This is a genomic window from Herbidospora sp. RD11066, from assembly GCF_054661255.1.
Window position 1 is genome coordinate 228,488 of sequence record NZ_BAAGDO010000003.1, and the last position, 227,873, is coordinate 456,360.

The following is a 227,873-nucleotide window of genomic DNA, read 5'->3' on the forward strand; positions in this document are numbered from 1 at the left end:
GAGGTGCCGACGCTGCGGGAGCCGATAAGGCGGGCGGCTCCGCGTTACTGGCGTGACGAGCTCCGGCTCTCCCTGCACCGCCTGCTGGTGCAGGAGGCGAACCGGATCAACGCCAGCGTGTGGCCGATCGACGACCACAGCTACCTGGTGGTGGCGACACGGGGATCGATCGCCGGAGCGACCGACGGCTTCCGGGTACTGCCCTTCGCGGCGAGGATCCGCGACGAGCTGGGCCTGGCGGTCGAGGTCGGGGTCGGCATGGGGCGCACGACGCACGATGCCGAGACACACGCACGGGCCGCACTGGCCCGGACGCAGGCCGGGAAGCAGGCACAGGGCTTCGCGGTCGACCGGGAGGGCCGCACTCTGGTGCCGCCGCCCCGGATGCCTCCGCAGTCCGCCGGGCCCGCCAAGCCCAAGGGCGTCGAGGTCCTGGCGCGGCTGGCCGCGAAACTGGAAGGCGGCGACACCGTCGTCGACGCCGAGGGTGCGGGGAAGATGCTGGGGGTGACACCGAGAACGGCGCGGAGACTCCTGCGCACGCTGGTCGACGAGGGACTAGCGTGGCCGCTTCCGCCGAACCGGACGCCGCAACCCGGCCGTCCACGACAGCTCTACCGGCTGATCGTGGAGAAGCTGAACCGCTGAGACAAAGAGAGTGCCCGGCCTTCCTTATCGGGGGCCGGGCACTTCTTTTGTGTACGAGAAGATCCGACTAGATCCGGATATATCCGCACATCTCAATTTCTCGAAAGTGCGGAGCCGGCGAGTTGCGCAATATTGCGCAAATTGAATGCAAGTCAAGAAAGAACGGCCCTCCCGGCCGCGTGACCAGAACTAGAGATTTGCTCCAACTCATCCACCATCCAGCCGCAAGCCCCCTTCCGCAGGATGATCTCCGATCCATCCAGGAAGGACGAGACATGCGCTTATGGAGTGTTCTGGTGCCGCTGGCCGCGGTACTGCTGACCGTCGCGCCCCCGGCCCAGGCCGCGGCGGCCGAACCGACGATCTCGGTGACGGCCGTCGGGGCGGAACCGCCCTCGTACACCGGCCAGTGCTACCCGGGTAAGCAGTTCACCCTCACCGCCACGATCACCGCCGACGGCCCCGGCACGGTGAGCTACACCTGGTCCCACGAATACCGGCCGACCTACCGCTCGGTGACGTTCACCGAAGCCGGCACGCAGACCGTGACCGTGACCAGGACGTCCTACTTCGGCAACGCCCCGCAGCAGTCGACCCTCAGCGCGCGGGGCGCGAACCAGGCGGAGACGACCATCGAATACGGGCTGAACTGCACCGACCCCGTGCCGTCCGAGCCGACGATCCAGCCCGCCACCGACTACATCGGCCGTTGCGGCTCCGACGTCGTCCACACGATCAACGCGCGGATCAGCTCGCCGATCGCGCAGACCGTCCGCTATCGGTGGAAGAGCTACGGTGACCGGCCCCTGCCGGGCCTGGGCGACCAGCGGGAGGTCGTCTTCACCGAGCCGGGCACCAAGACCGTCAGCGCGCCCTTCCAGCGGGTCCCGATCGAGGGGACGAACGCGGGGTGGACGGTCGAGGTGGAGATCGTCAGCCCCGGCAGCGCCACCCAGGACAGCCTGTACTACCGGACGGTGTGCGTGAAGGCCGAGCTCACCTCGCTGACCCGCGTCACCGGCTCGTGCAAGCCCGCGACGCCCTACAAGTTCAAGGTGGACGGCGTCATCGAGAGCAACGCCATCGGCCAGATGTCCTACGTGTGGGCGCGTCAGATGGAGGCGGGCGGCGACTGGGTCCGCGACACACCGACGCCGATCGCCTTCTACAACTCCACCAGCCCCGGCAGCCAGACCGTGAGCAAGACGTTCCTCGCGGCGATGGGCGAATCGGGCGCGGTCCGCCTGGAGATCATCGGCACCGACGGCGACGTCGTCTCGACGAGCCGGACGTACAAGACCTGCAACGTCGACATCTGACCTTCTGGCCGTGGCCGGTGTGGCTCCCCCCAGGCGCACCGGTCATGAGCCGTTTCAGGTCAGTCGGTCGCGATCGGGGATCGCACGGTCCCCTTCTCTCTGCAACGCGTGTTCCACGTGCAGGAGGGCTTGGATGAAGATGACGTTCCGCCGGGAGCCGGTCGCCCGGCCGAAGGCGAGATTCCGGGCCGCCGTGAGCAGCGGCCGGCCCGAGAGCCGTAACGTGAGCGCCTCGGCCACGTCGCCCACGGCTCGGCGCTGCCACTCCGCGGCTGCGGTGAACAGCGACTCCCGGTAGTCCGGCAGGACGTCGTCCCGCGCGGCCTCGGCGGCGAGCAGCACGGCGGCCTGGTAGGCGGCCACCGGATCGCCCTCCTCGGCCCGCCGCAGGATCGCGGCCCCAATGCGACCCCAGGAACGCGGCATCCGGAAGCCACTTCTGGGCGGCAGCGGGAGCCGGACCTCCTCGGGCCGCTGTTCGAGGATGTCTCCGGGGACATGCGCCGCGGGCCGGGCGGTCTTGTCCGTCCCCCTACTCTCACGTTCGGCGGCCTCCCAGAGATCGGCGAACCGCTTGGTGAAGCGGCTCGCCTCCTGAGGGGTGGGCGTGGACCACTTTCCGTTGGCCGCACCGAGCCAATAGAGGGCCGTCACCGTGGTCCGCACGAGAGGCCAGTTCGGTGTACGGACGCCCTTGCCCGTCATCAGATTGGAGAAGGTGGCCTCGGACGGCCGCCGCCAGTCTTCGCCGTTCTCCCGCGACTTGATCTCGTCGGCCATCTTGACCATCCGCTTCAGCGTGGGCCCGCCCGCCGCAAGGTGTAACTCGTTCAGCTCCCGCAGGAGCTCATCCCGATGAACCCGCCGTATGTCTGGATCATCCATGGGCCAGCTCCATCTCCCCATAAAGGATGAACAGCACGAAAGGCGTGTTCAACCCAAAGTCGGCACCAGAAGTCCTGCCGGCCGAGTGCCGGTGATGAGGGTGAGATTAGTGGTTCGCAGGGGGGCTACGCCCCAAATTTCCCAAACGCCGCAAGCGCGGTATTTAACCTCGTTCAAGGTTGTTCAGAATCATCTCAAACCCTTCCAACCTGCCAAAACACGTGTAGATCACTCTGACCGGACGGCCCTGACGGCCGGGAGCGACTAGATCTGAGTCGACCATTCTCGCGCGCTATCAGAAAGAAAGTCAGCGAATGTCACCGGTCGTGTCTTTGATCATCGCAGCCCTTGTTTCCGCAGTTCTGGCGCTGCTCTACTTCATCCTGAGCATCACATCCGGTAAAGCGACCTCGGTCGCGCTTCTTCGTTCCGGCGGCGCCTACCTCGGGGTCGCCACGTTGTGCATGCTGGTGCTGGAGTACCTCCGATGACACCGCTCAGGCTCCGGGAGGTGCACCCCCTGCTCACGGCCACGATCGTCCACCTACTCGGGATCGACCCCCTCGCGGCGACGGTGCGCGATCTTCCCTACTTCGGGGTCTGCGGGTGTTCGTGGGCGTGCCGGAATCTGCTGACCTCTCCGCCTGGGTCGGCGAGCCCCCGGTCGCTGCCGCTGCTGCTCCACGGAACGGAGATCATCACGCTCAGCCTCGACCCGACGGGCACGACGATCACCGACGTCGAGGTGTTCGACCCCGCCTTCTACCGCTGATCAGTCGAGCCGGACGGTCACCGTCACGCGGCCTTTGTCGTCACGGCGCGCAATGGCGTGGCCCGTTCGGTCGGTTCCGTCGAGTTCCAGGGAGACCGGGCCGCCCTCGTCGAGGAAGTTGCGCCACCACAGCTTGGCGTCGGGGAACTGTGACCCGATGACCACGGTGTCGCCGCTGCGCCGGTAGCCGACGGGGATGCTGAAGGTGCGTCCGGAGCGCCGGCCCGTGTACGTGAGGACCGTGAGGTGCCGGCTGACCAGGCCGCCCCAGCGGGGCGAGGTGCGCAGGCTCATCACGCAGGTGTTGAACCGGGCGACCGGCTTCCTCGGCAGTCTGTATCGCATCGGCCCACGCTAGTCGCGGGGCCTCCGCGCACGACCGAAACGAGAGACCGCACACCACAAGTGATCGTTGCCCGATTTCGGGACCCACTCTGGAGGGCTTTGCCCGCGTTTGGCTATTGTCATGAGCCATGCAGCGGGACGGTCGTGACATACGCGTATGGATCCTCCTGACGACCGTCTACATCGTCTGGGGATCGACGTATCTGGGCATCGGCATCGTCATCGAGACCATGCCGCCTCTCTTCTCCGGTGGCCTGCGGTTCGTCGTCGCCGCGGCGATCCTCGGCACGTTCCTGCTGATCAGGAGTGGGCCCGGGGCCTTCACGATGACGCGGCGGGAGTTCCTCGACGCCGCCGTGGTCGGGCTGCTGCTCCTCACCGGCGGGAACGGCATGGTGGCCGTGGCCGAGCAGCACATCTCCACCGGGCTCGCCGCGCTGCTGGTCGCCTCGACGCCGCTCTGGCTGGTCATCATGCGGCTGGTGTTCCGGGATCGGCCGCACGTGCTCACGCTGACCGGGGTGCTCATCGGGTTCCTCGGGGTGGCGGGGATCTCGCTCACCGGCGGGGTGTCGGGCGGGACAGTCGGGGTGGTCGTCATCCTGATCGCGTCGTTCTCGTGGGCGATCGGGTCGTTCATGTCGGGGCGGGCGCCCATGCCGAAGCATCCGTTCGCCGCGTCGACCGTGGAGATGGTGGTCGGTGGCGCCGGGCTGCTGATCGGGAGTGTGCTGACCGGGGAGCATTTCGTACCGGCGGAAGTGTCCGCGCGGTCGTGGTGGGCGCTGGTCTACCTGATCCTCGTGGGGTCGCTGGTGGGGTTCACGTCGTACGTGTGGCTGCTCGGGAACGCGCCGATCTCGCTCGTGTCCACCTACGCGTACGTCAACCCCGTCGTGGCGGTCGCCCTCGGGATGATCATTCTGGGCGAGACCGTGACGGCCATGATGGTGGCCGCCGGTCTCGTCATCGTCGCGGGGGTGGCGCTCGTCGTCTCTACCGAGCGGAAGCGCGTGACCTGAACGCCTCGGCGGCGCTCAGGAAGACGTCGTTGGCCTCACGGTCACCGATGGACACACGGGCACCCTCCGCCCCGAACGGGCGCACAGCGACGCCCTCGACGGCGCACGCCGCGGCGAACGCGGGGGTGTCGTCGCCCAGGCGGAGCCAGACGAAGTTGGCCTGCGACTCGGGGACCGTCCAGCCCTGGGTGATCAACGCCTCGCGGACGCGGGTGCGTTCGGCGACGACGCGCTCGACGCGCTCCAGGAGCTCCTGCTCGGCGGCCAGCGACGCGACGGCGGCGGCCTGGGCGAGGTGGTTGACGGCGAAGGGGACCATCGTCTTGCGGACGGCCGCGGCGACCGGCTCGGGGCCGATCAGGTAGCCGACGCGCAGGCCGGCCAGGCCGTAGGCCTTGGAGAAGGTGCGCAGCACGGCGACGTTGGGGCGGTCGCGGTAGAAGGACAGGCCGTCGGGGACGTCGTCGTCGCGCACGTATTCGCGGTAGGCCTCGTCGAGGACGACCAGCACGTTCTCCGGCACTCTGGAGAGGAAGTCGACGATCTGCGCCGAACGGTTGACCGTGCCCGTCGGGTTGTTGGGGTTGCAGACGAGGATCATGCGGGTGGCCGGAGTGATCGCGGCGGCCATCGCGTCGAGGTCGTGGGTCTCGTCGGCTAGCGGAACTCGTACGGAAACGACGCCTGAAAGATCCGCGAGCAGCGGATACGCCTCGAACGAGCGCCAGGCGTAGACGACCTCCGCGCCCGGCTCGCCGACCGTCTCGAAGAGCTGCTGGGCGACGGTGACCGAGCCCGCGCCGAGCGCGACGTGCTCGGGCGGGACGCCGTAGCGGGCCGCGAGCGCCTCGGTCAGGCGGGTGGCCGCGGGGTCGGGGTAGCGGTGGATGTTCGCGGCGGCCTCGGCGATCGCCGCGACGACGCTGGGGAGCGGCGGTTCGGGGGACTCGTTCGAAGACAGCTTGTACGAGCGGCCTTCGGCGGACACCACCGCCTTGCCCGGCGTATAAGCCGTCATGGTGTCGAGTACGGCCCTGAACTGCGGCATTGATTCCACCCCTCCGGTGCGGCGATGTGCCCCACACCCTACTTCCCAGGTGGTCTCAGGGTGGTCCCAGGGAGTTCGTCTAGGATTCGGCGCTATGCGCGTGATCGTCCGGGGGGCACTCGCCCTCGCCTTAACCACGTCCCTGCTCGCCCCGGCCGCACCGGCGAACGCGAAGGTCAAGCCATACTGCGAGCGCTTCAAGTGCATCGCCCTCACGTTCGACGACGGCCCCTGGCCCTACACCCCCGCCCTGCTCGACACCCTGAAGAAGCACAAGGCCAAGGCCACCTTCTTCGTGCTCGGCCGGAAGGTCGAGAGCCGGGTCGACATGATGCAGCGCATGGTCGACGAGGGTCACGAGATCGGCAACCACACCTGGGACCACCCCGACCTGACCAAGCTGTCGGACGAGGAGATCATCTCCGAGATCTCCAGCACCCAGCAGATCCTCCAGGAGACCATCGGCCTCACGCCGACGTTCATGCGGCCGCCGAACGGCGCCACCAACTCCCGGGTCGGCTCGCTGATGAAGCAGTTCGGCCTGCCGCAGATCCTGTGGACGGGCTCGACCCTCGACTGGCAGGCCCGCAACACCAAGATCATCAAGGAGCGCACGCTCAAGTTCGCCAAGCGCGACGCGGTCATCCTGCTGCACGACATCGTGCCGGAGACCGTGACGGCCATGGAGACCGTCGTCGACACCCTGACGAAGAAGGGCTACAAGCTCGTCACCGTCTCGACGATCCTCGGCGACCGCGTGCTCAAGCCCGGCGAGGCGTGGCCCAAGCCCGCCAAGAAGTAGCTAGTCGGCGATCTTCAGCGAGCGCGACAGCGCCGCCTTCAACCGTGGCTGGGCGGGCACCTCGACGAACCGGTAGACCGCCCACGCCACGACCAGCACGATCCCGATGACGACCGGCAGGGTGATCCGGTGACCGAGAATCGGGTTGAGCCACTGGATCATCAGGAACCCGACGTGGTGGTGGAACAGGTAGAGCGGGTAGGTCAGCGCGCCCAGCAGCGTCAGCCCGCGCCAGTCGATGCCGTCGAGCCGCCCGAGGGCGACCAGGATCATCACCAGGAACATCAGCGAGATCACGCCGACGACGAGCGCGGTGCCGAGCGGCTCACCGAACCGCTTGATCGCCGAGGGCCCCTCACCGAGGAGCTGCACCATCCCGAAGGCGTAGGCCAGGCCGACGAACAGCCACGGCAGCAGCGAACTGCCGAACCGGTAGATCAGATAGAGCGCCATGCCCGCGATGAAGTAGGGCGCCCCGAACTGCGCCAGCGCGACCTTCAGCAGCGAGATGTCGAGCCGCTCGGCCAGCGCGAGCAGCACGATCCACCCGCCCATGAAACCCAGCACTCTCCTGTACGTGATCCCGACCGCCGCGAAGCACGCGATCATCACGTAGAAGATGAGCTCGTGCCAGAGCGTCCAGTAGACGATCTCCAGGTCGCGGATGCGTAAGCCGTGCTGGAACATCGTCAGGTTGGCGAGCAGTTCGCTCAGCGTGGGACGGTGGTCGGTGATGAACCCGAGTAACGCGAGCCCGCCCAGGATGATCACGCTGGCCCAGTAGGCCGGATAGAGACGTGCGATCCGGGAGCCGACGAATTCGCCGGGGGTCCGCCCCCAGGCGCTCATCAGGATCACGAAGCCGCTGATCATGAAGAACAGCCGGACTCCGTAGGAGCCGAACATCGTCACGCCGCTCAGGGCGGGGAAGGCGTTGACCGTCCCCCACGCGCGGGTCTCCCCGAAGTGGAACAGCACCACCGCCATGGCCGCGCAGAACCTCAGCAGATCGAGCACCCGTAAGCGGGGCTGCACGAAGGGGGGTTCAACGGCGCCCGCCGGCACAGTGCGGGGCTCCGATATCAGCACAGGGGGAGAATATCCCGATAACTCACAGGGAGATCTGCAATCACCTTGGCAACATGTGACCATTCACGCCACATCTGCACCTAAGTCACATTCGAGGTCAACGGAAGACGTGGCGCCCAGGCATGACCGACGTGGAAGACGCGGGCGGCCGCACATGCAGGCCGCGATTCGCCCGATCCCGTTTGCCCGAGGGGTCAGACTCTCAGCATCGGCGGGTGCAATGCTTCTGCCGGTCCCCGTCGGTAGAGCATCGCCGGGCGGCCTCCGTCGCGCGTGGTCGTGCGGCCCGACGGAACCAGGAAGCCCTCGGTCTTCGTCACCTTGCGGTGGAAGTTGCGGGGATCCAGGGGGCGGCCCCAGACGATTTCGTACACCCTGCGCAGTTCCGCGACCGTGAACTCGGTCGGGCAGAAAGCGGCGCCCAGGGAGGTGTACTCCAGCTTTGAGCGGGCCCGCTCCAGGCCGTCCATCATGATGCGGCGGTGGTCGAAGGCCATCTCGGTCAGTTCGCTCAGCGGTTGCCAGCTCATGTGGGCCTCGGTGGAGGCGGGCAGGTCGGGGGCCAGGCCGAGGTAGGCGACCGACACGACGCGCTGGCGCGGGTCGCGGTCGGGGTAGCCGTAGGTGCGGAGCTGCTCCAGGTGGATCGGGGCACCGGCCATGCCGGCCCGTTCGGCCAGCACGCGGGCGGCGGCGGCGGGCAGGTCTTCGTCCATGTGGATGAAGCCGCCCGAGATGGCCCAGAGATCGGGGTAGGGCGGACGATCCCGGCGCCACACGAGGGCGCACAGGGCGCTCGACCTCACCGTCAGCACGACGAGATCCACGCTGACGGGGATGCGCGGGACCATGTCAGGCACGTTACACGCTGTCGCGATCACTCGTTGTGGTAGTAAACCGGCTCGGCGGCCTTGCGGCCGTCGGCACCGGTCACCTCGACCCGGACCCAGGTGTCGGGAGGCACGCTCTCCCAGTCGACCGGGATCCACACCTTCCCGACAGTGGGTGGTAAGTCGGCCAGCGGCTGGCCGTCGTACCAGCCGACCGACTGCGAGTCGACCACGCGCGGCGTCTCCAGCGTCTCCCAGCTCAGCGTCACCTTCACGTTCTCCAGGTGGTAGCCGCGAATCTGGATGCCGTCTTGTATGTCGCGCTTCTCCCTGATGGCCTGGATGGCGATCGGGCGATCCCAGTCGGCCGCAAGGTCCTGCGCCAGCGAGGGGGTGCCGCAGGTGAAGAAGTCGCTCCACATGTACGAAATGATCTTCGACACGTACGGCCCGACCAGCGTCACCGCCGTGTCGAGACGGGGTTTGTCGGTCTTGCCGCGGGTGCCCTGCGTGCCGCACTTCTCGGTCGCCGACGGTTCGAACGCCTCGACGTTGGCCCAGAGCTTGACGTCGATGTCCTCCTCGTCGCGCAGTTCCTGCTGCGACTCGAACATCGCCCGGTAGTAGTCACGGGTGGCGCCCCAATAGGCGGTGTTGTACGTGCTCTCCCCCACCACCGGCTTCAGCCGGTCGTCCACAGGCTGGTTCTTCCAGTTCGGCCAGAACAGGCCGACCTTGCCGGTGCCGCGCGAGTCCTGCGGCGCGATGATGCCGACGCCCGTGCGGGCCAGCGCCTTGAAGCCCTCGCCAACCTGCTTCGGTGTGGAGGTGAAGTCGACCCGCTTGCGGGCGTCGAGGTAGGGGCTGACCAGGATCGGCTTGCCGGGCAGGGTCTGTTCGACGATGCGGTGCTGTTCGGCGTACACCTGCAGGGTCGGCACGTTCTCGGGGTCGGCCCAGTCTCTGATGACGAGCTCGAACGGCTGGTAGACGCCGCCGAGCGACTCACGCCCGGCGAAGCGGGCGCCGTAGTCCTGCAGGATGCGGCGGGTCAGCGTGGTGAGGGTGCCGATGTGGCGTGGGTTGGCGCGGGTGACGCCGGCCGGGTCGCGCGGGGCCGGCGGCAGCGAAGGGAAGACCTTGATGCCGAACTGGTCGCCCAGGTCGAGCAGCTCGGTGAGGCTGTCGGTCACACCGGCCGACACCAGGATCAGGTGGTAGCCCTTGCCCGTCGTGGCGAAGTCGCAGGTGGCGTCGTCGGAGCCGTCTTCGTCGGCGATCAGGCGGAAGAACACCCGCTCACCGATGACGATCTTCCGTTCCATCCCGGGGCAGCGGAACACGTGGTCGCCGTACGACTCGTCGGTGCGGAACACGAACGACCACGAGATGCGATTGCCGGGATTGGCCGCCTTCAGGTCGCGCTCGGCCGCCTGGTAGCAGGTCAGGCCGTCTTCGACGCAGTAGTCGTAGCGCGCGTCGGGCTTGTACTTGCCCTCGTCGTCGGGCTCCGCCTCCTGGATCCGGCCCTCGGAGTCGACCGAACGCGGCGACAGGCCGAACCCGATGCGGACGACCGTGTCACCGCCGACCTGGTGGATCTCCTCCAGCTGGCGGCGCCAGTTGCAGCGGTCGGCCGACGGCATGATCCAGTAGCCGGTGATGGCGTAGGGGGTGCGCATGTTCGTGTCGAACGTGCCACACGGGTCGGTGAAGCCGACTTCCGAAGGGGTTGGGCTGGGCTCGGACGGAGAGGTGCTGCCGATGCGGGCTGCGTGTGGCGCTTCCGTCTCCTGGAGTGCGATCACCACGGTGGCCACGCCCCCGAGGATCGCGATCCCAAGGAGCAGAGCAAGCCAGCGCAAACCGTCACCTCATCCGATCGACGTGCGAGCTTTTTCCTACCGGCAGACTACGGCTTGACGCCGTTCCAGGCCTCGAGCTGCGAGACGAAGCGGCGCGCGGAGTTGGGCCAGTGGTGGTTGCCCCGGGCGGCGGCGTAACCTCGGGCGCCCGCCATGCGGCGCTCCTCGGTGTTGTCGCGCAGGGCCAGCACGGCCTTGGCGACGGCCGCCGGGTCGCTCCACGGCACCACGACGCCGCTGCGGTAACGCTCGATGAGCTCGACCGCGCGAGGTGAGGGGGTGGTGATGACCGGGATGCCGTGGGCCATGTACTCCACGATCTTCGTGGGCATCGAGTGGCGATAGTTGGGTTCGTCGTGCAGCAGCGACAGCCCGGCCAGGGCGCCGTCGAGCCGCTTGAGGGCTTCGTCGTTGGGCATGAAGTCGCGCCATTCGAGCGCGCCCTCTTCCACGGCGGCCGCGAGCATGCGGCGAGACTGTGGATCGGCGTAACCGATGAGCTCGACGACCACCCGATGTGGTCGCAGCAGGCGGCCGACCTCGATGGCCTCGCGCACACCGCGGGCCTCCGACAGCCAGCCCAGGTAGACCACGCGGTCGTCGCCGGGTGGCGAGACCGTGTCGGGCACCCAGGTCTCGTTCGGTACGACCAGATGCGCCTCCCTGAACCGGCCCGCGTAGGCGGTCTCGGCCAGCAGGAGGTGGAAGTTGCGCTCGGCCCAGCTTTCGAGCATGCGGGCCATGAACCGGGTCGGCGGACGCAGGAACGAGGGCAGCCAGGGCTTCAGCGACAGCGTGGCGGGGGTGTCTTCATGGACGTCCCAGACCACCATCGGCCGGTGACGCACACCGGCGACCGCGAACAGCAGCTCGGGGTCGTGGATGAGCGCCATGTCGACCTTGCCGCGCATGCTCTTGAACACCTTGCGCGCCGCCCGCACGGCGGTGATCCGCCGGCGCTCGGCCGCCCGGGGCAGGTCGACCCCGTTCACCCAGGATCGCGGCACCACCCCGCGCGCCGAATAGGGCGCGGCATACGTGACCTCATGACCTGCATCCACGAGCGCGCGGATCTGCCGGTGCAGGATCCGGGCATCCTCGGGGTGATGCACCACCGTCATGACGAGCACGTGCACGCGCCTGGCCCCCTTACAGCCGCTCGACGCGTTCGCCGGTCGCCAGCACACCGCGGGTGTCGAGCACCAGGCGGCCCTGCTGTTCGATCAGCTCCAGGTCGAACATCGAGTGCTGCTGGAGCAGCACCGTGACGTCTGCCTCCCGGACCGCCGTCGCGAGATCCTCCTCGCGGGGCACCGGGCTCCCCTCGACCGACCACTCCTTGACGTAGGGGTCGGCGTAGCTGACGATCGCGCCGAGCTCCATGAGAGCCTCTGCGACCGGTATCGCGGGTGTCTCCCGCTCGTCGGCGATGTCGGGTTTGTAGGTGACCCCGAGCAGCAGCACCTTCGAGCCGTTGACGGCCTTCTTGTCGCGGTTCAGCAGCCGCTGCACGCGGGTGACCACGTAGGACGGCATCCGCTCGTTGATCTCCTGCGCCAGCTCCACGAAGCGGAACGGGAAGCCCAGCTTGCGGACGGCGTAGGACAGGTAGGACGGGTCGACGGGGATGCAGTGACCACCCACGCCGGGACCCGGCAGGAACTTCTGGAACCCGAACGGCTTGGTAGCGGCGGCCTCGATGGACTCCCAGAGGTTCACGCCGAGCTCGTCACAGAAGATCGCCATCTCGTTGACGAGCGCGATGTTCACGTGGCGGTAGGTGTTCTCCAGCAGCTTGGCCATCTCGGCCTCGCGCGTTCCGCTGACCGGCACGACCCGCTCGACGAACTGCGCGTAGAAAGCGGTCGCCCGGTCGCGGCACGCGGCGGTGTAGCCGCCGACGACCTTCGGGGTGTTGCGCAGGCCGAACTTGGGGTTGCCCGGGTCGATGCGCTCGGGCGAGAACGCCAGGTGGAAGTCGGCGCCGGCCACGAGGCCGGACTTCTCGAGGATCGGCCGGGCCACCTCGTCGGTGGTGCCGGGCCAGGTCGTCGATTCGAGGACCACGAGGGTGCCCTCGGTCAGGTTCTCGGCGACGGCGCGGGTGGCGCCCTCGACGGCCGACAGGTCGGGACGGTGGTCGTCGTCGAGCGGGGTGGGCACGCAGATGACGATGGCCGCGGAACGGGCCAGCACCGTGGGGTCGAGGGTCGCGGTGAAACCGTTCGCGACCATGCTGTCGAGGTCGGCGTCGGTGAGGTCGTCGATGTACGAACGTCCTTCGTTGAGCGCGTCCACCTTGCGCGCGTCAACGTCGAGCCCGACGACCTTCAGACCTGCCGCCACGGCCTCCTTGGCCAGCGGCATGCCGACGTAGCCCAGCCCGATGACCGTGAGATCGATCTCGCTCACGACGCGGCCTGGGGGTGGAGAGAACACTTCATGGTCGCAAAGGCTATCTCAAGTCGGCACCAATGATGCCTGATGCTGCACATCCGGCGTCCTTGGTGAATTTATCTAGCGGGCGAGTGATTCGTAAATTTCCCGATACGTGTTCGCAAGGCTGCTCCACGTTCGCTTCGCGGCCACCTCTTCCCGGCCCGCCGCGCCCATCTTGCGGCGGCGCTCGGGGTCGTCGCGGAGCTCCGCCACGGCGCTGGCCAGGGCTTCCGGGTTCCCGGCCTGGACGAGGACGCCCGGCTCGCCGCCACCGATGAGCTCGGCGAGGGCGGGCAGGTCGCTCAGGATGACCGGCTTGCCCAGCGCCATCGCCTCAACGGGCTTCAGCGGCGTCACCAGACGGCATACGCGCAGGTCCTCGCGGGGGCAGATGAAGATGTCGATCGCCGCCTGGGCCTGCAGGGCCTCGTCGGGCCCGACGCGTCCGGGCAGGATCGCGATGTCACCTATACCGAGTTTGTTCACCTGGGCGAGCAGGTTCTCGCGCTCGGTGCCGTCGCCGACGAGCAGGACCTTCACGGGGGTGCCCGACTGCTTCAGCAGGGCGGCCGCCGACAGCATCGTCGCGAAGCCCTCGTAGGCCACGATCGACGACACGGAGCCGATGACGATCTCGTGGTCGCCGATGCCGTACTGGCGGCGCAGGGACGCACCGTCGTACTCGGCGCTCAGCAGCGAGGCGTCGACGGCGTTGGGCGCCAGGAAGATGCGCTCACGCGGGACGCCGCGCTCGACGATCTCGCCGACCATCGTCTCGGCCAGCGTCACGACGGCGTCGGCGGAGTTCATGATGGTGGCCTCGCGCTCGCGCATGAGGCGGTGGCGCTCGGTGCCGACGCGGGCGGGGTCGCGGCTGGCCCAGGTCTCTTCGAGGAAGCCGCGGACCTCGTACACGAACGGGGTGTTGGTTCTTTCGCGCACGGCCATCGCGACCGAACCGTTGCGGTGGTCGGTGGCGGCGTGCAGGACCTGCGGCCGGAGCTGGCGGACCAGCTCGGTGATGTCCTCGGCGCCCCGGGTGATGCGGCCGCGGGTCTCCATCGGGATGTCCGGGCCGCTCGGCAGCAGCCGGCGGTAGGGGATGCCGTCGATCTCCTCGTAGGGCTCGACGTCGGGGAAGCCCTGGAGGGCGGGCCAGCCCCAGCTGGTCACGACGTGGGGGTCGAGACCGGCGGCCTTCTGCGCGGTCACGATGCGGTGGGTCCGCACGGTGTAACCGGCCTGCGTGAACGGCAGCGCGTTGGTCACGATGTGCAGCGCCCGGCCCGGCACCCGCTCGCCCATGATGACCTTGGGCTTCGGCGGGATCGGGTTGGCCATCAGCGCACCGCGCTCGCCCTCGTAGAGGGCCAGCCGCCGCTTGATGAACACCCAGCGCTCGTGCGGCTTGAGCATGTCGATCGCCTGGGTCATGTGACCCGCGTCGAACACGGCCCGGGAGTCGTTGAGGGGCACTCTGGCCATCCGCCGCCACATCTTGCGGATCGTGACCTTGGCGACCCGCGCGACCGGCCAGGCCACCTTGCCCACGAGGGGGCGAAGCGGTTTCGGCACGGTCTCCGCGGCGGCGTGCGCCACCCGGAGAGGGTCCTGCACGACCTTCCCCACGAAGATCCGGGATGTCGTCACCGGGTTCTTGACGAACCCCTTCATGAACCTTCGGGCACTGGCCTTCGCGGCCTTTGCCGGAATGGGCTTGTTGGCCTCAGCTACCACGGCGTGACCGTACCATAGGCAACGTTTGCCCCCATCATGGATGAAAGGCAAGGTCAGTGAGGGAATCGAGTCTCCAGGACACCCTCGTCCTGCACGTCCTGGGTGCCCGGCCCAACTTCCCCAAGGCCGCTCCGGTGGTCAACGGACTGGCCGACCTGGGCATCCGTCAGGGCATCGTCCACACCGGGCAGCACTACGACGCCCTCATGTCCGACGTGTTCTTCGCCGACCTCGGGCTCCCCGAACCGATCGCGAATCTGGGTGTCGGCAGCGGCTCCCACGCGAAGCAGACCGCCGCCCTCCTCGTCGGTCTCGAAGAGGTCGTCGAGCGGGAGAAGCCGTCTCTGGTGGTCGTGTACGGCGACGTCAACTCGACCCTCGCCGCGATCCTGGTCTGCGCGAAGCTGGGGGTGCCCACGGCCCACGTCGAGGCCGGGCTGCGCTCGTTCGACCGCACGATGCCCGAAGAGGTCAACCGCATCGTGGTCGACAGCCTGTCGGAGCTGCTGTTCGCCACCTCGCCGGAGGCTTTGTCCTACCTGGCCAACGAGGGCGTGCCCGCCTCCAAGGTGCACCTGGTCGGCAACCCGATGATCGACAGCCTGTTCTCCGCGCTGCCCAAGCTCGACCCGGCCCCCGTACAGGAGCGCCTGGGCATCAGCGGCACCTACGCGGTCGCCACGCTGCACCGCCCGGCCAACGTCGACGACCCCGCCGCCGCCAAGGAACTGGTCGACGCGGTGCTCGGCGTCGCCGAGCAGGTGCCGGTCATCGTGCCGCTGCACCCGCGTGGCCGCACCCGCCTGGCCGAGGCCGGCCTGGTCGACGGCCCCCGGATGCGCATCATCGACCCGCTCGGCTACATCGACTTCCTGTCGCTGGTCCGGGGCGCGGCGCTGGTCGTGACCGACTCGGGCGGCGTGCAGGAGGAGACCACGATGCTGGAGGTGCCGTGCCTGACCGTGCGCCTCAACACCGAGCGCCCGATCACCGTGACCCACGGGACCAACCGCCTGGTGACCCCTGCGTCACTGCCCGCCGCGGCCACTGTCGCGCTGGCCGACGGTGCCAAGACCCCGTCGGGTGACCTGCCGATGCTGTGGGACGGCAAGGCCGGTCCGCGCATCGCCCGGGTGATCGCGTCGTGGCTCCAGGGCGAGAACCTGTCCCCCGCCGCGCGGAGCACCGTCGGGGAGTAACTCCGACAAACGCACCAAATGACCACGGCCTGCGCCGTACGATATCGACCCTTGAGACGACGAGCAGGGACTGAGGCATGGCTGAGACCGACGAGACCCCAGACGAGCCGAAGTTCCAGCGCCTCGGCCCGGTCAACTGGCTGCCCGAGGACCGCCGCACCGTCGAGTTCTACGAGGAGACGATCCGCGAACTGGAGACGCGCCTGGCCTACCAGGAGGCGCGCGCGGAGTACGCCCTGTGGAAGGCGAAGGCCACCCAGAGCGGCCGCCAGTACCGGGTGGGCGAGGCCATCACCAAGGCCGGCAGCAACCCCAAGAAGATCGTCAAACTGCCGGGCGACCTGCGCAAGGCATGGCGGGGCAACCGGGCGCCCAAGGCGCCTCCGTCGGCCTTCGACGTCCAGGCCGAGGCCGAGAAGCGCGGCCCGACGGTCAAGATCCCGAACCTGAAGTGGCCCGACCCCGAGGGGATCCAGAGCCGCCCCGACCTCAAGGTCGCGGTCATCCTCGACGACTTCTCCCGCCTCGCGTTCAAGTACGAATGGGACCAGATCGAGTTCGGTCTCCAGGACTGGCGCGAAATCTTCTTGGAGAAGCGCCCCGACGTGCTGTTCTGCGAGTCGGCCTGGCACGGCAACCAGGGCCGCTGGCGCTACCAGATGACCGGCACCAACGCGCCGAAGCAGGAACTGCGCGACCTGATCGACTGGTGCAGGTCGGAGGGCATCCCGACGGTCTTCTGGAACAAGGAAGACCCGCCCAACTTCGACTTCTTCATCGACACGGCGAAGCTGTTCGACCAGGTGTACACGTGCGACGGCGACATGATCCCGAAATATCGGGAGATCCTCGGCCACGACCGGGTCGGCGTGCTCCAGTTCGCCGCGCAGCCGCGCATCCACAACCCGATCATGACCCGCTGGGGCCGCAAGTACGACGTCGTCTTCGGCGGCATGTACTTCCGCGACAAGCACCCCGAGCGCCGCGAGCAGATGGAGACCGTCATCGCTCCCACCCGGGAGCTCGGCCTGCACATCTTCGCCCGCAACGCCTCCGTGGCCGACAAGTACGCCTGGCCCGAGGAGTACCGCCCCCACATCGTCGGCGAACTGCCGTATGAGCAGATGCTGGCGGCGTACAAGATGTACAAGGTCTTCCTCAACGTGAACTCGGTGATCGACTCACCGACCATGTGCGCGCGTCGCGTCTTCGAGCTGTCGGCCTGCGGCACGACGGTCCTGTCGGGCTGGTCGCGCGCCATCGAGGAGACGTTCGGGCCGCTGATCCCGATCGCGCACTCGCAGGAGGAGGCGTACAACCGGGCGCTGTACTACATCAACAGCCCCGAACTGCGCGCCCGGCAGGGCATGCTGGCGCTGCGCGAGGTCTTCGACAAGCACCTGTTCACTCACCGCGTCGACCAGATCCTCGGCGACCTCGGTCACCCGGTCGCCGAACGCACCCGCAGCGTCTCGGTGGTGCTGCCCACCAACCGGGCGGGCCAGCTCGAACACGCCATCGCGCAGGTCGCCCGCCAGAAGCACCGCAACCTCGAACTGATCCTGGTCCTGCACGGCCTGTCGGAGGACGCCGACGTCGTCCGCGACAAGGCCCTGGCGGCCGGCATCCCCGCCGTGAAGGTCCTGCACGCGCCCCCGCACTTCACGCTCGGGGAGGTCCTCAACCACGGCATCCTCCAGGCCGAGGGCGAACTCATCGCCAAGATGGACGACGACAACCTCTACGGCCCCAACTACCTGTGGGACCTGGTGCGCGTCTTCGACTTCGCCGACTGCGACCTGACGGGGAAGGGCGCGCACTACACCTATTTCCCCGACAACAACACGACGGTGTTCCGCCTGCCGGGCCTGGAGAACCGCTACACCCACCTGGTCCAGGGCGCGACCATCCTCGCCAGGGCCGACCTGCTGCGGACCTACGCCTTCGAGGCGGTCAACGCGGGCGAGGACACTCGGTTGGTGCGCAAGCTCAAGGAAGACGGCGTGCGCATCTACTCGGCGGACAGGTTCAACTTCGTGTACATGCGCGGCTCGGACGCGACCCAGCACACGTGGCAGGCCGCCGACTACAAGCTGACCCGCAACGCGGTCTTCTCCTTCGTCGGCCACCCCGACGAGCATGTGATGATCTGATTTTCCGGTACGACCAGACGGCGCCTCCCCTTGTAGGGAGAGGCGCCGTTTTCTGTCGTCAGAGGCCCTGTCTGGCTGGCTCCCGCATGCTGAGAAGGCACCGTTTCTGATCAAAACCGGGTCTAACCAAAACCGGGTCTGTCCAAAGAAGACGGATGCTCGTCTGGCCTGGCTTGGGCCGCACCACCGTCCGGCCAGGCCCCTGACTCTGAGCAGGTGCCGTTCCTCATCAGTGCCGGGTCTGGCCAAGTGACAGCGGGTATTCGTTGCTTGGCCACGCGGTGCCGTTCCTGCTCAAAGCCTGGTCTGGCCAGGTGGGAGCGGTACTCGTTCGGCCAGACCTGGGTCGCGCGCCGCTCGGCCAGGTCCTTCATGCTGAGCAGGTGTCGTTCCCGATCAGTGGCGGGGCTGGCCTGATGGGGGCTGGTGCTCGTCCGGCCAGGGCTGGGTTGCGCCGCCGTTCGGGCCGACGGGTTGGGGCTGTTCGGCCGTCGGCGGGGGCGGCGTGGTGTTGGGGCGGCTGCCGTCGGTTTTGAAGGCCCATTTGAGGTTGGGCTCGACCGCCCACCGAAAGAGTGCCCGGAACGGCGGGGTGCAGAGGATGGCCGTCAGGGCGACGCCGAAGAGGATGAGGACGGCCACGCCGATCGGGTTGTTGAGCTGGTCGTGGAAGCGGTCGAGGACCTTCACCACGAAGCCGTGCAGCAGGTAGGCGTAGATGGTCAGCCCACCGAGCGCGGTGAACCACGTCTTCCTGGACGTGATGATCGACAGGAACGACGCCACCATGACCGCACCGATGACCAGCATCAGCAGCCGGATGCCCGCCCCGGTGAAGTTGTCGACCCCGATCCGCGTGTACGCGTGCCGCCAGCGAATCCACTCGGTCGACACGTCGTAGTGGACCAGGAACGTGATCCCGATCCCGGCGAGCAGCAGGAACGCCCCGGTGATCCTGACCCACTTGTTCTTCAGGTACTGGAAGTGCTGCGGGGTGAGCACCAGGCCCAGGACGTAGAAGGGCAGCAGCCCGAGGGTGCGGTTCATGGAGAGTTCGTCCGGCAGCGCCGAAGCCCCGCTGATCAGCGAGATCCCCACCGCGACCGCCAGCGGCCACTTGACCTGGAACCAGACCGGCGTCGACAGGCGCCAGATGAACAGCGACAGCAGGAACCAGGTTAGGAAGTAGGGGTCGAGCAGGGTGAGCTGGAACTTGCCGTAGAGGATGAGCCTCGGCAGCGAGTAGGCGATCTCGAAGATGACGTAGGGCACCAGCAGCGTGGAGACCAGCTTCTGGGCGCGTAACCGGGTGAAGTTCCGCGACAGATAACCGCTGATCGTGATGAACAGCGGCATGTGGAACGTGTAGACGAAGAGGTAGAGCGCGTGCGCGTACGGTACGTCGCGCAGATCCTCCACCAGATGCCCGCACACCACCAGGACGATCGCCCAGAACTTGGCGTTGTCGAGGAAGGGATCGCGCTGCGAGACGACCGGGGGGCTGGAAGAAGTCACTGCCGCTGCCACCCCGGGACGCTATCGGGCACCGAAGGAAACAGACCAGGGAGCTACCAAAAAACTCTGGGCGAACACTTCCTGGGAAACGTTTGAGAAGAGAAGTGAACGAGAATCACCGCACGTTCTGCCATATCTCAGGCACGTCCCCCTCGAGGCAGGCGGTGTTCCCCCCGATCCACACCGTCCCGCGATCGAGGAACCCGTGGACGGACAGTTCCACAAGACGGCCACGAACCCCTGCCTCCGGTTGGTCGGGATGGTCAGCGCGATCGAAATCGACCAGATATCTCTCTTGCCGCCATCGCGCGATGACGGCCTTGACAGCTGCTCTCGGGTCGGCAGACTTGCCGTAGTAGTTCAGGCTGTAGGCGCTTTCACCCTCACTGCGACATGGCCACGGCCCCTTGGACTGTCTGAGGTCTCCGGCAACACCTTCCGTTGTGACTGTGCGAGTCAGCGCCTTTTCGAGATCAGCCAGCCCCTCGTTGATCAGCGGACCTTCCGTGGCGTCCGTCCCGCAGCCCCCGACGAGGAGAGCGAGCACTGCCATGGAAACCAGCAGCCGCATCACCGCTCCGCCCTCGCCTCGTCATAGGTGATGGGCTCCAAGCCGACGATCACCCTGGCGACATTGCCTGTCGCGGTTCGAGCAGCTTCGTTGCTTCCGAAGTAGCCAGAGTGAGCGTCGAAGTCGACGCCGATAGGCAGAAACTGATCGTCAGTTCCTGACGACATGCGAGTGACCCCTGCGAGGAAGACCGGATCGCTACCGTGCCCCATGACCGTCGTCGGGGGAATCTGGCCAAGGGCGATCGCGATGTCGTCGATCGGAGGAACCATGCTGATGACATCATCGGGATGCCTGACCGCGAACAACCTCGTCCTGGGCGCCTGCAACTCCGCAGCCCATGTGACCCCCCAACCTGGGCTAGCCACAGCGACAAGGTTGTCGGCCTTCAAACCTGCTCGCACTGCGTGGCCCGTCAACGTGCTCCCGTATGAGTGGCCGATGAGAGTCGTCTTGACGTCGTCACCCAGGTTCAGCCCTTCGACGAAGGCACGCAGCTCTGGAGCACCCCTGTCGGCATACGACTTCAGAGTGGCGGCGGCCACATTGGGCGGCAGTTCCGCGCCGATCCACATGATCGTGGCCGACTCACCACCGGAGAAGAAGCCGACGGCTTCGTTGACCGCTTTGAGGTCCTTGACCGACCCCGCCTCATAGTTCGCCAAGTTGCTGCCCGTACCGGGAACCATGATGCCGACCGATCGCGCCGTTGCGAGGTCCCCCTTGACCTCGGCGATCTTTCCTGGACCACGCGGATCGAAGAGCAGAAGTTGCCGGTCTGGGCTTAGGAGCCTCGTGTACCTGTCTGCCGCCGCCTTGTCCCCTACTCGGATGGCCTCAGCATGCGCCTGGCGTACAAGATGGCGGTTCGCCGTGAAGCGGAGTTCGAGCGGAACGCCCGCTCTGGCACCCACCTGCGACGCACGAGCCAGCGCCACGGCCAACGCCTGGCCGGGAGTGAGCCCGGCGAAGAACGCCGCGATGTCGCCCTTGTCGCCCAGCGCATCGAAGGCGGCGAGTTCCTCGTCGAACCCGCCGGCCGCCGCTGTCATCAGCGTGTCGCGGGCGGTGTTGTCGCCGGTCGGGTTCCATCCGATGAGGTCGGCTTGGGCCGCGATGATCGCCCGTTTCCGGATCTCGGCCGCTGAAGCGTGGCACCACTCGACCATGCTCCGCAGGTGGGGCTCATAGTGGGCCAGTTCGGCGGGAGCGGTGATCGGCAGGCCGACGGCCACCGAACCGCCCTGCAGGCGGGTGATCTCTTGAGCCGCCTCCTCCAGACGGGAGGCCAGCAGCCGCATCGAGGTGGCATCCGCAAGACAGAAGGTCACCAGCAGATGGTAAACGAACAGTCACGCACAGCTATCATCGATAACGAGCAACCATAAGACGTGGAACACCAACAGCCTCCGGTCTCGACTTCAGAAGTCCTGGACCGAATGACTCCAGAACCAGGCAATTCGCCATCGCCTTGCGCCGCCTACACAAGTGACGCACACCAGCGCCGAGTTCAATCACCAAGCACGCGAACCCCACCGACCGGCAGGTCGCCGTTGCCGTGTGCCACAGCGCAGGAGACACGACTCCCCGAGTTCAGCGAGGCTCGTTCCGTCAGGCGTTCTCAGAGCACATCGCGCCACTTCTCGGGTACCTCGCCCTCCAGGCAGTGGGTGCTCCCCCATATCCACACCGCCTTGCGGTCGGGGAAGCCCATGATCGTCATCTCGGTCAGCCGTCCCCGGACGGTCGCCTGCGGCGACTGAAGGTCGGTCGTGCGGTCGATCTGCACTGTCAGCCCCTCGCGACGCCACGACGCCAGCACGGTGACCACCGTCTCGGCGGGGTCGTCCGAGGTTCCGTCGATGTCGACGTCGGCGATGTGGCGGGTCTCCGAGTAGCACAGACGTGTCCCCTGCTCCCGCTTCACGTCTGCGGGTAGTCGGGCGGCCTGGAGGGTGCGGGAGAGTGCGGCGTCCAGATCACGGATCGCCTCGGCGATCATCGGTTCTTCCGTGGGCATATTGCATCCCCCCATCGCGAGAAACAGCACGAGCAGCGCCGGGACATGTCGCATCAGCCCACCTGCCCGGCGACCACGCGGGCGATGTTCGTCGTCGCGGTCTGGGAGGTCGCCGAGTTGCCGAAGTAGTCGGAGTGGGCGTGCTTGTCGACTCCGAGCATCGATTCGCCGCCCGAGGGCAGGCGCCGAACACCTTGTAGATAGATGGGATCGTTCCCATGGCCCGCTACCGGGATCGGCGGGATCAGGCCGTCGACGGGTGCCAAGAGCTTGATGACGTCGCCGTCGTGGCGCATCGCCCACAGGTGTGTCTCGGGGGCGTCGAGTTCGGTGGCGTCGTCGACTCCCCAACCGGGGCTGGCCACGGCGACGAGATTGTCCGGATGCAGGCCCGCCCTGACGGCGTGGCCGGTCACCACGCTTCCGTACGAATGGCCGATCAGTGTTGTCCGCACGTCGGGCCCGAGATCGAGGCCCTCCGCGAACTCGCGCAGTTTCGGTGCGGCGCGTTCGGCGTAGCTTGTCAGCATCGCCACACCAAGATTCGGTGGGAGTTCCGAGCCGATCCACATGATCGTCGCCGTCGGTGTCCCGGAGAGACGGGAGACGGCCTTGTGGAATCGCCGGAAGTCGCCTTCCGGGCCGGCATGGTAGTTGGCCAGGGAGTTTCCCGTGCCGGGGACCATGATGGCGACAGACTTGGCCGCGGTGAGGTCTCCCAGGGCTTCGGCGATCAGGCCGGTGCCCCTTGCGTCGAAGTACAACAACTGCCGTTCGGGGTTCAGAAGTTCGGCGTATCTGTCCGCCGCCGCCTGATCTCCCGAGCGGATCGCCTCGGCGCGCGCAAGGCGTACAAGCTGCTGGTTGGCCGCGAAGCGGAGTTCGAGCGGGACGCCCGCGCGGCCGCCCACCTCGGCTGCGCGGGCCAAGGCCACCGCCAGGCCTCGCCCTGGAGCCAGCCCGGCGAAGAACCCCGCCACGTCGCCATCAGCACCCAGTGCGTCGAAGGCGGTGAGTTCGGCGTCGACGCCGCCCGCCGCTGCCGTTTTCAGCGCCTCATGGAACGGGACGTGGTCGATCAGGTCGGCCTGGGCCGCCACCGCCGCCCTCCGGCGCAGGTCGGCGGCTGAGGAGTGGCACCATTCGACCAGGTTGCGCAGGGGCAGCTCGTAGTGGGCCAGTTCGGCGGGGGCGGTGATGGGCAGGCCCACGCTCACCGAGCCGCCCTGCAGGCGGGTGATCTCCCGGGCCGCGTCGTCGAGGCGGGTGGCGAGCAGGCGCATCGACTCGGCGTCGGCTAGACAGAACGTCACCAGCAGATGGTAAACGACTCGTCACGGATGGTTATCTCAAAGAAGGGGGCGGCGTGCGCCGGCCCGTTCGGCCGGAGAAGCGCTCAGGCGGAACATCTCAAGGTCGGCGAACGCCGCGCGCCCTGGCCTACTTCGGCAAGCCCACCAGTTCAGCAGACGTCGACCACAGGCGTTCGGCCAGGTCGGGGTCGCTCATCCGGGTCGGTACCTTCTCCGGGCGGCTGTCGCGGAAATACGACCCGGCCAGCTTCTCGCCATCCTCCGACGTCGCCAGGTGGGCCAAACGTGAGGCCGCCTTCTCTACGGGCTCGTGCATCCCGGGCAAGGTGACGAGTTTCATGAACAAGGTTCCGCCGGCGAATGACGTCTTGATGACCCCGGGATGGAAACACGTCGCTTTGCACCCGCGAGTAGCAAGGCCCACCGTGAATAAAGCGTTCGCTTGTTTGGTTTCGCCATACTGAAGCCAGCCGTTCCAGCGGCGCCGTTCCCGGGAGAGGTCCTCCGGGTCGAGCCTGCCCGACTTCGCGGCGCGGGAACAGGTCGTCACGACACGCCCGACGCGATCCAGAAGAATATTCGTGAGCAGGAACGGCGAGAGGTGGTTGACCTGGATCATGAGTTCGTGACCGTCCGCAGTCGTCCTGCGGTCGGGGACCATGACGCCGGCGTTGTTGGCCAGAACGTCGATGTGGGCGTACTTCCCCCGGATTCGGTCGGCCAGATCCCGGACATCGGACAGGCGAGCGAAGTCGGCGATCTCTACGCTAACTTCGCGATCGGTGACAGACCGGACACGAGAGGCGGTCGACTCCAAGCGATCGCGATCTCTACCAACCAACACAAGTTGGTATCCCTTTTTGGCTAGATCTAGGGCCGCAGCAGCACCAACGCCCGAACTGGCCCCGGTGATCACGCTAATCATCATTTCCTCCACTGCGCTCGAACTGTATCGGTGCTAGTCTCCTGTGCGATCTTCCGGAGGTGCATTTCCCCCCAAATGCGGCGCGAGCCTCCACGCACTGCAGGAGTGGCCATGGGTTCAAGAAACCGGTCGATTCGGTTCAAGATCTTTCTCTTGTTGCTCTTACCTCTCCTGACGTTGAGCGCGTTATGGGGATTCGTCCTCAACCTCACCGTCGGTGACGGTGTGGCACTGTTGCGGACGGGCCAGTTGTACGAGTCCGTCGGCGTCAGCTCCACCGACCTCGGGCTCCGGCTCCAGGCGGAGCGCGCGATGGTGGCCAAGCTGCTGAGTGAGAACCGAACGTCCTCCCCCGAGCTGAACGCGCTACAGGCGCAGACCACGTCGACGGTGAACTCCTTCGTCAAGGTCGCCACGGCCGAAGAGAATCGGTCGATCATGCCCGAGAGCCTCCAGCGGTCCATGGAGGACCTGCTCGGCGCTCTCGACGAGCTGTCGACCATCCGCGACTCGATCTCGGTCGGCAAATTCAACACCTTGCAGTCCATTGTCGCGTACAACACGATCTTGGATGAGCTGTTCAACCTCTACGAGCAGATGGTGCAGCTCCCGGACGTGGCCATGTTCCAGATGGCGAGCGCCCTGGTGACCATGGGTACGGCGCACGAGATGCTGGCGCGTGAAGACGCCCTGGTCAAGAGCTCGCTGGCGCAGAACCAGATGTCCGGTGAGGCGCACAAGGCGTTCGCCGAGTTCGTCGCGCTGCGCAAGTTCTACTACGCCAAGAACCTCCCCGTGCTGCCCGCCGACGTGCGGGCGCCGTACGAGCGGGTGCTCAACTCCGACCTGTACAAGCGGTTCCTCGAGATCGAGGACCTGGTCCTGTCGCAGCAGCGGCTGGGCGGTGCGCTGCCGCCCGACGTGATGCGCTGGCAGCCCACCACCGACAGCCTGGTCGGCGAGCTCGACCGGGCGCGGGTGCCCGCCACCGACGCGCTGAACGCCTACTCGGCCGACCTGGCCACCGGCATTCTCGGCCGGATCGCCATCGCGGGTGGTGTGGGTCTGATCGCCGTCGTGGCGACGATCGTCTTCTCGGTCCGGTTCGGCCGCCGTCTGGTCGCCGACCTCGCCGGTCTGCGCAACGCCGCGACCGAGCTGGCCGACGAGCGGCTGCCCAGCGTCGTCGACCGCCTCAAGAAGGGCGAGGACGTCGACGTCGAGCACGAGGCGCCGCCGCTCGAAGCCGGTGGGTCCGTGGAAGTCGAGGACGTCGGTCACGCCTTCAGTTCCGTCCAGCGGACCGCCATCGAGGCGGCCGTCGGGCAGGCGGCCCTGCGGCGCGGTGTCGGCCACGTGTTCCTCAACCTGGCCCGCCGCAACCAGAGCCTGCTGCACCGCCAGCTCACGCTCCTGGACGCGATGCAGCGCCGGTCGAAGGACCCGGAGTCGCTGGAGGACCTGTTCCGCCTCGACCACCTCACGACCCGCATGCGCCGTCACGCCGAAGGCCTCATCATCCTCTCGGGCGCGGCCCCCGGCCGGTCGTGGCGCAAGCCCGTTCCTGTCGTGGACGTCATGCGCGCCGCCGTCGCCGAGGTCGAGGACTTCACCCGGGTGTCGGTGCTGCCGATGCCGGGCGCCTCGCTGGTCGGCGCGGCCGTGGCCGACGTCGTCCACCTGCTGGCCGAGCTGATCGAGAACGCCACGATCTTCTCGCCGCCGCAGACCAAGGTGCAGGTGCGCGCCGAACTGGTCGCCAACGGCCTGGTGCTGGAGGTCGAGGACCGCGGTCTCGGGCTGGCGCCCGAGGAGTACGCCGAGATCAACGCCAAGCTCGCCGCGCCCCCCGAGTTCGACCTGGCCGACTCCGACCGCCTCGGCCTGTTCGTGGTCGGTCAGCTCGCGGCCCGTTACGGCATCGGCGTGGTGCTGCGGTCGTCCCCGTACGGCGGCACGACCGCCATCCTGCTCATGCCCCGGGCCCTGGTCTCCGACGGGACGCAGCCGCAGGGAGGCCCGGTGTCATCCTCCGTGTCATCGAGGAACGGCTCCCGTGCCGTGGCGTCCTCGGCCGAGGACGACGAGCAGTCGGACATGGGGCACGAGCCCAGGCACAAGAAGCAGGAATCCGAAGAGGAGCCGGTCTTCCAGGTGGAAGACGAGCCCTCGGTGGACGAACCCGAGCCCTCGCCCTACTTCACCCCGGTCGAGCGGCGCGTCGAGGCGGTCCCGGCCGTCGAGCTGGTGCCCCCGATCGAGGCCGAGGACACGCCGGTCCGCTCCGCGCGCGGCCTGCCCACCCGGACCCGTACGACGGGCTCCACGGGTAACGGCGGCGGCAACGGCAACTCCGGCTCCGCCCGGCCCACTCTGCCGAACAACATGCCGACCTCGGTCGCCAGCGGCACCCACAACGGTCTGCCCCGACGAGTGAGGCAGGCCAACATGGCGCCGCAGCTCATCGAGGCTCCTCTGCCCGCGCCGGTCTCCGAAGCGACGGAAGAACGGTCACCGGAACAGGCGCGTGCGATGTTCTCCGCGTTCCAACAGGGCGCGCGCAGGGGACGTGAGGATGCAGACTACGCAGATAACGCGAACGGCGAGAAGGGTGAGGAATGACCGGGAAAGTCACGGCGTCCGGCGAACTGAACTGGTTGCTCGACGACCTCATCAGCCGGGTGGGGGCCGTCCGTCAGGCGGTGATCCTCTCCACCGACGGTCTGGTCGTGGGGGCTTCCCAGGGACTCTCACGTGAGGACTCCGAACACCTGTCCGCGGTGGCCGCCGGGTTCCAGAGCCTGGCCAGGGGCGCCGGACGCCACTTCGGTGGCGGCGAGGTCCGCCAGACCATCGTCGAGATGGAGGCCGCGTTCCTGTTCGTGACGGCGGCCGGCCAGGGCACCTGCCTGGCCGTGCTGGCCGCCTCGGACGCCGACGTCGGCCACATCGCGTACGAGATGGCGATGCTGGTGAAGAGGGTGGGTCAACATATCTCGACCAACCCCCGGCGGACGACACCGTGACGCGCAAGGAGTGGCTGGACGACGACGCCGGGCCCGTCGTCCGTCCCTTCGCGCTCATCGGTGGCCGGGCCCGATCCTCAGGCGACGACCTCGACCTGATCGCGCTGATCACGACGACCGGCGCGAGCCCGAGGGACCGGGCCGACATCTCCCCGGAACAGGTTCACATCCTGCAGCTGGCGGCCGACACGTCATCGGTCGCCGACATCGCCTCCGATCTGAACCTCGCCCTCGGGGTGGTGCGGGTGCTCATCGGCGATCTGCAGGACCAGGGGCTGGTGCGGGTGCGCCCACCGGCTCAGGTTGCGCCGCTGCCAAGCGCGCGCATTCTCAAGGAAGTGATCAATGGCCTTCGCGCCCTCTGACGAGCCGGTCGCTCTCAAGATCCTCGTCGCCGGCGGCTTCGGCGTCGGCAAGACCACGCTGGTCGGGGCGATCAGCGAGATCCGCCCGCTGCGGACGGAAGAAGTGCTCTCCGACCGCGGTGTCGGCGTGGACGATCTCGATGGCGTCGAGACCAAGACGACCACCACGGTCGCGATGGACTTCGGCCGGATCACGATCCGCGAAGGGCTCGTCGTCTACCTGTTCGGCACGCCCGGCCAGGAACGTTTCTGGTTCATGTGGGACGAGCTGTCCTACGGTGCGCTGGGCGCGGTCGTGCTGGCCGACACCCGCAGGCTGACCGACTGCTTCCCCTCGATCGACTACTTCGAGCAGCGGGGCACGCCGTTCATCGTCGCGGTCAACTGCTTCGACGGCGCCGAGCGCTACGAGCCCGACGACGTGCGCATCGCCCTCGACCTCGACCCCGACCTGCCGGTCCTGCTCTGCGACGTGCGTCGCCGGGCCTCGGCCAAGGTCGTCCTGGTCACGCTCGTCGAGCACGCCCTGAAGACCCTGACCGCGACCCAGCGCTAAAGAGCCCGAAGGCCGTTGATGACCTCGCGGAGGATGTTCTCCGCGGGGGGCTTGGCCGTGTTGGCCGGGCGTACCAGGATCAGGCCGTGGTCGAGCAGGTCGCCCAGCAGGACCCGCACCACACCGAGCGGAAGGTCGGCGTCCGACGCGACGTCGGCCACCTGCCGCGACCGGGGGATGAGCGACAGCAGCCGCTGGTGTTCGCGGCCCAGATCGGCGCCCTGCTGGATCCTGGCGCCCGTGGCCGCGACCACCGACATGAGGTCCAGGGGCGCGTCGGTCGTGGCCCGCCCCCTCGTGAGCGCGTAGGACCGGACGACCGGCCCGTCGTCGACCCACTCCTCGGACGACGCGCTCATGCGCGTACCCCTTCCAGCACCTGTTCCGGCGCGAGGGCCGACGACGGGATGAGGACGATGGCGGTGGTCCCGCCGAACGGCGACTGCCGCAGTTCCACGCGAACTCCCAGTCGGGTGGCCAGCCTGCCGACGACGACCAGGCCGAGCCGGTCGGTGTCGGCCAGGTCGAACTCCGGGGGGCTGGCCAGCCGTGAGTTGATCTTGTCAAGGTCGGTTGGGGAGAGCCCGAGCCCCCGGTCCTCGATCTCGACCGCGAAGCCCTTGGCGACCCCCTCGCCCCGGACCGACACCTCGGTCTGCGGCGGCGAGTAGGTCGTGGCGTTCTCGATGAGCTCGGCGAACAGGTGGATCAGGTCGGCGACGGCGGCGCCCTTGACCGCCGTCTCGGGCATCGGGTAGACGCGGACCCTCGTGTAGTCCTCCACCTCGGCCACCGCGCCCTGGACCATCTCGGCGACGGCCACGGCCTGCCGGTAGGTCCGGCCCGGCGTGCCGCCCGACAGCACGATCAGGCCCTCGGCGTGGCGCCGCATGCGGGTGGTGAGGTGGTCGAGCCGGAAGAGCTCTTCCAAAGAGCCCGGGTCCTCTGTACGCCTCTGCATCCCGTCGAGCAGTTTGAGCTGCCGCTGGAGCAGCCCCTGACTCCGCCGGGCGAGGTTGCGCAGCGCCTGTCCGACGCTCTCGCGCAGCCGGGCCTGGTCGACGGCGGCGTCCACGGCGGTGTGCTGGACGGCGCTGAAGGCGTGCGCCACGTCGGCGACCTCGCCCGTGGTGCCCGGGGGTTCCAGCTCGGGCGCCTCGGCGGCCACGTCGACCTTCTCGCCGCGCCGCAGGCGCTCCACCACCCGGGGCAGCCTGACCTCGGCGAGCTGTTGTGCCGCGGCGCGCAGGCCGGCGAGTTCCCGGGTGAGGCCGCGCCCAAGACGTACAGAGACGAAAAGGGACAGAACGACGGCGAGCAGCCCGAGCACCCCGGCGAGGCCGGTGCGGACGAACGTGCTCATCGCCACCGGCTCGGCCCGCACCGACAGACGCTGCTCGCTCGACACGATGGCCTCGCGGAAGGTCTTCTCGGTGGCGTCGACGGCCTTGCGCCACGCGGCGTGGTTCACCGGGGCGGCGCTGACGATGCGGGTCTCCAGCCGGATGTACGACCGGTAGGCGTCGGAGACCAGGAGATCCTCGAAGGGTTTGCGGAGCTCGGGGTCGAGCTCCTTCATGCCCTGTCCGAACAGGAAGTCGCGGGTGCCGGAGTAGCGGATGAAGGCCCGGCTCTCCTCGGCCGTGAACGGCCGCTCGTTGATGAGCACGCCGGCGCCCAGGGAGCTCTCGCGGGCCAGGAAGTCCTTGGCGAACGACAGCAGGCCGAGGCTGCGCTTCTGCTGGTAGAGCGGCACGTCGTTGCCGGGTGTGATGGTGTTGTCGAGCGCCTGCATCGCGGTCGGCAGCACGCCGAACCGCTCGCCGAGGCCGGTCAGGCCCACCGCGCGGGTGTCGATGTCGTTGCGCAGGTCGTCGAGTTCGTCGACGGCCGCCATGACGTCGCTGTAGCGACCCTTCATGGCCGGGGTCAGCGCGTTCTGGACGTCGGGGACGCGGGACAGCCCGCGCAGGTTCTTGCGGGCGTCGTCGGTGACCAAACGCTGTTCGACGAGGCTCTCGAAGGCCTCCCGGGTGCCGGTGGCGACGAACTCGGCCGACAGCAGGTGCTCCCGCTGAAGGCCGAGGACGAGGGTGTCTCCGGGGCGGCCGACGCCGTCGTAGAGGCGTTCGACTTTGAGGAGATCGAGTGAGTCACCGGTGGTGATCGCGGCCGCGAACGCCCACAGGCCCACGAGTGAGACCAGCGGAATGATCAACAGCGTGGAAATCTTGAACCGGATGGATCTGCTCGAAGCCATGGCACCTCATCGGCCGTATGTAGCCGATGAGGTTAGCAGTTTGCCCCGGTTTGTTTTGTTCGTGAATTTGTGTTGTCTGATCACGCCGCGTGAGCATGTGGACTTACGGCCTCGGACGTGGCGTTTTGCACCGGCCCGTGAAGCGGCTGACGGACCACTCCCCGAACTGTAGGGATCGCGGTCATGAGCCGCACTCGCACCAGCTGCCACGCCAGCACCACGACCAGCGCGAACTCGACGAGCAGCAGACCACGCTCCACCGCGCCGATCATCACACCCCGGCCGGGCAGCGCCACGTAGGTGACGGCGGCCAGGCCGAGACCGGCGAGCAGGGTGAGCCATTCGAGCGTCCGGGCGGCCGGGCGCCACTCTTCGTGGTCGCCGAACCGGCCCGCGAGCTGCGCGGTGGCGGCGGGCAGCGCCAGGAACGCCACCGCCAGGAGATAGTCCTGCACGCGCGCCCACGGAAGCACCGCGATCGCGAGCAGGGTGAGGGACCACAGGAGGAGCAGCCGCTCCGGCCAGCCGTCGATCGGCGCCGAGGCGGCCTTGAGGCCGGCGAGCAGCACCAGCGAGGCCAGGCCCAGCATGGCGAAGGTGAACTCGGTCAGCACGCCGCGCTCTTGGGCGGCGTACTCGCTGATCGACAGCGCGACCGGGTCGAGGTGAGGGGTGGGATCAAGCTGACCGGCCACAACGGCGGCCATCGCGAGCACCAGACCGGCGACCGCGAGAGCGGGAAAGAGCCTCTTGACCATACTTCGAGAGTGCCTCTTTGACCGCCGGATATGCATCCGGTTAAGACCCTATTCGCCCCTGATGGATACCCCCTAGGGGAGATCAGGGTCGCCGCAGGTCCGGGGGTGGGGTTTCCCCCACCCCCGGCGGGTCACTTCGCGGCTTCCTTGTAGCGCTCGCGCAGGCCGGGGATGGGGTCACCCTCGTAGACGGTGACCTCTCCGGCGGCCCACTCGGGTGCCTCCTCGGTGCCCGAGAGCAGCCAGGCGGCCTGGCGGGCGGCGCCGTCGGCGACGTACTCCCCGGGCGGGGGCACGTGCACCGGCACGCCGAACACGCTGGGGGCGATGGTGCGCACGGCCTCCGAGCGCGCGCCGCCGCCGATCAGCAGCACCCGGTTGGGTGCCAGGCCGAGCGCGTCGAGCGCGTCCGCGAGGCCGCACAGCATGCCCTCGACGGCCGCGCGGGCGAAGTGCCCCGGCGTCGCGTTGGCCAGCCGCAGCCCGTGGAACGAGCCGGTCGCGTCGGGCCGGTTCGGGGTGCGCTCCCCTTCCAGGTACGGCACGAGCGTCAGGCCGTCGGCACCGGGAGGCGCCCCCAGGGCCAGATCGCTGAGCTCGGCCGGACCCGCGCCGACCACCCTGCCGACCGCGTCGAGCGTGCGGGCGGCGTTCATCGTGGCGACCAGCGGCAGGAACCGCCCGGTGGCGTCGGCGAACCCGGCGACACCTCCGGACGCGTCCGCCGACGGGTGCTCGGCGACGGCGAAGGCCGTGCCGGACGTCCCGATGGAGACGATGACGTCACCCGGACGGGCGCCGACACCGAGGGCGGCGGCCATGTTGTCGCCGGTGCCCGGCGCCAGCAGGGCCTGGTTGTGCGTCCCGGCCTGCTCGCGCGGGCCGAGGACGGTGGCGACCTGCGGAACGTGGCCGAGGGCCAGCTTCAGCAGGTCGAGGCGGTAGGCGCCGGTGGCCGGAGACCAGTAGCCGGTGCCGGAGGCCTCCCCGCGGTCGGTGGTGACGGTCGCGGGGGTGCCGGCGAGCTTCCAGGTCAGCCAGTCGTGCGGGAGGCAGACCGACGCGGTGCGCGCGGCGTTCTCCGGCTCGTGCTGGGCCAGCCAGCGCAGCTTGGTGACGGTGAACGACGCGACGGGCACGCTGCCCACCGCCTCCGCCCACTTCTCCGGGCCGCCCAGCTCCGCGATCAGGTCGCGGGCCGCCTGGGCGGATCGGGTGTCGTTCCACAGCAGCGCCGGGCGCACGACCTCGCCCGCCTCGTCGAGGCAGACCATGCCGTGCTGCTGACCGCCGACCGACACCGCGGCGACGTCGTCGAGGCCGCCCGCCTGGGCGATGGCCTCCTGGAGCGCCGTCCACCAGTGGCTCGGGTGGACCTCGGTGCCCTCGGGGTGCTTGGCCCGGCCTTCCCGGACCAGCGCGCCGGTCTCGGCGTCGCGCACCACGACCTTGCAACTCTGGGTCGACGAGTCGACCCCCGCGACGAGCGTCATTACCGCACGCCGAACAGGTGCTCGAGGGCGAGCTGCGACAGCTTGGTGAAGTGGTAGCCGCGCTCGGCCACGCCGTCGAGGTCGAACTCGTCGTTCAGCAGGTCCTGGAGGGTTTCGCCCTCGGCCAGGGTACGGGCGCCCAGCTCGTCGACCTTGCTGGCGGCCAGCGCGGCCTGGACCTCGGGGTCGGCCCGGTAGGCCTTGGCCTTCTCCTTGAGGATCAGGTAGGTGCGCATGTTCGCCGCGAGCGACTCCCAGGCGTCTTCCTTGTCGTCGGTGCGGACCGGCTTGTAGTCGAAGTGGCGGGGGCCCTCGTAGCCGCCGTGCTCCAGCAGGTCGACCAGGAAGAAGGCGTTCTGGACGTCGCCGTGCCCGAAGATGAGGTCCTGGTCGTACTTGATGCCACGCTGGCCGTTGAGGTCGAGGTGGAACAGCTTGCCGTGCCACATCGCCTGGGAGATCGCGTGGTAGTAGTTCAGGCCCGCCATCTGCTCGTGACCGGTCTCGGGGTTGAGGCCGACCATCTCGGGGTGCTCGAGCTCGTTGATGAACGCCAGCGCGTGACCCACGGTCGGGAGCAGGATGTCGCCCCGGGGCTCGTTCGGCTTGGGCTCGATCGCGAAGCGGATGTCGTAGCCCTTGTCGATGACGTACTGGCTCAGGATGTCCATGGCCTCCTTGTAACGGGAGAGCGCGGCGCGGATGTCCTTCGCGGCGTCCGACTCGGCGCCCTCGCGGCCGCCCCAGCAGACGTAGGTCTTGGCGCCCAGCTCGGCCGCCAGGTCGAGGTTCTTGATGACCTTGCGGATGGCGTAGCGGCGGACCTCGCGGTTGTTGCTGGTGAAGCCGCCGTCCTTGAACACCGGGTGGGTGAACAGGTTGGTGGTGGCCATCGGGACCTTGAGGCCGGTGTCGGCCAGGGCCTTCTTGAAGTTCTCGATCGCCTTGTCGCGGTCGGGCTCCACGGCGAGCAGGTCGTCGTCGTGGAAGGTCACGCCATATGCACCGAGCTCGGCCAGCTTGTGCACGGTCTCGACCGGGTCGAGCGGAGCCCGGGTGGCGTCGCCGAACTGGTCGCGCGCCTGCCAGCCGACAGTCCACAGCCCGAATGTGAACTTGTCCTCGGGAGTGGGGGTGTACATGGGGCGCCTCCGAATTAGTCTACGTTGTGGACTAAATATGGAACGGGGACTCGTGCCGGTCAAGTAGGCGTGTCTAGGATTTCGTCCAGATTTCTGGACCGACTGTCAGGAGGTGCGAATGGCGCAGGCCGTACGGCACGACGCGATGCGGGCGCGCAACCTCGCGCTCGTCCTGCGAGAGGTCCGATCGCACGGATCGCTCACGCGGGCGTCGCTGGCCGAGGTGACCGGTCTGACCAAGACCACCGTATCCAAGCTGGTGGCGGACCTGCTCGACGCCGGGCTGGTGGTGGAGACCGGCGCCATAAGGGCCGGCGAACGCGGCCGTCCGGGGGTCGAGGTCCGGGTCAGCGGAGACCGGGTGGCGGCCATCGGCCTGGAGATCAACGTCGACTATCTGTCGGTGAGGGTGGTCGACCTCACCCGCCGCGTCAGGCTGCGCCTCACCCAGGCGGTCGACAACCGCTTGTCAAAGCCGATGGACGTCATCGGCGACCTCCGGCGCCTGGCCCTGTCGGCCCTCGCCCAGGCCGAAGGGACCGGCCTGCTGGTCGTCGGCGCCGGTCTGGCCGTGCCCGGCCCGGTCGACGTCGAGTCGGGCGAGATCCACAACGCCCCCAACCTCGGCTGGCGGAACGTGCCCGTCGGAACGGCGCTGGATCTGGGCGTGCCGCTGCGCGTGGAGAACGAGGCGAACCTGGCCGCCCTCGGCGAGCTGTGGTTCGGCGCCGGACGCGCCGACTTCCTCTACGTCTCGGGCGAGATCGGCATCGGCGCCGGGCTCGTCGTGAACGGCGCCCTGTTCCGCGGTTCGCGTGGCTTCGCGGGCGAGCTCGGCCACGTGGTCGTCACCCCGGAGGGCCCCGAATGCCGCTGCGGCGCCCGGGGATGCCTGGAGCAGTATGCGGGCCAGGACGCCTTCCTCGACGCGGTCTCCGACCGGAGCCCCTTCGCCCACGGGATCGACGCGATCGTCGCCCACCTCGAACACGGCGACCCCACCACGAAGGCGGCCTGCGAGAAGGCGGGCTGGGCGCTCGGCGTGGCGCTGTCGTCGGCGATCAACCTGGTCGACCCGCACACGATCGTGCTCGGCGGGATCTACGCGCCGCTGTTCCCGTGGATCGGCGGGGTCGTCGCCGAGACGATCGGCGGACGCCTGGCCCAGATGCGCGCCACCGCCCCGCCGGTCGAGGTCTCCCGGCTGGGCTCGGAGGCGGCGGCGCTCGGCGCGGCGGGTCAGGTGCTGGAAACCGTCGTCACCGACCCGGCCGCGCTGTCGGAACGCCTCACCGACCGCAGGGACCCGCGCCGGCCGGACGACTCACCGGCCTGAGACGATCGGGCGGCTCACAGACCCGACGGATCGCGGCCCACGCTGATCTGCTCGGCGATGCGACGCACCTCGTCGCCGGACAGTCTCGGCGATGGCGGCAGCGCTGCCTGCAAGGCCGCGAACACGTCTTCGAGCGCGCCACCGGCATGGTGCAGCGCGACCTCGTGGACGGCCTGGAACAGCATGTGATTCTCCGCGCGCTCCCGCGCCACGCGGTCGACGATCATCCTTCACGTCCCCCTTCGAGATGGCCGCCGACCACCTTAGGACCTGGCACCGACAGTTTCGCGGGAACAAGCCGAGATCCCCGGTTGCTGCTGGAGTCATGCCGGTTCAGCGACTCAACCACGCCGTGCTGTACGTCCGCGACGTCGCACGCAGCGTCGACTTCTACGAGAAGGCCCTCGGCTTCCGAGTGGTCATGGGGTTCCCCGGTGCCGCCTTCCTCCAGGCCGAGGGCTCGTCGAACGACCACGACCTGGGCCTGTTCGAGGTCGGGGCCGACGCGGGGCCCACGACGGCCGGGCGTGGCGCGGTCGGGCTCTACCACCTGGCGTGGGAGGTCGACACGCTGGCCGAACTGGAGCGCATCCAGATCAGGCTGAGCGAACTCGGCGCGCTGGCCGGGGCCTCCGACCACTCGACGACCAAGGCCCTCTACGCCAAGGACCCCGACGGCCTGGAGTTCGAGGTGTCGTGGCTGGTCCCCGCCGACCTGATCACCGCCGAGATCGCCACGGGGAAGGCGTCGATCAAGCCGCTGAACCTGGCCAAGGACATCGAACGCTTCGGCGCCACGACACCGGGCGGGATCGGCGTATCACGTTAGCTTTTCGAGCTGGTTGCGGCTGAGCCGGATCGCCCCGGCGGCGACGTTCTCCTCCAGGTGCGCGATCTTGGACGTACCGGGGATGGGGAGCATGACCGGGGAGCGGGCCAGCAGCCAGGCGAGGCTCGTCTGGGCCGGGGTCGCGCCGATGTCGGCCGCGACCTCGGCGACCGCGGGGTCGGTGACCCCCCGCAGCACCGGACGCCAGGGCAGGAAGGCGATTCCGGCCTTCTCGCAGGCGTCCAGGACCGGTTCGTGCTCGCGGTCGAGCAGGTTGTAGCGGTTCTGGACGCTCGCCACCTCGACGATCCCGCGCGCCTCGGCGAGCTGGTCGACGGTGACCTCGGAGAGCCCGATGTGGCCGATCTTGCCCTGGTGTTTCAGTTCGGCGAGCGTGCCGACCTGGTCGGCGAGGGGCACGTCGGGGTCGATCCGGTGGAGCTGGAGCAGGTCGAGCCTGTCCATGCGCAGGCGCTTCAGGGCGGCGTCCACCTGGGTGCGCAGGACCTCCGGTCGTCCGTCCAACTGACCGGGCTGAGCCACGCCGACCTTGGTGGTCACGAGCAGTTCTTCTCTGTACGGCCACAACGTGCCGGCCAGCAGTTCCTCGTTGGCGCCCCAGCCGTAGAGGTACGCGGTGTCGATCAGCGTGACGCCGAGGTCGACCGCGCGTCTGACCACGTCGCCGTCGCCGGGTGACAGGTGCATGGCGCCGAAGCCGAGGCGGCGGACGCGCAGTTCCCCGCCGATCAGGAACTCGTCGTGGAGGTCGCGCCAGAAGGTGGTCTCGCCGGTCGGGACGAACCCGTTGCGCCGCAGCACGCGGCGGGAACCGGTGTTGCCGACATCGGCGCGGGCTCGCAGACCGCGCAGCCCGTAGCCCTTCGCCAGGTCGCAGAGCTCCCGGACCGCCGCCGAGGCCACTCCCCTGCGGGTCGCCTTCTCGGCCACCCGGAAGCCCAGTTCGGCGGTGCCGCCGTCGAGGTCGAACAGGTTGAACCGGCCCAGGATCTCACCGTCGCCGCCCACCAGGACGTGGAAGCGGATCGTGCCCGCCTCCTGTTCCCTCAGGAGGTCGCGGTGGTTGGCGGCGAAATTGGCGAAGTAGGCGTCGCGCCGGTCGGGCACGGTGCGCGAGAAGAAGGCGCGGTTGTCGGTCTCGAAGGTCAGGAGCGGGCCCGCGTGGTCGGCCCGCAGTAACTGGAGTTCCGGCATGCCTACGAGTCAAGCAGGTCCAGCATGTACGTGATCTGCGCCGACCGGGCGACGTCGATCTGCTTGGCCAGGTCGAGCGCTCCGGGGTTGGACCCGCTGCCCTTCTCGTACCGGGCGAACTGGATGGCGTCGTCCTGGTGCGCGATGAGGGCGTTGAGGAGTTCGTGGACGAAGTCGGCGTCCTTCGCCTTCTTCAGGCGGGCCAGATCCTTCTTGGCGTCGATCGAGGTGCCGCCGTGGGCGTGGTGGGCGTCCTGGTCGAGGGTGAGGGGCTGCTCCCACTGCATGAGCCACGTGGTCATCGTGCTCGTCTCGGTCTCCTGGGTGACCCGCATCGCCGACGCGAGCTGCTCGACCTTCACGGGCAGGTCGCGGTTCTCGGCGAGCCTGGCCAGCTCGTGGCCCTGTTTGTTGTGCTCGACCATCATCTGCAGGAACATCACGTCGGCCGCGTTGACCGGGGCTTCCTCCTGTACGCCGGCGCAGGCCGTACAGGCGAGGAAGAGAACGATGAGCAGCCGTCGCATGCCCGCCTCCTTCGACGGCGGGCCGCGCCCGTCGGACGCGGCCCGCGTTCACTCACGAGATCAGACGCGCAGCCACAGGGCGGGCACGTTCGGGGGCTCCCAGCCGACGAGCGAGGTGTGCGGCTGGCGGCACTGGTAGGTGACACCGCCGTAGGTCACCCGCGCACCGGTCTGGTAGGCGACGCCGGGCGCCCAGGTGCCGCCGGGGTTCTGCGTCGGCGTCACGGTCGGGGTGGGCGTGGGGGTCGGCGTCCGCGTCGGCGTCACCGTGGGGGTGGGCGTCGGCGTCGGAGTGGGGTTGGTGCCGCCGGAGAAGGCCACGTCGGAGCAGGTGTAGAAGGCCTCGTTCGAGCCCACCACGCGCTGCCAGATCGAGAAGAGGATGTGGCGGCCGGTCCGCTGCGGGATGTTGATCGTCCAGTTGGTGAACGTGGTCGGGTTGAAGTTGTTGAACGTCTGGATGTGCACCAGATCCGACCAGCGCAGCGGCTGCGACGGGTTCCAGCCCTCACGGGTGATGTAGAACTCGAAGTTGCTGTTGGAGTGGGGCGCGGTCGCGTGGTAGGTGATGGTCCGCGGCCCCGCCGAGAACGGCGTGGCCGGCCAGTCGGTGCGCTGGAGGTCGAGCCCCCGGTACTTGTCCCGCCCCGCGCTGCACAGCTTCCCGTCGGGAATGATCTCCCGGTGACGGCCACCCGCTTCGAGCAGGGAGACCTCGTTCCAGTCATAGAAGGCCTGGGTGCCCCCCGCGGCGACGGCGGCGGCACAGGCGGCCGAGTCGGGCGACTCGGGCCCCTCGTTCTTGCACTGGTAGACCCGGCTCGGGGGGTTCGACATGGTGCCGTGGGCGCTGGCGGGCGCGGACGGCAGGATCACGAGCAGCGAGCCGGCCATCAGACCGGCGGCGGCTGCAGCCACCTTGTTACGTAACACCTGGCTCTCCTCCGTGGAGCTCCGTGGAGCGGATACGCGAACTCCGGCCACCTCATGAGGAGAGCCGGAGCCCATGACGGAAGATCAGCTTGGGAACGCGGGGTGACGGCCGCGGACTTAAGCTTTCTATAAAGAAACCTTCCTAAGAGAAAGGATCTCTCAGGATTCTTGACAACGCAAGTCATCGGATGACATCCACGTGAACGACCGCCGGTCGGCGGGGTGACTCCGTGACTCTCACCTCCCGGGCCCAGCAGGCCGAGGCGATGAGCGGCGCGGTCTCCACGAAGTCGGCCACGGTGATCCCGGCCCGGCAGTAGATCCACACCCGCTCCCCCGTGCTGGTCGGCCGGATCCAGAGGACGACCGGCAACCTGCCCTTCCGGGTGACGATGAGGGCTTCGGCACAGGCGGTGCGGATCCGGTGCGGCGTGACGACACACCGGATCCGGGCCAGGGCGAGCCTGCGCGCGAACGGTGACGCGGACACGAGACCGGCGAGGAGCCCGGCCACGCTGATCGCGACCTGCCAGCCGGCCCACGAGACGAGAAACGGCCCCCCGATGAGGAGAGCCGCTTCGTAACGCCAGCGCCAGACCACCACGAAGGGGTTCGGTGGCGCCACCCTGCTTTCCAGGGCACGTACGAGTTGCCTGGTCATCTCCGGCTCCCCGGAGAGGCGGCCGACCTGTTCGCCCGAAGTTCGTTGAAACGTGGATCCCGGTATGTCCGGCGATTCCACTTCCGTTCGATCTCCCAGCCGACGACGAAGGCGAAAGCGTCGGGTTCTGCATAGAGGTTGTCACTGAGACGTTTGATGAGGCCGGTGATTCGGTCCAATAAGCCACGTGGGGGCGACAATTCCCCACCTCTTGGGTTAATCTGCATGGTGGATCGTCCTTTGTTGAGCACTGAGCGGCGGTCTTCAACTCCGGGGCCCGATGCGCCAACATCGGGCCCTGCTTTATTTAGGTCAGAGATGGCCCCAGTTCACACCCCTCCGGTAGCGTTCCCAATCCGTTTATAACGCCATTCGACCGGAAACATACCTAGGCGACCCTAAGTGGTAATTACCACTTGACCCTGCAGAGCCTCGGCACAGGAATTCGACCATCGGGGCGTGCCATGAGCGGGACCAACCTGACCATCCGCAGACGTCAACTCGCCTCCCGGCTGAAAAGCCTCCGCCAGCAGTCCCGGATGACGCTGGAGACCGTCGCGGCGCTGCTGCATTCCAGTACGGCCAAGATCAGCCGGTTGGAGACGGGGCAACGCGGCGCGAGCGTGCGGGACGTCCAGGATCTCTGCGCCATCTACGGCGTGACCGACGTCCTGTTCATCGCCGAGCTGATCTCCATGGCCCGTGATTCACGGCAGCAGGTGCTACGCCAGGAATTCGGCGACATCGGGGACGACGCCGTCTACACGTACATGGACCTCGAGGCCGCCGCGACGGCGATCACCGAGGTCGAGATCTCCTATGTCCCCGGTCTGCTGCAGACGGAGGACTATGCGCGGGCCCTCATCCGGGGCATCGTGCCGACGCTCTCCGCATCGGCCGTCGAACGCCGGATCAAGGCCCGGCTCCACCGGCAGCGCCTGCTGCGCGACGACCCTCCACTGGACTTCCGGTCCTTTCTCGACGAAGGCGCGCTGTGGCGGCACATCGGCGGACCCAAGACGATGTGCGGCCAGATCGACCATCTCGTCGAGATCACCGAATCAGGCCGGATCAGCCTGCAGATCATGCCGTTCACCATGGGTGCCTACACCGGCATGGACAGCCCCTTCGTTCTCTTTCAGCTCCCCGAGCCCGACGCGTCGATCGTCTATCTGGAATCCGTCGGCACGGTGGAATACACCGAGAAGCCCTCGGAAGTCGCCGTATACCTCGAGACCGTTCAGAGACTGAAGGAGACGGCACTCTCACCCGGCGCTTCAATCACTCTATTAAAGGGAATAAAAGCCGCGTTTCAGCATTCGGAGGCGGCGGGGTCCGGCACCTGATAGCGATCAAGGAGAAGCGCATGAACCTCGATTGGCGCATTTCCAGCGAATGTAACGGCGGGTCCTGCGTTCGGGCCGCCATCTCAGGCCGGAGCGTTAGTCTGGGTTCCACCGAACGGCGGCAACCGGCGATTCTCGTTTTCCCCACCGACGACTGGATCCTGTTCACCGGCGCCGTCAAGGCGGGAAACTACAGTGGGCCTCCAGAGCAGGTTGTAAATGTACCTTCACGGATAGACGACAAATCTGCCAACGGCGGCTACACTCCCTCGGCCCCCGTGGTACCGTGCGAGCACTTAGCAGTCGATCTTCAGGGAGCAACCGTCATGAGCCGCGAGTCCACCGACGAAGACGTCTGGCGACGGGCGTGCAACAACGGTGGATGCGTCGAGGTGGCCTTCGCCGACGACGCCGTCCGGGTGCGTGACGGTAAGCACGGCGGCGAAAGCGCGGTTCTCGATTTCACCTGGGACGAATGGCGCGATTTCCTGGCCGGGGTTCGCCGGGGCGAGTTCGACGCCAAGTAGTTCAGACCAAGTAGTTCAGAAGTCGAAGTTCTCCAAGTGGATCTGCTGCTTGGGGACGCCTGCCCGCCTCAACGCGTTGAGGGCCTTCTGGGTCATGCCTCGCGGACCACAGACAAACACGTCATATTCGGCCAAATCGGGAATGGCGCGTGACAACGAACGCCCCGTGAGAGGGACCGTCAGGTCCTCGTTCATCGTGTAGTGGACTCGGGCGCCCCTCGCGCGGGCGATGGCGTCGAGTTCGGCTCGCAGGACCAGGTCTTCGATCGTGCGGGCCAGATAGAGCAGGCTCAGTTGTCCGGGCATCGACTCGAACAGGGCCCTGAGCGGGCTGATGCCCACGCCGCCCGCGATCAGGAGGATCTTGTTCGAGCGGCTGCGGGCGGCGGTCAGGGCGCCGTAGGGGCCCTCGGCCCAGACTCGGATTCCGGAGGTCAGGGAGAAGAGGGCGCGGCTGTGGGTGCCGGCCGCCTTCACGGTGATGCGCAGGTGGCGGCTGTTGGGGACGGCCGACAGCGAATAGGGATTCGCCGCCCACCACATGCCCTTGGTCAGGAAGCGCCAGCGGAAGAACTGGCCCGGCTCCGCCTTGAGCCTGTCCAGGTCGTCGCCGGCGATGTAGACCGAGACCACGTCGGCCGATTCGCGCCGGATCCCGGCCACCCTCAGGTCGTGTCTGCGCGAGCGGATCACCGGGACGGCGAAGCGGTTCCAGATCAGGAGCACGGCCACGCCGATGTAGAGAGCCCGCCAGGCCCAGGAGGCCAGGCCGCCGAACGACGGGCCGGTGAGCTGGTGGGCGAAGCCCAGGTAGATGGCCAGGTAGGTGAGGAAGTGGGCGTAGTGCCAGGCCTCGTACGACATCTTGGAACGGATCGCCCGCGCCGAGATCAGGCCCACTGCCAGCAGCAGCGCCAGGGAGACGGTCGCCTCAAGGATGCCGGGGCCGTACAGGACGAGACCGAACGTGCCCTCCCACGCGCTGGACCTCAGCACATGGGCGGTCATGGCGAAGACCATGTGGGCGACCGACAGGGCCAGGATGCCCCGGCCGCCCAGAGCGTGCCAGCGGGACAGGCGGTCGGCGCCGATGGTGCGGTCCAGGAAGGGGACGCGGGCCATGAGGGCGACCAGGATCGCGGCGCCGTAGCCGGCGAGCAGGCCGGTCAGGCGGCCCAGCCAGGCCAGGCCGTCGGCGGTGGAGGCCACTGACGGCAGGTCGAGCCAGCAGTCGGCGGTGGCCAGGAGGGCGCCGGTCCACATGGCGCCCGCCACCCACGTGCTGGTGCGGAAGTGTGGTGCCGGCGCAGCGGCACGACGTCCGGGGCGTCTGCCCGCGGAGGTTGATGGAGGGGAAATCAACTCGCCCGCCTCGGGGGACGACGGAATGGGGGGAGTCGCCCCCATGTCCGGGAGCGAGGAAATCGCGAGCAGCGTGCCGGTCGAGGGGCCGGACAGGGCGGGAGTCGACGCGGCGGCTCGCGGGGCCGGGGGTGGCGGCACGGGGAGAAGGGTGCCCGTGGCGGGGCCGTCTTCGTCGAGGAGGGACTCCCAATTGGCGTCTGTTGGTGGTTTGAGGAGCGACTCCCAATACGTCGTCATTTCAGGTCGGCCAGGGTCGTCGAACGGGCGGCCGACAGGCTCGCGGCGAGCTGTTTCGTCGCCTCGTTCGCGCCGGATGTCTGTTCGCCTTTCGCTACCAAAAGGGACTGGGTCAAAAAGTCCTTTAGGTGTTTCCGAAATAGCGTGTCGAACGGCCCGTCGTTCAGGCCTTGCGCTATTAATAGATCGCTTTTCGTCACCATACCGGGCATGTCGTGACCCTCGTGGACGTTTGTCGACGGAAGCCCCGCTTTACTCAACAAACCCTTTAGTCCCACAAGTTGCTGCTGCTGTTCGGCCGCCACCTGAGAAGCCAGGGCCAGCACTGACGGATTCGCTGTGCGTTCAGGCGCCAGGTCCGTCAGTGCCAGCACCGACTCGGTCATGGGGATCTCCAGCTGGATCCAGGCCATGTCCGTGGGGTTGAACACGGCTGCCGTAGCCGTTGTTGCGGGCTGCACCGCCGCCGCGGCAGGACCTTCGATTCGCGGGGCGGTGCAGCCGGTCACCAGAAGGGCCGCGAGCGCGACAACCCAGGGTGCGCCAGACGTCAGTCGCACTTCAACGTCCCTTCTCGTGAGCTGTGAGGACCTTTTTGTGGCGATTCGTGCCCATGTGGGGCGTCTATGGGGGATCGTGGGGACGCGGGCGCGCCCCTCCTGTAACCGGAGACCCGCAGGTCACGGCAGAACAACAAAAATCACCAAAAAAGGTTCAGTAGATTTCGTTGTCCCCGGCCCCACGGCGGGGTCTCCGAAGCACGGCCCTCAGAAGGGGATGCAGCATGCCAGCGAGGAGCGGGCCCGATACGACGATGGTCGCGGCGGCACGCGACGGAGACCAGGCTGCCCTCGACCGCCTGGTCGCCGACTCCCTGCCGCTCGTCTACAACATCGTCGGCAGGGCCCTGAACGGCCACAACGACACCGACGACGTGGTCCAGGAGACCCTGATCCGGATGGTCCGCGGCCTGCCGGGGCTGCGCGACCTCGACGCCTACCGATCATGGCTGGTGGCGATCGCGGTCCGGCAGGTCCGCGACCACGAGGCCGAGAAGCGCACCGCGCAGCACCGCAGGACCGACCTCGACACCGCGACCGAGGTGGCCGACCCGGCCTCCGACTTCGCCGGGGTGACCATCCTCCAGCTCGGCCTGACCGACCAGCGGCGCGAGGTCGCCGAGGCGACCCGCTGGCTCGATCCCGACGACCGGGCGCTGCTGTCGCTGTGGTGGCTGGAGGAGACCGGGGAGCTCGGGCGGGCCGACCTGGCGTCGTCGCTGGGCATCTCGGCCAAGCACGCGGCCGTGCGGGTGCAGCGGATGAAAGAGCAGATCGAGGTCGCGCAGAGCGTCGTGCGCTGCCTGAACGCGCCCGCGCAGTGTGGCGAGCTCAGGGGCATGTTCCTGGGCTGGGACGGGGTGCCGTCGCCGCTGTGGCGCAAGCGGTTCGCCCGGCACATCAGGGGATGCGCGAACTGCGGGCGCCGTACCCAGGGCATGGTCCCCCTCGAACGGCTGCTCCTCGGGTTGCCGCTGGTGGCCGTACCGGCCGGGTTCGTGCTGACGAAGCTGCTCGCGCCGGTGGCGATCAAGACGACGGCCGTGGCGGCCAAGAGCGTCTGGATCCCCCTGACCGCTGCGGCCGGGGTGGCGGCGGTGGCCTCGGGCGCGTTCGTGCTCCAGCCCTGGACGACCGACGAACCGCCGCCTCTCGTCGCCGTCGCGCCGCCATCGCCGAGCGTGGTGGTCAGCGAGACGCCGGTGGCGAAGCCCTCCCCTTCGAAGAAGCCGTCGCCGAAACCGTCACCGAAGCCCTCGCCGAAACCGTCCAAGACGGTGCAGCCGCCACCACTCGCCGCCCCCTCCGTCAAGAAGGGCGTCGGGGTCTGGCCGATGAACGGGGTCAGCACCTCCCTCGCGAAGTCGGGGGCGCGGTGGTACTACACCTGGGCGTCGCACCAGAACGGCGTACAGACACCCAGGAATGTGGAGTTCGTCCCGATGATCTGGGGCGCCGACAGTGTCACGCCGCAGGCGCTTGCCGAGGCGAAGCAGGCGGGCCCCTACCTGCTGAGCTTCAACGAGCCCGACCTGGCCGGGCAGGCGAACATGACCGTCGAGCGCGCGCTGGAGCTCTGGCCGCAGCTCCAGAAGGCCGGCAAGATCCTCGGCTCCCCCGGCGTCGCGTTCGGCGGTGACACGCCGGGCGGCTGGCTCGACCGGTTCATGAAGGGCGCCAAGAAGAACGGCTACCGGGTCGACTTCATCACCCTGCACTGGTACGGCGGCGACTTCCGCGCCGCCGCCGCGACGCAGCAGCTCAAGAGCTATCTCCAGAACGTCTACCAGCGCTACAGGAAGCCGATCTGGCTGACCGAATACGCCCTGATCGACTTCTCGAACGGTTCGAAGTACGCCTCCGACGCCGAGCAGGCCGCCTTCCTCGCCGCATCGTCGAAGATGCTCGCGTCCCTGCCCTACGTGCAGCGGTACGCGTGGTTCGGCCTCCCCGCCAAGGAGGCCGAACCGAACAGCGGGCTGTTCACCGAGGACGGCGTCGCCACCCGGGCCGGAAAGGCGTTCCAGCAGGCCCGTTAGCGGATGAAGCCGTTCACGATCAGCGGCAGCGACGCGTCGAGGCCGGCGACGTTGAGCGCGTCCGGGTCGTTGTGGTCGGCGATCGAGTAACCGGCCGCCGTCATCGCCGCCACGACCACCCGGGTGTCCCGGCCGATCGTCTTGCGATAGCGGGCCAGCATGTCGACCGGCGCGCCCCGGCCCGCCCACGTCTCGTTGTCGGTGAAGACGACGACGCCGTCGACGCGCATGCGCTCGTCGAGCAGGTACTTGAACGGCAGCGACAGGTCGGTGCCGCCGCCCGACGGCCGCCACTTGGCGATGTCGCGCAGGTTGGTCCGGGCGCTCACCTTCGAGTCGTGCACCCGGGTGTCGACCTCGATGGCGTGGACGTTGCCCTTCTCGATGCGCGCCAGCATGACCGCCATGGCCGAGCCGACCTCGTAGGGCGTGCCGACGGGCGAGCCGCCGACCACGCACTGCTGGTAGGCCATCGAGCCGGACGAGTCGACCGCCAGCAGCAGCCGCTTGCCCGTGGGCTTCACCGCGCCGAACGACTTCTCGTACGCCTCCTCCAGCGCGTCCATGATCGCCGGAACCGGCTTCCACGTCGCGCCGTTACGGCCCTGGCCGGAACCGTAGACGCGCATCGCGAGCCAGACGTCCAGCGGGTGGATGCGGGCCTTGCGGAGCTGGTGGAACGCGGTGAGCCGGGCGACCGTCCGCCGCGTCGCGTCGCCCAGCGGCACGAGCGTGCCGATGCGGGTCATCCGGGCGAGGTTGCGCAGCAGCGCGGTCATGCCGATGGTGTCGACGAGGTGGTCCCAGACCTTGGGCTCGGTCAGCATCGCGTCGGGCAGGAACTCCCACGGCACGTCGAGGCGGGTCGCCTCCTCGACCGTGGTCACCGCCTTCGCGGTGAGGAAACGGTCGACCGAGGGCAGCGCCTGCCGGGCCACGTCGTCGCCGACGTTGCCGGCGATCCAGCCGAACAGCACCTTGCGCTGCTCGGTGTCGCCCGAGGGGTGGGCCATCCGCAGCACGTCGCGCAGCGCGAACGCCTCACCCGACGGCGTCTTGCGCTGGCCCGCCTTGCAGACCTTGAACGCGACGTCGTCGGCGTCGCCCTCCAGGAACCACGAGCCGAGGGCGGTCCGCAGCGAGCGGCCCATGACCGGGCTGGTGCCCTGCGCGGTCCGCTTGCCGCCGAGGTTCTTGTAGTAGCCGAAGAAGGTCGCGAGGTGGTCGGTCGTCCGGGCGACCTTGGGCAGCGCCGACTTGGCGGCCCGGCGGGTCGCCTCGTCACCGCGCGCGTAGGCGGCGGCGAGGGCGAACAGGGCGGGCGCGTTCTTGGGCGCGCGGGGCGGCCGGGCGGTGGAGATCTCGGTGAGCATCTCGACCACGCGCGGGCCGTCGGCGCGCAGCGCCTTGTAGACGACGCCGACGTTGATCTCGGTCAGCTTGCCGGCGTCGACGTAGTAGGTGCCGCCGGACGTACCGAGAATGAGGAAGTCCTCAACCCGCTGCCACAGGTCCTTCTCGAATACGACGCCACCGGCCGCGTTGCGCACCTTGCCGGGGCCGTAGTCGGCGAGAGGGTCACGGATGTTCTTCACGACAATTCCTCCGGGACGAGAGTGGACGGATGTGGGGACGCTGGCCGCGTTTACAGCTGCTCTTCCATTTGAACTAACCCTCAATTAGGCGAGGGTGCGGGATTCGAACCCGCATCGGCTGTCTTGGGATAACCGACCTGCTTCGACCCGTCCTGGTGCCGTTCGAGGATGGCGCGGATATGGCATGTCAACCGGGGTTAAGTGCTCTGACCGCTGAGCTACCGGGGCATGTGGCACCCCGGGCGGGATTCGAACCCACGACCTCTCGATCCGAAATCGATAACCGATTGTCTTCGACCCGCGCCATCCGCGAACCGACATTAAAGACGGTACAGATCACCGTTCAACCCGCATACCGGTTTTCCGGGTGTGGGGTAGAGTGGTGGCGTTTCGCAAGGCCCTACGACGAGGAGGTGAGACCCATTCCCGCCCAGTTCCGCCAAGGAAGGCAGGTCTCGTGTTCCTCTCATCCGTCGTATCCGAACTCCGCGCCGCGGGCTGCGTCTTCGCCGAAGACGAAGCGCGGCTGATCCTCGCCACCGCCGACTCCCCCGCCGACCTGCGCCACATGGTCGGCCAGCGCGCGGCCGGGCTCCCCCTCGAACAGGTGCTGGGCTGGGCCCGCTTCCGTGACCTGCGTGTTCTCGTCGATCCCGGGGTGTTCGTGCCCCGCCGCCGCACCGAGTTCCTGGCCGGGGAGGCGGTCGCGCTGGCCCGCCCGGGTTCGGTCGTCGTCGACCTGTGCTGCGGCACCGGTGCCGTCGGCGCGGCCGTCGCCGCCGAGGTTCCCGGCATCCTCCTGTACGCCGCCGACATCGACCCCGCCGCCGTCGCGTGTGCCCGGCGGAACCTCCCGGGGGCGCCGGTCCACCAGGGCGACCTCTACCAGGCGCTCCCGCTCCTCCTGCGGGGGCGCATCGACGTATTGGTGGCGAACGCCCCTTATGTACCGACCGAAGAGGTCGACTTCCTGCCGCCGGAGGCCCGCCTGCACGAACCTCTCGTGGCCCTCGACGGAGGCGAAGACGGACTCGAGCTGATCAGGCGGGTGTTCCGGCTGGCGCCCGAGTGGCTGGCGCCGGGCGGATCGGTGCTCGTGGAGACCTCCGACGAGCAGGCGGCCAGCGCGTGCACAGCCCTGCTGAAGGCCGGGCTGGAGCCGCGGATCACGTCTTCGGAGGAGCTTGACGCGACTGTCATCGTCGGGCAAATGCCGATTCGATAACAGGTATTTCCGCCCGTCCCTAACAACGTCAGATTGTCACCATGAACGACACTGCACCGCCGCTCCGCGAGCGTGACCGCTCATCCGTGATCATGGCCTTAGTCCTGGCGACCCTCATCCTGGGCGGCGGGTGCAGCATCCTGATCGGCTCTCAGGACGAGTACTACGCGAACCGCGCCGAGGCCAGGGAACAGCTGGTCAAGAAGGGTGGGACCCTGCCCGACGTGACGGGCATGCAGTGGTCGGAGGCGGTCGGCGTCCTCCAGCGGGAGGGCTACTGGCTGCTCGACCGCACCGGGGTGACGAGCGCCGACGAGTCGCGCTACGTCACCCGGCAGGAGCCGGCGGGCGGCAGCCAGGTGCCCTTCTCCACCAGGATCACCCTGAACACCGACAACTAACCGATCAGCGCTTGGCCATCAGCCAGCCCTGCCGGGTCGACTCCGTGCCGACCGGCTCCCTGACGTCCCGGGCGACCGGCTCGAAACCCGCCTCCTTCAGCAGGGCGGCGACGCGGTCGGGGTCGAGCCGGTGGAAGTCGATGTCGCGCACGCGCGCGATCTCCTCGCCGACCTGGAATCCGACGATGATCAGGCCGCCGGGCCGCAGCACGCGGTGGAACTCGGCGAAGACGCCGGGGTGCAGGTCCGGCGGGATGTGGATGAGCGAATACCAGGCGACCAGCCCGGCCAGCGAACTGTCGGCCCGGCCGAGCGAGCGCAGGTCGCCCTCGGCGAACTCGATATCGGGATGGGTCGCGCGGGCGACGGCGAGCATTCCGGGCGACAGTTCGACGCCCGAGACGTCCAGGCCCTTCGCGTGCAGCCAGCCCGTCACCCGGCCGGTGCCGCTCCCGGCCTCCAGCACCGGGCCGGGCGGGACCGCCTCGGCGAAGCGGGCCAGGGCGGCCGCCTCGGGCTCGGTGACCTCAGGGAAGAGCTGGACGTATTCGGTGACCAGGGCGTCGTATCCGGCGCGGGTCTCGGTGAGGAAGTCGGGCACCCGGACACGATAGAACTCCGGGCGAACCGGACATGCCGCTTCGCCCGGAGTCGTCGATCAGTCGCAGACGTCCTGGAAGGCGCTCTCCCGCCATTCGCGCTGGCGGCGGGCCACGTAGACACCGGGCGCGAGGCCGGTCGCCCCGTGCTCGGGATGCATCAGATAGACGGGCGCGGTCGCCTCGATCAGGGCGAGGTCCGCCGGATGTGCCTGGACGCGGCAGGTGCCGGGCTCGGCGAACAGCACGTGCGGGTGGACGCCGTCGAGGAGCACCGTGCCCTCTGCGGGCACCTGCTCCCACTCTCCTGCCGGCTGCGCGCCGCCGGGGATGACGATGAGGTCGCCTTGTGCCTGCATCCCGGCGAGGACGGGGATGGTCAGGGTGCGGTCGAGATGGTCGTCGAAGGTGCGTCCGGTCCGGGTGGTCAGGGTATCCAGGGTGATCATCATGTCCTCCTCACGAGTTGGGCGTACAGGTCGGCGGTGAGGCCGTAGGTCCAGGCGGCGGCCTCGACCGGGTCGGTGATGCCTGCGGGAACGAGCAGGCCGTAACGGCGGCGGTCACCGTCGCGTTCGACGGTTCCGTTGACGACGATCAGGACTCTTCGCTCCATGACGTCGTAGAGGCGCAGGTCGGCGTCGTTCCCCGGATCGGGGGCGGTCGCGACGAGACGCGCCCCCGACCGGTCGATGTACTCGGCCCAGCCCATCCGCTCGATCGCGGCCAGCCGGACCTCGGGGTCGGATTCGCTCCCGATGCGGCCGATCGTCGGCTCCTCGATGACCCAGCGGGGCACGCGCCTGCCCCGCCACGCGTGGACCGACCGGCCGTCGCGGTAGACGACCGCCGGTCCGTCGTCCCGGTGGAGGACCACCGCGTCGCCTCCGGACCGCGGCTGGGTGTGGACGACCTGCGGCCGATCCGCCACCACGCACACCTCTCGGTAGGGCAGCCACCAGCCTCCGGCGCGGGCCACCCGCTCCCACAGATCGGGGCCGTCGACTCCGGGCACCCATGGCAGGCAGTCGTAGCGGGACAGCCAGGACAGGTCGTGGACCTCCGGCCACTCGCGGTCGTGGTCGTACACGACCAGCCTGGAAGGTGGGCGGCTCCGGAGCATCGGATCGACCACCAGCCGGTGGACCTCGTTCCTCCTGGCCCGGCTCACCACCAGGCCGGACTCGAAGGCGCGCCGCATCTCCTGGTACCGCGTGCGGAACAGGCGCGTCAGCGCCGTTCGGGGATCGAGGAACTCGATCGCGGCGGCCGGAGAGGCGACCCAGTGGAACCTGGGTGGGGGGAGTCCGTTCAGCCGGTAGAGGCCGGTGATGGCCGCTTCGGCTTCGGGGCGGTCGGCGGGCTCGGTCGACAGGGCGATCGCGAGCCATTCTTCGCGGATGGCGGCGGCGTCTCGCCGCTTCGTGACACTCACCAGATGTGGGTGGTGTCGTCCTTTCCAACGATCATGTCCTGGATCATAACCTGATCAAATGAGGTCGAACTTAACGATTTATCTCATCCTCGGGCTCGTCGTCATCGCCGGAGTCCTCTCCTTCGGCACGCTGACCTCGCAGACGATGACGTCGTTCGGGGTCGGTTCGGGGGTGGTGACCTCGATGAGCGCCCTCATCTCCTCCCTCGCCGCGGGCATCTCCGCCATCGCGGCCTGGCGGACCAGCGTCCGGCCGCCCGCCGAGGACGACGAGGCCGTGGTCAGGCTCCTCGACATCGCCGAGCGCGCCGACGGCGAGATCCGCGCCCTCGCGTTCACCGAACTGACCCGCGCCGTGCCGCCGCTGCTGCGTAAGCGCCTGGCCGGGCGCGACCGGGCGCCCGTCATGGCCATGCTCGACCGGCTCCTCACCGAACAGGATGTGCCGAGACTGCGGCTGTTCCTCGCGGTCTACGGGATTTCCTGACGAACCATTCGGCCACGATCAGGTTGGGCACCCAGCAGAGAAAAGGCACTATCTTGTACGCCGCCTCGAACGACCCCAGAGTCGGCATGAGCACCACCAGCCACAACCGTAGAGTGACCGCCGCATAGGTCAGCGCGAACACGCGCGTGGCCCACTGGCGGTGCCTTTCGACGTCACCTTTCCGAATGGCCGCGAACGCCATGACGGCGAATGCCACCCACAGCACGGCCAGCGTCCCGAATCCGGCCGTCCCGATGGCCCCCGCCGCGTTGACCGGCGCGATGACCGCCCCGGAAACGCCCGCGACCAGGATCGACGCGAGGGCGATCCGGCCGACGACCCGGTGCACGCGGGGAACGCGGTTCCTGATCCGGGCCGCGAACTGGAACGGCGACAGGAAGAGCGCGGTGCCGCCGAAAACGATGTGCGCGTAGAAAGCGCCCTGCACGACGGCGTTCTGCGCGACGTAATTGGCGGAGAGCGGGGCGTCCTCGGAAAGGTTCTCCAGCGAATCGAGCAGATAGGGCAGCGGAAAGAACACGGCGACGGCCACCGCCGTCAACAGGAACCACCAGTACGCGGTCATCTTCACGGACGAGAGGCTAAGGACGAGACACCCGCGACCACCTCCCTCTCAGGAGGGAGGCGCCGTAGCCGGAGCGCTCGGAGAATGAGTCGGGAAATGTCGCTCATGCCGACGACACGCGGGCGCCGGAGGGGCTGCCGGCGCCCGCGCGTCGTCACCGGAAGCGGGCGGCACCGACCCGAAGGCGCAGCCACCATGCGACGACACGCCGGGATCTCCGGCCAAGAGCCCGGCCGAGCCCGCGCATGAGGACGTGGGTGAGGGAGCGCAGGAGCCACCGGCCGGCGGCTCGGCCCCGGCTCGGGGCGAGCACGCGGCCGACCCGGTCGGACGTGCTGCTCGCCTCCGCTCTGCTGGTCGGAGCCGTGGTGGTCACGCTGTTCGTCGAGGCGGGGCCGCCCTATCGGGAGACCGATGCGCTCGGGTTCGCGTTGCCCGTCGCGGGGGCGCTGGGGTTTCTCTGGCGGACCAGGGCGCCGATGGCGGTGCTGGTCTTCGAAGGGGTGGTCCTCTCGGTCAACGCGGGGGCCGGGTACTCCGTCGTGTTCGTGCAGTGGACCGCCTGGGTGGCGGTGTTCGCCTTCCACTCGCTCGACGAACGGTGGCTCCCGGGCCTGCTGCTGACGTTGGCCGCCGTCGCGGGGTGGGCGGTCTTCGACCACTGCGTACCGGAGGCGACTGATCTTGCCGGGGTGGTGATGTGCCTGTTCCTGTCCACCACGGCGGGGATCGCGGCGCGGAACCGGCGGAAGGTCGTGCTGATGGAGGAGCGGGTGAGGCTGGCGCGGGAGCTGCACGACTCGCTCGGGCACACGGTCAACGTGATGGTCATGCAGGCCGGGGTCGGCCGCCAGGTGCCCTCGTTCGGCGGGGAGGCGCTCGGCCACATCGAGGAGCTCGGGCGCGGGGCGCTCGACGAACTCGACCGGCTGCTGCACGTGCTCGACCCGTCGACCGAACTCGACACCCTCGCCGCGCGGGTCAGGGCGGCCGGACGCGAACTCACCCTCGACGCCGGTGACGTGCCGCTGACGACCAACGGCTACCGGATCGTCCAGGAGGCGGTGACGAACGCGCTCCGGCACACCGCCGAAGGGCGCATCTCGGTGGTCATCGGCCGGACGGGGACCGGCGTCCGGATCGAGGTGACCAACGAGGGCCGCTTCGCCGAGCCGGTGCCGGGGCGCGGGCTGGCGAACATGCGGGCGCGGGCCGAGGCGGAGCGCGGCGTGCTCACCGCCGGGCCGACCCCGCACGGGTTCCGGGTGCGGGCGGTTCTCCCAGCGTGATCAGGCTGGTCATCGCCGACGACGACCCGCTGGTGCGGCAGGTCCTGGCGGTGCTGCTCGGCGCCGAACCCGACATGACCGTCGCCGGGGTCGCCGCCGACGGGCTGACCGCCGTCTACCAGGCCCGGCTCCACCGGCCCGATGTGGTGCTGATGGACGTCCGGATGCCCGGCCACGACGGTGTCGAGGCCACCCGCGTGATCACCGGCTGGCCGCAGCCCCGGCCGCGCGTGCTGGTGCTGACCACGTTCGACCAGGACGAAGTGGTCGACCGGGCCATCAGGGCGGGGGCCGACGGGTTCCTGCTGAAGAGGGCCGCCCCGGCGGAGATCGTGCGGGCGGTGAGGACGGTCGCCGCCGGTGACGCCCTGCTGGCGCCCCCGATCACCCGGCGGCTGATGGGCATCCTGGCCTCGCGGCCCGCCCTCGACGACCCCGGTCTGACCGACCGGGAGGCCGACGTGCTGAGAGCGCTCGCCGACGGCCGGTCGAACGCCGAGATCGCCGCGGCGGTGAACGTCTCGGTCGAGACGGTCAAGACCCACATCAAGGGAATCCTCACCAAACTCGGCGTCCGCGACCGGACGCAGGCGGTCGTGTGGGCGTACCGGAGCGGCTTCATCCGCAGGTGACAGGAACATTGACGGCTTCGTAGCACGTATGTAACATTCGACCAGCGCTACGCAAGAATCTTGCAATTTGTCGTCTAATTTCTCTCCATTTCTCGCAACTCTTCAGGGAATGCACTGCGTCCGTGCTTCCACCCCCATCCGTGTCTCACCCTGTCGCCCCCTGACGAGAGAAGAACGCGAATGAGAAAGCTGCACGGACCCCTGAGGCTGGTGGCGACGGTCGTCGTCGCCGGCCTTGTCGCGTCTGGACTCCTCGCCGCACCCGCGTCCGCCGCGGGCGGGCCCAACCTGTCCTTGGGCAAGGCCGCCGCGGTCTCCAGCTCCACCGGAGGCTCCTCCGCCTCCGCACTCAACGACGGCAACCAGGGCACCTACTGGGAGAGCGTCAACAACAGCTTCCCGCAGTGGGCCCGCATCGACCTCGGCAGTGCCACCGCCGTGGACCAGATCGTGCTCAAGGTGCCCGCTCCCACCGAGTGGCAGTCCCGGACGCAGACCCTGACCGTCCAGGGCGGCTCCGACGGCACCAACTTCTCCAACGTCGTGGCCTCGGCGAACTACACGTTCAACCCGGCCACCGGTAACTCCGTCACCATCAACTTCGGCTCGGCCACGCACCGCTACTGGCGGGTCAACGTCACCGCCAACACCGGCTGGCCCGCCGCGCAGATCTCGGAATTCGAGATCTACGGCACGGCCGGAACCGGAACCGGTGGGAATCTTGCCTCCGGCCGTCCGATGAGCGGCAGCTCCGTGTCGCAGAATTACGTTGCTTCGAACGCGAACGACGGCAACCAGGGCACCTACTGGGAGAGCATGAACAATGTCTTCCCCGAGTGGCTCCAGGTCGACCTCGGCGCGTCCACCTCGATCAACCGGGTGGTGCTGAAGCTCCCGGCCTCCGGCTGGGCGACGCGCACCCAGACCCTCGCGGTGCAGGGCAGCACGAACGGCAGCTCGTTCTCCGACATCGTCGGGTCGACGGGCTACGTCTTCAACCCGGCCAGCGCCAACACGGTGACGATCAACTTCACCGCGACCTCGACCCGCTACGTCCGCCTGAACATCACCGGCAACACCGGCTGGGCGGCCGGGCAGATCTCCGAGTTCGAGGTGTACGGCCCCACCACCCCCGGTGACACCCAGGCGCCCAGCACCCCCGGCACCCTGAGCTTCACCGAACCGGCCGGCAACCAGATCCGGCTCGCCTGGGGCGCCTCGACCGACAACGTCGGGGTGACCGGTTACGAGATCTTCCGCGACGGGACCTCCGTCACCACGGTCGCCGGCAACGTGCTGACGTACACGGACACCCAGCCCTCGACCGCGACGGTGAGCTACACCGTGCGCGCCCGGGACGCCGCCGGGAACACCTCCGCCCAGAGCAACTCGGTCACCCGCACCGGCACGCCGGGTGGCGACACCCAGCCCCCGAGCGCGCCCGGGACGCTGAGCTACACCGAGCCCGCCGCCGGGCAGATCCGCCTGGCCTGGGGCGCCGCGACCGACAACGTCGGCGTGGCCGCCTACGAGATCCACCGGAACGGCAACTACCTGGCGACGGTCGCCGCCAACGTGCTCACCTACACCGACAACCAGCCCGCCACGGTCACCGTCTCCTACCAGGTGCGGGCCAAGGACGCGGTCGCCAACAACGGCCCGTTCGGCAACTCGGTGACCCGTACGGGCTCCAACCCGCCCACCGGCACCAACCTGGCCCAGGGCAAGGAGATCACCGAGTCGGGCCACGTCCACACGTTCGTCGCGGCCAACGCCAACGACAACAACCTGGACACCTACTGGGAGGGCGCCTCGGGCGTCTGGCCGAGCGTGCTCACCGTGAAGCTCGGCGCCAACGCGAGCATCACCTCGGTGGTGCTGAAGCTCAACCCGTCGTCGGCGTGGGGCTCGCGGACCCAGAACGTCCAGGTCTTCGGCCGTGACCAGGCCTCGGCCACCTACACCAGCCTGGTCGGCGCGACGAACTACACGTTCAACCCGGCCGCGCAGAACACGGTGACGATCCCGGTCACCGCGACCACCGCCGACGTGCAGCTCCGGATCACCAGCAACACCGGCGCCCCGGCTGGCCAGATCGCGGAGTTCCAGGTGTTCGGCACCCCGGCACCCAACCCCGACCTCCAGGTCACCGCGCTGAGCTGGACGCCGACCGCGCCCAGCGAGGTCCAGGCGATCACCGTCTCCGGGACCGTCCGCAACAACGGCACCTCGGCGTCGGCGGCCGACAGCGTGAACGTCGTCGTCGGCGGCAGCCTCGTCGGCACGGTCAACATCCCGGCCCTCGCGGCCGGAGCCGAGGCCACGTTCACCCAGAGCGTCGGCACCCGCCCGCAGGGCACCTACTCGGTCGCCGCCACGGTCGACCCCGACAACACGGTGTTCGAGCAGAACGAGACCAACAACACCTTCACCGCGCCGACCCAGCTGACGGTCTCCCAGGCCCCCGGCCCCGACCTGACGGTCACCGGCGTGACCTCCGCCCCGGCCAACCCGGCCGTCGGCGCGGCGGTCAGCTTCACCGTCTCGGTCCACAACCGGGGCACCACCGCCAGCGGCGCGAGCACCACCCGCGTCCAGGTCGGCTCGACCACGCTGAACACCAGCACCGCCTCGATCGCCGCCGGCGCCACCGCGCAGGTCGCGATCACCGGCACCTGGACGGCCACCTCCGGCGGCGCCACCATCACCGCCACGGCCGACGCCACCGGCGCCATCGCCGAGACCAACGAGTCGAACAACACGTTCACGCAGGCCATCGTGGTCGGACGCGGCGCCGCGGTGCCGTACACCGAATACGAGGCCGAGGCCGCGGTGCACAACGGGACGGTCCTGACCGCCGACGCGCTGCGCACCTTCGGGCACACCAACTTCGCCACGGAGTCGAGCGGCCGCAGCTCGGTGCGCCTGAACAGCACCGGCCAGTACGTGGAGTTCACCTCGACCGTGCCGTCGAACTCGATCGTCATCCGCAACTCGATCCCCGACGCGGCCAGCGGCGGCGGCCAGGACAAGACGATCAGCCTCTACATCAACGGCACGTTCAACCGCAAGATCACCCTGAGCTCCAAGCACTCGTGGCTGTACGGCTCCACCGACGACCCCGAGGGCCTCTCGCAGAACCCCGGCGGCGACGCCCGGCGCCTGTTCGACGAGTCGAACGCCCTGCTCAGCCAGAGCTACCCGGTCGGCACCAAGTTCCGCCTCCAGCGGGACGCCACCGACGACGCGTCGTTCTACATCATCGACCTGATCGACCTGGAGCAGGTCGCACCCCCGCTGAGCCAGCCGTCCGGCTGCACCAGCATCACCCAGTACGGCGCGGTCGCCAACGACGGCCTCGACGACACCCAGGCGATCCAGCGCGCGGTCACCGACGACCAGAACGGCGTCATCAGCTGCGTGTGGATCCCCGCAGGTCAGTGGCGTCAGGAGCAGAAGATCCTGACCGACGACCCGCTGAACCGCGGCACCCACAACCAGGTCGGCATCAGCAACGTGCAGATCCGCGGCGCCGGCATGTGGCACTCGCAGCTCTACACGACCGTCGAACCGCACCTGGTCCAGGGCGGCATCAACCACCCGCACGAGGGCAACTTCGGCTTCGACATCGACAGCAACACCCAGATCTCGGACATCGCGATCTTCGGTTCCGGCCGCATCCGCGGCGGACCCGGCGGCGCCGAGGGCGGCGTGGGCCTGAACGGCCGGTTCGGTGTCAACACGAAGATCACCAACGTGTGGATCGAGCACGCCAACGTGGGCGTCTGGGCCGGCCGCGACTACTCGAACATCCCCGAGCTGTGGGGCCCCGGCAACGGGGTCGAGTTCAGCGGCATGCGCATCCGCAACACCTACGCCGACGGCATCAACTTCGCCAACGGCACCCGCAACTCGAAGGTCTTCAACAGCTCCTTCCGTACGACGGGTGACGACGCGCTGGCCGTGTGGGCGTCCAAGTACGTCAAGGACGTCTCGGTCGACATCGGCTCCAACAACAGCTTCACCAACAACACGATCCAGCTGCCCTGGCGCGCCAACGGCATCGCCGTCTACGGCGGCTTCGGCAACAAGATCGAGAACAACCTGATCTACGACACCGCGAACTACCCCGGCATCATGCTGGCGACCGACCACGACCCGATCCCCTTCAGCGGGACGACGTTGATCGCCAACAACGGCCTCTACCGGACCGGCGGGGCGTTCTGGAACGAAGACCAGGAGTTCGGCGCAATCACGCTGTTCGCCCAGTCGACCGGCATCCCGGGCGTGACCATCCGGGACACCGACATCGTCGACTCGACGTACGACGGCATCCAGTTCAAGACGGGCGGCGGTGAGGTGACCGCCGCGATCACCAACGTGAAGATCGACAAGTCGAACAACGGCGCCGGCATCCTGGCGATGTCCGGAGCCCGCGGCACGGCGACCCTCACGAACGTGACCATCACGAACTCGGGCGACGGCGACATCGTCCGCCAGCCGGGCACGCAGTTCATCATCAACTGACCTTTTCCGGATCAGGAACCAGCCGTGGGCCGGGGGGCTCACGGCTGGTCCGTTTTCTGTACGTTGATGCGATGGACCTGCGCTGCTCCGCGTGTGACGTGGTCGTCGATCCCCTGGCCTGGGCCTGTCCCTCGTGCGGGGGCGTGCTCGACGTTCCTCGGGTGCCGCTCGAAGGGTCCCCTTCTTCGGGGGAAGGCGTGTGGCGTTACCGTTCCTGGCTGCCGGTGCCCGAACCGGTCTCCCTCGGAGAGCCGGTCACCCCGCTGGTCCGGTTGCCGTGGGACGGGGTCGACCTGACCCTCAAACTGGAGGGCGCCCTGCCGACGGGCTCCTTCAAGGACCGGGGCACGGCCGTACTCGTGTCGTGGCTGAAGGCCCACGGTGCTTCATCCGCCGTGATCGACTCCTCGGGGAACGCGGGGGCGGCGCTGGCGGCGTACAGCGCAAGGGCCGGGCTGAAGTGTCACGTGTTCGCGCCCGCTTCGGCCTCACCGGGCAAACTCCGGCAGATCTCGGCCTACGGCGCGGAGCTGCACGCCGTCCCCGGAACCCGCCAGGCCGTGGCCGACGCCGCCGTCTCCCACGCATCGGTCACCGGTGACGTGTACGCCTCCCATGCGTGGCATCCGCTCTTCATCGCGGGGACCAGGACTTTCGCCTTCGAGGCGTGGGAACAGATGGGCGTGCCCGACGCGGTCGTGCTCCCGGTCGGCGCCGGGACGCTGATGCTCGGTATCGCCCACGGGTTCGCCGACCTCCGCGACGCGGGCCTGACGGATCGGGTGCCGGACATCTACGCCATCCAGTCGACGGCCTGCACGCCCTTGGTGACCGACGGCCCTGATCCGGTCGAGGTCGTCGTGGGCGACACGGCGGCCGAGGGCATCAAGATCGCCCACCCACCCAGGGGCCGAGCCATCCTGGCGCACGCGACCGACGTTCTGGCGCTCGACGACGCCGCCCTGTGGAAAGCCCACGAGAGGCTGCGTCTGGCGGGGGTCTACGCGGAACCGACGTCGGCAATCGCCCTGGCGGGCCTGACAGCTCTGGCCGACCGCCTGACCGGAAAGAAGGTCCTCGCCCCGATCACCGCCACCGGCCTCAAGAGTTCGGGTACACCGTGATTCGAAAGCCGAAGACCCGGCCGTGGTACCTCACGCTGGTCATTCTTCTGAGCGCACTGCCACTTCTGCTGGCCAATCTCTCCATCGGTGCGATCGTCCTCGCCCTTACCTGCGGACACGCTTCCGAGGACGGCGGCAATATGACGGTCTGCGTCGGCGGGGCTTCGGAAGAGCAGATGGTCGTCGTCGCGATAGCGGTCGCCGTGGTGCTTCTCGTCATCGAGCTAGGACTGTTGTTCCGAGTGACCCGGCGAGTGCGCTCGAATTCTTAGGCACGGCCTCACTCACTGGAGTTTCGGGTCAGCAAGGGCAGCACCACCTCGTCGACCAGTCGTTCGGCCAGGCCTGGTGTGTCGCCCAGCCACAGTGCCTCCGCGACCAAGGGCCCGATGAGCAATCGGTCGACCATGGTCAGGACCGGGTTGGCTTCGTCGATCTCGCCCGACTCGACGTGGCGTTGCAAGGCCCTCCGCAGCACTGCCAGCTCCGGTTCGATCATCAGCTCGTGGAAAGCGGCCCGCAGTTCCTCGTCCACCAGCACCGCCTGGGCCAGCCCCGTCAGGGGCCGAGGCACCGTCCCCCGTCGCGTCGCCAAGAGCAGGTCTCCGCGCAGGGAGCCCGTGTCGATCTCCTCCGGGCCGGCCGGTTTGCTCACCTTCACGGCTGTGATCACCATCTTGGCTTTGCCGCCCCACCGCCGGTACAGCGTCGCCGTCGATGCGCGGGACGCGCGGGCGATGTCGTCGATGGTCACCTTGTCGTAGCCCTTCTCGCGGACCAGGGCCAGGGCCGTGCCGAGCAGTTCGCGTTCCCGTTCCTCGGTCAGGCGGCTGCGCATCTGTTCCTCCTTAGCGAAAACGCGTTGTCGACTGTCCGTTTTCTATCGTATCGTCATGGGCATGGAGACAGTTCTGGTCACAGGCGGGACGGGCTTCCTCGCCACCCGCGTCATCGCCGCCGCTCAAGCCGCGGGCTACAACGTCAGGACCACCGTCCGGAAAGACCCTGTCGAGGGGGTTCCTTCGGTCATCGCCGATCTCACCTCCGACGACGGGTGGGATGAGGCCGTGGAAGGGTGCGACTACGTGCTTCATGTCGCCTCCCCTCTGCCCGCGGCCCAGCCGCAGGACGAGGATGACGTGATCATTCCAGCCCGCGACGGCACTCTGCGCGTCCTGCGGGCGGCGCGCGACGCGAACGTCCGCCGGACCGTGGTGACCTCATCGTTCGCGGCCATCGGCTATGGGCATCCGCAGACCGATCGGCCGTTCACCGAAGACGACTGGTCCCAGATCGACGGCGACATCGGGGCCTATCCGAAGTCGAAGCTGGTCGCCGAGCGGGCCGCGTGGGCGTTCGACCGGGGGGCGATGGAGCTCACGGTCGTCAATCCGACCGGGATCTTCGGGCCCGTCCTCGGGCCGCGCTACGCCAGTTCGATCACCATTCTGGCGGGGCTGCTCAACGGGAGCATGCCGGCCATTCCGAACCTCTGGTTCGGGATGCTCGACGTACGTGATGCGGCCGACCTCCACCTGCTCGCCATGACGTCACCGAAGGCGGCCGGGGAGCGGTTCATCGGGGCGTCCGGCGACGCGGTGTCGATGGCCTTCATCGCGCAGGTGCTCCGGGAGCGGCTTGGCGCGACGACGCCGACCAGGCTGCTGCCCGACGAGGTGGTCAGGGCCGATCCCCGGATGGCGGAGCCGGCCAAGAACGTCGGCAAGATCCGCCACCTGTCGAACGCCAAGGCCCGGTCGGTGCTCGGCTGGAACCCCCGCCCGACCGAGGACGTCATCGCCGACACGGGGCGCAGCCTCATCGAAGGCGGCTACGTCTGAGTCACTTGTCGATCAGGCCGCCGTACAGGGAGTTCTCGAAGAGGTCGGCGGTGAAGGCGACGCCGGTGATGCGGCTCGCCAGGGCCAGGGCCTCGGTGGTGCCGTCGTCCCACTCGGCGTCCTCGTCGTCGGGGTCGAGGCCGAGTTCGCGCATCAGGTCGTTCAGTGCGTCGGGGGCGCTGCCCTTGTGGTCGTACGGCGCATTCGGGTCGAACTGGGTGCGGAGGTCGCCGTCGACCGCGTGGGCGAAGTGGCCGGAAGAGGTGAAGTCGTGGCGCAGGACCGTCACGGCCTCGCCGCCCGCCGACAGGGCGGTGAAGAACGCGTCGTCGATCGTGCTCCAGCCGTTGGCCTCCAGGACGACGACCCACTCGCCGACGCTCGTGGCGACCACGGTGCTGGTCTCGTCGTCCATCTCATAGAGGTCTTCGACGGGCACCTCGCCGGGGTCGGTCACGCCGTAGCGGCGCAGGACCTCGCGCTCGTCGGCGCCCCTCACGAAGGTGACCGTGCAGATCTCCAGCTCGGTGGTCATGTACGACATATCTGGCCGCCCATCAGAGGTTCGGTGAACTGGTCGTGGAAGGGGACGCCGGTCAGGCGGCCCGCCAGAGCCAGGGCCTTGGGTAACGCCTCGGTCCTGGACAGGTGGTCGTCGGCCTCGGGGTCGAGGCCGACCTCGCGCATCAGGTCGATGAGGGCGTCGGGGGTGCCGCCCCAGCGGGTGCCCGGTTCGCAGATGGAGAAATAGGTGCGGGAACGGCCGTCGACGCTGTGGGTGAACTGGCCGTGGGAGTAGTCGTGGCGCATCACCGAGACGGCCTCGCCGCCGCCTCGGGTCGCCGTGCACAGGTCGGGGTCGAAGGCGTACCACCAGCCGCCGATCTGGAGCGCCATCGTCCAGTCGCCCGCCGGAGCGACCACGACGTAGTCGCTGTGGCTGCTGGTCTCCTGGTCGCGCCGGTACAGGTCGGCCCAGGTGTAGGTGGTCGTCTCCGGCACGCCGAGGCGCTTCAGGGTCTCGTGTACGTCCCATCCGCGCACCCAGGTGATCGTGAAGATCGGGTGGTTCATTCGGCGGGGGTCCCTCCGTACAGAGGGTCCTGGAAAAGGTCGGCGGTGAAGACCACGCCGGTGATGCGACCGGCCAGGGCGAGCGCCGGGGCGACCATGCCGCCGAGGTAGTAGTCCTCGGGCTCCGGGTTCAGGCCGAGGTCGCGCATGTCGTCGAGGAGGGCGTCCGGCGTGGAGCCGTTCCGTTCCTTGGGGTAGTTCGGGCGGAAAGCGGTGCGCAGGTCGCCGTCGACGGCATGGCCGAAGTAGTGGGAGGCGGCGTATTCGTGGCGCATCACCGACACCGCCTCGCCACCACGTGAGAGCTCCGCCAGGAAGGGGTCCTCCGCCGCCTCCCAGCCCCACAGGTGCAGGACGATCACCCATTCACCCGCAGGGACGGCCACGACCATGTCGTTCTGGCCGTCCATCTCGTCGACCCGCTCATAGATGTCTTCCCAGGTCACCTCGCCCGGCTCGGGCACACCGAAGCGGCGCAGGACCTCGTCCCGGTCGGCACCCCTGACGAAGGTGACCGTGTAGATCTCCTGCCAGTCGTGCTGCCAGGAGTAGTCCGCTGCAGTGATCATGGCGCGCAGTCTGGCAGCCGGGTCCGACAAATCCTCCTATGGACTCCGGCGCGATCATTGTCAGATAATTCGACTGCTGTTGCTCGCGAGCCCCAGTCACCGTGGCCCGCACCCCACCCCCGGTGATCTGCGCTGCCCGGGCGACAGAAGGGTTTCCTCGTGAAACGTGCTGTGTTCTTGGCGTTGGCCTTGGTGGCCGCGCTGCTCATCCCCTCACAGGCCAACGCGGCCAACCTGCTCGCCAATCCCGGCCTCGAATCGGGGGCGCTGTCTCCTTGGACGTGTACGGGAGGCCTCGGATCGGTGGTGGCCTCCCCGGTTCGTACAGGAACGAGAGCTCTTGCCGGCGCGGCCAGCGCCTCGGACAACGCCCGCTGTAGCCAGAACGTGTCAGTGCGCCCGAGCACGGCCTACGTGATCACGGCGTGGGTCCGGGGCAACTACGTCTACCTGGGCGTTCAGGGCGGCAGCTCCGTCTGGACGTCGTCGGCCGACTGGCGCCAGCTCTCCCTGAACTTCACCACCGCCGCCGGCCAGACCTCGGCACAGGTCTACCTGCACGGCTGGTACGGCCAGGGCACCTACCACGCCGACGACATCGTCTTCGACGGCCCGGGCGGCACCAACCCCAGCCCCTCCCCGTCTCCCTCGCCTTCCCCCTCCCCGTCGCCGTCGCCGTCACCCTCGCCTTCGGCCAGCCCCTCGCCGACGCCGACGGTCACCCCCACCGTCGGCCCGACCTGCGCGGTCAAGAGCAAGCCGACCGGAAAGGTGCTCCAGGGCTACTGGGAGAACTGGGACGGCGCGGTCAACGGTGTCCACCCGCCGCTCGGCTGGATCCCGATCACCGACGCCCGGATCAAGCAGCACGGCTACAACGTGATCAACGCCGCCTTCCCGGTCATCCGTTCTGACGGGACGGTCCTGTGGGAGGACGGCATGGACGCGACCGTCAAGGTCGCCACCCCGGCCGAGATGTGCGCCGCCAAGGCGGCGGGCGCGACGATCCTGATGTCGATCGGCGGCGCGACGGCGGGCATCGACCTGTCGTCGAGCGTGGTCGCCGACCGGTTCATCGCGACGATCGTGCCGATCCTCAAGCGGTACAACTTCGACGGCATCGACATCGACATCGAGACCGGCCTGACCGGCAGCGGCAACATCAACACCCTGTCGCCGTCGCAGTCGAACCTGATCCGCATCATCGACGGCGTGCTCGCCCAGATGCCCTCGAACTTCGGCCTGACGATGGCCCCGGAAACGGCCTACGTGACCGGCGGAAGCGTGGTTTACGGTTCTATTTGGGGAGCATATCTTCCCATTATTAAGAAATACGCCGACAATGGCCGCCTTTGGTGGCTCAACCAGCAATACTATAATGGGTCGATGTACGGATGTTCCGGCGATTCTTATTCGGCGGGAACCGTTCAGGGATTCGTCGCGCAAACCACTTGTCTGAATAATGGTCTCGTTATTCAGGGCGTGACCATCCGGGTGCCGTACGACAAGCAGGTCCCGGGGCTGCCCGCGCAGGTCGGCGCAGGTGGCGGCCACATGTCGCCGTCGCTGGTGTCGCAGGCGTGGAACAGTTTCAGCGGGCAGCTCAAGGGCCTGATGACCTGGTCGATCAACTGGGACGGTTCGCGTAACTGGACCTTCGGCGACAACGTGAAGGCACTGCAGGGCCGCTAGGGGGTACGTCACCCTCCATGCGGATCACGTGGGGCACGACCGCGCTGGCCTGCTGCGCCGGCGCGGTCGACCTCTTGACCTTCAAGGAGCTCGGCGGCGCCTTCGCCGGCATCATCACCGGGAACGTGGTGACGGCGGCGTCCGGCCAGTTCCTGACGGCGCTGACGGCGGTCGGCGGGTTCGGCGCCGGCGCCTACGCCTGGTCGGTGACCTTCCGGTCGAAACGCACGGCGGGGCTGCTCGCCGAGCTGGTCCTGCTCGTGATCGTGGCGATCGGGTGGATCGTGACGGGCACCCGCCCCGACCTGTCGGGGCAGCTGGTCCTGCTGGCGCTGGCCGCGATCGCGATGGGCGGCCAGAGCGCCATGATGCTGGGGCTGCGGCCGAACACGACGTACATGACGGGCGTGCTGACCACCTCCCTCCACGACCTGGCGACCGGCCGGAGAGACACCTTCGTGGTGGCCCTCCGGCAGATCGGCGCCCTCGCGGCCGGAGCGGCGGCCACGGCCGGGCTGCTGCTCGCGGCCCGGCCGTTCGCACCGGTGCTGGCGGTGATGCTGCTGATCAGCGCGATCTTCCTGCTACCGCCCGAGCGGCCAGCCCGGCCTCTGTAGGCTTGGGGGACGGAGAGGAGGAACCGTCATGACCGCGGAGAGACATGATTTCGCGCCATCGGAACCGTCGCTGCCGGAGAAGAATCTACGGGCGATCCGCGCCGCTCTGGTCGTGCCACAGGATCGGGAGGCGTTCGACGCGGGGCTCAAGGCGGTTCTCGACGAGGTCAGGGTGAGCCTGGATCTCGGCGCCCTGAACAACTTCGTGCATCGCTGGTGGATCTCCGCGTGTGACTCGATCCAAGATCCTGAGGGACGCCGGGAGATGCACCTCAAGGCCGAACGCGCCCTCGCCGGTGAGGCGATCACTCGAGGAAGGCCTTGGCAAGAGGTTCTCCGAGACCGGGGTATCGACATCTAGGTGTTCGCCCTCAGTCTTGACCCGATCGCCGAGGAGCAGATCGCGGCTCTTCCCGAAGAAGCCCTGCGCCCTCTGGCCGACCTGTTCGCGCTGCTGAGCGTGGCGCCGTGGAGCGGCGAGCCGTACAACTCGGCCAATCCCAAGGCGAACATGCTCACCCATGCTTTCGGTGAGCGCGGGCTCGCGACCTACGTGGTTCTGGATCACCAGCGCGAGGTCTACCTCATCCGCGTCGAATGGCCATGATGGGCGGCGATGACGGTCGTCGACCGCCATCGCCGTTGATGGATCAGCGGGTCAGCGCGTAACCCGCCGGACGGGTCGTGAACGCGCCTCGGCCCTGGGTGCGGCTGCGCAGGCGGGTGGCGTAGCCGAAGACCTCGGCCAGGGGCACCGTCGCGGTGATGACCACCGTGCCCGGACGCGCTTCGGTCCCGCTGACCTGGCCCTTTCTCGCGGCCAGGTCGCCCAGCACTCCGCCCGCCAGGTCGTCGGGCACGGTCACGGTGACCTCGGTGACGGGTTCGAGGACGGCCATCGCGCACTGGCGCAGCGCCTCGCGCAGGGCGAGGCGGCCCGCGGTGCGGAAGGCCAGCTCCGAGGAGTCCTTCACGTGGGTGGCGCCGTCGGTCAGGGTCACCCGCAGGCCCATGACGGGGTGCCCGCCGAGCGGCCCGTCGGCCAGGGCGTCGCGGCAGCCCTGTTCGACCGCCTTCACGTACTCCTTCGGCACCTTGCCGCCGACGACCGTGCTCGCGAAGGCGAACGGTTCGTCGGACGGCTCGACGTCGATGACGACGTGGGCGTACTGGCCCGCGCCGCCGTCCTGTTTGACGTGGCGGTAGAGCACCCCGGCCACGCCCCGCACGACCGTCTCGCGCAGGGCCACTTGCGGGGCGCCGACGCGGATGGTCAGGCCGCGGTCGCGGCGGATCTTCTCCACGGCCACCTCCAGGTGGAGTTCTCCCAGGCCGGACAGGATGGTCTGGCCGGTCTCGGGGTCTGTTCGTACACGAATGGAAGGATCTTCTTGGGCCAGTCGGACCAGCCCGGCGATGAGCCGCTGGTGCTCGTCCCTGGTCGCCGCCTCGACGGCGACCGAGACGACCGGTTCCGTCGTGGACGGCGGCTCCAGCACGAGCGGCGCGGCCGGATCGGTCAGCGTCGCACCGGTTTTGACCGCCTTGGGCCCGACGATCGCCACGATGTCCCCGGCCTCCGCGCGGTCGAGGTCGGTGTGCCGGTCGGCCTGGACGCGCAGGATCCTGGACACGCGCTCGGTCGTCCCGGTCGTCGCGTCGAGAACGGTGTCGCCCTTGCGCAGCGTGCCGGAATAGACCCGCAGGAACGCGGTCCGCTCCGCCACCTTGAACACCAGCCCCGCGAAGGGCCTCGGTTCGACGCGCGGTTCGGGCAGGTAGGCCACCACGGCGTCGAGCAGCGCCTCGATGCCCTGGTTGCGGTAGGCCGACCCGCTCAGCACGACGACCGCCTCGTTCCTGACCGTCAGTTCCCGCAGCGCTCCATGAAGCGTTGCGGGGGATACGTCGGGGTATTCGTCCAGGACGTCCGGATGAAGTTGTGCCACCTGTTCGACCAGGTCAGGGCTGCCGAGGACCAGTGGCATGGGATGGAGCCTGCGGCGGATCGCCTCGACGGTCGCGTCGAGATCGGCGCCGGGCCGGTCCATCTTGTTGACGAACACGATCTTCGGAATGCCGTATTTGTCGGCCCGCCGCCAGACCGATTCGCTCTGCGGTTCCACCCCCGCCACCGCGTCGAACACCGCGACCGCGCCGTCGAGCACCCGCAGGGAGCGTTCGACCTCGTCGGAGAAGTCGACGTGCCCGGGGGTGTCGATCAGGTTGATCTGGGTGCCCTGCCAGTGGCAGGTCACCGCCGCCGAGAAGATCGTGATCCCGCGGTCGCGTTCCTGCGGGTCGAAATCCGTGACGGTGGTTCCGTGGTGAACTTCGCCCTGCTTGTACGTGGCCCCGGTGGCGAACAGGATCCGTTCGGTGACGGTGGTCTTGCCGGCGTCTACGTGGGCGAGGATGCCGATGTTGCGGAGAGTCATGGCCGTTGCGCTTTCGCGAGGTGTATCCGGAAAGGACGGCGCGATGGAGCCCTCTACGAGAAGGAGAAGGCGGTCAACCGGAATCGGGCGCGCAGCCGAAGCCGGGCACCGGAAGACACGCGAATCACCTGGAATGCACGGAAGGGCACGACGGCGTACCGCATGACGTCCCCTCCGTAGCTCGGCCTGACTGGCAGAGCGACCGTAGCAAAAGGGGCCTGCCGCCATAAACCGGTTTTCAGGCGGTCCAGCGGTAGCGGTGTTCCGGGCGGCCTGCCGTGCCGTATCTGGCGCGGAGTTCGACCTGACCCGTGGCGCACAGATATTCCAAGTACCGCCGCGCACTCACCCGGGACAGCCCCGTCGCCGCAGCCGTCTCCGCAGCCGACAGATCTCCGCCGTTGGTGCGCAGCGCGTCCGCGACCAGGGCGCACGTCGTGGTGGACAGGCCCTTCGGTAGCACGGTTCGGGTGGCTCCGCCCAGCAGGCGGTCGATGTCGTCCTGGGCGACCGCTCCGGCGGTGGCCAGGCGGCGGCGGGTCTGGGCGTACTGGTCGAGGCGTTCGGTCAACTCGGCGGCGGTGAAGGGTTTGACCAGGTAGTTCACCACGCCCGCGCGCAGCGCCGCCCGCACGGTCGACATGTCGTTGGCCGCCGTGATCATCAGGATGTCCACCGGGTGTGCCAGGCCGCGTAGGTGGTGGAGGACGTCCAGGCCCGACATGTCCGCCATATAGACATCGAGAAGGACGAGATCGGGGCGGAGTTCCTCCACAGAGGAGATGGCCGCGCGGCCACCATGGGCCGTACCGACCACGGAGAAGCCGGGCACCCGCCCGACGTATCCCACGTGAATGCGGGCCACCATGAAGTCGTCGTCGACGACGAGAACTCTGATCATCATGACCGCCTCGGCAGCAGCGCGGTGAACACGGCCCCGCGCTCGTTGTGCACCCTTACCCACCCACCGCGCCGTAGGCATGCCTGCCTGGTCAGCGCCAGGCCCAGGCCGCGAGGACCCGCGTGCGCCGCCTTGGTGGTGAAGCCCTCACGGAAGACCTCTTCGGCCAGGTCGGCGGCCACTCCCGGGCCGTCGTCGCTGACGCGGACGTGCAGACCTTCGGCCGTCGTCCGGACGCACACCTCCACCGTTCCGCCGCCGTCTTCCAGGGCGTCGAGGGCGTTGGCGACCAGGTTACCGACCACCAGCACGGCGTCGTGGGGGTCGCCCAGGGTTCCCTCTTCGACGCACGCGTCGTCGGCCAGGCGCAGGGCAGCTCCCCGCTCCGCCGCCTGGGCCGATTTGGCCAGCAGCAGGGCCGCCAGGGTCGGGTCTTTCACCTGCTCGCGGATGTCGGTCGTGTACTGGCCGCCCGCCGACTCGGTGATGTAGCGGACCGCCATCTCCTGTTCGCCCAGCTCCAGCAATCCCACCACGGTGTGCATGCGGTTCGCGAACTCGTGGGCCTGGGCGCGCAGCATGTCGGTGGTGTTGCTGGCCTCGTCCAGCTGATGGGAGAGGCGGATCAGCTCGGTGCGGTCCCGCAGTGTCACCACCCAGCCGCGGTGCTGCCCACGGACCTCGACGGGGGTCCGGTTCAGGACCAGGGTGCGGCCTCGGCGCAGGACGATGCGGTCGTCGCCGACGTCGTCGCCGGCCATGACGTCGCGGAGGCGGTCGTTGGACGGGAGGTCGTCGAGCGAGCCGCCCACGTCGCCCAGCAGTTCGTGGGCGGCGTCGTTGATCAGGGTCATCCGGCCGTCGAGATCCAGCGCGACGACGCCCTCCTTCACGCCGTGGAGCACTCCCTCGCGCTGTTCGAGCAGGCCGGCGATCTCCTTGGGTTCCAGGCCGAAGGTCTGGCGCCGGACCCGGCGGGTGATGAACGCCGCTGCGGCGGAGCCCAGGACCAGGACGCCGATGACCGTCCAGACGAGTGGGGGGAGGGCGTCGGCGAGTTCGGCGGCGACGGTCTTCTCCAGTATGCCGACGCTGGCCAGGCCGATGATCTCGCCGTTCAGGCCGAAGATCGGGGCCTTACCGCGGACGGAGGTGCCGAGGGTGCCGGTCTGGATGCCGGTCCACTCTTCGCCCGTCTCCAGGACCTCGGCGCCGTCGGTCGACAGCTTCTGGCCGATCAGCGACGGGGTCGGGTGGGCGTAGCGGATCTGGTCCCTGTTGGCGATCACGACGTAGTCGGCGCCGGTCGCCTTCTGGATGCTCAGCGCGATCGGTTGCAGCGTCGCCTCGGGGTGGGGGTCGTCGAAGGCCTCCCGGACTCCGGGCAGGCCGGCGACCGACTCGGCGATGGCGAGGGCCCGCTGTTCGTACTGCTCGTCGAGCTGGCGGCGGGTGTGGCCGACCCAGACGGTCGCGGTGCCCACGACCGTGAGGAGGACGATGACCATTTGGAGGACGAACAGCTGGGTGCCCAATGAGGCGTTGAGCAGCCGTTTCACGCGTTCACTATATGAGCCCATGTGCGTGACCAATATGACCTATATGACGTCTATCACATAAAGGATCGACGGATCGTGCGCTGTCACTCAGCATCCTCACACGTTCAGGAAACCACTGTGGGAGTCGGCGATGCGACGAACTCTGATATTGGCGGCGGCTCTGCTGACCGCCGTCGCGGCCTGTGGAGCACCGTCGTCCGGCGGTGGTGGCACCACGGCCATCAAGATCATGGCTCCGGCCGCGCCCGGTGGCGGGTGGGACACGACGTCCCGTACCGCCGAGCAGGCCTTCAAGTCGGCCGACCCGAACCTCAAGGTCGAGGTCTACAACGTGCCCGGTGCCGGTGGCACGATCGGGCTCACCCAGCTCGTCGGGGAGAAGGGCAACGCCAACCTGCTCATGACCATGGGCCTGGTCATGGTGGGCGCCATCGAGCAGAACAAGTCGCAGGTCACGCTGGCCGAGACGACGCCGATCGCCAAGCTGACCGAGGAGTACGAGATCGTCGTCGTCCCGGCCGACTCTCCGCTCCAGAACCTCCAGGATCTCGCCAACGCGTGGCGGACCGACCCCGCCAAGGTCGCGGTGGCCGGCGGTTCGGCCGGTGGCACCGACCACATCCTCGCGGGGCTGATGGCCAAGGCGTCCGGGGTCGACCCGAAGCTGGTCAACTACATCGCCCACTCCGGTGGCGGTGAGGCGCTCAACTCGCTGCTCGGCGGCAAGGTCGCGATCGGCATCTCGGGGATCGGCGAGTTCGCGGAGCACGTGAAGTCGGGCAAGCTGCGCGCCCTCGGCGTCTCCTCCCCCGACCGTCTCGCCAGCATCGACGCGCCGACGCTGAAGGAGGGCGGGCTCGACGTCGAGCTGGCCAACTGGCGTGGGTTCGTGGCTCCGGGCGGGCTCGACGACGCCGGCAAGCAGTCGCTCACCGACCTGGTCACCAAGATGCACGACTCGCAGGCGTGGAAGGACGCGGTGGCCAAGAACGGCTGGATCGACGTCTTCCAGACCGGCCAGCCCTTCGCCGACTACATGGCCGCCGAGTCGACCCGGGTGAAGGGCATCATCGCCGAGATGGGGCTCGTTTCCTGATGAGGTGGAAGAACCCGGAACTGCTGCTCGCGGGGGCCGTACTGGCCCTGGGAGTGTTCGTCATCGTCGGCACCGCCGACGTGACGGCGGCGGCTTCGACACTCGGGCTGGGACCGCGGTTCTTCCCGATCATCGTCGGCTCCGCCATGATCGCGACCGGCGTGTTCTATGTGGTGGACGTGCTGCGCGGCGGTCAGGGCGATCCGGAGGAGAGCGAGGACGTCGATCCGTCCGCCACCTCGGACAAGAAGTCGGTCGCCCTGATCAGCGTGATCTTCCTGGCCTTCGCCGTCTCCGTCGACTTCCTGGGCTGGATGATCGCCGGTGCCCTGCTGTTCTTCGGGGTGTCGTGGGTGCTCGGGGCCGAGAACCGGCTCCGGGCCGGGGTGCTGGCGATCGTGCTGGCCGTGGCGTCGTACCTGGCCTTCGTGAAGGGCCTCGGCGTCACCCTGCCGGGCGGCCCGCTGGAAGGGCTGATCTGACGTGGACTCGCTCGGCCTCCTCCTCGACGGTTTCGCGACCGCGCTCACCCCGGTCAATCTCCTGTACGCCCTCGTCGGCGTCACCCTCGGCACCCTTGTGGGCGTGCTCCCCGGCATCGGCCCCGCCATGACCGTGGCACTGCTCCTGCCGATCACCTTCAACGTGCCTCCGGCCAGCGCGTTCATCATGTTCGCCGGGATCTACTACGGCGGCATGTACGGCGGTTCGACCACGTCGATCCTGCTGAACACGCCGGGCGAGAGCTCGTCCATGATCACGGCTCTCGAAGGCAACAAGATGGCCCGCCGGGGCCGCGCCGCACAGGCGCTGGCCACGGCGGCGATCGGTTCTTTCGTCGCCGGTACGATCGCGACCGGCCTCCTGGTCGTCGCCGCCCCCATCGTGGTCGACTTCGCGATCTCCTTCGGCCCCGAGGACTACTTCGCGCTCGCGATCCTGGCCTTCACGGCGGTGTCGTCGGTGCTGTCGCGGTCGGTGGTCCGGGGCCTGGCCTCGCTGGGAATCGGCCTGGTCATCGGCCTGATCGGCATCGACCAGCAGACCGGACAAGCGCGCCTAACGTTGGGCATCCCGCAGCTGCTCGACGGCATCGACGTCGTCGTGGTCGCCGTGGGCCTGTTCGCCCTCGGTGAGGTCCTGTACGTCGCCTCCCGGCTCCGGCACGGCACGCCCGAGGTGATCCCGGTGGGGCGCGCGTTCATGGGCCGGTCCGACTGGGCGCGCTCGTGGAAGCCGTGGCTGCGGGGGACGGGGCTCGGTTTCCCGTTCGGCGCCCTGCCCGGTGGCGGCGCGGAGATCCCGACGTTCCTGTCGTACTCGATCGAGAAGCGCCTGGCCAAAGGACGCGAGTTCGGCGAAGGCGCGATCGAGGGCGTGGCCGGACCTGAGGCGGCCAACAACGCCTCGGCGGCCGGGACCCTGGTGCCGCTGCTGACCCTGGGCCTGCCGACCTCGGCGACGGCGGCGATCCTGCTCGCCGCCTTCCAGCAGTACGGCCTCCAGCCCGGACCTCAGCTCTTCGACCACAACCCGGCGCTGGTCTGGGGCATGATCGCCTCCCTGTTCGTGGGGAACGCGATGCTGCTGGTGCTGAACCTGCCACTCGCCCCGCTGTGGGCGAAGGTGCTGCACATCCCCCGGCCCTACCTCTACTCGGGCATCCTGCTGTTCGCCGCCTTGGGTGTGTACGCGCTGAACGCCTCGTGGGTGGACCTGGTGGTCCTCTACATCCTCGGGCTGATCGGGTTCGCGATGCGGCGGTTCGGGCTGCCGCTGGCGCCCGCCGTGATCGGGTTGATCCTGGGACCGATGGCCGAGATCCAGCTCCGGCGTGCCCTGGCCATCGGCGCCGGAGACGCGACGGTGCTGGTCACCAGCCCTATCGCGGCCATCCTGCTGACGTTGTCGGTTCTGATCCTGGCCGCCCCCCTCGCGCGCCGGCTGCTGTCCCGGCGGAAGCAGGAGGCGGCCCAGAACTGAACCCGGTTTTCCACAGGGTGTGGACGACCACACCGGGAAACCTGACCCCCACCCAAGGGCGGGAGGGCCCTTGATCCCCGGGCGTCCGCGCGCTCATCCCCACGGCGCGGACGACAGACGAGAGCGTCGGCCGGACCAGCGAACCTGGCCCGGCCCCGGGGCGGGTGGGTCCTTGTCCACAGGACGTGGACGGCTCGGCGAAAACGTCGGTCGTGTACGGCAACCTGATCCCACCCAGGGCGGGTGGGCCACGACGTCCGGGCGTTCACCGCGTGAAGATCACCGTAGGGGGCGTACCGGATGGGATGCGACGGCGTGGCAGGCGCCGAAACCCTCGGCCCTGGCCACGATGCGGCCGTCCGTCACCCGGACGGCCGTCTCCGTCGTGTCCGTACCCTCCACCCCGTAGACCACCTTCAAAGGCGGTGCCACCTGGAGCGGCTCCAGGTGGTTCAGGGTGTCGCCGATGACGAGCCGGGCCAGTAGCGCCAGTTCGTCGCCCGCCGCCACGATCAGGGTCACGTCGTCGGACGTGGCCCTGATCGCTTCCTCGACCGCGGGCAGCCGGTGCGTCGACAGCGTCACCACGACCCCCTCGGGCAGGTCGCCCGCCGGTTCGTCGACTCTCGCGACCTTCGGCGCGAACGCCAGATGGGGTGGCGGCCACGAGTCGTTCAGGTCGAGGGTGGCCAGGTGTTCGCAGGCCCGGACCACGTCGAACAGGTCGGCGTGGGCGGCGAGCTGACCGGCGCCGTGCAGGATCGTGAGGGCCTGTTCGGCGATGCGCACCTGTCGGCCCGCACCCGGTTCGAGCCGCTCCAGACCGAGGCCGAGCAGGATCGCGCTCAACCTGACGAGCTGGCCGAACGGCTTGCGGGTGAACTCGTCGGCCATGACCTCGGGCAGCAGGTCGCGGCCCAGCCAGGGGTCGGAGCCGATCGGAACCCCGGCCAGCCAGGCACGCGCGAACCCGTGGAGTGCCTCGGCCCTGGTGGTCGCCGGGGGCACGTTCACCACGGGGCGTTCGGCGGCCAGGGCCGCGAAGTAGAGCGCGCGTTTGCCGGGGAAGTTGGAGTAGACCGCGCCCCGGGTGAGCTCGGCCCGCTCGGCGATCGTGTCGATCTTCGCGTCGCGGAAGCCGTACAGCAGGAATTCCTCACGCGCGGCGGCGAGCACCCTCTCGCGGGTGAGCCGCTGGTGCTCCGCACGGGACAGCCGAGCCATTTCGCCTCCGCCTTGCCGGATCGACTCGGCCCAGGATAGCGTCGCCATCCAGATGTTCTCATCATTTGAATGCCACAAACATCCGGATGGCTGATGGACGAGATCGACCTGGCCGCCACCATGGGCGACCCGTTCGGCGTGTACGGCCGGGCCAGAGAGTCCGGCCCCCTCGCGCGCCTCCGGCTGCCCGGCATCGCCGACTGGATCGTGGTCACCGGCTACGACGACAGCCGCGCGGCGCTGAGCGACCCCCGGTTGGAGATCAGGTCGGAGAGTTTCACCCGGCCGGACGTACCGGCCGACTGTCTTCCGTACATGCGGACCATGTCCGAGATGAACGGCGCCGAGCACGCCCGCCTGCGCAAGGCCGCCGCGCCCGCCTTCACCCCGCGCCGGGCCGAGGCGTTCCGCGCCCGGATCACCGAGATCGTCGCCGCCCTGCTCGACCCCGTCGACGGCGACATCGACCTCATCCCCGCCTTCACCCGCCCGCTGCCGATGGACGTCATCTGCGCACTCGTCGGCGTACCGGAGGAGGACCGAGAGACCTGGCGCACCTACGGCGCGACCGTGGCCGGGGGCGGTGGCGCGGATTTCGCGGCGGCGGTCCCGGGCATCATCGCGGGCGCGAAGGCGGCGGTGGCCCGGCGGCGCGCCGAACCGGGCGACGACCTGCTGACCGACCTGGTGGCCTCGGAACTGACCGACGAGGAGCTCGTGACCATGGTCTGGCACCTGGTCATGGCCGGTCAGACCCCCACGAACCTCATCGCCAACGCGGTCGTGGCCCTGCTCACCCACCCGGCACAACTGGCCCTGCTCCGCGAACGGCCGGAGTTGATGCCCCAGGCGGTCGAGGAACTCATGCGCTTCTGCAGCCCGACGATGCTGTCGATCCCCCGCTACGCACGTGAGGACCTGACCCTGTGCGGCACCGACCTCGCCGCCGGAACGGCGGTGACCTGCGCGATCGTCGGCGCCAACCATGATCCGAGGGTGTTCGACGACCCCGAGGTCCTCGACGTCACCCGGGAGCGGGCCCCCCATCTGGGCTTCAGCCACGGCCCGCACTTCTGCGTCGGCGCCGCGATCGCCCGCGTCACCACCCAGGTCGCCCTGACCGAACTCCTCAGGCGCGACCCGAAACTGACCGCCGACCCGGCGACCCTCCGAGCGCCCGACCCGGGCACCTACCGCCTGACCTCACTACCGGTCTCGCTGTAGCGCCGCCGAGGGACACCGTCTTGCTGTGGCACCACGCCCGCGAGCACCGGTGTCGCCGCAACCGCGCCGCCAACCGGGGCCGTCTCGCTGTGGACGCGCCACCGACAGGCACCGTCTCGCTGTGCACGCGCCACCGACAGGCACCGTCTTTGTTGTGGACGCGCCACCGATAGGCACCGTCTCGTTGTGGACGCGCCGCCGACGGGCGCCGTCTTGTTGTTGGGCGCGCGCCACTTCTGCCCGTCGGCGTGTCCGAGTCGCTCAGCGTTTGCGTTTGCCGCCGATCACGACGATCTTCTGTCGGCCCCCGGCGTTGTTGGAGCTGACGGACGAGTTCACGCTGTTGACCGCGCCGTTGGCATTCGAGAAGTTGCCGCTGTTCTTGGCGTTCGAGAGGTTGCGGTAGTTCCCGCTGTCGTAGCTGTTGCCGGTGTTGGTGGTGCCGCCGCTCTTGTTGACGCTGGTGATGGCGGCCGAGGCTCCGCCGGGCCCGATCCCGGTCACCATGATCGGGGCGAGCGCCAGCGCTGCGATGATCATCATTTGGCCCGCTCCCTGATCTGGGTCTGCTGCCGGGTGCCGGCCATGTTGCCGCTGTTGGCCTGATTGCTGCTGCCGGTCGACCCGTTGGTGTTGGCGAAGTTTCCGCTGTTCACCGGGTTTCCCTCGTTGGTGTAGTTGCCGCTGTCGACCGAGTTTCCGCTCGCGACGGGACCGTTGACGCAGGTCGTCGGGGAGTCGATCGACGGCGAGTTGTAGTTGATCAGCCGGTTCCCGCACAGCAGGCTCGGCACCAGCCCGATCACCGAGCCGAGGTCGGCCCCCACGAGCCGCGACAGGCTCGACGGCTCGGAATCGGCCCAGGCCGCGGGCGCGTTCAACGCCAGGCAACATCCGGCAGCGAGGGCCACGAGAGCCCGTACAGAGAACCTCACCCCAACACCATAGTGACCAGCCGATCACCAAAGGTGACGGCGTGCCGCGCTCTTAAGCGGACCATGGTGCGACGAAGATCGAGCGCATGTCCACCGCCGACCTCTACGACGAGCACGGCGAGGCCCTGCAGTCGTGCAGCCTCCAGTTTCGTCAGTACGGCTCCCGCCGCGCCTTTCACGGTCTCATCACCACGGTCCGCTGCCACGAGGACAACGTGCTGCTCAAGTCGGTCCTCGAAGAACCCGGCGACGGCCGGGTCCTGGTCGTCGACGGCGCCGGTTCGCTGGAGGCCGCCCTGATGGGCGACGTGATCGCCGGCACGGCCGCCGCCAACGGCTGGGCGGGCGTCGTGATCAACGGCGCCGTCCGCGACGTCGTCGCCCTGTCCACCATCGACCTCGGCATCAAGGCCCTGGGGAGCAACCCCCGCAAGAGCCACAAACACGGCCTCGGTACGCGGGACGTCGCCGTCGTCATCGGCGGCGCCCTGTTCCATCCCGGCGCCACGCTTTACAGCGACGACGACGGCATCCTTGTGACCACCCGAGGAAGGTGACCCCCATGACCAACGACCAGGAACGCGCCGACCTTCTCGAATCCCTCGCCGCCCAGCGCCGCTTCCTCCGCCGCACCGTCGACGGCCTGACCGACGAACAGGCCCGCCTGCGGCCGACCGCCAGCGACCTGTGCCTCGGCGGCATCGTCAAGCACGTCGCCCTGATGGAGGCGGGCTGGACCAGGTTCGCGGTGGGCGGCGCCCCCGCGATGCAGGCCGTCCAGGTCGACTGGCAGGGCCAGTTCCTCATGGACGAGGACGAAACGCTCGACGACCTACTCGCCATCTGGGAGGGCACGGCCGGCGCGACCGACGAGGTCGTCCGCACCGTCGACCTGAACCAGGTCCACGAACTCCCGCGCGCCCCGTGGTTCCCGCCGGGGGCGACCCGCTCGGCCCGCCGGGCGTTCACCCACCTCATCGCGGAGATCGCCCAGCACTCGGGCCACGCCGACATCCTCCGCGAGACGATCGACGGCCAGAAAACGATGGGCTGAGCCCTATTCAGCGGGCAGCGCCGCCCGCATCGCCTTCGCGGTGGCGGCCGGGTCGTAGCCGTCGGGGACGCCTGGGACCAGGATGAGGTCGCCGTCGATGTGCCGCGACCGCAGGGGCGCGATCTCCCGGTAGGCGGGCGAGTCCCACCATTCGCGCGCCTCGGCCATCCCGGGGAAGGCGATGACGACGACGTGTCCCGGCCAGGCGCCCTCCTTCACCTCGTGCTGCGCGGCGTGGACGAGGAAGCGTCCACCGAACGGTTCGAAGGTGGCGGAGATGCGCTCGATGTACTCGGCGATCTCGGGGTGGGGGGTGGCCTCTCGCAGGTGGGCGATTCCGTAGGCGGTCATGAGGACATCGTGACAAGCGAACGCGCCGAGATCGATTACCTGACGGGTAAGCGGACGGGCAGGGACCGGTAGCCCCGGATCACCATGCCCTCCCGCCGCTTCGCCCCCGGCGCCGCCGCGATCCGGGGGAACCGCTTGGCCAGGGCCTCGAAGGCGACCCGTCCTTCGAGTCTGGCCAGCGGCGCCCCGAGGCAGTAGTGGATCCCGCCGCCGAACGACAGGTGGTCGGGCTCGCCCGTCCGGTCGAGGTCGAAGCGGTCGGGGTCGCGGTAGACGCCGGGATCGCGGTTGGCCGCCGCGATGAGCGTCACCACGATCGAGCCCTTCGGGAGGTCACGTCCACCTAGAACGAGATTCTCGTTGACATGGCGGATGGCGCCCTGCACCGGGGAGTCGTATCGCAGCGTTTCTTCGACCACACGTTCGGCCAGCGACGGATCGTCGCGCAGCCGGTCCCACTGACCGCTCGACATCAGGGCGGCGACGCCGTTGCCGATGAGGTTCACGGTCGTCTCGAAGCCCGCGATCAGCAGCAGGCAGCACGTCTTGACCGCCTCCTCGGCCGTCATCACCTCGTCGTCCTGGGCGTTGGCGAGCGCGCTCAGCAGGTCGTCCTTGGGCGCGCGACGGCGCTCGGCGAGGAGCCCCGCGAACAGCGTGGTCAGGTCGCGGGAGGCGCGGCGGAGGCCGGCCGCCTGCTCGGCGGTGCGGACGCCCGCGAGGGTCCCGCCGACCAGGGTGCCCATCTCGGTGAACCTCTCGTGGTCGACCCCCTCGATCCCGAACAGTTCGCTGATGACGGCGATGGGGAACGGCGCGGCGAAGTCGCGCATCAGGTCGAACTCGGTCTTCCCTTCGAGCCGGTCGAGCAGCCGGTCGGCGACGGCTCTGACCTGGTCTTCCCTGGCCCGGATGGCCTGCGGGCGGAAGTTGGGCGCGGCGATGCGGCGCAGCCGCGTGTGGTCGGGCGGGTCGAGTTCGATGAACGACCCGTTCATCGGCGACCCGACGAGCAGCGGATCGTAGGAGGCGGGACGGCCCTTCGCGTCGCGCGTGTTGAACCGGCGATCGCGCAGGACCTCCTCGCAGAGGGCCCTGGACGTGACCATGTTCAGCCCGACCCGAGACCGCACCACGGGCCCCTTGGCCCGGACCCTCTCCATGAGCCCGTACGTGTCGGCCTCCGGCGAGCCTTGTAAGAGTGCGGCGATCGGGTCACCGGTCGCGGCGAGCAGGTTGACGACACCGTTCCGGAAACCCAAGGTCAGTGTGTCTTTGTAGGCATTCACGGCATCCACGTTCATCACGCGAAGGAACGCGGACAAGCCGAAAGAATCACGGCAAGCGGCCGTCGTTCCTGTCACGGATCACCGATGCAACCCGCGGCGGGCTCGACGCATCTCCTCTGACGCGGGGCGGCACCTGTGCCGTTTTTCCTCCCCTCACCGCCAAGGAGTTCGCGCGCCCGCAGTCCCGGACCTTTCTGACCGTCCAGCAGTTGCGCAGGCTCTATCCCGACGCCACCGCCAGGGAGATGCGCACGCTCATCGACGTGCACGGACTCCGGGACACCGGCAACAAGATCTTCTACGGCATCGCGGGAAACGCGGTCCACGGGCTCACCGTGATCACCCGGGACGGGCGCACCGTCACCGGAGGCGTCGCGCGCGAGGCCGGGCCGGAGCTCGGCGTCTGGGCCGTGCGCGTCCCTGACGACGCCGTATCGGTGACGCTCGTCTTCACCGACGCGAACGGGAAGACGCTCCAGCGGATCCGGCACGGCTGACGCACGGCCCGGCGAGCCTGCGGCGTTCGCGGTGTACCGGCACGGAGCATGAAGTCATGACATGGACCCACGACGAGCTCTCGGCCATCGGTTCCGCCGAGGAGCTGGAGATCGCGCCTCGGCTGGCCGACGGCAGCCTGCTCGAGCCCGTCACCATCTGGGTCGTGCGCCGCGACGACGACCTGTACGTCCGCTCCTGGAAGGGCGAGAACAGCCGCTGGTTCACCGCCGCCGGGATCCTCAACGAGGGGCACATCACCGCCGGTGGTGTCGGCAGGGACGTCAGGTTCGTGCGGGTGGCCGACGACCAGATCAACGAGGACGTCGACCTCGCCTACCGGCTGAAGTATCGCGAGCAGGACGCCCGCTACGTCGATCCGATGGTCGCCGGGCCCGCGAAGCGGACGACGCTCCGGCTGGTGCCGCGTCAGGCCACGCGGTAGAAGCCGGGCAGACGGTCCTTGCTCACGTCGATGGAGTCGACGCGGATGACCGTGCCCGTGCGCAGGGCGTTGATGATCTTGCCGTCGCCGATGAAGACGGCCACGTGGCGGGTGTCCGAGGCGCTTCTGCCGTAGAAGACCAGGTCGCCAGGGCGGCCCGTGGCCGACCTGGTCAGTTTTCTGAGCTGGCCGTTGGTGTTCTCGCCGCCGAGGACGTCGCGGCCGTAGGCCAGGTGGTAGACCCAGCGGGCGAAGCCCGAGCAGTCGACGCCGAACGTCACGTTGGCGCGGCAGGGCTGCGGTCCGGTGTACCAGTTGCAGGTGCCGTACGACGGGCCGGGCGCCGAGCCGTGGCCGCCGCCCCACGCGTAGGGGACGGAGCCGCCGGGCCAGCCGGGCATGGTCAGGCCGTCTTTGATGGCGGTGGCGATCTTCACGATCTCCGAGCCGGGGGCCGGGTCGGGCGGGGTGCAGTCGTCGGCGCTGGTGACGGCGTTGCCCATGAAGCCGTCGGTGCCGAACGTGTAGACGGCGCCGTCGCCCACCGCGAGGGTGTAGCCGTCGGCGGTCGCGGCGGTCACGCCGATGACGGGCTCGGTGAGCCGCAGCGGGGCGGCCGAGCCGTGGAAGGTGGCTCCGGCCAGGGCGAACACCGAACCGTCGGCGCCGGCCAGCACCAGGCCAGGGCCCACTGCGGTCGCGGAGACGATGGCGGCCTTCAGGTCCGCGACGGGACCCGCGGCCTTCGCGTCTCCGTACGCGCGAAGGGTGCCGTCGGCGGCGACGAGCCAGTAGCCCTTGCCCGTCGTGGTGGCGACGATGTCGACGGTGGCGCGCTTGCGGGCCGTGACGGCGCCGTCAGGGGCGATCACGGTGCCGTCGGCGGTGGTCAGCCAGAGGCCCGTTTCCGTACGGGTCGCGCCCACCACCGGTGAGGTCAGCTTCGGCGGGGTTTCACGGGAAACCTTGGCGTCGCCGTACGCCCAGATCGTGCCGTCGGCGGCGGCGAGCCAGTAGCCGTTGCCGGACGCCGTCGCCTCGATGGTGACCACCGGTTTGCCCGGGGAGCCGAAGAGTTTCGCGGTGCCGAAGGCGTGCACCCGGCCGTCGGTGCCGGCCAGCCAGTAGCCGCCGTCGAGTGAGGCGATGGCGGCGATCTGGCCGGGCAGGCAGTCGTCCGGCGGCGCGGCGGTGGCGGGGGCCGGGGCCGACAGCAGCGCCACGAACATCAGGCAGGCGAGCACGATCCTTCGCATGAAGCGGAGCATGCCGGGACATCACCGGCCTCACGGGTCGCTAGTGACAATGGGCATAAGAGGGAACCCGCCGAGCTCCTCCCACGTCTGACCCTGATCCCGCTTTTCAGGTCGTCTGAAACGACCTCCGGGCGAACCCGATCATGTAGCCGTCGATGACGGTCGTCACCGCCGGGCCGCCCGCGCCGAGTGTCACGAACAGCGGGATGAAGTGGTCGGCGGTCGGGTGGGCGTAGGGCATGCCCGGCGCCTTCGCCTGGTAGTCGGCGAGCAGGTCGACGTCCTGCCTGGCCAGGGCGTCGGCGGCCCACGCGTCGAAGTCGGCCGACCAGCCGGGCACCCGCCCGTTGAGCATGTCGCGGGTCATGAACGGCAGCCCGTGGGTCATGAACCCCGACCCGATGACCAGCACGCCCTCGGCCCGCAGCTCCGCCAACCTGGCGCCGAGGTCGAGCAACCGCGCCGGGTTTTGGGTCGGCAGGCTCATCTGGACCACCGGGACGTCCCCCAGCGGATACATCGCCATCAGCGGCACCCACGCACCGTGGTCGAGGCCCCGGCTCGGGTGCCGGAACACCTGCTCGGGCAGCATCGACTCGACCCGGGAGGCCAGCTCACCGGCGTCGGGGGTGGGGTAGCGCAGGGCGTAGTAGCGGGGGTGGAAGCCGCCGAAGTCGTACACCAGCGGGGTGTTCGCCGCGGTCGCGGACAGCGCGACCGGCGCGGTCTCCCAGTGGGCCGAGACGATCAGGATGCTCTTGGGTTTGGGCAGGGCGCGGGCCCAGGCGTGCAGCTCGCTGATCCACGGGCCGTCGTCGAACAGCGGGGGCGCGCCGTGGCTGAGGTAGAGCGCGGGCAGCGGGCCGTCGCCGGGGGTCCACGAGCGGTGGGTACGCGCTTCGTCCAGGTTCTCGGCGAGGAACGCGTCGTAGGCGCCGGCCGGGACCGACGGGTCGAAGATGGACATGGGGCTCCTTCAGCCGGGGCAGGTGCCGTCGGGGTCGGCGGCTTCGGTGATCCGGCGGCCGATGTCACGCAACTGGCGGATCTGGGCTTTGGTGAGTGGGTCGATGACGCATTCGCGCACGGTGGCCACGTGGCCGGGGGCCGTCTCGACGACCTTCCGCCAGCCGTCGTCGGTCAGCACGGCCAGCGTGTAGCGGCCGTCGCCCGGGTCGGTGCAGCGCCTGACCCAGCCGCGTTTCTCCAGGCGGCTGACGACGTGGGAGAGCCGCGAGAGCGAGCCGTCGGCGAGCTGGGCCAGCTCGCTCATCCGGATGGTGCGGCCGGGGCTCATCGAGAGGCCCGCGAGCACCTGGTATTCGAAGTGGCTGATCCCGGCGTCGCGCTGGAGCTGGCCTTCGAGGGCCTGGGGGAGCTTGATCAGCATGCTGACCAGGGCGAGCCAGGCCTCCATCTCCTCGTCGGTGAGCCACTGCGGCTGGTCTTCCATGCCGTTCACTTTACTTGACGCTTCAAGTTAATGAGGGCTAGGTTGCGGTTGAATCTTCAAGTCACAAAGGAACCCCCATGAACACAGTCCTCTGGGTCGTCACGGCCCTCCTGACCGTCGCCTTCCTCGGCGCCGGCGCGATGAAGATCGGCCGTCCGAAGGAAGAGCTGGCCAAATCGGGCCTGGCGTGGACGGAGGACTTCTCGGCGAGCCAGGTCAAGGCGATCGGCGCCATCGAGGCCGTCGGCGCGCTCGGCCTGATCCTCCCTGGGGTGACCGGGATCGCCCCGGTCCTCGTGCCGCTCGCGGCGACCGGCCTGGCCATCGCCATGCTGGGCGCGGTGATCGTGCACGTGCGGCGCAGCGAGATCCCGCAGGCCGCTCCGGCGATCGTGCTGCTGGTGCTGTCGGCGTTCGTGGCGTGGGGACGCTTCGGGCCCTACCCGCTGTAAGCCGACATGCCGAAGGCCCGGCGGTGAGCCGGGCCTTCGTCGTCGGCCTTACTTGGCGTGCTTGAGCGCCCAGTCGAGGACGTGGTCGGCGATCTCCTCCCAGCCGGGGGCGGCGGGCAGGAGGTGGGGGTAGCCGTCGTACACCTTGACCTCGGTGATGGTGTCGGACGTGTAGTGCTTGGCGTTGGAGGCCTGGATGACCGGGGGCATGATGTGGTCTTCGCTGCCCGAGACGAACAGCAGCGGGGCCCGGTCGTCGTTGGCGTAGTCGACCGCGATGGCCTGCTTGCCGGGCTGGAAGTTGGCCAGCACGCTGTCCCACAGGATGCGGCCCGAGACGGGGATGGAGTAGCGCTCGTAGAGGGCGCGCGACTCGTCTTCGGGGAAGGTGTTGGTGAAGGCGTAGCGCCACTGGTCGTACTCGATCGGGACGGCCTTGTGGTGGTTGGCCGGGCTCTTCAGCACCGGGAAGGTCGACTTCACCTGGCTCAGCGGGACGACCTTCACGCCCTCGGTCGGAGCGGAGTTGAGCGCGACACCGGCCGCGCCGTAGCCGTGGTCGAGCAGGATCTGGGTGAACGCGCCGCCGGCCGAGTGGCCGATGAGGACGGGCTTCTCGTCCAGGTCGGCGATGACCTTCTCCAACTTCTCGATGATCTGCGGGACGCGCAGGTCGACGATCGGCGTCGGGTCGGCGCGCAGGGCCTCCACCTCGACCTCGAAACCGGGGTAGCCCGGGGCCAGTACGCGGTGGCCCTGCTTCTCGTAGTGAGTGACCCAGTTCTCCCAGGAACGAGGCGTGACCCAGAATCCGTGGATGAGGACGATGGTGGCCATTTCGGGGCTCCCTTTCGGTCGAGGTGACACTTCAAAAGTTAGGCCGGGACTTTTCCGGTGGAATCTGTCAGATGACTGCATCCGCGTACTGATGGGACAATCGGCGGGTGGTCACGCCAGAAAGGCCAGCACCTGCTCGTTCCACTGCTCGCCATGGGTGAGCGGAGCCCCGTGCGGGGCCTCGGCGATGACCAGCGGGGTCACTCCGGGCACCCGGGCCGGGACGAAGGCGTCGGCCTCCCCCGCCACCACCAGGGTCGGCGCGCCGACCCGTTTCAGGTCGGGCTCCGGATCGGCGTCCGACCACGCCAGCAGCGAGTCGGCGGTGCCCTTCGGCGACGCCTCGGCGGCCTGTCTCAGCAGGTAGCGGCGGGTCTGCTCGTCGAGCGCCTGCTCCCCGTCCACGGCGAACATGCGCAGCAGCACGTCGTCGAGCATCGGCAGGCGGTGCCGCGTCGCGGCGGTGTGCAGGTCGGCGGCGAGCGGGTCGGGGAACAGCACCGGGCTCGCCAGCACCAGCCTGCACACCTTCGCCGACTCGGCGGTGTACCGCACGGCCTCGGCGGCGCCGGTCGAGAAGCCGACCAGCGACACCCGGTCGAGCCCGAGCGCGTCGATCAGCCGGGCCAGATCGGCGGTGAACGTCGCCAGGTCGTAGCCGGTCCAGGGCTGCGACGAGCGGCCGAACCCCCTCCGGTCGTACGCGATCACCCGCTTCCCCGCCGCCACGAACGGCCCGGTCTGGGCCTCCCAGAAACGGTGCGACAGGGGCCAGCCGTGGATCAGGACGACCGGCTCCCCCTCGCCGAAGTCCTCATAGAAGAGGCGCACGCCGGAATCCACTTGTAGCCAGGACATTCGACCAGCGTCCCGTGACGGCGGGCCGCCGCAATCAGTCAGATGACTGCACCTGACCGCATCTGGAGGAGAAAGCGCGATGGACCTGATCGGCCGGGAGCGCGAGCTGGCCACTCTCCGTGGCGCGATCGACCGCGCGCCGGGGGTGCTGCCCAACGTGGTGCTGCACGGCGATCCGGGGGTGGGTAAATCGGTGCTGCTGGAGGCGGCGCTGGCGTACGCGCGCTCCCGGGACGTGCGCGTTCTCGGCGGCAGCGGGTTCGAGAGCGAGGCCCAGCTGGCGTTCGCCGGGCTGCACCAGCTCTTCGCGCCGGTGATGGAGTATCTCGACCGGGTCGAGCCGTTCCACCAGGACGTCCTGCGCCGGGTGCTCGGCCTGAAGGAAGGGCCGACGCCCGACCGGCTGGCGATCTCGGTGGCGTCGCTGGCCGTGCTGGCGGCGGTGTCGAAGGACGGGCCGGTGCTGGTCGCCGTCGAGGACGCCCACTGGGTCGACCATCCGACGCGCGAGGTGATGATGTTCGTCCTCATGCGGCTGCGCGTCCACGACCTGCGCGCGATCTTCGCCCGCCGCCCGCTGACCGCGACCGAGCGGGTGACGCCCGGCATCAACATGGTCGAGGTCGGGCCGCTCGGCGACGAGGCGTCGGGGCGCCTGCTCGACCTGCTCCACCCGGGCCTGCCCGCGTCGGTGCGGGCGCGGGTGCTCGCCGAGGCGGCCGGGAACCCGCTGGCGATCACCGAGCTGCCGCAGACCTCGGTCGGCGTGGAACTGCTGCCGAGCGGGGCGCCGCTGCGGACCCGGCTGGAGACCGCGTTCGCGGGCCGGGTGCTGTCCCTCGATCCTCGGGTACGCACCACGCTCCTGGTCACCGCCCTCGACGGCGACCGGCTGGAGCACCGGGCCGAACTGTCACCCCACGACCTGCTCGACGTCGAGCGGCTGGGCCTGGTCACGCGTGACTCGACACCGTCGGGCATGCGGTTCCGCCACCCGCTCGTCCGGTCGGCGATCATCAACACGGCCGCCCCCGACGAGACCCGGCAGGCCCACGCCGCCCTGGCCGACCAGCACCGCGCCGACCCGGAACGCCGCATGTGGCACCTGGCCGCGGCGGCGGTCGAGCCCGACGAGCACCTCGCGGCCGAGATCGAGGCGGCGGCCCGCGCGGTCAGCCTGCGCGGCGGATCGGGCCTGGCGGTGAAAGCGCTGCAACGCGCCGCCGAGCTGACCCCCGACCCGTCGGCGAAGGCGGCCCGGCTGGCCTACGCCGCCGAGCTGGCGGGCGAGTCGGGCCAGCTCGACCTGGCCCAGGAGCTGCTGGAGGAGGCCCATCACGGCGACCCGGCCCGCGCGCTGGTCACCCGCGCCCAGATCCTGCTGCTGCGCGACGGCGACCTCGACGCGGCCCGCCGGTTGCTGCGCGGAACGCCGGGCGCTGGGCCGTTGGTGCAGGTCATGGCCGCCTCCTACGCCCAGGACGCCGACCAGTGGGCCGAGGTCACCCGGGTCGTGGCGGGCTGCGACGACGACCACGTGAAGCTGGTGCACGACGTGCTGCGCGGCGGCGGCACGGCCGACCGGGTCAGGGCCGCCTTCGACACCCTGCCCGCCGACACGCCACCCGGCCGGGTCGCGGCGCTCTGCCGGGCCGCGACCTACCTCGACCTGCTCCCCGAATACCGCGACCGCATCCGGGCCCTGACCGACGGCGAGACCGGCCAGGGCGCGGTGACCCACGCGGCGAGCGGCTACTGGCTGGCCGCCCACGACCACTTCCTCGCCGGCCGGTGGGACGCCGCCGAGCAGGCCGCCGGTGACGGCCTCGACCTGTGCGTCCGGCACGACCTCGAACTGCTCGCCCACGACCTGCGCTGCTGCCTCGGCTGGATCGCCGCGGGCCGGGGCGATGCGGACAGCGCGCGGGAGTACGCCCGTACGGTCGACCACTGGGCCGCCCCGCGCGGCTGCGCGCTGCACCTGTCGCTGTCGGCCCGCAACCTGGCGCTGGCGGCGATGGCGCATGGCGACTACGAGACCGCGTACTCGCACTGGATCGAGATCAGCCGACCGGGAGAGATCGACCCCTTCGTCGCGTACGCCCCCTGGGTGGTCTTCGACCTGGTCGAGTCGGCGATGCGCACCGGCCGCGTGGACGAGGCGAAAGCGCACGTCGAGGCCGCCGCCACACTGGCCGACCGGGCGCCCCGGCTGCGGCTGCACGTGCTGGCCGCCCGCGCGCTGGTCGCCCCCGACGACGAGGCGGTGGTGCGGTTCCGGGCGGCGCTGACGTTACCGCGTACCGAACGATGGCCTTTCGACCACGCACGGGTGCGGCTCGCCCTCGGCGAGCTGCTGCGACGGCGGCACCAGCCGGGCGAGGCCCGGCCGGAGCTGCGGCGGGCGGGCGACCTGTTCGCCGGGATCGGCGCGACGGCCTGGCGGCAGCGCGCCGAGCAGGAGCTCCGGGCGACCGGGGTGGCGGTGACCCAGAAACCCAACGCGGCCCACGGCCTGACCGCGCAGCAGCTGGAGGTGGCCCAGCTCGCGGCGTCGGGGCTGAGCAACAAGGAGATCGGCGAGCGCCTGTTCCTGTCGTCGCGCACGGTCAGCGCGCACCTCTACCGGATCTTCCCCAAGCTGGGCATCACGTCGCGGGCGGCACTGCGGGACGCCCTGGGCTGACCGGCGAGCACGACGGCCGACGTCGCCGCCACCACGACCAGCGCGGCCAGCACGTCGGTCGGATAGTGCACCCCGAGATAGACCCGCGCGAACACCTGCCCCGCCACGACCACCGCACCCACCACGACGACCCAGCGCCGCCGGACCAGCACCCACGCCGCCACCGCGACGGCGGCCGTCAGGCAGACGTGCCCCGACGGGAAACTCGTGTCGCCCATCAGCCCCAGCATCGAACCGGAGGCGGGCGGCCGCGGCCGGTGCATCACGACCTTGAACACCGCCCCCGCACCCCACCCGGCGAGCACCACCAGGAGCGCCCGCACCGCCTCGGGCGTGCGCGTGACCAGCGCGAACAGCCCCAGACCCAGCGCGATGACGACCCCGGCCTCGGTGCCGAACAGCAGGTTCAGGAGCAGCGCGACACCGGTGAGAACAGGGTTTCTTCCGTCCTGTACGACCTGGGCCACCGCCCAGTCGGCGGAGGTCCAGCCGGGCGTCCCGGCGGCCAACCCCAGCACCGTGACGAGCACCAGCAGGGGAGCCCCCACCACAAGCCTGATCATCTCACTTACGCTAAAGACCACCTGGTCAGCGCCCGATGAGGGTTTGGTTAACCGAGAGTTCACCTTCAGTTAGGGACGATAGGAACATGACCCCCGAAGGCACCCCACTGCGTCAGCGCGCGCTCGCCGCGATCCTGGGGGTGACCGCCCTCGCGGTGGTGCTGTTCGCGGTCCCGCTGGCGGTGCTGATGACCGACCGCTACCAGGACCGCGCCGCCTCGGAACTGGCCCGCAGCGCCTCCCGGCACGCCGCCGCCCTCCGCGACAACCCGAACGTCCTGCCCCGCGAGGACGACGACGACATCCTCATCGGCGTCTACACCAAAGAGGGCAGGCTCAAGGCCGGTGCGGGCCCGGCGACCTCCGCGCTCGCCGCGCGGACCCGCGACGGCCTCCCCCACCAGGGCGAAGAGGGCGCCGACTACGCGGCGGCGGTGCTCATCCCTTCGGGGACCGGCGTGGTGAGGGTGGCCACCCCCTACGAGGAGATCACCGAGGAGGTGTACGAGGCGTGGCAGCTCATCGCGATCCTCGCGGTGGTCGCCCTCGGCGTCGGCGCGACCGTGGCGATCTACCTGTCGCGGCGGCTGGCCATCCCCCTCGAACGCCTGACCGGCGCCGCGCAGGCGCTCGGCGACGGCGACTTCACCGTACGAGCGCCGAAATCGGGGGTGCTGGAGGTCGACCAGGCGGGCGAGGCCCTCGCGGCGACGGCGGGGCGGCTCGGAGAGGTGCTGGCCCGGGAACGGGCCTTCAGCGGCGAGGTGTCCCACCAGCTCAGGACCGGGGTGACCGGCCTGATGCTGGGCCTGGAATCGGCCGTCGACCGGCCGTCCCCCGAGAAGATCGCCAGCGCCCTGACCCGGGCGGAGCGCCTGCAGACCATCATCGAAGACCTGGTGACCCTCTCCCGCGACACCGGCCACGCCCCTCTCGACCTGCCGGTGCTGATCGAGGAGATCCGCACCGACTGGGAGGGCGTGACCATCCGCGTCGACGACGACCTCCCCGACGTGGCCGTCTCGACGGCGGCGGTCCGCCAGATCCTCCTCGTCCTGCTCGACAACGCCCGCAGACACGGCGCCGGCGAGATCACCCTGACCGTGGCCGACGTGGGCGCGGGCATCGCCATCGAGGTCGCCGACGAGGGCAGGGGCGTCCCGGAGGGCCGCGACATCTTCGGCCGCATCCCCCGAGACGGCCACGGCATCGGCCTGAGCCTGGCCCGTTCATTGGCCGAGGCGGAAGGTGGACGTCTGATCCTCAGACGCGACAGACCCCCGATCTTCAGCCTGCTACTGCCCAGCCGCTAAGCCATCGGTCGATATCCCGAAATTTCGGGCGGCGTGAGCCGCCCGAACCCGGCCGCAGCCCAGCCCCCACGCCCTTCCGCGCCCCGCGAGACCCCGGGACCATATGCCGAAATTTCGGGCGGCGGGGCGCCCGACATGGCGCCAGGTGACCCCCATCACCCGCCAGGTCTCGGAGCCATATGCCGAAATTTCGGGCGGGGGCAGCCGCCCGATCCCGATCGGTCAGGCTTCCATGCGGTATCCGCGTCCGCGCACAGTCGTGATGCGGGGCGCCTTTCCGCCGGGTTCTTCCAGCTTGCGGCGCAGTGCGAACACGTGGACGTCCAGGGTCTTGGTCGAGCCGAACCAGTTCTCGTCCCAGACCCGGTCCATCAGTTCCTCCCGGGTCACGACCTCCCCGGGCTGCCCCGCGAGCACCGCGAGCAGGTCGAACTCCTTCGGGCGCAAAAGCAGCTCGACACCGTCCAGGTAGGCGCGGCGGGCGGCCACGTCGAGGCGCAGGCCTCCCACTGACAAGGCGCGGCCCGGGGAGACTACGGCTTGGCGGCGCAAGTGTGCGCGGAGGCGGGCCATGAGTTCAGCCAGGCGGAAGGGTTTCGTCAGGTAGTCGTCGGCGCCCGCGTCGAGGGCCACGACCACGTCGAGTTCCTCCGTTCGGGCGGTCAGGACGACGATGACGGCCTCGGGGGCCGACAGCCGGAGTTTGCGGCAGACCACGACACCGTCGACATCCGGAAGCCCGAGGTCGAGCAGGACCAGGTCCGGCGTCGACTCGTCGGCGGCGCGGAGGGCGGCGCGGCCGTCGGTGGCCAGGGTCGGGGTGTAGCCGTTGACCTCCAGGGCCTCGGTCAGTTCGGCCCCGATCACCGGGTCGTCCTCGACGACGAGGACCTTCGTTCCAGCCATCCTTCCATCTTCCCGCACCGGGGTTTCGGACAATGATCGGAGCAATCAGTTCCATTTAGCGCCGTCTTTTTATCCTATTAAGTGCGTATACCCACGGCCATTTGGCACTCGAAAACGTTCCAAACGACCCTGTACGAAGCTCAATCCCCCGATATACCCTCCCTACGAATGATCCGATGATCACGTTTCCGATGGGATTTCTCCCGCATGGCAATCGCTCTCGTGGTGCCCATCCACCTGGACGCCCTCTGCCTGCCCGACGACCGTCTCGCCGTCGGGCCGGAGGCCGACTTCACCCTCCTGCCCTACGTCGGCCCGGACGGGAGGGACCACAACGCCGACATCCCCTACGTCAGCGGCGCGATCCTCGCCGACCCGTTCGACGAGCGGCAGTTCCGCCTCAAGGCCGGCATCCACCTGCACTGGGCGCTGCCCGACGCGCTGACCCGGCTGAAGCAGGGTGACGACGGCGAGACCACGGCCCCGGTGGTGCCCAACCGCTGGCTGGTCACCCGGACCACGAACGGCACCGTCGACGCCCAGTGGGTGGTCGAAAGCGACCACGTCTCCGACGACAACCTGAGCGGCACCGTCTACCCACGGACGGAGCCGGGCGGGCGGCCCTGGCGCCATCTCGGTCGTCAGGTGCGGCTCGACCAGTGGCCCGTGCTGGGCGGCGACTACCTGCCCGAGCTGACGGCGGTCGGCCACGGCGACTCGGTGTTCGCCGCGTTCTACCCGAACTGCCACAGCGTCTTCGGCTTCTACGACCCCGACCACACCGAACCGCCCACCGGCGTCAGCTACGACGTCATCGGCTGGTACGCCGACCTCGGCCAGGATCCCATGGGCCCCCGAGACCTCGCGGCCCTGGATTGGAGCGTTCCACAGAATTCCGGCACCCCCACCCGGACGTTCTGCTACGCCCAGCTGTCGTTCGCGCCCTCCGGCGAAACCCCGAGCCCCGCCGCCACCGGCGTCTACGTCGGCGACAGCGCGACCGAGGCGCTGGCCGCCTCGCTCGAACCGCTCCTGGACACCGACGGGCTGGAGAACCTGCTGGAGGCGATCGCCTTCGCGGGCGACCTGGAGTCACGGACCGCCGATCTTGAGGCGCACCTCGAGCAGGCCCGGCACACCGCCGCGTTCGACCCGATCCCGGCGGGCTGGCGCTGGACCGTCCGCCGCCAGGACGACAACGCCACCGCGGTGAGCGCCGAGATCAAGCAGGCGCGGGAGTCCCTCACACTGCCCGACGCGGTCGGCGACCTGCTCGACGCGCTCAACCGGGCCCAGCTCGACTACGACACCGCCCGGGACACCCTCGTCAGCCTGCGCGAACGGCTGTTCGCCGACTGGCACAAGTATCTGGTCTGCGTCTATCCCGACGACGCCACCCACGACGACTACCCCGACCCCGACCAGGTCGCCTTCTACCTCCAGCGGCAGATCACCGCGATCGACGCGGCCGAGGCCGCGACCGGCGTCTTCCCGCCGAAGGTGCGGGGCACGACCCGCGCCGACGTGCTGGGCACCGCGCTGAAGAACGTGGCCGACGCGCTCGCCTCGGTCAAAGCGGCGGCCGACGCGGCCGAGACCGCGTTCGTGCTCGACCAGGTGCCCGCCCCGGTCTGGTGGCGGCCGAGGGAACCGGTCGTGCTGTTCACCGGCCCGGCCGCGACCCCGACCGACCGGCACGGCACCGACGGCACCCTCGCGTGCGCGGTGGTGAACGCGCCCGCGCCGTCGACGGCCGCCGACGTGACGGCCGTCCGGACCGCCGTGAACGGGACCTTCCCCGCGCAGGTGTGGACGGGCGACCCGTGGCATCCGCTGCTGCTCCAGTGGGAGGCCGAGTTCTTCCCGGTCGCCGAGGGCGACAACCTGTCGGCCGACCAGCGCGACTACGAGCCCTATTTCGTCGCCCACGGCTACGACCTGCCTCTCGGCTCCGCCGACCTGGTGTCCAAGGGCGGGCTGCTCGACAAGGGCGCCAACGTCTACACCGGCACGACCGTGCTGTCGCCGGGCGCGCGGCCGGTGCTCGCCGAGCGGGTGCTCACCTATCTGGCGGGGGCGGTGCTGGGGTCGTACAACGAGACCCACACCATCGTCACCACGGAGGGCTTCACCGAGGATCCCGACGCGGTGCTCACGTGGTACGCCGCCAAGAGCGACGCCGATCCCCGGCTGCTCACCCTCATCCGGGTGTACCGGTATCTGGCCGCCCACGAGGACGGCATCCTGTCGCAGTCGCTCGGCGGGTTCAACGACGCCCTGGTCATGCGGCGGCTGGTGCGGCAGCTTCCGATCGCCGACCCGCTCGGCTTCCCCGCCTACCAGGACTTCGCCGAGCAGGTGGCCGCGGCCGTCGGCGACGAGAGCCGCACCTCGCCCCGGCCGCTGACCGATTTCAACCCCATCAGGGCCGGGTCGATGCGGCTGCTGCGGGTCCGGCTGGTCGACAACTTCGGGTTGACGCACGAGGTCGGCACCGACCCGACCGGCACCACCGAACGGCTGCGGGTGCCCGGCCATCCCGAGTGGGTGGCCCTGTCGCCCCGGCTGACCCAGCCCGCCCGGCTGCGGTTCCACCTGCTCAACGCGGGCCGCGACGACGAGGCGGGCGACCTGCCCGGCACCTCGCCGGTCTGCGGCTGGATCGTTCCCGCCGACCTCGACGACGCGCTCGCGATCCACGCCGCCGACGGCACCGCCCTCGGCGAACTCAGCGCCTTCTCCGTCGGCGGGCAGGCCCGCTGGACCCCCATTCCGGGCAGCACGATCACCGACCCGGCCGCCATCGCCGATCCGACGCTGCGGGCGATCGTGCTGAAGCTGCGCGCGGGCGGCCCCGGCGCGGTCGCCGCAATGCTCACCTCGCTGACGACCGCGCTCGCCACGATCGCCCCGGAGGACGACACCCCCGTGGGCGCCCTGCTGACGGCCCGCCCTCTCGCTCTCGTACGAGCAGAACTGGACCTCCAGATCAAGGGGCTGCCGGCCGTCCACCAGGACTGGAACGTCTTCCGTGAGGACATGCGCCGGTTCGGCCGGGAGACCAACGCGGTCACCGACGTGCTGTTCCCGGTCAGGCTCGGCGAACCCGGCCGGTGGGGCGACGGCCTGGCCGGGCTGTGGTTCCTCGACGACGACGGCACCCCGACCGGCGACCTCCAGGCCACGGCGACCGTGCTCCAGTCGATCGACTCACCGCCCGCCCGGATGGTCATGCTGGTCGACCCGCGCGGCGACGTGCACGCCGTGAGCGGGATCCTGCCCGTCGTCACCGCCGGGCTGACCGCCGCGCAGTACGCCGACGCCCTGCACGCGATGGAGCTCGACGTGTTCACCGCGCCCGTGCTGACCGGCGCCGACCGCGTCGGCCTGCCGGTCTCCGACGTGGCCGGGCGCCTGTGGTCGTGGCGGGAGCGCCGGGAGACCGCCTGGACGAGCACCGACCTCGACGCCACCGCGCTCGACGCCCACTTCCCGCCCGCCCTGACCGCACGCGAGGGCTGGCTGGCCCTCCGGAACGAGGACACGTGATTCCCGACGACAAGGAGATCCCGCTGAGCCTGACGCTCGCGGAGGTCAACCTCATCCTCGAAGCCCTCGGCGACCTGCCGTACGTGAGGGTCTTCGAACTGATCGGCCGGCTCCACGAGCAGGCCAGCACCGTTCTCTCCCCTTCGCGCGAGGAGCCCTCGTGACTCTCCTGATCCACTGGCCGCTGGACGACGTGTCCTCCGACCAGAAGGTGTACGACACCTCCGGCGCCGCCCGGCACGGCTCGCTCGTCGGGTTCGCGAAGGCCGTACCGGACGAGCGGTTCGGCAGTGCCCTGAACCTCGCCGCGACCGGGCAGTACGTGCAGTCGGCGAGTGTGATGGCCGGGACGTACACCTTCGGCGTGTGGGTGAAGACGGCCAGGCCGGGCGCGACCACCCCGCTCCTGCTCCGGGCCGACCTCGGGGTCCGCCTGCGCGCCGACGGCTCCGTCGAGCACCGGTTCACCACGAGGGAGAGCACCGGGAACGTCCACGCCACCCCCGCCGGGCTGGTCGTCTGGAACACCTGGCAGCACGTCGCGGTCACCAACGACGGCGGCGCCGCCAGGATCTACGTCAACGGCGAACTCGCCGACGAGTGGGACTTCCCCGGCACCCGCGTGCCCGTCACGAACCCGCTGGTGCTGGCCGCCGACCTCACGCCCAACCCGCGCCTGTTCACCTTCGGCCGCTACGCCCACCTGCGCGCCTACGACACCGCCCTGATCCCGGCCGAGATCGGCCGCGACCTGGCCGAAGACGGCTCGACGCTGGCCGCGTTCGTGCGCGCCCACCCGATGGACCTGGAGCTGCTCAACGTCGACCAGCAGCCGGTGCTGTTCATCGACAACGACCCCTCGGGCCAGCCGATGACGCTGCGGCTGACCAACAGCTCCCGGCAGAACATCGAGCTGATGCCCCTGGGCATGACGCCGAACTCCGCCAACTACCACGTGGCGGCGCGGCTGCGTCCGGGCGTGCTCACCACGCCCCCGGCGGTCGCGACCGGCTCGGACAAGTGGAAGGTCCAGGCCGCCAGCGACGGCACCGCCCTCTACCTGGTGGGCGGCAACGTCGGCGCGATCGCGCCGGGGAACTGGGTCGACATCCCGCTGACCGGTCTGAACGCCGACCCGGGCGGCGGCACCCGGGGCACCCGCGTCCAGTTCGACTACCACCGCCTGAAGTATTCGGGCGAGACCGACGAGCTGACCGGCAGCCGCCTCCAGTTCGTCGACGTCGTCAACCACCGGGGGCGCCCCGACATCCCGCTGGTCATGGGCTTCGCGGGCGGCAACACGGTGATCAACGACGGCGCGACCCAGAGCAAACTGGTCGTGTACGTCGCCAACACCTCCACCGACACCACGATCACCCTGGCGGGCGGCAGCTCGCTGTTCACCCTCACCTTCGACGTCGGCGCCGACGGCAACGACTGGGCGCTGACCCAGGGCACGGCCGGAATCGTGGTCGGCGCGACCACCCCCGGCACGAACTCGGGCACCTGGAGCCCGGTCCCGCACGCCCTGGACACCCGCGCGTCGTGGACCTTCACCGCGCCGAAGGACTTCGACCTGGCCCCGGGGAAGTCGATCGTCTTCACCGTCGACAAGGTCGTCGGCCTGGGCGACCCCGGCCGCGCGGCCATCGTCATCGGCTACGAGAACATCCCCGGCTACCGCGACGGCGCGCAGACCCTGGAGGCCGACCGGCAGCCGGTGGCGTTCGCGGGGTCGTACACGGGAGTGGGCACCCAGAACCCCACGGCCAAACTGCACGTCGTCGACGTCAACACCACGCCGAACGTCGGCTCCGTGATCATCGGCCCCACGGGGCAGTCGAACCTGCGGCTGGGCTACCACGCCGACTTCAGCTACGTGCAGTCGCACGGCCTGAAGCCGCTGGCGATCAACCCCATCACCAACCCGGTCGGCATCGGGCTCTCCAACCCGTCGGCGAGGCTGCACGTCTTCGACCAGGTGAACGCCCCGACGACCAACGGCAGCCTGCTGATCGGCCCGCCGGCGGCCGGCTCCCTGAAGATCGGCTACGGCACCGACCACGCGTGGATCCAGTCGGGCTCGACCGGCGTACTGGCCCTGAACCCGTCGGGCAACCGCGTGATCGTGGGGGCGACCGGCACGACGACCGTACAGAACGGTGGAAAGCTCACCGTCGTCGCGCAGGAGCTGCACACGCAGCTGCGGCGCACAGCGGGCAGCGCCGGGAGCGGCTCTCGGATCTTCCTGGAGCTGTACCAGGAGGAGATGGCCACCGAGATCTACCCCGCCATCCGCTTCCACCAGTCGGGGAGGTTCTGGCACCAGATCGAGGGACGGCCGGACGGCTTCCATCTCCTGTGGTCGAGTGACCAGACCACCCACTCCGACCTCATCGCCCGCGAGCTCAAAGCCGACAAGCTCACTCTCGGGACGACCTCGATCACCGCCGCCCAGCTCCAGATCCTCGCCAAACTGGCCGCCGGCCAGCTCACGGTGACCCTCTACAGCGACGAGATCCAGGCGACCGCCTCGCCGGTCATGGTCATGCGCGGCATCAACGCGATGAGCCAGGTCATCGGCTTCGCGCAGCCCAACCAGTACGCCCTCGACCAGCGCTTCCGCCTGGTCATGGTGCCGAGCTGAGAGGAGGACGGACATGAGCGAGGGACCACCCGAGGACCCGAAACCGCGCAAGCGCCGCCGAACGCAGGACGAGATCATGGCCGAAGAGGAGAAGGAGGCGAAGAGGCAGAAGGACGAATGGGCCGACTACCTGAAGGACGAGGGCAAACGGCGGGCGGTGTGGGCCGAGTCGGCCGACGCCGCCAGGCTGGCGGTGCAGGCGTCCCGCGAGGCGGCCAGCAAGTACACCCCGAAGCCGAACGCCTTCTACATCACCTTCATCCAGATGGGCCAGGGCGACTGCGCGATCATGACCACGCCCGCCGGCAAGATCATCATGATCGACTGCGGCTCCGACTCCATGGAGAGCGGTCGCGAGCCGGGCGACGGCAACGCGGTGCGGAAGCTGGCTCAGTATCGGAAGAGGATCGCCGATGCCGCGCAGAGCAAACTGCACCTGATCGGCAAGGACAAGATCGACGTCCTCATCATCACGCACCCCAACACCGACCATTACAACCGGCTGGCCGACGTGCTGTTCATCTCGCTGGGCGAAGACGGCGGCAGGAAGACCTACAACTACTACCCCATCGGGACCGTCTACCACAGCCGCGCCATCGACGCCTATTCCGGTCAGAAGTTCACCAGCCAGTCGGGTGACAAGTACTACCTCGACCAGTGGCTGGGAGAGCGCACCGCCCCGGCGAACATCAAATCGGTGGTCCTCTACCACGACATCACGAAGACGACCGCGCCGCCGGACACGAAGGTGACCGCCGACGCCGCCGAGGCCGAGGCCAAGTCGGGAGACGACTGGGAGAAGGACAAGGCGCCCGACGTCGCGCTGGAGAACCGGCTGGCGGGCACGACGTACACGGAAGCCGCCGTCGCGACCCTGGCCGGGGTGGAGATCCCCGCCTTCTCGGGCACCCCGACCGTGGGGAGCCTCGACGCCGACGGCGGGCTGGTCGTCCACACGGAGGCCAACTGCACGGTGACGCTCCTCGCCGCCGGGGTCGACGAGGACTACCGGGGCGACGGCAGCGACCTCACCAACCGGGGCAGCGTGATGACGCTGATCGAGGTGCACGGCAGGCGGGTCCTGGTCAGCGGCGACGCCACGGTGAGCACCGAGCACTACATCCGCAAGAAGCGGAGCGACCGGACGGTCAACACCCGGATCCAGAACCTGGCGATCCTCCAGGCGGGCCACCACGGCAGCCCGACCTCCTCCCACCACCAGTTCGTGAACTACGTCAACCCCCGCTGGACGGTGATCAGCTCCGGCTTCAAGGTCGAGAAGGACGCCCTGCCGAAGGGGTTCGTCGTCACCCGGCACCGGGACGTCCTGACGAAGGCCGGGCTCACCTCCCCCGAGCATCCGCTCAGCATGTGGGTGAACACGGGGGTCAGCACCCAGCGGGTGCTGAACACCACGGCGCCGCTGCACACCACCGGCTCGAAGGGCAGCCTCTCCTTCGAGATCACCACCGACGGCACGGTCACCTTCCTCAACGACACGAAGGCCGAGGGATGACCGGATGACGCCTTCGGATCTGCGCGCCCTCCTCCCGCGCAGCGGCCCGCTCGACCTGGCCATCGCCGACCTCGAATCGCCCGACCTCGACGTCTTCATCGGGGCGTTCCTGCCTCAGGGGCGCCTACGGCTCGACCAGATCACCGGCTGGTCGGCCACGGGCGGCGACGGCGTGACGGTGACCGGCCCGGCGAGCACGGGACCGCTGGCGGGCACCACGGTCAAGGCGGAGTTCTCCCTGGTCGACGAGGCCGTCGCCCTGAAGATTACCGCCACCGGCGGCGACCGCTGGACCTTCGTCACGGCGTTCCCCATCCTGACCGGGACGGTCTTCGACCGGCTCGTCTTCGCCCGGCCGACGATGGTCCTCGACTGGGGCCCCGACATCGTCCGCGCCGGCGTCGCCGACCCCGCCGTGGCGGCGGCCGCCTTCACCGGCGACCTGGTGATCGACGCCCGCACCGCCATGCTCGACGTGATGATGCCGCGCACCGGCGACCACACCCTGACCGGGATGGTCCGCACGGTCACCGGCATCCCGGGCCTGCCCGACTTCGAGACGGCCACCGTCCCGCTGATCGTGCTGAACAGCCCGGAGGACGACGGCTTCACGCTCGGCCCGATCCGCGTCCAGCAGATGTCCTACGAGGTGCGCACCTCACCGCGCTTCAACTCCGACATGGCCGACCTCGACGTGCGGCCGCTGGTCCACTTCGGCGCGGAGGTCACCTCCACCCGGACCTCCCTCGACCCGGTCTTCATCTACGGCACCTCGGCGGCGCTCGGCGGCGACACGACGCTGAGCGCCACCTTCACCGGCCCCGACGACCAGAACCGCGACCCCGAGGACGGCGACACGGGGCTTCCCCTGAGCCTCTCGACCATCTTCACCATGGCGGGCCAGACCCCGTCGCTGCCGCCGGTCTTCACCCGCACGCTCCCCATCCGGCTGGTGCGCATCACCGCCGGAATCACGACCTCGCCGTCGCTGTCGCTCGGCATGCTGACGTTCGTCATCCAGGCGGACGTCAACTGGGAGTTCGTGCCGGGACTGTTCACCCTGGAGGCCGTCGACCTCAGCCTGACCGTGTCGAACCCGATGTCCTCTCCGCAGGTCACCGGCACGGTGTCGGGCCTGGTCGGCATCGGCGACTCCGGCACGCTGGAGCTCAGGAGCGACCTGGCGGGGGATACCTTCGGCGGCGGCCTGCGCGAGGGCGACCCGCCCCTGTCGATCCGCGAGGTCTACCGGCACTTCACCGGCGAGCAGCCGCACGACCTGCCCGACCTGTACGTGGAGACCTTCGAGTTCACCGTGTCGCCCGCGAGGGGAGACCGGCCGCTCGGCTACCGGGCCGCCCTGGAGGTCGACGGCACGTGGGTCATCGGCCCGGTCACCCTCACCTCCGTCGCGTTCGCGGTCGCCCGGGACGGCACGGTCTTCGTGTTCCGGGCCAGGGCGTCCATGCTGATCGGCTCGACCGAACTGTCCGTCTCCGCCGAATACGACTCGGCGCCCGGCAAGGGCTGGGAGTTCGGCGGATCGTCGGGCATGGGCGAGCGGATCGCCATCGGCGCCCTGATCAAGACGATCTCCGACGACCTGGGCGGCCCGGAGACGTTCCCCAAGCCGCTCGAAGGGCTGGTGGTGCAGAACCTGGCGGCGTCGTTCTCGACCGGATCCGACCGGCTGACCGTCTCCGGCCAGGCCAGCTTCGAGGTGGACTCGGTGGAGGTCGACCTCGCCTTCGACGTCGACACCGGAACCCACCGCTACGGCGGCTCCCTCGCCTTCTTCCACGCCGGTACGGGCTACGCGTTCGACGTGCACTTCGCCCAGGACCACGGCGTCGACCTGCTGGCGGCGAGCTACGTCCACCAGCCGACCACGCCGCTGCCCGACCTGCGGACCCTGATCTCCGGCCTGTCGCCGTCGGCGGGACGGTTCATCCCGCCGGGGCTGACGGCCGATCTCAAGGACGTCGTCTTCGGGTCGGGGAGTGCCTACGTCCTGAGCGCCGACCTCAAGGCCACCGTCGACCTGTCGGGGCTGCCGCTGGTCGGGCCGCACCTGGTCGGCGACCAGAAGGTGGGGTTCGACCCGCTGCGGATCGTGGCCGCCAGTGGCGTACTGCCCGCCGCCGACGTGACCACGGTCAACGGGCTGCTGCCCCCGGGGGTGGCCCCCTTCCCGGCCCGTGACCTGGCCGCCGGGTTCACCCTCGACGGGACCCTGCTCATCGGACCGCTGGAGAACCCCGTCACCCTGCCCGTCAGCGACGGCGCCCCCGCGCCCGTCATTACCAACCCTCCCCCGGCCCAGTCGCCCGGTGGGCAGAACGCCGTCTGGTACGCCGTCCAGCGCGGCATCGGGCCCGTGCACGTCGAGCGCATCGGGCTCGCCTACGCCCACGAGAACAACAAGCCCCCCGTCGTCGGGGTCGTGGTCGACGCCACGCTCGGCGTCGGTGGGCTGACCCTGTCGCTCGACGGGCTCCAGGCGTCGGTGCCGTTGACGCTGCCCGTGCAGGCGCCGTCGTTCGACCTCAAGGGGCTCGGCGTCTCCTACTCGGAGGGTCCTGTCAGCGTCTCGGGGGCGTTCCTCAAGGACACCCTCACCTACAAGGGGGTGGCCTATCCGGCGTACAACGGCAGGGCCTCGATCAGCACCGAAGACCTGACGCTCGGCGCGATCGGGTCCTACGCGCAGCTTCCCGCCGGGCCCTCCCTGTTCGTGTACGCCGTCCTCGACGGCGACTTCGGCGGGCCGCCGTTCTTCTTCGTCACCGGGCTGGCGGCCGGGTTCGGCTACAACCGGCGGCTGAAGACGCCCGACGTCACCGGGATCGCGACGTTCCCGCTGGTCCAGGAGGCGCTCGGTACCCGGCCTCCGGGGACGCTCGCGGCCGAGATGCTGGCGCTGGAGCCGTACATCACCCCTTCCGAGGGTGACGGGTTCGTGGTGGCGGGGATCCGGTTCTCCACGTTCAAGATGATCGACTCGTTCCTGCTGGCGACCGTGTCATTCGGCGGGCGGTTCGAGATCGACGTCCTGGGGCTGTCGACGCTGACGCTCCCGGTGGCCGACGCCGCGAACAAGGGGGCCACGCCGATCGCGGAGCTGCAGCTGGCGCTGAAGGCGACCTTCGCGCCGAGCGACGGCTACTTCTCGCTGGTCGCGCAGCTGACCCCGAATTCGTACCTGCTGTCGAGGGCCTGTCACCTGACCGGCGGGCTGGCCTTCTCCAGCTGGTTCGGCGAGCAGCACAAGGGCGACTTCGCGCTCACGGTCGGCGGCTACCACCCGCAGTACACCAAGCCCGCGCACTATCCGTCGGTGCCGAGGGTCGGCTTCGCCTGGAAGATCAGCGACAAACTGTCGCTCAGCGGCGGCGCCTACTACGCGCTCACCCCGTCGGCGCTGATGGCGGGCGGCGCGATCGCGGTCAACTACCAGGACGGCAACCTGCGGGCCTGGTTCAACGCCTCGATGGACTTCCTCATCGCCTGGCAGCCCTACCACTACGACGCCCGGTTCCGGATCAGCGTCGGGGCGTCGTACACCTACAAGTTCTTCGGTACGCACACCATCAACGCCCACGTCGACTGCGACGTACACCTGTGGGGGCCCGAATTCGCCGGGACCGTGAAGGTCGACATCAAGGTCATCTCGTTCACGATCCCGTTCGGGAACAGCAACCCCAACACGTCGAACACGATCCCGTGGAGCCGGGTGAAGGCGACCCTGCTCCCGGCCGACCTGGTGTCGATCTCGGTGCGGGGCGGCGCCACCGCGATGGGCACCGGTGCCGACCTGGGCGTGCTCGACCCGGCCACGCTGGTGCTCACCACCGGCTCGGTGATCCCGTCGACCACCCGGCAGATCGGCTCGGAGACGCCCGCGAAGGTCGGCGCGAACTTCGGGGTCGCGCCGTCGGGGATCACCTCCGGCGTCACCGCCAACCACCGCATCCGCATCTCCCGCGACGGCTTCGGCGCCGAGGACGACTTCGTCTTCACCCCGGTCACCAAGCCGCTGCCGTCGGCGCTGTGGAGCACCGACCCGAACGTGTCGGTGCACCGCCCGGAGATGACCGCCCCGCTGCTGACCGGCTACACCGTCAGCCCCAAGCCACACGAAGACGGCGCCTCGGTCACGCTGGCCGCCTCCGCCCTGGCGGCGGGGACGGCGGCGTACACCGAACCCACTCTCGCCTGGCAGCCCGCCGACACCTGGATCGAGACGGCCAGGGCCGACCGGATGGCCCAGGTCATCGTCGCCCCGAACGTCGCCGCCGCACGCGCCTCGATCGCCGATGCCGTGCTCAAGGACCCCGAGTTCTCCTTCACCGGCTTCGACATGGCCGGTTACGCCGAGATCCCCTACCTGGACCCCCATGACTGACATCGTCCTGATCGACAGCCGTGTCCCGGCCCTCCAGTCGGGCGACTACCGCATCACCGTCGACCAGACGGTCTCCCTCGACACCCAGACGGCCACCCTGACCCGCACGTTCACCGTGGCCGGAGAGCGGCTGGCGCTCCCTCCGACCGCGGTGCGGGCGGTCTATCCCCCCGACGGGGCGACCGGCGACTTCTCGCAGACGCTCCCCCACGTCGTGCTCGAAGGGTCGACGCTGCCGTGGCAGCGGGACCTCGGCGGCGTCACCAAGGGGCCGTGGCTCATGGTGCTGCTGTTCGCCGGCGCCGAGCGGCCGACGCCGCAGGTGGTGGCCGCGAGCACCCTCGGCATCCCGCTGGAGGGCGCGGAGAAGGCGACCGACCAGGTCACCGTGATCGACGTGCCGCGCACACTGCTGACCTCGATCCTCCCGGCGACGGCCGACCTGCCGTTCACCGCCCACGTCAGGTCGGGCGAGGGCCCCGACACGGCCGTGGTGATCGGCACCCGGCTGCCTCCGGCGGGCCAGCCGTGCGTGGCCCATCTGGTCTCGATGGAGAACCGGCTGGGCGGCGGCACGCTGTCGTCCTCGGGCTCGACGGTCCGGCTGGTGTCGCTGACGAGCTGGAAGTTCACCGTCGTGGACGCCGACCACTCGTTCGCCGCGCGGGTGCACGACGTGGCGGAGAACAGCGGCCCGTTCCGGCTGCCCCTCACGGGCAACGACGCCGCCGACGCCTTCCTGCGAAGAGGGCTCGTTCCGGTACGCCACCGCCTGCGCGGCGGCGGGAGGACGGTCTCCTGGTATCGGGGACCGTTCACCGACGGGCCCGTGGTCGGTGGCCCGATGACGTCGGGCGGCCCGGTCAGATCGGCCGACGGCCTGCTGCGCTTCACCAAGTCCACCGGCATGCTCGACCTGACCTACGCGGCGGCCTGGCAGCTCGGACGGCTGCTCGCGCTGCGCGACGACGGCCTGGCCACGACGCTGCTGAACTGGAAGCGCCGCCGCGACCGCCCGGCGGGCGCCGGTGACGGCTACCCGCTGAAGGTCCCGGCGGCCGACGAGGGGCCGCCGCAGGAGGTCGTCGGCTGGATGAACGACCTGGCCTCGCTGTCGGACGTGCCCTTCACCTACCTGATCCCCGACGAGGGCCTGCTCCCGCTGGAGTCGATCAGGTTCGTCGACGTCGACCCCGAGTGGGTGCGGTGCCTGGTCGACGGGGCGTACAGCATCGGCCGGGTGACCCCCGCCGACGCCGAGCGCGACGCGGCCGCAGGACCGCTGGTGACGCCCGCCCGGCTGACCGGCGCGCTGCTCCGGTCGTCGATCGTGAGCGCCTATCCCGGGCTGCTGATCGACGGCTACTCCGGTGACGAACCGCTGACCGTGGCCCGGCGGGTCACCCTGTCGCCGAACATCCTGCTCGTGCTCTTCGAAGGCGTCCTGACCCGGCTCGACCTGCACCAGAAGCCGGAACAGCAGCACTTCGCGGTCGAACCGGGCGGCGGCGGCAAGGTGGTCAGGGCCCTGCGCGGGGTCCCCGGCAGCACCGATCCGGTGACGTTGAGCGCGACCGGAACCGTCCCGCTGGCCGCGCTCGCCGGGGCGATGGCCAGGAAGCTGAACGTGAAGACCGGGTTCGGATCGGCGGCGTTCGCCCGGCAGATGCTGGAGACCACCGAACGGGTGACCTTCACGACCCCTACCTGAGAGTGACGCGGACCAGCGGCCGGGCTTCCTACCGTGGGAGCCATGAGGTTCGGACTGCTTCTCCGGGCACCGGTCATCGTGGCCGCCGTGCTGCTGGCCATGACGGGCGACGACCCGGCCGCCCAGGTCGTGGCCGCCGTCCACGCCGCGCTGCTGGTCGCGGCGCTGTGGTGGCCGGTGCCGGCTTGGGTGGCGTCGACCGCGCTGCTCGACGGGGTGCATCTGGTCCACCCGCCGACCGACACCGACGCCGTGTACGGCTGGACCGTCCAGGCCGGGATCGTGTTCCTGGCATCGTTGCGGCTCGACAGCAGGAAGACGGCCGTTCTCACCGCCGTCGGCGCGCTCCCGGCGATCTTCGGCGGCCCGGTCGCCGTGGCCTCCGTCGCCGGGGCCGGGGTGGCGGGCTGGCTCGTCCGCAGCCGCCAGGAGGCCAGAGCCGCGCTCGACGAGGAGCGCGGGCAGCGGGCGCTGCTGGAAGAGCGGGCCAGGATCGCCCGCGAACTCCACGACGTGGTCGCCCACCACATGTCGGTCATCTCGATCCAGGCCGACGCGGGCCCCTACCGGGTGAGCGACCCGCCGCCCGAGCTGACCGAGGCGTTCGCGACGATCCGCGCGACCGCGCTGGAGGGCCTGACCGAACTGCGCCGCCTGCTCGGCGTGCTCCGGGCCGACCCCTCGCTCGGCCCCCAGCCGACCCTGGCCGACCTCGACCGGCTGGTGGACGACGCCGAGACCTCGGGTGATCTGGCGGGCCTCCCTCCGGGGGTGGGCCTGAACGCGTACCGGATCATTCAGGAGGCGCTCACCAACGCGATGCGGCACGCACCCGGGGCGAAGGTCCGCGTGCGGGTCGCCCGCGACGGCGGCGAGCTCCGGATCGACGTCACCAACACGGCGCCGACGCAGCTCCCGGAACCCTCGCCAGGAACGGGGCACGGCATCCTGGGCATGCGGGAACGCGCGGCCATGCTGGGCGGCACCCTCACCACCGGACCCACCGGCGACGGCGGCTACGCCGTCAGCGCGGTGCTGCCCCTCTCGGAGACGTCATGACCATCCGCGTGCTCATCGCCGACGACCAGGCCATGGTCCGCGAGGGCTTCTCGATCCTGCTCGGCGTCCAGCCGGGAATCGAGGTCGTCGGCACGGCCGTGAACGGCACCGACGCCGTGGCGAAGGCCCTCGCGCTGGCACCCGACGTGATCGTCATGGACATCCGGATGCCCGGGATGGACGGCATCGAGGCCACCCGGGAGATCACCCGGACCCTTCCGTCCCGCGTCCTCATCCTCACCACCTTCGACCTGGACGAATACGTCTACGAGGCCCTGCGCGCCGGGGCCGGCGGCTTCCTGCTGAAGGACGCCTCCGGCGGTCAGCTCGCCGAGGCGATCAGGGTGGTCGCCGCCGGTGACGCCCTGCTGGCGCCCAGCGTGACCCGGCGCCTGATCACCCAGTTCGCCCGGCAGGGCGCTGTCGTGGTGCCGGAGGTCACCGAGCGGATCAGGGACCTGACCGAACGGGAAACCGAGGTGCTGGTCCTGGTCGCCCAGGGCCTGTCGAACACCGAGATCGCCGCCGCCCTCCACGTGGCCGAGCAGACCGTGAAGTCACACGTCGGCCGGATCCTCGCCAAGCTCCACCTGCGCGACCGCACCCAGGCGGCCGTCTTCGCCTATGAGACCGGTCTGGTCAGCCCCGGCCGGATGACCTTCTAAGGAACCCCCTGATGACAAGAGTTCTGTTCGCCATGCCCAAAATCGCCGTCGCCCTCGTGGCCTCGCTGCTCGCCTTCCTGGCCGGAGCGCTCGTGCTGGGGGCGTACATCCCCGCGATCCCGAAGGCCGGGATCATCGGCCCGGTCCTGACCGGCCAGTATCCGCTGCACGTCGCCCTGATCGGCCTGGCCGGTCTGCTCCTCGGCCTGCTGGCCTGGCGCCTCGGCCTGCGCCGCTGGGGCCGGGCGCTGACGGTGGTCACCGCCGTGTCGGCGGCGGCCGCGGTCGTCGTCGCGGGCATCCAGGGCAAGGCCGCCTACGCGGCCGGAACCGACGTCCACTGGACGGAGATGTTCACCGAGTTCGCCTACCCCGACGTCCGGCCGGACGTGACGGAGACGTTCGGCGGGAACCTCAAAGCCGACGTTTATCTCCCGCGTGGGGCCTCTGACGCGCCGGCGATCGTGCTGGCCCACGCGGGCGGCTTCCAGACCTTCGACCGAGGCGACCTGCGCGGCACCGGGCGCTGGCTGGCCGACCACGGCGTGGCCGCCGTCGCCGTCGACTACCGCCTGTCCGCCCCCGGCGCCCCCACCTGGGACAAGGCACCGCAGGACGTCGTCTGCGCGCTGGCCTGGACCCGCGCCAACGCCGCCCGCTTCCACCTCGACCCCGACCGCTTGTCGCTCGGCGGGATGTCGGCCGGTGGCGGCCTGGCCCTGAACGCCGCCTACCGGTTGCGGGCCGGCGAGATCGGGTCGAGCTGTGGTGAGGCGCCCCCGCCCCCGGCGAGCGTGGTCGGCTTCTACCCCGTGACCGACGTGACCGCGATGTGGACCCGCGACGTGACCGGCAGCCGCAACGCGGCCGTCCAGTACACCGGTGGCACCCCGTCGGAGTTCCCCGAGCGCTACCGCGAGGTGTCCCCGACGACGTATGTGAAGCCCGGCCTCATGCCGACGCTGCTGGTCGTGGGCGACCGCGACCGCAGCGCCCGCCCCCAGGACGTGACCGCCTTCGCCGACCTGCTGCGGCGCAACGGCGACGCGGTGACCACGAAGATCCTCCCCTTCGCCGAGCACTCTCCCGACGACGCCTACGGCAGCCTGCCCGCCCAGCACAGCCGCCAGATCCTCCTGGACTTCCTTTCTTAGCCGTATTTATTTGGTTACCATCCAAACTAAGAACGAAGGCCCCGCCGCACTCTCCCCGGCGGGGCCTTCCTGTTTCAGCAGGTGGTGTGGAACAACCCGCCAACGGCGGTGGTCTCGGCCAGCTCGTTGTAGCGTGCGACGGCGGCCGTCGTCTCGGCGTGGACGACCTCGATGTCCTTCAGCAGCTCGAAGGTCTCCGGCGCCGTCTGGAGAACCAGATCCATCCCCCGCGACAGCACAATGACCGTGCACCCGTGGTCGAGCAGCTCCCGCACGTCGGCGGGCTGGATGCCCGGGTCGTGGCGGGTGCCCGTCTCGTTCCAGTCCCAGGGCCGCCCGCCGCCGGGCCAGAGCTTGAAATCCTTGCCCTCGCCCAGCCCCTCGACGACCATCCGGCCCCAGGACACCTGCGTGATCAGCGGAGATCTACTCACTGGGCAGAAGGTACCGCCACGACAGCACGAACACACCCGACGGCGTCGTGAAGATGGGCAGCCCGCCGTCCGGCACCGGCGGCGCGACCTTGATCAGAGCCGGCACCTCGGCCCCGGTCAGATCCTTCTGCCACACGGGGTCGATCTGCCCCGACGGCTCCGGCACGCCCGCCGGCCAGGGCGTCTTCTTGCCCTCGGCGGTCGGCACCGACTCGGCGACCAGGCGCACCCGGTCGGAGGTGTACTTCTCGTTCTTCTCGGTCGCCTTCGTGGCAAGGTCGTCGAGCAGCTTCTTGGCGTCGACGAGCTCCTTGGGGTAGAAGTCGGCGACCTGGTCGAGCGCCTCGGCCTTCACCTCGATCAGCTTGCCGTCATCCCCCGCGACGGCCAGCACGGTGGCCGGGATGTCGGTCACCATAGGCGCCCCCGGCTTGGGCGAAACGGTCGGCGGCTGCCCGGTCAAGTATTTCCTCAAGGCGTCGACGGTCCGCGTGACCTCGGCGCCGTCGATCTTCATCGTGTACGCCGCATCGGCGATCACCACGCCGTCGCTGTAGACGACGACACGGGGGGCGCGCAACACGTTCATGCTCGCGGTGACGAACCCGCCTTCGGCCCGGAGGATCGCGACCGGCGTGGCCGCGGCGGGCTGCTCCGGCTCAGCCGCAGTCGCGGTGGGCTCCCCGCCGCCACAGGCCGTGACCAGCGACAACAAGGCCACCAGCAGGGTGGTTCTCAGTCTCATGCCCCGTAGACGTAACGCGAGGTTGGGCGGTTCAGGGAGGTGCCGCGTGTCACAGGATCAGAGCCGATCCCAGACATGGGCGGTACACCCGGGGGGACGACCCCCCGAGCCCCCCGCTGCGAAGGGGCTGTCGCCCCCTCGCGCTCCCCCTGGTCGCTGAGGCGCCCCGGCGTCGCTACCGCTCCGGGTCGCTCCGCTCCATGCGAAGGGTTCCGCCCCTCGCCCTCCCTGGAAAGCCTCGCTCCGCTCGGGTGGCTCTCGCTTCGCTCGGTTCTTCCTCATTCGCCAGGGATGTGCCCCTCTTGTCGTGCCGAGGATGAGCACCTGCCGACATCTCCGATGACAGGCTGAGCCTTACGACCGAAGACGGCCGGTGGGTCAGGCAGCATGCCGAAGGCGGACCGAACGATCAAGAGAGGGCACCATTTTGAGCATCGGCACGATGGACAGTGAGAGTCTCCGCGCCGGAATGGTCGATCGGCTCGTCGCCGACCAGCGGTTGAAGGGTCTGCTCCTGCCTCCCGAGGTGGAGGCCGCCATGCGGACCGTCCCCCGCGAGCTCTATACGCCGGGGATCCCGTTGGACAAGGCGTACGAGAACGTCGCGATCATCACCAAGCGGATCGGCGAGGTGAACACCAGCTCGGTGTCGGCGCCGTCCGTCATCGCGGCGATGCTCGGTCAGGCGGTGGATGCGCTTGGCCGCATGGACGGCCGGCACGTACTGGAGATCGGCAGCGGTGGGTACAACGCGTCGCTGCTGCGTGAACTCGTCGGGCCGACCGGATCGGTCACGACCGTCGACATCGACTCCGAGGTGACCGACCGGGCCACGGCCTGCCTGAGAGCCGCGGGCTACGACGACGTCAGGGTCGTGTGCGCGGATGCCGAGCAGCCGGTCGAGCCGGGCCGCCGCTACGACCTGATCATGGTCACGGTGGGGGCGTGGGACATCCCGCCCGCCTGGCTACATCAGCTCACCGAGAACGGTCTTCTCGTCGTCCCGCTGAGGACGTTCGGCATGACCCGATCGTGGGCGCTCAGGCGCTCCGGCGACCGCTTGGTCAGCAACGGCAACCGCCTGTGCGGATTCGTCTCGATGCAAGGGGCCGGAGCCCACGAAGTGCGTCATGTCGACATCGCCGATGGTGTCCACCTGCGGCTAGACGAGGGTCAGCAGATCGACCCCGACGTCGTCGCAGGCCTTCTCACCCTGCCCCGGGAGGAGGCATGGGCCGGGCTGGCCCTGCCGCCGCAGACCATCCTGTCCGACATGGACATGTGGCTGGCGACCCGCCTTGTTGATGATGTGCACGAATTCGTGATGCTGTCGGCTGATCCGGAAGCCGTCGTGGTCAGGCCGTCGTGGCGCTTCGGCACTCCTGCTGTTCTCCGCAGCGGCGCGTTCGCCTACCGGTCCGCCCTGCGCTGGAGCGACGGGCTTTTCGATCTCGGCGTGTACGCACACGGAACCGCGGCCGCGGAGACGGCCACTCTGATGGTCGAGCACGTGCGCGCGTGGGTGGACGCGGGCGGCCCGTCTCCGACGCTGCACGTCCTTCCCGCGAACACCCCTGATGGCGACATGCCGGAAGGAGCGGTTCTGGACAAGCGGCACAGCCGCCTCGTCCTCGCCTTCACCTCTCGACACTGAAATTTTCACCGGGGGTCCCAGGTCAGCGGGGTGTTTCGGGGCGCCCTCGTATACACGCGCGGAGAGGTCAGCCAACCATGTGAGCGCTCCCAACAGCCCATGGAGGCTCGACGTGAAGAAACTACGCCTGTGGACCCTGTCCGCGGTGGCCGCGCTGCTCGCCGCGCTCGGGGTGGCCGTCACCCCGCCCGCGCAGGCGGCGGTCGCCTGTTCCGTGACGTACGCCAAGACCTGGGACAACGGCGGTGGCTTCGGGGCCAACGTCACCCTCAGGAACCTGGGGGACGCCGTCAGCCCGTGGACGCTCCGGTTCACCTGGCCGGGCAACCAGCAGGTCGGCCAGGGCTGGAACGGCACCTGGACCCAGTCGGGCCAGAACGTGACCGTCACGGCGCCCTCCTACGCCCCGTCGCTCGCGTCGGGTGCGAGTGTCACCATCGGGTTCAACGGGACCTACAGCGGGGCGAACGTCGCGCCCGGTTCGTACAGCCTGAACGGTGTGACCTGCGGCGGCGGCGCGTCACCCACTCCCACACCTTCACCGACCCCCTCTCCGAGCCCGTCACCGTCGCCTTCTCCGGGCAATGCGGCGGCCGTCGTCGCGGCGATGCAGCCCGGGTGGAACCTGGGGAACTCGCTCGACGCGACCGGGCAGGGGGAGACCTCATGGGGCAACCCGACGATCACGCCGCAGCTCCTCGACAACATCCGCGCGCAGGGGTTCAACAGCATCCGCATCCCCGTCACGTGGGGGCAGTATCTCGGCGGCGCGCCCAGCTACACGATCAACTCCACGCACCTGAACCGGGTGAAGGAGGTCGTCGACTGGGCTCTGGCCGACGGCTTCTACGTCATGATCAACATTCACCACGACTCGTGGCAGTGGATCAACACCATGCCCACCGACCGGACCAACGTCCTGGCCAAATACAACGCCGTCTGGACGCAGCTCGCCTCGGCCTTCCGCAACCACTCTTCGAAGCTGCTGTTCGAGAGCGTCAACGAGCCCCAGTTCACCGGTGGCTCCGGCGACGCGCAGAACGCCACCCTGCTGAACGAGCTCAACACCTCGTTCCGGACGATCGTGCGGAACTCCGGCGGCAACAACGCCTCCCGGCTGCTCGTGCTGCCGACCCTGCACACGTCCGCCGACCAGGCCAGGATCGACGAGCTGAACAGCACGTTCACCGCGCTGAACGACCGCAATCTGATCGCGACCGTCCACTTCTACGGCTACTGGCCCTTCAGCGTGAACGTCGCGGGCGGCACCCGCTTCGACGCGACCACGCAGGCCGACCTGGTCGGCGTCTTCGACCGGGCCTACAACGGCTTCGTCAGCCGGGGCATCCCGGTGATCATCGGTGAGTACGGCCTGCTCGGGTTCGACCGGCACACCGGCACCATCCAGCAGGGCGAGAAACTCAAGTTCTTCGAGTACCTCGGCTACTACGCCCGCCAGCGCGGCATCACGACCATGCTGTGGGACAACGGCCAGCACTTCGGCCGCACCTCGTTCCAGTGGTCCGACCCCGAACTGGCCGCCCAGATCAAGTCGAGCTGGACGACCCGATCGGGCACCGCCTCCTCCGACCAGGTGTACGTCCCCCGCACCGGCTCGATCACCGCGAAGTCCCTGACCCTGAACCTCAACGGGACGACCTTCCAGGGCATCACCGGCCTGACCCAGGGCTCCGACTACACCGTCTCCGGCTCGACCCTCACCCTGACCGCCTCCGCGCTGACCAGGCTGGTCGGCTCGCGCGCCTACGGCGTGAACACGAGCGTGCCGGTGCGGTTCTCCTCGGGGGTGCCGTGGCGGCTGAGCGTCATCACCTACGACACCCCCCAGGTGGCGGCGTCGACCGGCACGACCAGCGCGTTCACCATCCCGACGACGTTCCGGGGTGACCAGCTCGCGACGATGGAGGCCAAGTACTCCGACGGCACCTTCGCCGGACCGCACAACTGGACGTCGTTCAAGGAGTTCGACGTCGCCTTCGCCCCCAACTACGCGAACAACACGATCGCCCTGACCCCGGCGTTCTTCGCCGAGGTCGGCGACGCCCGCCGGGTGACCCTGACGCTCCACTTCTGGAGCGGCGCCCAGGTGACCTACTACGTCACCAGGTCGGGCAGCACGGTGACCGGCACGACCAGCTAAGCGAGGGTGCCGGGGTGGGTCCGCCCACCCCGGCACTATGCTCACGTCCCTGCCGCAACCGACGGGGGAGCATCATGATCGTGACGCCGCGACGCCTGATCCCGCTGGCCACCGCCCTGCTGCTGGTCTGCTCCTGCACACCGGACGGATCAGCCGAACTCTCCTCGGCGTACGCGGTCGGCTTATCGGTCGTCCACCCCGACTACAGCGGCGACCACCTCACCCCGTGGTCCGACCTCCAGCAAGCGGCCGCGACGTCCCCGGTCGACCTCGACCCCCTGCCCGCCCCACCCGGCACCCACCCCCTGACCTTCACCCCCGGCGACGCCACCGTCCCGCCGACGGCGGCCACCGCCCTCCTCCGCACGGCCTACCGATCAGGCACCGGCCGCAAGCCACTTGAGCGCCGCAAGGTCGTCGACTTCATCGCCGGCCTGGACGACATCGTCACGACCTCGGGCGTCACCCCCGGCTCGTACGGTCTGGAACTGGTCGTCGACCTCGACCACCCCCGCCCCGTCACCGACCTGACCGCCCTCGTTCCGGGTGCGAGCCGCGTGCTGTTTCCCCAGATGGGCTCGGCCGAGCTGCCGCTGTCGTGGTCGAGCGAGAACTGCGCCGCGACCCCCGGCTGCACGGGGACCGACCCGGTGACCCAGTTCCGGGGCTGGCTGAAGGGCCTGACCCCGGACCAGCGGGACACCCTCTCGGGGAAGCCCTTCGACCTCCCGACCATGGAGAAGACCGCCCGGGAGGGGCTCGTGGCAGGGTTGATGTACGACCGGATCGACCCGGCCAGCGCACTCAAGCTGCTGCGGGATCCGTTGATCAAGGCGGCGTATGTCGCGGGCGTGGTCCAACTCAAGGCGGTGCCGTGAGCATCGGCTCAGAGGTCGGCGAAGCTGCCGGGCAGGTCGACGCTCCGGCCGAGTAACCGCATTTCACGCAGCAGGCGGAACCCTTCTTCTGCGGTGCACGCCCCGTCTTGGACGCCATCGGAGATGAGCCTGCGGGTGTCCTTGGTCGTGATTCCCTGGGCTCGCGCGTAGTCGGCGGCGTCCCGGTCGTCGGTGATCCAGTAGGAGTCGCGGTATTCGGGATATGACTTGATCACGTAGCAGGTCTGGGCCTCTCCCAGGTGGTTGGTCGGCTCGTCGTGGGAGCCGCCGAACGCGGCCGTGCGGATGCGGTCGATCTGGAACACGGCCAGCGGGTCGGAGACCTCGATCGCCTCACCGAGCCAGCCGCCCGTGATCAGGGTGTCGAGGTCGGGATAGAACCGCATGGACCTGTGGGCCTCGAACTCGATGGCCTCGGTCCAGCGGCCCCGGCCGCGCAGGATCTCCCTGAGGAGGTCGAGGCGCTTCACACAGGCGAAGTTGATCAGCACCGTGTTGTCGGGGAACCAGTGGATGAACGCGCTCATGACGAGAGGGGGATGTCCTCTCGGGCGCCGTCCATGATCGACTTGAGCTGCCCCGGGTCGATCTCGAGGAGGTTGGCCAATGGCCTGATGGTGGCCTGGCCCTCCTGGTAGGCGCGGTAGCTCGTCTTCAGCAGTTGCAGGGGGACGCGTGGCTGTTCCGACTTGGCGATCAGTCTCAGATGTTCGTCGAGGCACCCTGCCAGTTCGGCGGCGGCCAGGCCGGTCATCGCGCGGAACCGGGCGCACTGGTCTTCGGTGACGAGCCTCAGGTTGAACAGGCGCCAGGCCAGCGCGACCGGTGAGACCCGGAGGTCACAGGCCAGCAGGGCGAAGCCGCGATCCGACCACTCCAGACCCTTGGCCCTCTCGGTGAGGACCTTGGCCGGCATCAGGAACTCGGTGGCGAACGCGTTGGCGCGTACTTCGGTGTCCTGCTTCTTGTGGTCGCCGTCGTTGAGGTTGGCGTCGGAGTGGAGGCCCTGGTCGTCGGAGGCCAGCAGGTGACCCAGTTCGTGGGCGATGGTGAACCGCTGACGGGCCGGGACCTCGGAGGTGCCGACGACCATCAGGCTGCACGTGGCGTCTCGCCAGCTCAACCCCTCATAACGGGTGTCGAACCGCATCACCCGCACGTCGATGCCGAAGACCGTTTCGACCAGGCCGGTGAGATCGCAGCTCTCCCAGGGCCGGAGTCCGGCCGCGGCCGCCCGCTCGATCGCGGTCGCGGCCAGGGCCCGCCCTTGGGCGACGGGGTGTCCGTGCGGCGGGCCGACGGGGAGATCGGCCCTCGGCTGGTGGTAACCGAGGAACTCCAGATCGGTCCAGAAGCGCGAGAGGCGCGTGGCCTCCTTGATCGCCTCCTGCTCGCAGTCGGCCGCGTCGCGGGTGCGTGCCGCCGTCGCGGGGAGCGGACGGTCGACGCCGAGCAGCCAGTCGACGGTCACCTTGCCCAGTTCGGCGATCCTGGCCAGTTCGAGCGACGTGAATCGGCGGACGCCGGACATGGACTTGGAGAACTTGGTCTCGTCGATGCCGACCTCGGCGGCGAACTGCCGCTGGGTTTGGCCACGCTCCGACATCAACTGGTGAATTCGAGTGGTCGTGGGGTCGGACATGGCTCGAGTCTATGGACGCTTGCGGAAATCGCAAGCAAAACAGGAGGCCGGATAGCCCCTGGTAGCGACCTCCCTTACTAACCGAACACAGATTCGTTTCACGTGAAACCTAAGCAGAGCTCGCCCTGGCCGGAGGGTGGGCGGAGCCGTACAGAAAACGGCTCTAAAAGCGCGCCACCCGCGCCTGTGCGCCGGGCCTCAGCCAGGCGCGGGTGCCCTATGTGAAAGGTCAGGCGAGCCGCTTCTCCCCTGCGGTCACCTTGACGTCGAGGTGGTTGCCCGGGGGTGGGAAGAAGCAGAGGAAGTGGTCGGTCAGAGCGCACGGGGGCAGATGAGCCTGGTTGAAGTCGGCTTCCAGCGTCCCGTTAGGGCCGGGCGCCGGGAGGGGCAGGGTGCGGAAGCGGTAGGTTTCCTCGCCGTTCGTCAGGTCGCCGAACTGGGCGGACAGGCCGCCGCCCGGGGCTTCGGTGACCGCGAGGGTGTGGCTCCCACCGGGAAGGTCGACCACGACCTCGCCGACCAGGATCAGGTCGCGCTCGCGGCCGTCGGCGGTCGGGACCGTCTCGGGGCGGGTTTCGCCGAACGGGCGGAAGACGGCCGGGCGGATCCAGGCGGCGTCGTGGTCGTAGGAGTCGATGCCCTTGAAGGCCAGCAACGTCGGAGCGTCGGGGTCCCAGGTGCGGATCGCGGGGAGGCCGTCGCGGATGACGAGCTGGACTCTCACCCGACCGAAGTAGAGGCCGGACACGTCTGGGGTGATGACGACGGGGCCGGTGACGGGTTCGCCGGCGATGGTGAGGCCGTCGTCGGGGGCCGCTTTCAGTTCGACGCCGCCGCCGGTCGGGCTCCACACGCCCGGGATGCCGGGGACCACGGTGTCGCCGTCGATCCAGGTGGTGGTGGTCAGGGTGAGCAGGTCCCGCACCTCGGCCTCGCGAGCGGCGGTGGCGGTGGTCATGAGAGCTCCTTCCAGGCCCGGCCGAGCAGCTCGGCCGAGCGGACACGGTCGGCATGGGAGTGGGTGATGGTCGTGGTCAGCAGCTCGTCGGCGCCCGTCGCGTCGCGGAGGATGCGCAGTTTCTCGACGACCTGCTCCGGCGTGCCGACGAACTGGGTGTCGAGGCGGTCGGCGATGAGGTCGCGGTCTTCTTCGGACCACTCGTGGGCCTGGGCCTCTTCGGGCGTGGAGAAGGGGATGGCTCCTTCTCCGGTACGGATGCTGCGGACCCACAGCCCATACGGCTCGGCGATTCTGCGGGCCTCGGTCTCCGTCTCGGCCACGACGACGTCGGCCGAGACCATCACGTGGGGCTTCGGGTGAAGTTCCGACGGCTTGAAGGCGTCGCGGTAGGCCTCGACCGCCTCCAGTACGGCCGACGGGCTGACGTGGTAGTTCGCGGCGAACGGCAGGCCGCGTTCGGCGGCGACCTGGGCGCTCTGGCCGCCGCTGCTGCCGAGGACCCACAGGTCCAGCTCGGCGCCCTCACCCGGGTTGACGTGGGCTTCGACGCCTTCGGCCGACCGGTAGGTGCCGGCGATGAACGCTCTGATGTCGTCGACCTGCTCGGCGAAGTCGGGGGACTCCGCGCCGGGCTGCTGGAGGAGCTGGGCCCACAGGGTGAAGATCGACTTGTTGGCGATCTGGGCGTACGAGAACGGCTTCGGGATCAGCAGGCCGTCGACGATCCTGGCCTCCTGAGGCGGTGGCGGAGACGCGTCCTTGAACTCCTTGGCGCGCTGGCCCGACCGGCCCAGCCCCAGGTCGATGCGGCCTGGGTGGAGGGCGTCGAGGGTGCCGAACTGTTCGACGACGCCCAACGCGGTCTGGTGGCCGAGCTGGACCGCGCCCGAACCCACGCGGATGGTGGACGTCACGGCGGCGACGGCGCCGATCAGGACCGCGGGGGCCGAGCTGGCCACGCCGGGCGTGAAGTGGTGTTCGGCCAGCCAGTAGCGGTGGTAGCCGGCCGCCTCCGCCTTCCTGGCCAGGTCGAGGGTGTTGGCGAGGGCCTGCCTGGCGTCGCCGCCGGAGACGATGGGGGCCAGGTCGAGGATGGACAGCCGGGTCATGCGAGCCCTCCCAGGGGTCTGCTCGGGATGTCTTTGCGGAGCGTGGGGGCGATGTCCGACTGGAACAGTTCGAGGGAGTCCCGGTGCTGCGCGTCGGTGAGGCCTTCGGCCTCGGCCGAGAGGTGGAGCACCTCGTGGCCGAGCCGGTCGTGGTAGCGGTGGACCTTGTCGATGATCTGCTGGGGGCTGCCGACCAGGATCGAGCTGCGCTCGATGGCGTCCTCCAGGCTGTGGAAGACGGGGTCGAGGCCGCGCGCGGCGAAGAACTTCAGGCGGGCGTCGAAGATCGGGCGGTACGTCTCGATCGCATCCTGTGACCGGTGAGAGCTGTAGTAGCCCGCCGACCCGGCGCCGACCACGACGTCCTTCGGGTCGTGGCCGTGGTGTTCCCAGCGTTCGCGGTAGTAGGCGACGAGTTCGGCGTAGGGCTCGATCGGGTTGGAGACGTTCGCGGAGAACAGCGGGTCGCCGTAGAAGGCGGCCAGGTCGACCGACTCCTTGCTGGTGGCGCTGCCGTGCCACACCCTGATGGGCTGCTGGAACGGGCGGGGCAGCACCTCGGCGTCGTCGAGCGACGGGCGGAACCTGCCCGACCACGTCACCCGGTCCTCCCGCCAGAGGCGGCGGAACAGCTCGTAGCTCTCCCGGTTGCGCGCCCACTGGTCGGCCTCGGTGACGTGGAAGAGCTGGGCCTGCGCGGTGCCGTTGCCCTTGCCGATGATCAGTTCCAGGCGGCCGCCCGACAGGTGGTCGAGGGTCGCGTAGTCCTCGAAGGCCCGCACGGGGTCGAGCAGCGCCAGCGTGGTGACCGCGGTGAAGAGCCTGATCGTGGACGTCTTCGCCGCGATGTGGCTGAGCACCACGGTCGGCGACGACGACAGGAACGGGCGCTCGTGGCGTTCCCCGAAGGCGAAGCCGTCGAAGCCGAGCTCCTCGGCCCGCACGGCGCTCTCGACGATCTCGCGGAAGCGCTGGTTGACCGACTTGCTCTGGTCGTTGTGGAAGCCCAGGGTGAGGGCGAGGAACTTCATCACGCCCTCGCATACCGGCTGGCCGGGCGGTCGAGCCCGAGGCGTCCGCGCAGGTCGGCGGTCTCGTAGGCGGTCCGGAACAGGCCCCTCGACTGGAGTTCGGGCACCAGTTCCCGGGTGATGACGTTCAGGTCGTGCGGGAGGACGCCGGGGCGCAGCCGGTAGCCGGGGAAGCCCCAGTCCTGGAGGAGGTCGGCCAGTTCGGCGGGGGTGCCCTCGAAGATGTGGGCGTCCGACTCGAAGGGGGCGCCGTCGAGGTCGTCGAGTGCGGGCTTGTGGCCGCCGAAGAAGACCACGATGTCGGCGAAGACCTTCAGGTCGGGGTTGAGTTCGCGCACCTCGTCGACGATCCGCCGGGCGTCGTCGCGATCCGCCGGGGTCACGTAGAGGACGTCGGCGCTGCGGGCGGCGAACTCGTACGGACCGGTGGAGTGGCCCAGAGCGGTCACGAGCGGCTGGCCCTGCGGCGGGCGCGGGGTGATCGACGGGCCCTTGACCTCGAAGAACTCGCCCCGGAAGTCGATGTAGTGCAGGCGGTCGCGGTCGATGAAGCGGCCGGTGGCGGCGTCGCGGATCTCGGCGTCGTCCTCCCAGCTGTCCCAGAGGCGGCGGACGACCTCGACGGCGTCGTTCGCCTCCCGGAAGAGGGCGTCGATGAACTCCTGGTTGGCCAAGTCGAAGGCCGGGAACTCGCGGCGGCCGAAGTGGGCGGCCTCGTCGGGGCGGCCCGAGACGCGGGGGCGCCAGCCCGCGCGGCCCTTGCTGGCGTGGTCGAGCGAGGCGATGCCGATCGCCACGTGGAACGGTTCGGTGTGGGTCACGCTGGTCGTCGGGATCAGGCCGATCTTCGAGGTCAGCGGGGCCAGCGCGGCGGCCAGCAGCACGGCGTCGAGCTTGCCGCGCACCTGGTCGACGCGGTCGTCGGGGGCGTCGTACCGGGACGACTGAAGGCTCAGGCTGTCTTCGAAGGTGACCCAGTCGAGCAGTCCGCGTTCGGCCTCGATGACCAGGTCGGCCCAGTATCCGGCGGTGAACAACCGGTCGGGCTGGGCCCCTTCGGCCCGCCAGGCCGCGGGATGCCAACCGGCGCCGTCGAGGGCCACGGCGAGGTGCAGGGTCATGAGAGCTCCTTCAGTCCGAGGTGGTGGCGCAGGGTCGGGCCGGAGTAGTCGGTCCGGAAGACGCCCTTCTCCTGGAGCAGCGGCACGACCTTGTCGACCAGGTCGTCGAGGCCACCCGGGGTGAGGTGGGGCACGAAGATGAAGCCGTCGGCGGCGTCCGTCTGGACGAACAGGTCGATCTCCTCCGCGACGGAGAGGGCGGTGCCGACGAAGGTCTGCGGGGCGGCGATCTCGATGACGAGTTCGCGGATCGACAGGTTCTTCTCCTCCGACAGGGCCCGCCACTTGGCCGCCGTCTCGGCGCGGTCGCGCCGGAACTGGGCGCGGCCCTTCGAGACGTCGGTCGAAAGATCGGGTTCGATGTCGGGGAGGGGGCCGTCGGGGTCGTATCCGGACAGGTCGCGGCCCCAGATCGCCTCCAGGAACAGGATCGCGTTCTGCGGGCCGACCTGGGCGCGGCGGATCAGGGCCGCCTTCTCCTCGGCCTCCTCCTGGGTGTCGCCGAGGACATAGGTGACGGCGGGGAGGATCTTCAGGTCGTCGGCGGTCCGGCCGTACTTGGACAGGCGTCCCTTGACGTCGCGGTAGAAGGTCCGGCCCTCCTCCAACTTGCTGTGCCGGCTGAAGATGACGTCGGCGGACGAGGCGGCGAACTCGCGCCCCTCCTCCGAGTCACCGGCCTGGATGATCACCGGGTTGCCCTGGGGCGGCCGGGGCACGTCGAACCGGCCCCGGATGTCGAAGTGCCGCCCCCGGTGCTCGAAGAACCCGATCCCGCCGGGCCGGACGAAATCACCGCCCGACCTGGTCAGCGCGTCGGGCGCCCACGAGTCCCAGAGTTCGCGGACCGTCTGGAGGAACTCCTTGGCGCGGGTGTAGCGGTCGGATTCGGCCAGGTAGCCGCCGCGCCGAAAGTTCTCGCCGGTGAAGGCGTCCCAGCTGGTGACGACGTTCCAGGCGGCCCGGCCGCCCGACAGGTGGTCGAGGGTGGCCAGGCGGCGGGCCACCTCGTAGGGCTCGTTGAAGGTGGAGTTGACGGTGGCCGCCAGGCCGAGATGCGTGGTCACGGCCGACAGCGCCGACAGCACGGTCAGCGACTCGGGCCGCCCGACGACGTCGAGGTCGTGGATGCGGCCCTTCTGCTCGCGCAGCCGCAGCCCTTCCGCCAGGAAGAAGAAGTCGAATTTGCCGCGTTCGGCGGTCTGCGCGAGATGTCTGAAGGAGTCGAAGTCGATCTGGCTACCCGATCGAGGGTCGGACCAGACGGTCGTGTTGTTCACGCCGGGGAAGTGCGCGGCGAGATGGATCTGTTTGGTCATGATGCCCTCCTGGCACGGCGGCGAGCAGTTCTTTGGTGTACGGGTCGACCGGGGTGGTGAGGACCTGACGCGCGGCGCCCGACTCGACCACCTGGCCGTCCTTCATCACGAGCACGTGGTCGCTGACGTGGTGGATCACCCCGAGGTGGTGCGAGATGAACAGGTAGGCGACCCCGAGTTCGGCCTGGAGCCCGGTGAGCAGGTCGAGCACCTGCGCCTGGATCGACACGTCGAGCGCCGACACCGGTTCGTCGCAGACGATCACGCGGGGGTTCGGGGCCAGCGCGCGGGCGATCGCGACCCGCTGCCGCTGCCCGCCCGAAAGCTTCAACGGCCGCCGCTCCAGCACGCCGCCGTCGAGCCCGACCTGTTCGAGCAGCTCGACGGCCTTCCCGAGGCGCTCCCGCCGGGGCACCCCGCCGACCTCCAACGCCTCGTCGAGGATGCGGCGTACCGAGAACCGGGGGTCGAAGGAGCTCAGCGGGTCCTGGTAGATGACCTGGACCTGTCGCCGGTCGATCTCGACCGACCCGCGATCAGGCTTGAGCAGGCCGAGCACCAGCCGGGCCGTGGTGGTCTTGCCCGAGCCCGACTCCCCGACGACGCCGAGGGTCTGCCCGGCCCGCAGCTCGAAGGAGACCCCGTCGACGGCGGTCCGCTTACCGAACGTCTTCACCAGGCCGGTCGCCCGGATCACGACCTCACCGGCCCGGGGAGCCCGGGTGCTCGGCGCCGGGATGGCGGCGAGCAGGCTCTTCGTGTACGGATGCTCCGGCGCCCCCAGCACCTGGTCGGCCGTGCCGTCCTCCACGACGACGCCGTCCTTCATGACCAGGATCCGGTCGGCGAGCTCGGCCACCACGGCGAGGTCGTGGCTGATCAGCAGCAGCGCCTGACCGGCCCGTTTGCGTTCGGCCAGCAGCCGGAGGATCTGCGCCTGCACGGTCACGTCGAGCGCGGTGGTCGGCTCGTCGGCGATGAGCAGTCGCGGCCCGCAGGCGATCGCCGAGGCGATCAGGGCCCGCTGCCGCAGCCCGCCGGACAGCTCGTGCGGATACTGTCTCGCCCGCACCGCCGGCTCGGGGACGCCGACCTCGGTCAGCAGGTCGACGACCTTGCGCGGGATCTCGTGCCGGGGCACCGCGCGGTGCAGCTTCAGCGTCTCGGCGATCTCCCTGCCGACCGGCCGGAGCGAGTCGAGCGAGACCAGTGCGTCCTGGAGGACGTAGCCGACCTTCCGCCCCCGGATCGAGCGCCACTGGCGTTCGCCGAAACGGGACGCGTCCACCCCCTCGATCGCCAGCCGCCCGGCGGTGACGGTGGCCTCCTCGCCGGTCAGGCCGAGGAGGGTCCGGGCGGTCACGCTCTTGCCCGAGCCCGACTCGCCCACGATGGCCACGCACTCGCCCGGGTGCACGGCGAGCGAGACGCCCCTGACGGCCTCGACTCCGGGGAAGCCGACGTGCAGGTCGGTGACCTCGACGACGGGTGTGCTCACGCGATCCTCCGCTGCAGGTGGCGCCCGACGACGGTGATGGACAGGACGGTCAGCGTGATGGCCACCCCGGGGAAGATGGCGATCCACCAGGCGACCGAGAAGTAGTCGCGCCCGGCCGAGAGCATCGCCCCCCACTCGGGGGCGGGCGGCTGCGGCCCGAGCCCGAGGTAGCTGAGCGAGGCGGCGGCCACGAGGGCGGTGCCGACCTCGATGGTGGCCAGCACCACCAGCGGCTCGAACGCGTTGGGCAGCACGTGCCGGGTGATGATCCGCCCCCGGCCGAGCCCGAGCGAGTGGGCCGCCTCGACGAACCCGGCCTTGCGGATGACCATGGTCTGGGCCCGCACCAGGCGGGCGTAGCTGGGCGCGGTGTAGAGGGCGATGGCGAAGATCACGTTGACCGTGCCGGGCCCGGTGACCGTGATGACCAGCAGCGCCAGCAGCAGCGTGGGCAGCGACAGCACGATCTCGACCAGGCGCATCACGATCTCGTCGACCACCCGCCCGCCGAGCGCGGCCAGCAGCCCGAGCGCGGTGCCGACGACCACCGCCAGCGCGGTGGCGCCGAGACCGGCCAAAAGAGAAGGCGCGGCGCCGTACACGATGCGGGTGAAGACGTCGCGGCCGTTGGCGTCGGTGCCGAGCCAGTGCTCGGCGCTCGGCCCCTGGAGTGCGGCGAGCGCGTCGGCGGCGTCGGGGGTGCCGCCCGTGAGCAGGCCGGGCGCGAGCGCGGCCAGCGTGATCACGGCCAATACGAATCCGGCGACGATCTTCACGAGGCACCCCGCAACCGGGGGTCGATGAGGAGGTAGAGCAGGTCGATGACGATGTTGACCACGACGTACAGGACCGCCGTGAGCAGCACGACGCCCATCACGACCGGCAGGTCCTTGCCGCCGACGGCGGCGAGGGTGAGCTGGCCGATGCCCTGGCGGGAGAAGATCTGCTCGACCGCGACCATGGCGCCGACCGTCAGACCGACCAGCCAGCCGATCAGTGTGACGGTCGGGATCAGGACGTGCCGCAGGGCGTGCCGGAGCCGGACCCCCAGGTCGGACATGCCACGGGTGCGGGCGGTCAGCACGAACGGCTGCTCCAGCGTGAGCTCCAGGCCCTCGCGCATCATCTGGGTGAGCATCGTGGTGATCGGCAGCGCCACCGCGATGACCGGGAGGACCAGCCCGGCCGGTCCCTCCGCGCCGACCGCGGGGAACCAGCCGAGCTGGAAGGAGAAGACCGTCAGCAGCAGGATCGCGGTCCAGAACGTCGGGATCGACACCCCGACGAGCTCCAGGCTCGACGACAGCCCGCGGATCCACGGCCTGCGCCGGGCGGTCAGGATCGCCAGCGTCGTCGACGCCACCACGGCCACCAGCAGGGAGGCCCCCGCGAGCTGGAGCGAGGGCCCGATCTGGGCGCCGATCGCCGTCGCGACCGGCTCGTGCAGCTGGTAGGACTGCCCGAGGTCGCCCCGCAGCACGCGCCCCAGATAGGTGGCGTACTGCGTGAACAGCGGCTGGTCGAGCCCGTAGTCGCGGACGATCTGGGCCCGCACCTCCGGCGTCACGATGTTGCTGCCGATCAGGACGTCGACCACGTTGCCGGGCGTCAGGTGGAGGGCGGTGAAGGAGACGGTCACCGCCCCCCAGAGCACCAGCAGCGAGGTGCCGAGCCTGGTGAGGATGCGGCGGATCATGCCTTCGACACCCAAGCGTCGTAGAAGATCGGGAACGCCTGCGGCTCGAAGCCGATGTCCTGGACGTTCTTCGAGGCCCCCAGCAGGTAGTTGAAAACGTAGACCGGGACGATCGTCGCGTTGGCGTTGGCCTTCTGCTGGACCTTGGCGTAGAGCGCGGCCCGTTCGGCCAGGTGGGTGGTGCGCAGCGCGTCGGTCAGCCAGCCGTCGGTCTCGGGGTCGTTCCAGCGGGCCAGGTTCTGGCCGAAGAACGTCGGGGTGGGGATGTTGGAGATGGCGAAGAGGTTCCGCAGGGCGTCACCGTCGGCCCGCTGCCAGCTGAAGTCGATGAGGTCGTAGTCGCCGTTGAGGGCCTTGGGGGTGAAGTCGTTGGGCGTGACGTCGACGAACTGCACGTCGAACCCGGCCTTCTTGGCCTCGGCCTGCACCTGCTCGGCCAGCGTGCCGCGCTGCTCGCGGGCCAGCGCCTTGAGGAACGGCCACTTCACCGTGAGGCGCTGCCCGTCTTTGGTGCGGTAGCCCTCGGCGTCCTTGCCCGTCCAGCCGGCCTCGTCGAGCAGCGCGGCGGCGCCGGCCGGGTCGTACTTCCACTGGGTCTCGGTGGCCTTGTCGTATCCGGCCGTCGCGGGCGAGATCGGGCTGAACGCCGGGTCGAAGGTGCCGAAGTAGAGCTTGTCAACAATGGTGGCGAAGTCGATGCCGTCGCGGAAGGCTTGGCGGACCTTCTGGTCGGCGAAGACCCCCTTCTCGTTGTTCGGGTAGTAGTTGTAGTTGCCGCCCGGGGCCTGCTTGCGGATGATCGTCAGCTTGGGGTTGGCCTCGACCTGCTTGACGTTGACCGGCGGCACGCTCGCGATGGCGTCGATCTGGCCGCTGGTCAGCGCCCCGAGGCGCACGGCGTCCTCGACGATGATCTTGAACTCGAGCCGTTCGAGGTAGGCGGGCCCGGTGTGCTTGGCGATCGCGGGCGCCCAGTCGTAGTCGGCGTTGCGGTGGTAGGTGATGCCCTGGTGCGGCACGAAGGCGTCGATGACGAACGGGCCCGTCCCGACGACCTTCTTGGCCAGCTCCTCGGGGCCCAGCGCGAGCTGCTTGGGCGACTGGATCCCGAAGTAGGCGGTGGCCAGCGCCGCCAGGAACGGTGAGTAGGCCTCCTTGAACGTCACCTCGACCGTCTGCGGGTCGATGACGGTGGTCTTGTCGTACGGCCCGAACGCCGCCGCCGCGAGCTGCGACTTGGTCGCCGGGTCAACGATGTGGTCGAGGTTGGTCTTCACGGCGGCGGCGTCGAAGGGCGTGCCGTCGCTGAATGTGACGCCGGTCCTGAGCTTGAACGTGTACGTGAGCCCGTCGGGCGAGATCTCCCACGAGGTGGCCAGCCACGGGTGGATGTCGCCCTTGTCATCGAGGGCGACCAGCGAGTCGAGGACGGGCCGGGTGAACAGGCCCGTGACGTCCTGCGGGCTGGCGTGGGGGTCGAGGTTGAGTGGTTCGGTGTTGACGCCGAAGACCAGAGAACCTCCCTTGGCGGCCGAACCGGCCGGGTCTCCCTGGGGAGCGGCGGTGCCACCACAGGCGGCGAGAAGGGGCAGTAGCAGTAGGGCGGCAAGGGGGGCGCGGAACCGGCGCACGGAGATCACCTCTCTGGTTTCCTACTTTAAATGTAGGAAATAGGGGAATCTCCGTCAAGCGGGTGTGTTCAGTGCCACCCTCCGTCGACCCTGAGCGTCGCGCCCTGGACGTAGCCGGACAGAGGGCTGGCCAGGAACGTCACCACGTCGGCGTACTCCGACGGCAGCCCGATGCGCCCGACGTCGACCATCGTGGTCGCCCGGCGCTGCGCGGTCTCGGCCATCTCCTCCCACGTCTCACCCCAGCCCGCCTGCCGCCCGACCCCGATCAGGTGGGCCTTCGTGGCCGGGGTGAGGATGCCGCCGGCGGCGACCGCGTTGGAGGTGACGCCCGAGTCCTTCAGCTCACGGGCGAGCGAGGCGGCCAGGTTGTTGCGGGCGGCGTTGGTCGCGGCGTAGTGGGGCTGGATGTCCAGCGGCATGTCGGCGAGGGCGCTGCTGATCTGGATGACCCGCCCCCAGCCCCGCGCCTTCATCCCCGGGACCAACCTCTGGATCATCCGCACGCCCGCCACCACGTTGACGTTGTAGATGGCGTTCCAGTCGTCGCCCGACAGGTTCTCCCAGGTCCTCGTCATGTCGAAGACGCCCAGGTTGTTGACGAGGATGTCGACCTCCCCGGCCTCCCGCGCCACGGCGTCGGCGCCGTCGTCGGTGCCCAGGTCGCCGAGCGCGATGGTCCCGCCGATGTCCTTCGCGACCGCTTCGGCCCGCGTCTGATCACGGCCGTGGACGACCACCGTCGCCCCCTCCCTCGCGAGGGTTCTGGCGATCGCCTCGCCGAGGCCGCTGGTCGATCCGGTCACCAGGGCGCGCTTGCCCACGAGCTGCAGGTCCATCGTTCGTTCTCCTCTGGATTGGACTACGCGGTCCAAAATGGCACGGAGAAAATGGACTGTCAAGTTCACTTTTTGCTAGAGTACCCAGGTGAGAGCACTGACCCCGAAGGGCGCCGCCACCCGGCAGCGGATCGTCGAGGGCGCCGCCAAGCTCATCCGCGAACACGGCCCCGCCAATGTCGGCCTCGACGACATCCGCGCCGCGACCACGACGAGCAAGAGCCAGCTCTTCCACTACTTCCCCGACGGCAAAGCCGACATGCTGCTCGCCGTGGCGGCCCACGAGGCCGAACAGGTCCTCGCCGACCAGCAGCCCTACCTGGGCGACCTCACGTCGTGGCCCCAGTGGGAGGCCTGGCGCGACCGGGTCATCGCCCGTTATGCGGCCCAGCGCCGCAAGTGCCCGCTGACGGCGCTGACCGCGCAGCTCGGCCTGGCCAACCCGGCGGTCGGCGACATCATCACGAGGATGTACACCAGCTGGCAGCACCAGATCGCCGAAGGGGTCCGCGCGGTCCGCCCGGACGCCGATCCCGAGCGCGTGGCCGCGCAGATCATCGGCGCGATCGCCGGCGGCGCGACCATGCTGGTCGCCACCGACGACATTCGCTATTTGGAAATCGGCCTGACGGAGGCCATCGAAAACCTTAAATCAACGCGAGACCCTTTCGTGACGGGCGACTGACACCATCGATTTCACCGCATTTGGGTGACGAAAGGACAGGCCCGATGAAACGCCTCTTCCGAATAGCCATTGCGGCGACGGCGCTCTTATCCACAACGGCGTTCACGACTCCGCCCGACGCGCTCCAGGCCCAGTTCGTGGCAGGTAGGGGCGTCTCGATGACGACGACCTACACAGATCTCGACGAGCCCGACTTCAGCTTCGGCAGCAATTACCGTGTCGAATTCGGCCCCGGCGGGATCGTGGCGGTCGACAAGCGCGAACGGGCCAATCCGGAGTTCCCCTCACCGCCGCCGCGGTGGCTCACCTTCAAGAACCGGGCTTATTGCCAGGGCTGGCTCTGCCCCGCTCCGCCGACGAAGACCTGGGTCAAATACGAAGGCCGCAGCCACTTCCCCGAACTGTCATCGGGCCCGATCGTCCTTGACCGGCCCGCGACCATGAGAGCACTGCTGGCCAGTGCCACGACCAAGGGCCGCGGCGGCGTCTACGACGGCACCCGCACGACCATCTACCGGGGCGTCATCACGTTCGGCGACCTCCACCGGATCACTCCCGGGTCCTACCGCCCGACCGGGAAGGACGCGAAGCAGAAGATCATCTGGCGCCTGTGGATCGGAAGGGACGGGCTGGTCCGTCGCGTCTGGACCTCGACGAGCGAGGACAGGGAGACCTGGGTGTGGACCAGGATCACCGACTCCCTCCTCAGCGGCTGGGGCGCGAAGACCCACATCCAGGAGCCCTCGGCGAGCGATTCGGCGACGAGCGACGAGTGGAAGGGCCACCCGTGGGGACCACCCTCTCTTGACATTGAGTAGTTCGTCGGGGACTTTGTGTGAGGACTGAGGACCGCCAGTTCGCCACGGAGGGAAAGCTCCTTTGCGACGACTCGTCCCTGTGGTCATCCTCGCCCTGATTCCGCTCACCGTCGTCTTACCGCAGGTCCCGGCCTCGGCCGCGCCGGGTGTCCCGGCCGATCCGCAGGTCGTCTTCAGTGAGGAGTTCGAGAACGGCCAGGGCGCGACGCCCATCCTCGTCACCGGTTACACCGGGCCCGCGCCCCACGCCATGACCTACACGGCCGACCCGGCCTGGCTGACCGCCTGCAACGGGATCATCGCCAGCCGCCTCAACCCGGTCGCGGTCCCCCCGCTCGCGGCCCCCTGTCCCGGCTTCTGGGGGTCGATCCGCACTCTGGCGGGGGTGCTCGGCCAGTGGAGCGGCGGCGACCCGGCCACGAACCACGCCGTCACGGGGTACACCGCCGGGAACCCCGGCGCCCCCAAGGTGCAGTTGGAGACCGAACAGCCCGTCTCGATCGGATCGGGCAGCCGGTTCGTGACGTTCTCGGTCGACGCGGCGTCGGTGAACTGCTTCGCCAACCACGCCCTGTTCGGGTTCTACCTGGTCGACGGAGACACCCAGATCCCGACGTTCAGCGAACCCATCGACCCGTGCGCCGACCCGGGGACCGTGGTCGACGGGGTCGCGGTGGGGACGTACACGAGCGATGCCCCGGTGCTGTTCACCGGCGCCGAGCTCGGGGTGCGGATGGTGAACCTGCAGCCCAGCGGGGGCGGCAACGACGGCGCGATCGACAACGTGCGGGTGCTCGACGTGACCCCGCAGCTCGACCTGTCCCACGCGCCGGCCGCGCCCGTCATCGGGCAGGACGTCACGCTCACGTTCACCGTGACCAACACCTCCGACCTGCGGGTGAAGAACGGCTGGTCGTTCGAGGCGGCGCTGCCCGCCGGGCTGAGCGCGACCGGCGCGCCGACGAGCGACTGCACCCCGGCGTCGGCCTCCGAATCGGACGGGGTCGTCTCCGTGAGCGGCGGCCTCGGCGACGGGGTGACGAGCTGCACGATCACCGTTCCGGTCAGGGCCGCCACCATCGGCACATACGAGGTCTGCGCGTCCGAACGGGTGGGCCTGAACCCCTCGGGATGCACGTCGGTGACGTTCACGGCACCGGAGTACAAATTCGACGCCCACGCCCACGCCGCGAAGGTGGTCGTGCCGCTGGTGCCGTCGGACATCTCCTGTACGGCCACCCCCGGCTCCGACTCCGATTCGCTCCTGACGGCGGTGATCCCGGCCGTCGCCTCACTCGGTGTCCTCACCACGGAGGCCTCCGGCACCGTGGCGTCTAACGGGCTGCGTACCGCCAGAGCGAAGGCCACCACCGCCAAGCTCAACCTGCTCAACGGCCTGATCACCGCTGAGGAGATCACCGCCGAGGCGGTCGCGGCCTCGACCGCGAGCGGGACCGTGACCACGGCGGGGACGACCACCTTCACCGCGCTCAAGGTCAACGGCTCGGCCGTCACCAACCCACCGGTGAACCACACGATCACGATCCCGCTGGTCGCCAAGATCGTGTTCAACGAGCAGGTGCCCTCCGCGAACGGCGTCAAGGTCAACGCGATCCACGTGACGACGGTCCTCGGAGTGGACGTCGTCGTGAGCCACTCCCGCGCACTGCTCGCGCTGCCCGGACAGCCCTGCACCTACCTCTGATTCCCGACACGAAGGGAAAGACCTTGCGACGCATCGTTCCCGCGGTCGTCCTCACCCTGATCCCCCTCACCGTCGTCTCGTCTCCGCAGACCGCCATGGCCGCGCCCGCCGATCCTCAGGTCGTCTTCAGTGAGGAGTTCGAGAACGGGCAGGGCACCGCGCCGATCATGGTCACCGACTACACCGGGCCGGCGCCCCACGCCATGACCTACACCGCCGACCCGGCCTGGCTGACCTCGTGCAACGGGCTCATCGCCAGCCGGCTCAACCCGGCCGTCGCGCCGCCGCTCGCGCAGCAGTGCGGCGCCTGGTGGCCGACCGTGCGGGAGCTGGCCGCCGCGCTGGGGCAGTGGGCCGACGGCAGCCAGGCCACCAACCACGCCGTGACCGCGTTCACGCACACGCCCCCGGGCGCCCCCAAGGTGCAGCTCGAGACCGAGCACCCGGTGCCCATCGGGAGCGGCAGCCGGTTCGTCACGTTCTCGGTCGACGCGGCGGCGGTCAACTGCAACGTGGCCCATCCGCTGATCGCGTTCTACCTGCTCGACGGCGCCAACGCGATCCCGACGTTCAGCCAGCCCATCGACACCTGCGCCGCCCCGGGAGCGGTGATCAACGGGATCTCGGTCGGGACCTACACGAGTGACGCGCCGGTGCTGTTCGCCGGGTCGCAGCTCGGGATCCGGCTGGTGAACACGCAGCCGGGCACCAACGGCAACGACGGGGCGATCGACAACGTGCGGGTGCTCGACGTGACCCCGCAGGTCGGCGTCGCGTTCACGCCGAACTCGCCCGCCGTCGGGCAGAACGCCACGCTCACGTTCACCGTGACGAACACCTCGGAGCTGCGGGAGAAGAACGGCTGGTCGTTCAAGGCCGCGCTGCCCGACGGGCTCACCCCGGCGGGCGCCGCGACGAGCGACTGCGACCAGCCCGCGGTCTCGGTCGTGAACGGGGTCGTCTCCGCCGGCGGTGGCATCGGCGACGGCGTGGAGACCTGCACGATCACCGTTCCGGTCAAGGCCGCCACCATCGGCGGATACGAGGTCTGCGTGTCCGACAGGGTCGGCATCAATCCGCCGACCGGATGCGCGTCGGTGACGTTCGTGGCACCGGAACACAAATTCGACGCCCACGCCTACGCCGTAAAGGCGGTCGTGCCGCTCGTGCCGTCGGACATCACCTGTACGGCCACCCCCGGCTCCGACTCCGATTCGCTCCTGACGGCGGTGATCCCGGCCGTCGCCTCGCTCGGCGTCCTCACCACGGAGGCCTCCGGCACCGTGGCACCCAACGGATTGCGTACCGCCAAGGCGAAGGCCACCACCGCGAAGCTCAACCTGCTCAACGGCCTGATCACCGCAGAGGAGATCACCGCCGAGGCCAAGGCGACCGCAACCGAAAGCGGGACCGTCACCACGAGCGGGACGACGACCTTCACCACGCTCAAGGTCAACGGCTCGGTCATCACCAACCCGCCCGTCAACCACACCATCACGATCCCGCTCGTCGCCAAGATCGTCCTCAACGAACGGGTGCCCACCGCGAACGGCATCAGGGTCAACGCGATCCACGTCACGACGCTCCTCGGAGTGGACGTCGTCGTCAGCCACGCCCGCGCGTCGCTGACGCTTCCGGGGCAGCCCTGCCCATAACCCCGACCTGATGAAGACGAAAAGCCCAGGCGCCGATCACCTGGGCTTTTCGCCGTTCCAGAGAGGTCAGCCCGAGCAGGAGACCGTCGGCCAGGTGCTGTTGCCGTTGCGCATGATCGTCACGCCCCAGTTGTTGCCGCTGCCGTTCGGGCGCGCGGTCAGCGTCTGGGCGTTGGGGTAGGACGCGGAGATGTTCCACGTGGAACTGATCTTCGCGGGCGACGGGACGTTCATCGTGACCGTCCAGTTGCTCGAACCGCTCACCGAGACGTTCAGGTTGTAGCGGTCACTCCACGACTGGCCCGCCGACAGCGACGCCGTGCAGCCGCCGCCCCCGCCACCGCCGTTGGTGGGGGTCGGGGTGGGCTGCGGGTTGCCCCCGCCGCCGGAGCCGATCGTGATGTTGGAGCTGCCGCTGCTCTGGTAGCCCTCGGTCGCCATGATCATGTAGTCGTGGTTGCCGAGCTGCATGCCGGCCCGCGACCACGCGTCGAAGTGGTTGCCGGAGGTGATGGTGCCGCCGGTCTTCTTCGACTGCCGCACGCTCCAGAACTGCTTGAACGTCCGGGTGCCCTCGATCGAGGGGGCGTTGGTGCGGGTCGTCTCGTAGATGTCGTAGGTGCCGCCGTCGCTGGACACGGTGCCCTTGAAGGTGCCGGTCGGGCGGTAGGTGCCCCAGTTGTCGACGATGTAGTACTCGATGAGCGGGTTGCGGGTCCACCCGTAGAGGGTCAGGTAGGCGTTGCCCGACGGGTTGAAGCTGCCCGAGTAGGACACCGATCGGCGGCCACCCGTCTGCCAGCCCTTTCCGGCGACGAAGTTGCCGGTGTTGCGCCACGAGGTGCTGTAGTTGCCGCCGGAGCCGAGCTCCATCGAGACCGTGCCCTGGCTGTCGGTCCAGAAGGAGTACCAGTAGCCGTTGTTGGTGCCGGTCTGGTTGGTGGTCACCGCGGCCTGGGCCACTCCCGGTGACAGCGCGACGATGGCCACCACGGTGGCCCAGACAACTAACCGTCTCTTCATGGACGTGCTTCCTCCCGAACTCCGATGGGACCGATGGGAGCGGATCGGTTTCCCCGGAAGCATGGGGGTGCACGCCGATACTGTCAACAACTTTCGGAAACCGACCGTTAACATACCTGACGGCTAATGCGCAGCTCAGGACGTACACGACCAGGCGCGACCAGCGACAACGCGGAGCGTTGGAGACAGAAAGTTTCGGTACGTTTCAGAGAAAATAAGCCCGCCCTCCGGACGGAGGGCGGGCGGGGGTCTCAGCGCTTGTGCTTCAGCGCCCAGTCGAGCGCGTAGTCGGCGACGGCCTGCCAGCCGGGGGCTCCGCAGGTCCAGTGGTCGCGGCCCTCGAACTCGTGATACTCCGTCAGCGCGGGCGAGTTCTTGTAGTGCTTGGCGTTCGACTTGTTCACCGACGGCGGCATGATGTGGTCCTTCTCGCCGCCGATGAACAGCAGGGGCGCGCGGTCGGCGTCGAAGTCGACCCACGTGTCCTGGTGTCCGGGCTTGAAGTTGGCGAACAGGCCGTACTCGAAGACCCAGAAGCCCGGCGCGGCGATCGCGTAGCGCTCCCAGACCTTGAGCGACTCCTCCTCCGACAGCGTGTTGGTGAAGGCGTAGTGGAACTCCTCCGGCGTGAACCCGACGGCGCGGTGCCGGTTGGCGGGGTTCTTCAGCGCCGGGAACAGCGACCTGGCCTGCGAGATCGGGTTGACCCGCACGCCCTCGGTCGGCGCCGAGTCGATCACGACGCCGGCCGAGCCGAGCCCCTTGGCCAGCAGCAGCTGGGTCAGGGTGCCGCCGAACGAGTGGCCCATGATGATGGGCGGCTCGGGCTCGGCCTGGATCACCGAGGCCAGGTGGGCGACGGTGTCGTTGACGGTCAGGTTGGCGATGACGTCGGGGTTCTCCCGTAGCGCCTCGACCTCGATGTCGAAGCCGGGGTAGGCCGGGGTGAGCACCTTGACGCCCTTGGACTCCAGGTAGGGGACCCACTCTTCCCAGCTGCGAGGGGTGACCCAGAGGCCGTGGACGAGGACGACGGTGGTCATGAGATGAACTCCAGGATGTCGGCGTGAAGACGGTCACGGTCGGTGTCGGGGAGGGCGTGGCCGCTGCCCTCGTAAACCTTGAGGACGGCGCCGTCGATCAGTTCGACCGACCGCTTGCCGCCCACCTCGAACGGCACGATCTGGTCGTCGTCCCCGTGGATGACCAGCGTCGGGACGTCGATCTTGGCCAGGTCGGGCCGGAAGTCGGTCGCCGAGAAGGCGGCGATGCACTCGTAGGCCGCGCGGTGCCCGCAGGCCATGCTCTGCAGCCAGAAGGCGTCGCGGAAGCCCTGCGCCACGTCGCCCTTGCGGTTGTGGCCGAAGAACGGGCCGTCGGCGAGGTCGCGGTAGAGCTGCGAACGGTTCGCCAGCTCACCTGCGCGGATCCCGTCGAACACCTCGATCGGCAGCCCCTCGGGGTTGTCGTCGGTCTTGAGCATGAGCGGCGGGACCGCCCCGACCAGCACGACCTTGGAGACGCGGGCGGTGCCGTGGCGGCCGATGTAGTGCACGATCTCGCCGCCGCCGGTCGAGTGGCCGACGAGGGTGAGGTCGCGCAGGTCGAGGTGCTCGATCAGGCAGGCCAGGTCGTCGGCGTAGGTGTCCATCTCGTTGCCGTGCCAGGTCTGCGACGACCGGCCGTGGCCGCGCCGGTCGTGCGCGATGGCCCGGTGGCCGTGGGTGGCCATGAACAGCGCCGAGGCCTCCCAGGCGTCGGCGTTCAGCGGCCAGCCGTGACTGAACAGGACGGGCGACCCTTCGGTCCCCCAGTCCTTGTAGAAGATCCGCGCACCGTCGTCGGCGGTGACAAAGGGCACTGTGGCCTCCTCCTTGGCTCGAATGGGTCACTTCGAGCGTCGCGCGGAGGGGCTCAGCTACGTACCACGTGATTCGCGTAGTTTGTCGGCCAGCTGGCGCCGGGAGGAGATGCCGAGCTTCTGGAAGACCTTCCTCAGGTGGTAGTCGACGGTGTTCGCGCTGATGAACAGGTTGGCGGCGATCTCGGTGTTGGTCCGGCCGAGCGCCGCCTGGCGGGCGACGGTGAGCTCCTGCTGGGTCAGGTCGGGGACGTCCGGCCCCTTGACCGCGGTCGCCTTCATGCCGGCCGCCTCGAGCTCCGCCCGGGTTCTCGGTACGAAGATCCGCGCGCCCGACTCCTCGAAGAGCCTGGCCGCGAGGTGTAGCTGTTCTCCCGCCTCTCTGCGGCGGCGCACCCGGCGCAGCCACTCTCCGTAGAGCAGGTGCGTCCTGGCCAGGTCGACCACCGAGCCGGTCAGCGCGAGCGCCTCGATGGCGGCCAGGTAGTCGGCCTCCGGCTCGTCGCCGACCAGGGCTCTGGCGCGCAGCCCCACGCCACGGCACCACGGCGAGCCGTTGATCTCGGCCATCTCCATGAGCCGTTCGGCGTAGCCCCGCGCCTCGGCGGTCCGGCCGCTGCGCACCGCCGCCTCCACGTAGTCGGGGAAGTGGAGCGGCGTCACCTGGAGGAAGGGCTCGTCGATCAGCGGCTTGAAGCGGTCGTAGGCGGCCCGGTAGTCGCCCTCGGCGAGGTCGCGCTGGCCGACGGCCGCGAAGGCCGCCGCGCCGACCCCGCCGAAGCCGATCGAGTTGGCCCCTTCGGCGATGGCGACCACGACGTGCTTGGGCGAGCCGGTCCAGGCCATCAGCGCGGCGTTGATGACGTGCTCGGCGTCGTAGCCCATGGCCAGCCGCACCTCGCGGACCTGGTCCATCAGCTCCTCGGCGGCCCTGACCGTGCCGCCGCAGCATTCGGAGAGCGAGTTGGCCCAGAGCATCGAGTCGAGCGCCTGGAGCGCGCCCGCCTCCCTGGCCGCCGCGGCGGCGCGGGCGAGCCCGGACCGGCGTCCGGCCTCGTCCCACAGGAACATGCCGAGCGCCGCGATGACCGACGCCAGGTGCATCATCTCGTGGTCGGGCAGCGCCGTGATGGCGTCGAGGGCGGCTCTGGCCTTGGGCACCGCCTCCTTGTAGGGGAGCAGGATGAGCGCGCCGATGCCGGCCAGGATCTCGGTGAAGGGACCGCCGGGGACCGCGCCGTCGGTGAGGCGGCGGCCCAGCTCCTCCTGGGTGATCCCGGCCATCAGCCGGTCGGTGACGGCGCAGAGTTCGTAGGCCTTGAGGAGCGCGCGCTGTTCCCGTTCGAGGTCGCGTCCGCGGAACGCGTCGGCCGCCTCGACCAGTCCGGCCGCGGAGAAGGGCAGGATCCGCGCGTCAGCGGAGAACAGGGCGAGCGCGCACCGCACGACGAGCACGCGGCCCTGGTCGACCCGGTCGGCCATGGTGTCGTCGATGCGGGCGAGCAGTTCCTGCGCGACCTGGCTCGCGCCCACGGCGAGCGCCGCCTCGGCCGCCCCGGCCAGGCGTGAGTTCTTGACCGGGCCTGGCGGGGTGAGCTCGGCGGCGCGGGTGAGGATGCTGGCCCGCGACGCGAAACCGCCACGGCGGGCGGCCAGGTCGGCGGTGTGTTCGAGCCGGTCGGCGACCCCGGCGTCGGTGCCGAAGGTGGCCTTGGCGGCGTGCCAGGCCTCCAGCTCGACCATGCCCAGGTCGGCGGCGGCCTTGGCCAGCCCCCGGTGCACCATCCTGCGGTCGGTGCCCGACGAGGCGTTGTAGACCGCCGACCTGACCAGCGGATGGCGGAACCGGACGGTCCCGTGCAGCTCCACCAGCCCGAGCTCCTCGGCCCGGCCCCCGACGTCGTCGAGGCCCAGCTCACGGGCGGCCGAGGTGACCAGGTCGGCGTTGCCGGTGGTGTCGGCGGCGGCCAGCAGCACCCACAGCCGCACCTGGTCGTCGGCCTGCCTGACCCGCTGGGCGTAGTGGGTCTCCAGGCGGCGGCCGACCGGGATCGGGTCGGTGCCGAAGCCGAGCGCGGTGTCCAGCGACTCTCCGGCCAGGTCGATCAGGGCGAGTGGGTTGCCGCCGGTCGCGCGGGCGATGGCCGCCGCCGACGCCGGATCGATCGGGGTGGGCAGCGACCGCATCAGGAGCGCGGTCGCCGACTCTTGGCTGAGCCCTTCGAGCATCAGCTCGGGCACCCCGGCCAGCCGTCCGGCGACGTCCTGCTCGTCGCGGGCGGCGAACAGCAGCGCGACCGGCTCGACGCCGACGCGCCGGGCCACGAACGCCATGACGTCGAGGCTCTCGGGGTCGAGCAGGTGGGCGTCGTCGACCGTGCACACGATCGGGACGTCGGCCGCCGCCGCCGCGAACAGCCCCAGCACCCCGAGACCCACGAGGAACCGGTCGGGCGGCGGCCCGTCGGCCAGCCCCGAGGCGACCCGCACGGCCTCCCGCTGCCGGTCGGGGAGGGCGGCGAAGTGGGCGCTCAGCGGAACGGTCAGCCGCTGGATCGCGGCGAAGGGCAGCGTCGCCTCCGACTCGAAGCCGTCGAGCCGGATCGTCGCCCGGACGTCGTCGAGCAGCGCGGTCTTCCCGATCCCGGGTTCACCCGTGATCAGGATCGCCCCGCCGCGGCCGTTACGCGCGCTGCCGAGCAGCAGGTCGAGCCGCCGCCGCTCGTCGTCGCGTCCGAGAAGCCGTAACACCTGTCAGTTCACCCCAGATTGTCGCGGAGCTGGCGGCGGGAGGAGACGCCGAGCTTGTTGAACACCTTGCGCAGGTGGTAGTCGACGGTGTTGACGCTGATGAACAGGTTGCCGGCGATCTCGGCGTTGGTCCGGCCGAGGGCGGCCTGCCGCGCGATGGTGAGCTCCTGCGGGGTGAGGTCGGGAAGCTGGTCGTCCTTCTCGGCGACGGCTTTCAGCCCGGCCGCCTCGATCTCCGCCTGTGCTCTCGGTACGAAGAGGTGCGCGCCCGCCTGCTCGAAGAGCGTGGCCGCGAGCTGGAGGTGCTCCCCCGCCTCACGACGACGGCGCGACCTGCGCAGCCACTCGCCGTAGAGGAGATGGGCCCTGGCCAGGTCGATCGCGGCGTGCGTCGGTTCGAGCGCCTCGATCGCCGCCAGGTAGTCGGCCTCCGGGCTGTCGCCGAGCAGCGCCCTCGACCGCAGGGCCAGGCCCCGGCACCACGGCGAGCCGTTGGTCTCGGCCATCTCCATCAGCCGGTCGGCGACGGGACGCGCCTCGGCGGCCTTGCCGCTGCGCGCGGCCGCCTCGACGAAGTCGGGGAACTGGAGCGGCGTCACGTGGAGGAAGGGGTCCTGGATCAGCGGCCTGAGCCGGTCGTAGGCGGCCCGGTAGTCGCCCTCGGCGAGGTCCCGCACCCCGACGGCCGCGACGGCGGCGGCGCCGACCCCGCCGAACCCGACCGCGTTGGCCCCTTCGGCGATGGCCAGCACGACGTGCCGGGGCGCGCCGGTCCAGGCCATCAGGGCGGCGTTGATAACGTTCTCCGAGTCGTAGCCCATGGCCTGGCGGACCTCTCGGACCTGCGCGATCAGCTCCTCGGCGGCCCGGACCGTGCCGTACGACAGCTCGGCCAGCGAGGTGACCCACAGCAGCGAGTCGAGCGCCTGGAGCGCGCCCGCCTCCCGCGCCGCGGTCGCCGCCCGCGTCATCCCGGCCTGGCCACCGGCGTCGTCGAACAGGAAGACGCTCATCGCCGCGATGGCGGAGCCCATCTGCATCATGTCGTGGTCGGGCAGCGCCAGGATCGCCTCGAAGGAGGCCCTGACCTTGGGCACCGCCTCGGCGTAGGGGAGCAGGACGAGCGCGCCGATCCCGGCGAGGATCTCCGCGAAGGGCCCGCCGCCCTCCGCGCCCTCGGCGATCCGCTCGCCCAGTTCGGCACGGGAGATCCCGACGAACAGCCGGTCGACGGTGGCGGCGGCCTCGTAGGCCTTGAGCAGGGCTCGTTGTTCGCGTTCTGTGTCCTTGCCGCGGAACGCGTCGGCGGCCTTGACCAGTTCGGCCACCGCGTAGGGCAGCACCCGCGCGTCCCCGGCGAACAGGCCGAGTGCGTAGCGCACGACGATGACCCGGCCGTGGTCGACCCGGTCGGCGGTCGTCATGTCGATGCGGCCGATCAGGTCGTGCGCGACCTGCACCGCGCCCACCGCCAGGGCGGCCTCGGCGGCACCGGCCAGGCGGGTGTTCTTGACCGGTCCGGTCGGGGTGAGCTCGGCGGCGCGGGTGAGGATGCTGGCCCGCGACGACAGACCACCTCGCTTGGCGGCCAGGTCGGCGGCGTGTTCCAGCCGGTCGGCGACCTCGGCGTCGGTGCCGAACGTGGCCTTGGCGGCGTGCCAGGCCTCCAGCTCGACCATGCCGAGGGCGTCGGCCGCCTTGGCCAGCGCGCGGTGGACCCGCCTGCGGTCGGCTCCGGCCGAGGCGTTGTAGACGGCCGACCTGACCAGCGGATGGCGGAACCTGATCGAGTCGTGCAGCTCCACCAGCCCGACCGCCTCGGCCCGGTCGACGACGTCGTCGTCCAGCCCCAGCTCGTGGGCGGCGGCGGTGATCAGGTCGGCGTTGTCGGTGGTGTCGGCGGCGGCCAGCAGCACCCAGAGCCGCACCTGCGGGTCGGTCTGCCCGATACGCCGCGCGTAGTGGGCCTCCAACCGGCGCCCGACCGGAATAGGATCGCCGCCGAACCCGAGCCCCGCCATGTCCCTGGCCTCCTCGGCCAGGTCGATCAGCGCCAGCGGATTCCCGCCGGTCGCTCGGGCGATCGCCGCCGCCGACGCCGGATCGATCGGCGTGGCCAGCGACCGCATCAGCAGCGCGGTCGCCGACTCCTGGCTGAGCCCTTCGAGCATCAGCTCCGGTACGCCCGCCAGCCGCGAGGCGATGTCGAGCTCGTCGCGGGCCGCGAACAGCAGCGCCACCGGCTCGACCGCGATGCGCCGGGCCACGAACGCCATGACGTCGAGGCTCTCCTGGTCGAGCAGGTGGGCGTCGTCCACCGCGCAGACCACCGGCGCCTCGGCCGCCGCCGCCGCGAACAGCCCCAGCACCCCGAGCCCGACGAGGAACCGGTCGGGCGGCGGCCCGTCGGCCAGCCCGGAGGCGACCCTGATGGCCTCCCGCTGCCGTTCGGGCAACGCCCGGAGGTGGTGGCTGAGCGGGATGGTGAGCCGCTGGATCGCCGCGAAGGGCAGCGTCATCTCCGACTCGAACCCGTCGAGCCGGATCGTGGCGCGGACGGCGCCGAGCAGCGCGGTCTTCCCGATCCCGGGCTCGCCCGTGATCAGGATCGACCCGCCGTGACCGTTACGCGCGTTGCCGAGCAGCAGATCGAGCCGCCGCCGCTCGTCATCCCGTCCCAGGAGCCCAAGCACGGGGCTAATCACATCAGAATGCCGCGAACCTGGCGATACTCATCATCGGACCGGCCCGAGCAGCCCTCTCACCAGGGCGATCCCGGCCCGCGACCGGCTGGTCCGCCAGACGTGGCGGTATTCGTAGGGCCAGGCGTACATCGGAGAGTCGGCGCTGTGCAGTTCGGCCACCCGGGGCTCGCCGAGGTCCTCGGCGGCGGCCAGGTAGAGCGGCCCGAGCCGGGGCACGATGACGCCGTAGTCGAAGACCCGCCCCAGCGAGTTCTCCTGGGCGAGCACCTCCTCGATCGTCATGCCGTCGAGCGGATAGACGTCGGGCAGCACGTCCGACAGCGACAGGAACAGGTCGGCGCCCCGGCGGCGCGGGTCGCCCAGCAGCGGCCCGAGGAAGGCCAGCCGCCCGAGCGCCAGCCGGGGCCGGGTCAGCAGGCAGTGGGCGTAGAGGACGCGGAGCAGCGCGACGTCCATGAAGAACCGTTCGAGCGGGGTCTCCCCCTCGACGAGGTCGCGGTGGCCGAGATATCCGGCGACGATGCTGGCGTTGTGCGCGAGGTACCAGGCGTTCGGCCCAGGGTCTTCGAGAAAGCCGGTCCAGTGGGCGACCGCGGGCGTGCTCGGCTCCCCGTCGACGCCGTTCACCAGCAGGGACGCCTCGGTCGTGTCGCGCAGCAGGGTCTCGTTGACCGCCCGCCACCAGGGGCTGCCGGTCACCGGATGCATCAGGCCGCGCTGGATCTGCCACCGCATGAACGCCATCTCGGCCCGCTGGTAGGGCCGCAGGCCGCGCGGATGTTCGTAGGACCGCGCGGCCAGCCGCAGCCGGCCGGCGGGGTCGTCACGTGCCTCCGCGACCATCTCGGCCGCCTTGCGGGCGGCGTCGGCCGACACACGGGACATGCCGCCAGGATCCCCCAACGAACACGATCACGCCATCAGGCGGAGGCCCGGCGTTCAAGATCGGTCATTACGGTGGTCGGCTGGCAATCTGCGCAACAACGGAAGGTACGCCGATGCTCCGTCCCGCCCTCGCCGGTCTGGCTCTGGCCGCCGCGACGCTCCTCATCCCCGGTACGGCCATGGCGAAGCCCGCTCCCGCGCCGGTCGTCGTCAAGGACGTCACCCTCCCCACCATCCCGCTGAAGGAGCTCCAGCCGTCGATCGCCGACGACCGCGGTGTCAACCTCGGAGGCATCGGTTCCGGGCTGTTCCCGGCCTCGCGTCCGGGTGAGTTCTGGATGGTCACCGACCGTGGCCCCAACGGCCTGCCGAGCATCAACGGCCAGAACCGGCGGACCTTCCCGATCCCCGAGTTCGCCCCGGCCATCGCGCGGGTGTCGACCCGGTTCGGCGCGGAGGTCAAGCAGTGGATCCCGATCACGGGCCGGTCGGGCAAGCCCGTCACGGGCGTGTCGAACCAGCCGGGGCACGACGAGATCCCGTACACCTGGGACGGGCTGACCGCCTTCCCGTTCAACCCGAGCGGGGTCGACACCGAGGACATCGTGGTCGACCGGCACGGCGACTTCTGGCTGGTCGACGAGTACAGCCCGTCGCTGATCCACGTGTCGTCGCGTGGGCGGGTCATCGCGCGTTACGTGCCCAAGGGCCTGAACCTCGTCGGCGCCGACTACCCGGTCAGGGACGTGCTGCCCGCGATCCTGGCCACCCGCCCGCAGAACCGCGGCTTCGAGGGCCTGACGATCCACGGCAACACGCTCTACATGGCCGTGCAGAGCCCGCTGCAGAACCCGACCAAGGCCGTCGGCGACAAGTCGCGCGTGGCGCGGATCCTCACCTTCGACATCCGCCGCGAGCGGGTCACCGGTGAGTACGCCTACCAGTTCGAGGACATCACGACCTTCGACCCGAAGGCCAACGGCAACCAGAGCCTGATGAAGATCTCCGGCCTGGCCCACGTCGCCGGTGACCGCATCCTGGTCGACGAGCGCACCGACTTCGTGGCCCGCGTCTACGAGATCAACCTGTCGAGGTCGAAGAACCTGCTCGGTGGCAAGTACGACAACGCGGCCACCACCCCGTCGCTGGAGGCGCTGACCGACCTGTCGCCGGTGAAGCCGTCGCCGAAGAAGCTGATCGCCGACCTGTCGATCGTGGCGCCGACGCTGCCGGGCAAGGTCGAGGGCCTCGCCATCCTCGACCGGTGGACCCTCGCGGTCGTCAACGACAACGACTTCGGGCTCGGGGAGTTCGGTGCCGACGGGCGTCTGATCGACTCGGGCGTGAAGAGCCGCATCGTGACCGTCAGGCTGCCGAAGCCGCTCTGGTAAGAACCTTTCCTAATCGTTACACGATCACATCTGTGCCCATCGGAAACTTCCGTGTTACAAACCTCATGAATCGCTCGGAGAGTGGCATCTCCGGCAGGTTCCCCTAACTGAACAACGTGGCAGCGTGATCGGCGCGCGCCCTGCCTGGCATCTCCCTCTGTCAGGAAAGGTCCCTATATGCGTTCTCGAACGTGGGCGGGGTTAACCGGGCTGCTGCTGCTGGTCACAGCGCTCGTACTGCCCCAACCGGCCGTCGCCCAAGCGGCGGCGGCCGCCGAACCCGAGTTCAAGGTGCTCGTCTTCTCCAAGACGACCGGGTTTCGGCACGACTCGATCCCCGATGGCATCGCCGCGATCCAGAAGCTCGGCACGGAGAACAACTTCGCCGTCGACGCCACGGAGAACAGCGCCGCTTTCACCGACGCCAACCTGGCGCAGTACGCGGCCGTCATCTTCCTGTCGACCACCGGTGACCCGCTGAGCAACGCCTCCGAGCGGGAGTCCCTGGAAAAGTACATCCAGAGCGGCGGCGGTTTCGCGGGCATCCACTCGGCCTCCGACACCCACTACAACTGGGAGTGGTACGGCAAGCTGGTCGGCGGCTACTTCAAGTCCCACCCGGCGACCCAGCAGGCCACCCTCAGGACCGAGGACCCGGCCCACCCGTCGACGGCGCACCTGCCGACCACCTGGACCCGGGTCGACGAGTGGTACGACTACCAGACCAACCCGCGCAGCACGGTGCACGTGCTGCAGTCGCTCGACGAGCGGACCTACACCGGCGGCACGATGGGGACCGACCATCCCATCTCCTGGTGCCAGGACTACGACGGCGGACGTTCCTGGTACACCGGCCTCGGCCACACCAAGGAGAGCTTCGTCGAGGCGAACTTCACCAAGATGCTGCTCGGCGGCATCCGTACCGCCGCCGGCGTGGAGAAGGCCGACTGCGCGGCCTCCCTGTCCGGCAGCTACGAGAAGACCACCCTCGACGACAACACGTCGAACCCGATGATGATGGACGTCGCCAAGGACGGCCGCGTCTTCTTCGTCGACCGTCTCGGTGACTTCAAGATCATCAAGCCGAGCGGCGCCACGGTCACGGCGGCGAGGTTCAACGTCCACACGGCCAACGAGGCCGGCCTCATGGGCATCGCGCTGGACACCGATTTCGACACCAACAACCAGGTGTTCGTCTACTACTCGCCCGCCGGGGTCAACGTCGACCGGCTGAGCCGTTTCACGGTCGTCGGCGACACCCTCGACATGGCCAGCGAGAAGCAGGTCCTGAACATCCCGGTGCAGCGCGCCGAGTGCTGCCACCACGGCAGCCAGATCCTGCTCGACCACAAGACCGGCGACCTGTGGCTCTCGACGGGTGACAACACCAACCCGTTCAACTCCGAGGGTTACACCCCGATCGACGAGCAGGCCGGCCGCGCCACCTGGGACGCGCAGCGCACCTCCGCCAACACCAACGACCTGAGCGGCAAGCTGCTGCGCATCCGGGTCCAGCCGGACGGCACGTACACGATCCCGCCGGGCAACATGTTCCCGCCGGGCACCGAGAAGACCCGTCCCGAGATCTACGCGATGGGCTTCCGCAACCCGTTCCGCATGGGCCTGGACGCCAAGACCGGCCACGTGATGGTCGCCGACTACGGCCCCGACGCCGGCGCGAGCAACCCGCAGCGCGGCCCGCAGGGCACCGTCGAGTGGAACCTGGTCAGCAAGACCGGCTTCTACGGCTGGCCGTACTGCGTGGGCAACAACACGCCGTACATCGACTGGAACTTCGCGACCAGGACGGCGGGGCAGCCCTTCAACTGCGCCAACCCGGTCAACGAGTCGCCGAACAACACCGGCCTGACGCAGCTCCCGCCGGCCATCCCGGCCACGATCGACTACGTCAACAGCGTCAACCCGAACCGGTTCCCCGAGCTCAACGGCGGCGCGCCGATGGCCGGCCCGGTCTACCGCTACGACGCGGCCTCCGAGTCGACGGTCAAGTGGCCGGCGTACTGGGACGGCAAGGCCATCATGGGCGAGTGGAACACGAACAAGATGTTCTCGTTCCTGCTCAACGAGGCCGGCGACGCTCAGGTCAAGATCAACCAGATCCTGACCGGCCTGAGCTTCAAGCGCCCCATGGACATCAAGTTCGGCCCTGACGGCGCCCTCTACCTCATCGAGTGGGGCTCCGGCTTCGGCGGCGACAACGCCGACTCCGGCATCTACCGCATCGCCTACGTCAAGGGCACCCGCCCGCCGGTCGCGCGCGTCTCCGCCGACAAGACCGACGGCCCGGCCCCGCTGACGGTGCAGTTCTCCAGCCAGGGTTCCAGCGACCCGGACGGCAAGCCGATCACCTACGCGTGGGACTTCGACGGCGACGGCACCACCGACTCCACCGCGCAGCACCCCAGCCACACCTACACCCAGGCCGGCCAGTACAGCGCCGTGCTCACGGTGACCAACCCCGACGGCCTGCACGGCACCGCCAACCTGCCGATCACGGCCGGCAACACCCGCCCGACGGTGACGCTCACGCTGCCCCCGAACGGCGGCTTCTTCGAGTTCGGCGACCAGGTCGGCTACAAGATCTCGGTCACCGACCCCGAGGACGGCACGATCGACTGCGCCAAGGTGCAGATCCAGGCCTACCTGGGTCACGACAGCCACGGCCACCCGCTCGACCAGAAAGCGGGCTGCGAGGGCACCATCCAGACCCTGACCGACAACGGCCACGGCGCGGACGACAACCTCTTCTACATCCTCGAGGCCACGTACGCCGACAAGGGCGGCCAGGGCGGTTCGCAGTCGCTGACCGGCCGGGCCGAGGTCATCCTCCAGCCCAAGCGCAAGCAGGCCGAGCACTTCTCCGGCACCGGCCGTACCGCCGACGGCGTCGGCACCGACCCGGCGGGCGTGCAGATCGAGGCCACCGGCGACACCCAGGGCGGCAACCAGAACATCGGGTTCACCCAGGACGGCGACTGGTTCTCCTTCTCCCCGATCAACCTGGGCGGCATCTCCCAGATCCGCTTCCGCACGGCCTCGGCCGGCGTGGGCGGCACCGTCCTCGTGAAGACCGGCAACCCGGACAACGGCCCGGTGGTCGGCCAGATCGACATCACCCCGACGGGGGCGTGGCAGACGTACAAGGACGTCACGCTGAACCTCACCAGCGCGCCGGCGACGACCGGGCCGCTGTTCTTCGTGCTGCGCAAGCCGGCCAGTGCGGCGGCGGGTGACTCGCTGCTCAACTTCAACTGGATCGACTTCGTCGGCAAGGGCGTCACCGAGAACCAGCGCCCGAACGTGACCATCGCGGCGACCCCGCTGTCGGGCACGGCGCCGCTGAAGGTCGACTTCACCGCCACGGCGACCGACCCCGACGGGGACACGCCGCTGACGTACAAGTGGAACTTCGGGCCGACGACCGCGACGGCGAGCAACACCTACGCGGCGCCCGGCACCCACACCGCCTCGGTGACCGTGACCGACGCGCGCGGCGCGGCCACCACCGCGTCGGTGAGCATCCGGGTGGACGCGGTCACCAGCACGTGCTTCTCGGGTCGTTCCGACGACTTCCTGGGCACCTCGCTCGACCGCGACCGCTGGTCGGTCATCCGCGAGGACCAGAACCTGCGGGTCCAGGACGGCAAGCTCGTCCTGCCGACCTCACTGACCGACATCTACGGCACCAACAACACCGGCACCCCGAACATCGTGCTCCAGCCCGCGCCCTCGGGTGCGTGGACGGCCACCGCCAAGCTCACGATGAACGCCCGCGACCAGTACCAGCAGGCGGGCCTGCTCATCTACGGCGACGACGACAACTACGCCAAGATGGTGCTCCAGGCGCGCGCGGTGAACGACCACTCGCAGCGTCTCTTCCAGTTCATCCGCGAGGAGAACGGCGTCCCCAACGAGGTCGCCGCCAGCAACTCGCCGAACCTGGGCGACGCCTACGCCGACACCGTCTACGTGCGGTTCGTCAGCGACGGCGCCAACATCACCGCGCACTACTCGCAGGACGGCGCGACCTTCACCGCGATGACGCAGACCAAGGCGCTGGCCGGGATCACCAACCCGCGCATCGGCCTGGTCTCGCTGGCCGGTTCGGGCACCCGCCCGATCGTCGACGCCGCCTTCGACTGGTTCCACATCACCCCCGACGACAAGGCCGTCAAGCCGGGCGCCAACGACGAGTTCGACGGCACCGCGCTCGACGTCTGCCGCTGGAACGCGGTCGTCCGCCCGGACGCCTCCGCCCAGCGGGTCGTCGGCGGCAACCTGGAGATCGACACCCAGACGGGTGACATCTACGGCACCGCGAACACGCCCCCTGTGAAGAACGTCATCCTCCAGACCGCGCCCGCGGGCGACTGGACCCTGGAGACGAAGCTCGACGGGTCGGCGTTCAACGAGCAGTACCACCAGGGCGGCCTGATGGTCTACACCGACGACGACAACTACGTGAAGTTCGACTTCGTCACCGACAACACCGCCGGCTCGGCGGTGACCAGGCGGATCGAGCTGCGCAGCGAGGTCGGCGCGTCGGTGCAGAACCCGCAGCCCGGGGTGAACAACCTCACCACGGGCGTCTGGTGGCTGCGCCTCCAGAAGACCGGCACGACCTTCCGGGGTTCCTACAGTTCCGACGGCACGACCTGGACGACGCTCGGTGAGGCCGTCCAGAACAACGCGGTCGGAACCGCCAGGGTCGGCCTGTTCGCGCTGGGCGCCAGCCAGACGGCGTCCAAGACGGCCAAGTTCGACTACTTCCGGATCACCCAGCCGAGCAGCGACACCGTCGCCCCGGTCACCACGGCGACGCCCACCCCGGCGCTCCCCGCCGGTGGCTGGTTCACCACCCTGGTCCAGGTCGCCCTGGCCGCGACCGACGCCGGGTCGGGCGTGGAGCGGACCGAGTTCCAGGTCGACGGCGGCGCGTGGACTCCCTACGTGGAGCCCGTCGTGATCACCGGCGACGGCCCGCACACGCTGAACTACCGCTCGGCCGACAAGGCCGGCAACGTCGAACAGGCCAAGTCACTGGCGTTGAAGATCGACGCCACCGCGCCGCTGACCACGGCCGACTACCTGCCGACGAGCCACGTGTCGCTGGCCGCGACCGACGCGACGTCGGGCGTCGAGAAGATCGAATACAGCCTGGACGCGGGCGAGTGGACCCCCTACTCGGTTCCGGTCCCCGTGACCGGGGTGGGCGACCACGAGCTGCGCTACCGGGCCGTCGACAAGGCCGGGAACGTGGAGGACACCAAGGCCCTGACCATCACGATCGAGGACACCGCGCCGACCATCGTGATCTCCGGCGTCCAGGACGGCGGCAGCTACGGCGACGGCGCCGACGTGACCATCGCCTGGGAGGTGACGGGCACCGGGATCAAGACGGTGACCGGCACCCTCGACGGCCAGCCGTTCGTGTCCGGCTCGATCCAGCCGCTCCACAAGCTGGGCCTGGGCGAACACGTGATCCTGGTGACCGTCGAGACCAACGCAGGTGGGACCCACACCAAGGAGATCAGGTTCACCACGACCACCTCGACCGCCGACCTGTCGCTCCTGATCGAGCGGTTCGAGGCGGCCGGGAAGCTGTCGGCCACCGGAGCGGCCAAGCTCCAGGACGACATCGCCAAGGTCATGGCGTCCGAGGAGAAGGGCCGTGACCGCGACAAGCCGAAGATCCTCAAGAAGCTGGAGCGGTTCGTCGAGGCGGTGAACGATCCCAAGATCGTCAACAACGCCGAGGCGAAGTCCGTCCTGCTGAGGGACGCGGCGGCGTTGATCGAGTTCTACAGCTAGACCCTTTAAGCCGCCCGGCTCACGACGAGTAGACGTGATCGCTGATGAGCCGGGCGGCGCCCACCACGCCCGCGACGTCCTCCAGTTCCGACAGCACGATCGGCAGATTGCCGGTCGCCAGTGGCAGTGACCGCCGGTAGACGACGCTGCGGATCTCGGCCAGCAGGATGTGGCCGAGCCGGGCCACCCCGCCCGCGATGATCACCAGGCCCGGGTTGAAGAAGCTGACCAGCCCGGCCAGCACCTGGCCGACCCGGCGGCCGCCGTCTCTTATGAGCTTGATGGCCACCGGGTCGCCCTGGGTGGCGGCGATGGCGACGTCTTCGGCGGTCAGCGACCCGGCCAGGGCCAGGCGTTCGGCCAGGTGGCGGGAGGCGCCGCTGCGGGCGGCCGCTTCGGCCTGGGCGGCGAGGGCCGAGCCGCCGAAGTAGGCCTCCAGGCAGCCGGTGTTGCCGCACGGGCAGAGCGGGCCGTTCTCGTCGATTCTCATGTGGCCGATGTCTCCGGCGCTGCCGGACACCCCGCGATAGATCTTGCCGTCGACGACGATGCCGCAGCCGACGCCGGTGCCTATCTTGACCAGCAGGAAGTCGTTGACCTGGCGGGCGACCCCGGCGTGGAGCTCGCCGAGGGCCATCAGGTTCACGTCGTTGTCGACCATCGCGGCGCAGCCGAGTTCCTGGCTGATCGTCTCGCGCAGCGGGTAGCGGTTCCAGCCGGGCATGATCGGCGGCGCGACCGGCACGCCCTCGGCGAAGCTCACCGGGCCGGGAACGCCGATGCCGGCGCCGCTGAGCTGGGTGTAGAGGCCCTGTTCGCGGAGCTTGCCGACGAGGTGGAGCACCCGGTCGAGCACGGGGGCCGGGCCCTTCCTGATGTCGATCGGCTCGCTCACGTGGCCGAGCACGTTGAGCTCGCCGTCGGTGATGGCCACGTCGACCGAGGTGGCGCCGATGTCGATGCCCGCGAAGCGGGTGGCGCCCGACAGCCTGACCAGGCCCGATCTGCGGCCGCCCCGGGATTCGGCGAAGCCGTCGGGCTCGGCCAGGCCGAGTTCGATCAGGCGGTCGAGCTCGGCGTTGAGCTTGGAGCGGGACATCCGCCATCCGGCGGCTTCCGAGGAGAGGTCGTTGAGCTCGGCCCGCGACCGGGCCCCGTCGCGCAGGAGGCGCAGCAGGGCGGCCTGGTGCGAGTTCTCCGGGCGGTTCGTCTTCACGGAGGAAACTATCCCACGACCTACTTTCGCACAAAAAAACAAAAGACTCGTTGGATCGTACGTAACTTCTAGACCATCTTCCCGAAACAACTTACGCTGCGAAAGAGTCAAGCTCGCCTTAAGGAAGTGCATGAAACACCGCCGCTGGTGGCTCGCCGCCACCGCATCACTGCTTGTCCTGACGGGCGTCACCGCCGTCCCCGCCCAGGCCCACACCATCAACGCCACCGACTTCCAGCAGGTCACCCTCGCCAAGGGAGTCGCCGAGACCGGTGAGCCCATGTCGCTCGCGGTGCTGCCCGACCGCTCGGTGCTGCACACCGCCCGCAACGGCACCCTGCGCCGGACCGACGCCGCCGGGAACACCGCCGTCGTGGGCACGCTGCCGGTCTACACGCACGACGAAGAGGGACTCCAGGGCGTCGCCGTCGACCCCGGCTTCGCCACCAACCGCCACATCTACCTCTACTACGCGCCGCCGCTGAGCACCCCCTCCGGCGACGCCCCCGCCTCCGGAACCGCCGCCACGTGGACGACGTGGACCGGTGTGAACCGCCTGTCCCGGTTCACGCTCAACGCCGACTTCACCCTCAACACCGCCAGCCAGATCACCGTCCTGGACGTCCCCGCCAGCCGGGGCATGTGCTGCCACGTCGGCGGCGACATGGACTTCGACGCGGCCGGCAACCTCTACCTGTCGACGGGTGACGACACCAACCCGTTCGAGTCGTCCGGCTACTCGCCGCTCGACGAGCGGACCGAGCGCAACCCCGCCTACGACGCGCAGCGCAGCGCGGGCAACACCAACGACCTGCGCGGCAAGCTCCTGCGCATCAAGGTGAACGCCAACGGGACCTACTCGATCCCGTCGGGCAACCTGTTCGCGCCGGGGACCGCCAACACCCGTCCCGAGATCTACGCGATGGGGTTCCGGAACCCGTTCCGGATCAGCGTCGACAAGGCCACGGGCGTCGTCTACGTCGGTGACTACGGCCCCGACGCGGGTGCCACCAGCTCGACCAGGGGTCCTTCGGGCCAGGTCGAGTTCAACCGCGTCACGAGTGCCGGAAACTACGGCTGGCCCTACTGCACCGGGACGAACACCACCACCGAGACGTACAACGAGTGGAACTTCGCCACCAACGCGACCGGGCCGAAGTACAACTGCGCCGGACAGCCGACCAACAACTCCTTCCGCAACACCGGCCTCCAGACGCTGCCGCAGCCGCGACCGGCCTGGATCCGCTACGCCGGTGACGCCGGAACCCCGGCCGCGTTCGGCGGGGGCAGCGAGTCGCCGATGGGCGGCCCGGTCTACCGCTTCGACGCCGCGAACCCCTCGGCGACGAAGTGGCCGCAGAGCTTCGACGGCCAGTTCTTCGCCACCGAGTTCGGCCGCGGCTGGGTCAAGCCGATCCACGTGAACGCCGACGGCTCGGTCGGCACGATCGACACGTTCCCGTGGAACGGCAAGCAGGTCATGGACTCGGCGTTCGGCCCCGACGGCGCCTACTACGTCCTCGACTACGGCACCGGCTACTTCAACGGCGACGCCAACAGCGCCCTCTACCGGTACGACTACGTCGGCGGCGGCAACCGCGCCCCCACCGCCGTGGCCAGCTCCAACCGGACCTCCGGCGCGGCCCCGCTGGCCGTGACGTTCTCGTCGGCGGGCAGCAGCGACCCCGAGGGCGGCACGCTCACCTACTCGTGGGCCTTCGGTGACGGCACGACGTCGACGGCGGCCAACCCGACCAAGACGTACACGGCGAACGGCACCTACACCGCGACCCTGACCGTGCGCGACCCGCAGGGCGCGACCGGGACCTCCAGCGTCGTCATCAGCGTCGGCAACACCGCCCCGACCGTGACGATCAACCTGCCGGCCTCCGGCCAGCTCGTCTCGTTCGGCGAGAGCGTGCCGTGGAGCGTCACGGTCACCGACCCCGAGGACGGGGCGATCAACTGCTCCCGGGTGACGATGGCCTACGCGCTCGGCCACGACCAGCACGCCCACCAGATCACCTCGCAGACCGGCTGCGCCGGCACGATCACGATCCCGGTGGACGGTGAGCACGACGACGCGGCCAACATCTTCCCGATCTTCGACGCGTCCTACACCGACAACGGTGGCCTGAACGTGCACGCGCAGAACATCCTGCAGCCGAAGAAGCGCCAGGCCGAGCACTACAAGACGGCGCAGGGCGTGGCGCTGATGACGAAGGCCACCGCTGACGGCGGCCGGACCGTCGGTGACATCCACAACGGCGACTGGATCCAGTTCGACCCGTACAAGCTGAACAACGCGACGTCGTTCACGGCCAGGGTCTCCTCGGCCGGAATCGGCGGCACCCTCCAGTTCCGCACCGGCTCGCCCACCGGCACGATCATCGGCCAGGCGACCGTGGCCCCGACCGGCGGCTGGGAGACCTTCGCCAACGTCACCGGGACGATCTCAGGCGCCCCGGCAGGCACCACCTCGCTCTACCTGACCTTCGCCGGTACGGGCACCGGAGCGCTCTTCGACCTGGACACCTTCACCTTCGCGACCGGCACGCCGCCGACCGGGAACGGCCGGGTCACGGGCCTCGGTGGCAAGTGTCTCGACGTCAGAAGCGGCGCCACCGCCGACGGCACCCAGATCCAGATCTACACGTGCAACAACTCGGCGTCGCAGACCTGGACCCGCACCGGCCAGACCTTCCGGGCCCTCGGCAAGTGCCTCGACGTCTCCGGCGCCAGCACCGCCGACGGCGCCAAGATCCAGCTCTACACGTGCAACGGCACGGCGGCCCAGAACTGGACGACCCCGTCCGACGGCACGCTCCGCAACGTCGGATCGGGCAAGTGCGTCGGCGTCCTGGGCAGCAACACGGCGGACAGCACCGTCGTCCAGCAACAGACCTGCACCGCGGCCGCCAACCAGAAGTGGACGGTTTCCTGATGCGGAAAGCCCTCATCGCCGCCGGGGCGATAGCCCTGGCCGCCTGCACCCTGACGGCGTTACCGGCCCAAGCGGCCGACGCCCCCTATGACGTGCTCGTCTTCTCCAAGACGGCCGGTTTCCGGCACGACTCGATCGCGGTCGGCACCCAGGCCATCCGTGACCTGGGCGCGGCCAACAGCTTCACCGTGACCGCCACCGAGGACGCCGCCGCCTTCACCACCGGCAACCTCGCCCAGTACGAGACGGTCGTGTTCCTCAACACCACCGGCGACGTGCTGAACGCCACCCAGCAGACGGCGTTCGAGAGCTACATCCGCGGCGGCGGCGGTTACGTCGGCGTCCACGCGGCGGCCGACACCGAATACGCCTGGCCGTTCTACAACACCCTCGCGGGCGCCTACTTCGCCAGCCACCCGGCGATCCAGCAGGTGACGTCCAGGACCGAGAACCGCGCCCACCCGGCGACCTCGCACCTGGCGCAGTCGTGGGTCCGCACCGACGAGCTGTACAACTACCAGACCAACCCGCGCTCCACGGCGAGGGTCCTGGCCACGCTCGACGAGTCGACCTACTCGGGCGGCTCGATGGGCGGCGACCACCCGATCACGTGGTGCAAGGGCATCGACAGCGGCCGCTCGTTCTACACGGGCTTCGGCCACACCCAGTCGACCTACGCCGAGGCGGGCTTCCGCAGCCAGCTCCTCGGCGGCATCCGGTACGCCGCCAAGCGCGCCGACGCCGACTGCCGGGCGGAGACGGGCTACACGACCCTGTACAACGGCTCTACTACCGGCTGGTCGCAGTCGGGCCCGGGGAGTTTCTCCAACACCGACGCGACCCTGTCGTCCGTGGGCGGGATGGGCCTGTTCTGGTACAACGCCAAGCAGTATTCGTCCTACTCGCTGAAGGCCGACTGGCGCCTCACCGGCGACAGCAACTCGGGCATCTTCATCGGCTTCCCGAACCCCGGCGGCGACCCCAACATCGCCGTCAACCAGGGGTACGAGATCCAGATCGACGCCACCGACACCGCAGACCGGACCACCGGTTCGATCTACGGCTTCAAGTCGGCCGACATCGCCGCCCGGGACGCCAACCTGAACCCGCCGGGTGAGTGGAACACCTACGAACTGCTCGTCGAGGGCCAGCGCGTCCGCGTCTACCTGAACGGCGCCCTGATCAACGACTTCACCAACACGGTCGCGGCCAGGAACCTCGACGGCTACATCGGCCTCCAGAACCACGGCACCGGCGACAACGCGTCGTTCCGGAACGTCCGGATCAAGGAACTGGGCACCCAGCCGCCCCAGATCTGCGGCCCGACGACCCAGGCCGAGACCTACACCTCGGTGAGCGGCGCCGCCCCCTTCACCAAGGCCGGCGCCAACAACGGCCAGACCCTGGGCAACATCGAGCCCGGCGACTGGGCCGGCTACAACAACATCAACGTGGCCGGCGTGACGGGCTTCAAGGCCCGGGTGGTCTCCGGCGGCCCCGGCGGCCAGATCCAGATCCGCACCGGCTCCCAGACCGGGACGATCCTGGGCACGGTCGCCGTCCCGAACACCGGCAGCTGGGACACCTTCACCGACGTCCTCACGTCGCTGAGCGGCGTCCCCAACGGAACGGCCAACATCTTCCTGACCTTCACCGGAACGGGAACCGGCCTGTTCGACGTCGACGACTTCACCATGATCAGGTCCTGTACGCCCACCGTCACCAACCTGGCCCTGAACAAGACCGCCACGGCATCGAGCGTGGAAGCCGCCCAGTACCCGGCCTCCGCCGCGGTCGACGCCTCGGCCACCACCCGCTGGGCCAGCGCCTTCGCCGACCCGCAGTGGATCCAGGTGGACCTGGGCCAGACGTACACGATCAACCGGGTGCGCCTCCTGTGGGAAGCGGCCTACGGCTCGGCGTACCAGATCCAGACCTCCCCCAACGGCTCGACGTGGACCACGGTCCGCACCGTGACCGGCGGCAACGGCGGCGAGGACGACAACACGGGCCTCAACAACTCGGCCCGCTACGTCCGCATCTACGGCACGACCCGAGGCACCGCCTGGGGCTACAGCCTCTTCCAGTTCGAGGTATACGGCAGCTAACTGAACGGTGATCGGGGTGCCGGTCCGACCGGCACCCCGGTTCCCTGACGTTGCCTACTCGTGTGGCCATACATGAGGTTGGTAGCATGGTGTCAGATCGTGTTTCGCGCAGATTTCATGCGCCAAAACACAGGTGACACCCGTCAGGCAGGTGGTCTAGATGCTGATCCGGTTCCGGCTGGCCAACCATCGGTCGATCCGCGACGACCACGAACTGTCGCTGATCGCCACCGAGTTCGACGAGGGCACGGCACGTGCGACCGGTCTCAAGCACCGAGGGCAAGATGTCTCAGTTCAGCCCGTAGTAGGGATCTTCGGGGCCAATGCATCGGGCAAATCCAACCTGCTGAGCGGGTTCAAGCTCATGCGCGACGCGGTGCGGAACTCCTTCGCCGACTGGGCCAAAGCACCGGATATGGTGCCCCGGGAACCGTTCAAGCTCGATCCGGCGTCCCGCGAGGAGACGAGCCTGTTTGAGGTTGACTTCACGCTGGGCCAGGATCCCGTTCGCTACACCTACGGTTTCGAACTATCGGACAAACGAGTGGAGGCGGAATGGCTACACGCCTATCCGCACGGCCGCCGGAATGTCTGGTTCGACCGGGAAGCGGGCCGGGCGGAGTCAGAAGGTGGAGAGTTCATCTTCAAGGGAGAGGGTTTCAAAGGGGAACGCGAACCGCTGGTCAAGCTAACGCGGCCAAATGCTTTGTTCCTGTCGGTCGGCGCAGCGCTCAACGATCCCCAGTTGTCGGCGATCCATGGATGGTTCATCCGTTCCCTGTCCCCTCTGATGGCACCAGGAAAGAACGTGTCCGTCCTGGCCGAGTGGACCCGGAAACTGCTGACCAACCCAGATTATGAGGGGTTCTTCCGGGAGCGGATCACACAGCTGCTGGGATCGGCTGACCTCGGAATCACCCGTCTCGATGTTGATCCCGAGACCGGCGAGATCAGGCTGTGGCACCGCACACCAGACGACGGGGAAGTGCCACTTGACTTTCTAACGGAAGAATCGCTGGGCACGCACGTGTGGTTCGGCTTTCTGGGGCCCATGCTCACCGCGCTTCATGGGGGATCCGTCCTATTGGTAGACGAGCTGGATTCGAGCCTGCACCCAGCCCTCGCGGCCGAGGTCGTACGCGTCTTCCAGAGCCCGGACGTCAATCCGTACGGCGCCCAACTGATTTTCACCACGCACGACGCGACCCTTCTTGGTAATGAGGTCCTCGATCGCCCGGTCGGCCGTGACCAGGTGTGGATGACTGCGAAAAATCGCTCCGGGGAAACCGAGCTCTATCCGCTTACGGCCGCAAAGCCACGTAAAGAGGAGAACCTCGAACGCGGTTATCTCCGTGGCCGCTATGGCGGAGTGCCCCGGGTGACCGCAGGTGAGATCGCCCGCGAGATCTCCCGGCCAGGAACAGAGGCGGCAACATGAGTGGGAAGCGAAGAAGGCGCGGAAGCCTCGATGACGAACGCCCTTTGGTCCCGCGACACAACCCTCGCTCTCGTGCGGTGACGGTTCTGTACGTCGCCTGTGAAGGCGAATCCACGGAGCCCGACTATCTCCACTACCTGAACGAGCAGTTCGGCGAGGGCGACCAAAACAGCCAGCCTTTTCGGATCCAGCCGGTCTACCGCCGCAACGGCCGAACACCTTGCGAGGTCGTCGCAGCCGTGAGCGAGGCCGCCCGCGAAGACGAAGCATGGGCGCTCTTCGACCGCGACCAGTGGAACGACATCCCTCAAGCGATCAAGGACGCCGCCGATTCGAGGATCGAACTCGCCTTCTCCCATCCGTCCTTCGACCTGTGGCTGCTCCTGCACTTTCAGGCATTCGGAGGGGCGCAGAGCGGCAGCAGCAAGGTCGTGGTCGAGAAACTACGCCAGGCCAAAGAGGCGGAGGCCTTCGGCGACTTCGACAAGAAAGGCGACAAGAGCATCAAAGGGGCGCGGCGTAACGCCCTGAAGGGTCGCGAGGACCAAGCGGTGGCGCATGCCCGCAACCTCGTCACCTCCTGCGCCCACGGGCTCTGCAAGCCCGGCCAGGCGAAGATCGGGCCGGTCGGCGACGACACCCCCCGGTCACCCACCCAGTGGGCGGCCCGTTCCGGGCACGCGCCGGACTGCCCCGTTCTTCAGCGCGACCCGTCCACCGATGTGTGGCGTCTGCTGGTCCGCCTGGGAATCGTGCGACTCTGACCCCCCGTTAGGTAACCCCAGGTCAGTGGGTACGCCAGAAGAAGTTCGCGGCTTTTGTCACAACCTCGGAGGCTGTCCTGTCTTAGCTGACGACCGGGCCGCACACGCTCCCGGCATCGAGAGAAGGGGCCAATATGAAGATCGTCGTCATCGGCGGGACCGGGCTCATCGGGTCGAGGCTGATCGAGAAGCTGACCGAGCAGGGCCACGAGGCCGTCGCCGCCGCCCCCAGCACCGGAGTCAACACGCTCACAGGTGAGGGGCTGGCCGAGGTGCTCAAGGGGGCCCAGGTCGTCGTGGACGTCTCCAACTCGCCCTCCTTCGAGCGCGACGCCGTCTGGGACTTCTTCACCACGTCCACGACCAACCTCCTCGCGGCCGAGAAGGACGCCGGGGTCGGGCATCACGTCGCCGTGTCGGTCGTGGGGACCGAGAAGCTGCCCGACAACGGCTACTTCCGGGCGAAGATCGCGCAGGAGGAGCTGATCGAGAAGTCGGGGATCCCCTACTCGCTCGTCCACGCCACCCAGTTCTTCGAGTTCGTCAAGGCCATCGCCGCCGAGGGCGCGCAGGGTGACGAGGTGCACGTCGCGCCCGTCAGTTTCCAGCCGATCGCCGGGGTCGAGGTGTCCGAGAACGTCGGCAAGGTCGCGGTGGGGGCGCCGCTGAACGGGCGGCTGGAGATCGCCGGGCCGGAGCGGTTCCAGATGGACGAGTTCTTCCGCGGCGCCCTCCGGGCCCTCGGCGACCCGAGGACGGTCGTGGCCGACGTCCACGCCCGCTACTTCGGCAGTGAGCTGGAGCAGGGGACGCTCGTGCCGGGTGACGGCGCGACGCTCGGCCGGATCGGCTACCACGACTGGCTGAAGACCAACCAGGGGAAGTGATCACATGTCGGAAGCCTGGAAGACCGCGCTGACCGTGCTCCAGGAGGTCGAGCCTCCCTTCGTTCCCGACGGGGCCCACGCGATGACCATCGTCATCGAATATCCGCCGGGTGACCCGGGCACCCCTCCGCACCGCCACTCGGGGCCGGCCTTCGGCTATGTCGTGGAGGGGGAGATGCGGTTCGAGCTGCAGGGGCAGCCGGTGCGGGTGGTGAAGGCGGGGGAGGTCTTCTGGGAGCCGGGCGGCGACGTCATCCACTTCCAGGACGGCAACGCGCGCGACGACGTGCCGGTGAAGTTCACCGTCACCATGTTCTGCGCGCCGGGCACGCCGATGCTGACCTTCGTCGAGGAGGAGGAGCTCAAGCGCCTGGGATGGTCGCGGTGAAACCCACGATCGTCCTGGTCCATGGGGCGTTCGAGGAGTCGGCGGTCTGGAAGCGGGTGATCCACCGGCTTCTGGGCCACGACCTGCCCGTCGTCGCCGTGGCGAACCCGCTGCGGAGTCTCGACGGCGACGCCGGATACGTCCACGACGTGATCGGCGGCATCGCCGGGCCGGTCGTCCTGGTCGGCCATTCCTTCGGGGGAATGGTGATCAGTCAGGCCGTCCACTCGCGGGTCGGGGCTCTGGTGTACGTGTCCGCCTTCGCCCCCGAACCCGGCGAGAGCGCCCTGGCGCTGGCGGAGAAGTTCGCGGGCGGCAACCTGGGTGAGGTGCTGGTCGCCTACCCGGTCGCCACCGGCGGCAGCGAATACCGGATCGACCCCGCCCTGTTCCACCAGCGGTTCTGCCACGACATCGACCCCGAGTCGGCGGCGCTGATGGCGGTGATGCAGCGCCCGGTCGCCCAGCGCGCGCTGAGCGACATGACCACCAGGGCGGCCTGGCACGACACGCCTTCGTGGTTCGTGTACGGCGACTACGACCGGACCGTCCCGGTCGAGGCCCTGCGTTACATGGCCGACCGGGCCCGGCCGATGGGGATCAGGGAGATCCCCGGCGCCTCGCACTCGATCACCGTCTCCTGGCCCGACACCGTGACGCGGAGCATCCTCGACGCCGTCGAGCACGTGCGGTGAGCTGAGGTACGTGGACTCACTGGAGAACGCCGCATCGGTCTTCACCGAGCTCCGGCCGCGCCTGTTCGGCATCGCCTACCGCATGCTGGGCAGCGCGGCCGAGTCGGAAGACGTCGTCCAGGAGGTCTGGCTGCGCTGGCAGGCCACCGACCGGGAGGCCGTGGAGAGCCCACCGGCCTTCCTGGCCACGATCGCCACGAGGTTGTCGATCAACGTGGCGCGGTCGGCGCGGGTGCGTCGCGAGTCGTACGTCGGGCCGTGGCTGCCCGAGCCGGTCGACACCAGCATGGATCCCACGTTGGGGGCCGAGCGCGGGGAGGCGCTGGAGTTCGCGTTCCTGCTGCTGCTCGAACGGCTGTCGCCGACCGAGCGGGCCGCGTATGTGCTGCGGGAGGCGTTCGTCTATCCGTACGAGCAGATCGCGGAGATCATCCAGGTCAGCGCGGCCAACGCGCGCCAGCTCGTGAGCCGGGCCCGCAAACGGCTGGCCTCCGGGCGCCGCGAGCCGATCGACAGGTCCGCGCATCGGCGGCTGCTCGAGACCTTCCTGGACGCGGCCCAGTCGGGTGACGTCCACGCCCTGGAGAGCCTGTTCGCCGACGACGTCGTCAGCCTCACCGACGGGAACGGTGTCCTGGGCGCGGCCAGGATCGTGCTGACGGGGGTCCCGCGGGTGACCAAGTTCGTGACCGCGTTCGCGCCGAGGTTCTGGCCGGGCGTGACGATCACCTATGTCGAGGCCAACGGCCTGCCCGCCGCCCTCGTGAGCAAGGGCGGCGCCGACGTCGCCCTGCTCACCCTCGACGCCTCCCCCGACGGCATCCACCACCTGCTGTGGGTGATGAGCCCGGACAAGCTCGCCGGATACGAGCGCTCCAGAAAGCCGACATGACCGAATCGCTGGCCGAGATGCTCGACGAACGGCGGCACCTGCTCGACGTCGCGACGTGGCTGTTCGGCTCGGAGACGGCCGCCGACCAGATCGTCACGGAGACCTACCGCCGCTGGTACGCCCTCCCCGACCCCGACCGGGCGGCGATCACCCTGCCCAGGGCGTGGCTGACCAGGGTGGCCGGAGGCATCTGCCTGGAGCTCCTGGCTACGGGGGCGCTGCCCGGCGAGCCCACTCCCGCGCCCGCGCCACCGCCCAGGCCCCGGTCGGACCACGCGATGCCCACCGACCACGTCGCCCGCCGCTTCGCCGCCGCCTGTTCGGCGGGCGACTCGGCGGCCCTGCGGTCAGTGCTGTCGGCGGATGCGCTCGTGGTCAGCGACGGCGGAGGCAAGATCCGCGCCCCGCTGCGCCCCACCCATGGCGCCGACGCGGTCGCCCTGTTCCTGTCGCGTCTGCTGGACGGGATCGACGTCTGCGTCGAACCGGTGAACGGGCGGACCGGGCTGGTGCTCCGCCAAGGTGGGCGGGCCGTGGCGGTGGTGAGCGTCAGCGTCGCGGCGGCCGAGGTGACGGCGGTCTGGATCGTGATGAACCCCGACAAGCTGGCGGGCTGGCCGGATCAACCTCTGGGACGGTAAGCCCCTCTGACGGCCTCCGCCGGGTCGGCGAGGAGGGCGGCGAAGCCGAGTTCGGCGCCGCCGACCAGGGTGGTGTCGTCGCCGAGGGCGGCGATGCGGAGTTCGACGCGTTCGCGGGACACCGGCAGGACGTTGGCCGCGATCCGGGCGCGCACCTGGTCGGCCGAGCCCCGGTAGACGTCGCGGAGCATGCCGCCGAAAACGACCACACCCGGGTTGAACAGGTTGATCAGGTTGGCCACCCCGACCCCGAGCCAGTCGCCGACGCGGGCCAGCGCCTCGCGGGCGGTCTGGTCGCCGCGCTCCGCGGCGTGGACGACCGAGGCGACGGCATCGCGGCCGACGCTGCCGTGGGGCCATCCGGCCAGGTCGAGCAGGGCACTCTCGCCGACCTCCGCCTCCAGGCACCCGCGCGACCCGCACAGGCACGGCCGTCCGTCGAAGGGGTTGACGACCATGTGCCCGGCCTCGGCGGCGTAGCCGTCGTTCCCGTCGAGCCGCCTGCCGTCGATGATCACGCCGCCGCCGACGCCGACGTCTCCGTGCAGGTAGATGAGGTTGCTGAAGCCGATCCCGGCGCCGCGCTGGTTCTCCGCGACCGCGCCGAGGTGGGCCTCGTTGCCGACCCGCACGGGCAGGTCCATCGGCAGCCGGCGCTCCAGCTCCGGTCCGAAGGCTTGGTCGACCCACCCGGTTTTGGGGCCGTAACGCACGGTTCCATCCTGCGGCCGGATCATCCCGCAGAACGACGCCCCCACCCCGACACAGACGGCGTCGTCCGGGACGTCGCGGAGCAACTGGCGGGCGAACTCGGCCAGCGTCCCGACGACGTCGTCGAGGTCGGGGTGACGACGCTGCCGCACCGCCGCCCGCCGGTCGAGGATGACTCCCCCGAGCCCGACCCGGGCGGCCAGCAGCCAGTCGACCGCCACGTCGAAGGCGAGCACGAAGACCTTCCCGGTCTCCGGGCTGACCACCAGGGAGGGCCGCCCGGCCTTGGAGGTGTCGTCGGGCAGCTCTTCCCTGACGAGCCCGAGGGCGGCGAGCTCGGCGGTCAACGCCATGATCGTGCTGCGGTTCAGCCCGAACTCCTCGGTCAGCGCCGCCCGCGACGTCGGCCCGTTGAGGTGGATGTGCCGCAGCAGCGCCCCCAGGTTCTTCATGACCTGAGTTCAGCAGATCTTGTAGTCGTCCCGCGAGGAGTTGTAGGCGCAGGAGTCGACCAGCTTGCCCGAGGCGTTGCGCAGATAGGCCGTGTCGGAGGCCTGGTTCCAGATGTAGGCGAAGGTCCCGCCGCCGCTCCGCCCCCAGTAGCGGTTGGTGGCGGTGTCCTTGCCGACGCCGGTCCGCAGCGTGACCGTCTTGCCGGGCTTGAGGGTGAACGCGGCGAACGTGTAGATGTGGTCGGGCGCCTTGGTGGCGTCCCGCACGGTCCAGCCCTTGAGGCTGACCGCCTTCTTGGTGACGTTCTTGAGCTGGATGTACTCGCCGTTCAGGCTGGCGTTCGCGCCGTTGTCGGGCGAGCCGGGCGAGTCATAGAAAATCTTGGTGATCTGTACGGCCGGAGCCTTCGCCTGGGCCGGCTGGGAGAGCGCCGCGACGGATAACAGGGCGACGAGGATCACGCGCATGTGGAACGCTCCAAGACACGGGGGAACTTGCCGGGTTTCGAATGATATGGACAAGCGACCTGTGCGCCTAGAGTGATTCCATGAAGATCGCGACCAACGACCCGGTCACCCGCGAAGAGCTGCTCGCATTCCTCCGCCCGCGCCACCACGCGATCGTCGTCACCGCACGCCGGGACGGCCGTCCGCAGGCGTCCCCGGTGTCGTGCGGCGTCGACACCGAGGGCCGGATCGTGATCTCGACCTATCCCGAACGCGCGAAGGCGAACAACGCCCGCCGCAACGAACAGGTCAGCGTGATCGTCCTGTCGGACGACTGGGACGGCCCGTGGGTCCAGGTCGACGGCGACGCCGAGGTCCTGGACCTGCCGGAGGCGCTGGAGCCGCTGGTGGAGTACTTCCGCTGCATCTCGGGCGAGCACCCCGACTGGGATGAATACCGGGCCGCGATGGTCCGCCAGGGCAAGTCCCTGCTGCGCATCACCCCGACCCGCTGGGGCCCGGTGGCGACGGGCGGCTTCCCCGCCCGGCTGGCCTGAACACGATCAACCTGGCGGCCGAGGTTTCCTCAGCTGACGGCCTTCTCCAACTGAGCCTTGCTCATGCTGGAGCGGCCTTTGATGTTGCGTTTCCTGGCTTCGGCGTACAGTTGAGCCTTGGTTCTGCCCGCCGCGCCCGAGTGGGAGCGCAGGCCGCCGCGCCGGGACGACGAGATGTCGTCGAGTGAGGTCCGGCTCGCGGTCTTGGACTCTCCAGCTCTGGCCCGCTCCTTGTTGACCGTGCGGGCCGCGATCTCGGTGGCCCTGCGGTCGGTCTCGCCGCGGTCCTTGGCGCTTTCCTTGATGTGCTCGTATTGGCGTTCCCGCTTGGGACTGGATCCTCTGGGCATCGTGTCCCGTCCTCTCACCGATTGGCCGGTCACCCGTCCCCTTTCCGGATCGCGCCGCCCGTAACGCCGAGATTGTCGGTGGCCCCTGACACGATCTTGGACATGTCGCCCGATAATCTCCTGGCTTCCTACCAGTGGCTCTGCGTGCCCGAGACCAAGGGCGGCGGCCGGTTGGGGTCGATCTTCGCCGTCGCCTGGTTCCGCGGCCTCACCCCGAGGGAGCTGGCCCTCCGCATCAGCCGGGGAACCGACCCCGGCCACGAGTCCGGCTTCGCGGGCCTCGACGAGAAGGCGTCCGAGCCTCGCCCATGGCCCGACAGCGGCGGCAGCCACGTGGGCATCGTGCAGTCGGGCGAATGGTCGGTCGCGATCGAGCCCGGCGGATGGACCGTGGAGGCCGACCAGAGCTTGTCGGAGGGCTGCGAGATGGTGGCCGTCAACCGCCACGACTACGCCGAACACCATTTCACGTACGCGATCAACGGCCTCGTCGTCACCACCTACATCCTGCACAGCCCTTACAAACGCCACGGCACCGACCCCGACCGCCTCAACGCCCAGATGCGGGAACTCGGCATGGGCCTGGCGAAGCCGACGACCGACGCCGCCTGGGACGAAGCGTGGGACGCCAACTATCCGACGGCCATCCCGAGGGGCTTCGCCCTTGCGGCGAAGGTGACCGGCGTCCCGTTCACCCCCGGCCTGCTGGACGCCCCGATGCTCGTGGCGCCCATCGTGAACCGGTGAAGGCCCGCCCAGGTGGGCGGGCCTCTTCAGCCGATCAGTGGTGGACGGCCGGGGCGCCGTCGCCGTGGTTGTCGGCCCGCGCCGGGAGGATGAGCGCGGTGATGATCACGGCGATCGACATGGCCGCGCTGACGATGAACGCCAGGCGCATGCCGTCGAGCAGGGCGAGCTGCTCGGTCGCGCCCGCCACCCGCGACGACTCGGTGCGTGCGCTCATGACCGTGATCACGAGAGCGGTGCCGACGGCGCCCGCCACCTGCTGGAGGGTGCCCAGGATCGAGCTCGCGTGTGAGTAGAGCGGGGAGGTGACCGCGCCCAGGCCCAGGGTGAACACGGGGGTGAAGATGCCGGCCAGGCCGACCATCAGCAGGGCGTGGAGGCCGAGGAGCTGCCAGTAGGGCATCGACATGGTGATCTGGGTGAAGCCCGCCAGCGACAGGGTGATCGCGACCGCTCCCGGGATCACGAGCACGCGTCCGCCGAAGCGGTCGAACAGGCGTCCGACGGTCGGGCCGAGCAGGCCCATCGCGAGGCCGCCGGGCATCACCAGCAGGCCCGCCTGAAGGGGCGTCAGGTGGCGGATCTCCTGGAGGTACATCGGCAGCAGCACCATCGAGCCGAGCATCGCCATGAAGGCGATCGACATCAGGATCAGCGAGACCGTGTAGGTGCGGAAGCCGAGAGTACGCAGGTCGAGCAGCGGAGTGCCACTCTTCTGGAGCCGCAGCTGGCGGAACACGAAGATCGCGATCAGCACCACACCGCCGCCGACGATCCCGCCCGCGACCGTGGCGTCGGCGGCCTCGAACTGGCTGAGGCCGTAGACCAGACCGCCGAAACCGGCGGCGGCGGTGAGCGCGCTGAACCAGTCGATGGTGCCGGGCTTGGTCTCGCCGACGTTCTTGAGCTGCCTCAGGCCGAAGTAGGTGATGAGACCGGCGATCGGCAGCACGACGGCGAACAGCAGCCGCCACGACCCGAACTGGAGGATCACACCGGAGACGGTCGGGCCCATCGCGGGGGCGACCGAGATGGCGAGGGACACGTTGCCCATCACCCGGCCACGCTCCGACTCGGGGACGACCTGCATGAGCGTCGTCATCAGCAGCGGCATCATGATCGCCGTGCCGGACGCCTGGATGATCCGGGCCGCCAGCAGCACCTCGAAGGCCGGGGCCAGCGCCGCCAGGGCCGTACCGAACAGGAAGAGCCCCATCGCGGTCGTGTAGGCCGTGCGGGTGGTCACCCGCTGGAGGAACCAGCCGGTGATCGGGATGACGGCGGCCATCGTGAGCATGAAGGCGGTCGAGAGCCACTGCGCGGTCGACGCGGTGATCTCCAGAGCCTTCATCAGCTCGGGGATAGCGTTGATCATGATGGTCTCGTTGAGGATGACCACGAACGTGGCCAGCACCAGCAACCGGATGACCGGCGGGGTGCGACGAGACGGTTCGGTCACGGACTTGGCGGGTGGGTCGAGCTGGTCGAGCTGTGGGCTGGACACGGCACCTCGAAGATCAGGGGATCGAACAAATTTGCGGTCATGACCAGGATGGCCCGCACCACCGACAAAACTCGTCGCGCCCATTCAGAATTCCGGCACCCGATACGAAATGTCACCTGGTTTTCACGCAGGTGATCCACCCCGACCCACTTCCGCGCAGGTGAACCGCCGCCCTCAGCAGGGGACTGTGACGCGCGACACCTTTTCGCTCAGCGGCGGCAGACCGTCGGCGAGGCCGATCCCCACCAGCGCGGTGGAGTCGGTCACCGTGCCCTTCGGCGTCGTGACGACGAACTCACGGTCCTTCCGCATCTCCTCGGCGTTCTTCCTGGCCTCCTCGGGCGTGTCGCCGAACTTCACCATGGTGGCGATCGCCTCCTCGATCTGTTCCGGGGTTCGCGCCGGCACCTTCTCGATCTTCTTCCGATCCTTCGTGGCGACCGTGCGGCTGCCCAGGAACCGGTAGGTGTCCCGATCGAAGATCAGTTCCGACCGGAGGCCGTCGTACCGGAAGGCGACCGCGATCCCCGGCCGGCCCAGGGAGTCGACCGCGTCGTCCACGAGCGTGATGCCCTTCAGTTCGGCGGCCAGCCGATAGAGCGCCGCAGTCAGGTCGGGCCGGAACGCCGACTGCCGGATCAGCCCTTCGAGCTCGCCCCACATGCGTTCACCTGCGGGGATGGCCGTCGCCTTGGCGGCCTCGCGTTCGACGAGAGGCCGAAGTTTGGCCGGGTCGGTCGGCCAATGGGCCAGTTGCGCCGTCGTGAGGACGTCCGCCGAGCCGGTGTCGCATGAGGTGGTGTAGACGACGTCGTCGACACCCCGGTCGAGCTTCGGATCCAGGCCCCTTTCCCGGAGCAGCCAGGGCCTGCCCGCTCCGGCGGACTCCCATCGTTCCTCCTGGTAGGGGACGAAGATCTGTTGCGAAGTGTCAAGCCGGGTGATCATCCGGGTGGTGCGCAGCTCGGTGTGGATGTACTGGTCGGGTCTCGGGGTCAGGTCCGGCTGTTCCGCGGCCGCCAGGGCCGCGCGTTCCAGCAGGTCGGCCGCGTTCGCGGGCGGTCCGTTGCCGGTCAGGCCGCCACCGATCTGTACGGCCACCACCGCCCCCGCCACCAGCACGGCCCCCCGCAACGACCAGACCCGGGTTCGCCGCCGGCCCCTCGTCATCTCCGTCATCAGCCGGGCCCGCGACCCGGCCAGGTCCTGCCGCGTCGCCTCGGGAACCTCGTCCCACAGCCGCTCGACCTCGGTCATCTCGTTCATTCGCCGCTTCCCTCCAGTTCGGTACGCACCTTCGACCGGGCCCGGTTGAGCCGCGAGCGCACCGTCCCCACCGGAATGCCGAGCGCCCGTGCCACCTCCTCGTAGGTCAGCTCCGCCCAGGCCACCAGCAACAGGACATCCCGGTCACCCGCCCGCAGCCCGGCCAGCGCCGCGACCAGAGGCCGGTTGACGGCCAGGGTCGCGACGTTCTCCTCGACCAGGGCCTCCGGCGCGGGGTGGGCCTCCGACCGGGCGTGGGCGCGCAGGCGCGCCAGCTCCGAGCGGCGGCGTTTGCCGATGACGTTGGAGGCGATTCCGTACAGCCACGGTCTGGCCCCCGGATGGCGCAGGTCGTAGCGGCGGCGGTGCTGGAAGGCGGCGAGGAAGGTCTCCGAGACGACGTCCTCGGCCTGGTCGGCGCCCAGCCGACGCACCACATAGCGGTGCAATTGGGCGGCGTACCGGTCGAAGAGGTCGGCGAAGACCTCCGGTTCCTCCAGCGATCGGCGGATCAGCTCCGCGTCGCCGGTCTCGACAGCCGTTTCCGTTTCGGTCACACCCGTACTTACCGGCTGCCGCGCGGAAGGTTCACGCGTCCCGGAGGCGGTGGGCGACCACGGCCGCGGCCAGCAGAACGGGGGCCCAGATCGCGAGAGTGACCGCGTCGGCCTCGATCCGGGCCAGCGGCGCCGCCGCGAAGAGGCAGCCGAGCAGCAGGGTCACCGCCGCGAGCGTGTTCCTGGTCAGAGCACCGACGGCGGCGCTGATCAGGGTCAGCAGGGTCAGGTAGGGCGTCACCTCCCAGGGCATGGTCCACGTTCCGAGCACCGCCGTCACGATCAGCTCCCCGGACAGGGCCACGACCAGGGCCGCCGGGATCGACACCAGCGCCAGGGCGGCGTATTTGGCCGTGAGCTGGTGGATCCGGCGCGGCATCACGGTCAGCGTGGTCCTGATCTGCCCGCCCGTGTATTCGGAGCACGCCGCCAGCACGCCGAACACCACGAACCCGGCCCGGGAGTAGGCCACCGGCGTGTCACCCACCGCGATCACGAAGGTGAGCAGCACGTTGACCAGCAGGGTCACCCCGAGAGTCCACCACGTCGCCGGGAGCGAGACCAGCTTCGACAGCTCGGCCCTGATCACGCGTCCCTCCGGCCGAACGCGATCCCGGCCAGCACCAGCACCACGGCGACCCAGCCCGACATGACCAGGAACCCGAGCAGCGGGCTGATCTCCACCGTGCTGTCGTTGGGCTCGACGAACATCCGCGCCCCGGCCAGGTCGGGCGCGAAGCCGAACACCGGGAAAGCCTTGCTGAGCAGGAACGTCACGCTCACCAGCGACGTGTTGACCAGGAGCACCACCAGCGGCACGATCCCGTGCCGGACCAGCAGCGTGATCCCGAACGCCAGCAGAGCCGTGTACGTCCAATAACAGACCACCCCCGCCAGGCGCCCCCATTCGACCGACGACCCCACTGCGAAGGCCATCGCGCCCGCCGAGGCGACGACCGCGAGCAGCGCCGCCACCAGGGCGACCGCGCCCGCCTTGGCCGCCAGGAAGCGCAGCCGCGACGGCACGGCCAGGAGGCTGGTCGTGATCTGCCGGCCGCCGCCCGCATCGGCGCCCTCGGTGAAGTACTCGCTGCCGACGGCCACCACCCCGAGGATGATCACCCCCATCACCCCGAACGCCAGCTCCTGGTAGCCGCGATCGGGCCCGATCCCCCGGGACGTGGTCGAGTTCAGCGCGGTGATCGCCGTCGGCACCGCCACCGCGATCGCTGAAGCGAGCCACACCGACCAGAGCGAGGCCAGCTTCGACAGTTCCGCCCTCATCGGGACACCAGCGCGAAGAACGCCTCCTCCAGGTTCCGATGGTCCCCGGTGACCTCGGCGAGCGTCCCCTGCGCGACGATCCGCCCGCGGTCGATGACCACGACGTCGTCGACGGTCTCGGCGAGCTCCCCCATGAGGTGGCTGGAGAGCAGGACGGTCCGCCCCGACTGGGCACGTTCGCGGAGAAAGGTGCGGATGAACCGGATGCCTTCGGGGTCGAGCCCGTTGAGAGGTTCGTCCAGGACCAGAACAGAGGGATCGCCGAGCAGCGCCGTGGCGAGTGCGAGCCGCCGCCCCATGCCGAGCGAGTAGCCGCCGACCCGCTTCGACCCGGCGTCGGCCAGCCCGACCAGCTCCAGCACCTCGTCGATGCGCCCGAGAGGGATCTTCCCGGCACGGGCCACCCAGCGCAGATGCGCCCGGCCGGTCCGCGACCGGTGGGCGCCCGACCCGTCGAGCACCGCCCCGACCGTCCGGACCGGATCGGGCAGGGCCGCATATGGTACGCCGTCGACCAGCGCCGTCCCCGCCTGGGCCCGGTCCAGGCCCAGCAGGATCCGCAGCGTGGAGCTCTTGCCCGCCCCGTTCGGCCCGAGGAAGCCGGTGACCCGGCCGGGCCGGGCCTGGAAGCCGACCCCGGACAGGATCTCCTTGGTGCCCCGCCGCCTGACGAGACCGTCGATGGTAATCACGCCGCCCAGTGAACCGAGATACGCGAAGGACCACATCGGACCCTGGTCCGATGTGTCATGCCCGGAGGGGTTCCTAGACTGCGAACGTGGTGGCGATTCCGAAACGCGAGCGGCGAGTGTGGCCTCCGATCGCCGCCGTGTACATCCTCCTGCTGCTGGTCCTGCTCTCCGCCGGTGGCGAGGGCCCCGGCGTGGTCGTGGTGCCCGCCGTCATCGCGGCGCTCACCCTGGCCACCACGGCCTGGGCTCTTGTTCGTGGACGCCGCCAGCGCGCCGCCTACGAAGCCCAGCTCACCGCGTGGGCGGGCGAGCGCGCGGCCCAGGCCGAGAGGCTCCGCATCGCCCGTGACCTGCACGACATCGTCTCCCACGGCCTCGGCCTGATCACCGTCCGGGCGACCACGGCCCGCTACGTCCACGACGACCCGGAAGCGGCCCTGGCCGACATCGAGCACATCGGCCGCGAGACCACCACGGAACTGCGCCGCATGCTCAATGTCCTGCGCGACAACGACGCCGCCGCACCACTGCGCCCGACCGAGAAGCTCGGCGACCTGCCCGACATCGTCGCCCGCTCGGGCCTGCGGGTCACCCTCGACGTCGCGGACCTGGGCGAGATCAGCGCGGGCGCGCAACTGGCCGTCTGCGCGGTCGTCCGCGAGGCCCTCAACAACACCGCCCGCCACGCCGGCCCGACAACGGCGGCCGTGGAGGTCCACCGCGACGGCGACGGGATCGTCGTGGAGGTCCGCGACGACGGCCCGGTCGACGGCTGGGTCGCCCACCGGGGCGCCGGTCGCGGCCTCGAAGGCCTGCGCGAACGCGTCCCGATGCTGACCGCCGGACCTTTCGGGAACGGCTTCCGGGTCACCGCCCGCATCCCCGAGGCGACGTGACCATCCGCGTCGTCATCGCCGACGACCAGCCGCTGCTCCGCCACAGCCTGGCCGCAGTCATCGACGCCGACCCCGACATGACGATGGCGGGCGAGGCCGGAACCGGCGACGAGGCGATCCGCGTCTGCGCCGCACAGGCCCCCGACGTGGTCTTGATGGACATCCGCATGCCCGGCATGGACGGCATCGCCTCCACCCGCCACATCATGAAGGCTCACCCGTCCATCAAGATCATCGTCTTGACGATGTTCGAACTCGACGAGTACGTCCGCGCCGCCCTCCAGGCCGGAGCCGCCGGTTTCCTGCTCAAGGACGCCCACCCCGACCGCCTGCTCGACGCCATCCGCCGCGTCCACCAGGGCGAATCACTACTGGCCCCGAGCGTCATGGAACGCCTGATCGAGGCGTACGTGAGCCGCCCCACCCCCGCCAGGACCGTGGGTTCCCTCACCGAACGGGAAACGGAGGTCCTCACCCTGGTCGGCCACGGCCTGTCCAACGACGAGATCGCCGCCCGCCTCACGATCTCCATCAAAACCGTCAAAACCCACATCGGCCACCTACTGAGCAAACTCCACGCCCGCGACCGCGCCCATCTGGTCATCGCCGCCTACGAGAGCGACCTCGTGCGCTGAACCGCGGCCGGGTGAAACGTACATCCTTCTGACCTCTGGCCTGTCTCTTCGTGGTTGACCTTGTCAGGCTTGTTAAGAGAAAGTTTCCAGCTCGGAGCGAAATTTTCGACGGCAGCCGGAGGTCTCTCCATGATCTTAAGAATCCTGCTGGCCACCACGGTCGCGATGACGACGCTGGTGGCACCCGCGCAGGCCCACGACGTCTCGTCCGGTTCGTACATCAAGACCAGCCCCGGCCAGGGACGGTTTCCGCTGGTCGCGGGCGGTAAGGCGGCGACACTGCATGTCAGCCAGGCCGACTACGCCGGCGTGGTCAGAGCCGTCGGTGATCTTCAGACGGACGTCCAGAAGGTCACCGGGGTCAAGCCCTCGATCTCCACGGCCGCACCCTCGAAAGGCGAGGTCGTCATCGTCGGGACGCTCGGGCGCAGCCCCCTCATCGACGGGCTCGTCGCCAGGGGCAAGCTCGACGTCTCCGGCATCCGGGGCAAGTGGGAGACCACGATCGAGCAGGTCGTGAAGGATCCGCTACCCGGGGTCCGCAGCGCCTTCGTGATCGCCGGCAGTGATCAGCGAGGGACGATCTTCGGGGTGTACGACGTCTCGAAGGAGATCGGCGTCTCACCCTGGTACTGGTGGGATGACGTGCCCGTACAGAAGAAGAATTCCCTCTATGTCGAACCGGGCAGGCACACCCAGGGCACCCCGGCGGTCAAGTTTCGCGGGTTCTTCATCAACGACGAGAACCCGGCGCTCGGGACCTGGGGGCCGGAGCACTTCGGGCCCGGACTCGCCCCGAATCATCCGGGCGGGTTCAACCGGCACCTCTACTCGCGGGTCTTCGAGACCATGCTCCGGCTGAAGGCCAACTATCTGTGGCCGGCCGTCTGGGGGCGCGCGTTCGCCGAGGACGACCCCGCCAACCATGCCACCGCGACCGCCTACGGCGTCATCATGGGCACCTCGCACGAGGCGCCGATGATGCGCGGCATCGAAGAGTGGAACCGGCACGCCGTGGCGGGGACCAGCGACCCCTACGGCGGCAACGGCGACTGGAGTTTCCGGCGCAACCGGAACGCCGTCACCGAATACTGGCGTGACGGCATCCAGCGGATGAAGACCGAGAACTTCGAGGGCGTGGTCACCCTCGGCATGCGCGGCAACGGCGACGTCAGCCTCCCGGACGGTGACGGCATCGATCTGATGACCGACATCGTGAACACCCAGCGGGAGATCCTGGCCAGTGAGTCGATGACGCACGTGCCGCAGGTGTGGACGCTCTACAAGGAGGTCCAGCGCTACTGGGACCGGGGCATGCGGGTGCCGGACGACGTCACGGTCGTCTTCACCGACGACAACTGGGGCAACATGCGCAAGCTGCCCGACCAGAGCATGCCGCCCCGGGCCGGGGGCTACGGCCTCTACTACCACTACGACTACGTCGGCGGCGGGCGCAACTACAAGTGGGTCGACACCAACCAGCTGCCGAACGTCTGGGAGCAGCTCAACCTGTCGTACACCTATGGGGTCGACCGGCTCTGGGTGGTGAACGTCGGCGACCTCAAGAACGAGGAGCTGCCGACCCAGTTCTTCCTCGACTACGCGTGGAACCCGTCGAAGTGGCCGCTGGAGAAGCTGCCCGAGTGGGAGCGGCAGTTCGCCGCGCAGAACTTCGGGACCGCGAAGGCCGAGGAGATCGCCGACGTCCTGCACGACTACGCCGACCTCCAGTCGCGCCGCAAGCCCGAGCTGCTCAACCGGCTGATCAGCGTCGACCCGTCGAAGGACCTGTCGACCGACTCGACGGCGGTGGTGTACGACGACCAGGCGAGCCCGTACAGCCTGACCAACTACCGGGAGGCCGAACGGGTGACCGCCGAGTGGGCGGCGCTGTCGGCGCGGGCCGTCGCGATCGAGCGGAAGCTGCCACGGGAGGCCCACGACGCCTACTTCCAGCTCGTGCTCTACCAGACGAAGGCGACCGCCAACCTCTACGCGCTGCGGCTGGCCCAGTTCACCAACATCCGCTACGCCGCGCAGGGCCGGGCCGCGACCAACGACCTCGCGGACGTCGCCGAGGCCCGATTCGCCGACGACCAGGCCATGAACGCCCACTACAACAACGAACTGGCGGGCGGTAAGTGGAAGAACTGGCAGCTCCAGCCCAAGATCGGCTACGGCGACATCGCCCGCTACGGCCCCAACGCGCCCTGGCAGCAGCCCGAGCTCAACAACGTTGCCCTGCCGGACGCGATCTATCCGGCGCTGAAGCGCATCACCGTCCCGGCCGTCGCCGAGATGGGCGTGGACACCGAATCGCTGGCTGAGTTCAGTCCGTACCAGAGCCAGCCCGAGCAGTACATCGAGGTCTACAACAAGGGCAGCGTCCCCTTCAATTACGAGATCCGGCCGTCGGTGCCGTGGCTGCGCGCCGACAACTCCAAGGGGCGCCTCGACAAGCAGGTCCGCAGCACCCTGAAGGTCGACTGGTCGCGGGCGCCGCGCGGGACGACGGAGGTGCCGATCACCGTCACCGGCCCGGGCGGGTCGAGCGTCGTGGTCAAGGCCGTCGTGAAGAACCCGTCGGGGCAGGTGAAGGGCTTCGTCGAGGCCAACGGGTACGTCTCCCTCGACGCCACCCGCACCACCAGAACGGTCGGTTCGTGGAAGAACATCACCGACATCGGCCTCACCCCGTGGCCGCCCACGACGCCCCGGCAGACCCCCGGCGGCAACAGCCCGCGCCTGGAGTACAAGATCCACCTGACCACGACCGGACCGGTCAAGGTCTGGGCCTACCTGTCGCCCCGCAACAACGTCCTGCCTGGTGACGGCCTCAAATACGCCGTCTCCATCGACGACGCCGCACCCCAGATGGTCGACATCATCGCGGCGACCGGTTCTGACGACACCCGCATGAACAAGCAGTGGGAGCGCAACACGTCCGACAACGTCAACCGCACCGCGACCACGCACACCATCACCACACCCGGCACCCACACGCTCAAGTTCTGGATGGTCGACCCGACGGTGATCGTCCAGAAGATCGTCGTGGACACCGGCGGCCTGCTGACCAGCTACCTGGGCCCGCCCCCGAGCCGCCTTCTCTGATCACCGCCCCTGGACCGGGTCACAGCGCCACAAGCGCTCTCTCGGCCCGGTCCAGGGCGGACCCGACCTCTTCGGCGCTCAGGTTCGCCACCGTCCAGGGCAGATATTGGACGGGAATCTGCAGCGCCGCCCACCGGAACCCGAGCTCGACGTCACCGATGCGGTCGCCCGCCGTCTCGAGGTAGATCTGGAAACCCGCCGAATCACGGTCGACCAGATTGGCCAGATCGAGCACCGCCGGCCCGACCCGGCAGCTCCCCCAGTCGATCAGCGTCGCGTCCGGCCCGTCGACCAGCACGTTTCCGGTGTGTACGTCGCCATGAAGCAGGGTTGCAGGCAGCCGCTCCAGCGTCCGGGCGACGGCCGGATGGTCGGCGGCCTCCGCCACGAACGCGGCGGCCCGCCCGGTGACCTGCGGCAACACCCACTCACAGCACAACCGGCGCCACCAGGCCGCGTCGACCACGGGCAGCCCCGAAGGAGGCGCGGCGTGGAAGTGGGCGTGCAGCCGCCCCAGCGACGTGAACAGGTTCGCGGGCGGCTCACCGGAGAGCGGGGTGCCGGAGACGAAGGGGGTGACGAGCCACGGCCCGTCGTCGTCCACGCCCGACGCGATCAGCTCGGGGATCGCGGTCGCGTGGGGCCTGACCTGCTGCGCCGCCGCCAGCCCGGCGACCTCGTGCGCGAACGCGCGCTTCCGCGTGACGTGGATGTCGCGGCCGTCGGCCAGGTGCAGCGTGATCCGCTCGACCCCCGCCGACACCGAACCGCCCGCCAGCGGCCGAACCGACCATCGCTCGACCTCGCCCAGTTCGGCCGTCCACTCAGGTAACCCGGTCATGGCGCCAGCATGCCAGCGGTCACTCACAAGTGAGCCGCAAGACGGGCGGCACAGGCTCGGACGTGTGAAGACGACCGAGATCGTACGCGCCACCCTCGCCAACGGCCTCCGTGTGGTCGTCGAGGAGGATCATTCGGCGCCGGTGGCCGCCGTCGCCGTCCACTACGGCGTCGGGTTCCGGACCGAGACGCCCGATCGGTCGGGGCTCGCCCACCTGCTGGAACATCTGCTGTTCGACCGTGACGGCGTCACCCGGCCCGACTACACCGCCTTCGCCGCCACGACCACCGACCCCGCCCGGCTGATCGCCCGCGAGGCCGCCCGGATGCGCGCGCCCTGGCTCAGTGAGCGGGCCGTCATCGCCCAGACCGCCGTCATCCGCGACGAGATCCTGCGCACGTGGCGGCCGTTCGCACCGCCCCGGCTGGCCTCGGTTCTGTTCGGCACGTTCGCCAACGCCCACGACGGCTACGGCGACCACCTCGCTCTGGAGAGGGTCACCGTCGACGAGTGCGCCGACTTCTTCGACCGCCACTACGCCCCCGGCAACGCCGTGGTGACGGTGGTCGGCGACGTCGCGGCGGGCGAGGTGCTCGACCAGGTCGCAGGGACGTTCGGGGAGATCCCTAGGCGACCCGTCTCCCGGCCGGTCTCGTTGCGGGAGCCGGAGCCGGGGGTGCGCGCGGTGACGTACACCGACCCGAAGGCGGTTCTCCCGGCGCTGGTCGTCGGCTACCGCGCGCCCGCCGAGCCACCTGCCCAGGTGGCGCTGGCGGCACTGGCCGGACTCCTGTCCGTTCCGGCACGGATGGGCAGGTTCGGCCCGCTCGACGCCCGCGACCCGGACATGTGGATCGCGACGCTCCCCGAGCAGGGCCTGGCCGCGTTCGACGACGAGCTCGAATCGATCGGCCTCTTCGGCCCCTCCGATGATCGACTCCGGATCGGCCGATCGGTGGAGGACCACGAGCACCGGGCCCGCACCCTCGGCCGCGACGAGCTGCTGTGGGGTGACCCCGGCCTGACGGCCCGCCTGCCCGGCCTGTTCGCCGACCTCACCGCCGCCGACGTGGCCGCCGCCGCCCGGTCGCTTCGGCCCGATTCGCGGGCCCTGCTGACGGTTCTCCCGCCTGGCTAAGATCATCGCCGTGACGAGAAGACGACTGGCGGCGTCGGTCGTCGCGATCTACGGTGCCGTGTGCCTGTTCCTGCTGGTCACAGGCAGCCCGTCGGCGTTGTCCGCCGTGACGCTCGGCGGGGCCCGCTGGACCACCGGCGAGGTCCACTGGGCGGCGTCACTCGCGCTGGTCGTGCCCGCCGGCCTCCACGGCCTGCTGCTCTGGTGGCTGATCCAGGCCCCCAGCCTGACCTCCGGCCGTCAGCGGGTGCTGCGCGGCTTCATCTACGCCGAAATCGTCATCGTCACGGTGTTCGCCGGCCTGCTGGACGAGGGTGGCGAATGGATCACCATCGTCGCCGGCCTGCCCGTGCTCGTGCTGCTGCCCTTCGCGCTGCACCAGGTGCCGATGCTGGAGCGGCAGCTCGTGGCCCTGTGCGGGCTGCTGGGAACGCTGCCCCTGCCGTTCACGGAACCGCTCCTTCTCGCCTGGGGGCTGGAGATCTTCGTCAGGCCGCTGCTCCAGCGCTGGTGGAGCCCGCTGACCTGCGGCCTGGGCCTGGCCGCGATCCTCTCCGCGATGGGCCCGTCGGTGATCACCGACCTCTGGGACCGGGCCGAGGTCGCCGACCTGCTCGGCGCGGTGAACGTCGTGTACGCGCTGTGGCTGGTCCGGCTCGCCTACGAGTTGACCGACCGCCAGGATTCGTATCCGACCTGTGACGAACCGGCCCCCGGGTCCCCGCATCCAACGATGCAACGGGGAACACAACCAGGGGGTAAAGAATGAAGATCAGGATTCTGGTCGCGCTCGCGGCGATGGCGACCGCCGTCGTGGCGCTGCCGGGCACCGCGCAGGCCGCGCCACACCACGGGGACAGCATCCGCTACGCCTCGGCGAAGGCCTGCAAGGTCAAGAAGGCCGTCTTCCCGTGCGGGAACTGGCGGCTGGTCACCCACCACGGCGAGATCGTCCAGCTCAAGGACGCCCAGGTCGACGCGCTCGACGCCAAGGGCAAGCCGGTCGGCTTCGCCACCGCGCCGATCGCGATCAGCGGCAACGGGCAGAAGATCGCCTACTTCACCCGGAACGGCCGCGTCGCCGTCCGCACCTTCAAGGGCGGCGTCACCCTGCTGCCGAAGAACACGCTGCCCAAGAACACCGTCCAGTACAACGTCTGGTTCCGGCTGTCCGACGACGGCTCCACCCTCCTCGTCGGCGACACCCGCGAGAGGATCTACGACACGTCCACCGGCGAGCGTCTCGGCATGCTGCCGAGCAAGCGCGACTTCCTCGGCTTCAGCGGCGACGGCGGAGAGGTGCTGACCCGCTCCGACGACGAGAGGTTCCTCGTGTACGACCGCTCGGCCCGCCTCCTTCGCCAGGGCCGTGGCGCCGACGCGATCTCGGGCTACGGCCCCCACGCCCTCAACGGCGACGCCAGGACCCTGGCCACTCTGAGGTCCGACCGCGAGATCGTCGTCTCCGACCTGGACACCGGCGAGGTCGAGGGGAAGAAGCCGATCAAGCTGCCCAAGGGCGGCACCGTCGAGATGTTCGACTGGACCGGCTCCCACCAGGTCACCCTGCACGTCTCCCAGAACCTGGCGAAGGTCCCGACCCGGATGACCATCCTCCAGCACGACACCCGCACCGGCGTGACCAAGGTCCGCGACCGCTACGACATCCTGAAGGACACCTACACCTACGCCGCCTGCGGCGGCTAACGAACCACCCTCGCCTTGCCGAGCTGCTTGATCGTCACCGGATCGGTCCCCGCGGGAAGATCGCCGGCCTTCAACGGGCCCTTGCCCTTGGCCACCCCGATGTTCCCCGAGCAACTCCCGGTCGTAAGCAGGCCATTGTTCTTGTAGGCGAAAACGAGATACCGGGCGCCGCGTGCGAACTTCACCCCGCACGCGGCGCTCTGCGTGTTGGTCCCGACCTTGACGACGACCTTCGGCCTGCCCTTGTAGGCGTGGTCGGCCCGGAAGGTGTAGACGTTCTTCCCCGTGAGATCGGCGGCGGCCCGGAAGCCGGTGACCGTGCCGGTGAAGACGACCGAGGCGTTCTGCACCCGCTCCTTCACCGGACTCAGGGCGCACTTACAGGCGTAGGCGGGCATGGACGAGAAGACGATGGTCCCCGCGGTGAGCGCGAGGACGACGAGGATACGACGCCACATGCCCCTGAAACGGAACCGGTGATCAATCGGTTCGGCCCCGGCACGACAGGGGGCTCAAACGCCGGCCAGCTCGTCTTCCGCCGCTTCCAGGCCGACAAGCTTGGCGCGGACGCGCCGTTCTCTGTTCGTTTCATCTTCGTCGACACTCTGGATGACAGTGTTGAGAAAATCCTCAAACGCACCGTCCAGGCTGTTGTGCACGGTCACGCGTGACCAGTGAGTGATCTTGTCGTCTCTGGCAAGCGCCATAACCGCTTCTTTGCCGACGAACGAAGACTCGACGAACTGATGCATCTCATCCAGTGAGACGAATTTTATGTCTTTGATCTTGATGGCATCCTCATCCGAGAGGCAGAGATATGCCCAGGCGGAGGTGCCTTTCGGCGTTTCCATGACCTGCGTGAACAGGACGGAGCATTCGTGGAGCTGGAAGGTTCCTGTCAGCGGGATCTCATACTCATGCCATACGTCGAGAATCTGCGCATCCGGCTTCGGACTCCACGGACGCTGTCCCCGCTTGATCATTGAGTCTAGATTCACCGCTTACCTCCCTTCCGCACCGTACTCATTGAAGCACTTCTCGAAGTTCTCGGACACCCCTGGCGGCCAGGGTATCCGCTGCTCAATGACAGGGTCACCCTCGTCCCACAGGACGGAAATATGGCTATGCGACTCTCCGCAGACGGCAACGACGGCGCCTGGCGTGTGGACCACCACGAAGCCGCCACCCCGTAAGAGCCCAGCAGTCGTGTACCTTACGGCAGCCATCTCAAGATCTCCAGGGAATACCCCGTTTTTGCGTTTACGAAAACGATATTCGGTCGCTTCGAGAAGCGTAAGCTTTCCCGTCAAAAGCGACATTTCGCGCTCCATGTCGTAGCGTGGAGCGTTCCTGAAAATCCCGTCACGGGAGTGATGCGTAAGTATGACGTCATCATGGATGCAGGTCGCGGGATCAAGGGTCGCCCCACAGAGCCTGCTCCGCACGTATTCCAAGGTCGGCTCCGGCATAACGCAAAAGTATCCCCATGAATGACCACTGTCATGAGATCCGAACAATCATCGATCGAGCGGCTTTTAGGGACGTTCCATGAAGTCTGTTTTGCGATACCCCATTCTGTTCATAAGGTTATTTGCGCATTAACGGCCGCGCCAACCAATTTGCGGCTTTCATCCCGATGGTCCACGTCCTAGACGAGATCGTCGGAGCTCATGTTTGGGGGTCCTCTCACGGGTAGCGGCACTGTCAGCAGCCAATGAGAGGGGCTTACATGTACGAGCCGTGGAGCTACCAAGAGGGCGTCGTCTCCGGCGCCGGGGTCAGCGTGATCGGCTTCGACGTCGAAGCCGTCGATGGCAAGATCGGCGAGGTCGACGAGCAGAGCGATGCCGTCGGCGACGCCTACATCGTGGTCGACACGGGCTTCTGGATCTTCGGCAAGAAGGTCATCATGCCCGCCGCCACGATCACCGAGATCGACCCCCAGCAGCGCAAGGTCTTCCTCGCCCGTACGAAGGAAGAGATCAAGAACGCCCCCGAGTTCAACGAGGACACCCACAAGGACCCGGCGTACCGCGAGCAGGTCGGCAACTACTACACCGGCTACCACCAACTCCCGTAACGCGAAAGCGGCCCGCATCCGGCGTTCGGCGACAGGGGGTTCCCGAACGCCCGGGTGCGGGCTTTCGCATACGCGGCTTTTGTTCGAAGAGGCGGTAGAGGGCAGGCCGATCGGGGCATGGCGGGCCCATGGGCGGACAAGCGCACGGTCGTCCCCGCTCGTGGATCTACGTCGGCGTCTTCCTGGCCGTGTTCATCCTGGGCGGCGTCGGTCTCGTCATCGGCTCGCCGCCGCTGTTCTGGGGCTGTCTGGTGGTGGTGATCCTCCTGCTCCCCGTGGGGAAACTGATCGGGGTCATGGACGACACCGTCATGGGCCCCACCGACCCCGAGGAACCCGGCCACGGGTAGTGGTCGTTTTCGCAGATCACCGGGGGGTAAATCGGAAGAATCATGTCTTCTGCGGGCATTGAGCGGATGCTGGCCGGCCTGATCGAGAGCAGTCACCTGCGCACCGTCGACGATCTGCCGGGGCTTCTGGCCGTCCACACCCCGCAGGCCGGGTTCGCCCAGGTCCTGATCTACCTGGCCGACCTGCAGCAGCAGGTCATGCGCCTGCTGAAGGGGCCCGGCACCGACGGCGCGCCGGAGGAGCTGGAGGTCGAGCGCGGCACACCCGGCCGCGCCTTCCAGGAGATCCGCACCCTGCCCGGCGACTCCGGGTTCTGGTGGGTGCCGATCCTCAACGGCACCAACCGCCTCGGCGTGCTGCGGGTGCGCATGGACGACCTGCCGCTCGACCACGCCACCGCCCGCCACCTGTCGTCGGTGATCGCCCTGCTGCTGGTGAGCATGCGCAACTACAGCGACACCTTCGCCCGGACGATCCGCACCCGCGAGATGAACGTCGCCGCCGAGATGCAGTGGCGTCTCATCCCGCCGCTGACCTTCGCCAACGACCGGGTGACGGTCTCGGCCGTGCTCGAACCGGCCTACGAGGTGGGCGGCGACGCCTTCGACTACGCGATCGCCGGTGACGTGCTGCACGTCGCCGTCTTCGACGCGATGGGGCACGACGTCTCGGCCGGGCTGACGGCCAACCTGGCGATGGCGGCCTGCCGCAACAACCGCCGCCAGGACTACCCGCTGGCCCGCAACAGCGAGGACATCGAAAACGTGCTGATCGCCGAGTTCGGCCGGGCGCAGCGGTTCGTGACGGCGATCATGGGCGACCTCGATCTGAACACGGGCCTGTTCCGCTGGGTCAACCGTGGCCATCCGCCGCCGATCCTGCTGCGCGGCGGGCGCTGGATCACCACGCTCGAATGCCTGCCCGCCCATCCGATGGGGCTCGACCTGGGGCTGTCGGTGACGACCTGCCACGAGCAGCTGGAGGCCGGTGACCGGCTGATCTTCTACACCGACGGGATCACCGAGATCCGCGACGCGTCCGGCCGTGAGTTCGGCGTGCACCGGTTCATGGAGTTCGTGATGCGGAACCAGTCGAGCGGCCTGCCGGTGCCCGAGACGCTGCGACGGCTGATCCAGGCCGTGCTGGGCTATCACCGGGGTGTGCTGCGCGACGACGCGACCGTCGTCCTGGTCGAGTGGAAGGGCCCGGAGACCGACAGGGAGCTCGAAACCGCCGACTGGCCCATTCCCCGGAGCTGAATAGACTCGGATCGCATCCATTCCGCCCATTCAGGAGCCGACAGACGTGACCGGGCGAGCCCGACCCGACGCCGGTTCGCTGCGCGTGCAGATCCTCGGCCCGTTGCGGTTGTGGCGCGAGGGCGTCGAGCTCGACGTCGGTCCCCGGCAGCAGGCGCAGCTCCTCGCTCTGCTGGTGGCGCGGGCGGGCCGTCCGGTCAGCACGCGGGAGCTGATCGACCTGATCTGGGCCGACGACGCCCCCGCGAGCGCGCTCAACATCATCCACAAGTACGTCGGGGCGCTCCGGCGGGTGCTCGAACCCTCGGTCGCCGCCCGTGCGGCCGGGACCTACCTGCACCGGCGCGGCGACGCCTACGTGTTCACCGCGGGCTCCGGCGCGCTCGACCTGCTCGCGTTCCGCGAACTTCTCGGCTCGGCCCGGAACGCGCTCGCCCGAGGGGCCCGTGAGGTGGCGCTCGACCACTACGTCGAGGCGCTCGGCCTGTGGCACGGCTCCGCCGGGGACGGGCTCTCCTTCGGGGCGCCCGCGACCCCGATCCTGTCGTCCCTCGACGACGAGTTCCACGCCGCCTGCGGGGTGGCGGCCGACCTGGCCGTGTCGTTGCGGCAATCCGACCGGGTGATCCCCCCACTGCGGCTCGCCGCGTCGATGGCGCTGTTCCACGAACCCGTACACGCCGGTCTGATCACCGCTCTCGGTGCGGCCGGGCGGCAGGCGGAGGCGCTGGCGGCGTTCCAGGCGGTGCGCGACCGGCTGGCCGAGGAGCTCGGCATCGACCCCGGCCCGGCGTTGCAGGCCGCTCACCTGCGCGTCCTGGCCCAGGAACCGGGAGCGCCGGAGGGCGACCCCGCCCCGGCGCGGCCGGACGGCGGGCTGGTCGGGCGGCGCGAGGAACTCGGGGCGCTGCGGCAGGCCATCGAGGCGGCGCTCGGCGGGCGCACCGGGCTCGGGATCGTCCAGGGCGAGCCGGGGTCGGGCAAGACACGCCTGCTGGAGGAGGCCGCGGCCGTCGCGGCCGGGCGGGGCGCGCTCGTCGTCTGGGCCTCCTGCCTGGAGGGCGACGGGACACCGTCGATGTGGCCGTGGGAGCAGGCGCTCACCACCGTCCTCGACAGCCTGCCCGCCGCCGCGCGCGAGAAGTGGCGGTCGGGCGAGCTCGGCCGCCTCCTCGAATCCCGTGACGACGAGGCGCCCGCCGCCGGAGGCAACCAGTTCCGGCTGTTCGAGCAGGTCGTCACCGTCATCGGCCAGGCGTCGGCCGCGCGGCCGACGCTGCTGGTCATGGACGACCTCCAGTGGATCGACGCCGCCTCGCTCCAGCTCTTCGGCCACCTGACGGGCCGCCTGCCCCAGGGCACCGTGATCATCGGGGCCCTGCGCGACCGCGCGCCCACACCCGGCTCCGACCTGTCGCGGATCCTGGCCGCCGCCAGCCGCCTGCCCAACCACCGCAGAGTCCGGCTCGGCCCGCTCGGCCCGGCCGAGGTCGCCGAGCTGATCCGCCGTGAGACCGGCCGCGAACCGAGCGAGGACGTCGCCCACACCATCCACGAGCGCACCGCGGGCAACCCCTTCTTCGTCCGCGAGCTGTCCCGGCTGCTCGGCGACCGGGGCACGCTCGACGCCGGGGTGCCCTCGACCGTGCGCGACGTCGTCCGCGACCGCATGGCGGGCCTCGACGACGGCACCGTCGACCTGCTGCGGGCCGCCGCGCTGATCGGCCGCGACGTCGATCTCGCCCTGCTCGCCCGCGCCACCGGCGTCCACGTCGCCGACTGCCTGGAGCGGCTCGAACCGCTGCGCGCGCTGGGCCTGTTCGACACCGCGCCGGAAGACCCGTTCTCGTGGCGCTTCGCGCACGACCTGGTCCGCGAGTCGGTGACCGAGACGACCGAACAGTGGCGGGCCGTCCGGCTGCACCTGAAGGTCGCCGACGCGCTGGAGGAGAACCCCGGCGACGACGACTCCGTCACCGAACGCCTGGCCTTCCACCTGTGGGCGGCCTCGCCGCTCGCCGACCCGGTCCGTACCGTGGAGGCGTTGAAGCGCGCCGGGCGGCGCGCGACGACCAAGCTGGCCTTCGCCGCCGCCGACCGGCATCTCCAGTCGGCCGCGCAGATCGCCCGGACCGCCGGGCTCCCGGAGCTCGAACTGTCGGCGCTGTCGCTGCTCGCCATCGCCCCGCGCCGCCAGGCGGGATTCGGCGGTACCACCTTCGACCTGCTGGAACGCGCCGAACTGCTGGCCCGCCAGCTCGGCCGCGACGTCGAGGCCGCCGGGCTCCTGTTCGCCCGCCTGTTCGGCGCCTACACCTTCCTCGAATGGGACCGCCTGCGCCTGGTCCGCCGCCTCTACGACCAGGGGAACGCCTCCACCGACCCGGTCGTCCGCGTCTACGGCCTCCAGGCCTGGGGCCTGCACCAATGGGACATCGGCAACATCGGCGAGGCCTACCGGTGCTTCAGCGAGAACGACCCCGCCCTCCTCGAAGGGGTCGTCTCCTCCCACAGTGAGACGCCGATCAGGCGGGACGTCTCGGGCGAGTGGCCCGGCTGGCTGGCCGTCATGACGGCCATGCACGGCGACGCCGCCAAGGCCGGCACCATGATCGACAAGTGGAACGGCCCCGAAGACCCCTTCGCCGTCGCGACCTGGGCCTACTACACCGCCATGATCGGCTCGATGGCCGGCGACGCCGCCTGGGTGCTGCGCACGATCACCCGCTGGACGGCCGTGGGAACCGGCCGTACCGCCGCCCAGCCGGAGATCTACATCCGGCTGAACTGGTATTGGGCCCGCGCCCTCACCGGCGACGACCCGGCGGGCGTCGCGGCCGAGGCCGAGCGGCTGCTCGACGCGTCGCTGGTCGACCCGCCGCGCTTCGGCGTCGCCTACCACCACGCGCTGCTCGCCGACATGTGGCTGGCCGCCGGGCTGCCCGATCGGGCGGGCATCGCCCTCGACCGGGCCGAGGCGGCACTGGAGTCCTACGGCCAGCGCTACGCCGAGAGCCTGGTCCTGCTGCTGCGAGCCCGCCTGCTCGAAGCGCGGGGCGCCCCCGCCGACGTCGTGCGGGCCGCCGCGGTGCAGGCCCGCGACCTGGCCGGGGATCGTGGGGCCCATCTGTTCGCCCGCCGCGCCGAGGCCTTCCTCACTCGATCGGGACCGGCTCCCTCCGCCGGGTGATCAGCCAGCCGAACCCGGCGGCCGTGAAGAACATGACGACGCCATACACCGCGGCCGGGATGGCGATCACGGCGCTGTTCAGCAGCGCCGGGCTCAGCGCGATGGTCATGGCGAGCGCGGTGTTGTGAATGCCGATCTCGAACCCGGCCGCGGTCGCCTCCCTGTGCTCGACGCCCGCCAGCCGGGGCACGCCGTAGCCGACCAGCATGCTCACCAGGTTGAAGACCAGGGTCGCCAGCCCGACCACGACGAAGTAGTCGAGAAGCTCGGCCCGCTCCCCGTGCAGCACGACCGCGATGACCGTGACCAGCACCACCACCGACAGCACCCGTACGGGAAGGTCGAGCCGCCGTGCCACCCCCGGCACCAGCGCGCGCACCAGCATCCCGGCCGCGACCGGCCCGACCACCATCACGACGACCTGCTGGAGCTTGTCGACCTGGAGCCCGAGGGCCGCTCCGCCGGGGAGGAGGTACCCGGCGGAGAGGTTCACCACGATCGGCAGGGTGACCACGACCAGCAGCGAGTTGACCGCGGTCAGCGTGACGTTCAGCGCGACGTTCCCGCCGAACAGGTGGCTGAACAGGTTGGCCGAGGGGCCGCCCGGTGACGCCGCGACCAGCATCAGCCCGACCGCCAGCTCGGGCGGGAGCCCGAAGAGGAGCACCAGCCCGAAGCAGACCACCGGCAGCACGACGATCTGGCACAGCAGCGCCACCACCGCCGCCTTCGGATAGTGCGCCACCCGCCGGAAGTCGTCGAGAGTCAGCGACAGACCCAGGCCGAGCATGACGATGCCGAGAGCGTAGGGAAGGGCGGCCAGGACCAAGGGTGAATCCATCGCCGGATATTACTGCGCGGTGTTCGATTTGGGCGGCGCGTAGACGGCCCAGAAGTGGAAGGCGAGCCCGATGCCCCAGAACACGATCGACCACATGGGCCAGAAGAAGTTGTCCGAGTCGTAGAGCCGCCACACGATGACCTGCGCCACGTTGGCCAGGACGTAGGAGAGCAGGTGGACCCGCAGGCCCCATTTCTTGGCGCTTTCGCTTTTCTCGGTTTTCATGTCCGCAGGTTAGGCCGGGCCACTTACTCAAGAGTGAATCGCCCGTTCAGTAGGCGTCCACAGGCCACCGCCAACAATGGCCGGGAGAATCCCCCGTGGAAAGAGCGCCGATGCACACCCGAGCTTACGAAGGCCAATGCGTCGCAGAAGAGAAGCGGCACACCCCCCACACCCGCAGACCCGGGCCCACCCTGTTCGCACTGGCGCTGGGCACGTTCGCGATCGGCACCGGCGAGTTCGGCAGCAACGGCATCATCCAGCTCTTCGCCGCCGACCTGGGCGTGTCGATCCCCACCGCCACCCACGCGATCACCGCCTACGCCTTCGGCGTGGTCATCGGCTCCCCGGCCATCACCCTGCTGGCGGCCCGCGTCAACCGGCGCACCCTGCTGCTCGGCCTGGTCGCGCTGTTCCTGGCCGGCAACGTGCTGTCGGCGCTGGCGCCGAACATCCCGCTGCTCGTCGCCGCCCGGTTCGTCACCGGCAGTGTGCAGGGCGCGTTCTTCGGCGCGGGCGCCGTCGTCGCCGCTTACGTGTACGGCCCCGGCAAGGGCGGCAAGGCGTTCGCCACCGTGATGGGCGGCCTCACCATCGCCACCATCGCGGGCTCGCCATTAGGTACTTTCATCGGCCAGCACGCCGGATGGCGCGCCCTCTACTGGACCGTCGTCGTCATCGGCCTGGCCGCCGGAGCCGCCCTGGTCGCCTGGCTCCCCCGCACCGACGACCTGCACGGCAGCCCGATCAGCAACGAACTGCACGGCCTGCGCCGCCTCGACGTCTGGGTGACCTTCGCCGTCGCGGCGCTCGGCATCTCCAGCATCTTCGCCGTCTACACGTTCATCGGCCCGTTCGTCACCGACGCGGCCGGCCGCGACCCCGCGCTCATCCCGGTCGCCCTGGCCGTCTTCGGCCTCGGCATGGCGGTCGGCAACCACCTGGGCGGCCGGGTCGCCGACCGCTACGAACACCGGGGCCTGACCTGGGGATACGGCGGCGTGCTCGCCCTGCTCGTGCTGATCGGCGTGGCCGGTGACGACCTGCCGATCCTGATGGTCTGCCTGTTCGGCGTCGGCGCGACCATGATGTTCGCGATCCCCACCATCCAGGTCAGGCTGACCGGCCTGGCCCCCGACGCCCCGACCCTGATGGGCGCCCTCAACCTGGCCGCCCTCAACCTGGCCAACTCCCTCGGCGCAGTGGGCGGCGCCATCACCCTCGAAGCGGGCTGGGGCACCCTGTCGACCGTCTGGGCGGGCTTCGCCCTGACCACCGCCGGTCTGCTCCTGTACGTGGTCAGCGCCCGCAGAAGGCCCTGAATGTGCCGTTGTACGTGCTGCGTATTCGTCCACAGAGCGACGGCTTCCGTCTTCCTAACGTAAGCGGTGTCCGGAGATGAGCAGCATCCCCGGAACACACCCGGAGGACAGATAAATGCGCAAGCTTCACGGCCTTCTCGCCGGTACCGCCCTCGCCACCGCGATGCTCGCCGGCGCCATGGCCGCCCCCGCGACCGCCAGCGCCACCACCTCGACCGGCACCGTCGCGGCGGCCTCGTCCAAGCACTTCTTCGGCCCGTACTACTCGCACTGGGGCGACAAGTTCGAGAAGAGCCACAAGTCCTACTTCAAGGGCTACTGGACCAACACCGGCGGCCAGTACTGGTTCTACGGCGACGTCTTCGACACCGACCGCGACCGCCAGTGGACCTACATCTGGTACCGCTACACCGACAAGTTCGGCAAGAGCCACCAGAAGTTCTTCAAGAACGACTCCTTCGGCCACGGCCACTTCAACAAGTTCTTCGGCTTCAAGAAGGGCTTCGTGAAGGACGTCGACTTCCGCGTCTGCGAAGGCATCAACAAGTTCGACGACTGCGGCGGCTGGAACGACGCGTTCTAAAGGAAGCCCGCGATGTACAAAGCCCAGGCCATCGAGGAGATGACCTGGGCTTCGCCCTGTTCGTACAGGAGGGCTAGCCGCGCAGGCCCGGGATGTCGATGACGATCACTTCGGTGTCGTCGGCGCGGCCCGGGATGCGGCCGTCGTTGCCGGGGAAGTTGTTGTCGTTGGCCACGACGACGCGGTCACCCGACAGCGGCAGGACCGACTCGACCGACTGGAGCGGGAAGGAGAACTTGGCTCCGACGCCGTACTCGTTCGGGCGGGCGGGGGTCGAGACGCCATTCGGGTCGGCGAGGTACATCAGGTCGACGGCGGTGTGGCGCGGGAGGACGCCGTTCGCGTCGGCCTTGGTGAGGTCGGTGACGATGAGCTTCTTGACGAACGAGGTCTGGCCCATGCCGTTGTCGCGCTCGATCAGCAGCAGGCGCTTGCCGTCGAGCACCTGCGCGTCGCCGACGAACAGGCCCGGGTCGTCGACCCGGAAGGTCCAGGTCTTGCCGGTGTAGGCGTTGGTGCGGACGTCGAACTCGTACACGATGCGACGGCGCTGGTCGGCGTCGTTGATCTTGGCGCGCTCGAGGATCGGGTAGAGGGTCCAGCCGTCCTCGCTGGCGGCCATGGCCTCGAAGCCGCCGCTGCCGGGCAGGGTCGGGGCCTCGCCGGGGGCGAGCTCGTTCGAGGCGGGCGACTTGGTGCCGTCGAACAGGGGGATCGGGGCGCGCAGGACCTTGCCGGTCTTGTCGACGTTCACCAGGTAGGGGCCGAACTCGTCACCGATCCAGAGGGTGCCGTTGGCGTCCCACTGGAGCGACTCGATGTCGAAGTCGGCGCCGGTCAGCAGGCGCTCGGGGGTGTTGCCGTTGACGATCGCGAACGGCACCTTGTGGTCGGGGTCGCGGAAGCTGATGTGGCTCTTGATCCCGATCTGGCCCGTCTTGTAGTCGGGCTCGATGTAGTACGCGCGCAGCAGGAAGTCGGCCGAGTTGTCCTTGGCGCCGAAGCCGTTGTCGGGCATGGCGAGCAGGCGGTTGGCGTTCTTCGAACCGCGGGCGTTCGGGATGACCGCGGAGAAGCCGGGGATCGGCTGGCCGGGGAACGGCGGGGTGATGCCGTTGACCGGGGTCTTCGCCAGCAGCGTGCCGGAGATCGGGCCGGGCTGGTAGTCGGTCGCCGACAGGATCGCCCGGTCGCGCAGGGTGGCCTCGTCGGGGACGTTCACGCTGAGCTCGTACAGGCGGGTGACCTGGCCGGCGGAGTTGTTGTCGTCGGAGATCAGGTAGACGAGGCGGGTGTCGTCGTCGAGACGGTCGCCGAGCGCCATGCCCTCGATGTTGTCGAGCAGCGGGTTGGGCTGCACCGACGGGTTGGTCGCGCCGGAGGCCGGGCAGTTCACCAGGTCGGCGAGCAGCGTCTTGCCGGCCCAGCCGCGCGGGTCGGTCAGCGTCGCCAGCGAGGCGACGTCGGTGACGTCGGGCAGGCCGGTGAGCGAGACGCGGTAGATGCGGACCGTGTTGCCGACGCCGGCGGTGAAGCCGCGCTCCATCGACAGGAACTGGTCCTTGCCGAGGGCGACCAGCTCGACCAGGCCGAGGTTCGGGTCGGTCTTGTACGCGTACTGCGCGACCGGCGCGTAGTTCCCGCCGGGCGTGCCCTCGTAGCGCAGGATCCGCTGGCGGCCGGCGCCGTTGGCCTCGCGGCCGTCGGCGGTCAGGGCGCCTTCCATGCCGGCGTACAGGGACTTGCCGTCGGCGGTGGTGGTCAGGGCCTCGAAGGCGAGGTTGACCGGCGACTCACCGGCGGGCGTGATCCGGAAGCGGGCCGGCACGTCGAACGAGGCGACCTGCTTGCCGTCCGACAGGCGGAAGCGGCGGATCGACGGCTCGGTCTCCGAGCTGGCCAGGATGGTGTGGCCGTGGGGCTCGACGACGAGACCCTCGCCGTCGAAGTCGGTGCCGTTGTAGGCGGTCCCGTCGGGGCGGCGCAGAATCGTCATGTCGACGACCTGGGCGTCGTCACCGTCGAGGGCGACGTCGTAGACACGGGCCGGGACGGTGCCGGTGTTGTCCGACAGGGCCAGCGCGCGGTCGTCGCGCAGCAGCCCGATGGCGGACAGACCGCCGACCGGCGTGCCCTCGAACGTCTTCTTGTTCAGGCCGTCGGTGAAGCCGCGCAGGCCCACGTCGGCCGAGCAGGGGGCGCCGAGATCTGAAGTCGCCGCGCCGGCCGCGGGAACCGTCACGCCGAGCATGCCGACGACCGACGCCGCGGCGAGGGCCAGGGCGGGCCACCTTGTGCTGCGCACAAGTACCTCCGAAAAGTTCTGTTATGCGGGGGTGGGGCACCCGCTAGGGACGAGCGAAGTGCCCGCAACCCGCCAACGCAGAACACCTGGTCGAACGCATCATGAATATCTGCGATCCCATCAGGCGTCCCGCCAGCCGCGATAGGTCGCCGCCTGCCCCACGAGCCGCCCGCCCTCGACCAGGTTCCACATGGTGACGTCCTCGATCCAGAAGCGGCGCCCCGACTTGGCGATGCGCAGGCCCCGGTAGCCCGTCGCGAAACCGTCGCGATGCACGGCGTCGATGAGCTCTTGGCGGTCCTCGCGCCGGTCGGGCTCCGCCGACAGGCGGGAGGGCATGCCGACGAGCTCGGCCCAGTCGTATTCGAAACAGCGCTGGGCGGTGAGGTTCGCGTAGGTGAAACGCGGGTCGTCGGTCGCGTCGTGCGCCAGTACGCAGAAAGGCGCGTCTTCGTAGAGCCAGGCCGCCGTGGCGTCGGGGCCGCCAAGCGGGGTGCCGACGAGGCGGAGGTGGCTGTCGGCCAGCAGATCAAAGAACTCTGTATTCATTACAGTTCCTATAATGCATTAAATACGGTCAGGCATTTCCAAGTCCCATCCAAGCACGATTCAAGGGAAATTCGTCATCGTCTCGGGTGATCGCCTATTCAAGGAGATACCCGTGCGAAAGTCATTTCCCTTTATCATCCTGGGGCTGGTGGCCGGCCTCCTCGTCCAGCTCGGAGTGGTGCCACAGGCGGCCATGGCCGTTGGGGCGGCCGAACCGCTTCCGCGGGCCTACCGCGTCGACGGCGTGGCCGAGGTTCCCGGCCTCCACACCGACTCGGGACGGCTCGCGCTGTCCGCCGACGGCACCACAGCATTACACCTGTCCCCGAGAGGGGACGATCCACCGGCCCTGGTGGCCACCGACCTGGGCGGCGGTGGGGAGGAGGCCGTCGGGCTCGACCTCCAGGGGCTGCCCGTGCAGCAGGTGAGGGCCGCCGCGATCAGCGGTGACGGAAGGACCGTCGCGTTCCTGGCCACCGCGTCCAGCTCCGCCGAACTGCGGTTGCCGGCCACGGCCGACCCGAACATCAGGGAGGCGATCTTCGTCCGGGACCGGCTCACCGGCGCCACCACCTGGGTGCAGGTCCCCGACCTGGGCGTTCCGGTCTCAGACCACACGCTCCTGGATCTGGACATGAGCGCGGACGGCACGCGGCTGGCCGTGAAACTCTCGCTGCCCCTGCCGGAGTACGAGTCCTTCAGCTCACCGGAGGGCGTGCTGCTGGTCACGCTGTCGGCCGGCGCCGCACCGGTGACCCACGTCGTCCGCCCGGAGGACTTCAGGGACGGCGGGGCCCCCGTGCGGGACTTCGCGCTGTCCGGCGACGGGAAGGTGCTCGCGGTCAACGCGGGCGGCTCCCCGGGGACCCTCATGCGCTTCGACACCACCTCGGGCGACAAGCTGCCCGGCGAGCGCGACCTGACCCAGGCGCAGCAGAACGCCTGGGTTCCCAACCTCGACCAGGCAGGCCGCCGGACCGCCTTCGGCGGCGTCGGCGCAGGCGTGGTCGTGGCCGACCTCGTCACCGGCCCGTCGGCCGACGTGACGCTGGACGCCTCACCCAAGGCGCCGTACGTCTCCGGCGACACCGACTTCGGCCCCGACGACCTGCCCACCTGGGCACGGCTGAGCGCGGACGGCGGCACCGTCGCGTTCCGCCGCTCGGGCGCCCTGTGGACCCAGCCGGCCCAGGCGGGCAGGGCCCCCGCGCTGGCGAGCCCCGGCCTCGACGGCCGGATCGCCGACCCCGTCGTCACCGAGGGCGTCGTCTATCCGGACCTCGTGTACGCCTACGCGATGAGCGCCGACGCGGGAACCGTGACCTTCCTGTCCTCCAGCACGGCCTTCGTCGCACCCCGTACGGACGAGCCGCAGCCCCCGCACCTCTACAGGGCCGTCCCCGCCGACGCCCCCGCGCCCACCTGGCCGGAAGGCGCCGAGTTGACCGCCGAACCGGGCACGACCAGCGTGAACCTCTCCTGGCCCGCCGCGAGCGCCACCGCGCGGACCTACGACGTCAGCGTCAACGGCACGAAGGTCACCACGGTCACCACCACCCAGACCGTACTGACCGGCCTCACCGCGGGCTCGACCGTCGACCTCGCCGTCGTCGCCAGAGACGCCGACGGCCGCGCCTCGGCCCCGCTGACCAGGAGCGTCACCCTTCAGGACGGCGTGCCCCCGGGCCAGGCCCCGCTCTCCGCGGTGTCGGGCCCCGGCGCCCGGGTGCGGCTGACCTGGGAGGCGTCCGGCTCCACCGGCTACCGGGTGCTCCGCGACGGTGTGAAACTGGCCGACCTGGCTCCCGGCGTCACCACCTACGACGACGTGAAGGTCGCCGCCGACACCGAGTACACCTACGCGATCGCCGTGCTGCGCGGCACCGAGCAGATCCCGCTCACCAAGGACGCGCGGGTACGCATCGACACGATGACCGTCACCGAGACGGCCGCCAACCTGCCCAAGGTCGCCGGCTCGACCGTGCTCGCCCTCGGCCGCGAGGCCACCTTCGCCCTGGTCGGTGCGGCGGGCTTCACCGCCACCGCCGATCTCGTCGTGCGCACCGCCGACGACCCGGCCAAGCCGGTGACCGTGGAGCTGAAGGAGGAGCCCGCCGGACGCTATCGGGGCTCCTGGCCGCTGCCCGAGGGTGTCACCGAGATCGTCTCGGGCACCGTCAAGATCGCCGACGGCGCCGGGCATTCGCTGTCCCGGCCGGTCACCGGCCTGCCCGCCACGGTCGGCGGTCTGATCAGGGTCGGCGTCACCGTTCCCGGTGGTCAGCCCGACGGTGTCCGGCTCCAGGTCTGGAGCGACACCACCGGCACGGGATACGTGGCCCAGCCGAAGGAGAACGGCATCATCGCCGTCCCGGTCGTCCCTGCCGCCGACCACAAGATCACCACGCGCCGCTCCGACGGCCTCGACGGCACCCCGCCGAAGACCGTGACGGTGGCCTCCGGCCAGGTCGTCGAGGTGGCCCTCGCTCCCTACGGCCCCGCGTCCCTCACCCTGACCCTGCGCCGTCCCGGCGGCGAGGCGCTGGCCGACGTCCCCGTGGTGCTCACCACCGTGAAGCGGCCCCTGTCCGCGCGTACCGACGCGAACGGGCGGGTGACGTTCGGCACGCTCGACGCGGCCACCGAGGTGACCGCCAAGATCGCGGTGCCCGCGAAGACGCTCGCGGACCACGGTCTGGCCGCCGTACCCGACCGGACCGTGACCCTGGTGCCCGGGAACAACGTCCTCGCCGTCGACGCCGTAGCGCTGCCCAAGGTGACCGTGCGCGGAACCGTCAAGGACGCCGACGGCCGCCCGCTCCGGGCGGAGGTCGTGCTGCGGCAGAAGATCGGCGGCGTCGGGGTCTCCACCCGTACGGAATCGGCCCCCGACGGCACCTGGTCGGCCGAGGTCCACGGCGGCACGCCGACCGTCGCGTCGGCCACCCGGGCCCGCTGGACGACGGACGAGACCGAGGTCGGCACCGGCCCGGTGGAGCTGGTCTTCCCCGAGATGTCCGCCTACGTCATCCGGCCGAAGCTGATCACGGTCTCGCTGGAGGGTGAGCGGTCCGAGCAGGTGCTGGACAACACCACGGCCCAGGCCTACCAGCCCCACGTCCTGTCCGGCGGAGAACGCCGGGCGGTCCATTCCGCCCAGGCGCCGGTCGACGCGCCGCCGGGCGCCACGGTCTCCTTCTGCGCCGACGGCGCCTTCCAGGGCCTGGGCAAGGCATGCGCCGAGGCCGTCACGGGGGACTCCCCCGACATTCCGATGACCGTCGAGATCCACGAGACGTCCCGGATCACCGCCCGCGTGCTCGAACCGGACGGCACCCCCCGGGTCGGCAACGTCTGCCCACGGCTGGAGGGCAACGGCTCGGCGTCGTACCCGGACTTCGTCGGCCCTGGCCTGCGGATGTCCGTGCCCGCCGCGGGCTCCTACGTCCTCACCGTGCGCGCGTGCCGGGAGAACCCGAGCGGTTCCGTCCAGCGTCTCGTGACGGTCCGGGCGGGCGAGCAGCTGAATCTCGGCGATCTCGTCCTCGACCCCGGGACCGGGCTCGTGCAGGGCAAGCGCAGCGGATTCGGCGCCATCGCCGACACCGTGCTCCCCGGCGAGGCCGCCCACCTGCGCGCCGACATCGAATTCCAGGACACCACGCGGGCCGGCACCGCCAGGCTGGCGATCCCCCCGGGCGTCACCGTTCCCGACGGCGGGGTGCTGCGGGACGGGAAGCCGGTGGCGTTCGCCGTCGAGGGCAATGCCGTGGTGATCCCTCTCCCGGCCGCGAAGGCTCGCACGATCGATGTGTACGTCCGCACCCCGCAGACCGCAGGGAACGACCTGCCGTTCTCGATGACGGTCTCCTCGGGCGACCTCACCGAACACCTGGGATCGGCCGCGATCCAGGTGGGAGTGGTCACGCTCGGAGCCCCCGCGTCCAGCAAGACGGGCAGGTTCACCACGTCGGGCCTGGCCCCCGCCGGGGCGCACGTCGCCGTCCGCGACGGCGACACCGTGATCGCGGAGGCCGACGCCGGAGCCGGTGGCCGCTGGCACGCCATCGTGGACGTCGGCACCGGACCCGAGTCGATCAGGCACACTCTGCGCGCCTCCGCCACCGTCGGCGCGGTCGAACTGGATTCCGACCCGGCGACCGTGACCGTCGACCCGTACGCCAGCGTGCTGGAGACGGTGACGATGTCGCAGCAGGGCACCAGCCGGACCTTCCACCCGGCCGACGGCGTCGCCCGTTTCCCCTGGGTGTGGGGCCCTCACTTCGACGTCAGGATCGAGGCCCGGTTCAGCGGCCCGGTCGAGCACCCGCAGGCCGACCTCGGGACGCTGGACCTCGCCCTCACCCCCGTGGCCGGCAAGGAGCACGTCTACGCCGTCTCGACCAGACCGGCGGCCAACGAGGTCGGCGACCTGACGATCACGTACACCCCCGGACGGGACCGGCCGCAACTGCCGCTCCCCGAGGCCCCCGACTCGGCCAGAGGCCTGTTCGACCCGGCGACCGCCGTGCTCGACGACCCCGTGACCGAGGGCGCAGCCGTCAGCCAGCGGTTCACCGCCCCGATTCCGAAACTGGGCCCGAACGCGCAGGGACGCTTCAAACTCACCATCGAACCGCTGCCCGACTACGAACCGGACGCCGCCGCACTCGCCGCCTCCCGCAGATCCGGCGTGCCCGTCTACGGCCCCGTCGTGACCGGGAGCGACCCGCGGAAGATCGCGGAGACCGGCCGCTACACCGCCGAAGTGGTGGCGATCGTCGACATCGGCGCCCTGCCCGACTCGCCGCTGGTCAGGAAGCTGAACGCCGCCGGGTTCATCACCGGCCCGGCCAGGGTCGCCTTCCAGGAGGCCTTCGAGCTGATCACCGATGCGGACTCCCTCTACTCGGCGGAGACCGGCGGCGACAAGTACGACCAGCTCAACCAGATGATGGACATGGCCGTCAAGTGCCAGGACTGGGGCCGCGGCTACATGTACCGCGAGCGCCTGGAGGAGCTGATGAAGCGAGCCCTCGCACTCGACGTCTACAACGCGGTGTCCTCCGTCACGGGCCTGGTCTTCGCCCCGGCGACCTTCGGTGTGAGCGCCGCGGTCTGGGCGGTGACCTGGGTGCTCGGCAAGGCCATCGAAATCTCGCTCAACGACGACATTGACGAGCTCCGCCGCCAGATGAACGGCGACCAGAAGTGCCGCTGGCCGTCGCGGGACACGTCCACCCGCGACCCGAACCGCCCGCGGCCGGACGCCGACATCGACTACCGCTTCGACCCGTCGGGCTACCTGTACGAGGGCCTGGACGAGCGCCGCGTGTCGGGCGTCACCGCGACCCTGATGCGCGCACCCGCCGCCGAAGGGCCGTGGCAGGTGTACGACGCCTCCGTCTACGGCGACCTGAACCCGCAGGTCACCGACGACGAGGGCCGCTATGGCTGGGACGTGCCGGAGGGCTGGTGGAAGGTCGTCTACACCAAGGACGGCTACCTGCCGGCGGAGTCGAGGGCGCTGAAGGTGCTGCCCCCGCACACCGACGTCAACGTCAGCCTGCTCCGCGCCGACCTGGCCGAAGTCTCCAAGATCGAGGTGGATGGCGAGGGCCTCACCGTCACCATGACCCAGCCGACCAAGGTGTCCCAGGCGCTCTCGGGCGCACTGACGGTCACCACCGTCGACGGCGCCGCCGTGGGCGGCCAGTGGACGGCCGTCGCCCCGAAGTCGGACACGCTGGCCATGGCGTTCCGCTTCACCGGCGAGAAGCGCACCGGCGAGGTCAAGGTCGCGGTCGACGGCCTGCTCCAGGACCACGGAGGCCGCGCCATCGCCGACGGTGTTGCGGAGACGCTCGACGTCCGCTGGACCGGCCCTGACACGGCCGGCCCGCAGGTCAGCGTCACCGGCGTGACCGACGGCGCCACCTACCGCCTGCACTCCGTGCCGGTGGCCAAGTGCGTCACCGTCGACCGGGGCTCCGGCGTCGCCACCCAGGCCACCCTGACCCTGACCGGCGGCACCCCCGCCGGAGTCGGGACCTACACGGCGACCTGCTCCGGCGCCAAGGACAACGAAGGCAACGTGACCCCGCCGGTGACGGCGACCTACTCGGTGGTGTACGTCTTCACCGGCTTCGCCGCCCCGATCCAGAACGACGGCGTGGTCAACACCTTCAAGGCCGGCCAGGGGATCCAGATCAAGTGGCGCCTGACCGACGCGTCCGGCGCCCCGATCAACGGCCTCACCACGGCCGCCCTGACCGTCAGCCCGTTCAACTGCCAGACCGGCCAGCCCACCGGGCAGGGACGGGTGCCCGCCGAGGGCGCCGACCAGCTCCAGGTCCTCGGCCACGGCAGCTACCAGGTGATCTGGCGAACCCCGAGGTCGTACGCGGACACGTGCCTGACACTCCACGTCGACACCGGGGAGGGCGCCGCCGCGTCGCACACCGCCCAGTTCCACTTCACCCGCAACGGCTCCCAGTAACCAAACCCGGTGCCGCGCCCTGCAGGGCGCGGCACCGGGATCTACTTCCCCTGCGCGAGCCGCGCGATGTGGTCCCACTGCCGCAGCCCGGCGAGCCGCCCGGAGTACTCGGTCCGCAGCGCCTCCAGGCCACCGGTCCCGAACAGGGCCCGCACAGGCGGCTCGGGCGTATCGGCGAGCGAGAGAAGAGCGTCGGCCGTAGCCGCGGGATCGCCCGGCGCGAAGCCACTGGCCGCCGCCCCCGCGTACAACGCCTCCCGCGCGTGGGCGTACACCGGGTCCGGCCGGACCTGCGGAGACGCAGCCGCGAGATCAGTGGGGAACATGATCGGCTCGATCAACGTGACCCGGATCCCGTACGCCGCCACCTCCGCCGCGAGCGCCTCGCTCATCGCCTCCAGCGCCCACTTGGAAGCCTGGTAGATGCCGAGCGCGGGATAGGCGACCAGCCCCCCGATCGAGGACACCTGCAGAATCCGCCCCGCCCGCCGCTCCCGCATTCCCGGCAGCACGGCCCGGGTGACCCAGAGCGCCCCGAAGAAGTTGACGTCCATCTGCTCCCGGGCCTGCTCCTCCCCCACCTCCTCAACGGCGCCGGTCAGCATGTGCCCCGCGTTGTTGACCAGCACATCGATCCCACCGAACATCACCTCAGCCCTCCGCACGGCCTCGCGAACGGCCCCGGAGTCACGGACATCGAGCCGCAACGGCAGAAGCCGATCGCCGTAACGCTCGGCCAGCGGCTCCAGCGCCGCCGTATCCCGGGCGGTCGCCGCGAGCCGATCACCGCGCGCCAGGATCGCCTCGGCCCAATGCGCGCCCAGCCCCCGCGACGCTCCGGTGAGAAACCAGGTCCTGCTCATGTGGATCTTCTCCATCGTCACCCGGCCGGGCGGTTCCCGGCCGATGACCAGCGTTTCTCCGATCGGCGCCGGTAGGCAGAGTCGACTTACCCAGGGACCGGCGGTCTCTGCCTGCCGGTCCGGCCATGACGCAAACTCGAAGAGTGGACACCAAGCAGCTGGCCGATTTCCTGCGGGTACGCAGGGAGGCGCTCACCCCCGGGGACGTGGGCCTGCCGCTCACGGGGCGTAGACGCACTCCCGGCCTGCGCCGCGAGGAGATCGCCCGCCTGGCCGACATCTCCACGGACTACTACACCCGCCTGGAACAGGACCGCGCCCCACAGCCCTCGCCTGGCGTACTACGGGCGATCACCAGAGCCCTGCGCCTGAGCCTGGACGAACGCGACCACCTCTTCCGCCTGGCCGGACACCGGCCCCCTGACCGGAGGCGCTCCGACGAACACGTCTCGCCGAACCTTCTCGGCGTCCTGGACCGCCTCGTCGATGTTCCGGCTCAGGTGATGACCGACCTCGGAGCCGCCTTGGTCCAAAATGACCTGGCCCGCGCCGTCTTCGGCGACCTGACCCGGCTGCGTGGGTACGCGGGCACGATGGTGTACCGGTGGTTCACCGATCCACGTACGCGGGCCGGGTATCCGGTGCAGGACCACGCGACGGAGTCCCGGGCGCTGGTCGCCGATCTGCGGGCCGCGGCCGGGCGCCGCGATGATGCGCGGGCGGACGAACTGATCAGGCGGTTGCTGCGGGTGAGTGCCGAATTCGAGGCTCTGTGGGATCTGCACGCTGTTGAGGTGATGCGCGGCAGGCGCAAGCGGATCCAGCATCCTGAGGTGGGGCTGCTGGAACTCGACTGCCAGATGCTCTTGGACGAGGAGCGGACACAGATCCTGGCGCTGTTCTCTCCTGTGGCGGGGACACCGACGGCGGAGAGGCTTGCGCTTCTCGGTTCGCTGGCTCGGTGAGGCCAAAAACAAGAAGGCCCGCCCCAGGAATCCTGGAAAGCGGGCCTTTCATGCGAGTGCAGCCGGAGGTACTCGAAACCCCAACCTTCTGATCCGCAGATCTCCCGAGGCCGCAGGCAGATCTTTACAAGATTCGCCCGGTTTTTCCAGACTAGCCCGCTTTAGACGGTATTGATATCGCCAGCACCCTTCCCGGTTTCGCCACGGAGGCGAATATTTGATCGTTAGCGTTCAATTTCAGGACATCCTTCACTTGGCCAGCTAGTTGGTTATATGTGTGATACAACTCGCTTTGGCCGATAGGTGTCGGCAGTGACAGAATGCGCCGGAAGTAGGTTTGTGGTGCGAGAGAGAGGGTGGCCGTCGGGCACCTTTCTCGGCTGCCTGGAGTTTCGTGATCGTCAGCGACTGCTCGGCCTGGGGTCGCACCACACCTTCGCGAAAGGGCACCCCCTCATCAGGCAGGGCGCCCCGTCGAATGTGGTGTATCTGCTGCTCGACGGCCTGGCGACGGTGAGCGCCCACACCGAGAACGGCACATCGACGATGGTCGCAGTCCGCGCCAGCGGTGATGTTTTAGGCGAAATGGGAGTGATGTCAGGGGACACCCGTTTCGCTTCGGTGTTCGTGACGCGCAGGTCGCTGATAAGCACCATCCACGGTGAGAAGTTCAAGCACTTTCTCCAGGAATCACCCGCCGCGGCCATGGCCCTGAACCGCGTTCTCGGTGAACGCCTTCGCCAGGCGAACCGGCGGAGGCTGGATTTCGGCGGGTACACCGCGGAGATTCGGGTGGCTCGGGCCCTTCTGGAACTTGGCATGTGCCATGGCCGCGCGGACGGCGCGCGCATCGTGATCGACCTTCCGCTGACGCAGACCGACCTCGGCGCGCTGGTGGGCGCCAGTGAGGTGACGGCCCAGCGGGCCATCAAGGAACTGCGGACACTCAAGCTCATCGCCTACGAGGGCCGTCGCATCGTGATCATTGACCGGAATCGAATGATCGATTTCGCCGATGTCGGCGGCACGAAGCCGTAGGAATTCCGGTCGCGGCCATCAAATGATGGCTTAGCCCGGACGTACCGGTGCCAAAGTATGCCGATCACCATCTCTTGCACAGGAGAACAGATGAAGCAAGGGCGTTCGACGCGCGAGATCAGGCCCATGATGGTCCTGGATCTGGAGAACTACAGCGGCCTGAACGACGCTCAGCAGGAAGTCGTGCAGCGGGTCACGCGCGAGCTGGTGTTCGCCGCCGCCTCCGAGGCCGAGCTGGTTCTCGACGAACGGGCCGTGCAGTGGTCAGGGGACGGCCTGTTCGCCCTCCTGCCGATCGGCACCTGCGTGGCCGACGTCGCGGAGACCTTCGTCGAGATGTTCGACGCCGCCGTGGCCGGCCATAACAGCAGACGCGGCACCAGCGGCTGGAACTGCCTGCGCTACCGGATCGCCCTGCACGAGGGCCCGGTCGTCCCCGACGCGGCCATGGGCGTCGGCGGCGGGCACGCGGTGGAGGTCAACCGGCTGGCCAACTCCCAGGCCGGGCGCATCGCACTCACCGCCTGTCCGCGCGCCGACCTCGTGGTCATCGCGTCGGAACGGGTCTTCAACGACTACCTCAGCGCGGGCTACAACACGCTGAGCCCCGTGCAGTTCCGCAAGGTCGTGCTCCAGGAGAAGTCGCGCGAGTTCATCGCCTACCTGTACGTCCCCGGCCACGACCTCCACGGTGTACACGAGCTCGACGAGTTCACGCCTGGGAACGTTCCAATTCCCACCACCACAGGTCAGCAGCCGCAGCAGCCGTCCTCGGTCTTCTCCAACACCCTCCACGGCGGCGGCAACGTCGTGAACCAGACGACCGGCCCTCTCAACGTCGGCGGCATCACCATAAGAGGCACCGCACATGAATGAGTTAACACCCCCGGAGCCTGAAGGCGACGAGGCGCGCCCCCAGGACATCCCCGAGCCGGAGGAACCCCCTCCGCCCATCCCCGACGACGAGGACGACACCGTCCCGATCACCTCCCGCCTGTCCGGCGAGGACGACGAACGCCGGCTCCGCGAGGAGAACCTCAACCGGCTGCGGACGACCGCGTACAACAGCGTGTTCTTCCAGACCGCGAGCGGAAACGTCTTCGTCGGCGACCAGGGACCGCGCGTGCAGATCGCGGTGTACGACGAGCGGTCGCTGATGGAAGTGCAGCGCACCCGGGTCCTCACGTCGTCGATGCGGCGGCTCTCCCGGCACCTCGACTCCACGACACTTCTCGGGCTCGAAGGCGAGCCCGACACCGGCCGCATGTTCGCGGCGGTCCACGCGTTATCTCTGTGGGCGGCGCAGGGCGGCCTCGTCGAACGCAAGGTGGCCTGGCTCCGCGTTCCCGACCTCGCCCGGCTGACCGCCGACGACCTGCTCCCGCACCACGGCTACGTCCTGGACGTGGGCGACATGCTCCAGCGATCCAAGAGCGGTGACCTCTGCCGCACCTTGGAGAAGGCGGCGGAAACAGGGGCCTGCCGCCTCATCGTGCTCACCACCGCGCCCAGTCCGGCCGAACTCCGCACCATCCGGCACGATCCCCCCGACCACGGGGAGGTCTTCTCCGTCCACGCCGAGGCGGCCATCAGGCGGAAGAGGCTCACCGCTCTGTCGCTGCCGGAGGAACTGATCGCATGGGGAGGCGCCGCCACCTCGCCCGCGATGAGCAGTCAGCGGGCGCTGATCGCCGTCGACGGACTCGCCGACGGTGAGACCCCGGAGCAGATCAAGGCCGCCCAGCCCGATCCGCTGCGCGGCGTCGTCCAGAACATGCTCTCCAGCGCGACGCCCATGCACCGGTGTTTCCTGATCAGCGCGGCGGTGCTCACGGACGTCCCGATCGTGACCGTGTCCCGGGCCGCGGACCTGCTGGCGATACACCTGGGCATCAAGTCGGGCAAGCCGGGGGCGGGCGACACCACCTCCGACTGGGAGTGGCTGCGTGAATGGGTGAAGGGGGTCGACTACACGATCGAGGGAGCCTCCCGCCGGCTTCAGCTGGCACGGCCAGAACTGGCCTCGATCGTCCTCGATGAGGTATGGGAGCAGGGGCAGACGATCCGCGAGGGTGTGCTGGCCTGGCTCGACACGCTGTCCAGGGAATCCCAGCGCGAGATCAGGATGAAGGCGGCGCACGCCATCGGGAAACTCGCCTCCTACGACTACCCGCTGATCAGCGCGGAGTTCCTCCGCCCCTGGACCAGCGGCCAGGCAGGTCGTGGACGACGGTGGCTGGCCCCGTGGGCGTTCGAGGCGGCGGCCCTCGACGAACGGTCGGTCGTCCGGGTCCGGCGTCAGTTAAGGGACTGGTCGGGCGCCTCGGCCGAAAAGCGGCTCGCCGCCGCCCAGGCGTACGGATCCCACATCGGGCGCAGCGATCCGGAAGAGGCGCTCCAGTCGCTACAGCGCATTCTTCTGCGCTCGACCGCCGGGCAGACCCCGATTCACGACGCCGTCTCCCGGGCCCTCACCGAGATCTACAGCGCCTCCACGGGTGCGCTGATGATCGACGAGCTCGTGAAGTGGGTCGAGACCGGCCATCCGGGTCTGCGCCGGACCGTCACCCTCACCCTCACCCGCCTCACCGCCACCCGAGGCGCCAACCCGCCCAGGCTCGATCTCAAAGCCTTCACCGCCGAACAGTGGATCCGCGCCGAGCCGAAGATCGTCCAGCTGTGGCTGGACGCCCTGGCCTGCGGGGTCTTCGACTCCATCAAGCACTCGATCACCCGGCCCGTCCACGAGATCTGGACCTCACTCGCCCAGTGGACCGGCCGGTGGGACGACGACCCGCGTGTGCCGCCCGTGCTCACCGGGATCTTCTCAGACTGTCCCCCCGATCTCCGTGGCCCGCTGGCCTTCCATCTCCGCCAGTGGAGCCACACCCGAGCCCTCAGCCCCGATATCAGCCGTCATCTGCACGGCGTCATGAAAGGCCGTACGAGATGAGACTGCTGCACCGAATCCGGGCGTGGTGGAGGTCGCTCGGCGCCACCCCCGAACGGAAAGCGCCTCCGTCGATCGGCGGCCGGCACGTCTGCGAGGAACCGGAGCCGAACAACCCGATCAAGCTGGCCCGGGGCATCATGCAGCCGCCGCCCCGGCCCTGCTCCCACCCCGCCGGAGAGGGCGTCCACATCCTGGACGACGCGTTCACGATCACCACTCCGGCGCAGGGAGACGCGCTGCCCTTCCACGTGACCGTGCACGCCACATGGTGCGCCCAGTACAAGACGTCCCGGAGCGGCCGCGACCTGCACGCGGAGGTCGACGCCAAGCGGGTGAACGTGCAGCGGCGCATCCACGACGTGATCCGGGCCACCGCGCGCACCTTCCCACCCTTCCAGCCGGACAAGGCGGAGGAGCAGATCGAGAAGGAACTGGCCGTCGCGCTCTACTCCCCCGTCCACGACTGCGACGAGATCACGATCACGATCTCGACCCGCACCTGGGTCATGGCCAGCGAGGAGGTCCTGGCCTCGCGGCGGACCCTCAGCCTGCAACTCCTGGACGACCACAACAAGCTGGAACTGACCCAATCCCACGTGTGGCGGCTCAACGAGGAACGCGAGCTCTGGCTCACCTTCTTGTCCGCCTGCGAGAGCCACTGGCGCAGCAGGTTCGCCGTGCACCTGGCCGAGCACCCCGTGAACGTCGCCGACGTCATGGGCCGCATGCAGAGCGAGCGCCGCGACGAGGCCGACCGCTACATCACGCTGGTCCAGAACGTCGTCAGCGCCCAGCAGGCGGTCAACGTCTTCGACCTGGTCGTCCAGAGCGACACCATGCTGCGCCGGGCCCTGGAGAGCCTGGGCATCCCGGTTCCCGACCTGGTCACCGACCTGCCGTGGGAGCAGTCATGAGCAGGCGCCTCGGTCCGGCGCTCGCCACCTTCACCCTCGTGGTGGCGGGTTGCTCCTTCCTCGATGTCGACCAGTGGACGCCCGTCCCGTCCGACGGACCCAAAGCCGACGCGTGCGCGTCCATCGAGTCACTCGGCTCCGGCAGCGCGCCGGCCGCCGAGGAGGTGGTGATCGTGGTCGACCGGTCGGCCTCCATGCGCGGGATGACCACGAACGCACCGCCCGACTGGAAGAAAATGATCTTCGGGAACTCGGCGGAGGCGCGGGACGGCGGCGAGATCGGCTTCGGCGTGACGGCGAAGGTCCGGAGCCTGCGCAGCCCGGCCCTCATCAAGATCGGGTCGTTCGACGGCGGCCCCGGAGTGACCTGGCAGCCGCCCATCGCCCTGCCCGAGATCGGCGGCGGCGTGGACATGCAGCAGTGGGTCGCGGCCACCCTCGGCGACTGCCTGGGCTCCGTCTTCACCTCGATCAACGACACCCCCGCCAACAGTAAGGGCACCAACGTGATGGCGGCCTTCGACTCCGTCCAGGCCACCACGGACGCCCCGAAGCGCCTCCTCGTCGTCGCCACCGACGGACTGTCGAGCATCGACTGTACGAGCGTGGAGAAGACCGCAATGCGGGATCTCACCTTCGCCGCCCAGACCGCAGCCTCCTGCCGCACCGGCTCCGACCTGCCCGACCTGAAGGGCTGGCAGGTGGAGATGCCGTGGGTCGGCGTCCAAGGAGAGGGCCGGCAACCGCTCACGGCCCGGCAGCGGACGTGGCTCCAGCGCCTGTGGACCGACATGTGCCGCAAGACGAAGGCGTCCTGCACCGTCGACTCGGCTCCGCTCGAAGCGGCGAAGGGCTCCGCCGACATCGTCGAGAAGGCCGATCTGGAGATCCAGCGCATGGCCTACTCGGAGCCGCCGAATCCCGTACGAGTGGCCGAGCTGGACGGCGACCTCCTCTTCACGACGGGCAAGTACGAGCTCCGGCCGGAGGGTGTGCTGGCGATCCGGGCCTTCGCCGACGAGGTGCTCCCGCTGAGCCCGACCCGGGTCCACGTCGTCGGCCATACCGACGACGTCGGCACCGACCTGGAGAATCAGGTGCTCTCACAACGGCGCGCCAAAGCAGTGCGCGCGGAACTGCAACGTCTCGGCTTCGCCAACATCACGGTGGCGGGCAAGGGCGAGACCCAGCCGGCGATCCGCTCGACCAGTACCTACGCCCGGTCGAAGAACCGGCGCGTCGAGATCAAGTACAAGGTGATCCGCTGATGCGCGACCAGGAGATCCACGGCACGATCGTCGACGCGACGCCCCAGGACAGCGAGCTCACGCACCTGTGCCATCACGGCTGCGACTGCTGGCAGCGCAACTTCGACCGCTACGTCCGCACCACCCCGCGGCGCAGCCCCGGCGACCTCGACCACGCCGAGGCCGGAGCCCTGCTGGACGCCAAGAACCGGTCGGCGAGGCTGGTCCGCCAGCACGCCGAGGCGATGAACGAGGGCAGGGAGCGCCTCATCCGCCTCCACGAAGACGCTGGCCGCACGGTCACCGACCTCCAGGCACAGCTCGCACGCAGGCAACTCTCCAAGGCGGCCCGCGATCTCGAACGGATCGGCGAAAGCGAGATCGCCAACGGCGGGTTCCGCCCGCCCCGCTGGCTCCGGTGGTCGTCGTGGCCGCTCGTGATCCTGGCCGGCGGCTTCGACACCTGGTACTTCCAGCGGATCTTCCAGCGATTCGTCGGCATCGGCCACATCTCGTGGCTCGAGCACGTGCTCACGCTCGTGCCCGGCGTGCTGCTGACCGCCGGGATCATCGTGGCGGGTCACTCGCTGGGCCGGGCCCGCTGGCACGCCAGGAGCTCGGCCAAACACCGGACCCGCCCGCGCTGGTCGATCTTCCTCTCCCGCCTCGGCGCCTGGACCCTCAGGGCCATCCTCCCGATCATGCTGATCTCCAGCATCGCCCTGTGGGCCTCGTTCCGGACCGCCGACATGAGCCGGTCGGCGGGTGCGCTGCCCGTCCTGCCCGCCAGGCTCGTCATCCTGCTCATGGTGACCCTGACCCTGTGCGCCCTGACGGTGAAGGTCGCCGCCTACGACCCGTTCGGAGAAGACCACGCCGCCGCGAGACGCCGCTTCCGGCGCGCCTCCCGCCACGTGACCAGACTCGACGAGGCGGCGGGCGAGGCCGTCCGCTCCTTCGCCACCGCCTGGAGCGACCTCAGCGCTCTCCGGGACGAGGTCGTCGGCAAGATCGCCGAACGCTACGGCGAGGCCTACCACTTCATGATGTACGCGAGGGGCTTCCACACCCAAGCAGGCCCGGTCCCCCCGGCTTTCGCCACCACCGCCGAGCGCCCCCTCACAACTCTCGACCGTCTGGGCCCCGCCTTCGACGAGATCGGCCAGCCCGAACCGGAGCTGGCCGCCCTGCGCCAAGTGGAGGACGAACTCCAGCGCTACCACCCCGACCAGCTGAAAGAGGAACTCGCCACCGCCCGCCGCGACCGCGTGACCCAGAGCGCGACCACGTCACCGGACGAAGAAAACGGCGGCAAACCGTGACACGCCCCGACCCGGCGACGGATCACGCGCTCCGCCTCCTCACCGAAACCCGTGAGGAGGCGGGCCGCGCCGACCTCAAGGCCTCGATCCTGCTCGCCGCCAGCGGAGTGGCGATCAGCGCCCTGCTCGGCGCCCTGATCGCCGGTTCGTGGACCCCGTCCCGCCTCGACGGCGTGGCTTTCCTGTGGTGGCTGGTCGGCCTCCTCGGCGCCACCTCCGTCGCCACCTTCGTGGCGGCCATCTACCCCCGGGAACTCCGCTCCCGCGATCCCGACGGAATCGCCTTCTTCGGAGACGCGGCCGCCCTCGGCTCAGTCGAACGCATCAGCGTGGCGGTGGAGATCGCAGCCCGCAACCACCTCGCGTTGCTCAGCGACCAGATCCTGGTCATGGCGAGAATCGTGACCTTGAAATATCGCCTCATCAAGGTGGGCATCTGGCTGCTGGCCTGCGCGACGTTGTGCTGGGCGGCCACCGCGATCGTGAGTGGCGGGGCCGTCTGACTCCCTGGAATGACGAAGGCCCGTCCCGGAAATCCGGGAACGGGCCTTTCATGCGAGTGCAGCCGGAGGTACTCGAAACCCCAACCTTCTGATCCGTAGTCAGATGCTCTATCCATTGAGCTACGGCTGCTTGCAGAAATAAGCATAGCGGGTCTCGGCCCGTGCTCCGAACCAGTTACCCGAAGACACGCCTCCTCCAACTCCCGGCAAAGTTCCCAACCCCCCGCATACCCCCGATCACCGCCGGTTAAGAACCGACATAACCGCACAGATCAGGGGCCTAATGTGCTGAACCTGGGCATCCTCGCCATCGTCATCCTGCTCACCACCACCACGATCATCCACCGCAGAAAACGAAGACGCGCCGAGGAGGCCGAGCACCTCCTGGTCGAGCGCATCAACGGCGTCCTCGGGGCCGACCACCGCAGTCTCGCCGACCCGATGGACCTGTTCCAGCGCGGCAAGCAGGCCGGGCTCACCACCCGTCTCCACATCCAGGGCCCCGCCCGCGAGCTTCCCAGAGACGTCGATCTGGCCGGCTACCGGATCGTCCAGGAGGCGCTGACCAGCGCACTCGAGCACGGCACCACGTCAGCCACGGTCATGATCTCGTATCAGCCGTCAGCGATCACGCTGACCATCGACAGCCCGATCGGCATCCGGGCGTCCCGTCGGTCGGGGGTCAGGTTGATGCGGGCCAGGGCCACTCCTCTGGGGGGAAGCGTCCATGCTGGTCCACACATGGGGGGTTGGCGGGTGATCGTCCGGCTTCCTACGGAACTGACGCCCCAGTGAGTCGGTGACGGGCCAGATCAGGGCGATCAGGGGGATCTTCGCGGCGTTCAGCATGAAACCGGTCAGCGCGGAGGTCCGTTCGGCGTCCCCCACCATGACGATGGCGCCGAAGAGCAGCAGGCACATGATCGTGTACGCCCCTGCGATCCTGAACCAGATCGCCCACTCGCTCAGCACTTTCGGCGGTTTCTTGAAGCCCCGGGCGACCCACTCGTCGGCCCATGTGATGGTCCGGTGGCCGAAGACGATCGAATAGGCGATGTACGCCCCGGCCAGGCCGTGCTGCCAGGTCGCCACGGCTCCCGAGCGCATGTCGGCCACGGCCGCGACGAGCAGCACGATGTCGAGGACCGGGGTCAGGGCCAGTAGTGCCCAGCTGGCCCGGCGCATCCGCAGGCCGTACCGGACATAGAGGCCTGCGGCCAGCAGGATCCAGAAGCCGGCCTCGGCCGCGATGATCAACCACAGCATGGAATCCACCTCCGGGTACCCATCCTCTGGGCGCCGGAGGACGCGGGCCTCCCCGCTGCGGACGAAGTTCAGTACATCTAAAGATGTATGCCCATTTCAGATGGCCCGTGGTGAGATGAAACGCATGACCCCCAACCGGCAGGACGCGCTGATGGCCGTGGCGGCCTTCGCGGTCGGGGTGATCCTGCTGGTCGCGGGGGCGCGTGAGGTCAGGCCGGGCGTTCCGATGGGGCTGTTCCTCCTCCCGCTCGCGGTCACCTGCGTAGGCGTGGCGATCCGCCGGAGGCGGCCGGTGACGGCGTTCGTCCTCGGGGTGGTCGCGCTGGCGGCCGATGCGACGATCGGGCCTTCGCTCGGTACGGTCGTCGTGTTCACCGACAACATCTACGCCGCATGCCTGTACGGACCCCGGAAGCTGCTGACCGTTCTGCTGCGTGTCGGGCCGATATGGGCGCTGGCCATGGGGCTCGCGGCGGGGTTGCAGACCCATGACTGGGGGTGGGGAACGGTCATGGCCTTCCAGGGCGGCCTGATCATCGTCATGCCGGTCACCACGGCGGCGATCATCAGGAACCACCGCGACCACGCCCGGCAGGCCGCGCTCATGGCCGAACTCGATCGGAAGGCCGCGATCTCCGCCGAACGCACCCGGATGGCCAGGGAACTGCACGATCTGGTCGCCAACCACTTCAGCGCGATCGCCATCCAGTCGAGCGCGGTGCTGTCCAGAAGCGATCTGGACGCCAAATCCGTCCGGGAGATCGTGGAGTCGATCCGGGAGAACAGTGTTCAGGGCATGGCCGAGATGCGCGGGATGATCGGGCTGCTGCGCGCCGAGGGCGAGTCGGAGGCGCTCCGGCCGACCCTGTCGGCGGTCGACGACCTGGTGAAACGGTCGGGGATGACGACCACCGTTGACATCTCGGGCACGCCACGCGATCTCCCTCCGGCGGTCGATCTGGCGGCGTACAGAATCGTCCAGGAGTCGCTGACGAACGCGCTCAAACACGGCGCCGCGCCCGTTTCCATCGCCATCGACTATCGTCCGGACGCACTCGCCCTGACCATCGCCAACCCGGTCACCGACCGGCAGCGTGACCTGCCCGGCGCGCGGGCCGGGCTGATCGGCATGCGGGAGCGGGCCGCCCTGGTCGGCGGCACGTTCGAGGCGGGGCCGTGTGAACGCGGCTGGCGGGTCAGCGCCACGCTGGCCACATGATCACTGTCTTGATCGCCGACGACCACGCGGCGGTGCGCACGGGCATCCGCCTGGTCCTCGAAGGCGCCAGCGACATCCGCATCGTGGGCGAGGCCGCCGACGGCCGGGAGGCCGTCACGCTGGCGAAGGAACTGCGTCCCGACGTCGTGATCATGGACATCCGGATGCCCCGCCTCGACGGCATCACGGCCACCCGGCAGCTCGCCGGTCTGACCGAGATCCTCGTGCTCACCACCTTCGACCTGGACGAATACGTCTTCGGCGCACTGCGGGCGGGCGCCGCCGGATTCCTGCTGAAGAACACCGAGGCGGCCACGCTCGTCGAGGCGGTCAGGCTGGTCGCGGGCGGCGACGGCCTGATCTCGCCCCAGGTGACCAGGAAACTCATCTCGGCCTTCGCCCGGACGAGACCGGCCAAAGCCCCCGACAGCCTCACGGCCCGCGAACACGACGTCTTCGGCTGTCTCGTCCGCGGCCTGTCGAACGCGGAGATCGCCCGCGAACTCGACATCGCGGAACCGACCGTGAAGACGCACGTCAGCCGGGTGCTGGCCAAACTCGGCCTGCAGAGCCGGGCCCAGGCCGCCGCCTACTACGCCGGGATGTAGAGGACCAGCTGCTCGGCCGCGCACGCCGGTTTCGCCACGCCTTCGACCTCGATGACCATCTTGAGCGTCCCGAGCACGCCCTGGGCGGTGTCGGTGAGCTCGGCGATCTCGCCCCCCGCCCGGATGCGCGCCCCAACTGGAACGGGCGCGGGGAACCGCACCTTGTTCAGCCCGTAGTTGATCCCCATGGCCAGCCCCTCGACCCGGATGAGCTCGCTCATCAGCGCCGGCAGCATCGACAGCGACAGGAACCCGTGGGCGATCGTCCCGCCGAACGGTCCCTGCGCGGCGCGCTCGGCGTCGATGTGGATCCACTGGTGGTCACCGGTGGCGTCGGCGAACAGATTGACCTGCTCCTGGGTGACGGGCCGCCAGTCGGTGAAGCCGAGATGGGTGCCCTGAGCGGCTTTGAGCTCGGAGATGTTCGAGAAGATCCGCATGACTCGAACTTTATTCTGTTATTCGGCGTCGAGATAGAGGCAGAAGGGGTGCCCGGCCGGATCCAGCATGACCCGGACGTCGTCCTGGGGCTGGAAGCCGGCGAGGGTCGCGCCGAGGGCGACGGCCCTGGCGACCTCCTCTTCCAGTCCCGTCACGCCGACGTCGACGTGCAGCATCATCTGCTGTTCGCCCGAGGCGTTCGGCCAGGTGGGGGGCTCGTAGTCGGGGGAGGTCTGGAAGGCGATGTAGGAGGTGCCCTCGCCGGGGTGGACGGCCTCGCCGTCGTTGATCAACTCCCAGCCGAGGAGGGCGGAGTAGAAGCGGGCGAGCTCGCGAGAATCCGGAGCATCGAGGACGACACCCCACCAACCGGTCAGCATGCGCATTTACCTACCCGGTAACGATCAGCGCACCAAAGCAGATATCTCTCTGATCTTGGAACGGTCTACATCGGCAGGGGAACCAATGTCACAGCAGCCATGGGGCGCACCCCCGGTTCAGAAGCCGGTCAGGCGTTTCTCCTCACCCCAGTTCCTCGTCGCCGCGGGAGTGGTCGTCGTCACGGTCTTCGGCGCCGGTTACTACACCGGACGCGAAGTGGTGAAAGCGGAACTGCGCAACAGCATCGCCGAGGCGTTCAGCGGACTCGGCGCCGACGACGGACCGACGGCGGCCCCACAGCCGACCGAGACCGTCGAGGACGTCCCCGAAATCGATCCCGCCGTCGTCGGCATGCTGACCAAGGTCAAGCCGTGTCCCGACTCCATCGGCTCGATGATCGTGTGCCAGCAGTTCACCAACAAGACCGACGACAAGGTGAACGTCGAGGTCGAGTTCGTCGTCGAAACGACGAAGGGGAAGTTCACCGCGAACGCCACCGAATTCGAGGTACGCCCGGGCGTCAAGGTGACGCTGAACGCCTACGTCCACGACGAGGCCGCCGCCGGGGCGAAGATGACCCGGATCAAGCAGGTTCTCGCCCGAATCAGTTGATACCTATACTACAGGTAGGAATTTTAGGTATTAGGAGGTGCCCGTGGCCCGATACACGGTGGACGTCGTCGTGGTCGGTGGCGGCGGCATGGGCTCGGCGGCGGCGTGGCGGCTGGCCGGGCGCGGTGCCGAGGTGGCGCTGCTGGAGCGGTTCGAGCCAGGTCACGTTCGCGGCGCCTCCCACGGTGCCTCGCGTATCTTCCGAGTCTCCTACGGCGACCCCGTCTACATCCGCCTCGCCCAGGAGGCCCACGACCTGTGGCGCGACCTGGAATCGGAATCGGGCACCCGGCTCCTCACCATCACCGGCAGCGTCAACCACGGCCGCACCCCTGATCTGGACATTCTCGCCGACGCCGTCGAAGCGGCAGGCGCCCCCGGCACCTGGCTCTCGCCCGAGGAGGCCACCGACCGCTGGCCCGGCCTGCGCTACGACGGCAAGGTCTTCTTCCACCCGCAGAGCGGCCGCCTCCACGCCGACCACGCCGTCGCGGCCCTCCAGAGAAGCGCTGCGGCGCTGGGGGCAGTGGTCCGCCACCACACCCCGGCCACCTCGATCACGGTGAAAGACGACAACGCCGTCGAGGTGACCACGGAAGACGACGTCTACCAGGCCAAACGCGTCGTGGTCGCGGCCGGGGCATGGGCCGGGAAGCTGCTCGGCGGGCTGGTCCCGCTGCCGCCGCTGCGTGTCACCCAGGAACAGCCCGCCCACTTCGCCCCGCTACGTGAAGAAGACGAGTGGCCCAGTTTCGGCCACCACTTCGACGAGGAGACCCTCGCCGCGACCGGTTTCCTCAGCGGCATCTACGGCCTGGCCACCCCCGGCGAGGGCATCAAGGTCGGCTTCCACGGCACCGGCCCCGTCGTCGACCCCGACGAACGCGATTTCCTCCCCGAAGCCCGCCACGTCCAAGCCCTCCGGGCCTACGCCCGCGCCTGGCTCCCGGGGGTCGACCCCGACGTCTTCACTTCGATCAGCTGCACGTACACCACCACCCCCACGTCGGACTTCGTCCTCGACCGGGTCGGCCCGGTCGTGGTGGCGGCCGGGTTCTCGGGGCACGGATTCAAGTTCGTCCCGGCCGTGGGCAGAGTCCTCGCCGACCTCGCCCTGACCGGCGAGCGACCGGACGCCCGGTTCAGGCTGAGGTAGTTTTCACTTCGGTGTTCGCCCATCGGTCGTGAAGCGGCCGGCCGTCGGGGTCGAGAAGCGCCCATAGTCCGTCCACCACAAGAACGAGAAGCCCCTCGGCCGGCATGAAGACCAGAAGCGGGAAGATCAGCGTGCGGAGAGCCGTCCTTCCCGCCGTCGTCCGCGCAAGGCGGATGCGCAGCAGGAACTTGCCAGGTGTACGTCCCCACAGGCTGTGCTGCACCCAGAAGTACAGGAACACGATCAGCAGGACGACCAGGTGCTCGAGATCCAGGTCGTCCAGCGAGAGCGTCCCTTCGCTCAGAAGCCCGTAGTCCACGTGGATGAAGGGCCGGTCCGCGAGGAGCGGGATGACCAAAGCGAACAGCGCGAGGACGATCGCGTAGTCGACCAGGAGCGCCACCATCCGACGCCAGGTCACTCCCGGGCCTTCGGGCTGCGCCGAGGTCAGGTGCGTGACGAGCACGACGAACGCGGCGGCCGCCAAGAGACAGAGCTGGGTGCTTCCCCAGGAGCCCGCCACGGCGGCGAACCACTCGGCGCTGAGGATGGGGATCGTTCCGCCGCACTCCTCCGCCGAGGAGTAGAGGGGAGTGAGCGGCTCGATGACCGCGATCAGGACGAGAGCGCCCGCCGTACGTCGGCCCACGCTCCGCCGGTTGCCCCGGCTGAGGCAGGCGAAGAATCCGCCCAGGACCAGCAGTGCGGGGACGGCCCATGGAACCACGTTCTGCATCAGGCGATCGAGGTCACCTCGCAGGGGATCCAGCGGCGAGGTCTGCGGCCAATCGAAACCCATGCATGAGAACGTCTCCGGCGGGCCGGAGTAGAGGCGGTAGCGCCATTCGTCCCAGGTCGGGTAGGCGGCGAGGGCCGCGGCCGTCAGCCAGGCCAGTAAAGCCGGTTTCGACATCCGGGGGGAGTGCGACAAGGCGGTCCCTTTCACAGGCTGGGCACACCTTAGCGATCTTGGCACCATGCACCGACAATCACGTGCAGGGCTGTTTCGAACACGAAAAAGGCCCTCGTCCCATTTCGGGAAGAGGGCCTCTGAACTGCGGAGGTTCGGGGATTTGAACCCCGGATGGGCTTGAGACCCAAACCGCATTAGCAGTGCGGCGCCATAGACCGGACTAGGCGAAACCTCCAGTAGCCGTATCGGCTCCCGACAGAGTACCGGCGATCCGCCGACGCGGCAAAGTGGATACCCAGCGCGCCGCCCCAACCTTTTCCACACCCTGTGGACAAGGTCAGGGCGACACCGAAAAGGGTGGGTCAGGCCTGCCGAACGGCCTCGCCCTCGATCTCGATCTTGATCTTCTTGCTGACCAGCACGCCACCGGTCTCCAGCGCCTGGTTCCAGGTCAGCCCGAAGGCCTCCCGGTCGATCTCCGTCTCGGCCGAGTAGCCGAAGATCTCCTGGCCCCACGGGTTGGTCGCAGCGCCGCCGAACTCCACGCGCAGCGGCACCTCCTTCGTCACGTCACGGATCGTCAGCTCGCCCACCAGGGTGAACTCGTTGCCGTCGACGTTCTCGACGCGGAGGCTCTTGAAGGTGATCTGGGGGAACTTGTCGGCGGAGAGGAAGTCGTCGCTGCGGAGGTGGTTGTCGCGGTCGCCGACGTGGGTGGTGATCGACGCGGACTCGAGGGTCACGTCGACGCTGGACTGGAGCGGCTCCTCGGCGACGGTGATGGTGCCGTCGAACTTCTCGAAGTTGCCGCGGACCTTGCTGACCATCATGTGCTTGGCCACGAACCCGACGCGGGTGTGCGCGACGTCAAGGGTGAAGGTGCCGGCGACGGGAATGGTCTGGCCGTTCCACTCGCGAGTGCTCATGATCCATAACTCCAGGAGAGGCGGTAGTTGTCCTGCGGATGTTTGCTCCAACAAATGTCTACCGGAGAGATATTCCTGCCGTCAACCATCGTGGCGTAGACTTCTCCCATGGATCCATTCGACGACCCTCGGCTGACCGCGATGGGGCTGTTCGCCGAGGTCTACACGGGCATCGCCGACAAGAACCGGCGCGCCTTCGCGGAGGCCGGCCTTTCCGACGTCGACTTCGAGACGCTGATCCGCCTGGCCCGATCCCCCGGCCAGGGACTGCGCATGAGCGACCTCGCCGCTCAGACCAACCTATCCACCAGCGGCATCACCCGCGTCGTCGACCGGCTGGAGCGGGAGGGCCTGGTCGCCCGCGAAGCCTGCGCGACCGACCGCCGCGCCTTCTACCCCCGCATCACCGAGGCCGGGCGGGCCCGGCTGATGGAGGTGCTACCCCGTCACCTCGCCGACATCGAGCACTGGTTCACCGGCCTGCTGCCCCCGGCCGAGCTCGACCGGTTCCTGGAGACCCTTCGCCTCATTCGGGATGTCGTACGACCCTGCGCCACCGCGGGTGCGGAGGAAATCGAACCCGCCACCTAAAAGGGAAGGGTGGTGATATGCCCCGACACGGGCGACATGGGATTCCATCCAGTACGAAGATTCTGATCCCGCGCAGGACTCAACGCCTGAATTATGCCTCTATTAGGGCAGACGACATGTGAGGCTACAGAGCGTGGGGATACCAGCGAAACGCCGGAGAGCCTTGGCGTCGGCCGTGCTCGGCCGGGAGCTTGAGCCGCCGCGGGCGAGCGCCGAGAACGGGGTGCTGCTCGACGCCGTCAGTGGCACGATCCTCGACGTCAGTCCTCACCTGATCATCATCGAGAACGACGAGGGCCGCGAGGAGCGTCTGGTCATCGCCCACTGGGCCAAGGCCTGGCGGGGCTCCTTCGTGGCCCCGGCCGACCTGCCGGTGGGCGCCCAGGTGATCATCCGGGCGCTGCGGCAGGGCAAGGTCGTCGACCGCATCTGGGCCGACATCACCAGGCTGACCGGGGTCATCCTGTCGGTCTCCGGCCGGGACGACATCTCCGTCGTGCTCGACTGCGGGCCCCATCGCGGGCGGCGGTCGATCGTGATCCCCTATCGGTCGTCGGGGCGGGTCCGGGTCCGCTATCCGCGCCTCGAACCCGGCTTCCTGTTCGACGCGATCGGCACGGTCGAGGGCACCAGCGTGCTCGCGCAGATCCCGGCCACCTCGCAGCCCGCCTACCGGGCGGTCCATGTTCCCGACCCGCCGATGGGCTATGGCGGCGTACAGACGAAGATTTCCGGTACGGCCGTGTGGTCAGACCACATCGAACCCGGTGTGGCCTACCCGATGCTGGAGCAGTCGGACACCGGCTGCGGTGAGGCGGGCGTCTCGTGCGCCGCTCTCCCCTATCTCGCGCTCGGTTCGAGCCTTCATGTACGGAATGTCTGCGCCGGTCGCGCGACCGTGCTCCCCGTGGTGGCCTGCGGCTGCATGGCGGGCAAGTTCTGCGACCGATGCGTGGAATGTGGCACCTCGCCCCGGGGGCGAGTGGTGGAACTGTCGGCCACGTCATACGTCGAACTCGGCGGCGACCTGACCAACGGCTGCTTCAACGTGCGTGTGGGATTGGGGTGAGCGGGATGATCGCCGCGGCGGCGCAACCCATTCTGCTGGTCATGCTGGTGCTCGGCGGCGCGGCCAAGCTGGTCACGGCCGGGCGCGACTCCGAACCGGGGGCCTTCGGGCGGCTCGGCCCGGCGGTGCTCGCGCCGGAGACCTGGCGCAAGAACGCCCTCATCGGCTGCGCGGTCGGCGAGTTCGGGCTGGCCGGAGGGCTTTTCCTGCTCGACAGCCCGGTGCCCCGCTGGATGACGGTGGCGTTCTTCACGGTCGCCACCTATGTCCTGTGGGACCTGCGGCGCCGTCGTCCCGACGCCGGCTGCGGCTGCTTCGGCGACGTCAGCGCGACGCCGGTGGGCCTGCGGGCGATCAGCCGCACGATCGTCTTCACCGCGATGGCCGTGGCCGTCGCCCTCGACGGCGCCCCCGGCTGGCCGCCGTTGACCTGGCAGGTCATGGCCTGGACGGGTGGTCTCATCGTGGTCCTGCTGGCGCTGTCGCCGGAGGTCGAGGAGACGTACGCGCGCCTGAAATATCACGCGCCGTGTGAGCTGCGGCCTTTCGCGCCCGAGAAGGCGGCGGCCCGGCTCCGGGCGAGCACGGCCTGGCGCAACCACGCGCATCTGCTCGGCAGCGAGATGCCGAGCGACTCGTGGCGCGAGCTCTGCTGGCGTTTCTTCGTCTTCGAGGCGCTCAACGGCTCTGAAGTGGTCTTCGCGGTCTACCTGAGCGGGCGGCGCCCGCCGGTCCGCGTCGCGGTGGTCGGCGGGCACGCGCCCATCCAGGAATCTATCCCTGTCTCGGCTTCACTCTAGAAACCCTTAGACAAGGCTTGATTTAGCTCTCTACGGCTCTCTAGCTTCCCCTCTAGAAAGCCGTAGAGAGGTCAAGGGGATCAGACGGGCTGCGCACGCAGGAACCGGCCGAAGTGGGGGACGGTGAACGCGATCAGGCCGCGTTCGGCGCTGTAGATCAGGCCTTTCTTGATGAGGCTGTCGCGGGCGGGAGACAGGCTGGACGGTTTGCGCCCCAGCGCGTCGGCCACCTCGGCGGTCGCCACCGGGTCGTCGCCGAGCTGCGCCATGGCGTGCATGTAGTCGCGCTCGGCCGGGGTCGCCCGCTCGTAGCGGCTGCCGAAGAAGCCGACGGCGAGCTCCTCTTCGGCCTCCGGCGCCGACACCTTGATGTCTTCCGCGGTGATCGGGCTGCGCGGCGCCAGGTCCCAGGCGACCTTGCCGTAGGCCTGGACGAAATAGGGATAACCGTCGGCCGCCTCGTAGAGGGCGTCGAGGGCGTCGCTGGTGAACTCCACGCCTTCTTCCTCGGCGGGGACGATCAGCGCCATGTCGGCGGCATCGCGGTCGAGCCGGTCGATCCTGGCGTAACGGAAAAGCCGTTCGGAATAGCTCTTGGACGCCGACAGCACCGACGGCAGATGCGGCAGCCCCGCCCCCACCACGATGAGCGGCCCGCCGATCTGCGACAACTCGTGACAGGCGGCGCAGAGCGCCGAGATGTCGGTGGCCGGCACATCTTGCATCTCGTCGATGAACAGGGCGATCCCGACCCCGAGGTCGGTCGCGACCCCGGCCGCGTCGCTGAGCAGCTCGGTCAGGTCGATCTCGAGATCGCCGGAGTCGGCCCGCCCCCGCGCCGCCGGGACGTCGATGCCCGGCGACCAGTGGGTCGTGCCCTTGGCCGCCGAAGGGTCGCGCATCGCGAAGGCCTTGAGCACGCCGAGGAACTCGTCGATCCGCTCGGGGGCCCGATGCCGGGGCGCCAGCTCGCGGATCGCCATGTGCAGCGCCGCCGCGACGGGCCGCCGGATCGACTGCTCGGGCCGGGCCTCGATCTTGCCGGTGCCCCACAGGCGCTGGATCGCCATGGACTTGAACGTGTTGAGCAGGACGGTCTTGCCGACGCCACGCAGCCCGGTGATCACCATGCTCCGCTCGGGCCGCCCACGGGCCACCCGCTCCAGCACGACCTCGAACTGCTGCAGCTCACGATCGCGCCCGGCCAGCTCGGGAGGACGCTGCCCCGCACCGGGGGCGTAGGGGTTGCGCACAGGATCCACGGTGTCGGACTTTATGACCGGATATAGCGGCCGTCGTAGATTTCCGTAGAAAGGCCTACGGCGTGTCGCGCCGAGCGGCCGCGCCACCAGCCCAACCGCCATCGCACACCACCTACCAGGGCTTTCACAGGGAACATCTGTTCGATCCGATGCGGTCGACTGTAGCGCGGGATCGAACATGCGCGCGAGTGTTTCTCCGTAAAACCCTGACGTAGGCCGGAAAGTACGACACCCGCGTGGGTACGCTCGAAGCATGTCAATCCGCAGGTCAGCGCTGGTCATCGGGCTGACGGTGAGTCTGGGCGCCATCGCGTGTGGCGCCGAGACCAACACCGGCGCCGTTTCGCCCGCCCCGATCATCACGGAAACTCCGGCGGCCACGAGCCCGGCACCGAGCACGTCGTCGTCACCGACTCCGACGGCGCCGCCCGAGTTCACGTACAAGATCAGTAAAGTGACCCGCGACCAGGTGAAGTATTCGTGGCGCCAGGGTTGCCCGGTCAGCTACAACGACCTGCGGATGATCACGATGACCTACTGGGGCTTCGACGACAAACCCCATACCGGACGACTCGTCGTGAACGCCTCGGTGGCTGAGCCCGTGGCCTCGGTCTTCAAGAAGTTGTACGACTTCAGGTACCCGATCAAGAAGATGGAGCCGGTCGACAAGTACAAGGCCGACGACTACGCCTCGATCGACGCCGACAACACCTCGGCCTTCAACTGCCGCGCCGCGACGGGCTCGACCAACTGGTCCCAGCACGCCTACGGCTTCGCGGTCGACCTGAACCCGCTGGAGAACCCCTACGTCGAGGCCGACGGCGCCCACGCGCACGGCAACGCCGACAACTACGTCGACCGGCCGCTGAAGAAGCCCGGCGTGATCAACCACGGAGACCGGGTCGTGGAGGCCTTCGCCAGCATCGGCTGGGGCTGGGGCGGCGACTGGGTCGGCACCAAGGACTATCAGCACTTCTCGAAGTCGGGCCGGTAGGCGACCCACTGCCGGAAAGAGGCCGGCTCGCGTCCCAAGAGGTCCCTGACCACCGTGGTGGCCGGGTGAGGCGTGCGCTGCCAGGCGGCGAGCACCTCGATCAGCTCCTCGGCGTGCCCCGCCGCCCGCCACCTCTCGCGCGCCCGCTCCTCGCCGATCTCGGCGAACTCCAGCGGCCGTCCCAGGACGTCCCCGATCACCGCGAGCCGCTCCCGCGCCGTCAGGACGACCGGCCCGGTGATCGTGTACGACCGCCGCGCGTGCCCCCCGTCGACCAGGATCCGCGCGGCCACCGCGCCGACGTCGGCCTCGTCCACGACCGCCACCGGAACGTCCCCGAACACCTCCTCGACCTGGCCTTTCGCGATCTGGGGAAGCCACTGGAGGGTGTTGGCCATGAAGTCGGTCGCCTCCAGCCGGGTCCATTCGACGTCGCCCGCGGCGAACGCCTCCTCGACCGGCCCGACCTGCCCGTTCCACAACAGGGTGACCCGCTGAACGCCCGCCTCGGCGAACAGCCCGGCCAGCTCGGGGCCGGTGGTGAGGGTGGCGTAGTCGTCTCCACCGATGGTCAGCAGATGGACGCCGACGACGTCGCGTAACGCCTCCCGCAGCGAGCCGGGGTCGGTGAGATCGCCCCGCACCACCTCGACCTGCGGCGGGAAGACCGCCTTGCCGGGATGCCGGGTCAGCGCGCGCACGCGCCTCCCCTCGGCCAGCAGTCGGTCGACGACATGGCGCCCGGCTCTCCCCGTCGCCCCGGTCACGAGAAAGGTCATGCGCCCGAGGCTAAGAACCTTGCGTCCAAGGCACCTCGGCCAACGGTCTGAGCCGGACCTCGGACTTTGGACCGTCTTGCCGGACATGACAGGCACATACCGGGCCCGGCCGCCCGGCCGGAAGCCATGAGAGGCTGCACCCGTGAAGACCAAGGCTGCGGGCGTGCTGATGGCCGCCCTTCTGCTGACCGGCTGCTCAGACCAGTTAGGCGACCGGGGCGGCAACGAGAACGCCCCGCCCGACAAGATCAGCGACGTCGACTACATCGAGGTCTTCCGCAACGCGGACAACTTCCCCAACGTGGCCCGGATCTGCATCGAGGGCCTGGCCTTCGCCAGCACGTCGAGCGGCCTGCGCGGCGAGAGCGGCGTCGCCAATCCGGCCCTGCTCCGGGTGCCCGAATGGGACACCAAGTGCGCGGCCGTCAGTAAACCACGGTGATCTTCCGGGCCGGCCCGTCGATCCGCATCACCCCTCCATAAGGGATGACCACCTGCGGATCGGTGTGCCCGAAGTCGACGTCGAAGACCACCGGCGCCTCGGGCGCATAGTCGGACAGCGCCCGGAGGATGGCCTCCCGCTGCTCCCGCGCGTAGATCGCCCTTTCCGCATCGCCGTTGCGGTGCTCGAACGACCAGGCCTTCGCCCGCCCGCACACCACCGCCGCGAACCGCCCGAGAATCCCGCGCTCCCCCAGATTCCGCAGCATCCGGAACACCTCGGTCGCCGAGGGCATCTCCTCACTGGTCTCGACGACCAGGATCATTCCTGCGTACGCCTCGGGCGCCGCGATGTCGCGATCGGCGGCGAGCAGCCAGCTGAGGATCTCCAGGTTGCCGCCCCACGTGGCGCCCTCGACCACCCGATCGGCGTTGTGCCATATCCAGCCGCCGCATTCGCGCATCTCCGGCTCGATATCGACGAATCCCGGATCTTCCCAGTCCTGCTCGACGTCGCAGTATTCCCGTGATTCGACGATTTCGTAGGGACCGGAGGTAAAAAGCGCGGCACGTAAAGACGCCTTGGTGATCGGATGCATGGCACTGCCCCGGCCGAATTGCACCATCACCGAACCCCCGTGATAGCCGACGATTCCCAGCTTCCACAGGTGCGCGAGCAGGTTGGTGTTGTCGCTGTATCCGAAGAAGGGCTTGGGGTTCGCCCTGATCACCTCGTCGTCGAGGTGAGGGATGACGGTGATCTGGTCGTCGCCCCCGATGGCCGCGATGACCGCCCCTATCGAGGGATCCGCGAACGCGGCGGTGATGTCGGCGGCCCGCTCCCGCGGCGTCGCGTCCATCTTCCTGGTCGTCGGGAACTCCACCGTGACCAGGCCGAACAGGTCGCGGAGGCGGCTCAGGCCATGATCGAAGGGGATCGGGAAGACCTCGGGAAGACCTCCCGAAGGTGAGATGACGGCAATTCGATCACCTTGCTGGGGCTTCCTTGGGTAAAGCATCAGCCGACGCTACCACCCCCCTCCGACGGTCCTGAGGGCACGCGATCCCCGTGTGCTCAGGGGAATTCACCAAAGGTAAAAACGCGTCATCCAAAGCGATAAACCGGGTAAAGAGTAAAGAACACCGTGAACCGTTTGACCTCGGCTTTGGCGTGGATAGATTGGGACCTGTCGCGGTAATCCGTGACCAAAGTTGCCGCAAGGATCGCCCCTCTCCGGCACCCACGCCGGTAAAGCGAGAACTGCCCCACTGTCTACAGAGAGCGAATCCGATCTACCGCCCCTGCGGCCGCGGTCGATTCACCGGATCGGAAACGCTCAGGATTCTCATGACGAACTATGCTGACGCGCTGATCAACATGGCCGGTTCCCAGATGGGTTACGCCGAGGTCAACGGATCATCCAAGTTCGGAGAGTGGTTCGGCCAGAACGTCGTCAAGAAGGCCGGCTACAAGGACGCCGCCTGGTGCGACATGTTCGTCTCCTGGGCCGCCCACCAGACCGGCCAGGCGAAGGATGTCGGCCAGTTCAGCTACACCGTGCAGCACGCCCAGTGGTTCCAGGACCAGGGCGCGTTCGGCACGACTCCCGTCCCCGGCGCGGTCGTCTTCTTCGACTGGGGACACTCGAAGAGCATCGGCGCCATCGACCACGTCGGCCTGGTCAAGAAGGTCATCAACGACCACACGGTCGAGACGATCGAGGGCAACATCAGCAACAAGGTCGTCAACAAGGTCCGCACCGACGGCACCATCGTCGGCTACGGCTACCCCGAGAAGATCCGCGAGAAGGACCAGGCCAAGGAGAAGGCCACCACGGTCAACCTCGCCGCCAAGAAGACCGCGGCCGAGACCTCGACGGCGACCACGTCGACCGCGCGGAAGGCCGGCCCCGACGACTTCAACGGCCTGATGACCGGCACCCCGGAACCCCTGGCCGCCGGCACCCTCCTCCTCCCCGTCGCGCTGGGCCTGGCCGCCATCAAGAAGAGCGGCGCCCTGAACGACGGCGCGTGGAAGAAGCTCCTCCCTTCCTGGGTCGCGTGCGGCAAACGCTGACCCGCCCACGACCGGGGCGAACGTCGGGATTCCCCTGCCCGGCGTTCACCCCGGTCGTTCATTCATACGGCTCCACCGGCTGGGGAATCTCCGTCACGCCGATCGCGGTCATCTCGGGAGCGACCGTGCCGGGAGGCGGCCCGCCAGGCTTCGGAGGCACCCACGTGCCGGTGACCTCGATCCACTGATCCTCCTTCGGGGCCGCCGCCCCGAGGACCGCCACCTTCAGCGGTACGGCGTCGGCCGCGCAGCAGGCGATCTGCATGCGCGCGACATACCACTGCCCCTTCTTCTTGGACGGCACCACGAACCCGGTCAACCTGACCTGTTTGCCCGCCATCGACCTGGTGCTGTCGCCCCAGGCCCGCCCGAGGAACTCCCCGATGGTCATCTCGGACACCGGCTGCGTCAGCGGCGTGTACGCCGTGAGCGCCGACGCCGCCGGCCGCGCGGGCGCCTCCTCCGACCGGGCGGCGTAACTCCCCAGCGGCGGCGGGGCGATCAGGAAGATCGCGAAGACGGGCAACGTGAGCAGCCAGGCCACCCCCGGCCCGTGATGGCCGTCTTCCTTCTTGAAGAGCCCGGCCACCCCGAGGATCAGCACGACCGCCCCTGCGGCGATCAGGAAGAAGCGGAAACCCGGCTTGACGTAGTTGAGGTATTCGCTGGACACCGTGGTGATCCGCAGCACCGCCCCGCCGAGCAGAACGAGCAGCAGGCTCTGCGTCAGCCGATTCACAGCAGCACCATCCCGGTGACGACGCTGACCAGCACGGCCAGCGTGAACGTGAGGGGGACGAACCTGACGGTGAACCTCCGGCCGAACGTTCCGGCCTGAAGCGCGATCAGTTTCAGGTCGACCATCGGCCCGACGACGAGGAACGCCAGTCGGGCGGTCGGCGAGAAGGCGGTCAGCGAGGCCGCCACGAAGGCGTCGGCCTCCGAGCAGATCGACAGGATCACCGCCAGCAGGGCCAGCGCGAGCACCGACACCCAGACGTTGCCGGCCAGCGCGTTGATCCACTCGCGCGGCACGATCACGTTCATCGTGGCCGCCGCCATGCCGCCGACGACCAGGAAGCCCCCGGCGTGCAGGAGGTCGTGACGCATGGCCTCGGCGAAACCCGAGTGGTCGTGGTGCCGCCGCGCCTGCAGCCACTCCCCTTTGCCGAACCGCAGCCAGACCCACCCGACCAGCACCGCCACCAGCAGCGACGCCACGAACCGCGCCACCGCCATCATCGGCTGACCCGGGAAAGCGACCACGGTCGCCACGATGACCACCGGATTGATCGCCGGTGAGGACAGCAGGAACGCCAGCGCCGCCGCGGGCGTGACGCCCCGCGAGATCAGCCCCGACGCCACCGGCACCGAAGCGCACTCACACCCCGGCAGCACCGCCCCCGCCACCCCGGCCACCGGCACGGCCAGCGAGGCCCGTTTGGGCAACGCGCGCGTCCAGAACGAGGCCGGGACGAAAGCCGTGATCGCCGCCGACAGCAGCACCCCGAAGACCAGGAACGGCAGCGCCTGGACGCAGATGGCCACGAAGACCGTCGACCAGGTCTGGAGCGCCGGAGAGGTCAGATAGGGCGCGTAGACGAACTGCCCGAGCAGCAGCAGCCCGAGCACGGCGATGAACACCCACGGGCCGAACGACGGCTGGCCCTTCCGCCCCCAATCAGCGGGCGGGACCTCGGCAGGGGGAACCTCAAGACGCTCGACCACGGGCCCGATGTTTCCAGATCACCGGCCCCTCCAAGCGCGGCAACGCGTCCCTGTGGAAAACTCCACGAGAAACAACAGCCTGGGGAAAACCGCTCGGCTCGTACAAGACCAACGGACTCAGGGAAGCTGACCCAGCAGCCACTTCGGCCCGGTCACCAGGGCGCCCTCGGCCCGAACCCGTTCCCGCAACCCCCGGTCGGCCGTCACCACCAGCACCGTCTCCCAGGCCTGGGCCTCCCGGACGACGGCCACGATCGCGTCGTCCCCGCTCCCGGCCGCCACCCGTACATCGACCGGGCCCTCGGGAACCTTCGCGCTCCGCGCCGCGCCTTCCACGACCACGACGACCTGTGGAAAACGCCGGGCCGCCGACGGCAGTCCCTCAATGGGAGAAACCATCCCGTCCCTGGCCAGATCGGCGAGCTCGGCCAGCAACCGGGACGCCGCCCCGGCGCGGTCGCGCCACCACCCGTGCTCCGCTCGCGCGCCGATCACATTGGCCGCGTCGACCACCACGACCAGCGGTTTCAGCATTTCGCTCACCTGTGGCCACGTCTCCGCGAAGCCGGGGTGCAAACGCCGGTGCGGCAACCGGGCCAGGGACACCCATTTGAGAGCGGTGCTCTCCATGTTCCGCTGGACGGGGAGCTTTTCCACAGCCGTCGCGATGACGGTCTGGAAGGTCCAGCCGCCATGGTCGTCTAGGAACACGCCCTGCACCCGCAGGGCCTCCCGAGAAAGGGCGGCCTCTTCATGCGCTTCACGCAACGCGCCGGTGATCGCGTCTTCGTGGCTGTCGATCGCGCCCCCGGGAAGCCCCCACGTCCCTCCGTGGTGGCTCCACAGGGCTCTCTTCTGCATCAGGACGTAGGGTCCCTTCGCGGTGTGGTGCACCGCGAGCAGGCCGGACGCTCCGAAAACGCCCCAGTGCCGGTGACCGCGTTCGCAGTCGGCCCAGCCGTCCCCGTCCTTGGCTGCCATGACGTCAATAATCGGCTACCACGACTCCAGCGGAACCACCGCCTCGTGGTCGAAAAGGACGGTCCCGTCGTCGATCCGCACGACGGTCACATTGGTGGCCCACCCTGACGACATCAGGTTCTCCGCCGACTCCAACGCCAGAGCGGCGAAGTGATATCGGTCAACAGAGGTGAAATCGGGTGCCGGCCTGGTGCTCTTGACCTCATATCGGTCAGTCGGCCACACCTGCGGTAGCGGGGTCGAGCGGCGCCACTGTTGCATCGTTGTCTCTCCCTGTCGCGCCTGTCACCGTTCACCTGGGGCGCCGACTGAAGTTGACCGTGAGAGGGTCGGCTACTGGCTGGTTGTGACGGGCCCGATGGCTGATCGTTATGGACTGGTAAGACATCCTTCCCGATCCGTCCGGATGGGACGGCTAACGTATGGCTCCTCACCTGCGAACCGCATTCGTCGTCATTCCACGACACACGGCAGCGGGCTGTCCATAGCACGGCAATCCACGCCCGCCCTTCCCACGGGAAGGGTGGGCGCTAGGGTGATTTTTCATGATTCGACTCGCTACCGCTCTCACTGTTGCCGTCATCGCCGTCGCAGGATGCACGGGAGACGCGGAGACGGCGACTCCGGCGACGTCAGAGGCGCCCCCGGCCGCAGTCCAGGCCAGCCCGACGGAGATCACGGTCATCGCCGCGCCCGAACCTTCGGATGCCCAGAAGCAGGCATTCTTCACCGCACTGGCCGCCATCGACCCCGCTCTCGCGACCAACCAGGAGCAGGCCCTCACGGTCGGCTCCCAGGTCTGCGAGAAGATCATCGCCTCGCCCGAAGACCCCATGCAGTTCTCCACGTACGCCGCCGAGCAGCTCTCGGTGGCGGCCCCGACGGCGGAAGGTTTCGTCGCCGCGGTCGCGGAGTGGTGCAGCCCCGAATAGAACGCTCCCGAACCGGCGGCCCGCCTTCGCCCGGGCCGCCGACGCACCGGTGACGGCTCGCGCGCGATTCCCCGTAAAGGAGTTGGCGACATCCCGGAACCTAGTCCCTGACGATTCCGGTCTCGTCTTCGCCGCCCGATGGGCAGATCCCGGGCCGGCGGGTGGACGCGACCTCACCCGCCGGAGCCAGTTGGAGGACCAGCGTCACTCCGTGCCTTCCGGGACGTCGTCCGCGTGCATCGCACCCTCGCCGGGAGCCCCCGACAGGTATGCGTGCTGGTGGCCGTAACCGGCCTCGACGTTGAGCTGGTCGAGCTGGGTGGCGGCGACCGACCAGATCGTGATGCCGAGCGTGCGCTGGCGGGTGGCCAGCTCCACGTAGGCCGCCTGGTCGGCCTCGGGCAGCTTCTGGGCCTCGGCGAGCAGATCGACGGAGATCGACAGGGCGTTCAGCGCGCTCTTGAAGCCGCCTCTGGCCACATTCGTCTCGGTCATCCCGCTTGGCGTCTCAGCGTGGCGTTCAACCGCTTTACGGATGGCCTCCTGCCACACCGTGATGTCCGGCGGACCGGTCTCGGCCATGGCGGGCAGGATCTTGTCCAGCTCCTGGACCGTCTGCTCCGCCTGACCGGTCAGCGTCTTGATCTGCTCGGCGTCCCGCTTGAGGTCGGAGATCTGCATCTTCTCGACCTCGTCGGGGATACCGACCAGATAACCGATGCCCACACCGGCCGCCAGTACGACGACGAGCAGCACCACGATGAGGTACGGCTTACGCGGAGCGGGTGCAGGTGGGGGAACCGGTCGACGGCTTACCTTCACGGCCATGGGGAGGACGTTACTTCTTCTGCCGAAGATCGTCCATCTTTTGTACGTTGAGAATCGAAACTCGGCGACGCGCCGCGACGACCCGTACAGCGAGAGTCGCCAGTACCCCCAGCAACACCGCCAGCGTGATCCCCGCCCCCAGCAGCGCCCCCAGCTCCTGGTCTCCCGACCGCTCCGGCGCCCAGACGACGGCGACCTGGCCATACCAGCTCTCGGCGTACAGAGGCCCGAGCAGGAGCAGCACCGCGACCGCGATCTGCACCGCGACCGCGATCGAGACGAGCTGAATCCTCGTGTACGTGTGCACGGCCCGAGGCAGCGGATCCACCCCCGCGACAACGATGAAGAACACCAGCCCCGCCACGACCTGGACGACGACCACGGTCAGGTGCATCGCGTGGCTCGACTGGGCGAGCTCGAAGAACCCGAGGACGTAGAGGAAGACGGGCGTGGCGACATAGAGCGCGAGCGCGACGGCCGGGCTGGCGAGGAACCTCGGCAGCAGCTCACGCCCCTCGGCAAGGCTGATCGGCGCCCCGAACGCCATCAACGCGGGAGCCAGCGTCCCGAGCAGCGCGTATTCGACCGAGACAACGGAGAACACCGCCGGGCCATAGGCGGACAGACCGCCCGTAGAGGCATAGAGGAGCACCAGAACACCCAGGAACCAGACCAGCGTCCGGCCGACCGGCCAGACCTGACGGCGCAACCCGACCAGGTAGGCGATCGCCAACCCGGCGACCCCGAGCAGGAGAATCGGGTCGAGCCGAGACTCGGAGAAGAGCCGGTCAAGCGAGATGGCCGGCAGTGCGTAGCCGAGGGCCTGGTTGACGTCGGGCACATCGGCCCCGACGGGCGGCGCGGTCCGCGAGAGCCCCACGGCGAGCGCCATGGTCGCAGTCATGATCGCCACCTCGACGGCGGCCAGCTGGAGGAAGGGCCGCCGATCAGCCCTCCCGGACACCTCAGCGGAGTCGCCCACGGCATCCCCGACCGAGCCATCACCGTCGACGACCGCCACCGGCCGCCCATCGACCTCGCCGGTCCGCTCCTCGGACGGCACGCCCCCGGAAACCTCATCGGCAGACGTGCTGACCTGCGACGACTCACTCCCGGACGAGCCACCGCCATCAAGCCCGTCGTCGACCGCACCATCCTCGACCCGAGCCGACACACCGTTGGCCGAACGCCCCTCGGCCGACAGGACAGTGGCCGACTCGCCTCCGGACAACTCCTCCCCGGACGACTTCCCTTCAGACGACTTGGCCCCGGAAGATCCAGCTTCAGATGATCCGGCTTTGGACGAACCCTCTCCGGCCTCCGAGTTCACGTTCACGCTGGCCGTAGCCAGGGCACCGGCCTCCAGGCGGGCGATCGTCACGTTTCGGTGGCGCCAGCCGAACCAGCCCAGCACCGCCAGAGCCGCGACCTTGGCGAGGACCAGCAGGCCGTACCGGGAATCGAGCAGGGTCGTGAGCCCGCCCAGCCGGACCCAGGCGTTGATCAGCCCCGACGCGCCGACAGCAGCGTAGGCGCACAGGGCCACCGCGCTGAAGCGGCGCACGCCCCAGACCAGGTCGCGGTCGCGGCGCACCAGGGTCAGGACGCCGAACAGGCCGCCCACCCAGATGGCGGCGGCGGCGATGTGCAGCATCAGGCTGGACACCGCGAGGTTGTGGTCGGCCGCCGAGGCCGAATGTCCGACATACGCGGGCGGTAGCGCGGCGAAGATCGCGGCGCCCAGGAGGACCAGTTCGGCTCCCCGGAGCATGGCGCAGACGGCGATCACGATCGCGATCATGGCCACGAGCAGGAACGCCTGGCCCTGGGGGATGTACAGGATGAACGTCTGCAGCACTCCCGCGCCCAGGGCGTCGGGGATCGGCAGGCCGAGGAAGTCCGACAGCGTCAGGGCGATCGTGGCGAGCGCGGTCAGCGCCCACGCCGACGCCCACCACACGACGTGGCGCCGTGCCCGCGAGCGGATCTCCTCATCGCGGGTGAAGGCGACCGACGTCAGCAGCAGTCCGATCGTCGCGACCGCGCAGAGGTCGTGCAGCAACCTGACGAACGGGAGTCCCCATTCGGTCAGCAGGCCGGGCGACGGCAACCCTTCGACGAGCGCCGCGGGCCGCCCGCCGCCATACCAGAGGACCGCGAACAGGACCGTGACCGCCGCGACGACGGTGACGGCCACCTGGGCACGTGGGGGGAACCTCATATCCAGCCTTCCGGGGGTAAAGCCGGTAAACGTACGTCCGGGGCCAAGCTAACGATCGATCTGATGGGATGAAAGCGACGATTGCGCTTCAAGGACAAGGTCGAACAACACATTGATGTGGCACGTCACCCGCCCGCACCGGTTGAACGGTCCGGTCGGCCGCTGACCGCCTCAGCAAGACCTCGCGAGATCTATCGGCCATGTCTCCCTGGCGAACTGGCGAACACGGACGACCAGATTCGCGAGATCGAGCCGCGCGACCTCGTACCCGCCAATAGGCCAGGTGCCGGGAATCGCAGCCCCGAGATCAGGTCGCCCATGGCCAGCAGGCCGA

206 protein-coding genes, 2 tRNA genes and 2 pseudogenes (1 of these 210 cut by a window edge) are annotated in these 227,873 nt (G+C 69.2%); 102 read left to right on the forward strand and 108 right to left on the reverse strand.

The genetic code is table 11. The features are described 5' to 3' along the window. Positions 1-648, forward strand: the 3' portion of a protein-coding gene (locus tag ACYQ78_RS12550) for a transcriptional regulator (protein ID WP_030456307.1). It extends 645 nt beyond the left edge of the window; the window shows 648 of its 1,293 coding nt (coding positions 646-1,293); its start codon lies off the left edge, out of view; the stop codon is at positions 646-648. A gap of 275 nt (positions 649-923) precedes the next feature. After that, positions 924-1,967: a hypothetical protein gene (locus ACYQ78_RS12555; RefSeq protein WP_459800967.1), complete on the forward strand. Its 1,044-nt coding sequence runs from the start codon at positions 924-926 to the stop codon at positions 1,965-1,967. 54 nt (positions 1,968-2,021) lie between these two features. On the opposite strand, the gene ACYQ78_RS12560 is transcribed toward ACYQ78_RS12555, so the two are convergent. Continuing rightward, entirely contained in the window at positions 2,022-2,852 is an 831-nt protein-coding gene (locus tag ACYQ78_RS12560; RefSeq protein WP_459800968.1) for a hypothetical protein, read from the reverse strand. A 314-nt stretch (positions 2,853-3,166) separates the two neighbouring features. Between ACYQ78_RS12560 and ACYQ78_RS12565 the strand changes: the two genes are divergently transcribed. Both ACYQ78_RS12565 and ACYQ78_RS12570 read left to right on the forward strand, forming a co-directional pair. Next, positions 3,167-3,343: a hypothetical protein gene (locus ACYQ78_RS12565; protein ID WP_459800969.1), complete on the forward strand. Its 177-nt coding sequence runs from the start codon at positions 3,167-3,169 to the stop codon at positions 3,341-3,343. Continuing rightward, on the forward strand, positions 3,340-3,624 hold the full coding sequence (locus tag ACYQ78_RS12570; RefSeq protein ID WP_459800970.1) for a hypothetical protein: 285 nt from the start codon (positions 3,340-3,342) through the stop codon (positions 3,622-3,624). The genes ACYQ78_RS12565 and ACYQ78_RS12570 overlap by 4 nt, the downstream gene beginning before the upstream one ends. On the opposite strand, the gene ACYQ78_RS12575 is transcribed toward ACYQ78_RS12570, so the two are convergent. Further along, the gene (locus ACYQ78_RS12575) at positions 3,625-3,969 is read right to left on the reverse strand and encodes a nitroreductase/quinone reductase family protein (RefSeq protein WP_459800971.1); all 345 of its coding nucleotides are present in this window, start codon (positions 3,967-3,969) and stop codon (positions 3,625-3,627) included. Positions 3,970-4,097: 128 nt separating this feature from the next. On the opposite strand from ACYQ78_RS12575, the gene ACYQ78_RS12580 reads away from it, so the two are divergent. Continuing rightward, entirely contained in the window at positions 4,098-4,991 is an 894-nt protein-coding gene (locus ACYQ78_RS12580; protein WP_459800972.1) for an EamA family transporter, read from the forward strand. Here the strand turns inward: ACYQ78_RS12580 and hisC are convergent. Continuing rightward, the gene (gene hisC, locus ACYQ78_RS12585; protein ID WP_459800973.1) at positions 4,966-6,039 is read right to left on the reverse strand and encodes a histidinol-phosphate transaminase; all 1,074 of its coding nucleotides are present in this window, start codon (positions 6,037-6,039) and stop codon (positions 4,966-4,968) included. The genes ACYQ78_RS12580 and hisC overlap by 26 nt on opposite strands. Before the next feature lie 94 nt (positions 6,040-6,133). Here hisC and ACYQ78_RS12590 point away from each other — a divergent pair, with 94 nt between their 5' ends. Then, the gene (locus ACYQ78_RS12590; protein WP_459800974.1) at positions 6,134-6,841 is read left to right on the forward strand and encodes a polysaccharide deacetylase family protein; all 708 of its coding nucleotides are present in this window, start codon (positions 6,134-6,136) and stop codon (positions 6,839-6,841) included. Here the strand turns inward: ACYQ78_RS12590 and ACYQ78_RS12595 are convergent, their stop codons facing one another. The 6 genes from ACYQ78_RS12595 to ACYQ78_RS12620 form a co-directional block, all read right to left on the reverse strand. Then, positions 6,842-7,930, reverse strand: coding sequence for an acyltransferase family protein (locus ACYQ78_RS12595; RefSeq protein ID WP_459800975.1), 1,089 nt, complete (start codon positions 7,928-7,930; stop codon positions 6,842-6,844). A 194-nt stretch (positions 7,931-8,124) separates the two neighbouring features. Next, positions 8,125-8,781, reverse strand: a complete 657-nt coding sequence (locus ACYQ78_RS12600) for an NUDIX hydrolase (protein ID WP_459800976.1) — start codon at positions 8,779-8,781, stop codon at positions 8,125-8,127. A 26-nt stretch (positions 8,782-8,807) separates the two neighbouring features. After that, entirely contained in the window at positions 8,808-10,625 is a 1,818-nt protein-coding gene (locus ACYQ78_RS12605; protein WP_459800977.1) for a DUF4434 domain-containing protein, read from the reverse strand. Between the two features lie 47 nt (positions 10,626-10,672). Further along, positions 10,673-11,761, reverse strand: coding sequence for a glycosyltransferase (locus tag ACYQ78_RS12610; RefSeq protein ID WP_459800978.1), 1,089 nt, complete (start codon positions 11,759-11,761; stop codon positions 10,673-10,675). A gap of 13 nt (positions 11,762-11,774) precedes the next feature. Further along, the gene (locus ACYQ78_RS12615) at positions 11,775-13,037 is read right to left on the reverse strand and encodes a nucleotide sugar dehydrogenase (RefSeq protein WP_459800979.1); all 1,263 of its coding nucleotides are present in this window, start codon (positions 13,035-13,037) and stop codon (positions 11,775-11,777) included. A gap of 105 nt (positions 13,038-13,142) precedes the next feature. After that, a complete protein-coding gene (locus tag ACYQ78_RS12620) occupies positions 13,143-14,738 on the reverse strand; it encodes a glycosyltransferase family 4 protein (protein WP_459800980.1) in 1,596 nt (531 codons plus the stop codon). Positions 14,739-14,857: 119 nt separating this feature from the next. Here ACYQ78_RS12620 and wecB point away from each other — a divergent pair, with 119 nt between their 5' ends. Further along, a complete protein-coding gene (gene wecB, locus ACYQ78_RS12625; RefSeq protein WP_459800981.1) occupies positions 14,858-16,000 on the forward strand; it encodes a non-hydrolyzing UDP-N-acetylglucosamine 2-epimerase in 1,143 nt (380 codons plus the stop codon). Between the two features lie 77 nt (positions 16,001-16,077). Further along, positions 16,078-18,153 (forward strand): glycosyltransferase family protein, encoded by a 2,076-nt coding sequence (locus ACYQ78_RS12630; RefSeq protein WP_459800982.1) that lies wholly within the window; start codon positions 16,078-16,080, stop codon positions 18,151-18,153. A 396-nt stretch (positions 18,154-18,549) separates the two neighbouring features. Here the strand turns inward: ACYQ78_RS12630 and ACYQ78_RS12635 are convergent, their stop codons facing one another. The 6 genes from ACYQ78_RS12635 to ACYQ78_RS12660 form a co-directional block, all read right to left on the reverse strand. Next, positions 18,550-19,680 carry an acyltransferase family protein gene (locus tag ACYQ78_RS12635; RefSeq protein WP_459800983.1) on the reverse strand — a complete coding sequence of 377 codons (1,131 nt, stop codon included), beginning with the start codon at positions 19,678-19,680 and terminating at the stop codon, positions 18,550-18,552. Positions 19,681-19,783: 103 nt separating this feature from the next. After that, a complete protein-coding gene (locus ACYQ78_RS12640; protein WP_459800984.1) occupies positions 19,784-20,239 on the reverse strand; it encodes a hypothetical protein in 456 nt (151 codons plus the stop codon). Beyond that, the gene (locus ACYQ78_RS12645) at positions 20,239-21,570 is read right to left on the reverse strand and encodes an alpha/beta hydrolase (RefSeq protein WP_459800985.1); all 1,332 of its coding nucleotides are present in this window, start codon (positions 21,568-21,570) and stop codon (positions 20,239-20,241) included. The genes ACYQ78_RS12640 and ACYQ78_RS12645 overlap by 1 nt, the downstream gene beginning before the upstream one ends. Before the next feature lie 290 nt (positions 21,571-21,860). After that, a complete protein-coding gene (locus ACYQ78_RS12650) occupies positions 21,861-22,259 on the reverse strand; it encodes a hypothetical protein (RefSeq protein WP_459800986.1) in 399 nt (132 codons plus the stop codon). Between the two features lie 53 nt (positions 22,260-22,312). Then, positions 22,313-23,572, reverse strand: coding sequence for an alpha/beta hydrolase (locus ACYQ78_RS12655; protein ID WP_459800987.1), 1,260 nt, complete (start codon positions 23,570-23,572; stop codon positions 22,313-22,315). 127 nt (positions 23,573-23,699) lie between these two features. Beyond that, a complete protein-coding gene (locus ACYQ78_RS12660; RefSeq protein WP_459800988.1) occupies positions 23,700-24,497 on the reverse strand; it encodes an SDR family NAD(P)-dependent oxidoreductase in 798 nt (265 codons plus the stop codon). Positions 24,498-24,722: 225 nt separating this feature from the next. Here ACYQ78_RS12660 and ACYQ78_RS12665 point away from each other — a divergent pair, with 225 nt between their 5' ends. The 4 genes from ACYQ78_RS12665 to ACYQ78_RS12680 are packed head-to-tail and all read left to right on the forward strand — an operon-like array spanning position 24,723 to position 28,444. Then, positions 24,723-27,119: a sensor histidine kinase gene (locus ACYQ78_RS12665; RefSeq protein WP_459800989.1), complete on the forward strand. Its 2,397-nt coding sequence runs from the start codon at positions 24,723-24,725 to the stop codon at positions 27,117-27,119. Continuing rightward, positions 27,116-27,523, forward strand: a complete 408-nt coding sequence (locus ACYQ78_RS12670; RefSeq protein WP_061296723.1) for a roadblock/LC7 domain-containing protein — start codon at positions 27,116-27,118, stop codon at positions 27,521-27,523. The genes ACYQ78_RS12665 and ACYQ78_RS12670 overlap by 4 nt, the downstream gene beginning before the upstream one ends. Further along, positions 27,520-27,888 (forward strand): DUF742 domain-containing protein, encoded by a 369-nt coding sequence (locus ACYQ78_RS12675; RefSeq protein ID WP_459800990.1) that lies wholly within the window; start codon positions 27,520-27,522, stop codon positions 27,886-27,888. Before ACYQ78_RS12670 ends, ACYQ78_RS12675 begins: the two co-directional genes overlap by 4 nt. After that, positions 27,869-28,444 carry a GTP-binding protein gene (locus tag ACYQ78_RS12680; RefSeq protein WP_066360591.1) on the forward strand — a complete coding sequence of 192 codons (576 nt, stop codon included), beginning with the start codon at positions 27,869-27,871 and terminating at the stop codon, positions 28,442-28,444. Before ACYQ78_RS12675 ends, ACYQ78_RS12680 begins: the two co-directional genes overlap by 20 nt. On the opposite strand, the gene ACYQ78_RS12685 is transcribed toward ACYQ78_RS12680, so the two are convergent. From ACYQ78_RS12685 to xylA, 5 genes are all read right to left on the reverse strand, one after another. After that, positions 28,441-28,803, reverse strand: coding sequence for a DUF742 domain-containing protein (locus ACYQ78_RS12685; RefSeq protein ID WP_459800991.1), 363 nt, complete (start codon positions 28,801-28,803; stop codon positions 28,441-28,443). The two genes, ACYQ78_RS12680 and ACYQ78_RS12685, sit on opposite strands and share 4 nt — an antisense overlap. Then, positions 28,800-30,704 carry a sensor histidine kinase gene (locus ACYQ78_RS12690; protein ID WP_459800992.1) on the reverse strand — a complete coding sequence of 635 codons (1,905 nt, stop codon included), beginning with the start codon at positions 30,702-30,704 and terminating at the stop codon, positions 28,800-28,802. Before ACYQ78_RS12690 ends, ACYQ78_RS12685 begins: the two co-directional genes overlap by 4 nt. A gap of 80 nt (positions 30,705-30,784) precedes the next feature. Then, positions 30,785-31,462: a DUF998 domain-containing protein gene (locus ACYQ78_RS12695; protein ID WP_459800993.1), complete on the reverse strand. Its 678-nt coding sequence runs from the start codon at positions 31,460-31,462 to the stop codon at positions 30,785-30,787. Positions 31,463-31,593: 131 nt separating this feature from the next. Next, positions 31,594-32,955, reverse strand: coding sequence for a xylulokinase (gene xylB / locus ACYQ78_RS12700; protein WP_459800994.1), 1,362 nt, complete (start codon positions 32,953-32,955; stop codon positions 31,594-31,596). Continuing rightward, entirely contained in the window at positions 32,955-34,097 is a 1,143-nt protein-coding gene (gene xylA / locus ACYQ78_RS12705) for a xylose isomerase (RefSeq protein WP_459800995.1), read from the reverse strand. Before xylA ends, xylB begins: the two co-directional genes overlap by 1 nt. Before the next feature lie 118 nt (positions 34,098-34,215). On the opposite strand from xylA, the gene ACYQ78_RS12710 reads away from it, so the two are divergent. Further along, complete coding sequence (locus ACYQ78_RS12710) at positions 34,216-35,433, forward strand: ROK family protein (protein ID WP_459800996.1); 1,218 nt, start codon at positions 34,216-34,218, stop codon at positions 35,431-35,433. Positions 35,434-35,447: 14 nt separating this feature from the next. Here ACYQ78_RS12710 and ACYQ78_RS12715 read toward each other — a convergent pair whose 3' ends face one another. After that, a complete protein-coding gene (locus ACYQ78_RS12715) occupies positions 35,448-35,660 on the reverse strand; it encodes a hypothetical protein (RefSeq protein WP_459800997.1) in 213 nt (70 codons plus the stop codon). Between the two features lie 98 nt (positions 35,661-35,758). Between ACYQ78_RS12715 and ACYQ78_RS12720 the strand changes: the two genes are divergently transcribed. Further along, positions 35,759-36,262 carry a VOC family protein gene (locus tag ACYQ78_RS12720; RefSeq protein ID WP_459800998.1) on the forward strand — a complete coding sequence of 168 codons (504 nt, stop codon included), beginning with the start codon at positions 35,759-35,761 and terminating at the stop codon, positions 36,260-36,262. On the opposite strand, the gene ACYQ78_RS12725 is transcribed toward ACYQ78_RS12720, so the two are convergent. From ACYQ78_RS12725 to ACYQ78_RS12745, 5 genes and pseudogenes are all read right to left on the reverse strand, one after another. Beyond that, a complete protein-coding gene (locus ACYQ78_RS12725) occupies positions 36,254-37,015 on the reverse strand; it encodes an aldo/keto reductase (RefSeq protein WP_459801768.1) in 762 nt (253 codons plus the stop codon). The two genes, ACYQ78_RS12720 and ACYQ78_RS12725, sit on opposite strands and share 9 nt — an antisense overlap. Positions 37,016-37,072: 57 nt before the next feature. Continuing rightward, a pseudogene (locus tag ACYQ78_RS12730) lies at positions 37,073-37,477 on the reverse strand (GNAT family N-acetyltransferase); the annotation flags it as partial. Positions 37,478-37,479: 2 nt separating this feature from the next. Further along, entirely contained in the window at positions 37,480-38,004 is a 525-nt protein-coding gene (locus ACYQ78_RS12735; protein ID WP_459800999.1) for a DUF305 domain-containing protein, read from the reverse strand. Positions 38,005-38,064: 60 nt separating this feature from the next. Continuing rightward, positions 38,065-38,937 carry a lytic polysaccharide monooxygenase auxiliary activity family 9 protein gene (locus tag ACYQ78_RS12740; protein WP_459801000.1) on the reverse strand — a complete coding sequence of 291 codons (873 nt, stop codon included), beginning with the start codon at positions 38,935-38,937 and terminating at the stop codon, positions 38,065-38,067. 181 nt (positions 38,938-39,118) lie between these two features. Beyond that, a complete protein-coding gene (locus ACYQ78_RS12745) occupies positions 39,119-39,598 on the reverse strand; it encodes a hypothetical protein (protein ID WP_459801001.1) in 480 nt (159 codons plus the stop codon). Positions 39,599-40,014: 416 nt separating this feature from the next. On the opposite strand from ACYQ78_RS12745, the gene ACYQ78_RS12750 reads away from it, so the two are divergent. Continuing rightward, a complete protein-coding gene (locus ACYQ78_RS12750; RefSeq protein ID WP_459801002.1) occupies positions 40,015-40,944 on the forward strand; it encodes a helix-turn-helix domain-containing protein in 930 nt (309 codons plus the stop codon). 20 nt (positions 40,945-40,964) lie between these two features. After that, positions 40,965-41,471 carry a DUF397 domain-containing protein gene (locus tag ACYQ78_RS12755; RefSeq protein ID WP_459801003.1) on the forward strand — a complete coding sequence of 169 codons (507 nt, stop codon included), beginning with the start codon at positions 40,965-40,967 and terminating at the stop codon, positions 41,469-41,471. Between the two features lie 15 nt (positions 41,472-41,486). On the opposite strand, the gene ACYQ78_RS12760 is transcribed toward ACYQ78_RS12755, so the two are convergent. Both ACYQ78_RS12760 and ACYQ78_RS12765 read right to left on the reverse strand, forming a co-directional pair. After that, the gene (locus tag ACYQ78_RS12760) at positions 41,487-43,073 is read right to left on the reverse strand and encodes a ferredoxin reductase family protein (protein WP_459801004.1); all 1,587 of its coding nucleotides are present in this window, start codon (positions 43,071-43,073) and stop codon (positions 41,487-41,489) included. Then, on the reverse strand, positions 43,070-43,633 hold the full coding sequence (locus tag ACYQ78_RS12765) for a DUF305 domain-containing protein (protein WP_459801005.1): 564 nt from the start codon (positions 43,631-43,633) through the stop codon (positions 43,070-43,072). Before ACYQ78_RS12765 ends, ACYQ78_RS12760 begins: the two co-directional genes overlap by 4 nt. Before the next feature lie 224 nt (positions 43,634-43,857). On the opposite strand from ACYQ78_RS12765, the gene ACYQ78_RS12770 reads away from it, so the two are divergent. After that, positions 43,858-45,672: a sigma-70 family RNA polymerase sigma factor gene (locus ACYQ78_RS12770; RefSeq protein WP_459801006.1), complete on the forward strand. Its 1,815-nt coding sequence runs from the start codon at positions 43,858-43,860 to the stop codon at positions 45,670-45,672. Here the strand turns inward: ACYQ78_RS12770 and ACYQ78_RS12775 are convergent. Further along, on the reverse strand, positions 45,669-47,267 hold the full coding sequence (locus ACYQ78_RS12775; RefSeq protein ID WP_459801007.1) for a TROVE domain-containing protein: 1,599 nt from the start codon (positions 47,265-47,267) through the stop codon (positions 45,669-45,671). The two genes, ACYQ78_RS12770 and ACYQ78_RS12775, sit on opposite strands and share 4 nt — an antisense overlap. A 457-nt stretch (positions 47,268-47,724) precedes the next feature. Here ACYQ78_RS12775 and ACYQ78_RS12780 point away from each other — a divergent pair, with 457 nt between their 5' ends. Together ACYQ78_RS12780 and ACYQ78_RS12785 are read left to right on the forward strand one after the other, a co-directional pair. Next, complete coding sequence (locus ACYQ78_RS12780; protein ID WP_459801008.1) at positions 47,725-48,492, forward strand: putative protein N(5)-glutamine methyltransferase; 768 nt, start codon at positions 47,725-47,727, stop codon at positions 48,490-48,492. Between the two features lie 41 nt (positions 48,493-48,533). Then, positions 48,534-48,893: a PASTA domain-containing protein gene (locus ACYQ78_RS12785; RefSeq protein ID WP_459801009.1), complete on the forward strand. Its 360-nt coding sequence runs from the start codon at positions 48,534-48,536 to the stop codon at positions 48,891-48,893. 4 nt (positions 48,894-48,897) lie between these two features. Here ACYQ78_RS12785 and ACYQ78_RS12790 read toward each other — a convergent pair whose 3' ends face one another. The 3 genes from ACYQ78_RS12790 to ACYQ78_RS12800 are packed head-to-tail and all read right to left on the reverse strand — an operon-like array spanning position 48,898 to position 50,927. Next, positions 48,898-49,494 carry a class I SAM-dependent DNA methyltransferase gene (locus tag ACYQ78_RS12790; protein ID WP_459801010.1) on the reverse strand — a complete coding sequence of 199 codons (597 nt, stop codon included), beginning with the start codon at positions 49,492-49,494 and terminating at the stop codon, positions 48,898-48,900. A 57-nt stretch (positions 49,495-49,551) separates the two neighbouring features. Continuing rightward, positions 49,552-49,941, reverse strand: coding sequence for a hypothetical protein (locus tag ACYQ78_RS12795; RefSeq protein ID WP_459801011.1), 390 nt, complete (start codon positions 49,939-49,941; stop codon positions 49,552-49,554). Further along, on the reverse strand, positions 49,941-50,927 hold the full coding sequence (locus ACYQ78_RS12800) for a DUF6745 domain-containing protein (protein WP_459801012.1): 987 nt from the start codon (positions 50,925-50,927) through the stop codon (positions 49,941-49,943). The genes ACYQ78_RS12795 and ACYQ78_RS12800 overlap by 1 nt, the downstream gene beginning before the upstream one ends. 58 nt (positions 50,928-50,985) lie before the next feature. Between ACYQ78_RS12800 and ACYQ78_RS12805 the strand changes: the two genes are divergently transcribed. Next, a complete protein-coding gene (locus ACYQ78_RS12805; protein WP_459801013.1) occupies positions 50,986-51,414 on the forward strand; it encodes a hypothetical protein in 429 nt (142 codons plus the stop codon). Here ACYQ78_RS12805 and ACYQ78_RS12810 read toward each other — a convergent pair. Next, the gene (locus tag ACYQ78_RS12810) at positions 51,356-52,000 is read right to left on the reverse strand and encodes a DUF2306 domain-containing protein (RefSeq protein ID WP_459801769.1); all 645 of its coding nucleotides are present in this window, start codon (positions 51,998-52,000) and stop codon (positions 51,356-51,358) included. The genes ACYQ78_RS12805 and ACYQ78_RS12810 overlap by 59 nt on opposite strands. 257 nt (positions 52,001-52,257) lie before the next feature. On the opposite strand from ACYQ78_RS12810, the gene ACYQ78_RS12815 reads away from it, so the two are divergent. The 5 genes from ACYQ78_RS12815 (at position 52,258) to ACYQ78_RS12835 (ending at position 59,844) form a co-directional block, all read left to right on the forward strand. Continuing rightward, a complete protein-coding gene (locus tag ACYQ78_RS12815; RefSeq protein ID WP_459801014.1) occupies positions 52,258-53,289 on the forward strand; it encodes a sensor histidine kinase in 1,032 nt (343 codons plus the stop codon). Next, a complete protein-coding gene (locus ACYQ78_RS12820; protein WP_459801015.1) occupies positions 53,286-53,921 on the forward strand; it encodes a response regulator in 636 nt (211 codons plus the stop codon). The genes ACYQ78_RS12815 and ACYQ78_RS12820 overlap by 4 nt, the downstream gene beginning before the upstream one ends. 180 nt (positions 53,922-54,101) lie before the next feature. Beyond that, on the forward strand, positions 54,102-58,448 hold the full coding sequence (locus ACYQ78_RS12825; RefSeq protein WP_459801016.1) for a galactose-binding domain-containing protein: 4,347 nt from the start codon (positions 54,102-54,104) through the stop codon (positions 58,446-58,448). A 71-nt stretch (positions 58,449-58,519) separates the two neighbouring features. Then, positions 58,520-59,572, forward strand: a complete 1,053-nt coding sequence (locus tag ACYQ78_RS12830; protein ID WP_459801017.1) for a threonine synthase — start codon at positions 58,520-58,522, stop codon at positions 59,570-59,572. Beyond that, positions 59,569-59,844 (forward strand): hypothetical protein, encoded by a 276-nt coding sequence (locus ACYQ78_RS12835; protein WP_459801018.1) that lies wholly within the window; start codon positions 59,569-59,571, stop codon positions 59,842-59,844. The genes ACYQ78_RS12830 and ACYQ78_RS12835 overlap by 4 nt, the downstream gene beginning before the upstream one ends. Before the next feature lie 8 nt (positions 59,845-59,852). On the opposite strand, the gene ACYQ78_RS12840 is transcribed toward ACYQ78_RS12835, so the two are convergent. Continuing rightward, a complete protein-coding gene (locus tag ACYQ78_RS12840) occupies positions 59,853-60,410 on the reverse strand; it encodes a TetR/AcrR family transcriptional regulator (protein WP_459801019.1) in 558 nt (185 codons plus the stop codon). A 61-nt stretch (positions 60,411-60,471) separates the two neighbouring features. On the opposite strand from ACYQ78_RS12840, the gene ACYQ78_RS12845 reads away from it, so the two are divergent. After that, the gene (locus ACYQ78_RS12845) at positions 60,472-61,413 is read left to right on the forward strand and encodes an NAD-dependent epimerase/dehydratase family protein (protein ID WP_459801020.1); all 942 of its coding nucleotides are present in this window, start codon (positions 60,472-60,474) and stop codon (positions 61,411-61,413) included. A gap of 1 nt (position 61,414) precedes the next feature. Here ACYQ78_RS12845 and ACYQ78_RS12850 read toward each other — a convergent pair whose 3' ends face one another. The 3 genes from ACYQ78_RS12850 to ACYQ78_RS12860 are packed head-to-tail and all read right to left on the reverse strand — an operon-like array spanning position 61,415 to position 63,056. Beyond that, on the reverse strand, positions 61,415-61,948 hold the full coding sequence (locus ACYQ78_RS12850) for a DUF6461 domain-containing protein (RefSeq protein WP_459801021.1): 534 nt from the start codon (positions 61,946-61,948) through the stop codon (positions 61,415-61,417). Next, positions 61,945-62,487: a DUF6461 domain-containing protein gene (locus tag ACYQ78_RS12855; protein WP_459801022.1), complete on the reverse strand. Its 543-nt coding sequence runs from the start codon at positions 62,485-62,487 to the stop codon at positions 61,945-61,947. The genes ACYQ78_RS12850 and ACYQ78_RS12855 overlap by 4 nt, the downstream gene beginning before the upstream one ends. Beyond that, entirely contained in the window at positions 62,484-63,056 is a 573-nt protein-coding gene (locus ACYQ78_RS12860; protein WP_459801023.1) for a DUF6461 domain-containing protein, read from the reverse strand. The genes ACYQ78_RS12855 and ACYQ78_RS12860 overlap by 4 nt, the downstream gene beginning before the upstream one ends. A 159-nt stretch (positions 63,057-63,215) precedes the next feature. Here ACYQ78_RS12860 and ACYQ78_RS12865 point away from each other — a divergent pair, with 159 nt between their 5' ends. Genes ACYQ78_RS12865 through ACYQ78_RS12880 form a run of 4 tightly spaced genes read left to right on the forward strand, consistent with a single transcriptional unit; the run spans position 63,216 to position 65,972 of the window. After that, positions 63,216-64,748, forward strand: coding sequence for a glycosyl hydrolase family 18 protein (locus ACYQ78_RS12865; protein WP_459801024.1), 1,533 nt, complete (start codon positions 63,216-63,218; stop codon positions 64,746-64,748). 17 nt (positions 64,749-64,765) lie between these two features. Next, positions 64,766-65,365 carry a YoaK family protein gene (locus ACYQ78_RS12870; RefSeq protein ID WP_459801025.1) on the forward strand — a complete coding sequence of 200 codons (600 nt, stop codon included), beginning with the start codon at positions 64,766-64,768 and terminating at the stop codon, positions 65,363-65,365. Between the two features lie 28 nt (positions 65,366-65,393). Continuing rightward, positions 65,394-65,726, forward strand: a complete 333-nt coding sequence (locus ACYQ78_RS12875; RefSeq protein WP_459801026.1) for a DUF6247 family protein — start codon at positions 65,394-65,396, stop codon at positions 65,724-65,726. Next, entirely contained in the window at positions 65,727-65,972 is a 246-nt protein-coding gene (locus ACYQ78_RS12880; RefSeq protein ID WP_459801027.1) for a hypothetical protein, read from the forward strand. Positions 65,973-66,015: 43 nt separating this feature from the next. Here the strand turns inward: ACYQ78_RS12880 and ACYQ78_RS12885 are convergent, their stop codons facing one another. The 3 genes from ACYQ78_RS12885 to ACYQ78_RS12895 all read right to left on the reverse strand — a co-directional run bounded on the left by ACYQ78_RS12885 (position 66,016) and on the right by ACYQ78_RS12895 (position 70,263). Beyond that, positions 66,016-67,803, reverse strand: coding sequence for an elongation factor G (locus ACYQ78_RS12885; protein WP_459801028.1), 1,788 nt, complete (start codon positions 67,801-67,803; stop codon positions 66,016-66,018). 238 nt (positions 67,804-68,041) lie between these two features. Next, complete coding sequence (locus tag ACYQ78_RS12890) at positions 68,042-68,704, reverse strand: response regulator (protein ID WP_459801029.1); 663 nt, start codon at positions 68,702-68,704, stop codon at positions 68,042-68,044. After that, positions 68,704-70,263 (reverse strand): ATP-binding protein, encoded by a 1,560-nt coding sequence (locus ACYQ78_RS12895; RefSeq protein ID WP_459801030.1) that lies wholly within the window; start codon positions 70,261-70,263, stop codon positions 68,704-68,706. Before ACYQ78_RS12895 ends, ACYQ78_RS12890 begins: the two co-directional genes overlap by 1 nt. 130 nt (positions 70,264-70,393) lie before the next feature. On the opposite strand from ACYQ78_RS12895, the gene ACYQ78_RS12900 reads away from it, so the two are divergent. From ACYQ78_RS12900 to ACYQ78_RS12910, 3 genes are read left to right on the forward strand one after another with little or no spacing between them, the layout of a single operon-like run. After that, on the forward strand, positions 70,394-71,359 hold the full coding sequence (locus ACYQ78_RS12900; RefSeq protein ID WP_459801031.1) for a Bug family tripartite tricarboxylate transporter substrate binding protein: 966 nt from the start codon (positions 70,394-70,396) through the stop codon (positions 71,357-71,359). Continuing rightward, positions 71,359-71,841 carry a tripartite tricarboxylate transporter TctB family protein gene (locus ACYQ78_RS12905; protein WP_459801032.1) on the forward strand — a complete coding sequence of 161 codons (483 nt, stop codon included), beginning with the start codon at positions 71,359-71,361 and terminating at the stop codon, positions 71,839-71,841. The genes ACYQ78_RS12900 and ACYQ78_RS12905 overlap by 1 nt, the downstream gene beginning before the upstream one ends. 1 nt (position 71,842) lies before the next feature. Next, positions 71,843-73,342, forward strand: coding sequence for a tripartite tricarboxylate transporter permease (locus ACYQ78_RS12910; protein WP_459801033.1), 1,500 nt, complete (start codon positions 71,843-71,845; stop codon positions 73,340-73,342). A gap of 279 nt (positions 73,343-73,621) precedes the next feature. Here ACYQ78_RS12910 and ACYQ78_RS12915 read toward each other — a convergent pair whose 3' ends face one another. Further along, positions 73,622-74,566, reverse strand: a complete 945-nt coding sequence (locus tag ACYQ78_RS12915; RefSeq protein WP_459801034.1) for a TetR/AcrR family transcriptional regulator — start codon at positions 74,564-74,566, stop codon at positions 73,622-73,624. 93 nt (positions 74,567-74,659) lie between these two features. Here ACYQ78_RS12915 and ACYQ78_RS12920 point away from each other — a divergent pair, with 93 nt between their 5' ends. Continuing rightward, entirely contained in the window at positions 74,660-75,790 is a 1,131-nt protein-coding gene (locus ACYQ78_RS12920; protein WP_459801035.1) for a cytochrome P450, read from the forward strand. A 261-nt stretch (positions 75,791-76,051) separates the two neighbouring features. Here ACYQ78_RS12920 and ACYQ78_RS12925 read toward each other — a convergent pair whose 3' ends face one another. Next, on the reverse strand, positions 76,052-76,333 hold the full coding sequence (locus ACYQ78_RS12925) for a hypothetical protein (RefSeq protein ID WP_459801036.1): 282 nt from the start codon (positions 76,331-76,333) through the stop codon (positions 76,052-76,054). After that, a complete protein-coding gene (locus tag ACYQ78_RS12930; protein ID WP_459801037.1) occupies positions 76,330-76,671 on the reverse strand; it encodes a hypothetical protein in 342 nt (113 codons plus the stop codon). The genes ACYQ78_RS12925 and ACYQ78_RS12930 overlap by 4 nt, the downstream gene beginning before the upstream one ends. Before the next feature lie 140 nt (positions 76,672-76,811). On the opposite strand from ACYQ78_RS12930, the gene rraA reads away from it, so the two are divergent. After that, positions 76,812-77,282: a ribonuclease E activity regulator RraA gene (gene rraA / locus ACYQ78_RS12935; RefSeq protein WP_459801038.1), complete on the forward strand. Its 471-nt coding sequence runs from the start codon at positions 76,812-76,814 to the stop codon at positions 77,280-77,282. Between the two features lie 5 nt (positions 77,283-77,287). Then, a complete protein-coding gene (locus ACYQ78_RS12940; RefSeq protein WP_459801039.1) occupies positions 77,288-77,779 on the forward strand; it encodes a DinB family protein in 492 nt (163 codons plus the stop codon). 3 nt (positions 77,780-77,782) lie between these two features. On the opposite strand, the gene ACYQ78_RS12945 is transcribed toward ACYQ78_RS12940, so the two are convergent. Together ACYQ78_RS12945 and ACYQ78_RS12950 are read right to left on the reverse strand one after the other, a co-directional pair. Continuing rightward, the gene (locus ACYQ78_RS12945; RefSeq protein WP_459801040.1) at positions 77,783-78,130 is read right to left on the reverse strand and encodes a DUF1330 domain-containing protein; all 348 of its coding nucleotides are present in this window, start codon (positions 78,128-78,130) and stop codon (positions 77,783-77,785) included. A gap of 35 nt (positions 78,131-78,165) precedes the next feature. Continuing rightward, positions 78,166-79,419 (reverse strand): cytochrome P450, encoded by a 1,254-nt coding sequence (locus ACYQ78_RS12950; protein ID WP_459801041.1) that lies wholly within the window; start codon positions 79,417-79,419, stop codon positions 78,166-78,168. A 209-nt stretch (positions 79,420-79,628) separates the two neighbouring features. Here ACYQ78_RS12950 and ACYQ78_RS12955 point away from each other — a divergent pair, with 209 nt between their 5' ends. Further along, a complete protein-coding gene (locus ACYQ78_RS12955) occupies positions 79,629-79,916 on the forward strand; it encodes a hypothetical protein (protein ID WP_459801042.1) in 288 nt (95 codons plus the stop codon). A 56-nt stretch (positions 79,917-79,972) separates the two neighbouring features. Continuing rightward, entirely contained in the window at positions 79,973-80,359 is a 387-nt protein-coding gene (locus tag ACYQ78_RS12960; protein WP_459801043.1) for a DUF2255 family protein, read from the forward strand. Here ACYQ78_RS12960 and ACYQ78_RS12965 read toward each other — a convergent pair. The 3 genes from ACYQ78_RS12965 to ACYQ78_RS12975 form a co-directional block, all read right to left on the reverse strand. After that, the gene (locus ACYQ78_RS12965) at positions 80,344-81,615 is read right to left on the reverse strand and encodes a C40 family peptidase (protein WP_459801044.1); all 1,272 of its coding nucleotides are present in this window, start codon (positions 81,613-81,615) and stop codon (positions 80,344-80,346) included. The two genes, ACYQ78_RS12960 and ACYQ78_RS12965, sit on opposite strands and share 16 nt — an antisense overlap. Positions 81,616-81,721: 106 nt before the next feature. Continuing rightward, complete coding sequence (locus tag ACYQ78_RS12970; RefSeq protein WP_459801045.1) at positions 81,722-82,582, reverse strand: dioxygenase family protein; 861 nt, start codon at positions 82,580-82,582, stop codon at positions 81,722-81,724. A gap of 9 nt (positions 82,583-82,591) precedes the next feature. Next, positions 82,592-83,068: a MarR family winged helix-turn-helix transcriptional regulator gene (locus ACYQ78_RS12975; protein WP_459801046.1), complete on the reverse strand. Its 477-nt coding sequence runs from the start codon at positions 83,066-83,068 to the stop codon at positions 82,592-82,594. Between the two features lie 77 nt (positions 83,069-83,145). Here ACYQ78_RS12975 and ACYQ78_RS12980 point away from each other — a divergent pair, with 77 nt between their 5' ends. Next, positions 83,146-83,520 (forward strand): DoxX family protein, encoded by a 375-nt coding sequence (locus tag ACYQ78_RS12980; RefSeq protein ID WP_459801047.1) that lies wholly within the window; start codon positions 83,146-83,148, stop codon positions 83,518-83,520. 48 nt (positions 83,521-83,568) lie between these two features. Here ACYQ78_RS12980 and ACYQ78_RS12985 read toward each other — a convergent pair whose 3' ends face one another. Further along, on the reverse strand, positions 83,569-84,357 hold the full coding sequence (locus ACYQ78_RS12985; RefSeq protein ID WP_459801048.1) for an alpha/beta hydrolase: 789 nt from the start codon (positions 84,355-84,357) through the stop codon (positions 83,569-83,571). A gap of 111 nt (positions 84,358-84,468) precedes the next feature. Next, positions 84,469-85,188, reverse strand: a complete 720-nt coding sequence (locus ACYQ78_RS12990; RefSeq protein WP_459801049.1) for an alpha/beta fold hydrolase — start codon at positions 85,186-85,188, stop codon at positions 84,469-84,471. A gap of 106 nt (positions 85,189-85,294) precedes the next feature. On the opposite strand from ACYQ78_RS12990, the gene ACYQ78_RS12995 reads away from it, so the two are divergent. Then, positions 85,295-87,901 (forward strand): AAA family ATPase, encoded by a 2,607-nt coding sequence (locus tag ACYQ78_RS12995; protein WP_459801050.1) that lies wholly within the window; start codon positions 85,295-85,297, stop codon positions 87,899-87,901. Here the strand turns inward: ACYQ78_RS12995 and ACYQ78_RS13000 are convergent. Further along, complete coding sequence (locus ACYQ78_RS13000) at positions 87,838-88,464, reverse strand: phosphatase PAP2 family protein (protein ID WP_459801051.1); 627 nt, start codon at positions 88,462-88,464, stop codon at positions 87,838-87,840. The genes ACYQ78_RS12995 and ACYQ78_RS13000 overlap by 64 nt on opposite strands. An 86-nt stretch (positions 88,465-88,550) precedes the next feature. On the opposite strand from ACYQ78_RS13000, the gene ACYQ78_RS13005 reads away from it, so the two are divergent. After that, on the forward strand, positions 88,551-89,777 hold the full coding sequence (locus tag ACYQ78_RS13005; protein WP_459801052.1) for a sensor histidine kinase: 1,227 nt from the start codon (positions 88,551-88,553) through the stop codon (positions 89,775-89,777). Positions 89,778-89,999: 222 nt separating this feature from the next. On the opposite strand, the gene ACYQ78_RS13010 is transcribed toward ACYQ78_RS13005, so the two are convergent. After that, positions 90,000-90,683 carry a response regulator transcription factor gene (locus tag ACYQ78_RS13010; protein ID WP_459801053.1) on the reverse strand — a complete coding sequence of 228 codons (684 nt, stop codon included), beginning with the start codon at positions 90,681-90,683 and terminating at the stop codon, positions 90,000-90,002. A gap of 207 nt (positions 90,684-90,890) precedes the next feature. On the opposite strand from ACYQ78_RS13010, the gene ACYQ78_RS13015 reads away from it, so the two are divergent. Genes ACYQ78_RS13015 through ACYQ78_RS13055 form a run of 9 tightly spaced genes read left to right on the forward strand, consistent with a single transcriptional unit; the run spans position 90,891 to position 107,389 of the window. Continuing rightward, a complete protein-coding gene (locus tag ACYQ78_RS13015) occupies positions 90,891-94,232 on the forward strand; it encodes a hypothetical protein (protein ID WP_459801054.1) in 3,342 nt (1,113 codons plus the stop codon). After that, complete coding sequence (locus ACYQ78_RS13020) at positions 94,229-94,396, forward strand: hypothetical protein (RefSeq protein WP_459801055.1); 168 nt, start codon at positions 94,229-94,231, stop codon at positions 94,394-94,396. Before ACYQ78_RS13015 ends, ACYQ78_RS13020 begins: the two co-directional genes overlap by 4 nt. Further along, positions 94,393-96,879, forward strand: coding sequence for a LamG domain-containing protein (locus tag ACYQ78_RS13025; RefSeq protein ID WP_459801056.1), 2,487 nt, complete (start codon positions 94,393-94,395; stop codon positions 96,877-96,879). Before ACYQ78_RS13020 ends, ACYQ78_RS13025 begins: the two co-directional genes overlap by 4 nt. Before the next feature lie 13 nt (positions 96,880-96,892). Continuing rightward, positions 96,893-98,395, forward strand: coding sequence for a ComEC/Rec2 family competence protein (locus ACYQ78_RS13030; RefSeq protein WP_459801057.1), 1,503 nt, complete (start codon positions 96,893-96,895; stop codon positions 98,393-98,395). Between the two features lie 4 nt (positions 98,396-98,399). After that, the gene (locus ACYQ78_RS13035; protein WP_459801058.1) at positions 98,400-102,800 is read left to right on the forward strand and encodes a DUF6603 domain-containing protein; all 4,401 of its coding nucleotides are present in this window, start codon (positions 98,400-98,402) and stop codon (positions 102,798-102,800) included. Beyond that, positions 102,793-104,511 (forward strand): hypothetical protein, encoded by a 1,719-nt coding sequence (locus tag ACYQ78_RS13040; protein WP_459801059.1) that lies wholly within the window; start codon positions 102,793-102,795, stop codon positions 104,509-104,511. The genes ACYQ78_RS13035 and ACYQ78_RS13040 overlap by 8 nt, the downstream gene beginning before the upstream one ends. 42 nt (positions 104,512-104,553) lie before the next feature. Then, complete coding sequence (locus ACYQ78_RS13045; RefSeq protein WP_459801060.1) at positions 104,554-105,570, forward strand: sensor histidine kinase; 1,017 nt, start codon at positions 104,554-104,556, stop codon at positions 105,568-105,570. Further along, on the forward strand, positions 105,567-106,235 hold the full coding sequence (locus ACYQ78_RS13050) for a response regulator (RefSeq protein ID WP_459801061.1): 669 nt from the start codon (positions 105,567-105,569) through the stop codon (positions 106,233-106,235). Before ACYQ78_RS13045 ends, ACYQ78_RS13050 begins: the two co-directional genes overlap by 4 nt. Positions 106,236-106,246: 11 nt before the next feature. Further along, the gene (locus ACYQ78_RS13055; protein WP_459801062.1) at positions 106,247-107,389 is read left to right on the forward strand and encodes an alpha/beta hydrolase; all 1,143 of its coding nucleotides are present in this window, start codon (positions 106,247-106,249) and stop codon (positions 107,387-107,389) included. Positions 107,390-107,463: 74 nt separating this feature from the next. On the opposite strand, the gene ACYQ78_RS13060 is transcribed toward ACYQ78_RS13055, so the two are convergent. Together ACYQ78_RS13060 and ACYQ78_RS13065 are read right to left on the reverse strand one after the other, a co-directional pair. Further along, entirely contained in the window at positions 107,464-107,823 is a 360-nt protein-coding gene (locus ACYQ78_RS13060; RefSeq protein ID WP_459801063.1) for an Mth938-like domain-containing protein, read from the reverse strand. Next, a complete protein-coding gene (locus ACYQ78_RS13065) occupies positions 107,816-108,568 on the reverse strand; it encodes a hypothetical protein (RefSeq protein WP_459801064.1) in 753 nt (250 codons plus the stop codon). Before ACYQ78_RS13065 ends, ACYQ78_RS13060 begins: the two co-directional genes overlap by 8 nt. A gap of 442 nt (positions 108,569-109,010) precedes the next feature. Here ACYQ78_RS13065 and fxlM point away from each other — a divergent pair, with 442 nt between their 5' ends. The 3 genes from fxlM (at position 109,011) to ACYQ78_RS13080 (ending at position 113,261) form a co-directional block, all read left to right on the forward strand. Further along, a complete protein-coding gene (gene fxlM / locus ACYQ78_RS13070; RefSeq protein WP_459801065.1) occupies positions 109,011-110,222 on the forward strand; it encodes a methyltransferase, FxLD system in 1,212 nt (403 codons plus the stop codon). A gap of 112 nt (positions 110,223-110,334) precedes the next feature. Then, positions 110,335-112,383 carry a cellulase family glycosylhydrolase gene (locus ACYQ78_RS13075; RefSeq protein ID WP_459801066.1) on the forward strand — a complete coding sequence of 683 codons (2,049 nt, stop codon included), beginning with the start codon at positions 110,335-110,337 and terminating at the stop codon, positions 112,381-112,383. 80 nt (positions 112,384-112,463) lie between these two features. Then, complete coding sequence (locus tag ACYQ78_RS13080; RefSeq protein ID WP_459801067.1) at positions 112,464-113,261, forward strand: hypothetical protein; 798 nt, start codon at positions 112,464-112,466, stop codon at positions 113,259-113,261. Between the two features lie 8 nt (positions 113,262-113,269). On the opposite strand, the gene ACYQ78_RS13085 is transcribed toward ACYQ78_RS13080, so the two are convergent. The 12 genes from ACYQ78_RS13085 to ACYQ78_RS13140 form a co-directional block, all read right to left on the reverse strand. Further along, entirely contained in the window at positions 113,270-113,809 is a 540-nt protein-coding gene (locus tag ACYQ78_RS13085) for a hypothetical protein (RefSeq protein ID WP_459801068.1), read from the reverse strand. Beyond that, positions 113,806-114,924 (reverse strand): helix-turn-helix domain-containing protein, encoded by a 1,119-nt coding sequence (locus ACYQ78_RS13090; RefSeq protein ID WP_459801069.1) that lies wholly within the window; start codon positions 114,922-114,924, stop codon positions 113,806-113,808. The genes ACYQ78_RS13085 and ACYQ78_RS13090 overlap by 4 nt, the downstream gene beginning before the upstream one ends. A 229-nt stretch (positions 114,925-115,153) precedes the next feature. Beyond that, a complete protein-coding gene (locus ACYQ78_RS13095) occupies positions 115,154-115,882 on the reverse strand; it encodes a DUF1684 domain-containing protein (protein ID WP_459801070.1) in 729 nt (242 codons plus the stop codon). Next, positions 115,879-116,994 (reverse strand): LLM class flavin-dependent oxidoreductase, encoded by a 1,116-nt coding sequence (locus tag ACYQ78_RS13100; protein ID WP_459801071.1) that lies wholly within the window; start codon positions 116,992-116,994, stop codon positions 115,879-115,881. Before ACYQ78_RS13100 ends, ACYQ78_RS13095 begins: the two co-directional genes overlap by 4 nt. After that, positions 116,991-118,025 carry an LLM class flavin-dependent oxidoreductase gene (locus ACYQ78_RS13105; RefSeq protein ID WP_459801072.1) on the reverse strand — a complete coding sequence of 345 codons (1,035 nt, stop codon included), beginning with the start codon at positions 118,023-118,025 and terminating at the stop codon, positions 116,991-116,993. The genes ACYQ78_RS13100 and ACYQ78_RS13105 overlap by 4 nt, the downstream gene beginning before the upstream one ends. Then, entirely contained in the window at positions 118,025-119,146 is a 1,122-nt protein-coding gene (locus ACYQ78_RS13110; protein ID WP_459801073.1) for an LLM class flavin-dependent oxidoreductase, read from the reverse strand. The genes ACYQ78_RS13105 and ACYQ78_RS13110 overlap by 1 nt, the downstream gene beginning before the upstream one ends. Further along, on the reverse strand, positions 119,143-120,465 hold the full coding sequence (locus tag ACYQ78_RS13115) for an NtaA/DmoA family FMN-dependent monooxygenase (RefSeq protein ID WP_459801074.1): 1,323 nt from the start codon (positions 120,463-120,465) through the stop codon (positions 119,143-119,145). Before ACYQ78_RS13115 ends, ACYQ78_RS13110 begins: the two co-directional genes overlap by 4 nt. Then, positions 120,386-121,963, reverse strand: a complete 1,578-nt coding sequence (locus ACYQ78_RS13120) for a dipeptide ABC transporter ATP-binding protein (protein ID WP_459801075.1) — start codon at positions 121,961-121,963, stop codon at positions 120,386-120,388. Before ACYQ78_RS13120 ends, ACYQ78_RS13115 begins: the two co-directional genes overlap by 80 nt. Next, positions 121,960-122,739 carry an ABC transporter permease gene (locus ACYQ78_RS13125; RefSeq protein WP_459801076.1) on the reverse strand — a complete coding sequence of 260 codons (780 nt, stop codon included), beginning with the start codon at positions 122,737-122,739 and terminating at the stop codon, positions 121,960-121,962. Before ACYQ78_RS13125 ends, ACYQ78_RS13120 begins: the two co-directional genes overlap by 4 nt. After that, on the reverse strand, positions 122,736-123,659 hold the full coding sequence (locus tag ACYQ78_RS13130; RefSeq protein ID WP_459801077.1) for an ABC transporter permease: 924 nt from the start codon (positions 123,657-123,659) through the stop codon (positions 122,736-122,738). Before ACYQ78_RS13130 ends, ACYQ78_RS13125 begins: the two co-directional genes overlap by 4 nt. Then, entirely contained in the window at positions 123,656-125,290 is a 1,635-nt protein-coding gene (locus ACYQ78_RS13135) for an ABC transporter substrate-binding protein (protein ID WP_459801078.1), read from the reverse strand. Before ACYQ78_RS13135 ends, ACYQ78_RS13130 begins: the two co-directional genes overlap by 4 nt. 68 nt (positions 125,291-125,358) lie before the next feature. After that, complete coding sequence (locus ACYQ78_RS13140; protein WP_459801079.1) at positions 125,359-126,129, reverse strand: SDR family NAD(P)-dependent oxidoreductase; 771 nt, start codon at positions 126,127-126,129, stop codon at positions 125,359-125,361. Between the two features lie 88 nt (positions 126,130-126,217). Here ACYQ78_RS13140 and ACYQ78_RS13145 point away from each other — a divergent pair, with 88 nt between their 5' ends. The 4 genes from ACYQ78_RS13145 (at position 126,218) to ACYQ78_RS13160 (ending at position 130,992) form a co-directional block, all read left to right on the forward strand. Beyond that, positions 126,218-126,814 carry a TetR/AcrR family transcriptional regulator gene (locus ACYQ78_RS13145; RefSeq protein WP_459801080.1) on the forward strand — a complete coding sequence of 199 codons (597 nt, stop codon included), beginning with the start codon at positions 126,218-126,220 and terminating at the stop codon, positions 126,812-126,814. 44 nt (positions 126,815-126,858) lie between these two features. Continuing rightward, complete coding sequence (locus tag ACYQ78_RS13150; protein WP_459801081.1) at positions 126,859-127,632, forward strand: hypothetical protein; 774 nt, start codon at positions 126,859-126,861, stop codon at positions 127,630-127,632. Positions 127,633-127,693: 61 nt separating this feature from the next. Then, a complete protein-coding gene (locus ACYQ78_RS13155) occupies positions 127,694-129,337 on the forward strand; it encodes a choice-of-anchor P family protein (RefSeq protein ID WP_459801082.1) in 1,644 nt (547 codons plus the stop codon). Between the two features lie 23 nt (positions 129,338-129,360). Then, entirely contained in the window at positions 129,361-130,992 is a 1,632-nt protein-coding gene (locus tag ACYQ78_RS13160; RefSeq protein ID WP_459801083.1) for a choice-of-anchor P family protein, read from the forward strand. Between the two features lie 66 nt (positions 130,993-131,058). On the opposite strand, the gene ACYQ78_RS13165 is transcribed toward ACYQ78_RS13160, so the two are convergent. From ACYQ78_RS13165 to ACYQ78_RS13190, 6 genes are all read right to left on the reverse strand, one after another. Next, complete coding sequence (locus ACYQ78_RS13165) at positions 131,059-132,015, reverse strand: glycoside hydrolase family 11 protein (RefSeq protein WP_459801084.1); 957 nt, start codon at positions 132,013-132,015, stop codon at positions 131,059-131,061. A gap of 251 nt (positions 132,016-132,266) precedes the next feature. Continuing rightward, complete coding sequence (locus ACYQ78_RS13170; protein ID WP_459801085.1) at positions 132,267-133,058, reverse strand: alpha/beta hydrolase; 792 nt, start codon at positions 133,056-133,058, stop codon at positions 132,267-132,269. Beyond that, complete coding sequence (locus ACYQ78_RS13175; RefSeq protein ID WP_459801086.1) at positions 133,055-133,876, reverse strand: alpha/beta fold hydrolase; 822 nt, start codon at positions 133,874-133,876, stop codon at positions 133,055-133,057. The genes ACYQ78_RS13170 and ACYQ78_RS13175 overlap by 4 nt, the downstream gene beginning before the upstream one ends. A gap of 57 nt (positions 133,877-133,933) precedes the next feature. Further along, a complete protein-coding gene (locus ACYQ78_RS13180; RefSeq protein WP_459801087.1) occupies positions 133,934-136,627 on the reverse strand; it encodes an AAA family ATPase in 2,694 nt (897 codons plus the stop codon). An 8-nt stretch (positions 136,628-136,635) separates the two neighbouring features. Beyond that, entirely contained in the window at positions 136,636-139,320 is a 2,685-nt protein-coding gene (locus ACYQ78_RS13185; protein ID WP_459801088.1) for a helix-turn-helix transcriptional regulator, read from the reverse strand. A 42-nt stretch (positions 139,321-139,362) separates the two neighbouring features. Then, positions 139,363-140,217, reverse strand: a complete 855-nt coding sequence (locus ACYQ78_RS13190; protein WP_459801089.1) for a hypothetical protein — start codon at positions 140,215-140,217, stop codon at positions 139,363-139,365. A 113-nt stretch (positions 140,218-140,330) separates the two neighbouring features. Between ACYQ78_RS13190 and ACYQ78_RS13195 the strand changes: the two genes are divergently transcribed. Next, positions 140,331-141,608 carry an esterase-like activity of phytase family protein gene (locus tag ACYQ78_RS13195; protein WP_459801090.1) on the forward strand — a complete coding sequence of 426 codons (1,278 nt, stop codon included), beginning with the start codon at positions 140,331-140,333 and terminating at the stop codon, positions 141,606-141,608. Positions 141,609-141,785: 177 nt separating this feature from the next. Beyond that, positions 141,786-147,440, forward strand: coding sequence for a ThuA domain-containing protein (locus ACYQ78_RS13200; RefSeq protein WP_459801091.1), 5,655 nt, complete (start codon positions 141,786-141,788; stop codon positions 147,438-147,440). A 19-nt stretch (positions 147,441-147,459) separates the two neighbouring features. Here the strand turns inward: ACYQ78_RS13200 and ACYQ78_RS13205 are convergent, their stop codons facing one another. Continuing rightward, positions 147,460-148,656, reverse strand: a complete 1,197-nt coding sequence (locus ACYQ78_RS13205) for an ROK family protein (RefSeq protein WP_459801092.1) — start codon at positions 148,654-148,656, stop codon at positions 147,460-147,462. A gap of 130 nt (positions 148,657-148,786) precedes the next feature. On the opposite strand from ACYQ78_RS13205, the gene ACYQ78_RS13210 reads away from it, so the two are divergent. The 9 genes from ACYQ78_RS13210 to ACYQ78_RS13250 all read left to right on the forward strand — a co-directional run bounded on the left by ACYQ78_RS13210 (position 148,787) and on the right by ACYQ78_RS13250 (position 159,413). Continuing rightward, the gene (locus ACYQ78_RS13210) at positions 148,787-151,600 is read left to right on the forward strand and encodes a PQQ-dependent sugar dehydrogenase (protein WP_459801093.1); all 2,814 of its coding nucleotides are present in this window, start codon (positions 148,787-148,789) and stop codon (positions 151,598-151,600) included. Beyond that, positions 151,600-153,708 carry a ThuA domain-containing protein gene (locus tag ACYQ78_RS13215; protein ID WP_459801094.1) on the forward strand — a complete coding sequence of 703 codons (2,109 nt, stop codon included), beginning with the start codon at positions 151,600-151,602 and terminating at the stop codon, positions 153,706-153,708. The genes ACYQ78_RS13210 and ACYQ78_RS13215 overlap by 1 nt, the downstream gene beginning before the upstream one ends. A gap of 160 nt (positions 153,709-153,868) precedes the next feature. Further along, positions 153,869-155,146 carry an AAA family ATPase gene (locus tag ACYQ78_RS13220; protein ID WP_459801095.1) on the forward strand — a complete coding sequence of 426 codons (1,278 nt, stop codon included), beginning with the start codon at positions 153,869-153,871 and terminating at the stop codon, positions 155,144-155,146. 77 nt (positions 155,147-155,223) lie between these two features. Beyond that, positions 155,224-155,910 carry an RloB family protein gene (locus tag ACYQ78_RS13225; protein WP_459801096.1) on the forward strand — a complete coding sequence of 229 codons (687 nt, stop codon included), beginning with the start codon at positions 155,224-155,226 and terminating at the stop codon, positions 155,908-155,910. Positions 155,911-156,044: 134 nt separating this feature from the next. Then, the gene (locus ACYQ78_RS13230; protein ID WP_459801097.1) at positions 156,045-156,797 is read left to right on the forward strand and encodes an SDR family oxidoreductase; all 753 of its coding nucleotides are present in this window, start codon (positions 156,045-156,047) and stop codon (positions 156,795-156,797) included. A gap of 4 nt (positions 156,798-156,801) precedes the next feature. After that, positions 156,802-157,185, forward strand: coding sequence for a cupin domain-containing protein (locus ACYQ78_RS13235; protein ID WP_459801098.1), 384 nt, complete (start codon positions 156,802-156,804; stop codon positions 157,183-157,185). After that, positions 157,182-157,880, forward strand: coding sequence for an alpha/beta fold hydrolase (locus tag ACYQ78_RS13240; protein WP_459801099.1), 699 nt, complete (start codon positions 157,182-157,184; stop codon positions 157,878-157,880). The genes ACYQ78_RS13235 and ACYQ78_RS13240 overlap by 4 nt, the downstream gene beginning before the upstream one ends. A gap of 10 nt (positions 157,881-157,890) precedes the next feature. After that, a complete protein-coding gene (locus tag ACYQ78_RS13245) occupies positions 157,891-158,772 on the forward strand; it encodes an RNA polymerase sigma-70 factor (protein ID WP_459801100.1) in 882 nt (293 codons plus the stop codon). After that, entirely contained in the window at positions 158,769-159,413 is a 645-nt protein-coding gene (locus tag ACYQ78_RS13250) for a sigma-70 family RNA polymerase sigma factor family protein (RefSeq protein WP_459801101.1), read from the forward strand. The genes ACYQ78_RS13245 and ACYQ78_RS13250 overlap by 4 nt, the downstream gene beginning before the upstream one ends. Here the strand turns inward: ACYQ78_RS13250 and ACYQ78_RS13255 are convergent. After that, on the reverse strand, positions 159,395-160,576 hold the full coding sequence (locus tag ACYQ78_RS13255) for an ROK family protein (protein WP_459801102.1): 1,182 nt from the start codon (positions 160,574-160,576) through the stop codon (positions 159,395-159,397). The two genes, ACYQ78_RS13250 and ACYQ78_RS13255, sit on opposite strands and share 19 nt — an antisense overlap. A gap of 9 nt (positions 160,577-160,585) precedes the next feature. After that, positions 160,586-161,044 carry a lamin tail domain-containing protein gene (locus ACYQ78_RS13260; protein WP_459801103.1) on the reverse strand — a complete coding sequence of 153 codons (459 nt, stop codon included), beginning with the start codon at positions 161,042-161,044 and terminating at the stop codon, positions 160,586-160,588. Positions 161,045-161,124: 80 nt separating this feature from the next. Between ACYQ78_RS13260 and ACYQ78_RS13265 the strand changes: the two genes are divergently transcribed. After that, a complete protein-coding gene (locus ACYQ78_RS13265; protein WP_459801104.1) occupies positions 161,125-161,580 on the forward strand; it encodes a PPOX class F420-dependent oxidoreductase in 456 nt (151 codons plus the stop codon). 29 nt (positions 161,581-161,609) lie between these two features. Here the strand turns inward: ACYQ78_RS13265 and ACYQ78_RS13270 are convergent, their stop codons facing one another. Continuing rightward, entirely contained in the window at positions 161,610-161,930 is a 321-nt protein-coding gene (locus tag ACYQ78_RS13270) for a hypothetical protein (RefSeq protein WP_459801105.1), read from the reverse strand. Between the two features lie 102 nt (positions 161,931-162,032). Between ACYQ78_RS13270 and ACYQ78_RS13275 the strand changes: the two genes are divergently transcribed. Next, a complete protein-coding gene (locus tag ACYQ78_RS13275) occupies positions 162,033-162,677 on the forward strand; it encodes a DUF6461 domain-containing protein (RefSeq protein WP_459801106.1) in 645 nt (214 codons plus the stop codon). Positions 162,678-162,711: 34 nt separating this feature from the next. Here the strand turns inward: ACYQ78_RS13275 and ACYQ78_RS13280 are convergent, their stop codons facing one another. The 6 genes from ACYQ78_RS13280 to ACYQ78_RS13305 all read right to left on the reverse strand — a co-directional run bounded on the left by ACYQ78_RS13280 (position 162,712) and on the right by ACYQ78_RS13305 (position 167,980). Next, a complete protein-coding gene (locus ACYQ78_RS13280) occupies positions 162,712-164,181 on the reverse strand; it encodes an MDR family MFS transporter (protein ID WP_459801107.1) in 1,470 nt (489 codons plus the stop codon). 174 nt (positions 164,182-164,355) lie between these two features. Further along, on the reverse strand, positions 164,356-165,447 hold the full coding sequence (locus ACYQ78_RS13285) for a CU044_5270 family protein (RefSeq protein ID WP_459801108.1): 1,092 nt from the start codon (positions 165,445-165,447) through the stop codon (positions 164,356-164,358). Continuing rightward, positions 165,444-166,004, reverse strand: a complete 561-nt coding sequence (locus tag ACYQ78_RS13290; protein ID WP_459801109.1) for an RNA polymerase sigma factor — start codon at positions 166,002-166,004, stop codon at positions 165,444-165,446. Before ACYQ78_RS13290 ends, ACYQ78_RS13285 begins: the two co-directional genes overlap by 4 nt. Positions 166,005-166,035: 31 nt before the next feature. Next, positions 166,036-166,593: a hypothetical protein gene (locus tag ACYQ78_RS13295; protein ID WP_459801110.1), complete on the reverse strand. Its 558-nt coding sequence runs from the start codon at positions 166,591-166,593 to the stop codon at positions 166,036-166,038. Beyond that, positions 166,590-167,288: an ABC transporter permease gene (locus tag ACYQ78_RS13300; RefSeq protein WP_459801111.1), complete on the reverse strand. Its 699-nt coding sequence runs from the start codon at positions 167,286-167,288 to the stop codon at positions 166,590-166,592. Before ACYQ78_RS13300 ends, ACYQ78_RS13295 begins: the two co-directional genes overlap by 4 nt. Beyond that, complete coding sequence (locus ACYQ78_RS13305) at positions 167,285-167,980, reverse strand: ABC transporter ATP-binding protein (RefSeq protein ID WP_459801112.1); 696 nt, start codon at positions 167,978-167,980, stop codon at positions 167,285-167,287. The genes ACYQ78_RS13300 and ACYQ78_RS13305 overlap by 4 nt, the downstream gene beginning before the upstream one ends. Before the next feature lie 200 nt (positions 167,981-168,180). Between ACYQ78_RS13305 and ACYQ78_RS13310 the strand changes: the two are divergent. The 3 genes and pseudogenes from ACYQ78_RS13310 to ACYQ78_RS13320 all read left to right on the forward strand — a co-directional run. After that, a pseudogene (locus tag ACYQ78_RS13310) lies at positions 168,181-168,480 on the forward strand (histidine kinase); the annotation flags it as partial. 392 nt (positions 168,481-168,872) lie between these two features. Next, positions 168,873-169,511 (forward strand): response regulator, encoded by a 639-nt coding sequence (locus ACYQ78_RS13315; RefSeq protein WP_459801113.1) that lies wholly within the window; start codon positions 168,873-168,875, stop codon positions 169,509-169,511. A gap of 129 nt (positions 169,512-169,640) precedes the next feature. Further along, positions 169,641-172,622, forward strand: coding sequence for a glycosyl hydrolase 115 family protein (locus ACYQ78_RS13320; protein ID WP_459801114.1), 2,982 nt, complete (start codon positions 169,641-169,643; stop codon positions 172,620-172,622). 19 nt (positions 172,623-172,641) lie between these two features. Here the strand turns inward: ACYQ78_RS13320 and ACYQ78_RS13325 are convergent, their stop codons facing one another. After that, entirely contained in the window at positions 172,642-173,463 is an 822-nt protein-coding gene (locus ACYQ78_RS13325; protein WP_459801115.1) for an aminoglycoside phosphotransferase family protein, read from the reverse strand. 64 nt (positions 173,464-173,527) lie between these two features. On the opposite strand from ACYQ78_RS13325, the gene ACYQ78_RS13330 reads away from it, so the two are divergent. Genes ACYQ78_RS13330 through ACYQ78_RS13340 form a run of 3 tightly spaced genes read left to right on the forward strand, consistent with a single transcriptional unit; the run spans position 173,528 to position 176,308 of the window. Beyond that, complete coding sequence (locus tag ACYQ78_RS13330; protein ID WP_459801116.1) at positions 173,528-174,601, forward strand: M16 family metallopeptidase; 1,074 nt, start codon at positions 173,528-173,530, stop codon at positions 174,599-174,601. Between the two features lie 10 nt (positions 174,602-174,611). Continuing rightward, a complete protein-coding gene (locus ACYQ78_RS13335; RefSeq protein WP_459801117.1) occupies positions 174,612-175,370 on the forward strand; it encodes a hypothetical protein in 759 nt (252 codons plus the stop codon). Beyond that, complete coding sequence (locus ACYQ78_RS13340) at positions 175,367-176,308, forward strand: WD40 repeat domain-containing protein (RefSeq protein ID WP_459801118.1); 942 nt, start codon at positions 175,367-175,369, stop codon at positions 176,306-176,308. Before ACYQ78_RS13335 ends, ACYQ78_RS13340 begins: the two co-directional genes overlap by 4 nt. On the opposite strand, the gene ACYQ78_RS13345 is transcribed toward ACYQ78_RS13340, so the two are convergent. Genes ACYQ78_RS13345 through ACYQ78_RS13355 form a run of 3 tightly spaced genes read right to left on the reverse strand, consistent with a single transcriptional unit; the run spans position 176,305 to position 177,777 of the window. After that, a complete protein-coding gene (locus ACYQ78_RS13345) occupies positions 176,305-176,766 on the reverse strand; it encodes a hypothetical protein (protein WP_459801119.1) in 462 nt (153 codons plus the stop codon). The genes ACYQ78_RS13340 and ACYQ78_RS13345 overlap by 4 nt on opposite strands. Positions 176,767-176,820: 54 nt before the next feature. Further along, positions 176,821-177,291 (reverse strand): hypothetical protein, encoded by a 471-nt coding sequence (locus tag ACYQ78_RS13350; RefSeq protein WP_459801120.1) that lies wholly within the window; start codon positions 177,289-177,291, stop codon positions 176,821-176,823. 18 nt (positions 177,292-177,309) lie between these two features. Continuing rightward, positions 177,310-177,777 (reverse strand): MBL fold metallo-hydrolase, encoded by a 468-nt coding sequence (locus ACYQ78_RS13355; RefSeq protein WP_459801121.1) that lies wholly within the window; start codon positions 177,775-177,777, stop codon positions 177,310-177,312. Between the two features lie 260 nt (positions 177,778-178,037). Here ACYQ78_RS13355 and ACYQ78_RS13360 point away from each other — a divergent pair, with 260 nt between their 5' ends. The 4 genes from ACYQ78_RS13360 (at position 178,038) to ACYQ78_RS13375 (ending at position 183,188) form a co-directional block, all read left to right on the forward strand. Then, a complete protein-coding gene (locus ACYQ78_RS13360) occupies positions 178,038-178,388 on the forward strand; it encodes a PRC-barrel domain containing protein (protein WP_459801122.1) in 351 nt (116 codons plus the stop codon). A 128-nt stretch (positions 178,389-178,516) separates the two neighbouring features. After that, positions 178,517-178,738, forward strand: a complete 222-nt coding sequence (locus ACYQ78_RS13365) for a hypothetical protein (protein ID WP_459801123.1) — start codon at positions 178,517-178,519, stop codon at positions 178,736-178,738. Positions 178,739-178,780: 42 nt separating this feature from the next. After that, positions 178,781-179,998: a PP2C family protein-serine/threonine phosphatase gene (locus ACYQ78_RS13370; RefSeq protein ID WP_459801124.1), complete on the forward strand. Its 1,218-nt coding sequence runs from the start codon at positions 178,781-178,783 to the stop codon at positions 179,996-179,998. Between the two features lie 46 nt (positions 179,999-180,044). Further along, a complete protein-coding gene (locus ACYQ78_RS13375) occupies positions 180,045-183,188 on the forward strand; it encodes an AAA family ATPase (protein WP_459801125.1) in 3,144 nt (1,047 codons plus the stop codon). Here ACYQ78_RS13375 and ACYQ78_RS13380 read toward each other — a convergent pair. Further along, complete coding sequence (locus tag ACYQ78_RS13380) at positions 183,154-184,029, reverse strand: bile acid:sodium symporter family protein (RefSeq protein ID WP_459801126.1); 876 nt, start codon at positions 184,027-184,029, stop codon at positions 183,154-183,156. The genes ACYQ78_RS13375 and ACYQ78_RS13380 overlap by 35 nt on opposite strands. 9 nt (positions 184,030-184,038) lie before the next feature. Then, positions 184,039-184,254 carry a 2TM domain-containing protein gene (locus ACYQ78_RS13385; protein WP_459801127.1) on the reverse strand — a complete coding sequence of 72 codons (216 nt, stop codon included), beginning with the start codon at positions 184,252-184,254 and terminating at the stop codon, positions 184,039-184,041. A 110-nt stretch (positions 184,255-184,364) separates the two neighbouring features. Here ACYQ78_RS13385 and ACYQ78_RS13390 point away from each other — a divergent pair, with 110 nt between their 5' ends. Together ACYQ78_RS13390 and ACYQ78_RS13395 are read left to right on the forward strand one after the other, a co-directional pair. Then, complete coding sequence (locus tag ACYQ78_RS13390) at positions 184,365-185,573, forward strand: MFS transporter (RefSeq protein ID WP_459801128.1); 1,209 nt, start codon at positions 184,365-184,367, stop codon at positions 185,571-185,573. Between the two features lie 115 nt (positions 185,574-185,688). Further along, the gene (locus ACYQ78_RS13395) at positions 185,689-186,156 is read left to right on the forward strand and encodes a hypothetical protein (RefSeq protein ID WP_459801129.1); all 468 of its coding nucleotides are present in this window, start codon (positions 185,689-185,691) and stop codon (positions 186,154-186,156) included. Positions 186,157-186,229: 73 nt separating this feature from the next. Here the strand turns inward: ACYQ78_RS13395 and ACYQ78_RS13400 are convergent, their stop codons facing one another. After that, on the reverse strand, positions 186,230-188,461 hold the full coding sequence (locus ACYQ78_RS13400) for an esterase-like activity of phytase family protein (protein WP_459801130.1): 2,232 nt from the start codon (positions 188,459-188,461) through the stop codon (positions 186,230-186,232). Between the two features lie 120 nt (positions 188,462-188,581). After that, on the reverse strand, positions 188,582-189,010 hold the full coding sequence (locus tag ACYQ78_RS13405) for an MEKHLA domain-containing protein (protein WP_459801131.1): 429 nt from the start codon (positions 189,008-189,010) through the stop codon (positions 188,582-188,584). A gap of 112 nt (positions 189,011-189,122) precedes the next feature. On the opposite strand from ACYQ78_RS13405, the gene ACYQ78_RS13410 reads away from it, so the two are divergent. Next, the gene (locus ACYQ78_RS13410) at positions 189,123-195,509 is read left to right on the forward strand and encodes a PxKF domain-containing protein (protein WP_459801132.1); all 6,387 of its coding nucleotides are present in this window, start codon (positions 189,123-189,125) and stop codon (positions 195,507-195,509) included. 41 nt (positions 195,510-195,550) lie between these two features. On the opposite strand, the gene ACYQ78_RS13415 is transcribed toward ACYQ78_RS13410, so the two are convergent. Beyond that, positions 195,551-196,372 (reverse strand): SDR family NAD(P)-dependent oxidoreductase, encoded by an 822-nt coding sequence (locus tag ACYQ78_RS13415; RefSeq protein ID WP_459801133.1) that lies wholly within the window; start codon positions 196,370-196,372, stop codon positions 195,551-195,553. Positions 196,373-196,515: 143 nt separating this feature from the next. On the opposite strand from ACYQ78_RS13415, the gene ACYQ78_RS13420 reads away from it, so the two are divergent. From ACYQ78_RS13420 to ACYQ78_RS13455, 8 genes are all read left to right on the forward strand, one after another. After that, positions 196,516-197,337: a helix-turn-helix domain-containing protein gene (locus ACYQ78_RS13420; protein WP_459801134.1), complete on the forward strand. Its 822-nt coding sequence runs from the start codon at positions 196,516-196,518 to the stop codon at positions 197,335-197,337. 342 nt (positions 197,338-197,679) lie between these two features. Continuing rightward, positions 197,680-198,375 carry a Crp/Fnr family transcriptional regulator gene (locus ACYQ78_RS13425; protein ID WP_459801770.1) on the forward strand — a complete coding sequence of 232 codons (696 nt, stop codon included), beginning with the start codon at positions 197,680-197,682 and terminating at the stop codon, positions 198,373-198,375. Positions 198,376-198,465: 90 nt separating this feature from the next. Next, on the forward strand, positions 198,466-199,251 hold the full coding sequence (locus tag ACYQ78_RS13430) for a hypothetical protein (RefSeq protein WP_459801135.1): 786 nt from the start codon (positions 198,466-198,468) through the stop codon (positions 199,249-199,251). After that, a complete protein-coding gene (locus ACYQ78_RS13435) occupies positions 199,244-201,328 on the forward strand; it encodes a hypothetical protein (RefSeq protein ID WP_459801136.1) in 2,085 nt (694 codons plus the stop codon). Before ACYQ78_RS13430 ends, ACYQ78_RS13435 begins: the two co-directional genes overlap by 8 nt. Further along, entirely contained in the window at positions 201,325-202,242 is a 918-nt protein-coding gene (locus ACYQ78_RS13440; protein ID WP_459801137.1) for a hypothetical protein, read from the forward strand. Before ACYQ78_RS13435 ends, ACYQ78_RS13440 begins: the two co-directional genes overlap by 4 nt. Next, positions 202,239-203,510: an OmpA family protein gene (locus tag ACYQ78_RS13445; RefSeq protein ID WP_459801138.1), complete on the forward strand. Its 1,272-nt coding sequence runs from the start codon at positions 202,239-202,241 to the stop codon at positions 203,508-203,510. Before ACYQ78_RS13440 ends, ACYQ78_RS13445 begins: the two co-directional genes overlap by 4 nt. After that, positions 203,510-204,811 (forward strand): hypothetical protein, encoded by a 1,302-nt coding sequence (locus ACYQ78_RS13450; RefSeq protein ID WP_459801139.1) that lies wholly within the window; start codon positions 203,510-203,512, stop codon positions 204,809-204,811. Before ACYQ78_RS13445 ends, ACYQ78_RS13450 begins: the two co-directional genes overlap by 1 nt. Beyond that, positions 204,808-205,314 (forward strand): Pycsar system effector family protein, encoded by a 507-nt coding sequence (locus tag ACYQ78_RS13455; protein ID WP_459801140.1) that lies wholly within the window; start codon positions 204,808-204,810, stop codon positions 205,312-205,314. The genes ACYQ78_RS13450 and ACYQ78_RS13455 overlap by 4 nt, the downstream gene beginning before the upstream one ends. A 57-nt stretch (positions 205,315-205,371) precedes the next feature. On the opposite strand, the gene ACYQ78_RS13460 is transcribed toward ACYQ78_RS13455, so the two are convergent. The 3 genes from ACYQ78_RS13460 to ACYQ78_RS13470 form a co-directional block, all read right to left on the reverse strand. Then, positions 205,372-205,444: transfer RNA gene (locus ACYQ78_RS13460), tRNA-Arg, on the reverse strand. 107 nt (positions 205,445-205,551) lie between these two features. Beyond that, entirely contained in the window at positions 205,552-205,896 is a 345-nt protein-coding gene (locus ACYQ78_RS13465) for a hypothetical protein (protein ID WP_459801141.1), read from the reverse strand. A gap of 39 nt (positions 205,897-205,935) precedes the next feature. Beyond that, positions 205,936-206,580, reverse strand: a complete 645-nt coding sequence (locus tag ACYQ78_RS13470) for a hypothetical protein (protein WP_459801142.1) — start codon at positions 206,578-206,580, stop codon at positions 205,936-205,938. Between the two features lie 124 nt (positions 206,581-206,704). On the opposite strand from ACYQ78_RS13470, the gene ACYQ78_RS13475 reads away from it, so the two are divergent. Together ACYQ78_RS13475 and ACYQ78_RS13480 are read left to right on the forward strand one after the other, a co-directional pair. Beyond that, positions 206,705-207,799 (forward strand): sensor histidine kinase, encoded by a 1,095-nt coding sequence (locus ACYQ78_RS13475; RefSeq protein ID WP_459801143.1) that lies wholly within the window; start codon positions 206,705-206,707, stop codon positions 207,797-207,799. Next, the gene (locus ACYQ78_RS13480) at positions 207,796-208,407 is read left to right on the forward strand and encodes a response regulator (protein ID WP_459801144.1); all 612 of its coding nucleotides are present in this window, start codon (positions 207,796-207,798) and stop codon (positions 208,405-208,407) included. The genes ACYQ78_RS13475 and ACYQ78_RS13480 overlap by 4 nt, the downstream gene beginning before the upstream one ends. On the opposite strand, the gene ACYQ78_RS13485 is transcribed toward ACYQ78_RS13480, so the two are convergent. Further along, positions 208,392-208,847, reverse strand: coding sequence for a MaoC family dehydratase (locus ACYQ78_RS13485; RefSeq protein WP_459801145.1), 456 nt, complete (start codon positions 208,845-208,847; stop codon positions 208,392-208,394). The two genes, ACYQ78_RS13480 and ACYQ78_RS13485, sit on opposite strands and share 16 nt — an antisense overlap. Before the next feature lie 18 nt (positions 208,848-208,865). Beyond that, positions 208,866-209,228 carry a VOC family protein gene (locus tag ACYQ78_RS13490; RefSeq protein ID WP_459801146.1) on the reverse strand — a complete coding sequence of 121 codons (363 nt, stop codon included), beginning with the start codon at positions 209,226-209,228 and terminating at the stop codon, positions 208,866-208,868. Between the two features lie 85 nt (positions 209,229-209,313). On the opposite strand from ACYQ78_RS13490, the gene ACYQ78_RS13495 reads away from it, so the two are divergent. Then, entirely contained in the window at positions 209,314-209,841 is a 528-nt protein-coding gene (locus ACYQ78_RS13495) for a hypothetical protein (RefSeq protein WP_459801147.1), read from the forward strand. Between the two features lie 43 nt (positions 209,842-209,884). Further along, complete coding sequence (solA, locus tag ACYQ78_RS13500) at positions 209,885-210,997, forward strand: N-methyl-L-tryptophan oxidase (protein WP_459801148.1); 1,113 nt, start codon at positions 209,885-209,887, stop codon at positions 210,995-210,997. Here the strand turns inward: solA and ACYQ78_RS13505 are convergent. The 3 genes from ACYQ78_RS13505 to ACYQ78_RS13515 all read right to left on the reverse strand — a co-directional run bounded on the left by ACYQ78_RS13505 (position 210,984) and on the right by ACYQ78_RS13515 (position 212,836). Next, positions 210,984-211,910: an RDD family protein gene (locus tag ACYQ78_RS13505; RefSeq protein WP_459801149.1), complete on the reverse strand. Its 927-nt coding sequence runs from the start codon at positions 211,908-211,910 to the stop codon at positions 210,984-210,986. The genes solA and ACYQ78_RS13505 overlap by 14 nt on opposite strands. Before the next feature lie 145 nt (positions 211,911-212,055). Then, a tRNA-Ser gene (locus tag ACYQ78_RS13510) sits at positions 212,056-212,145 on the reverse strand. 127 nt (positions 212,146-212,272) lie between these two features. Next, positions 212,273-212,836, reverse strand: coding sequence for a YceI family protein (locus tag ACYQ78_RS13515; RefSeq protein WP_459801150.1), 564 nt, complete (start codon positions 212,834-212,836; stop codon positions 212,273-212,275). A gap of 108 nt (positions 212,837-212,944) precedes the next feature. Between ACYQ78_RS13515 and ACYQ78_RS13520 the strand changes: the two genes are divergently transcribed. The 3 genes from ACYQ78_RS13520 (at position 212,945) to ACYQ78_RS13530 (ending at position 215,296) form a co-directional block, all read left to right on the forward strand. Further along, positions 212,945-213,427, forward strand: a complete 483-nt coding sequence (locus tag ACYQ78_RS13520) for a MarR family winged helix-turn-helix transcriptional regulator (RefSeq protein ID WP_459801151.1) — start codon at positions 212,945-212,947, stop codon at positions 213,425-213,427. Between the two features lie 133 nt (positions 213,428-213,560). Beyond that, positions 213,561-214,496 carry a hypothetical protein gene (locus ACYQ78_RS13525; protein WP_459801152.1) on the forward strand — a complete coding sequence of 312 codons (936 nt, stop codon included), beginning with the start codon at positions 213,561-213,563 and terminating at the stop codon, positions 214,494-214,496. 5 nt (positions 214,497-214,501) lie between these two features. Continuing rightward, positions 214,502-215,296 carry a MauE/DoxX family redox-associated membrane protein gene (locus ACYQ78_RS13530; RefSeq protein ID WP_459801153.1) on the forward strand — a complete coding sequence of 265 codons (795 nt, stop codon included), beginning with the start codon at positions 214,502-214,504 and terminating at the stop codon, positions 215,294-215,296. An 80-nt stretch (positions 215,297-215,376) separates the two neighbouring features. Here ACYQ78_RS13530 and ACYQ78_RS13535 read toward each other — a convergent pair whose 3' ends face one another. After that, a complete protein-coding gene (locus tag ACYQ78_RS13535) occupies positions 215,377-216,558 on the reverse strand; it encodes an AAA family ATPase (protein WP_459801154.1) in 1,182 nt (393 codons plus the stop codon). A 253-nt stretch (positions 216,559-216,811) separates the two neighbouring features. Here ACYQ78_RS13535 and ACYQ78_RS13540 point away from each other — a divergent pair, with 253 nt between their 5' ends. After that, positions 216,812-217,552 carry a M15 family metallopeptidase gene (locus tag ACYQ78_RS13540; RefSeq protein WP_459801155.1) on the forward strand — a complete coding sequence of 247 codons (741 nt, stop codon included), beginning with the start codon at positions 216,812-216,814 and terminating at the stop codon, positions 217,550-217,552. Here ACYQ78_RS13540 and ACYQ78_RS13545 read toward each other — a convergent pair. Further along, a complete protein-coding gene (locus ACYQ78_RS13545) occupies positions 217,525-218,331 on the reverse strand; it encodes an SDR family oxidoreductase (protein WP_459801156.1) in 807 nt (268 codons plus the stop codon). The two genes, ACYQ78_RS13540 and ACYQ78_RS13545, sit on opposite strands and share 28 nt — an antisense overlap. Before the next feature lie 142 nt (positions 218,332-218,473). Between ACYQ78_RS13545 and ACYQ78_RS13550 the strand changes: the two genes are divergently transcribed. After that, positions 218,474-218,773: a hypothetical protein gene (locus ACYQ78_RS13550; protein ID WP_459801157.1), complete on the forward strand. Its 300-nt coding sequence runs from the start codon at positions 218,474-218,476 to the stop codon at positions 218,771-218,773. Here ACYQ78_RS13550 and ACYQ78_RS13555 read toward each other — a convergent pair. Next, entirely contained in the window at positions 218,757-219,791 is a 1,035-nt protein-coding gene (locus ACYQ78_RS13555) for a S66 family peptidase (RefSeq protein ID WP_459801158.1), read from the reverse strand. The two genes, ACYQ78_RS13550 and ACYQ78_RS13555, sit on opposite strands and share 17 nt — an antisense overlap. Positions 219,792-220,120: 329 nt before the next feature. Here ACYQ78_RS13555 and ACYQ78_RS13560 point away from each other — a divergent pair, with 329 nt between their 5' ends. Then, complete coding sequence (locus ACYQ78_RS13560; RefSeq protein WP_459801159.1) at positions 220,121-220,849, forward strand: CHAP domain-containing protein; 729 nt, start codon at positions 220,121-220,123, stop codon at positions 220,847-220,849. 58 nt (positions 220,850-220,907) lie between these two features. Here the strand turns inward: ACYQ78_RS13560 and ACYQ78_RS13565 are convergent, their stop codons facing one another. The 4 genes from ACYQ78_RS13565 to ACYQ78_RS13580 all read right to left on the reverse strand — a co-directional run bounded on the left by ACYQ78_RS13565 (position 220,908) and on the right by ACYQ78_RS13580 (position 223,819). Beyond that, a complete protein-coding gene (locus ACYQ78_RS13565) occupies positions 220,908-221,588 on the reverse strand; it encodes a TIGR03943 family putative permease subunit (protein WP_459801160.1) in 681 nt (226 codons plus the stop codon). Next, positions 221,585-222,577, reverse strand: coding sequence for a permease (locus ACYQ78_RS13570; RefSeq protein ID WP_459801161.1), 993 nt, complete (start codon positions 222,575-222,577; stop codon positions 221,585-221,587). The genes ACYQ78_RS13565 and ACYQ78_RS13570 overlap by 4 nt, the downstream gene beginning before the upstream one ends. A 117-nt stretch (positions 222,578-222,694) precedes the next feature. Next, positions 222,695-223,558, reverse strand: coding sequence for an NUDIX hydrolase (locus tag ACYQ78_RS13575; protein ID WP_459801162.1), 864 nt, complete (start codon positions 223,556-223,558; stop codon positions 222,695-222,697). 15 nt (positions 223,559-223,573) lie between these two features. Further along, entirely contained in the window at positions 223,574-223,819 is a 246-nt protein-coding gene (locus ACYQ78_RS13580; RefSeq protein WP_459801163.1) for a hypothetical protein, read from the reverse strand. Positions 223,820-224,103: 284 nt separating this feature from the next. On the opposite strand from ACYQ78_RS13580, the gene ACYQ78_RS13585 reads away from it, so the two are divergent. Continuing rightward, the gene (locus ACYQ78_RS13585) at positions 224,104-224,490 is read left to right on the forward strand and encodes a hypothetical protein (protein ID WP_459801164.1); all 387 of its coding nucleotides are present in this window, start codon (positions 224,104-224,106) and stop codon (positions 224,488-224,490) included. A 204-nt stretch (positions 224,491-224,694) separates the two neighbouring features. Here ACYQ78_RS13585 and ACYQ78_RS13590 read toward each other — a convergent pair whose 3' ends face one another. After that, a complete protein-coding gene (locus tag ACYQ78_RS13590; RefSeq protein WP_459801165.1) occupies positions 224,695-225,318 on the reverse strand; it encodes a hypothetical protein in 624 nt (207 codons plus the stop codon). Positions 225,319-225,328: 10 nt separating this feature from the next. Continuing rightward, the gene (locus ACYQ78_RS13595; protein ID WP_459801166.1) at positions 225,329-227,539 is read right to left on the reverse strand and encodes a cytochrome c oxidase assembly protein; all 2,211 of its coding nucleotides are present in this window, start codon (positions 227,537-227,539) and stop codon (positions 225,329-225,331) included. Positions 227,540-227,873 lie beyond the last annotated feature (334 nt).

Bases quoted from the DNA above. Each gene is read 5' to 3' on its own strand.
- ACYQ78_RS13505 (WP_459801149.1), bottom strand. From the start codon at position 211,910: ATGTCGAAACCGGCTTTACTGGCCTGGCTGACGGCCGCGGCCCTCGCC.
- ACYQ78_RS12830 (WP_459801017.1), top strand. From the start codon at position 58,520: ATGGACCTGCGCTGCTCCGCGTGTGACGTGGTCGTCGATCCCCTGGCC.
- ACYQ78_RS12760 (WP_459801004.1), bottom strand. From the start codon at position 43,073: ATGACGACGTATTGGGAGTCGCTCCTCAAACCACCAACAGACGCCAAT.
- ACYQ78_RS13480 (WP_459801144.1), top strand. From the start codon at position 207,796: ATGATCACTGTCTTGATCGCCGACGACCACGCGGCGGTGCGCACGGGC.
- ACYQ78_RS13035 (WP_459801058.1), top strand. From the start codon at position 98,400: ATGACGCCTTCGGATCTGCGCGCCCTCCTCCCGCGCAGCGGCCCGCTC.
- ACYQ78_RS12995 (WP_459801050.1), top strand. From the start codon at position 85,295: ATGGACCTGATCGGCCGGGAGCGCGAGCTGGCCACTCTCCGTGGCGCG.
- ACYQ78_RS13220 (WP_459801095.1), top strand. From the start codon at position 153,869: ATGCTGATCCGGTTCCGGCTGGCCAACCATCGGTCGATCCGCGACGAC.
- ACYQ78_RS13095 (WP_459801070.1), bottom strand. From the start codon at position 115,882: ATGACCACCGCCACCGCCGCTCGCGAGGCCGAGGTGCGGGACCTGCTC.
- ACYQ78_RS12755 (WP_459801003.1), top strand. From the start codon at position 40,965: ATGAACCTCGATTGGCGCATTTCCAGCGAATGTAACGGCGGGTCCTGC.
- ACYQ78_RS13345 (WP_459801119.1), bottom strand. From the start codon at position 176,766: ATGTGGCGTCGTATCCTCGTCGTCCTCGCGCTCACCGCGGGGACCATC.
- ACYQ78_RS13555 (WP_459801158.1), bottom strand. From the start codon at position 219,791: ATGCTTTACCCAAGGAAGCCCCAGCAAGGTGATCGAATTGCCGTCATC.
- ACYQ78_RS12620 (WP_459800980.1), bottom strand. From the start codon at position 14,738: ATGAAGGGGTTCGTCAAGAACCCGGTGACGACATCCCGGATCTTCGTG.
- ACYQ78_RS13210 (WP_459801093.1), top strand. From the start codon at position 148,787: ATGAAACACCGCCGCTGGTGGCTCGCCGCCACCGCATCACTGCTTGTC.
- ACYQ78_RS13340 (WP_459801118.1), top strand. From the start codon at position 175,367: ATGAAGATCAGGATTCTGGTCGCGCTCGCGGCGATGGCGACCGCCGTC.
- ACYQ78_RS12970 (WP_459801045.1), bottom strand. From the start codon at position 82,582: ATGTCCATCTTCGACCCGTCGGTCCCGGCCGGCGCCTACGACGCGTTC.
- ACYQ78_RS13085 (WP_459801068.1), bottom strand. From the start codon at position 113,809: ATGAGCGCGTTCATCCACTGGTTCCCCGACAACACGGTGCTGATCAAC.
- ACYQ78_RS13015 (WP_459801054.1), top strand. From the start codon at position 90,891: ATGGCAATCGCTCTCGTGGTGCCCATCCACCTGGACGCCCTCTGCCTG.
- ACYQ78_RS12710 (WP_459800996.1), top strand. From the start codon at position 34,216: ATGGCGCAGGCCGTACGGCACGACGCGATGCGGGCGCGCAACCTCGCG.
- hisC (WP_459800973.1), bottom strand. From the start codon at position 6,039: ATGCCGCAGTTCAGGGCCGTACTCGACACCATGACGGCTTATACGCCG.
- ACYQ78_RS12860 (WP_459801023.1), bottom strand. From the start codon at position 63,056: ATGATCACTGCAGCGGACTACTCCTGGCAGCACGACTGGCAGGAGATC.
- ACYQ78_RS13235 (WP_459801098.1), top strand. From the start codon at position 156,802: ATGTCGGAAGCCTGGAAGACCGCGCTGACCGTGCTCCAGGAGGTCGAG.
- ACYQ78_RS13365 (WP_459801123.1), top strand. From the start codon at position 178,517: ATGGGCGGACAAGCGCACGGTCGTCCCCGCTCGTGGATCTACGTCGGC.
- ACYQ78_RS12890 (WP_459801029.1), bottom strand. From the start codon at position 68,704: ATGATCAGAGTTCTCGTCGTCGACGACGACTTCATGGTGGCCCGCATT.
- ACYQ78_RS12745 (WP_459801001.1), bottom strand. From the start codon at position 39,598: ATGACCAGGCAACTCGTACGTGCCCTGGAAAGCAGGGTGGCGCCACCG.
- ACYQ78_RS12720 (WP_459800998.1), top strand. From the start codon at position 35,759: ATGCCGGTTCAGCGACTCAACCACGCCGTGCTGTACGTCCGCGACGTC.
- ACYQ78_RS12580 (WP_459800972.1), top strand. From the start codon at position 4,098: ATGCAGCGGGACGGTCGTGACATACGCGTATGGATCCTCCTGACGACC.
- ACYQ78_RS13215 (WP_459801094.1), top strand. From the start codon at position 151,600: ATGCGGAAAGCCCTCATCGCCGCCGGGGCGATAGCCCTGGCCGCCTGC.
- ACYQ78_RS13265 (WP_459801104.1), top strand. From the start codon at position 161,125: ATGAAGATCGCGACCAACGACCCGGTCACCCGCGAAGAGCTGCTCGCA.
- ACYQ78_RS13475 (WP_459801143.1), top strand. From the start codon at position 206,705: ATGACCCCCAACCGGCAGGACGCGCTGATGGCCGTGGCGGCCTTCGCG.
- ACYQ78_RS12975 (WP_459801046.1), bottom strand. From the start codon at position 83,068: ATGGAAGACCAGCCGCAGTGGCTCACCGACGAGGAGATGGAGGCCTGG.
- ACYQ78_RS13415 (WP_459801133.1), bottom strand. From the start codon at position 196,372: ATGAGCAGGACCTGGTTTCTCACCGGAGCGTCGCGGGGGCTGGGCGCG.
- ACYQ78_RS12980 (WP_459801047.1), top strand. From the start codon at position 83,146: ATGAACACAGTCCTCTGGGTCGTCACGGCCCTCCTGACCGTCGCCTTC.
- ACYQ78_RS13195 (WP_459801090.1), top strand. From the start codon at position 140,331: ATGCTCCGTCCCGCCCTCGCCGGTCTGGCTCTGGCCGCCGCGACGCTC.
- ACYQ78_RS13495 (WP_459801147.1), top strand. From the start codon at position 209,314: ATGTCACAGCAGCCATGGGGCGCACCCCCGGTTCAGAAGCCGGTCAGG.
- ACYQ78_RS12925 (WP_459801036.1), bottom strand. From the start codon at position 76,333: ATGATGATCATCGCAGCGCTGGCGCTCGCCCCGATCATGGTGACCGGG.
- ACYQ78_RS13325 (WP_459801115.1), bottom strand. From the start codon at position 173,463: ATGACCGGGTTACCTGAGTGGACGGCCGAACTGGGCGAGGTCGAGCGA.
- ACYQ78_RS12565 (WP_459800969.1), top strand. From the start codon at position 3,167: ATGTCACCGGTCGTGTCTTTGATCATCGCAGCCCTTGTTTCCGCAGTT.
- ACYQ78_RS12715 (WP_459800997.1), bottom strand. From the start codon at position 35,660: ATGATCGTCGACCGCGTGGCGCGGGAGCGCGCGGAGAATCACATGCTG.
- ACYQ78_RS13030 (WP_459801057.1), top strand. From the start codon at position 96,893: ATGAGCGAGGGACCACCCGAGGACCCGAAACCGCGCAAGCGCCGCCGA.
- ACYQ78_RS13100 (WP_459801071.1), bottom strand. From the start codon at position 116,994: ATGACCCGGCTGTCCATCCTCGACCTGGCCCCCATCGTCTCCGGCGGC.
- ACYQ78_RS13575 (WP_459801162.1), bottom strand. From the start codon at position 223,558: ATGGCAGCCAAGGACGGGGACGGCTGGGCCGACTGCGAACGCGGTCAC.
- ACYQ78_RS12590 (WP_459800974.1), top strand. From the start codon at position 6,134: ATGCGCGTGATCGTCCGGGGGGCACTCGCCCTCGCCTTAACCACGTCC.
- ACYQ78_RS13300 (WP_459801111.1), bottom strand. From the start codon at position 167,288: ATGAGGGCGGAACTGTCGAAGCTGGCCTCGCTCTGGTCGGTGTGGCTC.
- ACYQ78_RS12870 (WP_459801025.1), top strand. From the start codon at position 64,766: ATGCGGATCACGTGGGGCACGACCGCGCTGGCCTGCTGCGCCGGCGCG.
- ACYQ78_RS13090 (WP_459801069.1), bottom strand. From the start codon at position 114,924: ATGTCCGACCCCACGACCACTCGAATTCACCAGTTGATGTCGGAGCGT.
- ACYQ78_RS13485 (WP_459801145.1), bottom strand. From the start codon at position 208,847: ATGCGGATCTTCTCGAACATCTCCGAGCTCAAAGCCGCTCAGGGCACC.
- ACYQ78_RS13165 (WP_459801084.1), bottom strand. From the start codon at position 132,015: ATGAAGAGACGGTTAGTTGTCTGGGCCACCGTGGTGGCCATCGTCGCG.
- ACYQ78_RS13530 (WP_459801153.1), top strand. From the start codon at position 214,502: ATGATCGCCGCGGCGGCGCAACCCATTCTGCTGGTCATGCTGGTGCTC.
- ACYQ78_RS12785 (WP_459801009.1), top strand. From the start codon at position 48,534: ATGAACGACACTGCACCGCCGCTCCGCGAGCGTGACCGCTCATCCGTG.
- ACYQ78_RS13045 (WP_459801060.1), top strand. From the start codon at position 104,554: ATGAGGTTCGGACTGCTTCTCCGGGCACCGGTCATCGTGGCCGCCGTG.
- ACYQ78_RS13050 (WP_459801061.1), top strand. From the start codon at position 105,567: ATGACCATCCGCGTGCTCATCGCCGACGACCAGGCCATGGTCCGCGAG.
- ACYQ78_RS12660 (WP_459800988.1), bottom strand. From the start codon at position 24,497: ATGATTAGCGTGATCACCGGGGCCAGTTCGGGCGTTGGTGCTGCTGCG.
- ACYQ78_RS13285 (WP_459801108.1), bottom strand. From the start codon at position 165,447: ATGAACGAGATGACCGAGGTCGAGCGGCTGTGGGACGAGGTTCCCGAG.
- ACYQ78_RS13275 (WP_459801106.1), top strand. From the start codon at position 162,033: ATGTCGCCCGATAATCTCCTGGCTTCCTACCAGTGGCTCTGCGTGCCC.
- ACYQ78_RS12640 (WP_459800984.1), bottom strand. From the start codon at position 20,239: ATGCGGCTGCTGGTTTCCATGGCAGTGCTCGCTCTCCTCGTCGGGGGC.
- rraA (WP_459801038.1), top strand. From the start codon at position 76,812: ATGTCCACCGCCGACCTCTACGACGAGCACGGCGAGGCCCTGCAGTCG.
- ACYQ78_RS13540 (WP_459801155.1), top strand. From the start codon at position 216,812: ATGTCAATCCGCAGGTCAGCGCTGGTCATCGGGCTGACGGTGAGTCTG.
- ACYQ78_RS13115 (WP_459801074.1), bottom strand. From the start codon at position 120,465: ATGACCAAACAGATCCATCTCGCCGCGCACTTCCCCGGCGTGAACAAC.
- ACYQ78_RS12810 (WP_459801769.1), bottom strand. From the start codon at position 52,000: ATGACCGCGTACTGGTGGTTCCTGTTGACGGCGGTGGCCGTCGCCGTG.
- ACYQ78_RS12555 (WP_459800967.1), top strand. From the start codon at position 924: ATGCGCTTATGGAGTGTTCTGGTGCCGCTGGCCGCGGTACTGCTGACC.
- ACYQ78_RS12825 (WP_459801016.1), top strand. From the start codon at position 54,102: ATGAGAAAGCTGCACGGACCCCTGAGGCTGGTGGCGACGGTCGTCGTC.
- ACYQ78_RS13270 (WP_459801105.1), bottom strand. From the start codon at position 161,930: ATGCCCAGAGGATCCAGTCCCAAGCGGGAACGCCAATACGAGCACATC.
- ACYQ78_RS13170 (WP_459801085.1), bottom strand. From the start codon at position 133,058: ATGACCACCGTCGTCCTCGTCCACGGCCTCTGGGTCACCCCTCGCAGC.
- ACYQ78_RS13430 (WP_459801135.1), top strand. From the start codon at position 198,466: ATGAAGCAAGGGCGTTCGACGCGCGAGATCAGGCCCATGATGGTCCTG.
- ACYQ78_RS13200 (WP_459801091.1), top strand. From the start codon at position 141,786: ATGCGTTCTCGAACGTGGGCGGGGTTAACCGGGCTGCTGCTGCTGGTC.
- ACYQ78_RS12845 (WP_459801020.1), top strand. From the start codon at position 60,472: ATGGAGACAGTTCTGGTCACAGGCGGGACGGGCTTCCTCGCCACCCGC.
- ACYQ78_RS13440 (WP_459801137.1), top strand. From the start codon at position 201,325: ATGAGACTGCTGCACCGAATCCGGGCGTGGTGGAGGTCGCTCGGCGCC.
- ACYQ78_RS13260 (WP_459801103.1), bottom strand. From the start codon at position 161,044: ATGCGCGTGATCCTCGTCGCCCTGTTATCCGTCGCGGCGCTCTCCCAG.
- ACYQ78_RS12560 (WP_459800968.1), bottom strand. From the start codon at position 2,852: ATGGATGATCCAGACATACGGCGGGTTCATCGGGATGAGCTCCTGCGG.
- ACYQ78_RS12805 (WP_459801013.1), top strand. From the start codon at position 50,986: ATGAGGTCGAACTTAACGATTTATCTCATCCTCGGGCTCGTCGTCATC.
- ACYQ78_RS13580 (WP_459801163.1), bottom strand. From the start codon at position 223,819: ATGCAACAGTGGCGCCGCTCGACCCCGCTACCGCAGGTGTGGCCGACT.
- ACYQ78_RS13595 (WP_459801166.1), bottom strand. From the start codon at position 227,539: ATGAGGTTCCCCCCACGTGCCCAGGTGGCCGTCACCGTCGTCGCGGCG.
- ACYQ78_RS13190 (WP_459801089.1), bottom strand. From the start codon at position 140,217: ATGTCCCGTGTGTCGGCCGACGCCGCCCGCAAGGCGGCCGAGATGGTC.
- ACYQ78_RS13520 (WP_459801151.1), top strand. From the start codon at position 212,945: ATGGATCCATTCGACGACCCTCGGCTGACCGCGATGGGGCTGTTCGCC.
- ACYQ78_RS13250 (WP_459801101.1), top strand. From the start codon at position 158,769: ATGACCGAATCGCTGGCCGAGATGCTCGACGAACGGCGGCACCTGCTC.
- ACYQ78_RS12685 (WP_459800991.1), bottom strand. From the start codon at position 28,803: ATGAGCGCGTCGTCCGAGGAGTGGGTCGACGACGGGCCGGTCGTCCGG.
- ACYQ78_RS13395 (WP_459801129.1), top strand. From the start codon at position 185,689: ATGCGCAAGCTTCACGGCCTTCTCGCCGGTACCGCCCTCGCCACCGCG.
- ACYQ78_RS12670 (WP_061296723.1), top strand. From the start codon at position 27,116: ATGACCGGGAAAGTCACGGCGTCCGGCGAACTGAACTGGTTGCTCGAC.
- ACYQ78_RS12855 (WP_459801022.1), bottom strand. From the start codon at position 62,487: ATGAACCACCCGATCTTCACGATCACCTGGGTGCGCGGATGGGACGTA.
- ACYQ78_RS13010 (WP_459801053.1), bottom strand. From the start codon at position 90,683: ATGGCTGGAACGAAGGTCCTCGTCGTCGAGGACGACCCGGTGATCGGG.
- ACYQ78_RS12875 (WP_459801026.1), top strand. From the start codon at position 65,394: ATGACCGCGGAGAGACATGATTTCGCGCCATCGGAACCGTCGCTGCCG.
- ACYQ78_RS12915 (WP_459801034.1), bottom strand. From the start codon at position 74,566: ATGGCTCGGCTGTCCCGTGCGGAGCACCAGCGGCTCACCCGCGAGAGG.
- ACYQ78_RS13515 (WP_459801150.1), bottom strand. From the start codon at position 212,836: ATGAGCACTCGCGAGTGGAACGGCCAGACCATTCCCGTCGCCGGCACC.
- ACYQ78_RS12735 (WP_459800999.1), bottom strand. From the start codon at position 38,004: ATGCGACGGCTGCTCATCGTTCTCTTCCTCGCCTGTACGGCCTGCGCC.
- ACYQ78_RS12945 (WP_459801040.1), bottom strand. From the start codon at position 78,130: ATGACCGCCTACGGAATCGCCCACCTGCGAGAGGCCACCCCCCACCCC.
- ACYQ78_RS13435 (WP_459801136.1), top strand. From the start codon at position 199,244: ATGAATGAGTTAACACCCCCGGAGCCTGAAGGCGACGAGGCGCGCCCC.
- ACYQ78_RS13445 (WP_459801138.1), top strand. From the start codon at position 202,239: ATGAGCAGGCGCCTCGGTCCGGCGCTCGCCACCTTCACCCTCGTGGTG.
- ACYQ78_RS13450 (WP_459801139.1), top strand. From the start codon at position 203,510: ATGCGCGACCAGGAGATCCACGGCACGATCGTCGACGCGACGCCCCAG.
- ACYQ78_RS13040 (WP_459801059.1), top strand. From the start codon at position 102,793: ATGACTGACATCGTCCTGATCGACAGCCGTGTCCCGGCCCTCCAGTCG.
- ACYQ78_RS12940 (WP_459801039.1), top strand. From the start codon at position 77,288: ATGACCAACGACCAGGAACGCGCCGACCTTCTCGAATCCCTCGCCGCC.
- ACYQ78_RS13140 (WP_459801079.1), bottom strand. From the start codon at position 126,129: ATGGACCTGCAGCTCGTGGGCAAGCGCGCCCTGGTGACCGGATCGACC.
- ACYQ78_RS13105 (WP_459801072.1), bottom strand. From the start codon at position 118,025: ATGAAGTTCCTCGCCCTCACCCTGGGCTTCCACAACGACCAGAGCAAG.
- ACYQ78_RS12690 (WP_459800992.1), bottom strand. From the start codon at position 30,704: ATGGCTTCGAGCAGATCCATCCGGTTCAAGATTTCCACGCTGTTGATC.
- ACYQ78_RS13350 (WP_459801120.1), bottom strand. From the start codon at position 177,291: ATGATCAAGCGGGGACAGCGTCCGTGGAGTCCGAAGCCGGATGCGCAG.
- ACYQ78_RS13370 (WP_459801124.1), top strand. From the start codon at position 178,781: ATGTCTTCTGCGGGCATTGAGCGGATGCTGGCCGGCCTGATCGAGAGC.
- ACYQ78_RS13545 (WP_459801156.1), bottom strand. From the start codon at position 218,331: ATGACCTTTCTCGTGACCGGGGCGACGGGGAGAGCCGGGCGCCATGTC.
- ACYQ78_RS12600 (WP_459800976.1), bottom strand. From the start codon at position 8,781: ATGGTCCCGCGCATCCCCGTCAGCGTGGATCTCGTCGTGCTGACGGTG.
- ACYQ78_RS13405 (WP_459801131.1), bottom strand. From the start codon at position 189,010: ATGAATACAGAGTTCTTTGATCTGCTGGCCGACAGCCACCTCCGCCTC.
- ACYQ78_RS13355 (WP_459801121.1), bottom strand. From the start codon at position 177,777: ATGCCGGAGCCGACCTTGGAATACGTGCGGAGCAGGCTCTGTGGGGCG.
- ACYQ78_RS13590 (WP_459801165.1), bottom strand. From the start codon at position 225,318: ATGGCCGTGAAGGTAAGCCGTCGACCGGTTCCCCCACCTGCACCCGCT.
- ACYQ78_RS12850 (WP_459801021.1), bottom strand. From the start codon at position 61,948: ATGACCACCGAGCTGGAGATCTGCACGGTCACCTTCGTGAGGGGCGCC.
- ACYQ78_RS12900 (WP_459801031.1), top strand. From the start codon at position 70,394: ATGCGACGAACTCTGATATTGGCGGCGGCTCTGCTGACCGCCGTCGCG.
- ACYQ78_RS12965 (WP_459801044.1), bottom strand. From the start codon at position 81,615: ATGCGAAGGATCGTGCTCGCCTGCCTGATGTTCGTGGCGCTGCTGTCG.
- ACYQ78_RS13110 (WP_459801073.1), bottom strand. From the start codon at position 119,146: ATGACCCTGCACCTCGCCGTGGCCCTCGACGGCGCCGGTTGGCATCCC.
- ACYQ78_RS13230 (WP_459801097.1), top strand. From the start codon at position 156,045: ATGAAGATCGTCGTCATCGGCGGGACCGGGCTCATCGGGTCGAGGCTG.
- ACYQ78_RS12985 (WP_459801048.1), bottom strand. From the start codon at position 84,357: ATGGCCACCATCGTCCTCATCCACGGATTCTGGGTCACGCCTCGTTCC.
- ACYQ78_RS12770 (WP_459801006.1), top strand. From the start codon at position 43,858: ATGCCAGCGAGGAGCGGGCCCGATACGACGATGGTCGCGGCGGCACGC.
- ACYQ78_RS13130 (WP_459801077.1), bottom strand. From the start codon at position 123,659: ATGATCCGCCGCATCCTCACCAGGCTCGGCACCTCGCTGCTGGTGCTC.
- ACYQ78_RS12960 (WP_459801043.1), top strand. From the start codon at position 79,973: ATGACATGGACCCACGACGAGCTCTCGGCCATCGGTTCCGCCGAGGAG.
- ACYQ78_RS13000 (WP_459801051.1), bottom strand. From the start codon at position 88,464: ATGATCAGGCTTGTGGTGGGGGCTCCCCTGCTGGTGCTCGTCACGGTG.
- xylB (WP_459800994.1), bottom strand. From the start codon at position 32,955: ATGACGCTCGTCGCGGGGGTCGACTCGTCGACCCAGAGTTGCAAGGTC.
- ACYQ78_RS13065 (WP_459801064.1), bottom strand. From the start codon at position 108,568: ATGAGACTGAGAACCACCCTGCTGGTGGCCTTGTTGTCGCTGGTCACG.
- ACYQ78_RS12840 (WP_459801019.1), bottom strand. From the start codon at position 60,410: ATGCGCAGCCGCCTGACCGAGGAACGGGAACGCGAACTGCTCGGCACG.
- ACYQ78_RS13005 (WP_459801052.1), top strand. From the start codon at position 88,551: ATGACCCCCGAAGGCACCCCACTGCGTCAGCGCGCGCTCGCCGCGATC.
- ACYQ78_RS13470 (WP_459801142.1), bottom strand. From the start codon at position 206,580: ATGCTGTGGTTGATCATCGCGGCCGAGGCCGGCTTCTGGATCCTGCTG.
- ACYQ78_RS12885 (WP_459801028.1), bottom strand. From the start codon at position 67,803: ATGACTCTCCGCAACATCGGCATCCTCGCCCACGTAGACGCCGGCAAG.
- ACYQ78_RS12905 (WP_459801032.1), top strand. From the start codon at position 71,359: ATGAGGTGGAAGAACCCGGAACTGCTGCTCGCGGGGGCCGTACTGGCC.
- ACYQ78_RS12630 (WP_459800982.1), top strand. From the start codon at position 16,078: ATGGCTGAGACCGACGAGACCCCAGACGAGCCGAAGTTCCAGCGCCTC.
- ACYQ78_RS13585 (WP_459801164.1), top strand. From the start codon at position 224,104: ATGATTCGACTCGCTACCGCTCTCACTGTTGCCGTCATCGCCGTCGCA.
- ACYQ78_RS12575 (WP_459800971.1), bottom strand. From the start codon at position 3,969: ATGCGATACAGACTGCCGAGGAAGCCGGTCGCCCGGTTCAACACCTGC.
- ACYQ78_RS12680 (WP_066360591.1), top strand. From the start codon at position 27,869: ATGGCCTTCGCGCCCTCTGACGAGCCGGTCGCTCTCAAGATCCTCGTC.
- ACYQ78_RS13150 (WP_459801081.1), top strand. From the start codon at position 126,859: ATGAAACGCCTCTTCCGAATAGCCATTGCGGCGACGGCGCTCTTATCC.
- ACYQ78_RS12695 (WP_459800993.1), bottom strand. From the start codon at position 31,462: ATGGTCAAGAGGCTCTTTCCCGCTCTCGCGGTCGCCGGTCTGGTGCTC.
- fxlM (WP_459801065.1), top strand. From the start codon at position 109,011: ATGGACAGTGAGAGTCTCCGCGCCGGAATGGTCGATCGGCTCGTCGCC.
- ACYQ78_RS12920 (WP_459801035.1), top strand. From the start codon at position 74,660: ATGGACGAGATCGACCTGGCCGCCACCATGGGCGACCCGTTCGGCGTG.
- xylA (WP_459800995.1), bottom strand. From the start codon at position 34,097: ATGTACACCCCCACTCCCGAGGACAAGTTCACATTCGGGCTGTGGACT.
- ACYQ78_RS12795 (WP_459801011.1), bottom strand. From the start codon at position 49,941: ATGATCACCCTGGATACCCTGACCACCCGGACCGGACGCACCTTCGAC.
- ACYQ78_RS13385 (WP_459801127.1), bottom strand. From the start codon at position 184,254: ATGAAAACCGAGAAAAGCGAAAGCGCCAAGAAATGGGGCCTGCGGGTC.
- ACYQ78_RS13255 (WP_459801102.1), bottom strand. From the start codon at position 160,576: ATGAAGAACCTGGGGGCGCTGCTGCGGCACATCCACCTCAACGGGCCG.
- ACYQ78_RS13055 (WP_459801062.1), top strand. From the start codon at position 106,247: ATGACAAGAGTTCTGTTCGCCATGCCCAAAATCGCCGTCGCCCTCGTG.
- ACYQ78_RS13390 (WP_459801128.1), top strand. From the start codon at position 184,365: ATGCACACCCGAGCTTACGAAGGCCAATGCGTCGCAGAAGAGAAGCGG.
- ACYQ78_RS13560 (WP_459801159.1), top strand. From the start codon at position 220,121: ATGACGAACTATGCTGACGCGCTGATCAACATGGCCGGTTCCCAGATG.
- ACYQ78_RS13490 (WP_459801146.1), bottom strand. From the start codon at position 209,228: ATGCTGACCGGTTGGTGGGGTGTCGTCCTCGATGCTCCGGATTCTCGC.
- ACYQ78_RS12650 (WP_459800986.1), bottom strand. From the start codon at position 22,259: ATGCCCACGGAAGAACCGATGATCGCCGAGGCGATCCGTGATCTGGAC.
- ACYQ78_RS12570 (WP_459800970.1), top strand. From the start codon at position 3,340: ATGACACCGCTCAGGCTCCGGGAGGTGCACCCCCTGCTCACGGCCACG.
- ACYQ78_RS13320 (WP_459801114.1), top strand. From the start codon at position 169,641: ATGATCTTAAGAATCCTGCTGGCCACCACGGTCGCGATGACGACGCTG.
- ACYQ78_RS13380 (WP_459801126.1), bottom strand. From the start codon at position 184,029: ATGGATTCACCCTTGGTCCTGGCCGCCCTTCCCTACGCTCTCGGCATC.
- ACYQ78_RS13360 (WP_459801122.1), top strand. From the start codon at position 178,038: ATGTACGAGCCGTGGAGCTACCAAGAGGGCGTCGTCTCCGGCGCCGGG.